Source organism: Geothrix sp. 21YS21S-2 (genome assembly GCF_030846775.1).
Lineage (GTDB): Bacteria > Acidobacteriota > Holophagae > Holophagales > Holophagaceae > Mesoterricola.
Genome location: NZ_CP132910.1, coordinates 220,001 through 443,913, shown reverse-complemented (window position 1 = coordinate 443,913; position 223,913 = coordinate 220,001). Strand labels below are relative to the sequence as shown.

Genomic DNA, 223,913 nt, shown 5'->3' with positions numbered 1-223,913 from the left:
CCCCCAACGCCTTCCTGCGCATCGGCAGCGACGACCGCATCACGGTGCTCCTGTCCCATTCGGAAATGGGCCAGGGCATCTGGACCACCCTGCCCATGCTCATCGCCGAGGAGCTGGACGCGGACTGGTCCAGGGTGCGGGCCGAGCATGCCCCCGCCGCCCCGGCCTACGCCCACGCGGTCTTCGGCATGCAGATGACCGGAGGCTCCAGCAGCACCTGGTCCGAGTTCGACCGGTACCGCCAGGCCGGGGCCCTGGCCCGGGCCCTCCTGATCCAGGCCGCCGCCCAGCGTTTCGGGGTGGATCCCTCCCAGTGCCGCACGGACAACGGCGTGGTCCACGCGGGGGACCGCAAGGCCACCTATGGCGAGCTGGCGGTGGCGGCCTCCAGGCTGCCGGCCCCGGGCCCCATCCCCCTCAAGGATCCCCGGGACTGGAAGATCATCGGTCAGCCGCGGCGCCGGCTGGACGGGCCGGAAAAGGTGAACGGCCGGGCCATCTTCGGGATGGACGTGCAGTTCCCGGGCCTGCTCACGGCCCTGGTGGCCCGGCCTCCGGTGTTCGGGGCCAAGGTCCGGTCCTTCGATGCGGCCCGCGCGAAGGCCGTCCCGGGCGTGCGCGCGGTGCTCCAGGTGCCCAGCGGGGTGGCGGTGGTGGCCGAGGACTTCTGGGCGGCCGAGCGCGGGCGGGACGCCCTGGCGGTGGCCTGGGACCTGGGCCCCAACGCGGGGCTGGACACCGGATCCCTCTTCCAGGAGTTCCGGCGCCTGGCGGCCACCCCGGGAAAGGTGGCGGCCCAGGCCGGCGACGCCCCCTCCGTGCTGGCCAAGGCCTCCAAGGTCCTGGAGGCCGAGTACGCCGTGCCCTACCTCGCCCACGCCCCCATGGAACCGCTCAACTGCACCGTGAAGCTGGGCCCGGACAGCTGCGAGATCTGGAGCGGGACCCAGTTCCAGGGCCCCGATCACCAGGCCGCCGCCCGCATCACGGGCCTCAAGCCCAGCCAGATCACCCTCCACACCGTCTTCCTCGGGGGCGGGTTCGGACGCAGGGCGAACCCCACGTCCGATTTCGTCACCGAGGCCCTGCACGTGGCCAAGGCGGCGGGCAGGCCCGTCAAGGTGGTGTGGACCCGCGAGGACGACATCCGGGGCGGCTACTACCGCTCGGGCTTCCTGCACCGGGCCCGGGTGGCCCTGGGGGCCGACGGCCTGCCCGAAGCCTGGCAGCACACCCTGGTGGGGCAGTCCATCCTGGTGGGCACGCCCTTCGAAGCCATGATGATGAAGAACGGCATCGACCCCACCTCCACGGAGGGCGTGGCGGATTCCCCCTACCTCGCGGGCGTCCCCCACCACCACGTGAGCCTCCACAGCCCCAGCACCGGGGTGCCCGTGCTGTGGTGGCGCTCCGTGGGCCACAGCCACACGGCCTTCGTGATGGAGAGCCTCATCGACGAACTGGCCCATGCCGCGGGCGTGGACCCGCTGGCCTACCGCCGCCGCCTGCTCCAGGCCCACCCCCGCCACCTGGCGGTGCTGGAGCTGGCCGCGGAGAAGGCCGGCTGGGGCCGTCCCGTGGCCGCGGGCCATGCCCTGGGCCTGGCGGTCCACGAGTCCTTCGGCAGCTTCGTGGCGCAGGTGGCCGAGGTGTCCGTGGACCAGGGCCGGCCCCGGGTCCACCGGGTGGTCTGCGCCGTGGACTGCGGGCTGGCGGTGAACCCCGAAGGGGTGCGGGCCCAGATGGAAGGGGCGGTGGTCTTCGGGCTCACGGCGGCCCTGCACGGCGAGATCACCTTCGCCCAGGGCCGGGTCCGGCAGGGGAACTTCCACGACTATCCCCTGCTCCGGATCAACGAGATGCCCCGCGTGGAGGTCCACATCCTGCCCAGCACCGCGAAGATGGGCGGCATCGGCGAGCCCGGGGTGCCCCCGGTGGCGCCGGCGGTGGCCAATGCCCTCTTCCTCCTCACCGGCCAGCGGGTGAGGCACCTGCCCATCCGGCTCTAGGAGTCCGCAATGCCCCCCTCGATCCGGCATTTCCTCCTCGGCCTGGCCCTCGCGGCCGGCCCCCTCCACGCGGCCAAGCCCGCGCCCCCGCCGACCGCGGCGGAGGCCAAGGCCGCCTTCCTGGAGGCCTACAAGGTCTTCATGCACCCCCGGTGCATGAACTGCCACCCCGACGGCAACCGCCCCCTCCAGGGCGAGGACAGCCATCCCCACACCCAGAACGTCGTTCGAGGCCCTTCCGGCGAGGGGGTCTACGCCCTCAAATGCATGAACTGCCACCAGACGGCCAACGTGCCGGGCCCTGGCATGCCCCCCGGCAACCCCGCATGGCGCCTGCCTCCCCCCGAAATGCCGCTGGTCTTCCAGGGCCGCAGCCCCGCGGCCCTGGCCCGGCAGCTCAAGGACCCGGACCAGAACGGGGGCTTGACCCTCGCCCAGCTGCTTCGCCACGTGGCGGAGGATCCGCTGGTGAAGGCCGGCTGGAACCCGGGCGAAGGCAGGCCCCGGCCGCCCATCTCCCAGAAGGCCTTCGCGCGCCTCATGAAGCGCTGGATCGAGGGCGGGGCGCCCGCTCCCGAGTAGGGCGTCCTCCGGCCGGGACCCGGCCTTGCGCGACCGGAGATCCAGACTAAATTTGGCAGGGCCTCATCAGCGCACCTCTGGAAAGGAGGCGGGGCATGACCTACGTGATCACGGAACCCTGCATCGGAACGAAGGATACGGCTTGTGTCGAGGTCTGTCCGGTGGATTGCATCCATCCAGCCAAGGCCGAAGGGGACTTCGACAAGGTCGACCAGCTGTTCATCGACCCCGACACCTGCATCGACTGCGGCGCCTGTGTGAGCGAGTGCCCGGTGAACGCCATCTTCCCGAAGGATGAGGTGCCGGCCGGGTTCGAGTCCTACATCGAGAAGAACGCCGATTACTTCAAACACTAGGGCGCCCGGTTAACGATCGAGCCTGGTTCCGGCCCATCCCCTGGACCTGGAATCGCAGGGCGGGCCCGGTCAACGGGCTGCTTTTCGGAGGGTGTTCGGACCGCAGCCTGCGCGATGCCGGTCGTGAGCGTCCAGACGCAGGCATCCCCCATGGCGCGGCCCGGGGTGGTGCTCGTGATCCCCCAGACCCTACTTGAATTCCAGCTTGTAATAGATATCCACGCCGCTTTCGGTGCCGGTCTGGGCCTCCGCCTGCACGTGCTTCTGCAGATCGAACCGCAGCAGGAACAGGTTGCCGCCCGTGAAGAGGGACCGGCCGTAGCTTACGAACAGGCGCGGGGTCAGGTATTTGCCCAGGGTCATCATGGCCTGGGCCGCGGGCACCGCCTGGGCGTTGGCGGCCGCGGCGGACGTGGAGACCAGGGGCTTGTAGCCCATGAGCCGGGGATCGTCCCCTGGGGCCGTGCGGATATCCAGGGTGCTCAGGCCCAGGCGGGACTTGATGCGGTCCTGGAGGACGGCGGACTGGCCCTTGCTGATGAGGTAGGACGAGGCCCGGCCCATGAGGTCCACGCCGGCGCCGCCCGCGGCGCCGAGGGCATGGCCCATGACGATGTAGGACAGCTTGTCCTCGTCGGGCATGGCGGGGTCGGAGTACAGGGCGGTCACGGGGGCGGTCAGGGGCCCCGTCACGGTGACCCCGGCCTTCACCTCCCCCACCTGCCGCACGGCCAGGACATCCAGGGTGGGATCGGCCAGGGGGCCGCCTGCGTAGTAGAGGCGGCCGCGGGTGATGTCCAGGTCCACTCCGTAGGTGCGGAACCGGCCCTGCACGACCTGGATCTGCCCCTGGCTTTGCACCTGGTCCGGGTTGCTGAAGACCAGCATCAGCTCCCCCCCCAGCCGGGCGTCGATGGGGCCGGTGGACACCAGCACGTGGTCGCCGAAGCGCAGCTTGACGCGGGCGTCCAGGGCCAGGGGGAAGGCCCTGGCCGCGGCCGCCTCGCGGCCCAGGACCCGCACGTCGGCGCTGGGGGCCTGCAGGCCGTGGTCGGGTTCGCCGGTGATCTTCAGGGTCGGCAGAAGGACCTCCCCGCGCACCTGCAGGCGGCCGGGGCCGCCTTCGAAGGTGAGGGCGGGCGAGGCCAGGGCGTCCACCTCCGGGAAGGCCACCACCTGGAAGTCCTTGCCCTCCAGGGCCCCCTTCCAGGACACCAGGCTGGGGCCCGCCAGGTGGAAGTCCGCCGAGCCCTGCAGGGACCCGGGCCCCGACGCGGCATGGAAATCCTGGAGGCGGATCAGGTCCTTCTCCAGCAGGGCCGTGCAGCGGACGTCGCGCAGGGTGATGCCGGCGGCGGGCAGGTAGGCCCCGGCCCCGGACAGCACCACGCGCCCGGCGAGGGCGGGCGCCCGGGGGGAGCCCCGCAGGCGCAGGTCCAGCTCCAGCTCACCGCTCGTCTCCTGGGCAAGGGACGGCAGGTGGGCCCCGAGCAGGCCCTTCTCCTGGATCCGCCCGGCCAGGGACGCCTCCAGGGCGGCGTCGCGGTCCAGGACCAGGGGCCAGCGGGCCGCCAGCGGGAGGCGGAAGCCGCCCTTCACGCCGCCGTGCCCGGCCAGCGCCAGGTCCAGGTCGCCCTTCAGGGCCTCGCCGCTCCAGGTCCAGGCGAGCGTGGTGCTGCCCAGCACCGCTTCCACTTCGCCGCCGGAGGTCCGGCCGTGGACCCGGCCCTGGGTGAGATCAGCCCGGCCGGTCACCATGAAGCTGCGGTCGGCCTGGACCCTGGCCTGGACCTTGCCGGCGAGACGGCCCTCCACGGCGATCCCGGACGGAAGCCAGGGCCGCGCCCAGGCGGGATCCAGGTCGTTCCAGGCGAGGTCCAGGCTGCCCCCGGGAGGCAGGGCCAGCCGCGCCGGGCCGGGGGCCGAAAACCGCGCGTCCAGGCCGCCGCCCCCGGCCAGGCGGAGGCCCAGGGCGCCCTGGAGGCCGCGTTCGTCCCCGGCCGCCTCCAGGCGGGCCCCTTCCAGGACCCAGGTCCGTCCGCCGGAGGCGAGGCTGCCCCGGACCTGGACCTGGCTGGACAGGGTCAGGCGGCCGTCGTCCCGGAGCTCGCCGGAGGCCCTCCCCGTGGTGGCCCCCTGCACCTCCAGGCCGGCGATCCAGGAGCGCAGGCGGCCCAGGTCCAGGCTGTCCCAGGCCGCGGAGGCGCTGCCTCGGACGGGGTTCAGGAGGATCCGGGCGGAAGCGTCCAGCCGTTCCGGGCCGCGGCCCTGGAGGCGGAAGGCGGCGATCCGGACGTGGCCGGGGCCGAACTCCAGCGCCGCCGGAGCCTGGAGAGTCCAGGGGCCGGAGCGGTCCCGGCCGGCCAGGGACAGCAGGGTGCCGGTCCAGGCCCCCTGGGCGTAGCCCCCGGACAAGGCGAGACCCACCTGGGCCTCCCGGCTCCGGAGGGTGGCCTGGAGTTCGTGGCGGGCCACCGTGCCCTGGGCCTTCAGGCCCAGGCTGCCGGCCTGGAAGCGGCCCAGGGCCAGGCCCTCCAGGGCGAGATCCAGGGCCAGGCGGTCCTGAAGCAGCCCCTTGAAGGTCACGCGGTCGAGCTTGCCGCCGAAGCCGGCCAGACCCCTTCCCTGCCCAGCCAGCTCGCCGGTGGACGCGCCCTGGGCGCGCCGGCCCCACCCCTTGGCCTGGAGGCTGCCGCGGGTTCCGGGCAGAAGCAGGGCGAATTCCTGGACCCGCGCTTCCAGCTGGATGCGCTGGCTCAGCCGGCCCGAGGCGGTCACCTCGAAGCCCCGGCCCCGCAGGAACAGGCTCGAAAGGGTCACCTCCCCGCCCTCGCGCAGGAGGCTCAGCCGGCCATCCAGGGCCTGGCCATGCAGGCGGCTCCTCAGGAGGACGGCTTGCACCTCGGTGCGCTCAGCCTGCCCGGCGCCCTTCAGATCGAAGTTCAGGAGCCCCTTCCAGGCGGGGTCCAGCCCCGCGGGATCCAGGCCCCGGCCGGCCAGATCCCCCTGCCATCCGGCCCGCAGGTCCAGTCCCAGGCTGCCGGTGAGGGACCCGTTCAACCAGCGCCCCTGCACGATCTGGAAGGCCAGGCGGGTGGGGGCGAGGCGGAGGGTCCCGTCCACGGCGGCCAGGCACCGCCCCCTGCCCTCCAGGACGCCCTGGACCGGGCCGGCCAGCAGCTCGGATGCGGCGCCCGCTCCCAGCCGCACCCTCAGGGTCGCCTTGTCCACGCCCCCCAGCGGCGCCCCGGGGACCAGGGCCAGATCGGCCTGGAAGGCCGGCTCCCGGAAGGCCACGGCCAGGGTGCCGCCGAGGCGCCCCTGGGGCGTTTCCAGCTCCAGGGCCGGCAGGCTGAGCCGGGAGGCCTCCCAGCGGGCTGAGGTCCGCAGCCGGGTCACCTTCACGGCGGGATCGTCCAGGCGCCGGTACGTCAGATCCGCCACCTCCGCCCGCGCCACCTCGACGCGCAGCCGGGCCACCACATCCGGCACGGCCGGCCAGAGGAAGGGCTTCGGTTCCGGTTCCCGGGGGGCGTGGTCCCGGACCCGGACCCCCTGGAGGACCAGCGCCTGGACGGGGATGCGGCGGAACGGCAGCGCCCCGGGGTTCCAGTCCAGGTCGGCCCGGTCGATCTCCACGTCCAGCGTGCCCATCGCCAGCCGGACCCCTTCCAGGTGCAGGCGGCCCAGGCGGCCCTCCACCTTCCGGGCCGAATAGACGGCCCCGGAACGCCGGGCCAGGGTCGCCAGGAGCCAGCGGACCCCGCTCCCGGTCCCGCCCAGCCAGCCGGCGACGCCGGCGCAGAGGAGCAGCAGCGCCAGGGCGCCCGCGGCCAGCCCGCGCAGGACCCTGCCCCGGCGGCTCACAGGAAGGCCCCCACGCTGAAGTGGATCCGCCAGCCGGGCGCTTCGTCCCGGATCCGCCGGGCCAGGGACAGGTTGAGGCTGCCCACCGGCGAGCGGTAGTGGAGCCCCACCCCGGCCCCCTGGTGCAGGCGCACTCCCTTGAAGGACTCGAAGGCGTTGCCGGCGTCGTGGAAGATCGAGACGCCCCAGTTGCGGGGCAGCGCCCGTTCCAGCTCCAGGCTGGTGGCCAGGAGCTGTTTGCCGCCCACCACCTTTCCGGCCGCGTTCCGCAGGCCCAGGCTTTGATAGGCGTAGCCGCGAACGCTCTGGTCCCCTCCGGCGAAAAAGCGCAGGGTCGGAGGCAGGGCGTCCACCGGCTCGGCGGAGAAGGTGGCGCCCACCCGCAGGCGGCTCTGGACGGACAACCGGGCCGGCAGGGGCTGGAGGTGGCTCACCGCGCCCAGGAGCTGGACCATGCGGGTGTCGGACCCCAGGGCCCGGTCCGTGCCCCGGGCCTCCAGGGCGACGCGCAGGCCCCGGGTGGGGAGCCTGGGGTCGTCGAGCCGGTCCCGGGTGAAACGCACGCCGGGAAGCACCAGCCGGGTGCGGTGGTAGAGCCCCACGGAGGTGTAGGCCTCCTGGAGGAACCGCACGTAGGCCGTGCCCAGGGTGCCGGGCCCCAGCGAACGGTTCCGGGCCACCTCCACCGACGCCAGCCGGGTCACCAAATCCGCCAGTTCCTCCTTCTGCAGGATCACCTGCAGGGTGGCGGTGTCCTGCAATCCGGAGCCCATGGGCAGCGTGTAGGTGGAGGAGAGGCCCTGCAGGCGCTGGGAGGCGTAGAGGCTGGTGGTCAGCTCATGGCCCCGGTTCAGCATGTCCAGGTCCCGGTAGCGCACCGAGAAGCGGGGCCCGGTGTCGGTGCCGTAGCCCACCCCGGTGCGCAGGGACCGGCGGGGGCCCTGCTTGAGGTCGATGCGGAGGGTGACGTCGCGGTCTGCCGGTTCCGAGGTGAGGATCACCTCCTTGAAGCGCTCCGAACCGGCCAGCTGCACCTGGGTCAGGCCGAGCCGGGCGCGGGTGAAGGGGTCGCCCGGCTGGAAGGCCACGTACCGCCGGAGAAACGGGGCCGGGTAGTCGGGGGCGCCCAGGAAGCGGGCGTCCTTGAAGCGGTACAGCTCCCCGGTGGCCAGGACCAGGTCCAGCGTGGCGGTCTGGGTGGCGGGGTCCACGACGATCTCGTGGCGGGTGAAGTCGGCGTCCAGGTAGCCCAGCCCTTCGGCGCGGCTCTTGAGGCCCGAGCGCGCCGCCTCGTACTCAGGGTGGATCAGCGGGTCGCCGGGCTTGAGGGGAAAGGCGGCCACCAGGGCCGCGAGGGTCGGATCGGAGGCGCCGGCGCCGGTGACCTCCACCCGGCGGTGACCGATGCGCACCGGCTCCCCCGCCGCCACCTGGATCTGGAGGTGGCCGCCCGCGGGCCCGGAGCGGGTCACCTGGATCACCGGCCGGTAGTAGCCGAAGGGTTCGAGGGCCAGTTTGACCTTGGCCTCCACCTGGCCGGCGAAGCGGTCCACCCAGCCCCGGTCCACCGCTCCCGGTCCGTCCATGCCCCGGGGGAGGGCCAGGGCCTTGCGCACCTGGTCCCGCAGCGGACCCTCCAGGCCGGTGACGGTCACCTGCACGGCCCCCCCCGGCGGGGCCGGAAGCAGGGGCCCGGACAGGAGCCCGGCGAGGATGGCCACCCGGGCCCGACCCGCCGGATTCATGGAAATCCGCCGGTCCGGACCTGGAGGCCGAGGGGCTTTCCCGCCCCGGGTCCGGCATCAATCCGAGCGGCCAACCCCATCCTTACGCCCCTTTTCAAGTGTGTCCGATCCAGCGTGAAACCCCACGAAGGATGGCATCTCCCGCCCGGCCCTGGAAGCGGGGAAACCAGTCGCGCTCATCCGGCGGATCCCTGGTGGGCCTGGCGGCCGAACCACGAACGCGTGGCCTTCCAGGCGGTCCAGGCTGCCCGGAACCGCGTCCGGTCCGCCTTCCCCTGGGCACGGGCCGCCCGGCGGAGGTCGCCGGCGGTGCGGCCAAGGAGGGTCCTTTGGCGGTTCAGCAGGTCGAAGGTTTCCCGGTGCGCCTGGAAGGCGGCCAGCGCCTCGTCCACCCGGGCCTTGGCAGCCATCAACCGCTCAAGCAGTCCATCGCAGGTGACCGGCCCGGCCGGGGCGAGCAGCGACGTCAGCCGCCGCGCCTCCATGGCGACCCTGGCGCGGCGGATCTCCGTGGCCGGAATCCGCCTCAGCCCCCGGGCGAGCCCCACCCAGGCGAAGGCGGAAATGAGCCATTTCCCGGGGTCCCACTGGTACCATCGCGGCGCGTTCCGGTAGTCCCACGGCCAATGATGGTGGAAATTGTGATAGCCCTCCCCGAAGGTGAAGGGCGCCAGGAACCCGTTGTCCCGGGCGCTGGTGGCGTCCGAAAAGGGCTGGGACCCGAACCTGTGGGCGGCGGAATTGATGAGGAAGGTGCTGTGGTGGGTCAGCACGATGCGCAAAAGCACGCCCATCACCGCCTGCCCCCACACGTCGCCGGTGGCCAGGCCGACGTAGACCGGCGCCAGGGCGACGGCCGCGCCGATCCAGAAGTGGTGCCGGTGCTGCCAGCGCACGAGGGGATCGGCCTGCAGGTCCGCCACCTGCGCCAGGGGCCGGACCTCCCCCTCCATCACCCACAGCCAGTGGGCGTGCCAGAACCCCCTGGAGATCGCATAGGGATCCTCCGCCGGGTCGTCCACGAAGCGGTGATGCCGGCGGTGGTCGCTGCACCACCAAAGCGCGGAGTTCTCGAAGGCCGCGGCGCCCAGCAGCAGAACCGCCAGGCGCAGGGGCCAGGCCGCCTGGAAGGCCCGGTGGCTGAAGAGCCGGTGGTAGCCGACCGTGATGGCCAGCCCGATCAGGACGAACATCAGGACCAGCATCCCGGCCTCGCTCCACCGGAGCCCCTGCAGGACCAGTTTCAGCGGGACCAGGACCACGGCGAGGACCAGCGTCCCCGCGAGGAAGAGGGTGTTGAGGAGGGAACGGCGAGCTCGGGTGGCCATGGGGCACCTCCCAGGGAAGGTCGGCAGCAACTTCCAGGCCACCCGCGCAGGTCCTTGAGATCCCGCGGTGGCGGGGCGGCAGGCGAGGGCCACGCGATCAGAATGATGGCCCCTTGCATCAATCTGGCCTACGGGGGGCGCCGCCGGACCGGGGGTCCGAATCCTGTGCCATCCTGGACGTGGAGTCTTCCCATGCCCATCTTCCATCCCCAGCCGCCGCAGATCCCGGCCCACTTGCATGGCAAGCGGAAGGTCCTGGAAGCCTTCCGCACCCTACCCGCGGAGACCCGGGTCTTCGTGGGGGTCAACCTGCCCGATCCGGAGACGCCCCACGGGCAGTACCTGGCTTTCCTCGTGGCGGATGCCGAACTGGGGTTGGTGATCGTGAACGTTCCGGCCGAGGGCGTGGAACCCCGCAAGGGCCACTGGGTCCGCCGGAACGCGGACGGGACGTACGACCCCCTGGAGAAGAGCCCTGCCGACGTCCTCCAGGCCCAGCAGAACGCGCTCTTCAAATTCCTGAAGGGCCTGGGCCTCGCCTTCATCCCGCGCATGACCCAGGTGCTGGCCCTGCCCTCGCTCCAGCTGGAACCCGGGCGGGCCCTGGGCCCGAACCTGCCCGCGTGCCGGCTCCTCACGGAGGAGAAGCTGAGGAATCCCTACATCTCCCTGCGGATGGCCGTGACGGGGGGGAAGACCTGGACCGAGTGGTGCACGACGCCGCTGGCGGGCCAGTTCGCGATCGGGAGGGAGACCATGGAACGCCTTGCCGGGGCGCTGGGCAAGCCCTGACGCGGACCCGCCGGCCGGGTCGGGTATCCTGGGGGGGCCATCGAAAGGAACCCATTGGCGAAGACGAGGGGCCAGGCCGAGAAGAAAAAGCGGGCGACCGAGAAGCGCAAGCAGATCGAGAAGGCCGTGCTGAGGATCGCGGCCGCCATGCCCGATGACGTCCCGGCCGCAAAGCCGGCCGCGGCGGCAGGCAAGGCCACGGGGATCCCGGGCAAGCCCTGACGCCGGACACGGTCATCACCCTGCCGGATGTGGTCAGCCTGCAGGCGCCCGCAGGATCGGTTTCGCTTCGGGAGGGGGATCCAGGTCCAGGCGGTCCCGGAGCCGTTCCAGGGCCAGGAGGCCGTCCGTGATGGTGATGAAGTGGTGCCCCTTCACCGCCATCGCGATGATCTCCGCGATCATCCGGGGGCGGATGGCCAGGGCCCTCGCCAGGAAGGACACGTAGGCCAGCCCGTAGTGGCTGAAGGTCTGGCGCACAAGGGAATGGATCAGGGCGCGCACTTCCATCCCGCCCACCCTGCGGCAGAGGACCTTCGCCGGCCGCATCCGCCGCAGGAGCTCGAGGCACCTGGCGAAATAGTGGCTGGGCGTGTAGAGGTCGCGGAGGATCCGCTTGTAGCCTTCCCGCAGCCGGGCGGCATCCATGCGGGGCACGAAGTTGAGGTCCAGGTCGTGGGTGTTGTTCCCGCCGCTGGAAGCCCCCAGGAGCCGGCCTTCGGCGGCGAGGCGCGCATGGAGGCGGGTCTTGGGCAGGGCGGTGAGGAGGCCGACCATGGCGGTGGGGATGCCGGCTTCCTGGATGAAGGCCGTCTGCCGGTCGAAGATGTCCTCGCGGTCCTCGTCGAAGCCGACGATGAAACCGCCCGCCACTTCGAGGCCCTTCCCCTGGATGGTCCGCACGCTCTCCAGCAGGTCGGCCCGGACGTTCTGGTGCTTGTGGACGGCCTTCAGTGTGGCCGCATCGGGCGTTTCGATGCCCACGAAGACCATGTTGAAGCCCGCTTCCGCCATGCCCTCCAGGAGGGGCTCGTCGGCCGCCAAATCCAGGCTCGCTTCCGTGAAGAACTCGAAGGGGCGCCCCCGCTTCTCCTGCCAGTCCGACAGGGCCGGCAGCAGGCGCCGGACCTCCGCCCGGTTCCCGATGAAATTGTCATCCACGATGAACAGGGAGCCGCTCCAGCCGTTCTCCACGAGCACGTCGAGTTCCCGGAGGAACTGGGCCGGCGTCTTGGTCCGGGGCCGGTGGCCGAACAGGGAGACGATGTCGCAGAATTCGCAGTCGTGCGGACAGCCCCGGGAATATTGCAGGGCCGCTCCGGCATACCGCCTGCTGTCCACCAGGTCGTAGCGGGGCGCGGGCGTGGCCGCCAGGTCCGGGTGGCCGGAATCGTCGTAGCGGTGCCTCGCCACGCCCTTCCCGAAGTCGGCGAGGAAGGGCGGGAGGTTGACCTCCGCCTCCCCCAGGACGAAGGTGGTGACCCCTTCGATCTGCTCCCAGCAGCTGGTCGGATAGGGACCCCCCGCCACGACGGGGGTCCCGGCCTCCCGGCAGAGGGCGATGAGCCGCTCGAAGGAGGCCTTCTGCACCAGCATGGCGGAGGCGAGGACCAGGTCCGCCCTGGCCAGCGCTCCGGGGGCCAGGGGCTCCACGTTCAGGTCCAGCACCGTGAGCACCCAGTCCCGGGGCAACAGGGCGGCCACCGTCAGCAGCCCGAGGGGCGGCAAGGTCGCCTTCCTGCCGAGGAAGGGCAGCGCGTAGCACATGCTCCAGTAGGTCGGGGGCATTTCCGGGTACACCAACAGAGCCTTGATGCTCAAGGCTGCCCCCCTTCAGGGATGATCGACCTCAAGGTAGGACCGGCCTCCCGGCATCGCCATACTGGATTCATTGAAACGAGGCTTATTCTCCCCATTCTCCGCGAATTCCCCCCATCGCCGCGGGGCGGTGAAAAAAGGGCCCCCATTCCCTTCAAGGGAATGAATATTTGGGGTGCATCGAGGAGCTCGAGCATGGTCCGTCCATCCGCCAGCAAACCGCCTCCCCCAGGCGCAGTGCCCGCCTCCCTCCGCTTCCACTGCTCCGGGGAGCTGAACCGCAGGACCTGTGCCGCCCTCGACCGGATCGAGCGGTCCACGGATCCCGTCCAGCATCGTGAAGCCCTCGCCGAGGTGGTCGTCGCCTTGACCGCATGTGGCCTTGACGCCTATTTCATGGAACCCCTCAAGAAGGCGAAGGCGGGATTCGTCACCCAGCAGTCGGCGTCCCTGGGCATGGCCGGGGCGCGAAAGCTCATGGGGTCCGTCATCCGCAGCATCATCGTCCGCATGGACGGGCCCCAGCTGGTCTCCGTCTGCGGTTCCATCCGGGAGTTCATGCGCTGAGGCGGCGCTTCACGAAATCCCGAAGTATGTTGTAAGATACATCGGCAACCGCCGCAGGAGACCCGATGAAACGCCGCGCCCTTCTCGCCCTCGCCCTCGGCTTGTGCCTCGCCCTGGGCGCCCAGCCCCGGCCCACGGTCATGGTCATCGCCGCGGCCGGGGATCTCCGCGGGGCCCTGGAAGAGGTTCAGGCGGCCTTCGAGGCCAGGCACCCGGAAGCCGGCCTCCAGCTTTCCTTCGGGGCCTCGGGGAACCTCACGGCCCAGATCCGGCAGGGCGCCCCCTTCGATATCTTCCTGGCGGCCGACACGGGGTTTCCGGAGGCCGTTCAGCAGGCCGGGCTCGCCACCGCGGACGGCCTCTTCCCCTATGCCAAGGGCAGCCTCACCCTCTGGGTCCGCAAGGACCTGAACCTCGATCCGGCCCGGGACGGCCTCAAGGTGCTCCTCCAGCCGGGCGTCAAGAAGGTGGCCACCGCCAACGCCCAGATGGCGCCCTACGGGCGGGCCGGCGAAGCCGCCCTGCGGCACGCGGGGCTCTACGATGCCGTGAAACCCAGGCTGGTCTTCGCGGACAACATCGCCCAGGCCGCCCAGTTCCTCCAGGCCGGCGCCGCCGAGGCCGGGCTCATCTCCTATTCCCAGGCCCGCAACCCGGCCCTGCAGCAGACGGGGGTGGCGTGGAAGGTGCCCGACGGGACGTACCCGCCCCTGATCCAGGCCGGGGTCATCCTGAAACGCACCGCCAGCCCGGAGCCGGCCCGGGCCTTCATGGCGTTCCTGGTGGGCCCCGAGGGCCAGGCGATCCTCGCCAGGCACGGCTTCGGCAGGCCTTGAAATCGGCGGCCTCCCGGGCCAGGATGGGTGTTCCGTGCCGACCGTCCCCGAACCTTCCATGATCCTGAAAATCCGGATCCTCCACGAGGACCTCTTCGCCTTCGGCCCCGGCAAGGCCGCCCTCCTGGACGCCATAGCCCGGCACGAATCCATCTCCGGCGCCGGCCGGGAATTGGGGCTCAGCTACAGCAAGACGCGCCGGCTCGTCGACGAGATGAACCTGTCCTTCCGGTCCCCCCTGGTCGAGACGTCGAGGGGCGGAAGCGAACGGGGAGGAGCGGTGGTGACCGAGATCGGCCGGCGGGTTCTCGGCGTGTTCCGGAGCATGGAGGAGAAGGCCCGGGAGGCTGTCCAGGACGGGTTCCGGGACCTGGCGGCGGAGCTGAAGGGCAAGGCCCCCGGGGGGTGACGCGGACTACCGCCCGAGGCTCCCGGCCGCCGCGTCCACGTCCACCCGCGCGAACTGCCTCGCGAGATGCGGCAGAAGCTGCTTCTTGCGGCTCACCACGGAGTCCAGCTGGAACAGGTTGCTTTCGAGGCGGGGGTAGTCGATGGCGTCGATGAGGTGCTCGCGGCCGGCCACCAGGAGGAGGCTGTTGTTCAGGGAGATGTCGGTGACCAGGAGGCAGGCGAAGGCCAGGCGCTTCTCCTGGACCAGGACCTCCAGCTCCTCGGCGAGCACCGGCTTGAGGCGCTCGAAGTGCTGGAAGCCCACTTCCTCGATCTGGGCCACGGCGAGGTTCCAGGGGCCCTCGGTGTACTCCTTGCAGTCCATGCGCAGGGCCGCCCGGGGGGTGGAGAGCTGCAGGGCCGAACCCATGGCGAAGAAGGCCTCGGCGAAGGCCTGCACGTCGAAGCCCCCCGCCTCGCCCAGCCAGGCCAGCATGTCCCGGTCCACGGGGGTGGTGGTGGGGGAGCTGAGGTTGAGGGTGTCGGAGATGATGCCGGCGGCCATGCACTGGGCGATGCCCTTGGGGGGCATCAGGGCCTCCCGGCGGAAGCAGCGCGCCACCATGGTGCAGGTGGAGCCCACGGTGTCGTTCTGGAAGCGGATGGGGACCCGGGAGATGAGCCCGCCGCCCACGCGGTGGTGGTCCAGCACCTCCAGGATCTCCGCGTCCTCGGCGCCGCTGACGGCCTGGGCCAGCTCGTTGTGGTCCACGAGCACCAGGCGCACCGGCTCGGGGCTGGCCAGGTCCTCCTTGGTGAAGACGCCGAGCAGTTCGCCGGCCTCGCCCACCACGGGGAAGAGTTCCTGCTGCAGGGAGTGCACCTCCTTGCGGACGCTGCGGGCCAGCTGCTTCTCCTTGAACTTCCGGAAGGTGCGGTCCACGGCGGAATCGATGACCTTGGCGCCGCGGATCATCATGGCGGTGCTGGCGGTGTCCAGGGGGCTGCCGATGACCGTGACCCCCTGGGCCCGGGCCTCTTCCAGGAGGTCCTGGGCCAGGCCGTGGCTGCCGGTCACTACCAGGCAGCGCGCGCCGAACTGGATGGTGGGGCGCTGGATGGTGGGGCGGTCCCCCACGACGATGAGGGTGTTCTCCGGCTTGCGCTCCCGCAGGCGCGGCATGAAGTTCTCGTAGCTCATGGCGCCCACGCTGAGGAGGAGGGCGTCGGCGCGGTCCGGGTCCACCACGTTCAGGAAGGTGCCCGAGAAGGCCCGGCGGATGTTCTCGACCGTGGAGCGCACCACCCGCGGGCTGTCGCTGTTGGCGGCGTCGGGCATGAGGAGTTCCAGGAGGCGGGAGAGGGTCAGCATGCCCGTGAGCTGGCCGGCCGCGTCCACCACGGGCATGGCGTGCAGCCGGTGGGCCTGCATGCGCCGGTACACCTCGAAGAAGGGCTCGCCCTCCCGGGCCGTCACCACCTCCCGGCTGCACAGCTGCCCCACGGTGGGATGCACGTCCATGAGCAGCTTGGGCTGCTCCAGCCCCGCCTCCTTCAGCACGAAGAGCGTCCTCGGGTTGACCTCCCCGCAGCAGGCGGCCACCGCCTCCGGGATGTGGGTCTGGCGGAGGAAGTGGGCGTAGGAGATGGCCGAGCAGATGGAGTCGGTGTCCGGGTTCTTGTGGCCAATGACGTAGACGGGCATTGCGGCTCCCTGATTCGGCTTTAGAGGTTCATCAAGTGTAGCCAATGAACCTGTTCTCATCATGATTCCATGGGCCCGGGAGTCAGTGGGCCCTGAGGAACTCCGCGAGGCGCAGGTCCTCCCCCAGGATGTGCTCGACCAGCCAGCCCTCCAGGAACCCCATGACATCCGGGTTGAGGGTGGCCGAACCCTGCGTATAGGAGGTCAGGAGCGCGGAGAGCTTCACGACCAGGTCGTGGTGGAACCTCTTGTGGCGGGCGGTGTCGGGGAACCCGGCGTCGTCCATGAGTTTCTCTTCCATCTGGAAATGCTCGGTGGCGTACCCCACCAGGAACAGGAGGGTCCGGCTCGCCGCTTCCCGGCCGCGCCTGCGCGCCAGGGCGTCCTCCAGATCGTTGAAGGCCTGCACGAGGGTCCGGTGCTGCTCGTCGATCCTGGCGTCCCCGGTCTCCAGGGCCGAGCTCCATTCAATCAAACCCATGCCTGTCCTTCGCGAAGTGTCCCGCGTCCAGTATCCCCCAAACCGCGCCGCCCGCCTACCTTCCGGCGTCGCAGGCCTCCGCGACGAGGCCGCGGAGCCAGCGGTGGGCCGGATCGGCGTGCATCCTCGGATGCCAGAGGAGCGACACGGTCAGGTCCGGAGTGGGGAACGGGAGAGCGAACGTGCGCATCCCCGCGCGCAGGTCCCCGGTGTGCCGCTCGGGGACGGTGGCCACCAGGTCCGAGGCCCGGGCCAGGGCCAGGGCGGCCGAGAAGCCGCCGACGATCGTGAAGATCTCCCGCTCCAGCCCGAGCACGGCCAGGGCCTCGTCCATCACGCCCGTTTCCCGGCCCCGTCGCGACACGTAGATATGCCGGCCGGCCGCATACCGGGCGGCGGTGAGCTCGCCCTCGCACAGCGGGTGGCCCGCCCGCACCACGCCCACGAAGCGGTCCCGGAACAGGGTCTGGACCCGCACTTCCGGCCCCACCGCGTTCCCCACGACGCCCGTCTCCAGATCGACCGTCCCGTCCCGGAGCAGGGTGCTGTCGCGGTTGTCCAGCTTCTGCACGAAGCGCAGCCGCACCCCGGGAGCGGCCGCGCCCACCCGGGCGAGGAGGCCGGGGCCGAAGTTCTCCACGAAGCCGTCGCTGGTCCGCAGGGTGAACGTCCGGACGAGGTGCTTGAGGTCGGGCGTCTCCGCGGGACGGAGGACCGCTTCGGTGTCCTGCACCAGCCGGCTGACCTGCTCCCGGAGTTCCAGGGCCCTGGGCGTCGGGACGAGGCCCCGCCCTGCCCGGACCAGCAGCGGGTCGCCCGTCGTCTCGCGCAGCCGCGCCAGCGCCCGGCTCATGGCCGAGGGGCTGAGGTGCAGGCGCTGGGCCGCGCGGGCGACGTTGCCTTCCGCGAGCAGCACATCCAGGGTGACGAGCAGGTTGAGGTCGGGCATGGCCATCCCCCAGGCTAGCATGGCCTGTTTTTACCATGGCGTTAAACACACTAATAAAATGCAAATGGTGCGTCTTCCGCCACATCTGGCCGGGACCGATCCTGAGGTCCAGTTCCCACCGGCGGAGGCGCCCAGGCAGCCCCGCCCTGCCCGCGGCCTGCCTTGGAAAGGATCCCCGATGAAACCGTCCCGCCCCCCCCTCCCACCCGCCGTCCGCTGGGCGCTGGCCACCCTGTCCCTCTCCATGCTGATGCCTTCGCTGGACACCAGCATCGCCAACGCCGGCCTGCCCACCCTGGCCCTGGCGTTCCACGGCTCCTTCCAGGCCGTCCAGTGGATCGTCCTGGCCTACCTCCTGGCCATCACCTCCCTGATCGTCAGCGCCGGCCGGCTCGGGGACCTCTTCGGCCGCCGGCGCCTGCTGCAGGCCGGGATCGCCGTATTCACGGCGGCCTCCCTCCTGTGCGGCCTGGCGCCCACGCTCGGGCTGCTGATCGCGGCCCGGGCGGCGCAGGGCCTGGGCGCGGCCCTCATGATGGCCCTCACCGTCGCCCTGGCGGGCGAGGCCGTCCCGAAGACCCGGGCCGGCAGCGCCATGGGTCTCCTGGGAACCATGTCCGCCATCGGGACCACCCTCGGCCCGTCGCTGGGAGGGCTCCTGATCGCCGGCTTCGGCTGGCGGACCCTCTTCCTCGTCAACGTGCCGCTGGGCATCCTGAACATCCTGCTGGTGGACCGCCACCTGGCCCCCGACGCCCCGGGGCGGCAGGCCGGCGCGGTCCGGTTCGACGGCGCGGGCACCGGGCTGCTCACCCTGGCGCTGGGGGCCTATGCCCTGGCCATGACCCTGGGCCGGGGCCGCCCGGGTTCGCTCAACCTGGCCCTGCTGGCCGCCGCCGTCCTGGGCGCGGGCCTCTTCGCCGTGGCGGAGCGGCGTGCCGCGTCGCCCCTCATCCGCCTGGCCATGTTCCGGGACCCGGCCCTGAGCGGAAGCCTCGCCATGAGCACGCTCGTCTCCACGGTGATGATGGCCACCCTGGTGGTCGGGCCGTTCTACCTCTCCCGGGCGCTGGGGCTTCCCGCGACGCTCACCGGGGCCGCCCTGTCGGTGGGCCCGCTGGTGGCCGCCCTGGCGGGCGTGCCTGCCGGCCGCCTTGTGGACCGCTTTGGCCCCCACCGCATGACCCTCGCCGGGCTCGCCGGCATGGCGGCCGGCGCCGTCCTCCTCTCGCTGCTTCCGGCAACCTGCGGCCTCGCGGGCTACCTGGGCCCCATCGCCGTCATCACCTCCCACTACGCCCTGTTCCAGACGGCCAACAACACCGCCGTCATGACCGGCGCCGGCCCGGGGCAGCGGGGCGTCATCTCCGGCATGCTCAGCCTTTCGCGCAACCTGGGACTCATCACGGGCGCCTCCGTCATGGGCGCCGTCTTCGCCCTCGCCTCCGCGGCAACGGACGTCACCACCGCGGGTCCCGGGGCCCTGGCCGCGGGCATGCGCATCACCTTCGCGGTCGCCGCGGTCCTCATCGCCGGGGCGCTGGCCATCGCCTCCGGCAGCCAGGCACTCGCCCGGCGCTCCACCCCCTCCCTTGGGAGCCAGGAGGAAGCCCATGTCCTGGACTAAGACATCCCCCGGCAGAGCCGGGGGGTTTAAAACGTGAGCCGCTCAAAGCGGCTGGTCGGGGTCGCTAACGCGGCCCCGAATCATAGGATGGGCACCTTGGAGGTGCCTGGTCAGCGAAACAGGGACAGTTGCTCAAATCGCTCGTCCTCCTTTTCCTGTTTTCGGATGTATTCGCGCACGACCGTCTCATCTCGGCCCACTGTCGATACGAAGTAGCCGCGCGCCCAGAAGTTCTGGCCTACAAAGTTGCGCTTCCTCTCCCCATACACGCGGGCGAGGTGAATCGCGCTCTTACCCTTGATGAACCCGATCACCTGCGCCACGGCATACTTTGGCGGAATCTAAATCAGAATATGGACGTGATCGGCCATGAGGTGCCCCTCCTCGATCCGGCATTCCTTCTGCGCGGCCAGTTGCCGGAACACCTCACCCAGATGTGGTCGTAACTTCTCGTAGAGCGTCTTTCTTCGACATTTTGGGATAAACACCACGTGGTACTTACACTCCCACCGGGAGTGGCTTAGACTTTCCGACGAGTCCATCTTGGACCTCCTTTCGTGTGCTTGGCGGCTCACAATCGGAGATTCCAGGATGGACTCCCTGAAATGTCAAACTTCTACTGCCACCCCGGCAGAGCCGGGGGGTCTCCTGGTTTTGCTAGGGCCTGCGCACTCGCCGTGACGGCCGCCGGCGTTCTGAAAGGCGAAGCGGCCCTGACCTTGAGCGCCGAGGCCCGGATGCGCGCGGACGCCTATGCCAACGCCCGGCTGGTGGCCGGCGACGACTACCGGCAGGGCCTGTTCCGCGGGACCGTGGGCGCGGACCTGCGGCTGGACCGCCATGTCCGCATCCATGGGGAGGCCGGCACGGGCCAGGTGCATGACCGCCGTGGAGCCGCCGGGGCGAACTTCCAGAACGAGGCCTCCCTGCAGCAGGTGTTCGTGGAGGTCGGCGGGCAGGCCGGAGGAACGCTCGTGGGCGCCATGGCCGGCCGCCAGGAGTTCGCCGACGGCCCCCGCCAGCTGATCAGCGTCGGCGACGGTCCCAACGTCCACCGCACCTGGAACGGCCTGCGCCTCCAGGCCCAAGGCCGGAGGCTCCGGGCGGGCGCCTTCGACCTGCGTGCCACGCGCCTGGCCCGCGGGGCCTTCGACGAGACGATCGACCACGGCGAACGGCTCCAGGGGGTCAACGCCAGCCTGGCGCTCCCATCGGAAGGGGGGACGGACGCCTACCTGGAACCCTTCTGGTTCCACACCGAGAAGCCGGGTTTCCGCGCGGGCGGCCAGGTCGGCCTCGATGACCGCGACACCTTCGGCCTGCGCTTCCGGGGACGGCGCGGCGGGCTGGCCTACGACTGGACCCTGGCGCACCAGAGCGGCCGGTACCTGAAGCGCGGAATCGACGCCTGGGGCCTGTTCGCCGTCCAGAGCCTGGCCCTTGCCGGCGGGGGGTGGAAACCCGCCCTCACGGCCCATCTGGACCTCGCCACGGGCGGCGCCTACGGCGGCGGCACCCTCAAGGCGTTCAATCCGCTCTATGCGAGTTCCGGCTACCTGGGTGAAGGGCAGTTCCTCGGCCTTTGCAACCTGGTGATGATCGCTCCGGGCCTTGCCGTGACGCCCTCGCCCCGGACGGCCCTCTCCGCTGAGTACGGTTTCGCTCGGCGGTTCGATGCCCGGGACGCGGCCTATGCCGGGGGCCAGCGCGCCTACGCGGGAACCCAGAAGGTTCCGGGCCGCGACCTCGGCGGCCTGCTGCGGGTCATGGGCAGCTGGTCGGCCAGCGCCAGCCTGACCCTGTTCTTCAACTACGAGCACTTCGCCGCCGGCGGCGTGCTCACCCGCGCCCGGCTTCGTTCCGGGAGCTACGCCTACGCCGGGGCGACCTTCCGGTACTGAACCCCTCCCCACCCGCAAAGGAGCCAACCATGGAACCCCGTCTCAACTTCCACCGATCCGGCCCGGATGCCATGAAGGCCATGTCCGCCCTCGAGCAGCAAATCGCCCGCTCGGGCCTGGAACCCGCCCTGGTGGAACTCGTCCGCCTGCGCGCCTCGCAGATCAACGGCTGCGCATTCTGCATCGATGTCCACGCCGCCGACGCGCGGAAGGCGGGCGAGAGCGAGCGCCGCCTGGCGACGCTGGGCGTCTGGCACGAGACCCCGTTCTTCAGCGCCCGCGAGCGCGCCGCCCTGGAATGGACCGAGGCCGTCACCCGGGTGGCCGAGACGCGCGTGCCGGACGAGGTCTGGGAGCGGGTGCATCCGCACTTCACGCCCGCGGAGCTCGTGGACCTGACGCTGCTGGTGGCCACGATCAACGCCTGGAACCGCTTCGCCATCGCGTTCCGGAAACGGCCGGCCTGAGGCCCGGGCCCGGCGGACCGCCCTCAATCGCCAAGCGCGCCCTGCCCCGCCAGCTCCTCCAGCCTGGCCTGCAGCTCCTCGAGGCTGAACGGCTTCGCCAGCAGCGAAAGCCGCGGGTCCGCGTCCACCAGGGCCAGCACCGACTGATCGACGCGGCCGGTCGCCAGGATGATCGGCACGTCCGGGCGCAGGGCGCGGAGGTGCGGCAGGGTGGCCGCCCCGTCCAGGCCGGGCATGTTCATGTCCAGGATGACGAGGCCCGGATCCAGGCCGGCCTCCAGGGCCGCCAGGGCCTGCTCGCCCCCGGAGGCGACGGCGACGGTGCAGCCCAGGGCCTTCAGCAGCGCCCGGACGGCCTCCTGGATGAGCTCGTCGTCGTCGATCAGGAGCACCTCCAGGCGCCTCGCCAGGGGCGGGGCCTGGCGGCCGCCGTCCGCCCCGGGGCCCGGGGCGGGTTCGGCGCAGGCGGGGAAGGCCAGCAGGATGCGCGTGCCCTGGCCCACCCGGCTCTGGATCTCCAGTTCGCCCCGGTGGGCGGTCACGGTGCTGTAGGCCATGGACAGCCCCAGGCCGGTGCCCTTGCCCTGGGGCTTGGTGCTGAAGAAGGGATCCAGGGCCTTGCGCAGGACCTCCTCGGGCATGCCGCTGCCGGTGTCGGCCACCTCGAGGCGGGCCTTGCCGGCCTCCCGCCAGGTGCGCAGGGCCAGGGTGCCGCCGCCGGGCATGGCGTCCACGGCGTTCACGCAGAGATTCATGAGGGCGTGGTTGAGGGCCGCGGGGTCCCCCAGGATGCGGGGGAGGTCCGGGGCCAGGTCCACCGCCAGGTCCACCTTCTGCAACGTGGTGCGCTCCAGGAGCGCGACCTGCTCCCGGACGACGGCGTTCAGGTCCACTTCCCGCTTCTCGGCCAGGTCCTGGCGGGCGAAGCCCAGGAGGCCCTTCACCAGCGTGCCGCCCCGCTGGCAGGCCTTGACGATGGTCTCCATGTGGGCCTGGAGCGGGGAGCCGTCCTCCGCCTGCAGATGGTGGACGCTCGCCAGGGCCAGGATGGCCCCCAGCACGTTGTTCATGTCATGGGCGACGCCCCCGGCCAGGCTGCCCAGGCTTTGCATCTTCTGGGCCAGGCGCAGGGCCTCCTGGGTGCGCAGCTGGTCCGTGAGGTCCCGGACCACGGAGAGGCTCCCCGTGAAGGTCCCCGCGGAGTCGAAGCGGGGCGTGACGGTGTTGTGGAGGGTCCGGACCTGCCCGTCCGGGCGCCGGATCCGGACTTCGTAGGAACCGGTGGCGCCCTTCCGGCGCAGCCGGGTCTGGTCCAGCACCCAGGCAAGGTCCGGTTCGTCCAGGAATTCGCGCAGGTTTCTGCCGACCAGCCCGCCGGGTCCGACCCCGAAGATCCGGTCCATTTCCCGGTTCGCCATGACGAAGATCTCGCCGGGGTCCACGATCGAGATGCCTTCCCCGAGCATTTCGAGGAGCTCCCGGTGGTGGGCCTCGCTCTCCCGGAGCGCGGCCTCGGCCCGGACCCGGTCCGTGAGGTCCCGGATGAACCCGATGATGAGATCCTGGTTGGGCACGTAGGTGACCGACACCTCCACGGGGAAGGTGGTGCCGTCCTTGCGCCGGTGGCGGGACAGGAAGCGGTCCGAGCCGTGCGTCTTCAGGTTCTCCGTGCGCCGCAGGTACGCGGCGTGGGACTCCAGGGCCTCCAGGCTGAGGACGTCCCGCGTGCGCAGCTCATCCACGGAGTAGCCCGTCATGTGCGCATAGGCTTCGTTGGCGTCCAGGATGGCGCCTTGGGGCCCCACGACCACGAAGCCGTCCAGGTTCGTGCGGAGCAGGGCCTGGTAGTTCTCGGCCTGGGTCAGGACCATCATTTCCTGGGATTCGAAATGGAGGGTGTTGCGCAGGATGAGGGCGAACACCGGAGAGAGGGCGTCCAGCAGGCGGGACAGTTCGTCCGGACGCTGGATGTCCAGGTGGCCCAGGCCGAACAGGGTCCCCACCCGGAGGTCGCCGACCCGCAGGGGGGTCATGCTCAGGGAGTCCACCTTCAGCGCGGCCAGGGCGGCCCGGAGCTCGGGTGCCGCGGTTTCCGTGGACGTCAGGGCGGACCCGGCCGCCCCGGGCATGAGCGCCAGGACCTGCTCCAGGCGCGGAACCATGGCCTCGGTGCTGGCGGACCCGGGTTCGATGGCCACGATGCGCGCCCCGCCTTCCTGCTGCAGCATCACGACGGTGCGGACCCCCATGAACTCGCGGAGCTGCCGGGCGAGGTACTGGCCCATCTCCCCGGGGCTGGCCGAGTACTTCAGGATCTCGGCGAGGAAATCCGTGATCATGAACTGGATGACGGCCTCGTCCCGGGCCCGGCCGGATTCAGTCATGGCGCGTCCTGCCTGCGGCCAGCTCCAGGCTGGCCCGGAGGGGTTCCAGGGACACGGGCAGGATCTCCACCGGCAGGCCCATGTAGGCGCCGGCCTCCTCCAGCTCCCGGTGGGGGACCGGCAGGACGCCCGTATCCAGGTAGATCAGGCGCGTGTGCATCTCCTGCATGAAGGCCTTGGCGCAGGGTCCCAGCAGTCCCAGCTGGCCCTCGAAGACCCGCTTCCAGGCGAGGGTCCATTCGGGCATGAGGAAGAAGGCGCCCTCCCTGCGGAGCTTCCGGTAGGTTTCGCGGCCCAGGACGATCTCGCAGCAGTTGAGGCCCTCGGTCCGGGCCGTGCCCGGACCGGCCGCGAAGGCTTCCATGTGGCCGCAGCAGTCCCCGTACACCAGGACCACGTCCCGGTCCCCGCCCTGGACGGCCTCGAGGGCGATCCGCAGCCGGGCCTCCAGCAGGCCGGGATTCATGTGCAGCATCGAACTCAGGTAGTCCACGGGTAGGGAGAAGCGGCCGGCGGCCTGGAGCGCCTGGATCTCCCGCCTGAAGATCGAACAGGAGAGGCAGACCCGGCCGGGGCTCACGCGTCCACCGCGGCTTGGCGGAGGGCCTCGGCGACGGCGGCGATCCCCTCGGGCGGCGTATCCAGCTGGATATCGGCGCCGCAGGTGGAAAGAATGAATTGCCTATCCCCGCCCCGCTGGTCCAGGACCCGGCGGCACCGCTCCCGCACCTCCGCGGGGGCCAGGTGGAGGAGACCGGGGCCGTCCAGGTTGCCCATGACGATGGGCCCGGGGCCCAGCGCCCGTCGGGCGGCGCCGGGGTCCTCCCCGGCGTCGATGAAATAGGCCACCACGTTCGGCAGGTCCTTGAAGCGGGCCAGCTGGTCAACGAGTGGGCATCCGCCGTGGTGGAAGATGAGGGGCGCCTTCAGTTCCGCCAAGGCCGTCCGGAGGGCGGGCAGCGTGAGGGTCTCGGCCACCGCGTCGGTGACGATGAAGCGGTTGGCGAGGTTCCCGGTGAGGACCAGGCCGGTGGCTCCGTCGTCGACCATGGCCCGGCCCAGGTCCAGGAAGAAGGGCGTCAGGCGGTCCAGGAGGGCCCGGGCCACGTCCGGCTGGAACAGCAGGGCGTCCAGCCAGGCTTCCAGGCCGATGACCAGGGGCGGGATGTCCATGGGGGCCACCAGCACGCCGATGACCGGGACCTCCCCCGCGTAGCGGCGGGCGAGGATCCGGATGGTCTCCCGCACGTACTGCAGCCGGGGATGGCCGTGCACGTCGGGCAGGGGGAGCCTGAGCACCTCCTCGGCGCTGCGGGCCGCGAAGCCCGAGAGGTTGGGGGCCTGCCGGGAGCGCACGCGCCAGGAGGACCCGAAGGCTTCCCCGATGGCGGACACGAAGAAGGGGCTGGTCAGCAGATCGGGGGCGAACTGCTCCCGCACGGCCATCTGGCCCTCGGCGTAGGTTTCGGGCCGGGTGTAGTGCTCGTCCAGGGTGGCCCCGGTGAGGCGGGCCCCGTAGAGGCTCGAATTGAGGAAGAGCGCCGGCCGGTCGGATGGCTGGTCCTGGAGGGCAGCGAGCAGGCGTTCGAGGCTGTTCACGGCGCCGCCTCCAGGGACCGCGCCCAGAGGTCCTGGAACAGGGCCGAGGCCTCCACGGCGCTGGCGGCGGTGCCGTCCCCGCCGAACTCGGCCACCAGGCCGGGCCTCAGCTTGAAGACCGCGCCGCCCACGGCGAGCTGCACCTTCCCGGTCAGCCCCCGGCGGCCGATCTCCTCCCGGATGCCGGCCACGTTCCGGGCCGTGGTGTACATCATCGCCGAGGCCCCGATGACCCGGGCCCCCGTCTCCTCGGCCACGTCCAGGAACTGCCCTGGCGGCACATCCACCCCCAGGTCCAGGACCTCCCAGCCATCGGTGCGCAGGAAGGCCGCCACCATCTTGCGGCCCAGGGGATGGAAGTCGTCCTCGACGTTGCCCAGGAGCACCTTGCCCCGGCTGCGCGCGTCCCCCGGGCGGGTCTCCACCAGCAGCCGGGAAAGGACGTCCTCCGCGACCTTGGAGGCCATGTAGCCCGTCGCCAGGGACACCCCGCCCTGCCCCAGGGACCAGATGACCCCGAAGCGCTCCAGGGTCGGGGCCAGCAGCTCCGGCACGACCTGGTGGAAGGGCCTGCCCACCGCCCAGGCGTCGATGACCGCCTTGGCGCCCTCGCGGTCGGCGCGTTCGATGGCGGCGAGGAGTTCGTCTGAGAAATCGCGGTCCATGTCACCTCGTTCGGGAGCCGTTTGGATGGGGATGCCCTTCCATCGGCAGATTCCCTGAAGACCTGTAGAATCAGTGTTATATAATTCTTTCAAGGAGACGGCCCCATGGCAACGACCTTCACGTTCGACTGCTTCAGATCGGTGGCGGAGGGCTGGGTGGCCAGCGGAACGGTCAAGGGGGTGGCGGGCGGCTCCTTCGAGGAACGGCCCGTATGGTTCGGCTGCCAGGCGGACACCTGGGACGGGCTGCAGGCGGGCATGCAGCAGCTCGCCGGGGTCCTGCGGCCCCGCGTGGAGGAGGGCGCGCTGGCCACGCCCATCCAGGCCTTCATCCGGGACTGGCCCGGGGACCGGGCGATGATCGTCCCGCCCGCGGGGGAGCCCGAGGAGCTGTTCCAGAACCTCATCAACGTCGGCACCCGGCGCCGCGGCTGGCTGGAGAACGCGGACGAGGTGCAGATCATCTCGTTCCTGAAGATCGGGGCGCTGGCCATCCTGAGGCCGAAGGGGACCTGGAAGCCGGAACTGGTATCCAGCTTCCTGGGCTTCGCCATCGGGCTGGTGCCGGAGAAACCCACGCCCACGCCGGACCGGGCGGGGCAGACGCCGGCGGATCTGGTGGACGAGATTCTGCTCGGGGGCAGGTCCAACTTGGGAACGTCAGGCATTTGAGAGCCCACAGGGTCAAGATTACGTCATATCTTTACTTAGATCAGTCTTGACGCAACACTTGCCAGCAATACACTGTATGCCTGATGCGGTTCGACTGGGACCCGGCCAAGGCCACCGGGAATGCGCGGAAACACGGAGTCTCCTTTGAGGAGGCACAATCCGTTTTCTACGACGAATTTGCAATTCAGTTCTTTGACGACGATCCTTCGGACATCGAGGAGCGGTTCCTGAAGCATGGCCTTAGACATCATGTATTGGCCTGACACGAATCAGGCGGGCCGTTAGAACGAGATCCCCGGGGGCTCTGCCCCCAGACCCCCGGGATTTATCGCCTGAAGCCCAGAAACTGGGCCGGTTGGAAAGGCGGTTGCCAAGGACGGGGCCGGATGACTCCGGCCCACCCTGTTTCCGGGCCCGGGTCGGCGCTCGGGTCGCATCCCTGCGGTAGCCCTAACCTCCGCCCGGCTGTCTAAAGGGTGGTGCGCAAGGCCCACCGAGGCAAGGCCCCAGGCTCCTCAAAGGGGCCTGTCCGTCCTTAAATGACGCGGGTTAAGCTCAGTGCGCATTACACAACCGGCTCAGAGCCGTAATTGAGGAGGACAGGCCGTGAACGATTCTAGCAAGGTGAGCAAGTACGTCGGGCTGGATGTCCACAAGGAGACGATTGCGGTCTCGGTGGCTGAAGCCCACGAAGGGGAAGTTCGGTACGTGGGTGAGATCGCCAATACACCGGAGGCCGTGGTGAAACTTGTGAGGCAACTCCGGAAGGATGGCGCGACGCTTTCGTTCTGCTACGAAGCGGGCCCCTGCGGTTACATCCTTTATCGGCAACTACTCGCTTTACGGCTGGAGTGCCAGGTTGTGGCGCCGTCCCTCATTCCCAGGAAACCTGGGGACCGGGTCAAAACCGACCGCCGCGATAGTCTGACCTTGGCCAGGCTCCACCGGGCCGGGGAACTAACGGCAATATGGGTGCCCGACGAAGCCCAGGAGGCCCTGCGGGATCTGACCCGGGCTCGGGAGGACCTGAAGCATTTGCAGCACGTCGCCAAGCAGCGACTGTTGGCCTTCCTGCTGCGGCACGGGCGGACCTATTCCGGAAAAACCCGGTGGACCCAGGCCCATCTCCGCTGGCTGGAAACCATGAAGTTCGACCAGCCGGTCCAACAAATCGTCTTTCAGGAATATGTCGATACGGTCCAGGCCATGACCAGACGGGTTGCGGCCTTCGACGAGCAGATCGAAACCGCCGGATCGAGTTCGGCCTTCTCCAGGCTGATCGAAGGCTACATGGCCCTGCGCGGGATCAACCGCCTCACTGCGACCACGATCGTGGCTGAGATCGGCGATTTGAGGCGATTCGCCAATGCACCCCAGTTGATGAAGTATCTGGGGGTGGTTCCCAGCGAGCATTCCAGTGGCGAGACCCGGTCCCGCGGGGGGATCACCAAGACCGGCAATGGCCATGTGCGCAGGGTCCTGGTGGAGGCAGCATGGACCTACCGGCATCCCGCGAGGAAAACCCCGAGCCTGCAAAGACGGGCCGAACGTGCTCCAGAAGCAGTGCAGACCATCGCCTGGGCTGCACAGAAGCGCCTTTGCGCACGCTACCGGCAGTTCGAGGCCAGGGGCAAGAAGAAGGTCCAGACCTGCACGGCCATCGCCCGCGAGCTGACCGGCTTCCTCTGGGCCATTGGCCAGGCCCTGCCACCGCCTACCCCCAAGCCTTAGCTGGCTGAAGTGCAGCCGCAGTGTGTCGGCAGCAGAACGGACAACGGTGGGAGAATCCTCGAACCCTCTAAGAGGCATTCGCTTCTGGAATGACCCTCGCCACTAGATCGAGGCAGCTCCTCGACGAACCCGTTGTCATGCGGTACCCAACCCGCGCATATCAGACTGATCAACCGTCGGCATGCCGTCCGTTCTGCTCCCTACACACTGCCGGAAAAGAGAAATAGTTGGCTGCCAGCCTTGACAGGCCAATACATATCAGAGGGTGTCTGCTAAAAGGAAGGCCCCGCGATGATGGCACCGGCCATGGCAGGCCAAGGCCCGCGAGGAGAGCGATTCGGGTAATCGGTCGACGAGTGGAACGCTGGACTGCCGTGGCCGCTGCCATCACCCGTAGGGCGGCGCCCAGAGGCCCGCTTCTCGTGTGCAAGACCCTTGAAAGTATCACTTATACTTCCTGCGGGCCTTGCGCCCGATAATCGGGCCTCTGGACGCCGTCGCGGGGCCTTCCTTTTAGCAGACACCCTCTTAGCGCACAAGCAAGGCTCCTCCTTGTATGCCACTGTGCAAGAGAATCCGGGAACGTCCTCCACATTATTTCTGCACGCCGAGCCACCAAACGCGAGAGCACCTTCTATGGAGGTGAGGAATCATGAAAACGGAATACGATCTCTCCAAGTTGAAATCACGGAAGAACCCCTACGCCTCCAAGCTGAAGAGGCCTGTGACCATGAGGCTCTCCGAGGATGTCGTCCTGTATTTCAAGAACATGGCAACCGAGGCCGGGGTTCCCTACCAAAGCCTGATCAACTTGTATCTTCGTGATTGTATTGCCCAGCACCGCAAGGTCCATATCGGCTGGCCGGCACAACCGTAGTCAGAGAGTCGCACCAACATGGTCATTATGGCGCGCCGGTCCTAACTCCGCGTTCGCGGTCGGATCCCATGTTGACCTTATCCCTTCGAGGTAGCATCTATCCAAACCTCCTTCTCCTCCGTTCGTGCCGCTAGGGTGGGGCCGACTCAACTTCGGCCCGTTCGCACCGCCAGGTTGGGGCCGACCCAACTTCGGCGTTAGACCCTCTGCCCCCCAAGGAGCGCCACGGTCGCTGAAAGTCATGGGGCGGGCCAGCCAGCCAGACTTACCGCTCCATTCTGCAACTACCCTATTATCAGTACTTCTTCGAACTTTCCTAACAGGCATCTCGAGGCTCCTGGGAAAAGTGGTGTCGGGGCATCCCCGCGTCACCATCAAGATCTCGGCCAGCGGCGTTCTTCACCGAAGTTCGGGGGCTCATGCAGGCACAGGGGGAAACGTTTCGTCTTGGAGCCGCGTCCGAAACCACGCTTCGAACTGCCAGGACTCGCAGCTTAAATGTCGTCGCCCGACCCCGCGTTTCTTTCAGTAAAGCCGCCCTCCTTCAACCTAGGTGCCGCCAGACCGACTCGAGTCAGCGGTAGCGCCCACAGCGCATCCATTATGCACTTGGCCGTTCCAGATTCTCCACCACAATGAGCCCTCGAGCATCCGGGGCACATGCCTCCTTGACAGTATATACTTCAGGTATATACATTCTCTTGGAGGCATTCCATGGCCACTTCAAAACCCGAACCCCTCGAACTCACGATCTTCAAATCCGGCAATTCAGCCGCCCTTCGCCTGCCCAAGGCCCTGGGCTTCGAACCTGGAGAAAGAGTGGTGGCTTTCCGCGATGGCGAAGCCCTGGTACTCCGGCATGCGGACACCCTTGGGTGGCCCCTGGGTTACTTCGATAGCTGGGAACCCTCGAGCATCGAACTTCCCGAAAGGGCGCCTGCCGGCGACAGGATGAAGCGCCTTTTCGGCGAGAAGGGCAGACTCTGATGGCCGGCTTCCTCCTCGATTCAAATTTCTGCATCGCATGTCTGCGTCGCAAGCCGTGGGCGATCAAAGCTCTTAGCAGTGTTCCCTTGAACTCCGTTGCCGTGTCCTCAATGACGTTGGGTGAATTAGTCCTGGGCGCGCACCTGGCCGACAAGCCGGATGTTGAACGGGCAAGGCTCGAGGCCTTTTTAAGACCGATCCCGGTTCTGTCCTTCGGCAGAGACGAAGCGATTCAATGGGCCAAGTTGGATGCCAGCCTCCGCAAGCAGGGAAACCGCATCGAAACGGAAGATGCCATCATCGCTGCCACGGCTATGGCTCAAGCCAAGGTTGTGGTCACCGGCAACACGAAACACTTCGGGCGTATCAGGGGGCTGAAACTTGCAGACTGGGAAAAGCAGCCCCCGACAGCTCTTCCCAAGCCCTGATCCCTGCGCTTCCCGCCGGGCCACCCTGGGGTGGCGCTGCCGCCCAAGCCGTTACCCATCAGGGTTCTTGAAGAGGCCCTCAGCGCCGCCCCAACTCCCCGATCTCGGTGATCTTCCGTCCCAGGTGGGCCTTGGAGAAGGGCTTGAGGATGCTCAGGGCGCGGCCGTCCCGAAGCAGGATCTCCCCCGTCTCCTCGTCCAGGAAGCCCGTGGCCATGAGCACCGGCAGACGCGGACGAAGCTGACGGAGGCCCTTGAGGGTGTCGACGCCGTTCATGCCGGGCATGTTCAGGTCGAGGATCACCAGGTCCAGGTCGTCGGCCGAGGCGATGCGGTCCAGGGCGGCCTGGCCCGAGGCGGCGGTGGCCACGGCGTGGCCCAGGACCTCGATGAGGTCGGGGATCGTCGACAGGATCAGGGCGTCGTCGTCCACCAGGAGGATCCGCAGGGGACCGGAGGGGAGCGGCTCGGGTTCGGGGACCGGCGCGGCCTCGGCCTGGGCGGGCCCCGCGGGCAGGCTGAGGGTCACCTGCGTGCCCTGCCCCGGCGCGCTCCGGATGGACAGGTTGCCGCCGTGGGCCTTGAGGGTGGCATAGGCCATGGACAGCCCCATGCCGGTGCCCTTGCCGATGGGCTTGGTGGTGTAGAACGGCTCCAGCGCGCGGGCCAGCACGGCCTCGTTCATGCCTTCCCCCGAATCCTCCACCTGCACCTCGACCGTGTCCGGCGGCACCACCCGCGTGCGCAGGGTCAGGGTGCCGCCCCCGGGCATGGCGTCCACGGCGTTCACGCACAGGTTCATGAGCGCGCTGGACAGCGTGCCCCCTTCGCCCATCACCCGGGGCAGGTTCTGCTCCAGGTCCATGACCAGATGCACCTTCTGCAGGGTGGTGCGGGCCAGGAGTTCCATCTCCTCGGCCACCATGGCGTTCAGGTCCAGGGATTCGGGCTCGCGCAGGTCCTTGCGGGCGAAGTGGGTCAGGCCCTTCACCAGGTCGCGGCCCCGGTGGCAGGCCCGGACGATGAGGCCCAGCCGCCCGTCCAGGAAGGCGTCGCCTTCGACGCGCCCGGCCACCGTCTCGGTCAGGGCCTGGATGGCCCCCAGGACGTTGTTCATGTCGTGGGCCACGCCGCTGGCCAGGCTGCCCAGGCTGTCCAGCTTCTGCATCTGGTGGAGCTCGGCGTCCAGCTTGCGCTGCAGGTCCTCGGCCGCGTGGCGCTCCCGGATATCCAGGGCCATGACCAGGAGGAGCTGGTCGGAACCCACCCGGAAGGCCTCGGCGAAGAACAGGCAGGGGAAGGTGTGGCCGTCCCGCGTGCCCACGGGCAGTTCCAGGTTCTGCACGCTCCCGCGGGTTCCCAGGGCCTCGATCATCCGGGCCCGCACCTCCGGCGAAAGGATCCCCAGCTCCACGGAGGTCCGCCCCAGGACCTCCTCCCGGGAGAACCCGAGGGCCTGGCAGTAGCGGTCGTTGACCTCCAGGAGGCGGCCGTCCTCCTTGCGGCTCAGGGAGGCCAGGAGGGGGGAGTTGTGGAAGGCCTGGTGGTACTTCTCCTCGCTGACCCGCATCCGGTCCTCGGCCCGCTTGCGGGCCGTGATGTCCCGGCCGATGCCCAGCACGCCCATGGGGCGTCCATCCGCGCCGAAGATGGGGGTCTTGATGGTCTCCAGGGATTCCCGGTGGCCGTCGTCCCGGAAGGTGATCTCCTCTTCGTTGGCCGTGGGGGCGCCGGTGGCCAGGGCCAGGCGGTCCTGCGCCCGGAAGCAGTCCGCCTGGTCCCGGTCCACGAAGTCGTAGTCGGTGCGGCCCAGGATCTCCGCCTTGGGCGCCCCGAAGAACCGCTCGAAGCGGTGGTTGCACTCCAGGTAGACGCCGTCGGGGTCCTTGAGCCAGACCAGGTCGGGGAGGGTGTCCAGGAGGGTCCGCAGGAAGGCGGCGTCCTTCTGGCGCGCGGCCTCGGCCTTCTTGATCTCGGTGAGGTCCCGGGCGTAGACGATGCGGGAGCGCGGCGTGCCGTCGGGATCGCGCACCAGGGTCGCGTCCACGAGGACCGGGAAGGCGCTGCCGTCCCTGCGCAGGTTGGTGGCCTCGAAGACCGCGTGGCCGTGGATCTCCAGCTCCCGGCGGATCTCGTCCTGCCGTGCCGACATGGGCGGGCCGAGGATCCGGCCCAGGTTCATGCCGGCCATCTCCTCGGGCGTGTAGCCCCGGGCCGTTGCGTAGGCCGGGTTCACCTGGAGCAGGTTGCCCGTGGCGTGGTCCACCATGGCCAGGGGCAGCGGGGAGGCCGCCACGGCCTCCCACCAGGGCTGCATCCTGGACGGGTCGGGGGCTGGGGGGGAAAGGGGCATCGCGATCCTTGCTTACGGGACAGGAGAAGGTCGTCGGGGCGGGAACCGCACGCCTTGGCCAATCCCGTCCAGGTTCATTATTCTCCAAGGCGAGGGTCATGGGGCACTCTTCTCCTCGGCGAGCCTCGGCCCCTCGGCTGCCTCGGCGATGCCATTTGTTTCACTCCCCTCCGGCGCGCGATGGCATTGCGCCGCAACTGGAATAAAAAAAGCATCGCCGAGGTGGCCGAGGGGCCGAGGCTCGTCGATAAAAGACTTTAAATTCAGTCATTTCAGGGAGGACACGACCGCAAGGAATCAGCGGCCGAAGGACGGCACCGGGGTGAGGCTCAGGAGCAGCGTCTTGGCCGCGGGTTCGGATGAAGCCGGATTCTGGCCTGTTATGAGTAAGCCATCGGTCATCACGTGGGGCTGCCATTCGGGTTCGCAGCTATACGCCCCGCCCTTCTCCTTGAGCATGTCCTCCACCAGGAAGGGCACGATGCCGTCCAGGCCCACCGCGAGCTCCTCCGCATTGGAGAAGCCGGTGACGGACCGGCCCTGGAGGATGGATTCGCCCTTGGGGGTCCGGGCATGGCGGAACACCCCCGGCGCGTGGCAGACGGCGGCCACGGGCTTTCCGGCGGCCAGCATGGCCTCGATGAGCGCGATGGAGGAGGCGTCCTCGGCCAGGTCCCACAGGGGGCCGTGGCCGCCCGGATAGAACACGGCGTCGAAGCCGGCGGGGTCCACGCCCGACAGGGGGCGGGTGTCCGCCAGCTGGGCCTGGGCGGCCGGGTCGGCCTTGAAGCGCCGGGTGGCGGCGGTCTCGGCGGAGGCGTCATCGCTCTTGGGATCCAGGGGCGGCTGGCCCCCTCGGGGCGAGGCGAGGGTGACGGCGACGCCCGCGTCCAGGAAGGCGTAGTAGGGGCTTGCGAATTCCTCCAGCCAGAAGCCGGTCTTCCTGCCGGTGGCGCCGAGCTGGTCGTGCGAGGTGAGAACCATCAGGATTTTCATGGACACATCCGGGAAGGGTGACGGGTTGGAGCGGTTTTGGGGCCGTGCGGGGCGCGGCCTCATCTGGGTCTATGCATGGGCCGTGCCACGTCCGCCACGGTGTCGGGCCCGTGAGGGCTTTCCGGGCCGGCCCCGATCCTGGCATGGGCCGGCCGGCCCCAGGCGGCGGGGAAGAGGGACGGCGTTCATCATCAAATAGGACCCCAGGACGGCCTGGATGTTCTGGTCGATCTCCTCGCGTTCCGATTCGGGAATTTCGTCCATCGGGATCACTCCTACGGCTGCAGGTCAGGAACCTGGAAACCCTGCTGGAGCAGGTTCCTGGCCAATCGCCTCGAATCCAGTCTGATGGGGTCGGCCTTCACTTTGATCGACCCGGACCTGCGAGGGACGGCCTTGAGTAGTTAATCCTTGATTCCCATCCAGGTAGGCGTTTGGCACAGCCTTCGCACTCAGGGGGGTCAACCCTGCGAAGGCTTTCCCGTCCAATCAGGTGAATACCTCACCGCCGCCCGGAAACGGCCCCTTTTCCGGTCATCCCTCCAGGAGGGTCCCCATGTGGAATTCAAGGCATGCCTTCATCTCATCCCGGTGTGCGTGGTGCGCCCGCATCTGGACCGGCCAGGAGTGGGTGGAGGAAAGGCGTCCCCAGGGGCGCGAGACCTACGCCCAGGGAATCTGCGTCGATTGCACGTCCATCCACTTCGCCGAGACCAGGGACCGGAAGCGCTTGAATGTGGAGCAGCACCGGATGCGTCCCGGGATGGTGGCAGGCCGCACAACCAAGTAGACGCCCATCCGGGGGTTCAGGGGTGCGGAACGGCGGGCATGTGGATTTCGGTGACGGTGTCACCCCCCGCGCCCGCGGTGGCCAGGACGGTGCCGTCCGCCAGCAGGGTGGCCGTGTGGTACATCCGCCCCGAGGCCAGGTCCCCGGTGGGGTTCCAGGTGCCCAGGGCCGGATCGTACACCTCGGTGGAGACCAGGAGGCCCCAGGCCTCCCAACCGCCCGAAACCAGCACCTTCCCCCCGGGGAGCAGCGTCGCCGCATGGTAGAGGCGGGCCGTGCCAAGGCTCCCCGTGGCGCTCCAGGTCCCGGAGGCCGGGTCGTAGACTTCCGCGCCGGCCAGGACCTGCCCGGCGCTGCCCAGGCCGCCGGCCACCAGGACGCGGCCGTCGGCCAGGAGCGTGGCCGTATGGCCGGTGCGGGCCGTGCCGAGGCCATGGGGATCCGCGGTCCAGGCCCCGGTGCCGGGGTCGAACAGCTCGACACTGGCCAGGGCCCCGAGGGCCGCTTCGCCGCCCGCGACGAGGACCCGGCCATCCGGCAGCAGGGTGGCGGTGTGGCCGCTGCGGGCCGTTCCCATGCCAGGGGCCTCGCTCCAGACGCCCGAGGCCGGATCATAGAGCTCGGCTCCGGACAGGGCGGTGTCGAAGGTATCCGTGCCTCCCGCCACCAGCACCTTGCCGCTGGACAGCAGGGTGGCGGTGTGGCCGGTGCGCGCCGCGCCCATGGGGGCCGCCGGGCTCCAGGTCCCCAGGGCGGGATCGAATAGCTCAACGCTGGCCAGGGCCCCGGCATCGCCCCCGCCTCCTGCGACGAGCACCTTGCCGCCGGGAAGGCGCGTGGCCGTGTGGCGGAGCCGGGCGGTGGCGAGCCCGGGCGTGCCACTCCAGAACCCCGTCGCGGGATCATAGATCTGGGCGCTGGCCAGGAGCTGGTAGTCGGTGTCCAGACCCAGGCCTCCCACCGCGAGGACCCTGCCGTCCTCCAGCAGGGTGGCGGTGTGGTAGGCGCGGGCCGTGCCCGTGCCTTGCGGGGCGGGGGTCCAGACACCCGCGCCGAAGCGTTCGGCGCTGGAAAGGGCGCCGGTGGGTCCCTCCCCGCCGGTCACCAGGACGGTCCCGTCGGCGAGCAGGACGGCCGTGTGGCCGCCGCGGGCGGTGCCCAGGGGCGGCAGGGCGGCCCAGGTCCCTGAACGGGGGTCGAAGCGTTCGGTGCTGCCCAGGGTGCCGTGGTCGTCGTTGCCCCCTGCAGCCACCAGGGTACCGTCAGGAAGCAGCGTGGCCGTATGGTCCGTCCGCGGCGTCCCCATGGGCGAAGCGGCCGCCCAGAGGCCCGTAGCGGGGTCGAAGCGTTCCGCCGAGGCCAGGACGCCGGCGGGCCCGTCGCCCCCCGCCACCAGGACGGCGCCGCCGGGGAGGAGGTTGGCCGTGTGGGAGCAGCGGGGCGAGGCCAGGCCCGGGCGGACCTCGGCCCAGCTCCGGACCGCGGGATCGAAGCGCTCCACGCTGGCGAGAGGGTTGCCCCGGGTGTCCATGCCGCCGGCCACCAGCACCGCCCCGGACAGCAGCACGGTCGCCGAGTGGGCCGCCCGTGCGATGGCCATGGCGGGCCCAGCGCCCCAGGCGCCCGCAGCCGGATCGTAGATTTCAAGGGAGGCGAGGGCCCCGCTGGAGCCCTCGCCTCCGGCCACCATCACCTTCCCATCGGGGAGCAGGCAGGCCGTATGGAATTGGCGCGCGGTGGCGAGGCTGGCCGTGGCCCGCCAGGTCGCCGTCGCCGGATCGTAGATTTCAGCGCTGGCCAGAAGCGCATTGGGAGCCGACCCTCCGGTGACCAGGACCGTCCCATCCGCCAGCAGGGTGGCCGTGTGGAAGCACCGGGCCGTCCCCAGGCTCGCGGTGGCGGCCCAGGTGCCGGTTGCGGGATCGAAGAGCTCGGCGCCGGCCAGGGCCTGGCCATAGGCATCATGACCGCCGGCCACGAGCACCCGCCCGCTTAACAGGCGGGTGGCCGAGCCATGGGCGTGGACGTGGACCGGTCCGCCGTTCTTCACCAGCCACGTGCCCGTCTGGATGCTCACGGTCCGGGAGCCGGTGGCGTACTGGCCCGCCGGGCCCTGGACCTGGGCTTCGACCTGGAAGGTGCCGGGGGACGTGCCTGCGGCAAAGCCAACCACCGCGCCGGAAGCCCCGGTGACCAGGACGCCCGAGGCGGTGGCGGGGACGACCGACCAACGATAGGTCATGCCGGCCTGATCGGGAACGCTGGCCTTCATCCAGTGGTCCCCGGGGTGGGTGGAGGCGGGAAGGTAGACATCGGCGACGGGTGGCGCGGGCGGCGGACCGGGGGTCGCCGGCTCCTTCCCTCCGCCGCCTCCCGAGCAGGCGGGAGCGAGGATCAGCAGGCCGAGCATCGCGGCCAGGAGGACCCGCCTCGGGGATCCGATGGCCGGCTTCCCGAAGGTTCGTTCGCGATCCGTGGACTCCGCCATCTGGGGGCCTCGTGGGGGGAGAGGGACAAGGAGGACAGTGCTGCGGACAAAAATAGGGCAACAACCGTTCCAATGCCGCAAAAAGACCACCCGCGCACGGATCCTGTGGGGCCGGGCACCGGATCCTCCCCGGGTTGACCTGGGTTTCACGTCAGATTGGAGTACCCGTCATTCATCCTGATCGATTCGTCCCACCCCCCGCCTGCCACCGGGTTCAGCGCTGGGAGATCCCCTCCATGCCCGACACGTAGCTGAACCGGTTCGAGGAAGAGGCGTGCTTACGCACGAAGGCGAGGAGATCCTCATCGAGCCGGTCCGCCATCGTGTCGGCCAGGCCGTGGGAGCCGCCCCGGTAGATCACCAGCACCGCGTTCCGAACCAGCCGTGCGGCCGCCTGGGACGCGGCCTCCAGGGGCACGATCTGGTCATCGTCCCCGTGGATGATCAGGGCCGGCACATCGATCTTCCGGAGGTCGTCCGTGAAGTCCGTTTCGGAAAAGGCCCGAATGCATTCGAGCTGGTTGAGGAGCCCTCCCCGCATGCCCTGCGCCCAGAAGGCGTCCCGCACGCCCTGGCTCACCTGGGCGCCCGGCCTGTTTGCGCCGAAGAACGTCTCCGTGAGGTTCCGGTAGAACTGGGAGCGGTCGGCGAGGACGCCAGCGCGAATCCCGTCGAAGACCTCCATGGGCAGGCCGCCGGGATGGGCCTCGGTCCGGAGCATCAGGGGCGGCACCGCGCCCACCAGGACCACCCCGGCGAGCCGGTGGGTGCCGTGGCGGCCCACGTACCGGGCCACCTCGCCTCCGCCCGCGGAATGGCCCACCAGCGTGACCTGATCCAGGTCGAGCGCCGAGAGGAGCTGGGACAGGTCGTCCGCATAGGTGTCCATGTCGTTGCCCGTGGCGGGCTGGCTCGAACGGCCGTGGCCTCGCCTGTCGTGGGCGATGCAGCGGCACCCGTGGGACGCCAGGTGGACCATCTGCCGTTCCCAGGCGTCCCCGCTGAGGGGCCAGCCGTGGCTGAAAACGACGGGGCTGCCGGAGCCCCAGTCCTTGTAGTAGATCTCCGTACCGTCCTTGACCTTGAGCATGCCCATGGTACCCACTCCTCGATGCCGCCCGCCCCGGGGATCGGGGCGGCAGGCCCAGGAGGCAGCAATTCCCGTTCCGGCCCGGCCCCGGGGCGGGACGGGAGGCGGGCTCTCCTCCAGCGGGGCGGAACCTTCCGTCCCTGCGCCGAAAGGCCGGTGTGGGGCACGGGTTCATCGATTTGATGGTCGTGTCTTCAAATTGATGAGACTACCGGGAACCCTTTCCGTCAGCCGCACCTCATCCAGACCACTTACGGTATGGCACATCGCATGCATTGACGGCCTATCCTCCAGCGCGGGATGCGGCCGAGTCCGTCCCCACACCTGGGCCCAACCTTCAGCGGGTGAACCCATGCATATCCTGTTGGCCGAAAACCAGGCTCTGAAAGGATCCGCGGTACAGTCCCTGCTCGCCCTGGCGGGCCACCTCGTCACCCGGGCCGACTCCCCCGCCCACGCGCTGACCATCCTGGATTTGGGCGCCTTCCCGATGGTGATCATCCACGGCCGGGAAGCGGACTGGGATGGGCTGGAGTTCTGCCACGAGATCAAGGCCCGGCAGCGGGACCATTACATCTACACCCTCGTCCTGGCCGAGCCCGGCCAGGAGGCCGACGGAATTGGGGTCGACGACCTCCTCGACAGCCCCTTCGACGGGCGGACCTTCCTGGCCAGCCTCGCGCTGGCCGAACGCTGGCTCAACAAGCACGGCGCCCCGCTCTTCCCGGGCCTCCCGTTCTCGGACATCGGCCACGTCTGCGCCTGAGAAGACCCGCTTGGACACGCGCCCGCTCCCGTTTCTCCGGAACCGCTCAAGCCGTTACAGATGAGCCTCTTACCTAACTGGACCGGCAATTGCCCTCTCCACGACGCGAGGAGGCCGTTCCACCCCTCCCAAGGAAAAGGAAACCCCATGCTCTGGACCCTCGCAGTCGTTCTCATCGTGCTCTGGGCCCTGGGCCTGGTCAGTTCCATCGCCCTGGGCGGATTCATCCACCTGCTCCTCGTGGTGGCGGTCATCGTCATCCTCATCCGCGTCATCTCCGGACGTCGCGTCGGCTAGATGCCGCTCCTCCTGTTGGCAGGTTTCGTGGTGACCCGATCGGTCCTCCTGCAGGCGATGTTCCTGCTCATGACCCTGGGCGGCCTGGGTTTCATCTACCTCACCCGGGAGAAGAAATAGAGCCTGGCCCGGCAGTGCCGGCCGGGAGCGGGGGCCTTCCATGGGATGGGGCAGCCCCTCAGGGCGTCTGCTCATGCCAGTCCACGGCCGGCGAGCTCTGGAGGAGGATGTGCAGGCGGCCGCCGGAATCGAAGCCCGTGCGCAGGAGGGAACGGTAGGCTGCGGTGGAAGGCAGGGATCCCCCGGTCCAGCCCTGGGGGGTCCTCACGTACACCAGGGGACCGCGCTCGGAGGTGGCCGCGATGGCGAGGCGGGATCCGTCCGGAGTGATGGCCGCGTCGAACGTTTCGAAACTGTCGAAGGCGTCGACCAGGACGGAGGGCTGCCAGACGCCGGCCACCTTGGCTTTGGCCCGGAGCTGGAGGTAGCCCGGCGCGCCGTACGTCACGCTTTCAAAGATGAACCAGGCGTTGTCCGGATCCAGCCAGAGGCATTTGCCTGAGCTGAGGTTGGAAGTGAAGTTCGCATCCGTGACGGCCAGGGAGGTCCATGTTCCATCATTCGACCGGACCATTTCCAGGAGGCTGTCGTATTGGGGGAGCATGACGTGGGGCCGGCCGGCGGGGTCGAGGCCGAACATGGGGGCGTCCCAGCCGCTGACCCCCGCCAGGCTGGCGCCGATGGACTCGGAGGTCCAGGTCCCACCCTCCCGGGTAAAGTAGCGGAGGCTCGCCCAGTTCATGGAACCGGTCCCCCCCGAGGCCACGACCTTCGGAGTGCCTGCGGGATCGATGCAGATGAGGGGGAAGTAGCCGAACCCGGAACCGTCGTACGCGGTGATCTTTTCCGAGGACCATCCCTGGCCGTCGAACCAGGCGTGGACGAGGGCGGCCGGGAGGGCCGCTGCGGTCTTCGAGGAGCCATGGACCATGTGGGGAATCCCCTGGACGTCCGCGGCCAGGAAGCCGTTGCCCACGAGCGCCGCAGAGGTGATCGTCCAGGGATTCCAGGCTGCCCCGGGCGGCGGGAAGACGGAGAAGAAACCGTACCCGGACTGGCCGGCGATCCAGGTTCCCGAGGGCGTCAGGACGGCCGCATTGGCGAGGTCGGGCACGGTCGTCAGGGGCGTGCTCTGGAGCACCGGCGCGCCCGGCGGGTCCAGGGGGTAGCCGCCCACGGAGCCGCCCAGGGTGATCCGGGAGCCTTGGGAGACCCGGATGCTGTACGTATAGTGCCCCGGGCGCAGGTTCCCGTCGCGGTACGCGGTGGCCGTCGGGGCCAGGGTGGCCAGCACGTCGGTGCCTGCCGCCGCGACGGGGCTGCGCGTGATCTGGATGGCGGTGGCGGTGGTGCTGTGGTTCGTCCAGGTGAGGTTGAGGGCGCCCAGTTCCGGGACGCAGGCAAGCCCCGTGGGAGCGAAGGGCCCCACGGACTGGATCCAGCTCAGCTGGGGCTCACTGGACACAACGCCGCAGGTGTTGGTCCCACGGTAGCGGTAGTTCACGGACTCCTGCACCTGGGTGTCGGTCCAGGTGCCGCTGGCGGCGGGAAGCTCGGCGAGGCGGGTCCAGGCGCCGATGGCTTCGCCATTGGCGTCCACCGTGGCGCGTTCCAGGATGATGCCGGTGGCCATGTAGGAGGACTGGCCCAGGGTGACCGCGATCTCCAGCTTGTCGGGCGAGGCCGTCGCGAAGACGTACGACAGGGGATTCAGGGGTGTCGTGAAGGAGGCCGTGTTCGAGTAGCCGCCGTACGTCGTGCCCGCAAAGGACCGCATCCGGAAGGTGAAGGTGTCGAGTTCCCGGGGAACGGTCGAGGTCGTGAGGAGGGCCGACGTGTAGGCGGCGGGAATGAGGGTGGTGTTGAGCTTCGTGAAGGCCTGGCCCTGGAGGCACCCCTCCAGGTCGTAGCCGTCCACCGTGGCGGCCGGGGGCGTCCAGGACACCGTCACCTGGTAGTTCGAGGGGGAATAGGCCACCGTCACGTTCGAGGGGGCGGGAACACTCGGAAAGACGGGGTTTGGCGCGGAGGAACCGCCACCGCCGCCGCACGACAGCATGAGCGCCACGATCGCGGCGCCCAGGAACGCCGGGGGGCGGAAGGACAGGTCGGTGGTGGCGTCAGGAATCATGGCAGTCCTCGGATGCGGGTCCAATGGACAGCGCCTGGCCGGACCAGGCGGAGCGAAGGCTGGGGCAGAAGGAATCCCAAAGTATGGCACCAAACGGGAGCACCGGGATGGGCGGGGCCGCCTCCAGGCCCTGATGAACCCCCAATACCTACCGGCCTCCTCCCCGGAATTCATTCAATCCGCATTCGGCGAACTTCGGCACCCGACGATCGGAATTCAGGGATCCCTGGGCTGCCCCATGCTCCCGATGGCTTCGGCAATGAGCACCGCGCTGGCGTCCAGGGCCTTCCGTTCATCCATGGAAAGAGAAGGGATCAGCGTCCGTTCGATCCCGGCCGCGCCCACGATCCTTGGCAGCGAATAGCAGCTTCCGCCCTGGGGGGCGGACACGGTGAGCAGGGTGCGCTCGTCGTCCCTCACGGCCCGCAGGATCTGGGTGATGGCGCCACCGATGCCGTAGCTCGTGCAACCCTTGCCGTCGATGATGCGGGCCGCGGCGTGGCGGACCTCGCCGTCGATGCGGGTCCTGGCCTCGGGCGTCAGGGGGCGGCCCACCTGGTCGGCGAACGCCTCCAGGGGAATCCCCCCGACCGCCACCGAGGACCAGGCCAGCACTTCCGAATCCCCGTGCTCGCCCAGGACGTATCCGTGGACCGACCCGGGCGCGACCCCGAGATGCCGGCCGAGGCTGCAGCGGAACCGGGCGGTGTCCAGCACGGTCCCCGTCCCAAGGACCCTGCCCGCGGCCTTCCCGGAGGCCTTCCAGACCAGGTCGGTGAGCGCGTCCACGGGGTTGGAGACCACCAGCAGGAGGGCGCCGGGGGCCCGCTCCATGATCTGGGGCACGACCAGCCCGAAGATGACCGCGTTGCGGGTGAGGAGCTCCGTGCGGGACTCGCCGGGGCGCTGGCGGACCCCGCAGCAGAGGGCGACGGCCCGCGCCCCCTCGAGCTGGGCATACCCCGCCGCCGCGATTCGCACGGGGCTGGCGAAGGGGGTCGCGTCGGCCAGGTCCTCCGCCTGGGCCCGCGCCAGGGCCTCGTCCGGGTCGATGAGCACCAGCTCGCTCGCGACTCCGCTCATGATCATCGCGTAGGCCGCGCAGCTGCCCACCGATCCGGTTCCCACCACACCCACTTTCATGGTCGACTCCTCGCGAAAGATGAAGGGCGCCGCGTCCCGAAGGACCCGGCGCCCCGCATCGGTGTAGTGGAAGGTTAGGACTTGGCTTCCGCCATGCCAGCCCCGGTGACCACCAGCTCCACGCGCCGGTTCTCCTTGCGGCCGGTATCCGTGGTGTTGGGGGCGATGGGGTCCGCCTCGCCGTACCCCTTGGAGGTGATGGCATCGGGCGCCACGCCCTGGCTCACGAGGTACTCGCGGGTGGTCTGGGCGCGGGCTTCGGAGAGCTTCTGGTTGAAGGCCTCGCCGCCCGTGCTGTCCGTGAAGCCGTCCACTTCGATCCGCAGGCCCTTGTGGGTCGAGAGGATGCCCGCGACCTTGGCCAGCTTCTCCCGGGCTTCGGGAACCAGGGTCGACTTGCCGGTGTGGAAGAGCATCCCCGACATGTTGACGATGAGCCCGCGGGCAGTGGAGCGGGTCTTGAGGACAGCGCTCAGCTGATCCATCAGCCGGGTCCGGAGGCCCTCGTTCTCGCTCGCCATGGCCTCGGCCTGGCGGTTGGAGGCGTCCTTGGCCTGGGCCGCGGCGCTGGCCGCATCCAGGGCGGCGGTGGCGGCGTTGGCGTTGGCCACCTGGGTGGCGCGGTTGGCCTCATCCAGCCGGCCCTGGGCCAGGCTCTTGTCCATGGCGATCCGCTCCTCGTCCTGGCGCGTGGCCGCGATGGCCCGGGCGTCCTCGGCGCGCTGCACGGCTTCCCGGGCGTTAAGGACCCTGCCCTTCCTGCCGCCCTCGTCCGTCTCGGCCAGCTTGAGGTAGGACTCGGCCTTGAGGTAGGCCTCCGGGGCGAAGGCGTTGGCACCGGCGCCCTTGGCAATCTTCACGGCGTTGCGGGCCTGGTAGACCTCGAAGGGCGTCTTGCCGTCCATCTGGACGGGTTCGGCGTTCTGCAGGTTCAACGCGTACTGGCCGCGCTTGAGCAGCTCGTACTTGGCGTCGATGACCTCGACCTGGCCCTTGGTCTCCTTGCCCATGACGTTCTCCATGATCACGGCGTCGCTGGGCCGGGTCACGGCGAAGTAGGGCTCGGCGGTCACGATCAGCCCGAAGGACTGCATGGGTTCCGTGGCCTTGACCTTGGCTTTGCCCTTCTTGACGACCAGTTCGCCCAGGTTGGTGGGCCGGCCTTCGGGGGAGATGCCCCAGAGCACGTAGGTGAGGTACTCGCCGCCGAACCCGGAGGCCGTGGGCAGGTTCTTGACCTTGAGGGTGACCTGGAGGCCGCCGTCCTCGTGCTTGACCTTGGCCTCGCCCTCGGCCATGGGGGCCAGGGCGGTGCCCTTGAGTTCCACTTCTGTGGAGCCCTTGAGTTTGCTGTAGTTGATGGCCTTGGCCGAGCCCTGGACGATGGAGATGCGGTAGAGGGGCTGGGCGGTGGAGGGCGTTTCGGCCCCGGGCCGCTGGGCCGGGGTGGAGAGGATCACGGGGGTCTGGGCCTGCATGATCAGGACCGCCGTGGCGAAGGGGACTGTCTTCCAGAGATTCATTGGGTTGCCTTTCTTGGCAGGTGGGCGGGTTCAGCCGCGCAGGTCGGTGGCGGCATCCGAGAAGCCGCGCTTGATGTCGTTGCTGGCGAGGGCGGTGCGTTCCCGGGTCGTGTCCCAGGCGTCGCTGGCGCCCTGGGCGAGGGCGGTGGCCTTGGCCTGGGCCATCTCGGCGAGCGTCTTGAGCTCGGCGAGGCGCTCGGGGCCGGTCTTGCGGGTGGTGAGGGCCACGACGGCGGCGCCGATGGCGGCGCCCCCGAGGAAGGCCAGCAGGATGCCGGCGTAGCCGGTGGCGGTGGATTCGTTGGTCATGATGCGCTCCTTGGGTGGTTGGGTGGAGGGTTGCTGCATCCCCTATTTGGGGTAATTGAAGATGATGTTGACCCTGCGGTTCTCCTGCTGGCCCGCGAAGGTGGAGTTGTAGGCGTAGCGGCGTTCGTCGCTGAAGCCTTCGGCGGTGAGGCGGTCCCGGGCGATGCCGAATTGGGTGGAGAGGCGATCCACGACGTTCAGGGCCCTGAGCTTGGAGAGCTCGGCCATGCGGGCGGAGTCGCCCTTGAGGTTGGCGGTGTGCCCCTCGACGGTGGCGGTCACGCGGGGGTTGGCCTTGAGGAACGTGGCCACCTTGAGCAGCTCGCTGTCGTATTCGGGCCGCACCTCGGCGCGATCCTCGTCGAACTCCATGACCATGGCCATGGTGATGCGGGCCGGAACCACCGTGAGGCCCTCGATGTCCGTGGCGCAGACGATGACGGCGTCGATGCGCCGGTTCTGGCGCTTGCCCTCCTCGGTGTCGTTGCTCGCGAGGGGGTTCGCCTCGCCGAGGCCCACGGCCGTGAGCCGGGCCGGCGCGATGTGCAGGGAGTCCACCAGGTAGGCGACCACCGCGTCCGCCCTGCCCTTGCTCAGCTTCAGGTTGTGCTCGGAGGTGCCCACGTTGTCGGTGTGGCCTTCGATCACGGCCGTGGTGGCCGGATACGTGGTCATGAACCTGCCCACGACCGCCAGCTTCTCCTTGTCCTCGCGCAGGATGTCATCGCTGTCGATGTCGAACTGGAGATCCAGGAGGCTGCAGTACACCTGCGTGCGGACGGGAGGGGGCGGCGGCGGAGCCGGAGCCGGCACCGCCGCGGGGACTTCGGCCCTGGGGGGGACGTAGGCGGGCGCGGGAACGGCCGCATGGCGTCCGAACCGGACCAGCAGGCCCAGGGAGGCCAGGTCCAGGTCGCCCTTGGTGCCGACGGGATCCGAGATTCGATAGCGTTCCAATTCGGCCCGCAGGCTGACGCTCCGGGTGAAATCGTACTGGAGTCCGCCGCCGAACGTATAGTTCGCCCGGTCCTTGCCCAGCCGGGGGCGGGTGATGGCCACGGCGCCGGTGCCGTCGAAGGAATCCTTCACCGAAGCGTAGTTCACGCCGAGGCGGCCGAAGGCGGAGAATTTGTCCGTGAAGGGCAGGCTGACCACGCCGTCGAGGCTGGCGCCCTGGGCCTTGAGGCGCCCGTCCAGGGTGCCCGGGGGCAGGGTGTCCGCGCGGAAATCGAATTTCCCGAGGTTGAAGTAGCCGCCCTCCAGGGCGAAGTAACGGTTGAACGCGTACCCTGCGAAGACCTTGTAGCCCAGGTCGCGCTCGTGCTCACGGAAGCCGGTGGTGGTGAAGCCGGCCCCCAGGAGGCTGGACGTGATCTGCCCGTTGTCGATCCGGGAACGGGCCTGGCCGACATTGGCCCCCAGGTACCAGCCGGGATCCTGGGCGGCCGCGAAGGAACCCCCCGCGAGAGCCAGCGCCAGTAGGCCGAGACATTGCGATTTCATGTATTGCTCCTTGGTTGGGAATTACCGGGTTGGCACGTTAATGGTGTTGGCATCAAGGGCGATGGTTCCTGCCGTGGCGGCGCCCGCGAGGATCCGCCCGTGGACCGTGGCCCCGGTGGCGCCGGTGACATTGCGTCCGGCGAGGATGGTGCCGTAGAAGACGGTGTTCACGCCGACGGTGGCGTCCAGGGCGGGCACCCAGAAGATGTTGGCGGCCCGCGCCCCGTTGGCCAGGATCATGCTCGCGCCCGACGTCATCGAGGAGCCGATCTGGAAGATCCAGACGGCGTTCACATTGCCGCCGCCATCCAGGGTGAGCGGGGTGGAGACGAGCAGGGTGCTGCCGGTGGTGTAGGTGCCCGGGGGGATGCCCAGGGGGTAGGCCGCGCCCAGGTCGGCGCCGGCGGCCACCGTGGTGCCGGGCGGCAGCGCCCTGGCGCTGGTGAAGGCGGCCAGGAGGCCGGCACGGGCCTGGGCGGCCACGGCGTCGTCCACGTGGAGCGTGCCGTTGATGGTGCCCGGCGGGAACCCGGTGATGGAGGTGCCCGGATCCAGGGACACGTCCCCGTTGATGGTGGTCGCGCCCGTGCTGGCGATGGCTGAAGTGGCCATGATCCCGAAGGACCCGGCGGCGCCCAGGGCCACGCCCGCGGGGGCCGTCAGGGCCGTCCCGGTGGTGAAGGACCAGGGGTCGGGCAAGGTGCCCGCGGCCAGCGCGTTGCCGGAGAGGTCCCGGGCGCCGGCGACGGAGGCGGTGTAGGTGGTGCCCGGGAGCAGGTTCACGCTGGGCGTGAAGGCCGCCGTGCGCGTGGGGGCGTCATAATCCAGGGATCCGGGCAGCGGAGCGCCGCCGGCGGGCTGCAGCGTCATCAGCAGGCCGGAGACGTCCATGGCCTCGCTGAACTGTGCGGTCACGGCCGTGCCCAGGGCGACGGAGCCCGCCCGGTCCGCCGGGAATTCCAGGATGAGCGTGGGCGCCACGGCATCGAAGGCCGAGGCGGTGGTGAAGGACCACACGTAGTCGCTCGACGCCGGCAGGGCGGCCGTGTTGCCGGCCAGGTGCAGGCCCGCCAGGTTGGTGGAGGCGGCGCTGACGGTCGCGGTGTAGGTCGTGGCGGGCAGGAGGGGCGCAGACGGGGCGAAGGTCACGGTGCGGGTGGCCACGGAGTAGCTCACCAAACCCGCCGTGGCGGCGCCCGCGGCCGTGACGGTGAAGGCCGCCGCGGGCAGGGTGGCGGGGTCCATGTCCTGGGTGAAGGCCGCGTTCACGGAGACGGTGCCGGCGGGCGCCGAGGACGCGGGGAGGGTGGAGGCGACCCTGGGCAGGGTCACGGACAGGTAGGGTCCCGTGTCGAAGGTTCCCGACCAGGGGGAGGGCATCGCCAGGCCCGTGGCGGCGCTGCGCACGCCGGCGACGGTGGCCGTGTAGGTGGCATTCGGCGCGAAGGACGCCGCGGCGGCCAGGGTGAAGGTCGCCAGGCGCCCCGTGGCGTCCAGCGCCACCGTCCCGGCGGGGTTCAGGCCCGGCGCGGCCACGGTGAAGGTGGCGCCGCCGGTGAAGGGGCCGATGGGCTGGTTGAACTGGAGGGTGATCATCCGGAGGTTGGCGGGGACGCCCGTGGACCCGCTGGCAGGGGCCATGGCCGTGACCATGGGGAGCATCGCGGCCACGCCGGGGCCGCCCAGGATGGCGTCCCGGTTTCCGGAACCGCACCCCAGGGCGACCAGGATCAGCAGCAGGGCCGTGGCCCCGGCGAGGGGGAGGAAGTAGGGATTCGACTTGGACAAGGGTTCACCTGGGCAAGGGTCTGGAACGACCGCGGCACCCGGGCGCCGGATTCGGCACCGGCAGGGCTCCATGGCCTGGAGAAAGGGTTCGGAAGGCTCGTCCACCGAGCGTGGAATGCCTCGACCCCTCCTACGTGCAGTTCCTGTGCCACTATCTAACTAGGTGCATAACCTTGCATTTGGGAATACATGGTCCAACCACCCCGCGGCCCTTCCCAGTCAGGATGATGGAGTGCCTCCTCCAAATCGAGGGAAACGGCGCAGGACCCGCCGGCGGACGAATTCGATGGCGCCCGCTCGCGCATGACTGTAGGTTGAACCGGAAGAAGGGCAGCGCCAGCACAACCCGAGTGGCACCTCCGCCAAGGGTTGCAGCATCCACTGGGGCCTCCGTCCCGCGCCCTTCTTCCGAGCGGCCCGCCGCAGATCGGTTTCCATGCCAGCCATCTCCATCCGGAACCACAAGGTGACCTACCTTCCGCGGAGCGCCCGCGTGATCCTGAGGCCCTTCATCCCGTCCAGCTTCCTGCGCATCACGACCATCATCGGACGGGCCCTCGCCCTGGGCGAGGAGGAGGCCTGCGGCATCCTCGAGGCCATCCTCGTGGACTTCGAGAAGCGGCATTTCGGCATCGAGGCGAACCTGCTCGCCAACTACCGCAAGGTGCTGCCCCACGTCTTCACGGACCTGCCCCTGTCCCGGGAGCGCCAGCTGCTCATCGGGGCCCTCTTCTCGGGCGAGTACGCGCTGGAGTCCGCCGCCCTCTTCAATCCCTCCATGGTCCCCCACCCCGACCAGGGCGGCCTCCCCGAGGGGGCCCTGCGGTTCATCCTGAGCCTTCGGGCCACCGGCGAAGGCCATGTTTCCTCCATCGAGTTCCGGAGCGGGGTCATCGGCCCCGGCGGGGGGATCAAGGCCGATCCCCTCTCCCGCCTGGTGAGCCAGCCCGAGATCGAGCCCAACCCCGGCTACCGGAAGTCCCCGTTCATGATGAAGCTCCATGAGATGGGCTTCGAGAACCGGCACTCCGCCGCCGTCCTGGAGACGCTGGGAGAGGGCTTCGACCGCGAGGAGCTCAACCGGAGCCTCACGCGCATCCGGCGGGAATCGCGGCCCGTGCCGGCCGATCTCGAGAGCACGCTCAAGTGCATCCAGTGGCTGGCGGATTCCAACTACGAGCTGCGGTTCCAGCCCGAGCTGGCCCTGTGCGAGCGCGTCATCTTCCCGGTGTCGGCCAACGAGAGCAACGGCATCGAGGACGCGCGGTTCGTGCGCCTGGTGGAGGACGACGGGTCGGTGATGTACTACGCCACCTACACGGCCTACAACGGCCACGCCATCCTGCCCCAGCTCATCGAGACCCAGGACTTCCTCCACTTCCGGGTGCTCACCCTCAACGGCACCGCCGTGCAGAACAAGGGCATGGCCTTCTTCCCCCGGCGCATCGGCGGCAACTACGCGATGCTGAGCCGGCAGGACGACGAGAACCTCTTCATCATGTTCTCGGACAATCCGCACTACTGGGCCGACGCCAAGCTGCTCCTGCGGCCGGCGGAACTGTGGGAATCCGTGAAGATCGGCAATTGCGGGTCGCCCATCGAGACGGAGGCCGGGTGGCTGGTGATCACCCACGGCGTGGGGCCGATGCGCACGTACTGCATCGGCGCGGTCCTGCTGGACCTCGAGGATCCCACGAAGGTCATCGGCCGATTGCGCGAGCCTCTGCTGACGCCCCAGGGCCTGGGGCGCGAGGGCTACGTTCCCAACGTGGTCTACAGCTGCGGGTCGCTGGTGCACGGGCGGGACCTGATCCTGCCCTACGCCATGAGCGACCGGATCGCCACCATCGCCAGCGTCTCGCTGGACGAGCTGCTGGCGGCGCTGAAGCGATAGGAAACCCGCCGGGTTCGGGGAGACCCTGCTCTGCTTTTCCCGGCGATCCTCGGCTCCTCGGCCACCTCGGCGATAAATTCATTTCCTGCCTCTGCCGCGCATCCAGTCAATGCGCCGCAAGATATAAGAAAAAAGGTATCGCCGAGGTGGCCGAGGAGCCGAGGATCGCCGAGAAAGGATGAATCAGAAAAGCATTGCGGTTCCGCTCTCCACGCAGGCGGCGGCGTAGAGGTACATGGATGCGGACCAGGTCTGCCAGTCCTCCCCCGACGGGGCGCCGTCCTGGGCGCGGAACCACTCGTTGAAGCCGTAGGCGCCCTTGGGCAGGGGATGGACGTTCCGGGCCACCTGCACCAGGGCGGTGAGCGCGGCCAGCCTGCGCACGGCCAATTCCTGCTCCCCGGCGGCCACCAGGGCGGCGATGTAGAAGCCGCACACGAAGGGCCAGACGCCGCCGTTGTGGTAGTGGCCGGGCAGGTTGAAGGCCTCGTAGCGGGGGTGCCAGTCGGGATCCGAGGGCTCCACGAAGGGGAAGAAGCAGGGGGGCAGCTCCAGGGCCAGGTCCCCGGCGGCGCGCAGGGATTCGCAGTGGGCCTCGATCCAGGCCACCATCTCCCGGGCCCGGGCGCGGTCGGCCATGCCCGTGAGGATGGCGAGGCTGTTGCCGAGGAGGTCGCAGCGCTTGTCGCGGAGCACCTTGTAGTACCAGACGGCGTAGGTGGGCTGGCCGGGGGTGGTGAAGCCCCCGCCCCCCTCCTCGTTGGCCGCCCGGCCCAACGCCTCGGCCCGGCCGTCCAGGCCCAGGAGCCTGAGGTAGCCGTGCACCAGGGTGTTCACGAAGAGGCCATGTCCGAGGACCCAGTGCTCGTCGCGCCAGTCGCTGGTGGGCTGCTGGCCGATGAGTTCCCGGTCGTCGGTGGTCTGGTAGTCCATCCAGGTGAGGGCCCGGGCGCCGGCCTCCTCCAGGAAGCCGGGGTCCCCGGTGGCCTTGCGGAACATGGCCAGCACCAGGAGGAAGAGCGGGGTGGTGTCGCTCGCCCCGCGGTTCTCCGCATCGTGCACCAGCGACGGCATCTGGCCCCGCGGACTCTGGTTCCGGGCGAGGGTCTGCAGCACCCGGCGCAGGGCCTGGACCAGTTCGGCGTTGCCGGAGACGAGGCTGCCCAGGCCGGCGATGAGGAGGTCCCGGGTGTAGGGCTCAGGGTAGCCCCAGCCCGCGGTCCGGGGCAGTCCGAGGTAGGGGCCGGAGGCGTTGTGGAGCAGGACGGCCAGCGCGGCGGCGCGGGCGGCTTCGGTGGCAGGGTCCATGGTTCACCTTCCTTGGGAAAGAATCTCCACCAGGCGTCTGGCCACGGCCCGGTAGTCGAACCGTTCCACAACCCGGCGCCGCCCCGCGGCGCCCATGCGCGCGCGGAGGTCCGGGTCGTTGAGCAGGAGCTTGAGGTACGCGGCGATGTCCGGCGAGCTGGCCCGGTAGTCGACGACCCGCGGCTGGTTGAAGACGACCTTGTGGTCGGGCTCGAAGCCCGATTCGGGGCCCATGACCGTCTCGGTGATGCGGATCTCCCGGGCCACCCGGGCCAGGAAGGCCGTCTCGCCGTGCACCAGGGTGTCCAGCATGGCCATGGCCCGGATCCCGATCACCGGCTTGCCGCAGGCGCCCGACTCCACCTGGGGCATGCCGAAGCCCTCCAGGCGGGACGGGGCCGCGTACACGTCGCAGGCGGCCAGGAGGTAGGGCATGAGGTTGCGCGATACCTGGTGGGTGGGAAAGCTGACCCGGTCCAGGATCCCCAGGTCCTTGGCCAGCTGCCGGTCCAGCTTGTTCTGCACCGTGGTGCGGGGCTGGGGCCACACCTTGCACACGTAGCGCCAGGGGGGCACTTCCCCGCCCAGCATGGCCAGGGCCTCCATCACCTCCCGGCCGCCCTTGGAGGCGGCGTCGCCGCCCACCGTGAGCACCAGGAGGTCGCCTTCCGGAACGCCGAGGGACGCCCGCACCGCGGCCACCTTGGGATCCTCCGCCGGCCTGGGGATGAAGGCGTCCGTGTCGCACCCCACCGGCAGGGTCACGGTGTGGTCCCCGCGGATGCCGTCCCGGATGAAGGTCTCCCGCACCCAGTCGGACGTCACGAGCACCAGGGGCAGGCCGTCCAGCACCTCCCGGAAGTTGGCCACGTAGCCGTCGGCCAGCACCCAGGGCACCGCGCGCATGCCGAAGCGCTGGGGATGGAGGACGATCTTCGGAACGTCGCCCCAGAAGCCCACGCCCACCACGAAGTCGGGCTTGAACCAGCGGTAGTACCACTCCTTTTCCAGATCCGAGTCGAGGTTGCACGCATGGGCCTCCACGCCGATCTCCAGGAGGCCCTTGTAGAGGAGGTCCCCCTGGGTCGCAAGGCCCCCCGGGGAGGGGGGATAACTGTAGAGCACCAGGATTCTCATGGCTGGGGGTCGTCCTCGTTCCTGAAGCAGGTGAAGGCTTCGATGCGCGGCGTGGTCCGGGCTTCCCAGCTGTCGGGGGCGAAGCCGTAGACCTGGGTGATCAGGGCGTACTTCCGCGCCCAGGACGCGGCGTCCAGGGGCAGCAGCAGGTTGGCGTCGGGGCGGGGCTCCGGCAGGCAGGTCCCGCCCTGGTCGGAGTAGGCGAAGTTCCAGAGCCGCGGGGCGGCCAGGGCCCCCTCCCCCAGGAGCGCCCGGACGCCCAGGGCCACCTCCAGGTGGCGCAGGTGCCGGGTGTATTCGCCTTCCGGGTGGTGGGTCAGCAGCAGGTCGAAAGGCCCCGGGGGCGCGAGGTCACGGATGGCCGCCTGGACCCGTTCATCGGCCTGGGGAGCCTGGTCGGGCCCGTCGTCCAGATCGCCCATGGCGCCCTGGGCGCCCAGGTCGTCCAGCGCCAGGCGGAAGCGCGGCGCCCGGTCGGGGTCGGCGCCCCGGCAGAGCGCCAGGATGAACACCGACCACAGGGGCCGGCTCGCCAGGAGCCCGCCCGCCCAGAGCGCCTCGTCGTCGGGGTGCGCCACCACCACCAGCACCCGGGCGGATCCCGGGGGTTCCGGGGCGGCGTCCGGACCCAGCGTCACGCCGTCCCCAGGTGGCCGCCCGGGTGCTGGAACCGTTCCCGGACCTTGGCCATGAACTGGGGATCCGTCATGGCTTCCGCCGGTTCGACGCCGAGGACCTTGTCCTGGAGCCGGGCGCGCTGGAGGTGGGCCCGGAGGTCCTCCTTGGCCTGGCCCGGACCGAAGATCAGGATGGATTCCGCATCCCGGAGCACCTGGATCACCTCGGTGTAGAACCGGGTGAATTGGCCCGGCCGGGCGCCCGGCTTGGCCTGGATCTCGAGTTTCTTCTCCCCGCCGTCGAAGACGATCACGACCAGGGCCTTGAGATTGTCGATCCACACGCCTGCGTTCACGATCATCGGAGTCTCCTCAAGGGCGCGGGGGCTGGTCCCCCGGCGCAGGTTCCGAAGCACGATCTGTTCCGATCGATCAACGCATTGTGTTCCCTGCAGTTCAACGACCGGCACCCGGGACTGATCGATCGAAATGAATCACCGGACGCGTCATTTCGAAGCAACGGTCTCCGGGACCCGAAGGTCATGGGCGCGCTGGCGGGCTGAGGGCCCATTCCGTCGGGGAGGAAATCAGACCCTTCCTTCCTCGGCGAACTAGGACTTCCTTCCGGTCACGTGCGCCGGCCCGGTCATGGCGGGGAGGTACACCTTGACCGAGGTGCCCTGGGCGGGTCCGCTCCGGATCCAGATGCCGCCGCCGTCGCCGTCCAGGAGCCCGTGGACCGCCGCCAGGCCCAGACCGCGCCCGGCGGCCTTGGTCGTGAAGAAGGGCTCGAAGGCGTGGGTGAGGTGGTCGGGCGTCATGCCGTGGCCTGAGTCCACCACCTCCAGCATCACGTAGCGGCCGGGTGCCATGGACAGCACCCAGGTGCCGGGCCCGCCCGCACAGGGGCTGGTCTCCTCGGCGCGGGTGCGGAGGGTGATCTCGCCCGGGACCCCTTCCGGGAAGGCCTCGTAGGCGTTGAGGGCGAGGTTCACGAGGATCTGGTAGGCCTGGGCCGCGTCGCCCTGCCAGTGGGGCAGGTCGTCGGCCAGATCCATCCGGAAGGTCAGATGCTCCGGCAGGCAGGTGGCCAGGGTCTGGCCGAGCTCCCGGACCACGCGATCCAGGTCCACGTCCTCCATCGTTCCCTTGGCCTTGCCCGCGTAGGCGAGCAGCTGGCGGGTCGGCTCCTTGGCCCGCATCGCCGCGGCCTCGATGGTCCCGAAGAACCGGGCCACGGGTGCGTTCCCCTTGGCCAGGAGGCTCCCGGCGCGTGCGCTGCCCAGGATGGCCTCGAGCTGGTTGTCCACGTCGTGGGCCGTCCCTGCGGCCAGCACGCCCAGCGTCGCCAGCTTCCGGGCCCGGTGCAATTGGGTGGCGAGGACCGTCGTGTCCAGTTCCACCCGCTTCAGCCCGGTGGAGCACCTGGCCCGGGAGGCGCGCAGCCGCTCCTGATTGAGGCGGAGCCCGCCGTTCTGGAATTCCAGTTCCAGCTGGCGCACCCGCAACTCATGGATCAGGGTCCGCACTTCGGCGGAGGACAGCGTGGCCAGATCCCGCCGGTCGAGGCTGGGCGGCGACTCAGCTCCAGCGCGCGGGGGCTCCGGGGTTCCCTCGGGCTTCTTGACCATGGCGCACCGCCTCCGTTTCGCTGGCGCACATCGGGCATTGTCCCAGCCCCGCTGTGGTCCGGCCCGGGAACCGTTGCAACTCCCAGGCCACCTGCCCGAGCCACTGATAGCAACCCTGTCGGCCTGAGCGCGCCGAAAGCCCGCCGGTAAGCGGCATCAAAGTGAGGCCCGGCGATGGTCAGAATGATGGGAATAACCCGGACCGGCGGGCCGCCCCAGGCTCTTTCCCTTGAAGGCAGGAGCAGAGGGCCCTGGCCCGGATTGTGCATGTTTGTCGTGGCTTCCGAAGAAACGGCAGCCGTGAGGCGGGAGGTACCACCCATGTTGAGAAGCCTGAAGGACCTTGAAGGTTACGCGGTCGCCGCCACCGACGGCGCCCTCGGGACCGTGGCCAATTTCCTTGTGGAGGACGCGGGCTGGACCTGCCGCTACCTGGTGGTGAGCACCGGCACCTTCTTCGACGAACGCGAGGTCCTCATATCTCCCATGTTCTTCCGGCAGGTCGAGTGGGGCAACCGGACCTTCCACCTCGCCCTTACGCGCAAGCAGATCCGGGAGAGCCCCGGCGCCAACGCGGACCTGCCCGTCTCCCGCCAGCACGAGCGCGACTACTACCGCTATTTCGGCTACCCGAACTACTGGGGCAGCACGGGCGTCTGGGGCACGAACGCCGCCCCGCTGCCCATCCTCACCGACCTTCCGGTGGCGGAGATCCCCCTGGACATCGACACCTTCGACGACGATCCCCACCTGCGCAGCGTCAAGTTCATCCGCGGCTACCACCTCCATGCCACGGACGGGGACGTTGGCCACGTGGACGACTTCATCGTGGACGACGAGACCTGGCAGATCCGCTACCTCGTGGTCAGCACCGGCAGCTGGTTCACCGGCAGGCAGGTCCTCGTCTCGCCGCTCTGGGCCACCCAGGTCAGCTGGGAGGAAAACACGATCGATCTGTGCCTGACCCGCCAGGAGATCAAGGACTGCCCCGAGTGGGACCCCGGCGCTCCCGTCAACCGGTCCTATGAGAAACGGCTCTTCGACTACTACGGACGCCCGGTGTACTGGGATTCCCCCAGCATCCCGGCCGATCCGCGGGACGAGATCCTGTGACGGGCCACCGCCCCCGCACCCAGCCGGAGCGCCATCGAAGCGGCCGCTCCGGCTGGCTGCGCGCCGCCATCCTGGGCTCCGACGACGCCATCGTCTCCACCGCGAGCCTCATGATTCGAGTCTCCGCCTCCCGGGGTGCGATCCTGGTGGCGGGCGTCGCGGGCCTGGGGGCCGGGGCGACGTCCATGCCCGTCACCGCCGGCATCGGACGCCTCATCGGCAGCACCGTAACCTAATTATTTTAATCTTTTCTCGGCGATCCTCGGCTCCTCGGCCCCCTCGGCGATGCATTCTTTCCTCGACCCTGGCGGCGCATGGATTTCAAGCGCCGCAGGGGGAAGAAAACAGAACGCATCGCCGAGGGGGCCAAGGAGCCGAGGGTCGCCGAGAAAGGAAAAGGAACCTTAATCCGCGGTCCAGACCCAGTTCTTGATTTCAGGCATATCCTCCCCGATTTCTTCAATATAAGCCCGATGCTCCACCAGCTTCCCCTGGAGCATCCGCTTCACCTGCAGCCCCTTGTCCCCCGTTCCCGGCAGCCGGTCGATGGCGTCCATCACCAGGTGGTACCGGTCCATGTCGTTCAGCACCGTCATGTCGAAGGGCGTCGTGATCGTGCCTTCCTCCTGGTAGCCACGCACGTGGATGTTCCCGTGGTTCGCGCGCCGGTACGTGAGGCGGTGGATCAGCCAGGGATAGGCGTGGTAGGCGAAGATGACGGGCCGGTCCCGGGTAAACAGCGCGTCGAAGGCGTCGTCGTCCAGGCCGTGGGGATGTTCCGTCCGGGGCTGCAGCTTCATGAGATCCACGACGTTGACGACCCGGACCCGCACCTCGGGCAGGTGCTCGCGCAGGATGGACACGGCCGCCAGGGTCTCCAGGGTCGGCACGTCCCCGCAGCAGGCCATGACGACGTCGGGTTCGGTCTCAGGGCCGCAGCCGGCCCAGGACCAGATGCCGATCCCCTCCGCGCAGTGCCGCACCGCCTCCTCCATGGTCAGCCACTGGGGCGCGGGATGCTTGCCCGCCACCACGACGTTGACGTAGTGGCGGCTGCGCAGGCAGTGGTCCATGACCGACAGCAGGCAGTTGGCGTCGGGGGGCAGATAGACCCGCACGATCTCGGCCTTCTTGTTCATCACGTGGTCGATGAACCCCGGGTCCTGGTGCGAGAAGCCGTTGTGGTCCTGGCGCCACACGTGGGAGGCCAGGAGGTAGTTCAGGGAGGCGATGCGGGGCCGCCAGGGCAGCCGCGCGGCGACCTTCAGCCACTTGGCGTGCTGGTTGAACATGGAATCCACGATATGGATGAAGGCCTCGTAGCAGTTGAACAGCCCGTGGCGACCCGTAAGCAGGTAGCCTTCCAGCCACCCCTCGCACTGGTGTTCGCTGAGCTGCTCCATCACCCGCCCTCTGGTGTCCAGGAATTCATCGTTCGGCTCCACGGCCGCGATCCACTGCCGCTGCGTCGCCTGGAAGACCGCCTCCAGCCCGTTGGACAGCGTCTCGTCCGGGCCGAAGATCCGGAAATTCTTCGCCTCGTCGTTCAGCCCCACCACGTCGCGCAGGAAGGCGCCCAGGACGCGGGTATCCCCGGGCCCGGGCGTTCCGGGCCGCTCCACCGCCAGGGCGTAGGCCCGGAAGTCGGGCATGTCCAGGTCCCGGAGCAGGAGCCCGCCGTTGGCGTGGGGATTGGCGCCCATGCGCCGCTCCCCCCTGGGCGCAAGGGCCTGCAGCTCCGGCAGGAGCCGTCCCTGGGTGTCGAAGAGCTCATCGGGACGGTAGCTTCGCAGCCACCGCTCCAGCATGGCGAGGTGGGCGGGATTGGAGCGCGGGTCGGAAAGCGGCACCTGGTGGGAGCGGAAGGTCCCCTCCACCTGCCGGCCGTCGATGCGGTCCGGCCCGGTCCAGCCCTTGGGGGAGGCGAGCACGATCAGGGGCCACCGGGGGCGCACCATGCGACCGGTGCTCCTCGCCTCCCGCTGGATCCGGGCGATCTCCCCCACGGCCTGGTCCAGGGCCGAGGCCATGGCCTCGTGCATGAGCACGGGGTCGTGCCCTTCCACGTAGAGGGGCGTCCAGCCGCAGCCCCGGAGGAACGGGTCCAGCTCCTCCCGGGTGATGCGGGCGAGGAGGGTGGGGTTGGCGATCTTGTACCCGTTGAGGTGGAGGATCGGCAGCACCGCGCCGTCCGTGGCGGGGTTGAGGAACTTGTTGGAGTGCCAGGCGGTGGCCAGCGGGCCGGTCTCCGCCTCCCCGTCGCCCACGACGCAGGCCACGATCAGGCCGGGGTTGTCGAAGGCCGCGCCGAAGGCATGGCTGAGCGAATAGCCGAGCTCCCCGCCCTCGTGGATGGACCCGGGGCATTCGGGGGAGGCGTGACTGGGGATGCCGCCGGGGAAGGAGAACTGCCGGAAGAGCTTCCGCAGCCCCGCCTCGTCCTGGGTGATCTCCGGGTAGACCTCGCTGTAGGTGCCTTCCAGGTAGGTGCTGCCCACCACGGCCGGGCCGCCGTGGCCCGGTCCCGAGATGTAGATCATGTCCAGGTCGCGCTCGGTGATGACCCGGTTGAGGTGGGTGTATATGAAGTTCTGCCCGGGGGTGGTGCCCCAGTGGCCCAGGAGCATCCGCTTCACGTCCTCGCGCACCAGCGGGCGTCGCAGCAGGGGATTGTCGTACAGGTAGATCTGGCCGACCGACAGATAGTTCGCTGCGCGCCAGTAGGCGTCCATCCGGCGCAGGAGCTCGGGGGAGAGGGTCGTCATGGGGTTCTTCCTTTCTAAATCGCCAGCGCTGCCATGCGATGTGTCCTTCCTCGAGGGGGACGGCGGCGCCTTCCCAGGCCGGGGCCGCCGGGAAATGCTATGACAGGCGTATCCCCTCAGCCACCCCCATCCATCCGAAAGTGCGGATCTGCAAACGGCTGTTGGGCTTTTCCTCGGCGATCCTCGGTCCCCTCCGCGCCTCGGCGTTAGGCTTCTTGCCGGGTGCCTCGGCGCGAGTAATCTTTGCGTAGGCATAACCCAGGAAAAATTTAACGCCGAGGCGCCGAGGAAACCGAGGATCGCCGAGGAAAAGCAAAAAATGCATTAACCCAATTATCATCAGCGTTGGATACCCGGCTGAGGGGATGCTGACAGGCTTCCCCCTAGATCCTGCCCATGAGCAGCAGGATGACGAGGATCAGCACGACGAGCCCGAGGCCGCCGCTGGGATAGAAGCCCCAGGACCTGCTGTGGGGCCAGGTCGGCAGGGCGCCGAGGAGCATGAGGATCAGGATGACGATGAGGATGGTGAACATGGTGGCGCTCCTTGAAAGGTGGGTGGAGAAGGTCCGGCGTCAAAAGCGCACGGTGTTGCCGATGGTGAACTGCACCTTGGACTGGTAGGGTTCCCGGTTCAGCGGCGTGGCCACGCTCAGGAGGATCACGCGTCCCAGCGAGCTCTTGAGGTTGCCCAGGCGCAGGCCGACGCCCACGTCGGTGTAGGTCCGGGTCCAGCCCATCCCGTCCATGCGGCGGATGGAGCCGGTGTCCACGAAGGCGCAGTAGCCCAGGCGCACCAAGCCCCACCAGCGCTGCTCGGTGAGGAGGCGGTAGTCCAGGGACACCACCCACCGGGCGTCGCCCGGGTGGAGGAAATTGGGAAAACCCCTCAAGCCCTGGTCGCCGCCCAGGTAGTACCATCGTTCGGGGTCCAGGCGCCGGCCCGCATCGAAGGTGGCGAGGGTCGCAAATATCTGGTTTTCCGTCACCTTGGTGTAGTGCACAAGGGAGAGGCCGAGCGCGCTGTTCTCCAGCCCGGTGGCGGGCACGCGCCCATCCCAGGAGAAGGTGAACAGGGTGAGGTCGTCGCTGGACGAGGACCAGCCGTTGGCGGCCTGGAGGATGAAGAAGGGAGCCGCCATGGACGACCCCAGGGCGCGGCTGTAGGTGCCCAGCGCAAGGGAGCCGTTCCACGCGAGGCTGTAGTCCTCGGGGGTATCCACGCCCAGCAGGTCCACGAAGGTCTCAAAGGCGTCCTTCTGGGTGGAGAGGGTGAGGGCCGCGCCCCGGAGGCGGCGGTTGACGAGCGTGGGCGCGGGAAGGGTGCCCGGGGGGAGGGCGGCGACGACTTGGCCGTAATGGGTGTCCAACCGATCGACCATCAGGCCGGCCCGCCAGACGCGTTCGCCCGCCTCGTGGAAGGCCGCGGCCCCCGCCCACTGGAGCTCGTCCTGGATGAAGGGGGCCTGGAAGACCTCTTTCGTGCGGTCGTAGAGGTGAAGGGAGGACTTCTTCTGGGACAGGGCCAGGCTGGTGGACCAGGGCGTGTCCAGGGCGAAGAAGGGCCGCTCCAGCTTGATGCTCCGGTTGTGGCCGTCGGAGAGGTACCGGCTCTGCAGGGCCAGGGTCCAGCGGCTGGCGAAGAGCTGGGGGTCCATGTAGGTGATGCCCCAGTCGGTGCGCTCGTGGTCCTTGGCGATGTCGAAGGCCACGCTCTTGCCGTGGCCCAGGAAGTTCTTCTCGTCCACGCCGAAGTTCATGGACCGCTGCCCGCCCACGGAGGAGAAGCCCGCGTTCACCTGGGTCGTCCAGGCGTCCCGCACCCGTACCCGGGCCACGAGGGTGCCGTCCGCCTCCTGGACGGGATCGATGTGGGCGTCCTTCACGAACGGCAGGGCGCGCAGCAGGCGCTCCGTCTCGTAGATGCGCCTTGCGCGCACCCGGTCGCCCTCCTTGAAGAGGAGGACCCTGCGGATGACCGGTTCCTTCGTGGAGGAGTGGAGGCGGTCCGCGACCCGGCCGATCCAGATGTTCTCATCGGGCCGGGCGAGGTCGAAGACGTCGCCCACCTCGATCACGATCTTCTGGATCGTGGCCTGGCGCGCCTCATGGGCGCTCCAGGGCCGCGCCGGCCGGGGAGGCTTGGCCTGGAGGCCGGTGGCCAGGACCACCGCGAGCGCACAGGCACCGAAGGCATTCATGGATCGCCGCTCAGGTCCGGGGCGTGCCGGAGGCGTGCCCGAACGGGACCTTGACCTCGTCCCAGGCCGTGTCCAGGCCGGACTTCACCTGCTCCCAGGTGTCGTCGCCCGAAGTCTTCAGCATGGCGGTTCCTTTCAAAAGGGTTCATGGGGATCCGGCCCCCATCGCAACCAGCAGGATCTGTTCCAACAATTTGGATGCTGATTCCAAAGGCTTTGATGCAGACCGGGAGGCGAATTCCCGGCGGGTACGATCAATGTGATTGCCCTGCCCTTCAATTCAAGACCGGACCTTTCAGGGGTCAGAGCCAACGCGCCAGCCGCCTCGCGACCCACTCCCGCACCCGGTCCGCGCGGGATCGCCTGGCCCACCCGGAGGAGGTGATCTCGTCCGAATTGGCCTTGTCCTCGCGGAAGGCCTTTTCCATCTCGCCCCCGAAAGGGGTGCCCAGGACGATGACGTTGACTTCCTTGTTGAAGAGGAAGCTGCGCATGTCCAGGTTGGTGGAACCGACCGTGGACCAGGCGCCGTCGATGACGGCCGTCTTGGCGTGGAGGATGGAGCTCTTCAGCTGGTAGAGGCGCACGCCGGCATCCAGGAACTCCTGGTAGTACGACTGGCTGGCGTGCTGGACGAAACCGCTGTCCGTGAGGGACGTGAGGATGATCTCCACCTCCACGCCCCGGCGGGCGGCCCGCACCAGGGCCTGGACGATCCGGGCGTCGGGCACGAAATAGGCGGCCGTGAGGTGGATGGTTCGGGCCGCCTGGTCAATGGCCAGGACGTAGGCCCGGTAGATCTCGAAATCGCCCCCGGGCTGGCTGCCCACGACGCGGACGAGGGTGTCGCCCGCCTCCCGCGGGGCCGGGAAATAATCCGGGGTGTGCAGGTCCTCCTTCATCTGGACCAGCCAGGTCTGGACGAAGAGTTCCTGGAGGGCCGCCGCGGCGGGTCCCTCGATCCGCAGGTGGGTGTCGCGCCAGCCCAGGTTCGTCCGGCCCCTGCCCTTCCTCCGGAACAGGGAGCCGTGCAGGTAGGTCCCGCTGATGTTGGCGCCCCCGGTGAAGGCCACGGCCCCGTCCACCACAAGGATCTTGCGGTGGTCCCGGTTGTTGACCTTCCACCGGCCCAGGCGCTTGAAGGGGTTGATGGGATGGTAGGGGCACAGGCGGATCCCGGCGTCGCGCATGCGGTCGAAGAAGGCCTCGGGGGTCCCGGCGGTCCCCACGCAGTCGTAGATGATGTTCACCTGCACGCCCTCCCGCTGTTTGGCGATCAGCAGGTCGGAGAAGGTCTGGCCGAGCTCGTCCGGGTCGAAGATGTACGTCTCCAGGTTGATCGACCGCTTGGCCGCGGAGATGCTCGCCAGCATGGCGCCCATGGTCTCGGGTCCGTCGAACAGGAGCTGGACCGCGTTGCCAGCCAGGAGGGGACGGCCCGTGGCCGCCTCCTCCAGGAGGGCCCGTTCCCGGGTCCCGGCCCGGGAGTCGCCCGGGTGGCGGCCGAGGAGCGCCTCCGCCCTGTCCTTCTCCACGGCGCCCCGCGCGTTCTCGATGGTCACCTTCGCGCCCGGGGCGGGGGGTTTGCGCTGGTAGTGGATCTCCGGAAGCCCCGTGCAGGACAGGGCCCCCACGAGGCCGAACCCGATGGCTGCGAGCCTGGCGGCCTGCACGGGGTGCGCGCGTCTCAAAGGGACGCTCCGCAACGGGCGCAGCGGATGGGTTCGGATCCCTCCTGGATGGCAGGGTCCAGTTCGCTCCAGCCCTCCCAGGCCTCCGGGGCCAGGGACCCGGCGCAGGTGTCGCAGACGGCTTGGCAGGGAGCCTCGGGTGTGGAATAGCAGCGCATGGTCGCCTCCTGCGGGAGGGGGACGGAGCGCGTCTCCGGCCCGCCCTGCATCCCGTCGGCTCCCAGGAAGCAATTCCCGTGCTTGATGGACAGGTCCAATGCCCCAACCTAGTTGCGAAACCCCGGGAACGGCCGTTCCCGGGAGGGATCGATCAAAGTGAAAGATCCGTCAGGCCGGAACGACCCCGCCGACTCCGTAGCTCTTCAACTTGCGGTACAGGGTCGCGGTCCCGATCTTGAGCTGCCGGGCGGCATGGGTCTGGTTGCCCTTGTTCAGCTCCAGGACGGAGAGGATGTAGTCCCGCTCCACGTCCTCCAGGGGCTGGACCTGGCCGGGGATGGCCACCGGCTTGCCGGGGGCCTGGCGCACTTCCTCGGGGAGGTCCTCGACCTCGACCCGCGTGCCCGGCGCGAGGGCCACCGCGCGCTCCATGGCATTCTCCAGCTCGCGCACGTTGCCGGGCCAGGCGTACCGCAGGAGCTGGTCGGCCGCGGCCGGCGAGAACCCGGAGATCTTCCGCTTCATCCACAGCGCCGAGCCCGCCAGCAGCACCCGCGCCAGGGGGAGGATGTCCTCCCGGCGGTCCCGGAGCGCGGGCACGTGCAGCTCCACGACCTTCAGCCGGTAGTAGAGATCCTGCCGGAAGGCCCCGTCGGTCACGCACTGGGCGAGGTTGCGGTTGGTGGCGGCGATGATGCGCACATCCACCTTCCGTACCTTGTTCTCGCCCACGCGCCGGATCTCCCGTTCCTGGATGGCACGGAGCAGCTTGACCTGCATGGCGGGCGTGACCTCCCCGATCTCGTCCAGAAGGAGGGTGCCCCGGTTGGCGGCCTCGAAGAGCCCGGGGCGGTCCTGGCTGGCGCCGGTGAAGGCGCCCCGCGCGTGGCCGAACAGCTCGCTCTCCAGCAGCGACTCGGTGATGGCGCCGCAGTTGACGGCGATGAAGGGGCCCGAGGCCCGCGTGGACTCCTCGTGCACCACCCGGGCGATGCGCTCCTTGCCCGAACCGCTTTCGCCCGTGATCAGCACGGTGGAGTCGACCTTGGCCACGCGCCGGGCCAGGTCCACGATCCGGCGCATGGCCTCGCTCTTGACGACGACGCCCAGCACGGGCTCGGCCAGCTCCGGCACCGCCAGGGTCAGGGCCCGGTTGTGCTCCCGCAGCTTTCGCTCGGCCGCCTTCAGCGTCTCCGTGACCCGGTGGAGGGACACGTCCAGGCAGTCCTTGAGGGTCTTGGCCTCGAAGAACCGCAGTTCCGAGGAGCGCTCGTCCCCCCATTCCTCCCGCGTGCGCCCGAACAGGTGGCAGTTCGCATGCCCGTCCCCCACGCAGCGGTCCTCCAGGACGAAGATCTCCTTGCCCGAGGTGCGGGTGAGGTAGCCGCTGATGAGGCCGCAGATGGTCCAGCACGTGGGGGCGTCGGCCCGGCCGAAATGCAGGAGGTGCTGCTCGGCCTCGTAGGAGGCCGTGAGCAGGGCGCCCTCGGTGGACAGCGCGTCCGCGCTGCCCGGCTCCAGCCGGAAGAGGCCGCCCAGGGTGTGGATGCGGGCGCCGGCCTGCCGCCACTGCTCGTCGTTGTCCCACGTGAACTCGGCCAGCATGGCTTCGGCCATGCGCCAGCCGTGGGCGAAGCCGAACTGGGTGAGAACCGTGCGGGCGGCCGTCACGCCGAAGTTCTCCACCAGGTACTTGCGCAGCAGGCCCATGGCCACGGCGTCCAGCAGGATGGCCCGCTGCCCCGCGAAGCGGATGACGCCGCCCTCCGCGTCCATTTCCAGCAGTTCCTTGTGGTCCAGATCATCGGCGCGCATGGGCGGTCCCTAGGTGGCAAGTCGGTTGTACAGGTCCATCAGGTGGTTCCAACGGAGCGGCCCTCCAGGTCAGAGCTGCGAAGCCCGGCCGCCGATGGTCAGGCCGACCTTCAGCTTGAAGGGATTCAGGGCATTGAACCGGTCCAGGGCCTCGGCGAGGTCCAGGGCCTTCTCCGTCGCGTCGATGGTGGTGCAGGCCTGGGCATTCGACAGGCCGCTGGTCACCAGATAGGCGTTGCCCACCGTCCGGTCCCGGTCGAAGGCCCGGTCCGGATCATGCCGGCCGGAGATCTCGTCCAGGACCCCGATCAGGGCCTGGGCCTCCGCCCGTTCCGACAGGGCCGTGAACTCGACGATATCCAGGAACAGCACGGCCACTTCCGCCCAGTTCTCCGAGGCGGCTCCTTCCGGGGCCACCGCGCGCGCCACCGGCAGCAGGTCGAGCAGGAGGCGCCGCGACACGCCCTTTTCCGCCACCACCCGCGCGACGAGTTCCAACGATTTCCGGTTCAGCAGCCGCACCTCGATGAGGTTGCGCACCCGCACCAGCACTTCGGCGAGCTCGAAGGGCTTGCTGATGAAATCGCGCGCGCCGGCCCGAAGGGCCCGCAGCTTGTGATCGGACTGGGCGGTGACGACGAGCACGGGGATGTAGCTCCCGGTCTCGATGGTCTTCAGGTTCTCCATGACGGCGAAGCCGTCCATGCCGGGCATGTTCAGGTCCAGGATGATCAGGTCGAAGGCGTGCTCCAGGTGCAGTTCGCAGACCCGCTCCGGTTCCATCGTCGACCGGATGGAGGTGTAGCCCGCCGCCTTCAGCATCTGCTCAAGGAGGATTACGTTGGCTTCCTGGTCGTCGACGACGAGGATCCGGGCGTTGAGGATTTCGGCGGGCTGGATCATCGGGGGGGCACCTCGTCGGCAGCCCCAGGGTTCCGGTCCGCGTGGTCCAGGGCCAGGTCCAGTGCTTCCATGAATTGTTGAACGTTGATGGGCTTGGTGAGGTAGCGGAAGAAGCCCAGGTCGAGGCCGGCCCTGACGTCGCTGACCATGGCGTTGGCGCTGATGGCCAGCACCGGGATGTGGGCGGTGGCCGGATCCTCCCGCAGGAGGGCCAGGGCCTCGGTGCCGCTGATGCCGGGGAGGTTGATATCCATGAGGATCACTTCGGGAAGGTGTTCCCGCGCCAGGTCGACCCCGAGCTGGCCTTCGTCGGCCGTGAGCAAGTGGAGGTCCGGACGGCGGGCGACCAGTTCCTGGACCAGCTCCAGGTTGGCCGCGTTGTCCTCGACGTAGAGCACCGTGCGCAGGGCCGAGCCCCGTGGCGCCCGGGGCCGGGCCGCCGGGCGCTGGCGGGCCCCTTCCGCGGGCATCCGGGGCGCGGGCGTCCCCTTCAGCTCGAACCAGAAGGTGCTTCCGACCCCCTCCACGCTGTCCACGCCGACCTCGCCGCCCATGAGCTCCACCAGCACCTTGCTCATGACCAGGCCGATGCCCGTGCCCTCCTCCGCGCCGTCCTCGTGGCCGAGCCGGTTGAAGGCCTGGAAGAGCTGCTCCACCATGGCGGGAGGGAGCCCCGCCCCGGTGTCCTGGATGCCGATCCGCACGCGTCCGGAGGGCAGGACGGAGCTGGCCACCGTGACCGTCCCGCCGGGGCGGTTGTACTTGATGGCGTTGGAAAGGAAATTCAGGACGACCTGCTTGAGCCGCACCCGGTCGGCCAGCACGAAGCGCGGCGTGTCCAGTTCCTCGAATTCCAGCCGCAGGTCCCGCTTCCCGGCCTGGGGGGCGATCATGGCCTGGCACTCGGCCAGCACCTCGGAGAGGGACACCGGCTCCACCGAAATGGACAGCTTGCCGGACTCCACCACCGCCAGGTCCAGGATCTCGTTGATCAGGCGCAACAGGTACCAGCCCGCGTTCAGGATCTGCTTGAGGCTCGCCTTCTGCGAATCCGAGGGCGGCGGCTGGGCGGAATCCATCAGCTGGGCGAAGCCGAGGATGGCGTTGAGGGGCGAGCGCAGCTCGTGGCTCATGCCGGACAGGAACTCGGACTTGGCGAGGTTGGCCTTCTCCGCCACGACCTTGGCGTGCTCCAGCTCGGCGTTCTTGGCCTGGAGCACCGCCTCCATGCGCCGGGCCTCGGTGATGTCCCGGGCGGCCACGAACACGCCCTCCAGGCTGCGGTCCCGGTCATGGAAGGTGGTGGCGTTGCAGGAGACCTCCGTCTCGTGGCCGTCGAGGGCCAGGACGGTGAGCGGGCAGTTGGTGACCTTCCCCGCGGCCAGGACCTGGACGAGGGAGGCCTGGGCGCTGTCGGGGTCGGTGAAGAACTTCCGGAAGGGCGCGCCGATCAGCTCGTCCCGGGTGCATCCGGTCAGGGCCTCCATCTGCCGGTTCACATCCATGATGAAGCCGGAGGGGGCGACGGTGACCAGGGCGTCCACGTTGGATTCGAAGAGGGAGCGCGTGTAGAACTGGTTGTTCCGCAGGCGCTGGGCGAGCTTCTCCTGCTCGGCCTCGATCCGCTTGCGGGCCGAGTTGTCGGTGCCGATGAGCAGGTACCCGATGATGGCCTCCCGGGCGTCCCGCAGGGCGGTGACCGACAGCAGCGCCGGGAACCGGGAACCGTCCTTGCGGACGTAGGTCAGCTCGTAGATGTCCTCGATGCCCCGCGAGGCCTTGAACACCAGGGCCTCGAACCCGGGCGCGATGGGCGTCCCCAGTTCCAGGCTCAGGTCCCGGGCCCGCGCGAGCAGCTCCTCCGGATCCGAGATGTCGGCCGGCGTGCAGGTGTCGACCACCTCCCGGGCCTCGTAGCCCAGCATGCGCTCGGCCCCGACGTTGAAGATCTGGATCACGCCCCGCGCGTCCGTCGCGATGCTCGAGAAGTTCGCGCTGTTGAAGATGGCGTCCTGCAGCGCCCCGATCTTCATGCGCGCCCTGTGGCCGCGCGCCCCCGCCCTGGCCGCACCCGGGTCGGGTTTCGGAGGCGCTTGGGACGGGTGCTGCATGGGCCGGCCTTCCAGTGTTCGCGGGTGCGCTTGCGGATCGCGAGGCCGAGGGGCACGAAGCCCTACCTCTTTATAGGCTCAAATGCATAATTCGGTACGGATATCTTCGCCCTTCCGGAAATAAACCGCATCTCACCCGCACCGCCGTCCGGATTTTCAGACAGGGAGGCGCGCGTGCCGGCGCTGGAATCCATTGGTCCCCGCAGGCAGGTTGGTATATGGTTTAGGAACACTGATATCAAGGGGGTTGTTATGCGATTCGGGTTTCCGGGCCTCGCCGTGCTCCTGGCCGTTTCCGCCGGGCCCCTTGGGGCGGGTGACACCTCCTGGGCCTTCCAGCTGGGTGCGATGGCACCCCAGGGGTCGTTGAAATCCGACCCCCAGGCTGGAGCCCAGCAAAGCCTCGGAGGCCCGGTCCTCGGCCTGCTGTTCGAACGGAGCTTCCGGACCCCGGATGCCGTTCGGCTCCGTCTTTCCCTGGCCGGCCTCCGTCCGGGAGGGCGGAATCCGCTGGGGACCGGCGGCGCCTACACGGAATCCGACTGGTCGCTCCCGGAGGTCGGGCTGGACTGGCGGCACCAGTGGACCGGCAGCACGAGCGGCTGGTATTCCACGGTGGGCCTTGGCCTGGCCTCCCCGAGGCTGGACAGGACGGCCCACTGGCCGCTTTCGCCCGGTGGGCCGGTCGTCGGAGGCACGACCCGGTTCACCCAGCACCACAAACCGGCAGCCCGGATCGGAGGCGGGTGGCAGTTCAACCACCGTTTCAGCGCGGAGGGCGCCTACCATTTCGTGAACGTGGATTCGGCCCCGCAGGAGGGGTTCGGGGTGAGCCGGCTGGCGTGGTTCGAGCTGGCGGTGGGCATCCATTGGGGCCGCGGCAGGTAGGCCGCTATCCTCAGGGCGGGGGTATCGCATGAGCGAGGAAAAGGCAGTGGCGCCGGACAGCACCGCTGTGAGGGTCGCCCTGTGGCGGGCGCTGCACCTGGAGGTCGACGCTCCGCCCCACGTGCTTGAGGACGACCTCGGCCTGAAGCTGGCGGCGCCGGAGGCGGACTGGCGGAGCCGGCCGGACATGAGTCCCTTCACGCGGCCCTTCCGCGCCTCCATCGTGGCCCGGGCCCGCTTCATCGAGGACCTCGTCGCGGAGCATGCGGCCCGGGGCGTCGGGCAGTACGTCATCCTCGGGGCGGGTCTGGACACCTTCGCCCAGCGCCGGCGGGAGCTTGCCGGCGGCCTGGTCATTTTCGAGATCGACCGCCCCGGCCCCCAGTCCTGGAAGCGGCAGCGCCTGGTCGACCTCGGCTTCGGCGTGCCTCCGGACCTGCGCCTGGTGCCCGTGGATTTTGAGGCGGGTGACCCGTGGTGGGAGCGGCTGGCCGCGTCCGGGTTCGATCCCGGGCGGCCGGCGGTCGTGGCGTCCACGGGCGTGAGCATGTATCTCACGGAGGAGGCGGTGCTGGCCACGCTGCGCCAGGTCGCGGCGCTGGCTCCCGGCTCGACGCTCGCCATGTCGTTCCTGCTGCCGGTGGAGCTGGCGGACCCCGATGCGCGTCCCGGGATCGAGCGGGCGATCGCCGGGGCGAAGGCGAGCGGCACGCCCTTCATCAGCTTCTTCACCCCGGCGGACATGCTGGCCCTGGCCACCCGAGCCGGTTTCAGGGAGGTCCGGCACGTCCCGGCCTCCACCCTCGCCCAGCGCTACTTCGCAGGCCGGACCGACGGTCTCCGTCCGCCCGGCAACGCGGAGGAGCTGCTGGTGGCCTCCACCTGAAGGAATCGGGCCCGGCCCGCCCGCCGTCAAAGGGATTTCACATCCGATTCCGGGCGCCCCGATTTACAATTGGATCGTGGGAGCAGCGCATGACACAGGATCTCAAGGCGGAGGATCTGATCGCGACGGAGCAGGACGGCACCCGGCGCATCAACCATGATCTGCTGAGCGAGTACGGCCTGTTCAACCTGCCCCGGCCGGTGATGCGAAGCGCCCTGCTGGTGTACTACGAGAACGCCCGGCGCCAGGGCTACGCCAGCGGCCTGAAGGTCCAGACCCTGATCAACCTCACCAACGCCATCGCGCGGTTTCCGCGGGAGGTGGCCATCAATTTCACCCGGGGGCCGGCCTACCACCGGAACATGAAGCTCCTTGCCCGCTATTCCAAGTAGGGGTGCTATCCTCGCGCTGGACTCGGGGGCTTGACCGGGGAAGGGCGAAACCGGGAGATCCCGGGTTCCTTCCGGAAGTTCCGGAGCTGGAGCGCCCATGGCCGCCATCGAATCCGTCCCCCTTCCCGACCTGCGCACCCGGTTGGCGGCCCATCTGGCCAAATCGGACGGTTCCGACATCTCCTGGGCCGCGGAGGCCCTGAAGGAAGGCTACGTGGCCGTGGAGGACGAGCTGGACGCCATGGTGGAGGCCGGGGCGGCCTTCAAGGACGGGTCGTTCGATCCGCCGGTCTACCGCGTCAAGGGCGGGTCCGGGGACTGATCCGGCTACCCCCTGCCCTCCAGCACCCGGTCCAGCTCCCGCGCCAGGTCCCGGATGCGGTAGGGCTTCTGCACGAAACCCGCCAGGCCCTGGGCCAGCAGGTCCTCCGTGGCCTCCTTCTGGTCGTAGCCGCTCGTGAGGAGCACCGGCACTTCGGGGCGGATCCTGCGCATGGCCAGGAAGGCGGAGGTGCCGTCCATGCGGGGCATGCTGAGGTCCATGAGCACCAGGGCGAGTTCCGTGGACCGCTCCATGAACAGTTCCAGGGCCTGCACGCCGTCGCGGGCCTTGATCACGCGAAAGCCCAGGGACTCCAGGGCCGGGGACGTGCTCTCCAGGATCATCTCCTCGTCGTCCACCAGCAGGATCGTGCCGGCCCGGTGGCGCTCACGGCGGGCGGGGGCCTGGTCCTCCGGGGCCTCGTCCGCGCCCAGGGCGGGGAAGAACACCTGGAAGGTGGTGCCCTGGCCCACTTCGGTCTCGATGTGGATGCCGGCCTTGTGGCCCTTGAGGATGCCCAGCATGGCGGAAAGGCCGAGGCCGCGGCCGGTGGTCTTGGTGGTGAAGAAGGGATCGAAGATGCGGGAGAGGACCTGGGGTTCGATGCCGCAGCCGGTGTCGGCCACCGAGAGGACCAGATACCTGCCGGCCTCCATGGGCTGGCCGGGGAAGCCGGAGGTGAGGACCTCCCGGTCCAGGTCCGCGTTGTAGGTCGTGATCGAGATCCCGCCTTCCCGGTTGCCGATGGCCTCGGCGGCGTTGGTGATGAGGTTGAGCACCACCTGCTGGATCTGGGCGCCGTCGGCCTTGAACAGGGGCAGGTCGGGGGCGAGATGGAGGTCCAGGCGGATCAGCTTGGGCAGGGAGGCCGCCAGCAGGCCCGTCATCTCCTGGATGATCGCGTTGAGATCCCTCGGCTTGACGACGAAGTGGCCCTTGCCGGAGTAGGCCAGCATCTGCCGGCTGAGCTCGGCGGCCCGGAGGACCGTGTTCTCCACCTTCTCCAGGTAGGGGCGGGCCTGGGAATGCTCGCCCACCTTGGCCTGGGCGAGGTTCAGGTTGCCCATGATCGCGGTGAGCAGGTTGTTGAAGTCGTGGGCGATGCCCCCGGCCAGGACGCCCAGGCTCTCCAGCTTCTGGGCCTGGCGGATGGAGTCCTCCACCCGCCTGCGCTCGGTGATGTCGCGGTGGTAGTTGAGGATGATGCGCTTCCCGCCCGACTGGATCAGGCCGGCTGAAACCTCGAGGTGGATGAGGTGCCCGTTGCGGTGGCGGTGCTCCACTTCGAAGATGGGCTCCTCGCCGGCGTTGATGCGGCGCATCCGCTCGCCCACCTGCAGGTACGAATCCGGCGAGTCCAGGTCCTCCAGCTTCATCCCCAGGATCTCCTCCCGGGTGTAGCCGTGCATCCGCGCGAAGGCCTCGTTGACATCGACCAGCTCCCCCTCGGGCGTGAGGGCCATGATCCCTTCGGAGGCCATGTCGAACTGGGTCCGGTACCGTTCCTCCGACTCCCGCAGGCGCTCCTCCGCCTCCCGGCGCTTCCCCTCCATCTCCAGGTGGTCCAGGGCGAAGGACACGTCCCCCGCGGCCTCCTCCAGGAGCTTGAGTTCGTCCGGGCCGAAGAAGTTCCGGACCGAGGCGTACACCACCAGGGCCCCCACCACCCGTCCGCCCTTGCGGATGGGGAAGGAGGCCATGGCCGCAAAGCCGGCCGCCCGGGCCCGGTCGAACCAGGGCCTGAGCCGTTCCGAGGCGAAGAAGTCGTTGATCACGCAGGAGCGGCCCTCCCGGATGGTCCCGCCCACGCCGCCCCGTCCGAGCTCGCTGTCGTCGCTGCGCACCCGGAGGCCCTCCAGGGCGCCGGTGCGGTCCCCGTAGATGCTGGCGATGTGCACCTCGTGGGTTTCCGGGTCGTCCATGCCGATCCAGGCCAGGGTGAACCGGCCGTCCTCGACCATGACTTCGCAGATCTTGTCCAGGAGCCTTTCCCGGGTGGGAGACCAGACGATGGCCTGGTTCACCTGGCTCAGGGCTGCGTAGAGCGTGGTCATGCGGTCGAGGTGCCGGGCCTGGGCCAGGGAGGCGGTGACGTCCTGGAAGGACGCCAGCGCCCCGCCGCCGGGCAGGGGGATTTCGGTCCATTCGAGGCGGGGCGTGGCCTCCGGATCCCGGGACCGGAGGGCGGGAAGCCCGAGCGCGAGCAGGGACGCGCGGTCCAGCCCCAGGATGCGGGCCGCGGCGGGATTGGCCTCCAGGATCCGCCCCTCGGCGTCCGCGAGGAGGATGCCGCAGGGCAGAAGGTTCATCAGCCCCGACCAGGCGGCGGCCGGTCCCTCGGGTTGGCTCGGATCCCCCAACGGATTCATGGCAGGTGGCCCCTTCGCGACTGTCGCCTTTGTCCAGCATTCTCGACGCTTGGCGGCAAGAGTCAACGAGGAAACGCCCGGCCGGCCTCCCGGATCAGGGTTTCTCGGCCTGGTCGATGAGTTCCAGGAGGCGGCGAAGGTCCCGCTTGGCGCCCGGAACCGAGCGGTTGGCAAGGTCGTCCTGGAGCACGCCCAGGTAGTCGGTGATCCGCCGGGCCTCGGCGGAATGCCGGCCGCCCGCGCAGTGGTCGAGGAAAGGCTGGCAGGCCTCGGCCACGTTGGGGACCTGGTCCCAGGACCGCGCCTCCACCCGGCACCAGGCCAGCATGGTCGCCAGGTCAGCGGCGAGGCGGGCCCGGGTCCGCGAGGGCCGCATGCGGCCGAGGACCGTACCGGCCAGGCCCAGGGCGGACTCCGCCATGTGCCGCGGTTTCAGGATGGGCATGGTATCCAGGCCCCGGTCGATGGCCTGCGCCTCCGGGTCGGTGAGGACGGGAGGGTGGTTCCGCCTGGCGTTCTCCCAGGCCTTCCGGGACGCGACGACCAGGGCGGGAAGGTCGGCCTCCCGCCCGTTGATGTAGGCCTCCGCCACGTCCTCCAGGGCCTCCACCAGCGGTCCGAAGGACTTGGGCGCCACGACCGCGGGTTGCACGGTTGCAGGGGGGACCAAGGCCATCATCAGCATTAGGGTTTCCTTCGGACTCGGGTGCGGTCTGCCCCGCCACCGGTAGCGCCAGGGAGGATACCTAATATTCCAGTACTCTGGCTTTCCCGCGCAAGTCGTACGTCCGCCAAGGCTCCCTGGCGGCGCCGCCCGCGGCCCGAACGGCCGTTCCCTGGAATTAACAACCGGGCGGTTGCAGGGATTCGGTTTGACGGGAACCCGGGAATCTGGAGGATCTGAAGTAGAGCCTCTAGATCACTTCAGCTTCGCAAGTTCCCCCCGGATGCGCGTGCGCTGGTCCTCCGCCTTCACCATCTCCAGGGCCTTCTGGTAGTTCTGGATGGCGGCGGGCTTGTCGCCCTTGGCGGCCAGGCCCTCGGCGAGGCTGTCGTAGGCGTTCCAGGACTCCGGGTGGTCCTTCACGTTCCTGCGGAGCAGGTCCAGGGCCTCGTCCACCTTGCCCTGCCCCAGCAGGGCGTAGGCCAGGTTGTTCACGTCGGCCTCGGTGGCCACGGCCATGGCCTTGGCCCGGAAGCCCGCGGCGCCGGCGGCGTCGCCGCGCTTTTCCAGGAGGAGGGCCTTGGTGCGCAGGCCGTTGAAGGTCGCCTTCATCTCCAGGGAGCGGTCGATCCAGCCCATGGCCTCCTCCAGGTTGACGTCATGGCGGGCGCACCAGCCGGCCGCACCCGCCCAGCCCTCGGGGAAGAACCGCGGCAGACCCCGGAGCTGCTCCCGCAGGCTCGCGACCACCACCTGGTTCGTGTCCACCTCGATGCGGATGGGCAGGCGCAGCTTCTCCCAGCGGAGGGAAAGGGTCGCGGCGTTGTCGGAGACGTCGTCGAAGGTGTAGGCCAGGCGGTCCAGGTCCTCGGCGGGAACCGGGGTCACGGCAAACCGGGCGGCATCCTCCTTGGGGTCGTAGCTGAAGCTTCCCCAGGCCTGGCTCTGGGTGCTGAGGATGACCGTCCACGCCGAGGCGGCGGGCAGCATGTGGAGCCCGTAGCTTCCTGCGGGAAGCGCCACGCCGCCGGCCTTGACCGGGGTGGAGAAGGTGATGACGGTGTTCTCGTTGGCGCCCGCCCGCCACACCTGGCCGAAGGGCACCAGTTCCCCCCACACCTTGCGGCCATGGACGGAGGGGCGGGCGTAGACGACGCTGATCTCGGTGAGCCCCACGGTCTGGGCGACCTTCGCCCTGGGGCTGGCCTGGGGAAGTACGAGGGCGGGCGCCTGGGCGGCGAGGGCCGTGGCCACGAAGAGAAGGACGAGCGGGAAGGAATGCATGGGAACCTCCGGCACCAGCCTAGGCAGCCGGACGGCAAAAGCCACCGGCCAGGGGCCAACCGTGGGAATCCAGGGGCCGGGATCCGGTAAGCTGGAGGCAGGCCGCGCCCCCAGGTCCGCATCTACCCCAACGCCCGCTGCTCCAAGAGCCGCTCAGCCTGCGTCGTGAGGCACGTCACCTCGCAAGGCGCCTGAAGGACCTTGGATGCGACATCCCTGACCTGGCCAGTCTAAAGCTAGCAAAAGAAACTGGTTAGCTATTTATTTTAATGGGATGGACGGAAATGGAAGGGATGAGGTCGGGCAGGCAGACCCAGCCCCTTCGCAGGCGGTGCCTCGCCCTAGTCGAGGAGGCAGAGCCCTCCCCCGTTCCGCTGGGCCTCGGCCAGGGCCGTGCCGGCGCGTTCGAGCAGGGCCTGGCGGCTGGGCCCCTCCCCCGGCCTGCGCAGCGTCAACCCTGCGCTGGCGGTGATGCGGGCCTCGCCTCCCGCAGCCAGGGGAAAGGGGATGCCCAGCCTCTCGACCAGGGCCTGGGCCCGTTTCATCCCGGCCTCCGTATCCTCCAGGCGGTCCAGGATGACCAGGAAGGTGGCGTCGCCCAGATGCGCCAGCAGGTCCCAGCGGCGGGTGCCGGCGGCCAGACGTTGCGCGGCCTGCCTCAGGATCTCGTCCCGGCCGCCTGGGGCGCGCTCCAGGCCGTCCAGGGCCAGGAGGAGGAGACCGGGGCCCCGGGTGCCGGAGGCGAAGCGCTCCTCCAGGGCGTGCTCGGCCCCGAGGCGGTTCAGGGCCCCGGTGACCGGGTCCTTCACCTCCAGGCCTCCCCCGGCGGCGGGGGCGTCCAGGTAGGACGTGACGTCCGCCAGGAGGCCCTGGCACCACCCGGGACCGATGCGGTCCAGGGTGAGGTGCAGCCACCGGTGGCCCGGGCCCGCCGGGTCCGGCATGCGCAGGGTCGCAAGGGCGGAACCGGAGGCGCGGCACCGGTCCAGGGCCTCGCCCACGCGACCGGCCTGGGTTCCGAACAGGGTGGGCACCGGAGCGCCCGGCAGGGGCTCCTGGCCCAGAAGGCGCTGGACGCCTGGGGTCCAGGCCTCCAGGCCCCCGTCGCCGCGCACCACGATGAGGTTGGCCCCCACGTCCCCGCCCGGGGCCTGGACCAGACGTCCGTCCTGGAGCTGGCGCTGGCCCAGGGCCTGCTCCTTCCACATGGCCTCGACCATGCGCTCCAGCAGGGCGTTCACGTCGCCCACCAGCTGGCCCAGCTCATCCCGGTGGTGCCCCTTCGGGGTCGCCAGGCGCCCTCCGGCGCCGGCCTGCAGGGCGTGGAGTTCGCGGGTCAGGGCGGTGATGGGGGCGATGATCACCTGGTGCACCGTCAGGGCCAGGCCCCCGGCCAGGATGGCCAGGATGCCCAGGGACCACGTGCGGAACAGGCCCGCGGCGTGGGCGCCCTGGCGCCGGGCCTCTCCGGGGTCGGGGAAGAGCACCAGCTCGCCCAGGACGGACTCCGGGGCGAAGGGGCTCTGCAGGGACCGGGTAAGGGAGGCGGCACCGGGCGCGGGCACGGTGCGGCTGGCCTCGGCCAGCACCCGGTCCCCCGCGCGGATGCGTGCGCCCTGCACCGAGGGGGTGCCGATGAGGCCCCGCACCACCTGGTCGGCCAGGACCCCGTCGTCGGCGAAGCACGCGGCGCTGGCCGAGGGCGCCACCACGTCCAGCAGGGCCTCCAGCGCCTCCTGCTGCCGCGCCCGTTCCCAGCGCCGGGCCAGGGTGCCCCCCCCGAAGCCCAGGGACACGAAGCCGAGCACCAGCGCGATCCCCATCACCTGCAGGGTCGTTCTCACGACGAGGCTGTTCCGGAGCTTCACGGTCCCTCCTTCCCGTCCAGCACCAGCACGGGCTTCACGCGGCGGTCCACCTTGCTCTGCTCCACGAACCCCACCGCGCCGCGGTTGGCGGCCACCACCCGCAGGGTCTCCTCGGCGCTCCCGGTCTGCCGGGGGGGCTGGGCCTGGCCGGAGAAGTAGAGCCGGGCCCAATAGGCCCGCACCTGCGGCAGGGGCAGGTCGGCCAGGACCTCGTAGAACCGCTCCCGCGGCCCGCCGGGTTCGGCCTGCTCCACCGGCAGGGCCACAAGCCCCGAGGGCAGGCGCCGGGTGCGGCCCATGAAGATGTTCACGGCCTCGGTGCGGGTCAGGCGGGTTACGCCGCTTTCCGGGTTCACGATCACCACCAGGGGTTCCTGGCCCCGCAGGGCGCAGGCCAGGGCGAGGAGCAGGAGGAGGCGCGTCACCGGCCGCCTCCCAGGATGAAGTCCAGGGTGATGGAGACGACCGTCTCCCGGCCGTTCCAGGCGCTGGGCCTCATGGGGTCGGGGTTGTAGAGGAGGCCCGTGGCGTTGTGGGACCGCACCCGGTCCACCTGGAACTTCAGGTCGGCCTGGGGCGCGAAATCCCAGCGCAGGCCCGCCGTCAGGGTGCCCTGGTCCACCCCGCGGGCGCGGGTGATCGCGGTCAGGGTGTCCGCCAGGCTCCGGGCCGCGGGGCCCAGGGGGCCCGTCAGGGACGGCAGGGCCCCCAGGTAGGGGAGCGGGGCCCGCCTGGAGACGTTTCGGGCGAACATCCCGTAGGGCACCACCTTGCCCACGCGGTAGCCCAGGGAGGCGAACCCGCTCCAGGCGGGCTGGAACAGGAAGTTGTCCGAGGACGCGCGGCTGACGGCGCCCTGGGCCTGCCAGGGGCCGGCTTCCCACGCCAGGCTCAGCTGGGCGGAGCGCAGGCTCCGCCCGCGGGTGCCGAAGGCGTCGGCGGAGGCGGCGAGGCCCGGGTCGCGCAGGAGGTCCGCGAAGGACCGCAGGTAGGCCTGCAGGGCCGGCACGGGCTCCGGGATGTCGTTGGGGAACCGGAAGAAATTGGCGCCGAGGCGGGCCCTGAAGCCGCCCGCTGTGAATTTCACCGCGCCGCCGTAGAGCCTTCCCCCGCGGAAGTCCCATTCGCCGATGTGGTCGACGGTGACCTTGTCCACCGAGGAGCCGTGGAAGGCCTTCACCTCCAGCACCGCGCCGGAGTCCAGGAGGAAGGTCCGCTCCGCGTCGACGCCCCGCATGCGGCTGAGCGGCACCGGGCCGAAGACCTCCACCGGCGGCCGCACCCAGAGGTAGGTGTAGCCCACGTTGGCGAGGTCCCCCATGGGCAGGTTGTCGAAGCTGAGCAGGCCGGCCCGCAGCTGGAACCCGGGCGTGGGCGTCCAGGAGAGGGTGGCCCAGGTGGGGTCGGGCCGGAAGGTGTTGTCGTACCGCTGCCTGCTGACCACCTGGAGGGTCGCGAGGAGGCTCTCGCCCAGCCTGCCGCTGACCTGCACCCCGATGCGGGTGTCCAGGTCCCAGGCGGGCTTGTCGAAGATCCCCTTGTAGCCGGTGACGTCGCGGCGGTAGCCCACGAGCGCGGTGTCGGTCCGGGCCGCGCCCAGGGTGCCGAAGGCGCTGAACCGGAGGTTGCGCGCGGGTTCCTGGGCCCCGGCCGCCAGGGCCAGCGCCAGGCCCAGCGCCGGGAGCCGCGGAATCACCCCGGCCCCTTGCCGGTGAGCACCAGCACCACGCGCACCCGCCGGTCCAGCTTGTCCTTCTCCACGAAGCCCACGGCGCCGCGGTTGGCGGCCACGATGCCCAGGGTCTCCTCGGCGCTCGAGGTCTGGAGCGGAGGCTGCGCCTTGCCGGTGAAGTACAGCCGGGCCCAGTAGGCCCGCACCTGGGCCACGGGCATGCGCACCAGCCGCGCGTAGAACTGCTCCCGCGTCGCCTCCGGGACCACCTGTTCCACGGGCAGGGCCATGAGTTTGGCGTTCAGATACTTCTGGCGCCCCAGGAAGAGGTTGCGCGCCTCCTCGGGCGTGACGCTCACCACCCCGCTGTCGGTGTTGACGACCACGGCCAGGTCCCCAACCTGTCCCCACAGGCTGCAGGCCGCGAACAGGAGGAGGGCGGCGCGGCGGCTCATCGCCCGCCCCCGAACTGGAAGTCCAGGGTGACGCTGTACACCGTCAGGCGCCCGTTCCAGGGTGGCGGTTCCCCCTGGGTGGGGACATAGAGGTTGCCCGTGCCGCGGCCGGGGGCCCGCAGGCTGTCGACCTGGAACTTCAGGTCACCCCACCGGGCGAAGTCCCAGCGCAGGCCCGTGGTGAAGGTCCACTGGTTCGCGGCCCGGGCGCGGGCGATGGTGTCGACGGCATAGGCGAGGTACTCCGCCAGGGTGGCCAGGGGCCCCGTGACCGTGCGCAGCGTCCCCAGGTCCGGCACCCGGGGAGCGCTCACTTCGGCCCTGGCGGCCATGGCGTACGGCACCAGGTTCCCCAGCCGCCAGCCGAAGGAGGCGTAGCCCTGCCAGGTCGGCGGGGACGAGAAGGAATTGGTGATGGAGCGGCCCAGGTAGCCCTGGACCTCGAAGGGCCCCTCGGCCCACACCCCGCAGACGTAGGTGGTGGAGATCGTCCTGCCCCTGCCTTCCAGGGCGTCCGCGGCCTGGGCCGGCCGGGGATCGTTGAGATAGGCGCTGAAGCCCCGCAGGAGGGTCTGGATGGTCGGGACCGGCTCGGGCACGTTGGCGGAGAACTTCGCGGCCGCGGTGCCGGCGATGAGCTTCCAGCCCCCGGTGTAGAGGACCAGCCTGGCTCCGCCGGTGGGTGAGCCCGTCACGTCCCAGGGGCCCACATGGTCGACGGGATGCTTTCCCAGGAGGGTGCCGTACTCCGCCGAGGCCTCCAGGGTCGCGCCCGGCCAGGGCTGGAAGGTCTTGGCGACCCACACCCCCCGCACGGTGGTCATGCCGCCGCCCAGGACCTCCACGGGGGGCCGGGCCCAGAGGAAGGTGTGGCCCACCTCCAGGTTGTCCCCGGCGGGCGTCTCGTTGAAGTTGAAGACCCCCGCCCGCACCTGGAGCCCGGGGGCGGGGCTCCAGGTGAGGGTGGCCCAGGGCATGCCGGGTTTCCACGAGCCGTCGTAGCGCTCCCGGCTCAGCACCTGGACCGTGGCCAGGAGGTCCGGGGTCAGGCGGGAGCTGGCCTGGATCCCGATGCGGCTGTCCAGCTTGCCGGTGACCTTCGTGAAGATCCCGTCATACTGGGCCCCGTCCCTGCGGAACCCCACCAGGTCCGAGTCCGTGCGGGCCAGTCCCAGGGTGCCGAAGGTGCTGAGCTGAAGGTTGCGCACGGGTTCCTGGGCCCCGAGGGCTGCCACTGACCAAGCTGCCAGGCAATAGGCACCTGACCCGCGCATTAATCTCCCATTGAATTGAACCCGCTTGAATACGATATTGAGTCCGCCTGTCAGAATCAAACCCAAATTACCGCTTGGGTCCCGGCCCAGGTAAGTTCATAAATCGAGGTCCCCGCTCCCATGCTGCAGCCCGCCGTCGCTCCCCCCTTCCCCCTCGCCTGGGGTTTCTCCACCCGCCAGGACGATCCCTCCACCCTCCCCCCCGTGCGGCTCCGGCAGGTGCACGGCTGCGGGGTGGTGGCCGCCACCGGAGAGGTGCAGGCCGCCGACGGCATCTGGACCCGGGAGCCCGGGTGCGCCGTGGGCGTGCGGGTGGCGGACTGCGTCCCGGTGCTCCTGGCCGGCCTGACCCCCCAGGGGCCCTGGGCCGCCGCCCTCCATGCCGGCTGGCGCGGCGCCGTGGCGGGCATCCTGCGCAAGGGCGTCGCCGTCTTCCGGGACCAGGGGGGCCGCCCCGGGGACCTGGCCTGGGCCCTGGGCCCCGCCATCCTGAAGTGCCACTTCGAGGTGGGCGAGGAGGTCCTGGACGCCGCGTTCAAGGACCCCGCCTGGAACGACGCCCTGGCCGCCCCCGGCCCCCGGGGCAGGCCCCACCTGGACCTCCACGGCTTCCTGCGCGCCCAGGCCCTGGACCTGGGCCTGGACAGGGCCAAGGACGGATCGGTGGCCCGGTGCACGTACTGCGAGCCGGACCTCCTGTATTCCTATCGCCGCGGCGACCTCGAAGGCCGGCAGTGGGGCTGGGTGCGCATCGGCTAGCCGGACCGATGTGTTAACATCGCCCGATGACGGAAGCGGCGCCCGTGCGAACACGGCTCCTGGACCCCTTGGCGTCCCGGATCTTCATGATGGTCTGGATCGCCAACATGGCTTCCAACGTGGGCACCCAGATCCAAAGCGTGGGCGAGAAGTGGCAGATGGCCCACCTCACCGCCTCCCCCCTGCTCGTGGCCCTCATCGAGACGGGGACGACCCTCCCGGTGCTCCTGCTGGGGCTCACGGCGGGGGCCCTTGCGGACATCGTGGACCGCCGGCGGCTGCTCCTGGCCACGCAGGTCTTCATGCTGGGGTGCGCGGGGCTGCTCTCGGGCCTGACCTTCCTTCACCAGATCACGCCCCCGGTGCTGCTGGTCATGTCCTTCCTCATCGGCATCGGGTCGGCGCTGAGCATGCCGGCCTTCCAGGCCATCGTGCCCGAATTGCTGGACCGCAAGCACCTGGCCGGGGGCGTGGCCCTCAACAGCGCCGGCTTCAACGTGAGCCGGGCCCTGGGCCCGGCGGTGGGCGGGCTCATCGTCGGACTCCTGGGCGCGGGGTGGGCCTTCGCGCTCAACGCGGTCTCCTTCCTGGCGGTGGTGGCGGTGCTGGCCTCGTGGGAGCGGCGGCCTCCCATCTCCAGCCTCCCCGGGGAGCGCTTCCTGGGGGCCCTGAAGGTGGGCTTCCGGTACGCCCGGCACAGCCGGCCCTTCCAGATCATCCTGCTGCGCGCCCTGGGCTACTCCTGGTTCGCGGGGGTCATCTTCTCCCTGCTGCCCTCCCTGGCCATCCTGCACCTCCACCTGGGTTCGGAGGCCTTCGGCGCCCTCATGGGCTGCGTGGGCGCGGGGGCGGTGGCCGGGGTCTTCTTCCTGGGTCCGCTGCGGGACCGGTTCGACACCAGCCGCATCCTGGCCGGCTACACGCTGCTGGCCGCCGTGTGCCAGGGCGTCATGGCCTACGTGCCCCACACCCCCACGGTGGCCCTGTGCCTGTTCTTCTCGGGCATGAGCTGGCTGGGGATCCTCTCCACCATCAACACCGCCATCCAGCTTTCCGTGCCGCCCTGGGTGAAGGCACGGGCCTTCGGCACCTACCATACGGTCTGGGGCGGGGCCATGGCCCTGGGCGCGGCCTTCTGGGGCGTCGTGGCCCAGCACGCCGGGATCCGCGCGGCCATGGGCCTGTCGGCCCTGGGCATGCTCGCGGCCCTGGCGGCCCTGCACCGGCTGCGCATCACCGCCTTCGACGAGGTTCTGGACCTGGGTCCCCACCACGACGCGCCCCACGCCCCCACCTCCATCCCGCCTGAAGCCGGCCCCATCCTGGTGCAGATGGAGTACCACGTGTTCCCCGAACGCAGGACGGCGTTCCTGGGCGCCATGGAGGCCGTGCGGCGCCTGCGGCTGCGGGACGGGGCCATGCGCTGGGCCCTGTTCGAGGAGCCCGACCGGACCGGGCCGCCCCGGTTCCTGGAGACCTACCTGAGCTCCACCATGGGCGAGCACCTGCGCCAGCACCACCGCGCCACCGCCCAGGACCGCGCCGTCCTGGCCGCCGCCTACGAGCACGCCGAGGGCGGCCGGCCCGAGACCCGGCACCTGGTGGTGGTGGAGGACCACGACTCGAGCCTCCTGCAGCGGATCTGGCAAGGCTGGGCCGGGGAGTGACCGCGCTGCGCCTCTTCTTCGCCCTGCCGGCCCCCGAAGGCGTGAGGGACCTGGCCGCCGGGATCCAGCGCCAGCTCCAGGGCCGCCGCGCCGCCCTGCCCTCGCTGGACGGCCTCCACCTCACCCTGGCCTTCCTGGGCGACCAGGACCCGGCCAGGGTCCCCGACCTGCTGGGCGTCGCCCGGAGCGCCGCCGCAGGCCGGGCCCCCTTCCTCCTGGAGACCGCCGGCCTGGGCCTGTTCGCGAGGTCCAGGATCCTCCACCTGGCCTTCCGCCCCCAGCCCGCGCTGGACGCCCTGGCCTCGGACCTGCGGGCCGGCCTGAGGAGCCTGGGAATCGCCTTCGACGACAAGCCCCTGCGGCCCCACATCACCCTGGCGCGCATGAAGGAGCCCGTGGACCCGGCGGACCTGGTCCCGGGGCCGGATCTCGCGTTCGAGGCGGGGGAGGTGCTCCTCTACCGGAGCACCCCCACGGACCGGGGGTCGCGCTACGAGAGCCTGGGTTCTACCTCTTCCGGGCCAGCGTGAGGCCGTCCCCGATGGGGACCATGGACAGGTCCACCCGCTCGTCCCCGAGGAGCCTGGCGTTGAGCCGCTGGATCGCCGCGGTGTCGGCGTCGGCGGCCGGGTGGGCGACGCGGCCGTTCCAGAGGACGTTGTCGATGGCGATGAGGCCGCCCGGGCGCACCAGGGCCAGGCAGCGCTCGAAGTAGGCCTCGTAGGACGTCTTGTCGGCGTCGATGAAGGCGAAGTCGTACGTGCCGCCCTGCCCTGCCGTCAGGCGAGCGTCCAGCGTTTCCAGGGCCGGGGCCAGGACCAGCTCGATGCGCTCGGCCACCCCGGCCCGCTGCCAGTGGGGGAGCGCCACCGACGTGGTGTCCGCGTTCACGTCGCAGGCCAGGAGGTGGCCGTAGGGCGGCAGCGCCAGGGCCACCGACAGGGCGCTGTAGCCCGTGAACACCCCGATCTCCAGGGTCCGCCGGGCCCCCAGGAGCTTGACGAGGAGCTGCATGAACTGGCCCTGCTCCGGGGAGATCTGCATGTGGGCCCCGGGGAGCGCGCGGGTGGCCTTGCGCAGCGCCGTCTGCTCCGGGTGCTCCCGCAGGGAGGCGGCGAGCAGGTAGTGGTAGATGGCGTCGTCGAGGGGCAGGGTGCGATTGCTCATGGGAGCCTCGGGGAGGGAGAGGATACCAACGGCGCCCCGGCTTTTGGTAGTCTGAAGCCATGGAACGAATCATCGACCGCGTGCCGGAGCGGAGCAAGGGTCTGGCCTATCTGGTCGCGGCTTCGCTTCTCTGGAGCTCCAGCGGGATCTTCATCAAGGTCCTCACCCTCTCCGCCTTCCACATCGCCTGCTACCGGTCCCTGGTGTCGGCGCTGGCCATCGTGGCCATCCTGGCGCTGCGCGGACGGGCCTGGTCCCTGCCCCGGGACCCCCTGAGCCTCGCGGGCTCCTGCATCTACGCCCTGGTGCTGGTGCTGTTCGTGGTGGCCACCAAGCTCACCACCGCCGCCAACGCCATCTTCCTGCAGTACGCCGCGCCCATCTACCTGCTGTTCCTGGAACCCTGGATCTTCCGCAGACCCTTCGCGCGCCGGGACTTCTGGGCCGTGGCGGCCTGCCTCGGGGGCATGGCGCTGTTCTTCGCCGGCCACCTGGAGAAGGGCGGCCTCGCCGGCAACGTGCTGGCCCTGGCCTCGGGGTTCCTCCTGGCCCTCTTCTCGCTGCTGCTCAAGTGGAAGCGCGAGACCCGGCCCGGCCACGACCCCATCGGCATGGTGGTCCTGGGCAACCTGGTGGTGGCCCTCATCTGCCTTCCCAAGGTCCTGCCGGCTCCGCAGGTCACCCTGAACCAGGGCCTGATGCTGGCCTACCTGGGCATCTTCCAGCTGGGCATCGCCTACATGTTCTTCACGGCCGGCATGCGCTACCTGTCGGCCACCGCGGCGCTCATCACCTGCATGCTGGAGGCGGTGTTCAATCCGGTGTGGGTGTTCATCGGCGTGGGAGAACGGCCGTCGCCGTACGCGCTGGCGGGGGGCGTGGTCATCCTGTCGGTGATCCTCTGGTACAACCTCCGCAAGGCGCCCGTGCCGGAGCCCCTGGACTGAGGTTCGCCGGGAAAAGCGGTAGCCAGGCAAGGCCCACGCTCGCGGGCCCTGCCTGACCAGGCCTGTTCCTGTTCCTTTACTGCAGCAGCGCGAGCACCTGCTGGGCGTTCTGGTTCGACTTGCTCAGGGCGCTGGTCCCCGACTGCTGGAGGATCTGGAACTTGGTGAGGTTCACCACCTCGTCCGCGATGTTGGCGTCCTGGATCTGGCTCATGGCGGCGGTGAAGTTCTGCACCTGGATGCCCAGGATGTCCGACGTCGCGTTCAGCTGCTGCTCCGAGGCGCCGATGGAGGCGCGCATCGTGCTCACGGAGGCCAGGGCGGTGGTGAGGAGCCCGGCCACGACGGAGGCGCCGGTGATGGACGTGAGGCTGTTGGTGGTGCTGATGCCCAGGGCCGTGGTGGCGTCGGGCGAGAGCACCTGCATGTCGAGGGTGAGCACGCCGTAGTCCCCGGCGGCCACGGTGAGGGACTGGGGCACGCTGGTGAAGATGGCCTGCCCGTTGAAGTTCGTGTTGTGGCCGATGTTGATCATCGTCTTGACGATGTTCTGGAACTCGGCGTCCAGGTTGGCCCGGTTGGAGTCGCTGATGGTTCCGGTCTGGGCCTGCTGGGCGAGCTGGGCGGCCCGGGTGAGCAGCTGGGTCACCGAATCCAGGGTGCCGTCGGCAACCTGCATGTAGGAGACGCCGTCGTTGGTGTTGCGCTGGGCCTGCCCGGCGACCTTGATGTCGGCGCCGAGCTTGTTGGCGATGGCCAGGCCCGCGGCGTCGTCCGAGGCCTTGTTGATGCGCTTGCCGGTGGTGAGCCGCTCGATGACCTGTCCCAGCTGGTTGCCGGAAATCGACAACTGCCGGCTGGCTCCGATGGCGGAGAGGTTGTTCAGGATTGAGCTCATGGGGTTCTCCGTGAGATCGGGTGGATGGGATCGGGCTGTCTACGCAGAGCGGCGCGCCGGCCCTGGGGCGGCGACTCCTCTGACGGCGTGCCCGCGAACCTGATGCGGAGGCGCCGGCCTCCCGGGGGTGACTCCGGGCCCCCCGGGGGCCTCGGACCTGCTCGGGCATTCCTGGACAAAGGCGTGCCCGGGTGAGCCTGGTCGAATGCATACATGGGAGCCTCCAATCCGCAGAGGGCAAAACCTGCTGGGTCGGAGGGAGGGAATCAAGAACGATGCCAGAGCGGAGGGCCGCCTGGCGATCGGCGCCTTCAGGTGGCCGCGGCCACCGCGGCCTGGCCCAGGGAGATGGCGCCGTCATTGGGCGGGAAGGCTTCCGGGCTGAGCGGCCGGAAGCCGTCCCGGGCCAGGGTCTCCCGCACCAGGGAGGTCAGGAGGGCATTCTGGAAGCAGCCCCCGGTGAGAAGGACCTGCTCCTTCCCCGCCGCCCGGGCCATGGCCAGGGCCAGGTCGGCCAAGGCCCGGTGGAACCGCCTGGCGCAGCGCTCCGGGGCCACGCCCCGGGCCCGGTCGCCCAGGAGGGCCGCCACCAGGGGGGCCGGGTCGGCCACCAGGACCGGGCCCGTTCCCAGGCCCCAGGGGTAGGTGCCGGGGTCGTCCGACGCCAGGGCCGCGAACTCCAGCGCCGCCGCGGCCTGCCCCTCGAAGCCCCGCGCGGACCGGACGCCCGCGAGGGCCGCCACCGCGTCGAAGAGCCGCCCGACGCTGGAGGTGCGGGGGCTGTTCACGCCCCGCTCCAGCATGGACCGGACCACGGCCAGGTCGCCGAAGGCCTCCCCTCCGTCCAGGGTCCCCGTGGCCTCCCACAGGAGACCCAGGGCGCTGCGGCCCGGATCCCGCGCGGCCCGGTCGCCCCCGGGCAGGGGGAAGGGCTTGAGGTGGGCGGTGCGGGTGAAGGCGCCGCCATCCGCCAGCAGGCCCTCGCCTCCCCACAGGGCGCCGTCGGAGCCCAGGCCCGTGCCGTCCCAGGCCAGGCCGGACAGGGGCCCTTCCAGACCCAGCTCCGCCGCCAGGGCCGCCACGTGGGCATGGTGGTGCTGCACCCGCACCAGGGGCCGGCCCCAGGCACGGGCCAGGCGCTCCCCGAGCCGGGTGGAGGCGTAGTCGGGGTGGAGGTCGCAGGCCAGGACCGCGGGCTCCACCTTGAAGAAGCGCAGGAAGTCCTCCACGGTGCGCTCCAGGAGTTCGGCCCCGTCGGCGGTGTGGAGGTCCCCCAGGTGCTGGCTGACCACGGCCTGGCCCCGGTCCAGGAGGCAGAGGGTGCTCTTCTGGTGGGCCCCCAGGGCCAGCACCGGTGGCCCCCCCAGCGCCACCGGGTGGGCCAGGGGGGCGTAGCCCCGGGCCCGGCGCAGGAGGGTGGGACCGTGGGCGTCCACGCGCACCACGGAGTCGTCCACGGGGCGGAGGATGGGCCGGTCGTGGCCCAGGAAGAGGTCGGCGATGCCCCCCAGGCGCTCCAGGGCGTCGGCCTCCGTGTGGCACATGGGCTCGTCGGAGAGGTTGCCGCTGGTGCACACCAGGGGCCGCCCCACCCGCGCCAGGAGGAGCCGGTGGAGGGGCGTGTAGGGCAGGAAGGCTCCCAGCCTGGGGTTGCCCGGGGCCACCCCGGGGTCGATGGCCGCGGAGTCCCGCCGGGCCAGGAGGAGGATGGGGGCCTCCGGGGAGGCCAGGAGCGCCCGCTCCAGGGGGGACACGAGGCAGGCCGCCTCCAGGGAGGCCCCGTCCGGGAACATGACCGCGAAGGGCTTCTCCTCGCGCCGCTTGCGTTCCCGGAGGCGGGCCACGGCCGGTCCCGAGGTGGCGTCGGCCAGCAGCTGGTAGCCCCCCAGGCCCTTGAGGGCCAGGATCCGCCCGTCCAGGAGGGCCCGGGCGGCCCCCTCCAGCGGATCCCTCGCCCAGCCCGGAAGGTCGAGGCGGGGCCCGCAGGCGGGGCAGGCCACGGGCTGCGCATGGAAGCGCCTGTTCCCGGGGTCCCCGTACTCCGCCGCGCAGGCCGGGCACAGCGGAAAACCCTTCATGGCCGTGCGGGGCCGGTCGTAGGGGAGGCCTTCGATGATGGTGAAGCGGGGGCCGCAGTAGGTGCAGTTGGTGAAGGGGTAGCCGTGGCGGCGGTCGGCGGGGTCCTCCACCTCCCGGGCGCAGTCGGGGCAGAGGGCCAGGTCCGCGGGGACCGAGGGCCGCGTGTCGCCGCCCCCGTCGCTGGGGCGGATCGTGAAGGTCCCCTCCCCTTCCTCGGGCCGTTCCTCCACGGCGACGCTCCGGATCCGCGCGGGGGCCGGCGCCTCCTTCTCCAGCGCCGCCAGGAAGCCCTCCAGGGCCCCTCCGGGTCCCTCCACCTCCACCACCACCCCGTCGGGGCGGTTCAGCACCCAGCCCCCGAGCCCGCGGTCCCGGGCGATACGATAGATGAAGGGGCGGAAACCCACCCCCTGCACCACCCCCGCGACCCGCACCCGGATCCGGGGCATCCGTCAGGCCCGGGCCAGGGCGTGGCTTTCCACGATCCAGCGGGTCCAGTCCTCCAGGCCCTCCCCCGAGGTGGCCGAGACCCGGATCACCTTGAGCTTCGGGTTCACCTTCAGGGCGTTGGCGACGCACAGCTCCACGTCGAAGGCCAGGTAGGGCAGAAGGTCGATCTTGTTCACCACCAGGACGCCGGAATTGGCGAACATGTCCGGGTACTTGAGGGGCTTGTCCTCGCCTTCCGTGACCGAGAGGATGACCACCTTGTGGGCCTCGCCCAGGTCGAACTCCGCCGGGCACACCAGGTTGCCGACGTTCTCGATGAGCAGGAGGGCCCCCTCGGGCGCGCCCAGCTCGGCCGCGGCGTGGCCCACCATGTGCGCGTCCAGGTGGCAGCCCTTGCCGGTGTTGATCTGGATGGCCGGGGCCCCCGCGGCGCGGATGCGGTCGGCGTCGTTGCTCGTCTGCTGGTCCCCCTCGATGACGGCGATGGGCAGGGTGCCGTTGAGCCTCCGGATGGTCTCCACCAGGAGGGTCGTCTTGCCGGAACCCGGGCTGGACACGAGGTTCAGGGCGAAGATCCCCCGCTCCTCGAACCAGGCGCGGTTGTCGGCGGCCAGGGCGTTGTTCTTGGCCAGGAGGTCGCGCTCGACGACCACGCGCCGGCGCACCCCGGGGGCGGGATGGGCGTGGTCATGGGCGTGGGGCTTGCCGCCGATGGTGGTCCCGTCTCCGCCGCAGCCGCAGGTGGTGCACATGGTCCCTCCCTTACCTGGTTGGAAACTACCGCACCCGGGCCCGGATTGGAAGCCTACTTGCGGAGCGAAACCGTGAACGTGCTCCCGTGGTCGGGTTCGCTCTGGACCTCCACCTTGCCCCCGTAGAGGCTGGCGAGCCGCTTCAGGATGGACAGCCCCAGGCCCGAGCCCAGGATGTTCCGGGTCTTCTCGTTCTTGATCCGGCTGAATTCCCCGAACAGCCTGCCCAGATCCTCCTTGCCGATGCCGATGCCGGTGTCGTGCACCGCCACGCGCACCTCCTCGGGGCCGTCCTCGATCTCCACGGTGACCGAGCCGCCCTCGTGGTTGTATTTGATGGCGTTGGACACCAGGTTGTTGAACATCATCTCCAGCTCGCCGGGGTCGGCCTGGAGCAGCACCTTGCCGGGGGGGCAGAACAGGAGGTTCACGTGCCTCTCGGCGGCCAGGGACTGGAAGGTCTCCAGGCTCTGGGTGGCCGCTGCGCAGATGTCGGTCTCCGCGAGCGTCCGCAGTTTCTGGCCGGACTCGATGCGGGTGAGGTCCAGGAGGTCCATGATGAGCTTGCGCATGCCGTCCAGGCGAAGGATCGACCGGTCGAGGAGATGGTCGTAGCCGCCGATTTCGTCTCCCGCGGCGTGGTCCCGGAGGATCCGCAGGTTGCCCTCCACCGCGGCCAGGGGCGACTTCAGCTCGTGGGCCAGCACCGACAGGAACTCGAAGCGGATCTGCTTGCGCTCCCCGGCGAGCTTGCGGGCCTGGGCCTGGATCATGTAGTGCTTGGCGGTCTTGTGGATGGCGGCCTTCACCTCGATGGGGGTGAAGGGCTTGGCCAGGAAGTCGAAGGCCCCGATCTTGGTGGCCTGCACCGCGGTCTCCAGGCTGGCGTAGGCCGTGATCATCACGATCAGGGCCTCGGTCTTGGCCTCCATGAGCGCCTGGAGCACGTCCAGCCCGGACATGCCGGGCAGCTTGTAGTCCAGGAGGATGATCTGGGGCGGGTCCTTGGCCGCGGCCTCCAGGGCGGCCTCGCCGGAATCGGCCGTGGAGATGCGGAAGTCCACGTCCACCTCGATGTCCTCGAAGCTCGTGGCGTAGGCCTTCAGGGCGCGCTCGATGGAGAGCCGCATGCCCAGCTCGTCGTCCACCACCAGGAGGTGCAGGGTCTCGTGCATAGGTCCCTCAGTGGGCCAGCGCCCTGGCGGCGCGGGGAAGCTTGACGCGGAAGGTGGTGCCCAGGGGCCCGGCCTCGGGGTCGGGGTTGGACTCCACCGAGATGTCGCCCCGGTGGAGCTTGACGATGCCGTAGACCACCGGCAGCCCCAGCCCGGTGCCCTTGCCCATGAGCTTGGTGGTGAAGAAGGGCTCGAACATCTTGTTGAGGTTGTCCTTGGGGATGCCGATGCCGGTGTCCTTGACCTCGATGATCAGCCACTGGTCGTCGGCGCGGGTGGCGATCTGGAGCCGCCCCCCCTCGGGCATGGCGTCGAAGGCGTTGCCCACCAGGTTCACGAACACCTGGATCATCTGGTCCCGGTCCAGCTCCACCATGGGGCTGCCGTCGGTGTGGAGGGTCTCCACCGTCACGCCCGGAGGCACCGGCAGGTTGGCCAGGGAGGTCTGGATCACCTCCCGGATGTCGTTGAGGTTGTGGGCCACCTTGTTCTGCCGGGCGAAGTCCAGGAGGCCCGCGACGATGCGCTTGCAGCGGTTGGCCTGCTCCGCGATCATCTGCAGGTCGTCCCGCAGGGGGGAGGTCTTCTCGCACTCGTCCAGAAGGAGGTGGGTGTACATGAGCACCACGCCCAGCGGGTTGTTGATCTCGTGGGCCACGCCCGCGGCCAGCTGGCCCATGCTGGCCAGGCGCTCCGAGTGCATCAGGGTCTCCTGGGTGGAGGCCAGCTTCTCGTTGGCGTGGCTGAGCTTGCGGATGGTGTTGAGGTTGTCGTCGATGACGAACGGAAGGCACATCTCGCTCTCGGCGAAGCCCCTGCCGATGGCCAGGGCGTGCTCGCGGCAGGTGTGGTAGCCGCAGGCCCCGCAGTTCAGCTCGTGGGCCTCCGAGTACTTGCCCATGCGCTGCATGATGGCGTGGAGCTCGGTGGGGTTCATGGGCTCCAGGCGCTGGTCGTTGGCGGTGAACTTCCGGGTCAGGTCCAGGCTCTGGAAGCGGTCCACGTTGCGCTGCCAGAGTTCGGTGTCGAGCATGGTGGCCCGGAAGCGGCTGTAGTGGCTCACCCGGGCGCGGCGCTTGAAGAGCGTCTCCTGGGTGCTCAGGCCCGGTCCCGCGATGCAGCCGTTGCAGCTCAGCAGCTCCACGAGCCGGGCCTCCATGGTCCCGGTGGCGAACTCCTCCAGGACCGAGGTGAAGCCCTCGATGCCGTCGGTGGCCACCACCTCGTTGGCCACCAGGTCCTCGGGGATGCTGGCGGCCTGCAGGAAACCGCGGGTGACGGGGAACAGGCTGCCCAGGTTGGGGTGGGGCGGATCGAAGTCCCCGGGCACGCAGTCCTCGATCCTGAGGTCGTTGCGCTGGGCCAGCTTGCGCAGCTCCCGGAAGGTGATGGCGACGTCGGGGGCGCCCTCGATGTCCGGGTCGCAGGCCTCGGCCTTCTTGGCCACGCAGGGGCCGACGAAGACCACCTTGATGCCCGGATGCAGGACGCGAAGCACCCGGCTCATGGCCACCATGGGGCTGACGATGGGCGAGAGGTTGGGGATGAGCTCGGGGTGGTAGCGCTCCACGAACCCCACCACCGCGGGGCACGTGGTGGCGATGTACTGGGCCCTGGGGTTCAGGATCATCAGCTGGCGGTACTGCTCGGCCACCAGGTCCGCCCCGAAGGCCACCTCGGCCACCAGGGAGAACCCGAGCTTGCGGACCATCCCGACCAGCACCCTGAAGTCCATTTCCGCCTGGAACTCCACCGGGAAGGAGGGCGCCAGGATGGCGGCCACGGGCTGGCCCGACCCGAGCAGCTCCTCCACCTCCTTCACGGTCGAGACGATGCGCTTGGCCTTCTGGGTGCAGACCCGGATGCAGTTGCCGCACCCGATGCAGCGCTCGGCCACCACCTCGGCCTGGCTCTTGGTGATGCGGATGGCCTTGGCGGGGCAGGTGCGCACGCAGGTGTAGCAGATGCGGCAGCGGTTCTTGAGGGTCCTGACGAAACCGCGCACGGCGGAACCTTCGACCGGCTCTCCTGGGCGTCCAGGGTCCATCTCGGGTTCCGCCATGGCCGGTGCCTCCGCGTCAGAGTTTCATCAGTCTCCGGGCCTCGGCCCGGAGCTGCTCGGGCCTGACCGGCTTGTCCATCACCAGGTCCGCCTTGACCCAGGAGGCGGCCTCGTCGGACTGGGGGTGGAAGTCGAGGCCGGTGGCGGCCTTGACGGCGGTGAGCAGGATCACGGGAGTCTCGGGATAAAGGCGTTTCACATGGTGGCACAGCACGAACCCCGAATCCATGTTCTCCATCATCAGGTCCAGGACCGCCAGGTCGGGGATGGTGGCAAGGAGCGCCTCCTCCCCCTCCTTCTGGCCCTGGGCCTTGATGACGTGGTAGCCCTCCGATGCGAGCACGAAGGCCACCTGCTCGAGCAGGTCGATGTCGTCGTCGACTACAAGGACGTTCTTCTTCTCGGTCATGGACATCGCTCCCTATTGCAGGACTTCGCGTTTCTGGTACTTGGTGTGGAGCAGCTGGTGGCTCAGGTGGCCCAGGGGCTTGCCCAGGAACTCCGTGTAGAGCCGCTGCACCTGGCTGTTGCGGTGGCTGACCCGCAGGGTGTCGGTCTTGTCGATGGTGTAGAGCGCGGCCATGCGGGCCTTCACGGACTCCAGGTCGGCCTTGAGGGGCTGGCCGCCGCCGTTGATGCACCCGCCCGGGCAGGTCATGACCTCCACGAAGTGCAGGTCGCTGCGTCCGGCCTTGATCTCGTCCATGAGCCTTCTCGCCTGGCCCAGGCTGGAGACCACGGCGGCGCCCACTTCCAGGTCGCCCACCTTCACCCGCAGCTCCTTGCTGCCCTTCATGCCCCGCAGGTCCTGGATCCGGTACTCCTTCATCTCGTCGCCCGTGAGGAGGAAGAAGGCGCTGCGCACCGCCGCCTCCATGACGCCGCCCGAGGCCCCGAAGAGCTTGCCGGCGCTGGAGCGCTCCCCGAAGGGGGTGTCGGCGCCCTCGGGCTCCAGGGTGCCGGGATCGACGCCCTTGATGCGGAAGAGCTCGGCCAGTTCCCGGGTGGTGAGCACGTAGTCGACGTCGGGCACGTAGTCCCGGCCCATCTCGGGCCGGGCGCACTCGAACTTCTTGGCGGTGCACGGCATGATCGAGACGCTGACGATGTCCTTGGGATCCAGGTTCTCGCGCTTCGCGAAGAAGGTCTTGATCACCGCGCCCATCATCTGCTGCGGGCTCTTGCAGGTGGAGACGTTGGGCAGGAGCTCGGGGTAGAACTGCTCCACGAACTTGATCCAGCCCGGGGAGCAGCTGGTGAACATGGGCAGCGGGCCGCCCTCGGTGATGCGCTGGATGAGTTCGCTGCCCTCCTCCATGATGGTGAGGTCGGCGGTGAACGACGTGTCGAAAACGCGCTTGAAGCCCACCCGGCGCAGGGCGGCCACCATCTGGCCGTCGATGTCGGTGCCCGGCTTGAAGCCGAACTCCTCGGCGATGGACACCGAGACGGCCGGGGCGTGCTGCACCACCACGGTCTTGCCGGGGTCGGCCAGCACCCGCATGACCTCGTCCACGTAGCTGCGCTCGGTGAGCGCGGCGGTGGGGCACACCAGGATGCACTGGCCGCAGTTGATGCAGCAGCTCACGTTCATGCCTTCGTCGAAGGCGGTGCCCACGAAGGCCTTGGAGCCGCGGTTGATGAAGTCGATGGCCGAGACGCCCTGCACCTCCTCGCAGACCCGCACGCACTTGCCGCAGAGGATGCACTTCTCGGGGTCCCTCACGATGGAGGGGCTGGAGATGTCCTTCTCCTTGCGCTTGCGCAGGCCCCGGAACACCCGGTTGCGGATGCCGTGCTCCCGGGCCAGGTCGGACAGGTCGCACTTGCCGTTCCGGGCGCAGTAGAGGCAGTCGTCGGGGTGGTTCGAGAGCAGCAGCTCCACGATGGCCTTGCGGGTCTTCAGGACCGTGGGGGTGCTGGTGTGGATCCTCATCCCCTCGGCCGCGGGGAAGGAGCACGCCGGCACGAGGCCGGGGGCGCCCTCCACCTCCACGACGCACATGCGGCAGGTGCCCGAGGGCAGCAGGCCCTCCATGTGGCAGATGGTGGGGACGTGGATCCCGCCGCGCTTGAGCGCCTGCAGGATGGTGTCCCCCTTCTTGGCTTCCAGTTTCTGTCCGTTCGCTTCAATGGCTAGCATCGGTGACTCCGTCTAGACCGGTTGGGTGAATTCGATGTCGCAGCGCAGGCAGCGACGGGCTTCGCAAAGGGCGCGCTCCTCGGTGAGGCACAGGTCCACCTCCCGGAAGTTCCCGCAGCGCTCGGCCACGGGCAGGTGCTCCGGGTGGGCCCGTCCGGGTCCCTCGCCCTCCTCCTCGTCGGTGGAGAAGGGCGGCACGTAGACCGTCGGCAGCGCCACCCTGGGCAGGGCCCTGAGCTGGCGCCCCGTGAGCTGCCGGTCGATCATCACCGCGGCGTTCTTGCCCGCGGCCACGGCCTCGATGACGGTGCTGGGCCCGGTCACCACGTCGCCGCCCCCGAAGACCCGCTTCTGGGAGGTGATGTAGGACTCGGGGTTGATCACCAGCCCGCCCCAGGACTTCACCTTGAAGCCCTCCAGGGCGCCGGTCTCGGGCTCCTCGGAGATGGCCACCACCAGGGTGTCCAGCTCGGCCGTGAACTCGCTGCCCGGGATGGGCACGGGCCGGGCGCGCCCGCTCTCGTCCTTGTCGCCCAGTTCGTTGCGCAGGAACTCGATGCCCTTGAGGACGCCGTCCTCCGCCTTCACGGCCAGCGGCGTGACCAGGGTCTCCAGGCGGATGCCCTCCTCCAGCGCGGCCTCGATCTCCTCCTGGTAGGCGGGCATCTCGTTGCGGGTGCGGCGGTAGTAGACCGTCACGTCCGTCACGTCCTTCTGGCGGATGGCGACCCGGGCCGCGTCCAGGGCGCTGTTGCCGCCCCCGATGATGCCCACGCGGCCCCTGCCCAGGGACTCGCCGTGGAGGTTGAAGGCCTTGAGGAACCGGATGCCGGGGAGGATCCCCTTGGCGTCGTCGCCCGGAAGTCCCAGGCGCTTGCTCTGGTGGGCGCCCAGGGCCAGGTAGACGGCCTGGTACCCTTCCTCCTTCAGGCTCTGCACCGTGAAGTCCCTGCCCATGGCCTTGTTCAGCTCGAGGGTGACGTTCTCGTTGATGAGGCTGTCGATCTCGGCGTTGAGGACGTTGCGGGGCAGGCGGTAGCTGGGGATGCCCGCCACCAGCATGCCTCCGGGGCGGTGCTCGCGCTCGAAGACGGTGACCTTGTAGCCCTTCATGCCCAGGGCGTGGGCGGCCGTGAGGCCCGCGGGCCCCGCGCCCACCACCGCCACCCGGGGCGCGCCCGGCTTGGCGGGCCTGGCGGACATCTTGAAGACCTTGGGATCCACGCGGTCCACCACGAACCGCTTGAGGTCGCGGATGGCGATGGGATCGCCGCCGGTGGTGCCGCAGCGGCAGCCGGCCTCGCAGGGGTGGTTGCAGACGCGCGCGCACACCGAGGGGAAGGGATTGGCGCCGCGGATGGCCTGGTAGGCGTCGTCGTATTCCCCGAGGGCCACGTGGGCCACGTACTTCCACACTTCCGTGCCCACGGGGCACCCGGCCTGGCAGGGCGCGCCCACCAGCTCCCGGCAGGCCCCGGCGGGGCAGCGGCGCTCGTAGATGTGGGCCTCGTACTCGTCCCGGAACCACTTCAGGGTCGACAGCACCGGGTTGGGCGCCGTCTGGCCCAGCCCGCAGAGGCTGCTCTTCTGGATGGCCTCGCCCAGCTCCTTGAGCACCATGACCCCGCGCACCCGCAGGAGGGCGTCGAGGCCCTCCTCGGCCCGGCGGTTCTGGGTGATGGCCTGGAGGATGTCCAGCATCTGCTTGGTACCCTCCCGGCAGGGGATGCACTTGCCGCAGCTCTCGCTCTGGATGAACTCCATGAAGAACTTGGCCAGGTCCACCATGCAGGTGTTCTCGTCCATGACCACCAGGCCGCCGGAGCCCATGATGGCGCCGAAGGACTTCAGTTCCTCGTAGTCGCAGGCCACGTCCATCTGGGGCTCGGGGATGCAGCCCCCGGAGGGCCCGCCGATCTGCACGGCCTTGGCCTTCTTGCCGTTGGGGATGCCGCCGCCCACGGCGAAGACCACGTCGCGGATCTTCGTGCCCATGGGCACTTCCACCAGGCCCGTGCGCCGGACCATGCCCGACAGGGCGAAGACCTTGGTGCCCTTGCTGCCCGCCGTGCCCAGGGCCGCGAAGGCCTCGGGCCCGTTCTGCATGATGGTCGGCACGTTGGCGAAGGTCTCCACGTTGTTGATGACCGTGGGCTTGCCGAAGACGCCGGACTGGATGGGATAGGGGGGCCGGGGCCGCGGCATGCCGCGCTTGCCCTCGATGGAGTGGATGAGGGCGGTCTCCTCGCCGCACACGAAGGCGCCGGCGCCCATCTTGATGATGATGTCCAGGCTGAAGCCGCTGCCCAGGATGTTCTCGCCCAAAAGCCCGTAGGCCTTGGCCTGGGCCATGGCGATCTTCAGGTTCTCGATGGCCAGGGGGTACTCGGCCCGGATGTAGATGTAGGCCCTGGAGGCGCCGATGGCGTAGCAGCCCGTGACCATGCCCTCCAGGAGGCGGTGGGGATCGCTCTCGCACACCGCGCGGTCCATGAAGGCGCCGGGGTCGCCCTCGTCGGCGTTGCAGATCATGTACTTCTGGTCGCCCGGCGAGGCCAGGGCCATCTGCCACTTGCGGCCGGTGGGGAAGCCCGCCCCGCCCCTGCCCCGCAGCCCCGAGGCCAGCACGTCGTCCACCACCTCCTGGCGGGTCCGGGTCGTGAGGGTCTTGTGCAGGGCGGAGTAGCCGCCCCGGGCGATGTACTCGTCGATGGACCGGAAGTCGAGGAGGCCGGAGTTGGCCAGCACCCAGCGCTTCTGGAGGGCCAGGAAGGGATGCTCGGCCAGGGGCCTGACCTTGGGCCAGGACTCGAGCCCTTCGGCGGGGAAGTCGCCCAGGACCCAGTCCAAGGGCATGCGGCCCGCGAAGAACCCGTCCAGGAGCGCGTCCACCTTGTCGGCGGTGATGGAGGAGAAGCTCACCCGCGCCTTGCCCGGCACCTGGATGTCCACCAGGGGCTCCTCGGAGCACAGGCCGATGCAGCCCACTTCCTTGATGTCGGCGTCCATCCCCTTGGCCGCGCACCAGTCGCGGACCTTGGCGAGGGTCTTGCCGGCCCCGGCGCCCAGGCCGCAGGTGCCCGCGCCCACGAAGATCACGGGCCTTTCGACCCGCTCCCGGCGCAGGCCGGCGATGAGGTTCTCGACGCCTTCGCCCTTGAAGGGGCCGTCCTTGAGGGCCGCGAGAAGCGCGGGGGCGGGACGGGCCGGGACGTCCCAGCAGGAGACCTTGGATCCGCTAGACATGGCTGAACTCCTCCGAGCGGCATTCTTCCAGGATGCGCTGCAGCTTCATGGGGGTGACCTTGGCGTGGAACTGGCCGTTGATGTTCACCACCGGCGCCAGGCCGCAGGCTCCCATGCAGGCCACGACCTCCAGGCTGAACAGGCCGTCCCGGCTGGTCTCGCCGGGGGCGATCTTGAGGACCTTCTCCACCATGTCCAGGACGCGCTTGCTGCCCTTGACGTGGCAGGCGGTGCCCCGGCAGACCATCACGTGGAACTTCCCGCGCGGCTGGAACCGGAACATGTTGTAGAAGGTGGCGACCCCGAAGATCTTGCTGGCGGGAAGATCCAGCGCGATGCCCACGCGGGTGATGGCGGCCTTGGACAGGTAGCCTTCCGCTGCCTGGACCTCCTGCAGGATGGGGATGAGATGGTCGCGCCCGGCGTCCGGGTGACCCTCGAGGATGGTCTCAACGCTCTTCATGTCGGCCATTCCGGCGCTCCTTTGAGGGATGAGTGGTGAAGTAGGCGAGCTTTTCCAGGTAGGTGGTGATGACGAGTTCTTCCAGCGCGACGTTCACCGGGACCCGCAGGGCCACCGGCGCGAAATTCAGGATCCCCTTCACGCCCGCGTGCACCAGCTGGTCCGCGGCCCCCTGGGCGCTTGCGGCGGGCACGCAGAGGATGGCCAGCGTGATGCCCTCCCGGGCGATGACGGCCTCCAGGGACTCCATGGGGTGGCACTTCACGCCCGCGTGGACCCGGTTGCACTTGGCGGGGTCGGTGTCGAAGGCCGCCTTGATGCACAGGGTGGAGCGGCTGGCCTCCAGGAAGGAGATGAGGGCCCGGCCCAGGTGCCCGGCGCCCACCACCGCCACCGCGTGGGTGCGGTCCAGGCACAGCGCCAGGTCCAGCTTCTCCATGAGGGCCTCGACCTCGTAGCCGTGGCGGGGGACGCCCTGGGTGCCGATGGCCATGAGGTCCCGGCGCACCTGGGAGTCCGCCGTGCGCATGGCCGCGGCGATCTCGTGCGAGAAGAGGTGGGTGCGGTGCCCCGGCGCCTGTTCCGTCAGGAACGTGCGGTAGCGCGCCAGGCGCTCGACGATCTTCCCCGAAATGAGCTTCATGAAGCCATCCGTGAAAAGTGCTACAACGTGACAGAGTGTTACGATATATTTTAGACTCATCTCAAAAGACCTGGAGATCTTCTGTGTGATCCCGGTCACAAAGAAGACCCAAAGGTCATCAAATAGGTCCCAATTCATTGACGCTTTTCCCGTGCGGGCCTATCTCTGGAGTGTCGGGCAGCGGGATCCGTTCCGTTGCCGGTCACACCCTCCACCCCACCCCCGACCGCAAGGCCAACCCCGAGCGGAAGGACACGCGGGACTCCGCACGTCCATCCCGTCGAGACGCCTGGGCCGGGCCCGCCAGAAAGGGCCGGCATGAGCATGACGAAGCGCCTCGGGGTCGTGGGAATCGTCGTCGAGGACCTCGCCTCGGCGCCGGAGGTCAACGCCATCCTCCATGATTCGGCCTCCCTCATCGTGGGGCGCATGGGGATCCCCTACCGGGAGCGCGGCGTGTCCATCGTCTCCCTCATCGTCGACGGCACGACCGACGAGCTCAGCGCCCTCACCGGGCGCCTGGGGCGCGTTCCCGGCATCGCCGTCAAGACCGCCCTGGCCCGGGAGGTCCCCGCTTCAAGCAAGGAGTCCTGATGTCCTACGATCCCCGTTCCTCCGATCCCAACGACTTCATCGACCATGGGGAGATCGAGTCCACCCTGGAAGGCGCCGTCCTGCAGGCCCGGGACCCCAAGGCCGTCCGCGCCATCCTGGACCGCGCCGCCACCTTCGGCGGCCTCACCCACCGGGAGGCCGCCGTCCTCCTGAACGTGGAGGACCCCGCCATCCTGGGCGAGGTCTTCACCCTGGCCCGGCACATCAAGGAGCACATCTACGGCCGGCGCATCGTGATGTTCGCGCCCCTCTACCTCTCCGACTTCTGCGTGAACCAGTGCAGCTACTGCGGCTACAACCACGACAACCCCATGCCGCGGCGCAGGCTGGGCCAGGCGGAGCTGGCCGAGGAGATCCGGGTGCTGGAGGGCCTCGGCCACAAGCGCCTGGCCCTGGAGGTGGGCGAGGACCCGGTGAACTGCCCCCTGGACTACGTGCTGGAGTGCATCGCGACCATCTATTCCCTCAAGTTCAAGAACGGCGCCATCCGCCGGGTGAACGTGAACATCGCGGCCACCACGGAGGACGACTACCGCCGGCTCAAGGACGCGGGCATCGGCACCTACATCCTCTTCCAGGAGACCTACCACAAGCCCACCTACCTGGCCGTGCACAAGGGCCCCAAGCGGAACTACGAGTGGCACACCGGCGCCCACGACCGCGCCATGAGGGCCGGTATCGACGACGTGGGCCTCGGCGTCCTCTACGGGCTCTTCGACTGGAAGTACGAGACGGTGGGCATGCTCATGCACGCCGAGCACCTGGAGGCGGCCCTGGGCGTGGGTCCCCACACCCTCTCCGTGCCCCGCATCCGCGCGGCGTCCGGCGTGTCCGCCTGCGACTTCCCCCACCTGGTCTCGGACGAGGACTTCAAGAAGGTCGTGGCCGTGCTCCGCCTGGCCACCCCCTACGCCGGCATGATCCTCTCCACCCGCGAGCCCATGGGCTACCGGGAGGAAGTGATCGCCCTGGGCATCTCCCAGGTGAGCGCCGGGTCCTGCACCGGGGTGGGCGGCTACGCCCAGACCCCCAAGCTGGGCTTCGAGGACGCCGTCCCCCAGTTCGAGCCCGCCGACCATCGCAGCCCCACCGAGGTGCTGAAGGACCTCCTGCGCGACGGCTACGTCCCCAGCTACTGCACCGCCTGCTACCGGGAAGGCAGGACCGGGGACCGCTTCATGAAGCTGGCCAAGACCGGCCAGATCGCCAACGTCTGCCAGCCCAACGCCCTGCTGACGCTCATGGAATACATCGAGGACTACGGCGACCCGGAACTAAGGGAGCTCGGAGAGCACAGGATCAAGGAGGAGCTGGCCACGATCCCCAACCCGAAGGCCCGGGAGGCCGCCAGCAACTACCTGGAAAGGATCCGGGCCGGAGAAAGGGACCTGCGGTTCTGATATAGGTCGTTTTTTCTCAGCGGTCCTCCGCGAGCCCTCAGCGCCTCCGCGTTTGATTGTTTTCTTAAAGATTCTCAATGCTGGTGTAAATCCAAGCAAATAGAATACTTAAAGAAACAATCAAACGCGGAGGCGCTGCGGGCTCGCGGAGGATCGCGGAAAGGGGAAATGGGAATAAACTCGACTAATTTCATCTGATATTCGGTTTTTTTGTCCGGGATCCAGTTATTTCTCCCCTCATGGCTGAACCCGACCTAGACTTGGGTGCATCCGATCCCCATACAACTCAATCCGATTCCCACCGGAGAACAGCCATGGCCAAGATCCTCATCGTCGACGACGATCCAGACATCGTGGAAGCGAGCACGCTCTTCCTGGAAAGGGCCGGGCACACCCTTTCCAGCGCCTACAACCGCAGGGACGGCATGAAGGCGGTGGAGGTTTTCGGACCCGATCTCCTCATTCTCGACGTGATGATGGAGCAGCCCGACGACGGCTTCGCCATGGCGCAGGAGCTGCGGCGCCAGGGGTGGAAGCGGCCCATCCTCATGCTCACGTCCGTGGCTTCCGCCTCCGGGCTCGCCTTCGGGCGGGACGACGAGATGGTGCCGGTGGACGACTTCCAGGCCAAGCCCGTGGAACCCGCGGAGCTGGTCCGGAAGGTCGCCGCCCTTCTGGAAAGGTAGGAGGCAACCCATGCTGATGACCGAACGCGACCGTCTCGCTGAGGAGATCCGGTCCCTGGCCGCCAGGCTGGGGCAGGACCGCACCTCCCTCATTCCCATCCTCCTTGAAGTGAAGCGCAAGTACCACACCATCGACAGCTATGCGATGCAGGTCATCGCCGACCTCCTGGGCATCCACCCCGTGGAGGTCAACAGCGTGGTGTCCTTCTACGCCTTCCTGGGCGACCACCGCCAGGGCAAGTTCGTCATCCGCCTGTGCCGGACGATCTCCTGCGACATGCAGGGCAAGAGCCGGGTGAAGCGCCAGCTGGAGAACGACCTGGGCATCGGCTTCGGGGAGACCACCCCCGACGGCAAGTTCACCCTGGAATACGCCAACTGCATGGGCATGTGCGACCAGGGCCCGGCCATGCTCGTCAACGACCGGATCTACACCCGCGTCACGCCCGAAAAGGTCCACGAGATCCTGGAGGAGTGCCGCCGGGTCTTCGGCGTCCACGCCGCCGAAACGAAGGAGGTGGTGTTCAAATGAGCTCCCTGCCCACCTACACCGAACAGATCCCCGAGGCCGGCCTGAAGGCCGCCCTCGCCAAGGACCGCCCCCAGATCATCAGCGACATCAGCGCCTCCGGCCTCAAGGGCCGCGGGGGCGCGGGCTTCCCCACCGGCGTGAAGTGGAACTTCGCCGCGGCCGCCCAGTCCGACAAGAAGTTCGTCATCTGCAACGCCGACGAGGGAGAGCCCGGAACCTTCAAGGACCGCGTGATCCTGCAGGAGCACGCGGACCTGGTCTTCGAGGGCATGACCATCGCCGGCAAGGCCATCGGCGCCCACGAGGGCATCCTGTTCCTCAGGGGCGAGTACACCTACCTGAGGGGCCACCTGGAGGCGGTCCTGGCGGGCCGCCGGGACCGCAACCTCCTGGGCAAGGGCATCCTCGGGTCGAACCTCGACTTCGACATCCGCATCTTCATGGGTGCCGGAGCCTACATCTGCGGCGAGGAGACCGCCCTCATCGAGGCCCTGGAGGGCTTCCGGGGCGAGCCCCGCAACCGGCCCCCCTTCCCCGTCAACACCGGATTCCTGGGCCGGCCCTCCATCGTGAACAACGTGGAGACCCTGGCCTGGGCCGCGTGCATCCTGGGCCAGGGCCCCGAGTGGTTCCGCCGGCACGGCACGGAGAAGTCCACCGGGCGCAAGATCTTCAGCGTCTCGGGCGACTGCGAGCGGCCCGGTGTCTACGAGTTCCCCATGGGCCTCACCGTGGCCGAACTGCTGCGCGAGGTGGGCGGGGAGGACGCCAAGGCCGCCCAGATCGGCGGGGCCGCCGGGCAGTGCGTGCCCGCCAAGGACTTCGGGCGCTCCATCGCCTTCGAGGACATCCCCACCGGCGGCTCGATCATCGTCCTGGGTCCGCAGCGGGACATGCTGGACGTCCTCCACAACTTCCTGGAGTTCTTCGTGGACGAGTCGTGCGGCCAGTGCGCGCCGTGCCGCCTGGGCAACACCAAGCTCCTCGAGGGCCTGGAGATGCTCCGCAAAGGCACCTGCAGCATGGCCTATCTCAAGGAGCTGTGCTCCCTGGGGGAGACCATGCAGGTCGCCTCCAAGTGCGGCCTCGGCCAGAGCAGTCCCAACGCCTTCCTCTCCGTCGTGGCGAACTTCCGCGAGGAGCTGATGGGCCGAATCCCAACCCACGCCTGACCTGTTACGAGGTTGCCCATGTCCACCGAACTCCCAGAGACCCCCAAGCGGGCGCCCTCGAGCCAGCTGGGGCAGAACCTCGCCGTGGCCGAGAACACCTCGGCCATCGGCGGCACCGTCAGCATCTCCATCGACGGCCAGGCCCTGAAGGTGCCCCTGGGCACCACCATCCTCGACGCCGCCAAGCGCATCGGCATCAAGATCCCCACCCTCTGCAACCACCCGGACCTCTGCGTGGCGGGCGTCTGCCGCATCTGCTCCGTCGAGGTCGAAGGCCAGCGGACCCTCCAGGCCGCCTGCGCCTACCCCGTCACCTCGCCCATCAAGGTGTTCACCCACACCCGCAAGGTGCGCATGGCCCGGCGGCACATCGTCGACCTGATGCTCAGCGAGCACTACGGCCACTGCTACGCCTGCGGCCGGAACAACAACTGCGAGCTCCAGACGCTGGCCAAGGAGTACGGCGTCGACTACTTCCGCTTCGGCCACCCCGAGAAGCCGGTCCACGCCATCGACCATTCCAGCTACTCCGTGGTGCGCGACAACAACAAGTGCGTGCTGTGCCGGCGCTGCGTGCGCACCTGCATCGACGTGCAGGACGTGGGCACCATCGAGGTGCTGGGCCGGGGCCGCACCAGCCACGTCTCCACCTTCCTGGAAAAGCCCCTGGGCAGCGTGGTGTGCATCAACTGCGGCCAGTGCATCAACCGCTGCCCCACGGGCGCCCTGCGCGCCAACGATCCCACCGACGAGGTGTGGGAGGCCATCCACGACCCGAAAAAGCACGTGGTCATCCAGACGGCCCCCAGCCCCCGCGCCGCCATCGGCGAGTGCTTCGGCCAGCCCGCGGGCAAGGCGCTGACCTTCGAGCTGAACACCGCCCTGCGCATGTGCGGCTTCGACCAGGTGTTCGACACCAACTTCAGCGCCGACCTCACCATCATGGAGGAGGGCACCGAGCTCCTGCTCCGCCTCAAGAAGGCCCTGGTGGACGGCGAGCCCGCGGCCTTCCCCCAGTTCACCAGCTGCTCCCCGGGCTGGGTGAAGTACCTCGAGCACTTCTATCCGGAGTACATCCCCAACCTCAGCACCGCCAAGAGCCCCCAGCAGATGTTCGGCGCGGTCATCAAGACCTACTACGCCGAAAAGCAGGGCATCGACCCCAAGGACATCGTCACCGTGGCCCTCATGCCGTGCTCGGCCAAGAAGTTCGAATGCAACCGGCCCGAGATGGACGACTCCGGCTTCAAGGACGTGGACTACGGCCTGACCACCCGCGAGCTGGCCAAGATGATCAGCGAGACCGGCCTGGACCTGCCCCGCCTGCCCAAGTCGGACTTCGACGCGCCCTTCGGCACGGCCACGGGATCGGGGGTCATCTTCGGCGCCACGGGAGGCGTCATGGAGGCCGCGCTGCGCACCGTCATCGAGCTGGTGGTGGGCGTCAAGGTGGAGGACCTCTTCGAGCACGCGGACATCAAGCCCGTGCGCGGCTTCGAGGGCGTCAAGTACGTCGAGCTCGCCATCCCCAAGGTGGGTCCGGTGCCGGCCATGCTGGCCCCCCTCTTCCCAAGCTGGGACTTCCTCAAGGGCGCCACCCTCAAGGTGGCCGTGGCCCACGGCACCGCCAACGCCAAGGCGGTCATGGAGGACATCAAGCAAGGCGGCCAGTTCAGCCAATGCCACTTCATCGAGTTCATGGGGTGCCCCGGCGGGTGCCTCGGCGGGGGCGGCCAGCCCATCCCCACCTCCCCGGAGATCCGGAAGGCCCGGGCCCAGGCCATCTACGCCGAGGATGCCGCCTACGCGGTGCGAAAGTCCCACGAGAATCCCGATGTGCTGAAGATCTACGCCGAGTACCTCACCGAAGGCCCCTGCGGGCACAGGAGCCACAAGCTCCTCCATACCCACTACACTGAGCGTGGACGCTACATCGAGTAGTCCCAGGGGCAAAATGGCCGAGGTCCATCCCATCCTGCACTTCCTCGCCCCCACCGGGGCGGGGGCGGTGCGCGCCTTCGACGCGCAGGAGCAGGAGGTCCTGGACCACGTGAACCGCGAGATCGCCGGGGAGTCCTCCCTCGACGACATCCTGGACTTCCTCTTCCAGGGCATCCGGGAGCTGTACCCCTGCGACCGCATCGGCCTCGCCTTCATCGAGGACGAGGGCCGCCGCATCGTGGCCCACCGCAGCAGGGCGAACTACGAGCCCATCCTCCTCAAGGAGGGCTATGCCGAGGACCTGGCGGGGAGCTCCCTGCGCCGGGTGCTGGACTCCAACTGCGCCCGGGTCATCTACGACCTCCCGCGCTACCTGGCCGACCACCCCCGCAGCGGCTCCACCCGGATCCTCGTGAAGGAGGGGGTGCGCAGTTCCCTCACCTGCCCCCTCACGGTGAAGGACCGGGCCATCGGCGTAATCTTCCTGAGTTCCCGGGAGACGCGCGCCTATACGCCCTACCACGTCCAGCTGTGGATGGCCCTGGCCGAACGGCTCTCCCAGGCCGTGGAGAAGACCTGGCGCATCGAGCAGCTCACCGCCGCCAACCAGGCCTACACCGAGGTGCTCGCCTTCGTCAGCCACGAGCTGAAGAACCCCATCGCCAGCATGATCACCGACGCGCGGGTCCTGGCCGACGGCTACCTGGGGCCCCTCGAGGCGCGCCAGACCCAGAAGCTGGAGCGCCTCATCTCGAAGGGCAGCTACCTCCTCGACCTCATCGGCGAATACCTGGACCTGGCGCGCATGGAGGGCGGCAACCTGGCCCTCCACCCCATCGCCGCGGCCTTCGAGGCCGAGGTGGTGGAGCCCTCCATGGAGCTCGCCCTGGGCCAGGCCAAGGCCAAGGGCATGACCCTGGAGCGGCGCCTCCCCCCGGACCTGCCGCCCGTGCAGTGCGATCCCGGGCTCCTGCGCATCGTCCTGGCGAACCTGCTGGGCAATGCCGTGAAGTACGGCCGGGAGGGCGGCGCCGTCCGCCTCACGGTGGAGTCCGGACCGGCGGGCCTCAAGGTCGCCGTGTGGAACGAAGGCCCGGGGTTCAGGGCCGAGGACCGGCCCAAGCTCTTCCGGAAGTTCAGCCGCCTCCAGTCCCCGGAACTGAGGGCCCAGAAGGGCACCGGCGTCGGGCTCTACACGGCCTGGCGCATCGTACACCTGCATGGGGGCCGCATGGATGCGGTGAGCCAGGCCGGAGCCTGGGCGGAGTTCAGCTTCGAGGTGCCCCAGCCGCTGCCGGAGGTTGGCGATAAGGGGATGGGGAACCCCTGAGGCCTGGTGCAGCATCCGGCAAAGTCATTGGAATAGGATTCCGAGAAGGCCAGGGCGTTCGAAGTTCGGCAGCAGAAGCCGATGATCTGCTGTGAGAGCGGGTCCTGGATAGGCATGGCGTGCCTCCAAAACCCCCAGGAGTCGACACTCCGCCACCGGGTTCGAACGGGGAATTGGATGTTCGGGAAAAGGCAGGATGAAGACTGGCCACCTCCTTGTGGAACCTGGATACCGCTTTCGAACCCTGACCTGCCGGACCCTGCACCAGGACCCCGAGGTCTTCCCCAGCCTGCCGAAATGACTATAATCCAATACCGACAGGAGGAAAAAACATGCGCACAACCCTGCTCCGCACCCTTGGATGGGCGGCCTTCGCAGCCACCGCGGTCCTGGCCGCGGATCCCTCGGCCGAACTCAAGGTCGGCCTCGGAATCGACAAGATGGAGATCGCGGAAGCCTCGGACACGTTCAAGGTGGCCCCGGACACCAAGCTCTACGCCTGGACGAAGGTCACCGGCCTGGAGGGCGCGACCGTGACCCTCAGCTTCCAGAAGGACGGCAAGGCCGTGTTCCAGAAGGATCTGGAGGTGCCCCGCAGCCCCTACCGCACCCACGCCTTCCGCACCTTCCGCGCCGGCGACGGCGGGAGCTGGACCGTCAAGGCCCTGGACAAGGACGGCAAGGAGCTGGGGACCGCCGCCTTCACCGTCGAGGTCAAGTGACCGGCCGCAGCTCCAGGAGGACCCCCGGGGCCGGGGACTCGGGCTTGTAGTAGGCGAGGCGGCCCGGAACGCAGCACAGGATCGCGCCGTGCTCGCTCATGCACACCAGGTTCAGCGCGTCGCGCAACGGCATCGCCTTGCCGTCGGCCTTCAGTCCGTAGGCGATGACGTGGCAACCGTCCCCGGCGCCCAGGCCCCGCAGGAGCTTCTCCAGTTCGAGGGGAAAGTCCTGGGGCCCAGGCACCTCCCGGGCGAGTTCCGGGATCACGGGCAGGCCGTGGCCCAGCCGGTCCAGGACTTCCTGGCGCCGCCTGGGGTTGGCCAGGAACTGGATGAACCGGGCCCTCTTGGCAGGGAGGATGAAGGCCCGGGCGAAGGCTTCCTCGGGACCCACGGGGGGACGTTTGTGGCTTTCCATGACCCTGCCCTTCCGGAGTTCGCGGGGACCGCTTCAGACGAGCCTAGCACTTGGGGGCCGATCCCCGGTTTGGGATTCCCGGGCCGTGGTGGAACAATCCAGGTGAGATGCCCCCCCGCGCGCTCCCCCTCACCCTCCTGGCCATGGCCGCCTTCGCCGCGAATTCCCTGCTCTGCAGGGCCGCCCTGACGCACACCGCCACCGACCCGGCCACGTTCACCGCCCTGCGCCTTCTTTCCGGGGCCGCCGCCACCTGGGCCATCGCGCGCAGGGGCAAGGGAAAGGGCGGCAGCTGGCCTTCGGCCATCGCGCTCTTCGTCTACGCCGCCGGGTTCTCCTTCGCCTACGTGGCCCTGCAGGCGGGCCTGGGCGCCTTCCTCCTCTTCACCGCGGTCCAGGCCACGATGGTCCTGGCCGGCCTCCTGCGCGGGGAGCGGCTCGGCCCGCCCCAGTGGGCCGGGCTGGCCCTGGCCCTGGGCGGCCTCTTCGGCCTCCTCGCGCCCGGCAGGACCGCCCCGCCCCTTCCCGCGGCCCTGCTCATGCTGGCCGCGGGCGTGGCCTGGGGAGTCTACTCCCTTCGCGGCCGGGAGGCCGGCGATCCGGGCCGGGCCACCGCCGGCAACTTCCTGCGCGCCGTGCCGCTGGCCCTGGCGCTGAGCCTCATCCTGCTCCCCTGGTCAAGGGTCGACGCCGCCGGCGCAGGCTATGCCGTGGCCTCCGGCGCTCTCGGCTCCGGCCTGGGCTACGCCGTGTGGTACGCCGCCATGCGGGGCCTCCGCACCACCACCGCCTCGGCGGTGCAGCTCAGCGTGCCCGTCCTGGCGGCCCTGGCCGGGGTGGCGATCCTGGGCGAGCCGGTGACGGCGAGGCTCCTGGGCGGCAGCGCCGCCATCCTGGGCGGCCTCGCCTTGATCCTCCTGAAGGCCGGGAACCGCCGCCGTTGATCAGGCCTCCGGCGCGGCCCGGTAGTGCTTGAGCTTCTCCAGCTCCCCGATGATCGTCGTGTGGTCGTGGCACTCCTGGAGGCCCTGGCGGAAGTGGACGCCGCCGGGGAGGCCCTTGGTGAACCAGGACCCGATCTTCTTCATCTTGTGCAGGGCCTCCCGCGGCTCCAGGAGGTCCAGGAGCAGGCCGAAGAAGGAGATGCAGAGGTCGATGCGCTCGGCCTCGGTGACCTCCAGGCCGGGCTCCATCACCTGGCGGAAGATCCAGGGATTCGTGAGGGCCGCGCGGCCGATCATGACGCCGTGGCAGCCGGTCTCGGCGGCCATGCGCAGGGCGTCGGCGGGGGTGTTCACGTCGCCGTTGCCGATGATGGGGAAGCCGACGCCGGCCTCCACGGCCCGGGCGATGAGGGACCAGTCGGCGTGCCCTTCGTACTGCTGGGCCCGGGTGCGGGGATGGATGGCCAGGGCCTTCACGCCCACCGCGTCGAACATGCGGAGGAAGTCCAGGTACTCGGCCTTCTCCTTCTGGCTGTGGTCCCAGCCGGCGCGCATCTTCACGGTGACGGGCAGGTCCACGGCCTTGACCATGGCGGTCACGCAGGCCTCCGCGAGGCGGATGTCCCTGAGGAGCGCCGACCCGGCGCCGCCCTTGGTGACATTGCTGGCGGGGCAGCCCATGTTCAGGTCGATGATGTCCGCGCCGGCGTCCCGGGCCATGCGCGCCGCGTCGGCCAGATGCTCGGGGACGCTCCCGGCCAGCTGCATGGCGAAGGGATGCTCGCCCTCGGCGGCCATCATGCGCTCGGCCTTGCGGGCATGGCGGATCAGCGCCTCGCTGCTGATCATCTCGGAGACGGTGAGGCCCACGCCGCCCACGCCCCGGATCATGCGCCGGAAGGGCTGGTCCGTGATCTCGTGGAGGGGCGCCATCACCAGCGGGGGCTGGACCCGGATGGGGCCGATGCTGAAGGAGGAATCGGGGAACGTCACGGTGCCTTTACGCTCGAGGCCTTGAAGTAGCCGTCCCTGCGCATGTCCCGCACCTCGACGGTGAGATCGGCCTGCTGCGTCTCCAGGGTCCGGGCGAAGTGGACCTTGAGGAGATCGAGGGCGCCGTTGCCCACCTTGGCGAGGACGGCCGGGTCCCGGCCCTCCAGCACGAGGATGGTGAGGTGGACGAAGGCCAGGTCCCGGCCGCCGCCGGCCATGCGGAACTCCTCGCAACGGTAGGCGCGGCTCTTGATGTCCTTGAGGTTGAAGGGGCACTCCTCGGAGAGGAACTGGTGGAGCTGCTCCCAGAAGGCCTGGAAATCAGGCTGTTCGGCGATGGTTGAGGTGTATTCGAGGGTCGTGTGGGGCATGGCTCACTTTCCGGAAGCCTGGGCTTCCAGGTCCATGATGACAGCCTCGACGGCCGAGTCGTTCCTCCAGAACAGGGCCGTGAGCCTGAGGAACCACCCGATGAGCCAGGCGTTGGCCAGGACGGCCAGGGCCTGGAGGCCCAGGAGGGACACCACCCGCAGGGGCGTGCCCCCCCCCAGGCGCCAGCCCAGGAGGAGCACCAGGAACGGCAGGCCGGCCCGGACCACCACCCCGCCGGCCACCAGGGCCGTCCACTGGACGGGATGGCTCCAGAGCCGCAGGAAGCTCGCGCGGAGGTGGCGTCCCAGGGCCCGGGAGCCGCCCAGGTTCCAGCCGGGGGCGCCGGCCCGGCCCAGGCGGCAGAGCCAGGCCTGGAGGAATAACACCGAGACGAGCGAGAGCCGGAGCAGGACCCCGCCCACCCAGTTCAGCCAGCCGAGGCCCTGGATGCCCGTGCCCGCCAGGGACGAGAGGATCCAGAGAAGGGCGGTGCCCAGGACCGCCAGCGGCAGGGCCGCGAGCAGGAGGGCGTCGGCGAAGCCCCAGAGCCAGGCGCCGAGCCTCGCGGGAACGCCCGCGGCCCGGGCCTGGACCTTCCAGCCCGCCCAGAGGAACCACACCATGGCCCCCAGGGCCGCCAGCGGGGCCCAGGGCCCGGTCCAGTGGTCCTTGAGGCCGCCGTTGGCCCCCAGGTCCCAGAGATCCCGCACGGTGACCAGCTCGCCCCAGTAGGAAGGCAGGGCGCTCCACCCGGCGAGGGCCTTGAGGTGGACGGCCCAGAGGGTGCTGGTGAGCCCATGGAAGCAGAGCCAGCCCCCCAGGAGCTGGAGTCCCCAGCGGCCGCCGCCCCCGGCCAGGGCGGCGCGGAGGAAGGACCACGGACCCCGGGGGGCTGGAGTTTCCTGTTCGGGCGCTGTCAGGTGGGAGGCTTCGTCAAGCATGGGCATCCAAAGACGCTATCACTCAGAAGCGCATATTCAACTTGAAATCTCCGGCGAGGTCCACGGGCTGGGCGGCACCCGCGCGCCCGTGCACGTTCACGGCGTGGCGGCCCTTGACCATCTGGATGGGCGTGTTGCCGTCGCTCTCCACCTGGGTGGCGATCCCGTCCACCACCACCGTCCCGGAATTGGGGAAGGTGTTGACGGTGAGGCTGCAGAGGCCCGGCAGCGGCACCGCCGCCGCCTGGCCCGGGGCCACGGTCACCGTCAGGGTCTCCCGCAGGAAGACCCTGGGATTGGCCACCTCGAGCCGGTGGCTGCCGGGGGGGGCGCTCAGCGTGCCGCCCTCCCGCACTTCGCCGGCGTCCCTGCCGTCCAGCTTCACGCGGACGGAATAGGGCGCGGTGAACTTCAGGGTGCCGGGGGCGTGGACGTCCACGGCCCTGGGTTCGGCGCCCGCCCGGGTCTGGGAGGCGGTGACGAGGGTGAACACCTGGGTCCCGGGGGTCTCCCCCTCGTTGAACCGGGTGGCCACCAGCAGGTCTCCCCGGGTGCAGGTCAGGTCGTGCTTCACGGACTGGTCCCAGTCCTTGACCTCCAGGGGGGTGACGCCGTCGAGCTTGACGGAATCCAGCACCACCGTGGCCCCGTCGGGGAAGGTGCGGATGGTCTCCAGGGACTTCACGGCCTCCAGCGTCAGCCTGGGGGGCGCGGACCCGCCCTGGAAGCGGAAGTCCAGGGGCTTGAAGCCCTTCTTCTCGAACCGGAGCACCTCCCCGGCCTTCAGGGCCAGGGGCAGCGGGGTGGTGCCCACCTCCTGGCCGCCCTTGAGGGCCCGGGCCCCGGGGGGCACGGTGTCCAGCAGCACCGGGGCGGACCCGCCGCGGAAGAGGAGGACCCCGCCGGCGCCGGCGGCGATCACCAGCGCCGCCACGGTGCCGTACAGCGCGCCCCGGCCTCCCCCGCCCCGCGCGGGGCCGGACATGGACCGGATCTCCGGGGCGGGTTCCTCCACGTGGTGGCCGTGATGGGTGCCCCCCACGTGCTCGGACCTCAGGTTGCCCAGGAGCTGCATGCGATCCGTGCGGCCCAGGTCCTTGGCGCCGTCCAGGAGGTCCTTCACGAAGGCCGAGCACGTGGGGTGGCGGTCCGCGGGGTCCTTGGCGAGGGCCTTGGCGAAGATCCGCTGCCAGGCGTCGGGCAGGAGCCCCTCCACGGGGGGCTTGATCTCGACGGGGGGCTCGTTGACGATCCGGTACAGGATGGTGTTGATGGAAGTACCTGGGAAGGGGAGGCTTCCACTGAGAAGTTCAAAGGTGAGCACGGCAAGGCTGAACAGGTCGGAGGCGGCCAGGGCGATGCCCTCGCGGATCTGCTCCGGGCTGGCGTAGCTGGGCGTGCCCAGGAAGGTGCCGGTCTGGGTGAGGGAGGCGTCCTCGCGCTTGGCGATGCCGAAATCCATCAGCTTGGGCCTGCGGTCCTGCGTGATCATGACGTTGCCGGGCTTGACGTCCCGGTGGACGATCCCCTTGTCGTGGGCGTGGTCCAGCGCGGTGGCGATGCCGGCGGCTATGACCAGCTTCTCCTTGAGGGTGAGGTTGCCGCCCTCCTTGATCAGGTCGTCCAGGGGCCTGCCCGGGACGAACTCCATGGCCAGGTAGGGACCGATCTCGCTGTCGCCCACGTCGTAGATGGTGACGATGCCCGGGTCGTTCAGGACGCCGGAGACCTCGGCCTCGCGCTGGAACCGCGCCAGGAACTCCTTGCGCTCCTGCTCGCTGTTGATGGCGTTGAGCCGGACCACCTTCACCGCCAGCTTGCGCTTGATGCGGGGATCCTCGGCGAGATAGACGGACCCCATGGCTCCGGCCCCGAGGAGCCCCTTTATCTCGTATCGACCGATGTTCTTGGGGAAATTCCCGGCTTCTTCCATGCGGATATGCCCAGCCTTCTCGTTTAATGTTGCATGGTTGTGACGAAAAAAGGGTGAAAAACATGTGGAAAAACGAAGGATTCCTGACAAGCTTGGAGGATATAGTAACGCTCGCCTGAAGGGCAAGCACGCTTGGAGAGCAGAACGATGGACGTCCTCAAGACGGTGGTGCTCGTCACCTACTTCACGATCCTCAGCATCCTGAGCATCTATGGTGCTCATCGGCTCTGGATGCTCCTTCTGTACTTCCGGCACAAGAGCAATCCCCCGCAGCCCAAGGGCGGCCGGGACTTCGAGCCCATGGTCACCGTGCAGCTGGCCATTTTCAATGAAATCAATGTGGTAGAGCGCCTCATGGACCATGTCGTGAGAATGGACTGGCCCAAGGAGAAGCTCGAGATCCAGATGCTGGACGACTCCACGGACGACACCGTCAAGGTGGCCCAGGCCGTGTGCGAGAAGTACCGCAACCTCGGCTGGGACATCTCCTACATCCACCGCACCGACCGCACCGGGTACAAGGCCGGCGCCCTGGACAACGGCCTCAAGACCGCCAAGGGCGAGTTCGTGGCCATGTTCGACGCCGACTTCCTGCCCACCGTGGACTTCCTCCGCCAGGGCGTGCCCCACTTCGCCGACGACAACATCGCCTTCGTGCAGGGCTGCTGGGACCACCTGAACCGCGACTTCTCGCTGCTCACCCAGGTCCAGGCCATCCTGCTCGACGGGCATTTCGTCTTCGAGCACACCGCCCGCCACCGTTCCAAGGCCTTCTTCAACTTCTCCGGCACCGCCGGCATGTGGCGCGTGAGCGCCATCGCCGATGCCGGGGGCTGGGAGCACGACACCATCACCGAGGACGCCGACCTGTCCTACCGGGCCCAGCTCAAGGGCTGGCGCGGCGTCTACCTCAAGGACATGGTCGTCCCCGCCGAGCTGCCCGTGGAAGTGAACGCCTTCAAGAGCCAGCAGCACCGCTGGGCCAAGGGCAACGCCCAGGTCATCCGCAAGCTCATGAAGACCATCCTGTTCAGCAAGGAGAGCCTGCACACCAAGGCCGAGTGCTGGTTCCACCTCACCGCCAACTGCAACTACATGCTCATGGTCATCCTGGCCGTGATCATGGTGCCCAGCATGTATTTCCGCGCCGGCACGCCCCCCCTGACCCTGCTGCTCACCGACGGCCCCTTCTTCCTCCTCAACGCCGTGAGCGTGGGCCTCTACTTCGGCCTGTCCCAGCGGGAGGTCTACAACAACAGGAACTGGACCAGCCGCCTCAAATACGTCCCCGGCCTCATGAGCCTGGGCATCGGGCTCTGCCTCAACCAGTCCAAGGCCGTCCTGGAAGGCTTCTTCACCGACGACATCGAATTCAAGCGCACGCCCAAGCTCGGCGTGGACGAGAAGGGCAACGGCGCCACCGCCTCCACCGCCAGGGCCTACAAGGTGCCCAAGAGCCTCGTCACGTTCCTGGAGCTGGCCTTCGCCTTCTACTACTTCGGCGCTGTCGTCGTGGCCGTCTACATCCGGAAGTGGGCCTCGGTGCCCTTCCTCTGGCTCTTCTTCAGCGGGTTCGCCTACATCAGCTTCATGTCCCTGGCCGACGTCAAGATCTTCCGCCGGCTGGCCATGGAGGAACTCGAGGACGACGAGACGGAATCCAGCCTCATCCAGTAGGCCGCAAGATTCCACCCGGACCGGAACCTGGGCCTCCCAGGTTCCGGTCCTGTTTAGGGCCGGGATGTTAGGCTGGAACATGGCACGAACCCCGCCCCGCTCCAGCGCCGTCGCCCTGCGCTACGCCCCCGAGGCCCCCTTCAAGGACCTGGCCCCGCGCCTGGTGGCCAAGGGCGAGGGTCTCCTGGCCGACCGCATCGTGGCCCTGGCCCGGCAGCACGGCATCCCCGTGGAGCGGGACCCGGACCTGCTGGCCGCCCTCGAGCCCCTGCAGATGGACCAGGTCGTCCCCCCGGAGCTCTTCCAGGCGGTGGCCATCATGCTGGCCGCCATCTACCGCGCCAACGCAGGAGCCGCTCCGTGATCGACCTCCACAGCCATTCCATCTTCTCGGACGGCACGGACACCCCCGAGGTCCTGGCGGCCCTCGCGGACTGCGCGGGCCTGAAGGCCCTGGCGCTCACCGACCACGACACCCTGGAGGGCCTGGGGCGGTTCCTGGCCTGCCAGGACCGCACCGACGCCGAGCTGGTGCCGGGCATCGAGCTGAGCTGCCGGTACCTGGGGCGCGTGCTGCACGTGCTGGGCCTGTTCGTCGACCCCGGCAATGACCGGTTCCGGGCGCGCATCGAGGACATGCGGGAGCGGCGGGTGGACCGCAACCGGCGCATGGTGGCGCGGCTCCAGGACATGGGCGTGGCCATCACCTGGGAGGAGGTGGCGGCCCTGGCCCCCACCGACGCGATCTCCCGCACCCACTTCGCCCGGGCCCTGGTCAAGCATGGCGCCGCGGGCAGCCCCCAGGACGCCTTCCGCCGCTTCATCGGCGATGACGGCCCGGCCTTCGTGCCCCTGCGGGAGCTCACCCCGGAGGACGCCGCCACCTGGATCCGCCAGGCCGGAGGGGTGTCCGTGGTGGCCCACCCCGGCCGGTTCAGCCACCGGAGCTTCCGCTGGGAGGCGGCCATGGCGGAGCTGAAGGCCCAGGGCATCCAGGGCCTCGAGGCCCACTATCCCGACTACGGCCCCGCGGAGCACCAGTACTTCCTCGAGCTGGCGCGGCTCCTGGAAATGGTGCCCAGCGGCGGCAGCGACTACCACGGCGGCCACAAGCCGGGGCAGTACCTGGGCGTGGGCACCGGCTCCCTGAACGTGCCCGACGGCGTCCTGGATCTCCTCAAGGGACTCCGCCCCGCGGAAACGGTATAAACTGGCCCCTGAGGTTCCAATGAGCAAGAAGATCCTGATCGTCGAGGACGACCCCATCAACGTGAAGTTCATGAAGGTCGTGCTGGTCCGCAAGGGCGGCTTCGACGTGGTGGTCTCCGAGGACGTGGACGAGATCCTGGCCATCGTCGCCGCCGGGGACGTGTCGGCCGTCATCATGGACATCAGCCTCTCCCGCTCCATCCACCTGGGCCAGAAGGTCGACGGCATCTACATCACCCGCCTGCTGAAGGCCGACCCGGCCACCAAGGGGGTCCCCGTCATCCTGGCCACCGCCCACGCCATGACCGGCGACCGGGAGCGGTTCCTGGCGGAGACGGGCGCCGAGCACTACCTCTCCAAGCCCCTCCACGACCCCGACCACTTTCTGCGGGAAGTGAACAAGGTCTTCCCGGCATGAGGCCGCCCAAGGGCCTGGCGCCGAGGACGGGCGGCTACCGGCTGCTGGTGGAATACGACGGCTCCCGCTTCCAGGGCTGGCAGAAGCAGGGCCCCAAGCAGACCGCGCAGGGCGTGCGCACCGTGGCCGGAACCCTGGAGCGCGTGCTGCAGGAGGCCGGGCTCACCGTATCCAGCCTGGGCGGCTCGGGCCGCACCGACGCGGGCGTGCACGCCCTGGGGCAGGTGGCGCACCTGCACCTTTCGGGGACGAACCCCAAGTTCTGGGAACTCCAGCGCATCCTGGACGAGGGCCTGCCCGGGGACGTGGCCGTGCGCGCCGTGAACCCCTGCCCCGCCGGATTCCATGCCCGCCACGAAGCCACCGCCCGCACCTACCTGTACCAACTCAGCCTGCGCCGCACCGCCTTCGCCAAGCCCTACGTCTGGTGGGTGAAGGCCCCCCTGGACCCCCAGAGGCTCCAGGAGGCCTGGCTGGCCTTCCAGGGCAACCAGGACATGAGCGCCTTCGCCGACCTGGTGAAGGGCGAGGATCCCCGCTGCCAGATCCACGCGATGGACTTCGCCCAGGACGGCGCCCTGGTGCTGCTGCGGGTGACCGCGGGCCATTTCCTGCACAAGCAGGTGCGGCGCATGGTGGGGGCCTCGGTCCTCTGCGCCCTGGGCAAGGAGCGGGTGGAGCGCATCGTCCGCGACCTGGCGGCCCCGACCCCCGAGGCGAACCTGTTCTGGGGCGCCGCCGCGGCGCCTTCCGCCGGGCTCTTCCTGGAACACGTGCACTATCCCGGCGGCGCGGAACTGCCGCCGCTGCGGGCCGAGACGCGGGTGCTCTAGAGGCAGTTTGATTTTCAAGGGGATCCTCCTGGCGTCCGGGCCCCTTCCGGTCCCGTCACGACAGGATCTGTGGTTCGGAAGCGAAGGAGGTTCCCCCTCCCTGACCGGACGCCTCCGCCTCGACCCGGGCCGGGCGAGGCAGGGGGTGGCACGTGTCCGCGTTCGTCCGCCCCTTCCCTATTCGGGCGGCAGCGCGATCCCTTCCGCCACGTCCTCCGGGTCGGAGTTCGGGTAGGCGGCGGCCAGGATCGCCGCATAGCGGGGCGAGGCCAGGAAACCGGGGCGCCAGGTCTCCAGGAAGGCCGGCACCTCGGCCCTGCCGGTCGCGGGCGCGGCCAGGTAGCGGACCACGAATTCGCCCAGGGCCTGATGCATCCAGTGGTAGATCAACAGCTGAAACTCACCGGTGAGCTTGTCGCGCTTCATGGCGGCGGCGAGGGCCTCGTCCTTCCGGCCCTTGTCCATCCGGACCATGGCCGTGGCGAGCTTCTCCGTGACGATCTTCTGGCGCAGGTAGGCCGTTCCCAGGAAGACGAAGGCCCGGTTGCGCATGAGGGCCACCTGGGCGCTTTCGACGGCGTCCTTCCAGGCGATGAATTCCCGGAAGTCCCCTCCCGGTTTCGGGGGGGTCACCACCTTCACGCCGCCGGGCGTGCAGAGGCTCGCCACCCAGCCCTCCACCACCTTGTCGAAGTAGGGCCGCGCAAGGGCCGGACACTGGTCGTAGTTGACGCCGGGGTCGTATCCGGTGAAGGCCCGGAGATTGTAGACGAAGAGGGTATTGAAGAAGTAGTCCGCAAGCATTTCCGTGGGCATGAGGTTGCCCTTCAGGTGGAGGGCCCCGAAGGCCTCATGGCTGCTCGTGTGGTAGACCAGGTCCTTGCGGATCCGGGGAACCCGGTAGAAGTGGAAGGGGTTGGACACCCCGGCCTGCACGTCCTTTTCCGCGAGGGGCGCGAGGTCCCCGGCGGTCCCGGACGGGGCCTTCTCCTCCTTGGCCTCTTCCGCCAGGGGGCCCCCATCCAGGATGGAGATGGCATGCGGGGCCATGATCACCAGGTCGGCCCGGGGGGACCGGCTGAAGTCCTCCCGGAAGCCCCCGCTGAACCGGGCGAGCCGGGGAAGGCGGGCCACCTCCAGGTTAAAGATGACGCGCTCCCTGGATTTGGCGCCGTGCTCGAGGCTGAACGTCCCGCTCACGTCCCCGTGGCCGATCCGGGCGGAATCCACGTAGAGCCGCATCACCGAATGGGGCAGGAGCCGGATCTCCCCCCTGCCTTCGGCGACCGCGCCCTCGGCATGGTCCTGCGTGACGGCGGCCCCGAAGGGCGCCCCGGGCCCTGTGGGGGTGAACCGGACGATCCATTCGGACCCGGACCGGTTGGCGATCTCCTGGCCCAGGGGCTCCCAGGCCGCGTGGGCATACGATCCGGCCGCCAGGGCGAGGCCGGCCACCAGCCCAAGGTGTTGAAGTTTCATGGGGAAATGCATGGCGGGTCTCCTTGGGCCGCGTTCCGGGCGATTCGCGGCCTGGAAAGCGGACCATTAAATATTTATTACCGATGCGCCCGTGTCAAGGACCGTGGGTCCGGGCTGGCCCGGAGGGTCGCAACCCATTGCGATGCAGTCGCAGCGCCCATTCCCGGCGACGTACGGTACATTCGTAGGTTCACGCCTGGAGACCGGAACCTTGGGCATCTTCGACATCATCGGCCCCGTCATGGTGGGTCCCAGCAGTTCCCACACGGCAGGCGCCGTGCGCATCGGGGCCTTCGCCCGCAAGCTCCTGGGGGAGGAGCCGGCCTCGGCCGTCCTCGGGCTCCACGGCTCCTTCGCCGCCACCGGGGAGGGCCACGGCACGCCCCTGGCGCTGCTCGCGGGCCTCCTGGGCATGGATCCCGACGACGAGGGGATTCCCGCCGCCCGGGAGATCGCCCTGGAGCGGGGCCTGGACTTCAGGTTCGAGGACGTGGACCTGGGCGACGTGCACCCCAACTCGGTGCGCCTCCAGCTGGCCTCGGGCGGCACGGAACTGACCGTGTCGGCCAGCTCCGTGGGGGGCGGGCGCATCCGCGTGTTCGACATCGACGGGTTCCAGGTCGACCTGGACGGGGTGTACCCCACCGTCCTCCTGGCCTACCCGGACCGGGCCGGCGCCGTGGCGATGGTCACCACGATCCTCTCCAATGCCGGCATGAACATCGCGACCCTCAAGGCCCACCGGACCTCCCGCGGGGGCCAGGCGCTCATGGCGGTGGAACTGGACCACACCCCCACCGCCGGCGTCCTCAACGCGCTGCGGCACCTTCCCCACATGGACCAGGTGCGGTTCGTCCCCCGCCTTGGGTTCGGAGGCTGAATGACCCACGCCCAAGGCACCCTGGCATCCTACCGGGCCGAGGCCGAGGAACGGGGCGTCGCGCTGTCCCGGGTCTTCCTGGACGGGGAGGCCCGCCAGAGCGGGAAGCGCCCCGAGGTCCTGGAGGCCCTCATGCTGGACCGCATGAACGTCATGCGCCAGGCCGTGGCCCGGGGCCTGGCGAAGCCCCAGCATTCCCGGAGCGGACTCATCCGCGGCGATGCGGCCCGCATGGACCGGTGGATCGAGGGCGGGGGGTCCCTTCTGGGCCCGGCCTTCTCCCGCCTCGTGGCGGCCGCCCTCTCCGTGGCCGAGGTGAACGCCTGCATGGGCCGGATCGTGGCCTCCCCCACGGCGGGGGCCTGCGGCGTGCTCCCGGCGGCGCTGTTCCGGGTGGCGGAGGAGAAGGGCTGCGGGGACGAGGCGCTGGTCAGGGCCTTCTTCACGGCCGGCGGGATCGGCCTGGTCATCGAGAAGCTGGCCTCCCTGAGCGGGGCCGAGGGGGGCTGCCAGGCCGAGGTGGGCTCGGCCTCGGCCATGGCCGCCGGCGCCCTGGTGGAGCTGATGGGGGGCACCCCGGTCCAGGTGGACCACGCGGTGGCCTTCGCCCTGGCCAACGTCATGGGCCTCATCTGCGACCCCGTGAAGGGCCTGGTGGAGGTGCCCTGCGTCAAGCGCAACGCCATGGGGGCGGTGAACGCCGCCGCCTGCGCGGAGATGGCCCTGGCCGGCATGGAGAGCGTGTTCGCCGCCGACGCCGTCATCGAGACCATGGGCAAGGTGGGACGCCGGATTCCCGAGGAATACCGGGAAACCGCCCGGGGGGGTCTGGCGGTGCTGCCGCTTTCCGGATGCGAATCTTGTGGACAAGGGAACTTCTGCTCTTAATATGACATATTCAATTCATACATCATGGGAGAAGCCGGATATGGGCAACGAACAGCTAAGCATCGGCTGGGGGGCCTGACCGTGGGCCCCGAGTCCTTTCCCCAGAACGTCGCCCTGCGGGACGGCGCGGTCGTAGAAGTCCAACCCTTGAAACCAGGTGATATGGACGATCTCCACATCTTCTACCGGGGCCTCCCGGCCGAGGACCGCCTGGTGCTCAAGGATGACGTCACCACCCTGGAGTGGTCCCGGCGCTTCCGCCACCGCCTGGAGACCGGGGAGGTGATCTCCCTCGTCGCCCGGAGCGGCGCGGCCATCGTCGGCGAGGGGACCCTCTACCGCACCTTCCACGGCTGGACCCGCCACGTGGGGGAGATCCGCATCGCCTGCCACGCCGACTACCGGCGCAAGGGGCTGGGCACCACCCTGGTCTCCACCCTGGTCAAGCTCGCCACCGACCTGGGCATCGAGAAGATCATCGTGCAGGTGGTCGCGGACCAGCTGGGCGCCCGCAGGACCTTCGAGAAGCTGGGCTTCCACAAGGACGCGGTCCTGCCCCACCACGTCATGGACCTCGGCGGCGCCAAGCACGACCTGATCCTGATGGCCAACGACATCCCGCTCATCTGGGCTGCAATGGAGAGCATGAACCTGGAGATGCCGGTCTAGGACCGGACCCAGGGACCTCGCCATTGACGACCACCCCTGAACCTGGCCTGGAGCCCGCCCAGGCCCACGTCGATCTCGGCCAGGGCCCCGTCCTCGCCCTGCTGGTGCGGTACGCCGTCCCGGCCATCGTCGCCACCGCGGCGGCCTCGCTGTACAACATCATCGACCGCGTCTTCATCGGCCACGGCGTGGGCCCCATGGCCATCTCCGGCCTGGCCCTCACGTTCCCCCTCATGAACCTGGCGGCGGCCTTCGGCGCCATGGTGGGCGTGGGCGCGGCGGCGCTGGTGTCCATCCGCCTGGGCGAAGGACGCCGCCTCGAAGCGGACGCCGTCCTGGGCAACGCCATCTTCCTGAACCTGCTGCTTGGACTCTGCTTCACCGTGCTCGGCCTGGTCTTCCTGGACCGCGTCCTGGCCACCATGGGCGCCAGCCCGGAGACCCTGCCCTTCGCCCGGCAATTCATGCGGATCATCCTCCTGGGCAACGTGTTCCAGCACCTCTACCTGGGGCTGAACGGCATCATGCGGGCCTCCGGGCACCCCCGCCGGGCCATGGCCACCACGCTGCTGACCGTGGGCGTGAACCTGGTCCTGGCGCCCCTGTTCATCTTCGGATTCGGCTGGGGGATCCGGGGCGCCGCCCTGGCCACGGTGGCCGCGCAGATCGCCGGCACAGGGGTCTCCTTCAGCCACTTCACCTCCGGCCCGAGCCCCCTGCGCTTCGCCCTGGCCCGCCTCCGGCCCCGGCCGGCGGTCATCCGCGACATCTTCGCCATCGGCATGTCCAGTTTCGTGATGCTCTTCTGCTCGAGCATCGTCATCCTCCTGGTCAACATCCGGCTGGAGCGCTACGGCGGCGACTACGCCATCGGGGCCTTCGGCATCATCAACGCCATGACGAGCCTCTTCGTCATGATCGTCATCGGCGTGAACATGGGCATGCAGCCCATCGCGGGATTCAATTTCGGAGCCCGCCGCTTCGGTCGGGTGCGCGAGGTTTTCCGTTGGGCCGTGGTCCTGGCCACCGGGGTCACGACCCTGGGCTTCCTGCTGTGCGAGCTCGCGCCCCAGGCCGTGGCCGGCACCTTCACCCGGGATCCCCGCCTGACCGCGATGGCCGTCCGTGGCCTGCGCCTGACCTTCATCGTCTTCCCCTTCGTGGGCTTCCAGATGGTGACCTCCAGCTTCTTCCAGTCCATCGGCCGGGCCCGCATCTCCCTGTTCCTCGCCTTCTCCCGGCAGGTGATCTTCCTGATCCCGTTCCTCATGATCCTCCCGGCGCATTTCGGCCTGGACGGGGTCTGGATCGCCGAGCCGGTGGCGGACCTCATCGCCTTCCTCATCGCCGTGGCGCTCATGCGCACCCAGGGCGTTCGCCTGGAAGCCTGAGAGGCCCAGGAAACCGAAGGATTGTTTACTCTCGCCAAGGATTCAAGGTTGTTCAGGGACCTGGCTCGGGCTTTCCGGAGCAGGCGCATGGAGGGGACAGGGCCGGTCGGGCTCCGTGCCCGGGAGGTAGACCTCGTCCACCTTCTTCGGGCAGGCCTCCGTCGCCAGGTACCCGGTGGCGGGGTCGACGGTGGCGGTGACGATGTCGTCGGGCCTCGGGAAGTCCACGACGGGCCTGGGCTCCAGGGCCCTGGCCATGAACTTCGCCCAGATGGGGGCCGCGACGGCCCCGCCCGTGAACCCGCGGCCCAGGGTCCGCGGCCGGTCGTAGCCCACCCAGACGCCGGTGATCACGCCGGGGGTGTAGCCCACGAACCACGCGTCCTGGTAGTTGTCGGTGGTGCCGGTCTTGCCCGCGGACGGGTGCTCCCGGCTGAAGGCCGCGAGCGACTTGGCGGTGCCGTAGGTCAGCACGTCGCGCAGCATGCTGGTGGTGACGAAGGCGGCCTCGGGGGAGAGCACCGGGGTCAGCGCCGGGGGGAACTCGGTCCAGGCGTCGCGCCTGCGGTCATGGATGCGGGTGATCACGCGGGCCTCGGCCCGGACCCCGGCCGCCGCCAGGGGCGTGTAGGCCTGCACCAGGTCCTTGAGGGTCACCTCGTCCGTGCCCAGGGCCAGGCTCAGCCCGTTCTGGGCCCTGAGGGGCAGCCCCATGCGCCCGGCGAAGTCCACGAAATCGGGGACCCCAACCTGCTCGAGCACCTTCACCGTGACGACGTTGCTGGAGTGGGCCAGGGCCTCGCGCAGGGAGATGTCCCCCAGGCGCTCCCGGCCGTAGTTCAGGGGCTTCCACGTGGCGCCCCCGCCCCGGTCGTAGGCCACGGGCTCGTCGCTCCAGATGCTGGACGCCGTGAGACCCTCCTCCAGGGCCGCGGCGTAGATCAGGGGCTTGATGGCCGACCCGGGCTGGCGCATGGAATTGAAGGCGCGGTTGAGGGAGTTCTGGCCGCCGTCCAGGCCCCCCACGGCCGCGAGCACGTCGCCCGTGGCCGGATCCTGGCACACCAGGGCCCCCTGCAGGTCCGGCGACACGCGCCGGACCCCTGCCTTCAGCGCGTCCTCCGCGGCCTTCTGGAGGTCCAGGTCCAGTGGCGCCGTGATGTCCAGCCCGCCCAGCTCCACCGCGTCCGCCCCGTACAGCCGCACCAGCGCGGCGCGGATCTGGGCCAGGTAGTGGGGGGCCTTGCCGGGCCCCTGCACCGCGCCCCACTGGGAGCGCAGGGCCGCCCTCTGCTGGGCCGAGATCACCTTCAGCTCCTCCATGCGCTTGAGGACCACCTCCCGCCGCATCGCGATGTCCTCGACCTTGCCGAGGGGGTTGTACTTGCCGGGGTTCTTGGGCACGCCGGCGAGGGTGACGCACTCGCCCTCGCTGAGCTCCTCGGGGCTCTTGCCGAAGTAGAGGCGGGAGGCCTGGGCGAGGCCCTGGGCGCCGTTGCCGTAGTAGATCTCGTTGAAGTACATCTCCAGGATCTGGTTCTTGGTGTACTTCGTCTCGAAGTCCATGGCCATGCGGGCCTCCTTGACCTTGCGGTCCAGGGTCGGCTCGGCGGTGAGGAACTTGTTCTTGATGAGCTGCTGGGTGATGGTGGAACCCCCTTCGGCGGCCCTCCCCTTGGCCACGTCCTTCACGAAGGCCCGCGCGATGCTGCGCACGTCGATGCCGCCGTGCTCGTAGAACCGCGCGTCCTCCACCGCCAGCAGCGCCTTCTGCAGGAACCAGGGGATCCGGTCGAGGGTGACCCAGTAGCGCTTCTGGGGCAGGATCCGGCCCACGTAGCGGCCCTGGCTGTCCACGACGCTGATGGGGCCGACGCCCCGGGGGAGCGGGGGGAAGGCGGCGAAGGGCTCCTGGGCGGCCGCCGTGGTCAGGCACGCCGAAAGGGCAAGGAGATGGAAGCATTTCAATTCGGCCATTCCCAAGGGTAGCAGTCCGCCGCGCGGAGGGTGCCGGCGCCGTCGCGCCACGTTTGAAAGCGCGGGGCCCCGCTGCCATGATGGACCTGGGGGTCACCATGAAAATTGCGATCATCGGCGCAGGGAACGTCGGCGCCACCATCGCCTACACCCTGGCCACCCAGGGCATCGCCTCCGATGTGAGCCTCATTGACCTGAACACCGACAAGGCGTACGGCGAGGTTCTCGACATCGCCCACGGGGGCGCCGTCTCCGAGCAGGTGAACCTGCGGGCCGAGGGCTACGAGGGCCTCGCGGACGCGGACCTCATCGTCCACGCGGCGGGCCGGGGCCGCAAGCCCGGGGAATCCCGGCTGGACCTGGCCAAGGGCAACATCCGGATCACCGAGGCCATCATCGGCGGGGTGATGAAGCACTACAACGGCCGGTCCCTGCTGCTGGTCGTGACGAACCCGATGGATATCCTCACGTACGTCTGCTACAAGCGCATGGGCATCGACCGGGCGCGGATCTTCGGGTCGGGGACCGTGCTGGATTCCTCGCGGTTCAAGTTCCTGCTGAGCAGCCACTTCAAGGTCAGTCCCCGGAACCTGCACGCCATGGTCATCGGGGAGCACGGGGACTCGGCCGTGCCGTTCTGGAGCGCGGCCAGCATCGGGCCCCTTCCCCTCTCCGCCTATCCCTCCCCCGAGCACCCGCGGCTTTCGGCGGAGGACCGCGCGCGCATCAGCGCGGACGTGGTGCAGGCCGGGCAGGAGGTCATCAAGCGCAAGGGCGCCACCTTCTACGCCATCTCCATGAGCGTCGCCCGGATCATCCGGGCCGTGGCCGACGACGAGAACCGCCTGCTGTGCGTGTCCTCCTTCATCGAGAACATGCACGGCGTGGAGGACGTCTGCCTCAGCCTGCCGGCCATCGTCGGCCGGGACGGCATCCGGGAGATCCTGCCACTGCCCCTCGACCCGGAGGAGAAGGCCGGGCTTCAGGCGTCCGCGGCGGCGCTCAAGGCCATGCTGCGGGACGTGGGGTACCAGTGATCAGTCCACCCAGTCCACCCCCGCGCGGGGCCGCACGGGCATCCTCGCCAGCGCGGCGGCGTTGTGGGGATCGATGTCCCTGCGGGCCTTGAACCGCACGAGGGTGCCCCGGTTGTTGATGAGATACAGGTAGCGGAAGCTGCCGTCGGGACGCCGGTACCGGGATGCCGTGGCCACGTCCACCCGGGAGGGTCCCTCGCTGCCGCCCAGCCCGGTGGGATGGGTGTGGATGAAGGTGTAGACCCGCACGCTGCCGTTTTCCGCATAGGGCCGCCCGACCCGGTGGCGCATGCTGCCGGCCTCGGTCTTCTCGTACATGGCCTGCCACCACTGGGAGTGGAAAAAGAGCCGCCGGCCGCCCCCCGGAGGCTGGAAGGTGTAGACGTACGAGAAGAACTCGTCCCGGGAAGGATCGATCCGCCGCTGGCGCACGGCGGCGTGGAACTCGGCCACCGCGTGCCCTACGGCCCGGGACACCTTCGGGAAGCCCCGTTTCCCCAGGAGGTAGGGGTCCCGGCCCGCGGCCTCCCAGATGGGGCCCGGATCCGCGGGTTCCGGCTCGAATCCCAGGAGGAGGGCCAGGGCCAGGATGGGCATGGTCATGAAGACTCCGGGCCGGACCTGCCGTCCGGTTCCGGATAATATTAATTAATTATTAATCAAGTCAAGGGCCTTGTCCGCGAGGCGTCCCAGATCCGTGCTTCCCTGGCCGTTCGCCAAGGATTTGGCCAGGGCCGTCAGCATGGCCCACCGCACCCGGCCGGGCAGATGGCCGGCAAGGTCCGCCGCGGCGGCCACGGCCAGCACCTGGTGGCTGTGGTTGAACGCGGGGTCGTTGGTGGAGGCCGCCTCGGCCAGGATGCCCAGCACGGCGCCCTCGTTACCCTGGGCCAGCAGCTCGGCCGCGTGGTACATGGCCTGCTGGGGCTCGGCGTCCAGGATGGCCTCCAGGAGGCCCGAGGCGGGGTCCGGGGCCGGGACGCGGGGCGGGACGGCCCGGGGGCGGTCCTCCTCCTCGTCGGTGGGGAACAGGTTGACGAGGGCCGCGCCCTGCACCCAGGTCTCGGGGGCCAGGGGACCGGCGCCGAGGCTGCGCTTGGCCAGATGGGCGAGGTACACGAAGTTCCAGGAGGTCTTGCCCTCCAGGTCCCGCCGTGCGTCCAGCTGCTTTTCCGAGGCGGCCAGCACCAGGGGGGCCAGGAGGTCCCCGCTGCCGGCCCCGGCCCGCACCCGCAGGGAGAAGGAATCCAGCAGATCCACCAGGCCCGAATCGCAGATCTCCCGGGCGGCGGCGGTGTGGGCGGCCGGTTCGGCCTCCGGCGCCCGGTGGGGCACGGGCGGAACCCCTTCCAGGCGCCGGGCGGCGCGCTGGTTCCAGAAGGTGTCGAACGGCTCGGACGCGCAAAGGAAGGCCGCCAGGGCCAGCAGCACGCGTCCCCCGGCCCGGGGCGACTCCAGGGCCAGGAAGAGCTCCCCCAGGTCCCGGGCCATGACCGCCTTGTGGCCCACGTTGGCCATGTCCCGCTCCACCCGGCTCTCCAGGCGCTGGAAGTCCGCGGGGCCCACCTCCTCGATGCCCATGGCCTCGCCCCAGGCGATGGAGGGCCGGTGGGTGGAAATGGCCATGTCCAGGTTCGCCCAGGAACCCGAGCCCAGGGCCTCCAGGCCCCTGCCCCGGGCCTCCACCGCGAAGGCGTGGAGCTGGGTGGAGAGGATCCGCAGGAAGCTCGCCTCGGCCAGCAGCGGCTTCAGGCGGAAGGCCGCCCCCAGCCCCAGCAGGCCGTGGGGGATGTGGGGGAGGTAGGCCGCCCAGTCCACGAGCGGAGTGAGGTTCTGGACGGCGTCCCGGGTGGCGTTGCGGGGGCCCTGGGCGCCCGCGGCGCGCTGGGCGAAGGCCTCGAAGAAGGCCGTGGTGGGTTTCTCAAGTTCCCGAAGCCAGTCGGCGCTCACTCCATCCCCCAGGCGTCGCATACCGCGCGGCCCCAATGATGATCCCAGGCGCGCTTCCACACCAGGGTCCCCTCCTGCAGTTTCGACTCGGCCAGGCGGGCCATGAGCGCTTCCTTGAGCGGTTCCGCCCGGCCCCCCAGGGCCGCCTCGGCCAGGGCCAGCAGCTCCTTGTGGAGCCTGCGGGCCTGGTCGTAGTGGTCCAGGAACCCGGGGGAATCCGGGGGCGGGGCCGCGGCCTGGAACCGCTTCCAGGCCTCGAAGGCGGCCCGGGCCCGGGGATCCGACCGCAGGGGCTCCTTGACGGCCTCCCAGCCGGTCAGGTCCTCGGCCTCCACCTTGCCCAGGGCGGCCCGCAGCTTGACGGCCCGGGCCACGTCCTTGGCCAGGTGGGACAGGGCCACCCAGGTGCGGGGCTTGGCCCGCCGGGCCCGGCGCTCGAAGTACGCCTCCATGGCCCCCACCACGGCGTCGGCGGCGATGCCCTCCCCATCCCACGCCTGCAGCTGAAGGAAATCCTCCCGGCTCATGAACGCCTGCCGCCCGTGGAGATGAAAGGCCCATTCGGCTTCCATCCAGTCCAGCTCCTCGCGGGTGTACGGCATCAGGGCTTCTTGGGTTCCAGGACGCCGCCGTCCGTGAGGTGCACGGCCCGGCCGTCCCAGCCGGCGAAGTCCTCCTGGTGGAAGGCCGGCCGCGCGGCGCCGCGCCGGATGACGAAGAGGCCCTGGGCCAGCACGGCACCCGTCTGCGGGTCGTGGATCTTCACCTGCCAGCCCTCGTGGTCCGGCACGCCGATGGCCACGAAGGCCCCGCCCTTGTCGTCCCCGGCCCAGAAGGCCTCCGCCGGGACGCCCGCGGGCTTCTTGGGGATGTTCGGTCCGCAGGCCGTGAGGACCAGTGCGCAAACAATGATTGGTATTCTCATATCCAGCTCCCTGTTCCATGGATTCTAGCGCCTTCGGATAGACTGTGGACTGGAGGCGAAGGTGCCCATCCGCGAGCAGATTCGATACAAAAGCAAAAAAGAGATGGAAAAGCTAAGGGAGGCCGGGCGATTGGCGGCCAATGCCCTGCGCGTGGCCGCCCGGGCCGCCAAGCCCGGCGTGTCCCTCCTGGAACTGGACAAGCTGGCCGAGACCTACATCCGCAAGAACGGCGGGGTCCCCAACTTCAAGGGCTACCACGGCTTCCCCGCCACCCTGTGCACGTCCGTGAACGACCGGGTGGTCCACGGGATCCCCACCAGCTACGTCCTGAGGGACGGGGACATCATCGCCATCGACTGCGGCGCCAAGCTGGACGGGTTCCACGGCGACACCTGCCTGTCGGTGGGGGTGGGCGGGATCAGCGAGCAGGCCCGGCTTCTGCTCCAGTCCAACCAGCTGGCCATGTTCAAGGGCATCGAGTTCTGCCGCGCCGGGTACCGCCTGGGCGACATGGCCACCGCCGTACAGACCTTCGGCGAAGGCCTGGGCTACAGCATCGTGCGCGAGTACATCGGCCACGGCATCGGCCGGGACCTGCACGAGGACCCCCAGGTGGTGTACGCCGACGTGCGCCCCGGGACCGGCTTCCGCATGGAGCCCGGCATGACCATCACCATCGAGCCCATCTTCAACATCGGCAGCCACCGGTGCCTCGTCGAGCCCGACGGCTGGACGGTGCGCACCGCCGACGGCAGCCTCTCCGCGCAGTTCGAGCACGCCGTGGCCATCACCAAGGACGGGCCCTGGATCCTCAGCATGCCCGACCCCGAATTCGAACTGGAGGACGGCTTCTGATCATCCCGGCCCCCGCCAAGCTCAACCGCTTCCTGGCCGTCCTGGGGCGGTTCCCGGACGGCTTCCACGAGCTGGAGCTGGTCACCACCGTCCTGGAGGGGGTGGAGGGCCTCACCGACACGCTGGAGGGGGAACCCGCCGGCGCCTTCTCCCTGGAGCTCGAGGGGCCCACGGCCGCGGGCCTCAGGGCCGACGAAGGCAACCTCGTGGTGCGGGCATGGAGGCTGCTTGAGCGGGAGGCGCGCCGGGAGCTCCCCGCGCGGCTCAGGCTCTTCAAGCGCATCCCCGCCGGAGCGGGCCTGGGGGGCGGCTCCAGCGACGCCGCCGCCGCGCTGCGCCTGGGCGACGCCCTTTTCGGCCTGCGCCTTCCCGGCGCCCTCCTGCTGCGCCTGGGCGCGGAACTGGGCAGCGACGTGCCCCTCTTCCTCCTGGGCGGCACCGTGCTGGGCCTGGGGCGCGGGGAGCGGGTCTTTCCCGTGCGGCCCGTGCCCCTGGAGCCCATCCTCATCGCGCACCCCGGCCTCCACGTGGCCACGCCCAGCGTCTACAAGTCCCTGCCCCAGGTGGGCTACCCCTTCCCGCAGGCCTGTCCGAGCCTGGGCGGGGGCGAGGCGCCGCCCTGGCGCAACGACCTCACGGGCGCGGCCATCTATGCCTGCCCCGCACTCAGCGACGTGCGCTCGGCCCTGCTGGACACCGGCGGCGAGCCGCTCCTGTGCGGCTCCGGAAGCTGCTGGGCGGCGCGGTATCCATGCATCCCGGAACGGGACGCCGCCTTGCGCAAACTGGCGGACCAGCCCGGCTGGACCGTGTGGGCCGTGTGAGGAGGCAGGCATGAGCGACATGGCGCTGCGCGTGCGCGGCATCCGGAAGCAGTATCCCAAGGTCCTGGCCGTGGACGGCCTCGACCTGGAGGTGGCCCGGGGCGAGGTCTTCGGCCTCCTGGGGCCCAACGGCGCCGGCAAGACCACCACCCTTGAGATGATCGAGGGCCTCACCCCGGCCGACTCCGGCGACATCGAGATCCTCGGCCTGGACTGGAGGGGCGACGGCCGCGCCATCCGCAGCCGCATCGGCGTGCAGCTCCAGAGCACCAGCCTCTTCAACAAGATCACCCCCAGGGAGGCCCTCGACCTCTACGGCAGCTACTACCCCCGCAGCCGGAGCGCCGCCGATCTCCTGGAGCTGGTGCAGCTCACCGACAAGGCCGACGCCTACCACGTGACCCTCTCGGGCGGCCAGATGCAGCGCCTGGCCCTGGCGCTGGCCCTGGTGAACGACCCGGAGCTGGTCTTCCTGGACGAGCCCACCACCGGCCTCGACCCCCAGGCCCGGCGCTCCCTGTGGGACGTGGTGCGGCGCATCAAGGCCGAGGGCCGCACCGTCATCCTCACCACCCACTACATGGACGAGGCCGAGGCGCTCTGCGACCGGCTGGCCATCATGGACCACGGCCGCGTGCTCACCGCGGGCACCCCCATGGGCCTCATCCAGCAGCTTGAGATCCCCAGCGTGGTCGAGCTCACCTTCCAGGGCGGGGCCCCCGACCCTTCCGCCTTCGCCGCGGCGCTGGGCCAGCCCGTCACCGGCCGCGCCGACCTCTGGGAGATCCCCACCCAGGATCCCAAGGCCCTGCTGCCGTCCCTGCTCGAGGCCGCCGAGGGCGTCCCCTACCAGCAGATCCACGTGCGCAGGGCGACCCTCGAAGACGTCTTCCTGCATCTCACCGGCCGCAGCCTGAGGGACTGACCATGCTGCTCATCCGACAATTCCTCATGGAATGGAAGCTCTACGGCCGCGACCGCGTGGCCCTGTTCTGGACCTTCGCCTTCCCGATCCTCATGCTGGTGGGCTTCGGCACCATCTTCCGCTCCGGTTCGGGGCCCAGCCTGACCCTCGTGGTGGCCGGTCCCGCCTCCCCGGACCTGATGCAGGCCCTGGCGAGGACGCCCGTCAAGCCCCTGCAGCTCACCGCGGCCGAGGCCCAGGCCCGCTGGAAGAAGGGCGACACCGCCGCCCAGCTGGAGGAGGGCCGGCTGCGGGTGAACACCTACCTCGCCGCCCAGGGCCAGATGACGGCCCAGATCGTCCAGCAGGCCAACCTCTCCGTGCAGATCGGCCAGGCCGGCCTCGCCCCCCGGTTCCTCCCGGTCGCCATGGAGAGCCCCGGCAGCGGCCACGCCTCCAACTACGCGGCCTTCCTGCTGCCCGGGCTCCTGGGCATGAACCTTCTGAGCATGGGCCTGTTCAGCGTGGGCATGGTGAACGTGTCGTACCGGGAGAAGGGCAAGTTCCGCAGGCTCGCCGTGACGCCCCTTCCCAAGTGGGTCTTCCTGGCCGGCCAGATCCTGCACCGCCTGACGGTCACGTTCCTGCAGGCCGGGGCCATGCTCCTGGTGGGCCATTTCGGTTTCGGCATCACGAACCAGGGCAGCTACCTCCTGCTGGCCCTGATCATGGCCCTGGGCGCCGCGTGCTTCATGGCCATGGGCTTCGCCCTCTCCGGCTTCGCGAAGACCTCGGAGGGCTACGCCGCCATCTCCAACGTCTTCTTCTTCCCCATGATGTTCCTGTCCGGCGTCTACTTCACTCTCGACAGCGCGCCGCGCTGGATGCAGCAGTCCGTCGTCGCCCTGCCCCTCTCACCCTACCTCAAGGCCCTGCGCGCCGTTTTCAACGACGGCGCCGGCCTCGACGGCCACGGCGCGGGCCTGGCCATCGTGGCGGCCTGGACCGCGGGGTGCTTCCTCGTCGCCGTGAAGAAGTTCAACTGGGCCTGATCCGCCTCGCGAAGGGACTGGGCCTGGCCACAGCGCCCACCCGCAGGTGCCCGGGAACGCGGCATGCCGGCCGACGACTCCTGGAGGAATCGGTTTGCAATTTCGCTGAAATCGCTACAATTGTGACCGACCAATCATCCGTTTTTCTTCTGAGGAGCACCCATGCTGAAGTCCTTCCGGCTTCCCATCCTTGCCATGTGCGTTTTCGCGGCTCCCCTGGCGGCCCAGGACGCGGAGGCCGCCCTCGCAGCCAAGCTCGTCGGCTCCTGGGAAGGCCGCTGGACCTACGCCGATGCCGGCGGCAAGGCGACCCTGAAGATCACAGCGGCCACCGGGGCCGCCCTCAAGGGCGTGACCAAGTGGTTCGACACCGCAGTGGGCGACTTCGAGGACACCATCAAGAAGACGAAGTTCAAGGGCGCCAAGCTGCAGGTGACCGAGTCGACCATGGACTTCGAGGTCCAGGTCGCGGAGGACGGGAAGACCCTCACCGGCACCTGGGCCTCGCCGGTGGCCTCGGGCCCCTTGACCCTGAAGAAGGTGGACTGAAGGTCCCCCGGGGCAGTCTAGAATCGTTCCATCCCCGGGGAGCGCATGAGTCGCGTCTACGCCATTCTGCTGGCCGGCCTGCTCCTGGCCGGCTGTGCCGCGCCGCGCCCCGTGCCGCCGCGCCCCGCGCCGCCACGACCCGCGCCCGTCAAGCCGGCCCGCCTTGCCCGGGTCGGCTTCACCATCCAGGCCGGAGCCTTCGCGCAGGTGGAGAACGCCTCGCGGCTGGCGGAATCCCTCCAGGCCAAGGGACTGGACGCGGTGTACTACGCGGCGGAGAAGGGACTCTACCGGGTGCGCTTCGGCGACTTCCCCACCCGGGAGGCCGCGCGGCTGCGGGCCGAGGCCCTCAAGGCCGCCGGCGTGATCCAGGCCTTCTACCTCGTGGCGCCGGAGGAGCCCTCCCTGCCGCGGCCCGCGCCCCGGGGAGAGCCGGGCCTGCGCACGAACCTCGTGGACACGGCGGAAACCTACCTGGGCGTGCCCTACCTTTGGGGCGGCACCACGGGCAGAGGCTTCGACTGCAGCGGTCTGGCCATGGCCGTGTACCGCCTCAACGGCCTTCAGCTGCCCCGGAACTCCAGGGACCAGTTCGAGGCCGGGGCCAAGGTGGACAAGCCGTCCCGCGGCGACCTGGTGTTCTTCGCCACGGGCGGCGGGAGCGAGGTGTCCCACGTGGGGATCTACGTGGGCGACGGCGTCTTCATCCACGCCCCTGGCCGCGGGCGGCGCATCGCCCGGGAGCGGCTGGGGGATCCGTACTTCAGGGACAGGTACCTTGGAGCCCGGACTTACCTGGACTGAAGGCTGCCGGCAAACCCCGGGCTTCCTGGACCCAGGATGAAGGGGGCGTTCAAGGCAAGAAGATCCCCATCCATCCCATAAATCCGATTCATCCCGGTTCAGCAGGGCGAGTGCAGGAATGGGTCGGCGAAAGCAGGTACCTTGCGCGCCATCTCATGACTGGCTAGCCCTGCTGAAACCGGGATGAACAGGATTGAGAGGAAAGGGCAGGATAAGGCTTGGCCGGTCCTTTCCTTGGGTTTGCCGCCAGGGCCCGGAATGTGTCAGCAGAAGGGCAGGCCCTCTCAGCGGTACGCCCGGAAAAAGAACGCCGCCGTGATGCCCGCCGTCACCAGGAGCGTGACGGCCCGGATGATGCGCGCCGGCGTCCGGCGGCCCAGCTGCGCGCCCCCGTAGCCTCCCGCGGCCGCGCCGGCGAGCACCACCAGGGCCTCGGGCCAGCGCACCGCATGGGCGAAGGCGAAGATCGCCACGGCCATGAGGTTGGCCGTGCTCACCAGCAGGGTGCGGGGGGCGTTCAGGCTCTTGAAGTCCCGGCCGTCCAGAAGGCCCCAGACGGCCATCATCATGATCCCCACGGCCCCACCGAAATACCCGCCGTAGATCCCCAGCGCGAACTGGACGGGCAGCACCAGGGCGGGCCGGATCCGCCAACGCCGGCGCAGCCGCTCACCCAGGGAGCGCCCGAAGGCCAGGGCCAGGAAGGCCACCAGGAGAAGCCACGGCAGGACCCGGTCGAAGGTCACGGCAGGCGTCACGAGGAGCAGGCCCGCGCCGGCCATGCCCCCCAGGAGCGTCACCACCATCAGGGGGCGCAGGGAAACCGGTCCCACCGGGCCCAGTCCCTCCCGGTAGGCCCAGGCGCTCGTCAGCCCCCCCGGGAACAGGGCCACGGTGCTGGTGACGTTCGCCTGGACGGAAGGCACGCCCGCCGCGATCAGGGCGGGCAGGCTCACGAAGGAGCCGCCCCCCGCCAGGGCGTTCATCGCCCCGGCCGCCAGTCCCGCACCTGCCAGCCCGAGGAATCCGTCCATGCCGCCATGTTACCAAGCGGAGGCGCTCCCTGGGCCGGAAGTCCGTCCCAGGGATCCTCGTTCGCCCGCCTCCGGCCGGCTACTTCTTTTTCGAAGCCTTCTTCTTCACGGGGGCCGGGGCGCCTTCCAGCACCGCGCCCGTGATGACCACGGGGGTCTGGGGACGGTCGCCGGGGAGGGTCTTCACCTCCCGGATCCTGTCCACGGTCTCCATCCCCTCCACCACCTTGCCGAACACGCAGTAGCCCCAGCCGTCCTGGCCGGGGTAGTCCAGGAAGGCGTTGTCCACCGTGTTCACGAAGAACTGCGAGGTGGCGCTGTGGGGGGCGCCGGTGCGGGCCATGGCCACGGTGCCGCGCACGTTGCGCCAGCCCTTCTCCTGGGCCAGCTTGGCCTCGTTCTGGATGGGGGCCTTGGTGGGCTTCTCGGCGCCTTCGGCGGTCATGCCGCCGCCCTGGATCATGAACTTGGCGATGACGCGATGGAAGGTGGTGCCCTTGTAGTGGCCGCTCTTCACGTAGCCCAGGAAGTTGTCCACGGTCTTCGGGGCGGCCTCGGGATCCAGCTCCAGGGTGAAGCTGCCGAGGGTCGTGGTGAACTTGACCTTGGGGTTTGCGGCCAGGGCCGCGACGGCGGCGAGGGCGAAGGCTAGGGTGCGGATGCGCATGGGGGATCTCCGATGGGGCTCATTATGCACCAGGGAATACCGTCCCCGGAATACCGCGCAGTTCCTCCCGCAGCGTGCCCAGGGGCAGATGCCCGGCCTTGCGCGCGGTCTCCAGGGCCATGGCGTCCTCGAAGTCCAGGCCGCCCCGGTAGCCTTCCAGGGCCGCGCGCGGCACGGCGGGATCCTCCATCACCAGGTCCTTGTTGTCCAGGATCATCTCCAGGGCCTCGACCATCCGGGGCCGGGGACGGCCGTGGACGCCCTCCAGGGCGCGCACCGTCTCGGCCAGCACCAGGTGGGAGACCCACACCGGCCCCTCCTCCCGGATGAAGGCCTGGGCGGCCCCGCTCCCGGCGAGGCTGCCCACCAGCAGCGAAGCGTCAGCGGACCGCATGGCGCCTCCTCATGCGTTCCTTGACGCCCTCGAGGAGCTCGGGCCCGGTCTTGTGCAGCACGCCCTCCTGGAGGTCCAGGGCCGTGGCCACGTCGCCCAGCGTGTACTTGCCCACCCGGCGCACCTGGAGGTTCCCGTCCTTGAGCTCCCAGTCGATGTAGTCGCCCGGACCGATGCCGAACTTCTTCATGACGGCCGCAGGGACGGACACCTGGCCCTGGGCCGTGATCCTGGATCGTGCGAGACTCATGCGAACCTCCGAGCGGGTCCAGTGTATCCATTACCGGATTAATGGCCGCCTTTTTGTTCGCATCGGAGACCGTTGGGGTACCATTCAGAAAAACACGGCGCGTCACCTTTCCTGGAGGCACACATGCGAATCGGCGTCCTTACCGGCGGAGGCGACGTTCCTGGCCTCAACCCCTGCATCAAGATGCTGGTGGCCCGGGCCATCGAGGAGGGCTTCGAGGTGGTGGGCATCCGCCGGGGCTGGGCGGGCCTGCTGGAGTACAACCTCGACGACCCCGAGACCCATTCCAGGTGCATCCTGCCGCTGGACAAGTTCAACACGCGCACCGTGGACCGCACCGGCGGCACCTTCCTCCACACCAGCCGCACCAACCCCGGCAAGGTGAGCCTGGGCCGCGTCCCGGACTTCCTCAGGCCCACGCTGACCCCCGACCAGGAGGGCCCCTTCGACTTCACCCCCCACGTGCTCAAGGTCATCGAGAAGCTGGGAATCGACATCCTCATCCCCATCGGCGGGGACGACACGCTGAGCTACGGCGAGCGCATGCACCAGGAGGGCGTGCCCTGCGTGGCCATCCCCAAGACCATGGACAACGACATCTACGGGACCGACTACTGCATCGGCTTCTCCACCGCCGTCACGCGGAGCGTGGAGTTCATCCACCAGCTGCGCACCTCCGCGGGGTCCCACGAGCGCATCGCCATCGTCGAGCTCTTCGGGCGGAATTCGGGCGAGACCTCGCTCCTGGCCTCCTACCTGGCCGGCGTGGACCGCGCCCTCATCAGCGAAGTGCCCTTCGACCCCGTCCGGGTGGCCGAGAAGATCATGTCCGACAAGCGGAGCAACCCAAGCAACTACGCCATGATCACCGTGAGCGAGGGGGCCCACATGATCGGCGGCATCCCGGTGGAGTTCGGCGAGGCCGACGCCTACGGGCACAAGAAGCTCGGCGGCATCGGCAACATCCTGGGCGACGCCCTCAAGAAGCTCACCGGCGAGGACGTGCTGAACCAGCAGGTCTCCTACCTCATGCGCAGCGGCGCCCCGGACAGCCTCGACCTCATGGTGGCCGTGAACTTCGCCAACGTCGCCATCAACATCATCAGGAGCGGGGAGCGCAACCGCCTGGTGGCCCTGCGCAACGGCACCTACACCAGCGTGCCCATGTCCACCCTGACCCAGGGCCTCAAGCGCGTGGACGTGGCGGAACTGTACGACAAGGACAACTACCGTCCCAAGGTGCGCCACGTGGAAGGCAAGCCGATGTTCCTTTATTGAAGGCGCCGCCGGGTTTGTCATCGCAAGGTTAATTTCCGCCCCGCGGCCTTGCCAGCGGCCCCGGGCGGGCTATCGTTCGTCGTGTCTCAAACCCCAGGGAACCGGGGCCGGCATTCCCAAGGTGGACGCGCACCTGTTCCCTCCATTCCTGGAGGTCGCCATGACGAACCTTCCCAGCGAGACCCCCGACCGATCCAAGGCAGGCAACCCTTCCCCGACGCCGGATTCCAGGCAGCCCCATGCCTGGAGCCTCACGACCGCCGTGTTCTGCGGCTTCCTCGGAGGCATCGGCGTGGGCATCCTGGGGATGCTGCCGGTGAGGCAGGCCATCCCCCATGACGATCGCCCGGACGCCGTGGCTCCCACCGGGACGCCTGCGGCCATGGAACCCGTTCCCACCTTCAGGGCGGTGCCCCCCGGGCCGCGGGCCGGCGCCGGCCCCATGCGGATCGAAGGGGTCGCCACCCCGCCGCCCGAACCCGCGGCCAAGGCGGTCCCGAAGGCCACGCCCCTCCAGGCCCTGCTGCTGCCCAAGCCCGACTACCCGGCCCTCGCCAGGAAGGCCGGACTGCAGGGCCCCGTGGACGTGACGCTGACGGTGGGCCCGGAAGGCGTCCCCACCGTGCTTACCACGTCCGGGGCCAACCGGATCCTGGAGAAGGCCGCCCTCGAGGCCGCCACGGAATGCCGCTTCGCCCCCGCCACCCGCGCGGGCAGGCCCGTGCCTGCCACGTTCCTCGTCCATTACGAATTCAGGCTCCATCCGGAACCGGAATCCCGGACCCTATGACCGGACGGTTCCCGCCTTGCACAGGCCCATGCGGTTGAACTGAAGGGTGCGCCGGAGGCCCGTATCCCAGAGGGAGACCTCCCGCACCATCAGCAGCTCCTTCACCAGGTGCGCGGCCTGCGCCCGGGGCACCTCGGCATAGTCGCGCCCGCCGAAGACCAGGTACAGCTTCTCGTCCGTGAAGAACCCGTCCACCTGGCGCTGCACCGCGGCCTCCTCGAATTCGAGGGAAAGGCCCACGAAGGACCACTCCTGGCCGTCCCTGCGGATCCAGTCGACCGATTTCGCAAGTTTCCGCGTGGCGTTCTGGATCGACAGGGTGCCCATGGGTGGCCTCGGGTTGGAGAAGGAGTCTACCGCAGCGCCTCCGCCAGGGAGGACAGGATTCGGCGCAGCGCCGCCGCAAGCTGGGGGTCCGCGGCGATGCCCTCGGCGTCCAGGTTCCGGCCCGTCAGGGGAACCGCGGCCTGGATCACGTTGGCGCCCATGATCCGCAGGGTCTCCGCCAGGGCGGCGTGGGCCAGGGTGGCCTCGGGGCGGGCGTTCACCGCGGCCACGGGCTTGCCGGTCAGTTCGATCCCGCCCACGAGCCAGTCCAGGGCGTTCTTCATCATCCCCGAGACGCCGTGGGCATATTCGGGGCTGCAGATGACGACCGCGTCGCATGCGCCGACACGGTCGCGCCAGGCCTGGACGGCGGGGGGGAGGCCGGCCTCCTCCACGTCCGGGTTGAAGTAGGGGAGCCCGTCCAGGGGCGGGCCGAAGGCCAGCGATACGCCCGGCGGCGCCAGGAGGGCCAGGGCCCGCAGCAGGCGCGTGTTGCTCGATTGGTCCCGGAGACTTCCGGAAACGGCCAGCAGGTTCATGGAAGGATTCTGCCCGATCTTTCCCTGGTCGGGGTGGTTCTCCCGGCACTGAAATAAGACGTTGCACGTCTTAGACGTTTTGCGTCTGGTTTCATGGAAACAAAGTATTTGAGGACCTATTGGTCAGGATATAACTTCAACATGCAGTCCGTGAGAACCGATTCACTTCTCCGCTTCTCACCGCCCCACCCTTCAGGGCCTACGGCGACCGGGATTCCCGGCGGTGAAGGGCCCGCCGGGGGCCTGTCCCGAAACCCGACCCGAGGAACCCATCCCATGACCAAGGTCATCCAGGCAGATCAAGTGGCGGCGCTCATCCGCGATGGCGCGACCCTGGGCGCCAGCGCGATCACCCTGTCGGGGTGGCCCGAAGCGGTGGCCCTGGGCATCGAGGCGAGCTTCCTGGCCTCCGGCCACCCCGCGGACCTCACCCTGGTCCACTCGACGGGCATCGGGAACTGGAAGGACAAGGGCACGAACCACTTCGCCCACAAGGGCCTCATCGGGCGCTGGATCGGGGGCCACACGGGCCTCTCCCCGGACATGGCCCGCATGATCATCGACGGCGAGATGGAGGGCCACTGCCTGCCCCAGGGCGTGCTCTGCCAGCTGTGGCGGGAGGTCGCCGCCCACCACCCGGGGGTCGTGTCGAAGATCGGCCTGGGCACGTTCGTGGATCCCCGCCTGGAGGGCGGGAAGATGAACAAGGCCACCACCCGGGACCGAGTGAAGGTCATCCGGTTCGAGGGGGAGGAGTGGCTGCTCTACCCCTCCATCCCCGTGGACGTGGCGATCATCCGCGCGTCCACCGCCGACGAGGACGGCAACCTCACCATGGAGGACGAGGGCGTCCTCATGGAGGCCCTGCCCCTGGCCCAGGCCGCCCGCAACAGCGGCGGCATCGTGATCGCCCAGGTGGAGCGCGTGGTGCCCCGTGGCACCCTGCACCCCAAGAGCGTGCGCGTGCCGGGGGTGCTGGTGGACCACCTCGTGGTGGCCCAACCCGAGCACCACTGGCAGTCCGCGGGCACCTACAGGAACCCCGCCTTCTCCGGCGACCTGCGGATCCCCCTGGACGCCATCCCCGAGCTGCCCCCGGACGAGCGTCTCGTCATCGCCCGCCGCGCGGCCATGGAGCTGACTCCCGGCTCCGTCGTCAACCTGGGCATCGGCGTTCCCGACGGCGTGGCCATCGTCGCCGCCCAGGAGGGCGCCTCCGACCTGCTCACCCTCACCACGGAACTCGGCGCCATCGGCGGGGTTCCCGCCGGCGGCCGGAACTTCGCCATGTCCTTCAACGCCGACGTCTTCATCGAGCACCAGGCGATGTTCGACTGGTACGACGGCGGCGGCCTGGACCAGGCCTTCCTGGGCGCAGGCGAAGTGGACCGCCACGGCAACGTGAACGTCAGCAAGTTCAGCGGGCGCTGCGTGGGCTGCGGCGGGTTCATCAACATCTCCCAGGCGACCCGGAAGGTGGTCTTCTGCAGCAGCTTCACCGCCGGGGGCCTGGAGGTGGGCGTCGACGCGGGCCGCCTCGTGATCCACCGGGAGGGCCGCAGCCGGAAGTTCGTGAGGGACGTGGAGCAGGTGACCTTCAGCGGCGCCTACGCGGCCTCGACGGGCCAGTCCGTGCTCTACGTCTCCGAGCGCGCCGTCTTCGAACTGGTGGGCGGCGTGCTCACCCTCACGGAGATCGCCCCGGGCGCGGACCTGGAGCGGGACATCCTCGGCCAGATGGACTTTACTCCCGACGTATCACCCAATCTCAAGCTGATGCCAGCCGAGCTCTTCCACGCAACGTGGGGCGGACTGCGCGCGCACCTCGAAACCCGGCCGGAACCGGCCTTCGCATAAAGGAAAGGTGGATCCAGAATGAGCATCCTCACCCCTGAGAAACGCCAGATCCTCGAGGAGACGAAAGCCTTCGTCGCCAGGGAGATCATCCCCAACGCCGCCAGGTACGACAAGACCGGCGAGTTCCACCCGTACCTCCTGGAGTCGGCCCGCGACAGCAAGATCTTCGCCATGGCCGTGCCGAAGGCGTTCGGCGGCCTGGACTACGACGCCCATACCCAGGCCCTGATCCTGGAAGCCTGGGGCTACGGCTGCGCTGGCATGGGCACCACGCTCGCCGCCAGCGTCCTGGCCATGGACTCGGTCCTGGTGGCCGGCAACGAGGAGCAGAAGAAGCGGTTCTTCGACCCCATGGTGCGCGGCGAGATCGGCTCCTTCGGCCTCACCGAGCCCAATGCCGGCTCCGACGCCGGCAACGGCAAGACCACCGCCATCAAGGACGGCGACAGCTACGTCCTCAACGGCAGCAAGTGCTGGATCACCAACGGCGGCTACGCCACCGTGTTCGTGATCTACGCCCTCACCGACCCCGCCAAGGGCATGAAGGGCCTCTCCGCCTTCATCGTGGAGAAGGGCCTGCCGGGCTTCACCATCGGCACCGTGGACCACAAGCTGGGCATCCGCTCCTCCAACACGGTCGAGCTCCTCTTCAAGGACGTGCGCATCCCCGCCGCCAACCTCCTGGGCGCGGAAGGCGAAGGCATGAAGGTGGCCATGAAGACCCTGGACCTGGCCCGTCCCGCCATCGCCGCCCTGGCCCTGGGCATCGCCCAGCGCACCCTGGACGAGTGCGTCAAGCACCTGCAGGCGAAGTTCCCCGACCCCAAGGTCCAGCCCGGCCAGACCCTGCAGTTCAAGCTGGCCGACATGCGCATCGAGATCGAGGAAGCCCGCGAGCTGCTTCACCACACCATGAACCTGCGCGACGCCGGCCTTCCCTTCTCCGTGGAGTCCGCCATGACCAAGACCTCCTGCGCGGACAAGGCCATGCGCATCTCGGCCCAGGCAGTGCAGCTCATGGGCGCCTACGGCTACACCTCCGGGATCGCCAAGCTCATGCGCGACGCCAAGATCATGCAGATCTACGAAGGGACGAACCAGATCCAGCGCCTCGTGATCTCCCGCGCCGTCCTGACGCCCCCCAAACCCGCCGCGGCCCAGAAAGGTGGCAACTGATGAGCATCCAACTGACCGAAGAACAGCAGCTGATCGGGCAGAGCGCCCGCGAGTTCGCCAAGGAGTACCTCGAGCCCATCGTCGTCGACATGGACCACACCGGCGCCTTCCCCGCGGACGCGGTGAAGCAGCTGGCCGCCCATGACTTCCTGGGCCTCTTCCTCCCGGGGGAGCACGGCGGCGCCGAAGCCGGCTTCGTGAGCTTCGTGGAGGTGGTGGAGACCCTGTCGCGCACCAGCGCGGCCACGGCCTCCATCCTCGTGAACCACGCGGTGGCCGCCTACGCCATCAACCGCTGGGGCGACGCCGCGCAGAAGCGCGCCTACCTCCCCGCCCTGGCCTCGGGCGAGACCCTGGGCGCCTTCGCCGTCTACGAGCACGGCCCCACCCCCGGCGTGGGCCCCGACGCCCTCATGGCCACGCGCCAGCCCGAGGGATGGGTGCTCAAGGGCACCAAGGCCTTCGTGCGCAACGCGGGCGTGGCCAAGGTCCACGTGGTCGTGGCCTGCGTCGATCCCGCCGCGGGAGCCAAGGGCCTGGCCGCCTTCATCGTCCCCGCCGGCGTCTCCGGCCTGGCCGTGGGCGTCCCGGCCGAGACCATGGGCCTGAAGGGCTGCCCCGTGGCCGACCTGATCTTCGACAACGTCATCCTCCAGGACGCCGACCTGCTGGGCAAGCTCAGCGACGGCAAGGCCCTGGTCGAAGAGACGCTGGCCGTGGCCTCCGTGGCCGAGGCCGCCCAGACCGTGGGCATCGGCCAGGCCGCCGTCGAGCACGCCGCCGCCTACGCCAAGACCCGCGTCCAGTTCGGCCGGCCCATCGCGGCCCTCCAGGCCATCCAGACCCTCCTGGCCGAGACCGCCACCGATTGCCACCTGGCCCGCCTGGGCCTGCGGGTCGCCGCCGGGCTCATCGAGTCCGGCGAGCCCTTCCTGGTCGAGGCCGCCATGGTCAAGGCCTTCCTGGCGCGCTTCGGCAACAGGTTCCTGATCGACACCGTCCAGGTGGAAGGCGGCTTCGGGTACTCCGAGTTCATGCCCCTGCCCCGCCTCTTCCGCGACATCGCCGGCACCACCCTGCTGGAAGCCCCCGCCCAGTTCCCCGACGGGACCATCGCCGCAGCCCTGCTGGCCTGAGGACAACGCCATGCCGAACATTCTCGTCTGCTACAAGTGGGTCCTCGACGAGCAGGACATCAAGGTCCGGCCCGACGACCTCAGCCTCGACACCTCCCGCGCCAAGGGCAAGATCAGCGATTTCGACCGCAACGCCATCGAGGCCGCCAGCCTCCTGGTGGAGGCCCAGGGGGGCAACGTGGACGCCCTGTCCTACGGCACCCAGGCCCTCAAGCTGTCCGTGAAGGACGTCCTCTCCCGCGGGCCCAACAAGCTCAACTGGATCGGGGACGCCTCGGCGGAGGGCGCCGACGCCTTCGTGGTCGCCAACGTCCTGGCCGCCGCCATCCGCAGGACCGGGCCCTACGACCTGATCCTCTGCGGCGAGGGCAGCTCCGACATGTTCTTCCAGCAGACTCCGGCCCGCCTCGCGGCCCTGCTCGGCCTGCCCTGCGTCACCTTCGTCCAGAAGATGACCTGGGCGGACGGGGTGCTCACGGCCACCCGCAAGCTCCCCGACTGCACCGAGGAGGTCCGGGTCGCCGGCCCCGCGGTGGTGAGCGTGCTCGGCGAGATGAACAAGCCGCGCATCCCCTCCCTCAAGCAGGTGCTGGGAGCCTCGAAGAAGCCCAGCGAGGAGCTGCCCATGTCCAGCCTCGGCCTCGCCCCCGAGGACCTGGCGCCCCGGGCCGTTCGCAGGACCCCCAAGGGCTTCCTGATGAACCGCCGGAACATCGTCTACAAAGAGAGCGACGCGGCGGCCAACGTCGCCCAGCTCGTCGCCAGCCTCAAAGCCGAAGGCCTGTAAGGAGCCCCCCATGGCAGGAATTTTCGTTTTCTCGGAAGATCCCGCGCTGGCGCGGCAGCTGCTGACGCCCGGCCTGGAGCTGAAGGCGGCCCTGGGGCAGCCCCTCGTGGCCCTCACCCAGTCTCCGGCCGAGGCGCAGGCGCTCGCCGGGCTCGGCGCCGACCGCGTCATCGTCCTCAAGGGCGCCGGCACCCCCGAGGCCCTGGCTCCGGCCGTGGCCTCCCTGGTGGCCCAGGCAGGCGTCGTCCTGGTGGGCGGCACCCTGCGCGGCAAGCACCTCGCCGCGCACGTGGCCGCGGCCCTCAAGGCCGGGCTCACCACCGACGCCAAGACGCTGCGCGCCGAAGGCGGCCGGCTGGAGACCACCCGCATCCTCTACGGGGGCCTGGCGGTGTGCGAGGAATCCCTGGCGCTTCCCGCCGTCGCCACCGTCCCCCAGCGCACCTTCCTGCCCCCGGCGCCAGCCGGGGCCGCGGCCGCGGTGGAGACGATCGACGTCGCCGCCGATGCCCGGGTCGAAGTGCTCTCCTCGACCCCCGTGGCCGGCGAGGGCGTGGACATCGGCGCCGCCACGCGCCTGGTCTCGGTGGGCCGGGGCTTCGGCGCCCGGGCCGACCTGGACCTGGCCGTGGACCTGGCCGGGGCGCTCAAGGCCGAGCTGGCCTGCACCCGCGGCATCGCCGAGGACGAGCACTGGCTCCCCGTGGAGCGCTACATCGGCATCAGCGGCCAGACCGTGAAGCCCGAGCTCTACGTGGCCGCCGGCCTCTCGGGGCAGGTGCAGCACATGGTCGGCTGCCGGGAATCCAAGATCATCGTCGCCATCAACAAGGATGAGCGGGCGCCCATCTTCGAGGCCGCGGACTACGGCATCGTGGGCGACCTCTACACCGTGCTGCCGCTGCTGACAGCGGCCCTCAAGGCCTGAGCCATGTCCGACGACTCCTTTGACGTGATCGTGGCGGGCGCCGGCCCCGCGGGTTCGGCCTGCGCCTACGCCCTGGCCCGGGAGGGGAAGAACGTCCTCCTCCTCGAGCGGGGCGACTCCGCAGGCGCCAAGAACGTGAGCGGAGGGCGGCTCTACACCTACGCCCTGGAGCTCCTGGAGCCCGGCATGTACCTGCGGGCGCCCCTGCAGCGCCGGATCGTGCGCGAGCAGGTGATGCTGGTGGAGGGCCGGCGCGCCACCACCCTCGACGCCGCCGACCCCGCCTGGGGCGAGGGCGTTCCCCAGTCCCATTCCGTGGTGCGCGCGTCCCTGGACGAATGGTTCGCCTCCGAGGCCGAAGGCGCCGGCGCCGTGTTCGCCAGCGGCATGCGCGTGGACGGCCTCATCGAGGAGAACGGCCGCATCGTGGGCATCCGCGTCGGCGAGGACGAGATGCGCGCGGGCGTGGTGGTCGCCGCCGACGGCGTCAATTCCCTCCTGGCCCAGCAGGCCGGGCTCTTCCCGGACGTGGAGGCCCGCGCCGTGGGCGTGGGCGTCAAGGAGACCATCGAGCTCCCCGACTCCGTCATCAACGCCCGGTTCGGCGTCTCGAACGAGGAGGGCGTGGCCCGGGTGGCCATCGGCTGCACCGAGGGCATTTCCGGAGGCGGGTTCCTCTACACCAACAAGGGCAGCCTGTCGCTGGGCATCGTCTTCAACCCGGAGCAGGCCGCCGCCAACGGCCGCCAGATCCAGGAGATCTTCCAGGACTTCAAGGAACAGCCCGGAATCGCCGCTCTCATCGACGGCGGCACCAGCGTCGAGTACGGCGCGCACCTGGTGCCGGAGATCGGCTACCACGGCATCCCCAAGCGGCTCCACCGCGAGGGGATGCTGGTCATCGGCGACGCGGCCCAGTTCGGCATCAACACGGGCCTCGTGATCCGGGGCATGGACCTGGCCATCGTCAGCGGCCTCGCCGCGGCCCGGGCCATCCTCAAGGAAGGGACCCCCACGGGCCCGGCCTACATGGCGGAACTGGAGGAGCTCGCGCTCCTGCCCACCATGCGGGCCTACGCGGAATTCCACGGCATCTTCGGCATCTCCCGGATCTTCAGGGAGTATCCCGCCCTGGCCAACCAGGCCCTGGGCTTCCTGTTCAACGTGGACGGCAAGGTGCCGCCGCCGATGCTGAAGAAGCTCCTTTCCGTGGTGAAGGAGAACGTCACGTTCAGGCAGCTGGCGGCCGACGCCTGGAAGGGGTATCGCAGCGTATGAGCATCAAGCGACTCAGTCCCGAAGAGCTTCTCGGCCTCGACCGCTTCAACGTGGACGAGGGCAATCCCCACATCATCGTGGAGAAGGCCCGGTGCGCAGTGTGCGCACCGCGGCCCTGCGTCACCGTCTGTCCCGCGCGCTGCTACCGGCTCAAGGACGGGCAGGTGGCCTTCGACTACGCGGGCTGCCTGGAATGCGGCACCTGTCGCGTAGTATGCAAGGACAAGGGCGTCACCAGCTGGACCTACCCGCGGGCATCGTTCGGAATCACCTTCCGCTGCAGTTGAACCCCCCGCACTTCCCAAGGAGAGACATCATGGAAACCACCACCGCCGCCCCCGTGTTTGAAGTGGGCCAGGCCTGCACCTACTCCCAGGTCATCGACGACAGGCTCGTGCGCGCCTTCGCCGACCTCAGCGGCGACCACAACGCCATCCACGTGGACGACGCCGTCGCCGCCACCAGCCGCTTCGGCCAGCGCATCGCCCACGGCGCGATCCTCTTCGGGATCGTCTCCAAGGTCCTGGGCATGGACATGCCCGGCGTGGGCACGGTGTACCTCAACCAGACCTGCAACTTCAAGCTGCCCGTCTTCATCGGCGACACCGTCACCCTGAACGCCTCCATCATCGAGATCCTGCCCAAGAGCATCGCCCGCATCTCGACCGTCATCACCAAGCAGACCGGTGAGGTGGTCATGGACGGCGTGGCCGAAGTGAAGCTCCCCGGCTGGCTCTTCAAGGCGCCCCGGATCTCATAATTGGATGTCCGGCACGCTGGTTGAGGTAGAATTGCCCGGTTACCTTCCGAAAACGCACCACCCGGAACAGACCATGGAATTCCGCCTTCTCCGCTACTTCGTCGCCGTCGCAGAGGAGCTGAACGTGACCCGGGCCGCCGAGCGGTTGCACACGTCGCAGCCCTCGCTCAGCCAGCAGATCCGTCAGCTCGAAGGGATCGTCGGAGCCCCGCTTTTCCTGCGCGAGAAGCACCGGCTCACCCTGACGGCTACGGGACGCACCTTCCTTCCGGCGGCCCGGGACATCCTGGCCGCCGTGGAGGAGGCCCTGGCCGAGGCCCGCGCCTCCGCCCGGGACGAGGTGGGCACCCTGGCCCTGGGCATGATCATGGGGCCCGAGGGGCTCGTGCTCTCGAACCTCCTGCCCCGGCTCATGCGCAAGGCCCCGGAAGTCCACCTCAAGCTGCGCACCATGACCGCCCCGGAGCAGGTCCTGGCGCTCCAGAGGCGCGAGATCATGGCGGGCTTCACCCGCGGGCCCATCGAGGGCGACGACATCGTCGCCGAAATCTACATCCAGGAGCGGGTGGTCGTGGTGATCCCCGAGACCTGTGAGCTGGCCAGGCTGGAGCGGGTGCCCCTGGAGGCGCTGACCCGCATGCCCCTGGTGTCCATCTCGGACAAGATCGCCCCCGCGGTGGCCGCGCTCACGGGGCGGCTGGAGCGGCTGGGCGGCGTCACCTTCGCCAAGGGCCTGGTCACCGAGAGCCTGATGACCTCCATGAACGCCGTGGCCTCGGGGATGGGGTTCTGCTTCTTCTCGGAGTACGTGGGCGAAGTGGCGCCAAAGGGCGTGGTCACGCGGCCCATCGACCTGGACCCCTCGCCAACGCTGGACCTGCTCTTCGCCTACCGCAGGGACGCCCAGTCCGAAGCCCTCAGGAGCCTGGTGGCGGTGGTGCAGGAGAGCTCCCCCTACCGCGTTCAAGGGCGTGGGCCAGATGCCGGCCCGCCGGCGGCGGCGGGTCTCCCTCCGCGTCCAGGGTCAGCGCCGCCGACACCACCACCTCCGCGTAGGGGTTGATCACCGCCGTGATGCGGGTGGCGAGGTCGCCGCCGCGGCAGAACTCCGGATCGCTGGCCACGAGGACGGCCCGGCAGATGGCGGGCCGGTCCGGGTAGACGCCGCAGGCGCCGTCCGGCCCCAGGAAGACGCAGGAGGCCTCCTCCCGAGGCCTTCCGATGAAGTCCGACGGGGAGGTCCAGTGCCGCTGGGCTTCCAGCCGGAAGGGATCGGGCCCGGCGCCGGAGGCGGCCAGAAGCTCCGCCTCGTCCCGGGTGACGCCCACCCACAGCCGGCAGCAGTGGGCGCAGCCCCGGCCGCAGCGCACCTGGGCGACGACCTCCGGCTTCAGGGCCGCGAAGCGGGCCTGGGCCGCGTCCACGCGCCGGTGGACCTCCCGGGCCCGCCCGGCGCCCGGGGGCAGGCTCCGCAGGTCCTCGACCTCCCTGGCCAGGGCGCGCAGGGCTTCGGCCCGCGCCTCCTGCCCGAGGCCGGACAGGAAATGGTCGAAGGCTTTGGTCGTGCGGTAGTCCATGGTCCCCTGATGCTCCCAGGCCTTTGCGGAATCGTCCATTGGATGAAAGTAATATAGAATTCGCTCATGACCAAAGTGCTGCTGATCGACGACAGCTCCTTCTTCCGGAAGGTGGTGCGCGGCTTCCTCGAGGAGGACGGCTTCGAGGTCGAGGACTTCCTGCCCCTCTCGGCGCTGGAGGTCCTGGAGAAGGCCAGGGCCTTCCTCCCCGACCTGGTGGTCACGGACTACAACATGCCCCATGTGGACGGCATGGAGGTGCTCCGCATGATCCGCCGCCACGCGGCCTCCCTTCCCGTGGTCGTGCTCACCGCGAGCCGGGATCCGGAGCGGGAGGCCCGCCTCAAGGCGCTCGACCCGGTCTGGGTGCTGCACAAGCCCATGAAGGGCGAGGATATCGTCATGGCCGTGAAGGCGATCGCGGCGAGGCCGGCTCCCGGTCCAGGACCAGCCTGAGCGTGGCCCAGGCCAGGGGCAGCGCGCCCGCCAGCAGGAAGGTCATGTCCGCGACGATGCGTACCCATTCCAGGGTGTGGAAGGTGCCGGACATGAGGTAGGTGAGCCTGCGCGCGTGCCAGTAGCCGTTGGCCAGGGAGTCCCACAGCTGCAGCACGCCTGCGGGGAACAGGTCCAGGAGGATCATGAGGGCCAGGCCCACGTTCAGCCCCCAGAAGCCCACCCGGATCAGCCCCTCGACGCGGGCCCAGGCGCGGTCCGAGCGCAGGGAGCGCAGGCAGAAGAACACCACCGCCAGGGCCAGCATGCCGAAGACCCCGAACATGGCCGCGTGGCCGTGGTTGGGCGTGAGGGTGGTGCCCACCTCGAAGTAGGAGACGATGGGAAGGTTGATGAGGAACCCGAAGACTCCGGCCCCCACGAAGTTCCAAACGCCCACGGCGATGAGGAAGCGGATGGGCCACACGTGCTTCGAGCCCAGGGGCAGGTCGCAGTCGTCGCAGACCGTGTCCTGGAGCCGGATGAAGTCCCAGGCGTCCAGGGTGAGCAGGGTGAGGGGCACCACCTCCAGGGCGGAAAAGCATGCCGCGAGGCCCATGTTCAGGGTGCCCTGGCCGGTGAAGTACCAGTGGTGCCCGGTGCCCACGATGCCCCCGACCAGGTACAGGATGCCGTCGAGGTACACCAGCCGCGTGGCGGCCAGCTCCTTGATGAGGCCCATCTGGACGAACATCACCGCGACCATGACGGTGGCGAACAGTTCGAAGAAGCCCTCCACCCAGAGATGGATGATCCAGAAGCGCCAGTTGTCGATCACGGCGAAGTTGGTGTGGGGCCCGTAGAAGAGCGCCGGCACGTAGAAGAGGGGGATGGCCACCGCCGCCACCAGGAAGAGGCTGGGCAGCTCCCCCTTCCCCCGGCCCATGGCGGGCCGCAGGGCCCGGAACATGAGCCACAGCCAGAAGATGAGTCCCGCCGCCAGCAGCACCTGCCAGAAGCGCCCCAGGTCCAGGTACTCGCTGCCCTGGTGGCCGAACCAGAACCAGAGGCTTCCCAGCCGGTCGTTGATGCCCAGGTACTCCCCGCCCAGGCTGCCGAAGACCACCAGGGCCAGGGCCGCCAGCAGGACCAGGACGCCCGTCTTCTGCCCGCGGGGCTCCGCGCCGCCCACCAGGGGCGCCAGGAAGAGGCCTCCGGCCACCCACGAGGTGGCGATCCAGAAGATGGCCAGCTGCAGGTGCCAGGTGCGCGCCAGGGTGTAGGGCAGGTACTTGGCCAGGTCGAAGCCGTAGAAGGCGCCGGGCTCCACCCGGTAGTGGGCGATGGCGCCGCCCAGGGCGGCCTGCCCCAGGAAGAGCAGCATCACCACCAGGAAGTAGAGCCCCAGGGCCCTCTGGCTGGACGTGGGGACCCAGCCCTGGAGCGCCCCGGCCGACCCGCGGTGGCTGCCCGCGCCGCCGCCCCAGCCCAGGTAGTCGAACTTCCCGAAGACGAAGAGGATGAGCCCGAGCCCGCCCAGGAGCGTCACGAGGCTCATGGCGCTCCACAGGTAGGCCGAGCTGGTGGGGAGGTTGCCCACCAGGGGTTCGTAGGGCCAGTTGTTGGTGTAGGAGTAGTCCGTGCCGGGCCGGGTGGCCACGGTGGCCCAGGCGGCCCAGGCGAAGAAGTCGTTGAGCCGGCGCAGCTCCGCGTCGTTCCGGATGTAGCCCGCTGGCAGGCCCGGGGCGGGGTCCAGGCCCGAGAAGTAGTCGCGCCATTCCCCGGCCTGGACCTCGTGGGCCCGCGCCTCCGGAGCCGTGAAGACGAGGGTTCCCCCGTCGTAGCGGTTCTGGCGCAGCATGAGCTTCAGGCGCTCCCCCAGGCCGGGGGCGGCGTCCGGCGGCACCTCGGCGAAGTTCTTCCCGAAACGCTCCTGGGCCAGGGTGTCCCGGCCGATCTCGGCAAGGCGGTGGAGGTACTCCGCCGAGTAGTCCGGCCCCAGGTAGGCCCCGTGGCCCCACAGCGTCCCGTGCTCCATGAGGCCGTACTTGAAGAACACCCCCTGCCCCGCCCGGATGTCGTCGCCCGTGAAGAGCACGCGTCCCGTGGCGTCCACCACCCGGTCCGGAATGGGCGGAGCCCCCGCGTAGGTCTTGACGGTGACGAGGCTCAGCAGGCTGAAGCCCGCGATCATCACCAGCAGGACGGCGATCCTCCACCACGGGGAGAGGGTCTTGGCTTCCTGGGACACAGGCACCTCCGGAGGCTGGGCAGATTCCCTTGGGATCCCAGGCGATCGACGATACCCCTTCTGCGATTGAGACACAACCGCCAATATTCAATGAATTACGAATTACGTGCAAGGCGGAGGTGCCGTCACGTCCACCGGCCGGGAGGGGCCGTTCCGGAGCGCTACCTTATGAAGTAGCCGGACACCCTCCAGGCGCCGTCCTTCTCCTTCATGGGGGTGATGGTCTCCACGGCGGCCGCCTTGTTCTCGAAGCTGGTCTCGAACTGGATCACCACGTAGTCGCCGTCGGGGGCGCCGGGCAGGGTCTTCGTGGCGGTGGCGGATTTCAGCTTGCGCGAGAGGGTCCGGCCCAGGGGGGCCCGCACCGGGCGGAGGGCGGCTTCCCAGGAGGCCCTGGGGATGGCGAGGCGCAAGGAGGCCGCGCCCTCGTCCCAGCTCTCGGCGTACCGGCCGCCGTCGGTGAGGGCGAGCCAGGCCCTGGCCGCGTCCTGCGCCGGGACCGTGGCCGTGTCCTGGGGGCCGCATGCCGCGGGGAGTGCGAGAGCCAGAGCCAGGATGCCGAATTTCATGGGGTCCTCCTTCAATCGATGTTCAGTCCAGTATCCACCAGTCCGGCCTGCCTCAGCTCGCCTCTGCCCTGGAGGGCGACGCCGCCGCTGTTCCGGCCGCAGCCCCACAGCGACCCGTCCGCCTTGAGCACGTAGGTCTCCCCGCTGGTGACGGCCACGTCCACGGCGCCCTCGGCGAGCTTGCGGGGGCGGGTCACGGCCCCCTCAGCCTTCGGGAAGCCGGTCTGGGAGGACAGGTTCCAGCCCCAGGTCCAGACGCTTCCGTCCTTGCGCAGGAGCGCGGCGTGGTGGCCGTCCATGGCCAGGCGCTCCACGTCCGGGGCGATGCGCTGGGGCCGGGCGGCCTGGCCCTTGGTGCCGTGGCCGCACTGGCCCATGTTGTTGGCGCCCCAGGTCCAGAGGCTGCCGTCGGCCTTGACGACGGCCACCGGACCAATGTCGGCGGTGAAGACGGCGCGCACCCCGTCCATGATGAAGTAGGGGACCTTGCGCCGGCGCAGCACCCCGCCGTCGAGGAAGCCGTCCTCGCAGGCCTCGCCCCATCCCCACAGGCTCCCGTCGGTCTTCACGGCGTAGGCCGCGTCCCGGGCCAGGGCCACGGACACCACGTTCTCCATCACCTTCACCGGGGACCGCGCGAACGTGTCCGGGTGGCCGGGAACCTGGCCCGACAGGTTGGAGCCCCACACGTACAGCTCGTTCCGGTCCGTGATGGCCGCGGTGTTGGCGCGCTCGGCGACCACGTGCCGGACGTTGCGCAGGATGGGCGCCGGGTCGAACCAGCGGAAGGTGGCGTCGCCGATCCCCTGGCCCAGGCGGCCGCCGCTGTCGGCGCCGAAGCTGGAGAGGATGCCGGCCGCGTCGATGACGAAGAAGGCCCCCAGGGGCGCGCCCGGGGCCGCAACCGCGAAGCGCGCGCCGTCCCGGAGGTGCACGGGCCCCTTGGGGGGCGTGTCGTTGTCGCAGTATCGCTTGCCGTTGGCGTCAAGGGCGGGCCGGGGGTGGACCAGGGCCAGGCCGAGGCCCTGGAGGGTGCCGTCCCGGCGCCTCATGACCAGCGCGCCCGGGTAGTGGTCGCCCGGGAAGAGCGCGCCGGAAAGGCGCCAGCGGGAGGTGTCCGGGGGCCGCGCGTCGATGGGCGCCGAGGTCCCGCGCGCCGCGGCCTCCCGCTCGTGGAAGGCCGTGAAGGTTTTGCCCTCCGGCTCCACGACGACGTTGACGGTCCGGGAGTCCCCGATGACCGAGACGATGCACTGGTAGCCGCCCAGCTGCCCCGAGCAGAGGGGGACGCCCGAGGCCCCCAGGTCCACCAGGACCTTCCCCTTCTCGCGGAAGAAGCCCCGGTAGAGGTCCAGGACGGCGGGCGTGGCCAGCGACGTGGTGAACTGGAGGAGGATGGACTGGCTCCCGGCCCGGGCCCGGGAATGGTCCTGGGCCAGGACCACGCGCGCGTCGGCGGGGAGCGGGATCTCCCGGGGGAAGAGGTCCGGCACGGAAGCCGGGGCCAGGAGGAGGCAGCCAGCGATGAGGGGGAGCATCCCTGCAGGATACTCCCGGCGATGCCGGGGTGGGTGGCGACAATCCCCGACATGGTGGAGACTGGGGTCATTCCCCAGCTGGTCGTCCCGGAGTTCACCCCCATGCTGTTTCTGCCGCCTGTCCTGGAACAACCTGCCCCTTTGGCCTCCACCGGGCCTTGGGTGGAACGAAGCCAGGCGACCGAGGCCTCCCTTCGTGATCGCAAGCCCCTCCTGGCCTTCTTCGCCAAGGACGCCGCCCAACGGGAAGCGGTGGTTGCCTTCCTGGACACCGGCGAAGGGGCCAAGGTCCGCGCGTCCATGACGATCTGGCTTCCCATGCCGGAGGACCCTGCGGCTGCCGAAATGCTTGACCGCCTGCAGATCAGGTCCCGGCCAGGGCTGGTGGTGCTGGATGAGCGGGGAGCCAGGCCCCTGTGGGTGAGGCGTGGGGAGGAATGCGAACCCCTTGCTTCCGCATTCCAGGCTGCCCAGCCCCCGTTTGCGCGCCTCCTCCCGGGGGAGGCGGTGCAGGCCTGGATCGGACCTGGGCAGAAGCCGGACCCCTTCCTGGCCTTCGCCAAGGCCAGGTCCGGGAACCTGGGCGCCGGAGCCCTGGAACCTCACCGGACCTTCCTCGCGGGCCTCCTCTCCAATGGCCCCGAGCCGCTCAAGGGCTGGGCGGCAACGAGGCTGGTGGAGGCCGACGCGCCCATGAAGGCCTTCGAACCCGCGCCCTTCCCTCTTTTCCTCGAACTGGCCGCCGAGGACTACACCCTTCAGATGATTCCGCTCTACCGGAAGAATCAACGACCGGCCCCTCCCCCCTCCCCCTCCCTGGGAGAGACGGGGAACCTGCCGGCCCTTGCGCCCGTCCTGCCCGTCATCCGGCAACAGCTCCGCTCCGCCGACAAACCCGTGCTGGGCCGGGGAATGTTCGCAATCATGGCCAAGAACCTGCGCCAGGAGGACCGGGACTGGATCCTCCGCCAGTGGACCCTGTTCGTGCCCCAGATGCGTGAACGCCCGGCTTCGGAATCCGTCGTCTATCAGATGGCCGCGAATTGGCTCCTGTCCTACGGCATGGCGCCGGACTGGGACGCCTTCCTGGCGCCCGCCCATTCCGCATGGCAGGCGACGCTCAAGGAGTTGAGGAAAGCGGTACAGGCGGTTCCCGAAACGGGAAAGGCTCCCCTGGGCGTTCTCGAGGATCCCCCCGCCTTCCAGGCCGCGTTCGGGATCCCGAGGCAGGATGTGGTGGAGCTCGAGCCCGACTGGTCAGGCTCCCCCGCCCACCTGGCCCAGAAGGCCGCGGACGTGCCGTACCCGCGGGAGGCAGCCGCACGACTGATCACGGGATACGTCGCCGTGGAGTTCCTCGTCGGCACGCGGGGCGAGGTGCTGTGGGTGCGCCCCCTGCCCGGCTATCCTCTGGCCTTCCTGGGACCCACGGCCCTGGCCCACGGTGCCGGCCTGAAATTCAAGCCGGTCACCGTCGCGGGGAAGCCGGCGCCTTTCCATTTCGTGGCCCACCTCTGGTTCCGCATTCGCCGCTAGAGCAGGCAAACCCAGGCGGTTGGGATGTAAATGGTCAGGCCTCCGCCTCCCGCAAGGCCCTTTCCGCGGCGTCGATGATCTTCTGGTAGCCGGTGCACCGGCACAGGTGGCCGGAGAGTTCGCGGCGCACCTCGTCGTGGGTGAAGCGCCTGCCGCTCTCCACCATGGCGGTGGTGGAAAGGACCAGGCCGGGAGTGCAGAACCCGCACTGGATGGCGCCCTCCTCCACGAAGGCCTCCTGCACCGGGGACAGGTGGCCGTCCAGGGCGATGCCCTCGATGGTGGTGATGGCCTTGCCGTGGGCCCAGGCGGCGAGGTAGATGCAGGAGTTGACGGGGGTGCCGTCGATGAGCACGGTGCAGGCGCCGCACTCCCCCACGGAGCAGCCCTGCTTGACGCCGGTGAACTGGAGGCGGTCCCGCAGGACGTCCAGGAGGGACTCCCGGATGTCGATCTCGATCTGATGGGGCCGGCCGTTGACGGTCAGGGAGATCCTCTTCTGCACGGCCACTCCCGCGGAATTCTTAGTCAGCACAGCAACCTCCCCCACGCTTCACGGCTTCGGCGACGGCCCGCTGGGCCAGCACTTCGATGAGATGCTCCCGGTAGTCCTTGGAGGCCCGCCAGGAGGTTCGCGCCTTGGCGGGCTTCACCGCGAGGCGGGCGATCTCCTGCACGACCTCCAGGGTGATCTCCTTCCCCTTGGCGTAGGCCTCGGCCTCGAAGCACCGGATGGGCACCGGCGCGGCCACGCCCAGGCCGATGCGCAGGTCCACGAAGCGGTTCTCCCGCACCTTGCAGACCGCCGCCACGCCCAGGGTGGCGATGTCCATGGCCTTGCGCATGGCGTACTTGATGTAGTGTCCGCCCATGCCCTCGTAGCCTTCACGGGGGATCAGGACGGCGGTGAGCAGTTCTCCGGGGCGCAGGTTCACCTTGCCGGGACCGGCGTAGAAGTCGCCCATGGGGATGATGCGCTCGCCCGTGGCGGTCTCCAGCTTGAGCAGGGCGTCCAGGGCGAACAGCGTCGAGGCGCTGTCGGCGGACACCGCGCCGTTGCAGATGTTGCCTCCGATGGTGGCCACGTTGCGCACCTGGGGGCCGCCCATGGACACCGAGGCCTCGCCCAGCACGGGGACGTGCTTGCGGATCAGCTCGGACTGGAAGATCTTCGTGAAGGGCGCCATGGCCCCCACCGAGATCGTCCCGTCGCCCAGCATGACGATCTCCTCCAGGGCGTGGAGGTTCTTGAGGCTGAGCAGCCCGGCGCCCGCGAGGCTGCCGTGCTGGAGGCGGATGAGGACGTCGGTGCCGCCGGCGATGACCTTGAGGCCGGGGTTCTCCGCGAAGACGGCCTTGGCCTCCTCCAGGGTCACGGGTTCGTGAAGTTCGCAGATGTCAAACATGTTCGGCGCTCCTCTGGGCCAGCAGTCCCGCTTCCCGGAATTTCTCGAAAACCACCTGGGGATAGAGGGGGATCTTGTGGAAGGCCACGCCCGTGGCGTCGAGCACCGCGTTGCGCACGGCCGGGGCGGGGGAGATGACGGGGCACTCACCCAGGGACTTGGAGCCGAAGGAGCCCGCGGCGTCGAAGGTCTCCACGAAGGCGGCGTTGATCCTGGGCGTGTCCAGGATGGTGGGCAGCTTGTAGTCCAGGAGGTTGTTGTTGAGGGCCTTGCCGGTCTGGGGATCGAAGAGCATCTGCTCCAGGAGCGCTGCGCCCAGGGCCATGCTCACACCGCCGTGCACCTGGCCCTCGGCGAGCCTGGGGTTGATGATCGTGCCGGAGTCGTGGATGTTCCAGATCTCGGCGACCTCCACCTTGCCGGTCTCCATGTCCACCTCCACCTCAACGAAGGTGGCGCCGTAGGACATGGCGTTGATGCGGACGTTGGCGGAGGTGTCGCTGGTGATGGGGGCGGCCAGGAGGCGGTCGTAGTAGGCGTCCATGGCCACCTCCTCCAGGGAGCAGACCACGCGGCCCAGGGCCGTCTCCACGATCCGGCAGTCCCGGATGTCCATCTCGGCGGGGGCCAGGCCCGTGCGGCGCGCGGCCACCTCCAGCACCTTGTCCCGCACTTCCAGGGCGGCCTTGCGCACGGCGATGCCGGTGACGAAGGTCTGCCGGGAGGCGTAGGCTCCGGAATCGAAGGGCGTGATGTCCGTGTCCTGGGTGGTCACCACGTGGACCATGTCCATGGGCAGCCCCAGCACCTCGGCGGTGATCTGCGCGAAGACTGTGTCGCTGCCCTGGCCGATCTCGGTGGCCCCCACCTGCAGGGCGACGGAACCGTCCTGGTTCATGACGATGCGGGCGCCGGCCAGCTCCAGGGCCACGGGGTGCGTGCCCGAGGCGTAGGCGAACAGCGCCATGCCCATGCCGCGGCGCTTCGGGCCCTTCTGGTCCAGGTGGGCCTTCTTCTTCTCGTCCCACCGGATGAGCTCCATCCCCTTCTCGATGCACTGGGGGATGCCGAAGGAGCGCACCACGTTCTTCGTGAGGGGATCCTGGTGGCCCAGCTTGATGAGGTTCTTCCGGCGCAGCTCGATGGGGTCCATGCCCAGTTGGCGGGCGATGTCGTCCATGTGGCTTTCCAGGGCGAAGAAGATCTGGGGCGTGCCGTAGCCGCGCATGGCGCCGGCCACGGGGAGGTTGGTGTAGACCGTCTTCGGCTCGAATTTCACGGCGGGGAAATCATAGAGGGGCCTGAACTTCCCGCCCGCCGACATGGCGATGGAGTGGCCGTGGCTGGCGTAGGCGCCGGTGTTGCTCAGGAGCTGCACGTGGATGCCCTTGAGGGTGCCGTCCGAGTTGACGGCGGTCTTCATATGCAGCTTCATGGCGTGGCGGGTGCGGGTGTCGATGAAGACCTCCTCGCGCGTCATGCAGTAGCGCACGGGACGCCCGCCCGCGGCCAGGCTCATGGCCGCCGTCAGGGGCTCCACCACGACGTCCTGCTTGTTGCCGAAGCCGCCTCCGATGAAGGGCTTGATGACCTGGACCCGTCCCCACTTCAGGCCCAGGGCCTGGGCCACGATGCGCCGGACGATGTGGGGGATCTGGGTGGAGGAGTTGACCACCACCCGGCCGTCGGTGTCCACGAAGGCGAAGGCGCTCATGGACTCGATGTGGCAGTGCTGGACGATGCTGGTCTCGTAGTCGCCCTCGATGACGTGGTCGGCCTCCCGGAACCCGGCCTCCACGTCCCCGAACTGGACGCCGAAGGAGCTGACGATGTTGCCGGGGCGGTTGTCGTGGAGGAGGGGCGCGCCCTCCTTCATGGCGTCCTCGGCGGTGAGGACGTGGGGCAGGACCTCGTATTCGATGTCGATGAGATGGAGGGCCTTCTCGGCGGTGAGCAGGTCCTCGGCCACCACCGCGGCCACGGCGTCGCCCACGAAGCGGGCCTTGTCCGTGAGGATCAGGCGGTCCTCCACGTCCCGGTGGCCGGGGTCCAGGGACCAGGGGTGCCCGGCGGTGGCGAACTTGATCTTCGGCAGGTCCCGGGCGGTGAACACGGCCACCACGCCCGGCAGGGCCCGGGCCCTGGCCAGGTCCACGGACTTGACCACGGCGTGGGCGTGGGGGCTGCGCAGCACCTTGCCCACCAGCATGTCGCGCTCGAAGAAGTCGTCGGTGTACTTGGCCTTCCCTGTCACCTTGGCCACGGCGTCCAGCCTCTTGACGCTCTTGCCCACGATGTTGTGGTCCATTCGACACCTCGGAAGGGAGCGGAAACCCCCGTGTTGCTGGCAATTCCAAGTATGGAAGGAGCCGCGTCCTGATTCAATTTTTATTCAGGGCGGTCAATTTTTTTCAGCGAGAATGAGACCGTCTCCCGCCGGCAGGGCCGAGGGCACTTCCACGCAGAAGGCGCAGCCGCCCCCGGGCTGGTTCTCCACCCAGATCCGTCCGTGGTTGGCGTCCACCAGGTGCTTGACGATGCTGAGGCCCAGGCCGGACGAACTCTCCCCGCCGGTGGGGCGCGCCGAGAGCTTGGAGAACCGCCGGAAGAGATTGCCGCGCTCCGATTCCAGGACGCCGGGGCCCTGGTCGATGACGTCCAGCCGGGTCGTGGCGGGGCCCGGGACCACCCGGATCCGCAGCACCGCCCCGTGCGGCGAGAACTTGGAGGCGTTGGACAGGAGGTTGTCCAGGATCTGCCGCAGGTGGTTGGGGTCGGCCAGGATCCGGCCCGGGCCTCCGGCCCCCTCCATCACCAGCGTCTGGCCCTTGGCCTCCAGGCGCAGCCTGTAGAGGCTGGCCATGGGATCGAGGATCTCCTCGACGCCCAGGATGCGCACGCTGGGTTTCGACCTTCCGCTCTCGATGGCGTTGACGTCCAGGAACTCGTCGATGAGGGCGGTCATGTGGTGGGCCGAGGTGGCGATCTTGCGGACCCAGGGCTGGATTTCCGGCGGGCAGTCCTCCAGGTCCCCGGTGACGAGCCCGTCCGACACCAGGATGATCGTGTTGAGGGGGTTGCGCAGGTCGTGGGCGGCGATGCCCATGAACTGGGTCTTCTCCAGGTTCAGCAGGACCAGTTCCCGGTTCAGCTTCTCCTGTTCCTCCCGGCGCAGCTCGATCTCCCGGGTGGCTTCCCCGATGCGCTCCACGAGCTCCCGGTTGCGGTCGGCCAGGACCCGGGTGCGAAGGCGCAGGAGGGCCAGGACACCGCCTCCCAGAAGGACCGCGTAGGCGGCCCAGGCCAGGGGGCTGAACCAGGGCGGCGGCAGGATGCGGAAGGCGAAGCCCAGCGGCCCCGTCTGGTTCCCGGCGTAGTCCCGGGCCCACACCAGCATGGTGTAGCGGCCCGCGGGCAGGCTGGGGTACTGGGTGTAGGAGAGGGCGGACCAGTCCCCGGGGGCGTCCTGGAGGCCCTGGAGCTGGGTGCGGTAGACCGTGTCCTGCTCCCGGTGCCCGGTCAGGAGGCGGTACTCGAACCGGATGCCCTGGTCCTTGTGGGAAAGCTGCGCGTCCTGCGCCACGGAACGCCCCCGCACCACCGCCGAATCCCACACCAGGGGCTTGGGGACGAGATCCTGGGCGGCGGTCCCGGGCTCGAGCCAGGCCGGACCGTCCTCGGTCCCCACCCAGATGCGCCCGGAGCTGTCCCGGAAGAGCGACCCCTTGATGCACTCCATCCCCGGCAGGCCGTCCTCGGTGCTGAAGTTGTCCCAGGACCAGCCCCGGGCGGGGTCCACGCGGGCCACGCCCCGGGGACTGGACACGTAGACCCGGCCGGCGGCGTCCTGCACGAGGTCGTACACGAGATCCTGCCGCAGGGCCGGGGTGTTGCGGGTGGTGAAGGAACGGTGTCCGGCGGAGCCGCGGGGGTTCTCGAACTGGAGCACGCCCGATCCGAAGGTGCCCACCATCATTCCCGACGGCAGGCGGAGCATGGCGTGGACCCCCACCGGTGGGAAGGAGGCCTGGGCGCCGGGCGTCAGCCACGCATCCCCCTCCAGGCAGGCCAGGCCCTTGTCGGTGCCCACCCAGAGCCGCGGGCCGTCCACCTCCAGGCTGCGCACCGAGGGCCTGGGGTCTCCGGGCGGCGGCGGCACGTCCAGGAAGGTCCGGCCGTCCCACCGCACCAGCCCGCGGCTGGTGCCGATCCAGAGGATCCGCGTCCCCTTGGCGTCCCGCGTCCCGGCCAGCACCCGCACCGTGCCCTGGGGGAATCCGTCCTTTTCCGTCCAGAACCGGAACCGGCCCCCGGAGAACCGCCCGAGGCTGCCGCCGAAGCCGAACCATAGGTCCTGGTCTCCCGGGAACGCGAAGAGGCTGCGCATGGTCTCGCCCGCCGCATCCAGGTTGGGGCGGAAGATGGTGTAGACGCCCTTCTCCAGTCTGGCCAGATAGGTGTTGCCCATCCAGAGCACAGGCTGGCCCGTGGCGGGATTCCGGGTCTCGGCGAAACCCTGGACCCGCGGGTCCGCGTGGGGCCAGGGCACCGTCACGCGCCGCCACCCGCCCGAGTGGATGCGGAAGATGCCCTTGCCGTCCGACCCCGCCCAGAGGACGGAGCCGTCGGGGCCCCCCGGCGTGAACGCCAGGCAGCGGATGAAGTCGGACTGGAGGCCGCTGTGCGTGCCGCGCACGAGCCACTGGTCGCCGTGGATCTGGGCCATGCCGCCGCCGGAGGTGCCCACCCACATGGACCCGTCGGCTCCTGCCAGCAGGGCCCGGACGCTGGTGTTGCCCATATGCTCCTTCATGGGGAGCGCCTCGAGCCGGCCGCGGCGCCACCGGTACAGGCCGCCCTTCTCGGTGCCGATCCAGAGGCAGCGGGAGCCGTCGGGCTCCGTGGTCTCGGCAAGGGTGCGCACCAGCGGGTCCGCGAGGGACCCGTTGGCCTCGAAGGGGCGCCAGCGGCCCTGCTCCATGATCCAGACCCCGCGGGCCGAGCCGACCCAGAGGGCGCCCTCCCGCTCCAGGAGGCAGAAGGTCCTCTCTTCCGCCAGTTCTCCCCCGACGCGCTGCCAGGCGCCGTCCTGGTAGGCGACGATGCCCTTGCCGTGGGTGGCGCCGTAGAGGATCCGGCGGCCGGAGTGGTCCTGGCGGGAACTCTCGAGGATGCCGTTGACGTTGTTGATGGGCAGCCCGGACCGGTCGTCATGCGCCTTCCACGCGCCGTGGCGGTATTCCAGGTAGCCCTGGAACCGGGTCCCGATCCACATGCTGCCGTCGGAGGCGCACATCATGGAATTGGCGTTCACCAGGAGGGCGTAGCGGCTGGGGGGGCCCTCCACGCTCTTCCAGGTCTGGCCGTCGAACCGGGCCACGCCGGCCAGGGTGCCCGCCCAAAGGCGGCCCTCCCGGTCCGGTGCAAGGGCGTAGATGGCCATCTGGGGCACCCCGTCGGCCGCGTTGAACACGCGCACCGGACCGGCCCCCGGGGGCGCCCCCGCGATGGCTCCGGTGGCCAGGAGCAGCGCCAGGGCCATGCGCAAGGCGGCTGCAACGTTGGAACGGAATCCGGCCATGGGCACCCAGGGAAGATGTAGGGGAAAGCACCTGATTATCACGGCACTTTCCCCGGGTGCCTAGTCAGGATCCATCCCCCAGGTGGGCGAAGAAGCTGCTGCGCCTCACCCGCTCCTCCACCTGGATCCCCTGGTGCAGGGGCGGGAAGGCCCGCTGCTCGCAGTCGGCGCGGTCGCAGAGGCGGCAGGTGACCCCGATCGGCACGGGCGGCTGCTCGAGCATCAGCCCGTCCGAATACACCAGCTCGCGGGCGTGGGCGATCTCGCAGCCCAGGCCCAGGGCCTGCATGGCGTGCTGGCCGCGGTAGGTGCCGGTGTCCTTCTGGAGGGTGCGGGCGATGCAGAAGTACTTCACGCCGTCGGGCATCTCGCTGATCTGGGTGCGGATGAGGCCCGGGGTGAGGAACGACGCGTGGATGTTCCACCGGGGGCAGCACCCGGAGTACCGGGCGAAGCGGATGCCGGAGGCCGAGAAGCTCTTGGAAATGTTGCCGGCGATGTCGATGCGCAGGAAGTGGAAGGGAACGCCCTCCTCCCCGGGCCTGCGAAGGGTGGTGAGGCGGTGGCACACCTGCTCGAAGCTGGCCTCGAAGCGCCGGGAGAGCAGCTCGATGTCGTACCGCCCCGCGCGCACCGCCCGGAAGAAGGTCCCGTACGGCATGAGCACGGCCCCCGCGAAGTAGTTGGCCAGCGCCACCCGGGCCATGGCCCGCGTGGTCTCGTCCGTGACCAGGGGATCGTGGATGAGCTCGTCCAGGACCTCCCGGAGGGCCAGCAGGGCCCACTGGTGGGCCATCTGGAAGGCCCGGCTGCGCGGCGGCAGGAGCTCCGAGAGGCTGAGCACCCGGGTCTCCGGGTCGTAGCGGCGGAGGATGCCCGGGGCGTCCCCGGCGCGGTGGACCCGCACCTTCACGCCGTAGCCCTTGAAGACCTCGATCAGCCCGGTGTAGAGCAGGTCCTGGTCCAGGGAAGCCCGGCTCCAGAGGTCCTCCGCCGCCGCCTCAAGGGCCGGGAAGTAGTTCATGGACCGCTGGATGAAGTCGCCCGCCGCCTCCGAGGGCGGCAGGGTGGCGGGGGGCGCGTAGCCCTGGCCGTCGCTCAGCTGGTCCGAGAGGGTGTCCATCTGCCGGCGCCCCTCCCGGTAGGACTGGTAGAGGTAGAAGACGGCCCGGGCCAGGCCGGGGCAGCCCTGGGCCAGTTCGCGCACCTCCGAGGCCGGCAGGTCCAGGGTGTCGAACATGGGGTCCCCGAAGGCCTCCATGAGGTCCTCGGCCAGGCGCTGGTCCTCCTGGGGGGCGAAGCTCTTCAGGTCCACCTTGAAGGCGTGGGCCAGGTGGATGAGCAGGTTGGCCGTGAGGGGGCGCTTGTTGGCCTCGATGAGGTTCAGGTAGCTGGGGCTGATGGAGAGGCGCTCGGCCATCTGGACCTGGCTGAGGCCCTCCTGGCGGCGGAGGGCGCGCACCTTGGCCCCGAGCTTGGGGGCGGGCCTCTGGGCGGAGGTTTCGGGCATCGGGGTGGCCTTTACAAGATTTACAAATTCACGGACGGTCGCTTTGCCTTTTGTGACAAATCAACGGGTTGAATTTCAAAGAGATCTTGCGGTTCACCCAGATTAAGTCAATTTGTGACTGAGATCAATTCTCTGAGGTTCAAATGTCGACGAAGCTCCTTCCCGGAATGGCCTGGTCCACCTTCCCCTACCACGCGGACCCCACGATCCTCACCGACGGCGCCCTTGCCTTCCTCGAGGACCTCACCCGCTCCTTCCGCCCCGGCCTGGAGGTCCTGCTCCGGAACCGCGAGGTCCGCCAGGCCCGCTTCGACGCCGGCGAGCAGCCCGGGTTCCTCCCGGAGACCCGGGAGATCCGGCAGTCCGATTGGTTGGTTGCTCCCCTGCCCCCCCTCCTCCTGGACCGCCGCGTGGAGATCACCGGTCCCCCCGACCGGAAGATGCTCATCAACGCCCTCAACAGCGGAGCGCGGGTCTACATGGCCGACTTCGAGGACAGCCTCGCGCCCACCCTGGAGAACCTGGTCGAGGGCCAGCGCAACCTCGGCGAGGCGGTGCGCGGCACGCTCCGCTACCTGGATCCGCCCACCGGCAGGGTCTACGCCCTGGAGGAGCACGTGGCCACCCTCATGGTGCGCCCCCGCGGCCTCCACCTCCCCGAGCGCCACCTGGAGGTGGACGGGGAACCCATTCCGGCGAGCCTCTTCGACGCCGGCCTCTTCCTCTACCACAACGCCGGCGAGATCCTCGCCCGGGGCGGCACCCCCTGCCTCTACCTTCCCAAGCTCGAGCACCACCTGGAAGCCCGCTGGTGGAACCAGGTACTAGGCGCCGTCGAGGCGGAGCTGGGCCTGCCCCGGGGTTCCGTGCGCACCACCCTGCTCATCGAGACCCTCCCGGCGGCCTTCCAGATGGAGGAGATCCTCTTCGAGCACCGGGGGCGCGCGGCGGGCCTGAACCTGGGCCGGTGGGACTACATCTTCTCCTTCATCAAGACCCGGCGCATGAGCCCGGCCGCCATCCTCCCGGACCGGGGCCTCGTGCACATGGAGCAGCCGTTCCTGCGCGCCTACGCCCGGCTCCTGGTGCGCACCTGCCACCGCCGGGGCTGCCTGGCCCTGGGCGGCATGAGCGCCTTCGTGCCCTGCCGGGGCGACGAGGAAGGCACGGCCCTGGCCTTCGCCCAGGTGCGCGCCGACAAGCTGCGGGAGGTCCGGGACGGCTGCGACGGCACCTGGGTGGCCCACCCCGCCCTGGTGCCTGTCGCCCAGGCCCCCTTCGACGAGCACCTGGCCGGCCCCAACCAGCTGGACCGCATCCCCGGTCCCGTGGAGGCGGCCGAACTCCTGGCCGTGCCCGAGGGCGCGCGCACCGAGAAGGCCCTGCGCCACAACCTGAAGGTCGGCATCCGCTACCTGGAGTCCTGGCTCCGGGGCCAGGGCTGCGTGGCCCTCTACGGCCTCATGGAGGACGCCGCGACGGCCGAGATCTGCCGCATGCAGGTGTGGCAGTGGATCCGCCACGGCGCCGAAGTCGAGCACCTGGGGCAGCTGGATCGCCCCCTCTTCCACGCCTTCGTGGAGGACGCCCTGTTCCAGATCCGGGCGGAGGTCGGCGAAGCGGACTTCGCCGAGGGCCGGTTCATGGAGGCCTCGGACCTCTTCGAGACCCTCATCCTCGCCCGCGTCCCGCCCCCCTTCCTCACCCTTCCCGCCTACGACCTGCTCCTGGAGCCGGTCCCCTCCGAGGTGTCCCGATGATCACGCCCTTCGAATCCCGCTGGACCGGAATCCTCCGCCCCTACGAACCCAGCCAGGTGGAGCGCCTCCGGGGCACCGTCAAGGTGGCCCACACCCTCGCCCACCGCGGCGCCACGCGGTTCTGGGAGCTCATGAAGCTCGAGCCGTTCGTCCCGGCCCTGGGCGCCCTCAGCGGCGGCCAGGCCGTGCAGATGGCCAAGGCCGGCCTCAAGGCCATCTACTGTTCCGGCTGGCAGGTGGCGGCGGACGCCAACCTCTCGGGCCAGACCTACCCCGACCAGAGCCTCTACCCCGCCAACTCCGTGCCCGCGCTGGTCAAGCGCATCAACGGCGCCCTGCAGCGGGCCGACCAGATCGAGCACGCCGAGGGCGGCACCACCCGGGACTGGATGCTGCCCATCGTGGCGGACGCGGAAGCCGGGTTCGGCGGCCCCCTCAACGCCTTCGAGCTCATGAAGTCCATGATCGAGGCCGGCGCCGCAGCGGTGCACTTCGAGGACCAGCTGAGCAGCGAGAAGAAGTGCGGCCACCTCGGGGGCAAGGTCCTCCTGCCCACGGGCCAGTTCATCCGCACCCTGGTCGCGGCCCGGCTCGCCGCGGACGTCCTGGACGTGCCCACGGTCCTCGTGGCGCGCACCGACGCGGACTCCGCGATGCTCATCACCACCGACATCGACGAGCGGGACCGCCCCTTCCTCACCGGCGAACGCACCCCCGAGGGCTTCTTCCGCCTCAAGGGCGGCCTGGAGTGCGCCATCGCCCGGGGCCTGGCCTACGCCCCCTACGCCGACATGCTCTGGATGGAGACCTCCAGGCCCGACCTCGCCCAGGCCGAGGCCTTCGCCAAGGCCATCCACGCCGCCCATCCCGGCAAGGTCCTGGCCTACAACTGCTCCCCGTCCTTCAACTGGAAGAAGAACCTCACGGACGCCCAGATATCGGACTTCCAGCAGGAGCTGGGCAGGTTGGGCTACCGCTTCCAGTTCATCACCCTGGCGGGCTTCCACGCCCTCAACCACACGATGTTCGAGCTGGCCGACGCCTACCGGGACGAGGGCATGACCGCCTACGCCCGGCTCCAGACCGCGGAATTCGCGTCCGAACCCCGGGGCTACACCGCCACCCGCCACCAGCGGGAGGTGGGCACGGGATACTTCGATGCGGTCTCCGAGACCCTCAGCTCCGGCCTGGCCTCGACCCTCGCCCTCACCGGCAGCACGGAAGCGCACCAGTTCTGACCGTCCCCGGCCCGCCACGGACCCGGCGCACCGCGCCGGGTCCGCCGCGTACCTACCTCCTCAGCACCGAGGCCAGCCAGAGCGCCATGGCCACGAAGGCCCCCGACAGGACCAGGATCCCGCCCCAGGTCAGCCTCCGCTCCGGACTGCGGGAAGGCTGGTGCGCCACGGCTCCGAACAGGAACCCCGACAGGAAATCCACGCCCACGGAGGCGGGGGGCCGGGCATCGTGGTCCTGGAGCTGGATCAGGACGAGCTCCTCGTGCGGGTCGCCGGGCTGCCTCAGGCGGTAGGGGCTCGCGGACTTCTTCATGGCTCATCCTACTCCCGAACGGCTCCAGGATGCTGACGGCCGGGGCTGCGGAGATCCGGGAATTCCGGCGGGGTCCCGATAAGATGGTGCTGGTGGAGGGATCGTGAAACCAGGGCTGTCCAGGGATCGGAACGGGACGGGGTCCCTGGAACGAACGGCCGATCGCGCCTGGGGCAGGGATCCGGGCCCCGGCTCCAGGGCCGCCTGCGCCCGGATCCGGTCCGGAAAATGACGGACGGCCCCATGAACCTCGCCGGCCTCCGCCAGCTTCCGGAGGAGGAGCAGGCGGTCCTCATGGGCCTGGCGGGCCTGGGCCTGCCTTCCACCAACAGCCACCTGGCCCAGGCCCTGGCCCGCGCGGGCGTGCATCCCCAGGCGCCGGCGTGGGCGGCCAATCCCCGGAAGGTGCAGGACCTCCTGGAGCGCCTGAAGGCCAAGGGCCTGGTCGTGGACCGCCGGAACTTCTGGCACTGCGCGGAGCGCTGCCTGGAATCGGCGGCGCGCCTCGCCCAGGCCCGGGGCCTGCTGCGGCGCATCCTCCAGGCCGGGCTTCCCGCCGGGGGCGGCGGGGGCATGGTGCCCGACGGGGCCATGCGGAGCCGGGCGGAGCTGCGCCTGGAGTTCATGGAGGGCCGCACGGACCGCTGGCTGCCGCTGCGGGACCGCTTCGCCGAGCAGTTCGTCACCGCCACCGGCCACCGCGACCCCCTGGCCCTGGTGTGCGGAGGCCCCTTCGAAGCGGAGTGGTTCGACGCCCTGGACCCCGCGGCCCAGGCCCACGGCTGCAACGCCCTCCTCCAGGACCACCTCCTCCACAACCTCCCCGACCCGGGCTTCCTGGCGTGGATGGAGGCCCGCACCCGCAAGCCCGCGCCCAGCTCCGCGGCCTTCCCCCTGATCCTCTACCTCATCCTCATGGGCCGCGCCGGGGACGCCCGGGCCTGGATGGACGCCCAGCCCGCCAAGGCTCGGGAGCACTTCTCCTGGACCAACCTGGAAGGCCTGGCCGCGCTGGCCGCGGGCAACCCCGCCCTGGCCGCCAGGCACTACGGGGCCTCCCTGGAGACCCTGCGCAAGGCAACCCGGAAGAAGGCCGCGGCCCTTCCCGGCCTCCACGAGCCCTTCCACATCCTGGCCCTGCTGGGCACCCGCGAGCCCGCGGCCCTGCGCAGGGTGGAGGAGCGCCTGGCCCTCCTGAACCGGGGCGAACTGGGCAGCCCCCTGCGGGACCTCCCGGTCATCCTCGCCCACCTGTACCGCCTCCTTTCCGGCGCCCGCCCCCAGCACGGCCTGGCCCAGCGCCTGCCCCGGGACCTCACCCCCCTGGGCCTGGTGCTCTCGGCCGTGGCGGCCCACCTGGGCGGCGAGACCCCGCCTCCCGACCTGCCCGAGCGGGCCCTGCGGGCCTGCGCCCCCCTGCCCTTCGGATGGTTCACGCGCGAGCTGCTCGAGCTGCAGCGGCGCCTGCGCGGCGAGGACGCCCGGCCCAGCCCCCTCCTGGACCTGGTGCCCCGGGAGGCCGCCTGGGAGCGGGCCCTGGACAGCCTGGAGCGCATGGGGGCCCCGGCCCCCGGGGCGCCCAGGACCGCGCGCCTGGCCTGGTTCGTGGCTCCCCACGAATTCGAGGAGGGCACCTTCGAAGTGCAGGCCCGGGAGCAGAAGCTGGACGCCAAGGGCGAGTGGAACCGGGGCCGCCCCGTGAGCCTGCGCAAGCTGCGGGAGAACCCCCGGGCCTACGACTACCTCACCGCCCAGGACCACCGGGCCATCTCATCCATCAAGGCCGACCGACACTTCGGCGCGGACTTCACCTACCACGTGGAAGGCAGCGAGGCCGTGGCCGCGCTGGTCGGCCACCCCAGCGTCTACTGGGACGGCCGGCCCATGGACCTGGTGGAGGGCAAGCCCGAGCTGCGGGTGCGCCGGAAGGGCGAGACCCTGGAGCTGCGCCTGGAGCCCGAGCCCGGCCCCGGCGGGGTCCTGGCCCGGGAGGAGGGACCGCGGCGCACCCGCATCTTCGTGTTCCAGGACCAGCACAAACGGCTGCGGGAGCTCCTGGGCGAGCGGCTCGTGGTGCCCGCCTCGGCCCGGGAGCGGCTCCTGAAGTCCCTGGCGGCGGTGGCGCCGCTGGTGGACATCCACTCCGACGTGGGCATGGGCGAGGAGGCCTCGGCCCGGGCCGGCCTCACGCGCCTCGAGGGCGGCACCCTCCCCACCCTGGTCCTGGTGCCCGCGGGCGACGGCCTTCGCGCCCAGGTGCGCGTCCATCCCGTGCCCGGAGGCCCCGGCCTTCCTCCGGGCGAAGGTGGCGCCAGCCTCGTGGTGGAACAGGGGGGACGCCGGCTCCTGGTGCACCGGGACCTGGAGGCCGAGGGGCGCGAGGCCGCGGGGCTGGTGGCGGCCCTGCCCACCCTGGGCGGCTCCGAGGACTGGAACTGGAGCCTTTCGGACCCGGAGGCCTGCCTGGAACTCCTCCTGGAGGCCGAGGCGGCCAAGGCCCGCTACCCGGTGGTGTGGCCCGAAGGCCGGCACCTCAAGCCCCCGCGCACCGTGGGCCTCGAGTCCATGCGCCTCAAGGCGGAGGCCGGGGGCGGCTGGCTCGACGTGCGGGGCGAGCTGCGCCTCGACGGCGCGAAGGTCCTGGACCTCAAGGCCGTCCTGGACCACCTGGAGACGAGCTCCAGCCGCTTCCTGCCCATGGCCGACGGCACGTTCCTGGCCCTTTCCCGCACCTTTCGCAGGCGGCTCCTCGACCTCAACGCCCTGGGCGAGCTCCACGGCCAGGTGCTCCGCCTCCACGCCGGGGCCGCGGCCCTGCTGGGGGACCTGGGGGAGGGCCTGGATTCGTTCGAGGGCGACCGCGCCTGGAAGGTCCGCATGGCCCGGGTGCGCGGAGCCATGGCCCTGGAACCGACCCTGCCCGCCACCCTCGAGGCCGGCCTGCGCGGCTACCAGGAGGAGGGCTACCGCTGGCTGATGCGCCTGGCCCACGCGGGCCTGGGGGCCTGCCTCGCCGATGACATGGGGCTGGGCAAGACCCTCCAGGCCCTCGCCCTGCTCCTGGCCCGGGGAGGAGGCGGCCCCGCCCTGGTGGTGGCGCCCACCAGCGTCTGCGCCAACTGGGAGCACGAGGCCGCCCGGTTCGCCCCGGCCCTGCGGGTCCGCAACCTCGCCGACGGGGACCGGGAGGCCCTCCTGGCCCAGGCCGGGCCCATGGACCTGATCGTGGCCAGCTACGGGCTCCTGCACCTGGAATCCGAGCGCCTGGCCAAGGTCGCCTGGTCCACCGTGGTCCTGGACGAGGCCCAGGCCATCAAGAACGCCTTCACCAAGCGCAGCCAGGCCGCCATGGCGCTGCAGGCCGGGTTCCGCCTCGTCCTCAGCGGCACGCCCGTGGAGAACCACCTGGGCGAGCTGTGGAACATCCTGCGCTTCCTCAACCCCGGCCTCCTGGGCTCCTTCGAGGTCTTCCAGCGCCGCTTCCAGCTCCCCATCGAACGCCAGGGCGACCCCGAGGCCCTCCAGCGCCTCAAGCGGCTCGTGGGCCCCTTCCTCCTGCGGCGCACCAAGGCCCAGGTGCTGGAGGAACTCCCCCCGCGCACCGAGATCACCCTCGAGGTCGAGCCCAGCGCCGGGGAGGAGGCCCTCCTGGAGGCCATCCGCCAGCGGAGCCTGGAGGAGCTCAGCGAGGGCGGCCAGCCCATCCAGGTGCTGGCGGCCATCATGCGCCTGCGCCGGGCCTGCTGCCATCCCGACCTGGTCCAGCCCGGCCTGGGCCTGGCCTCCTCCAAGCTGGAGGCCTTCCTGGAGCTCGTGGCCCACCTGCGGGAGAACCGGCACCGGGCCCTGGTCTTCAGCCAGTTCACCGATCACCTGGACCTCCTGGCCAGGGCCCTGGACGCGCAGGGCGTCCCCCACCTCCACCTGGACGGGAGCACCCCGCCCCGCGCCCGCGCCAAGGCCGTGGCCGCCTTCCAGCGGGGCGAAGGCGACGTGTTCCTCATCAGCCTCAAGGCCGGCGGCACCGGCCTGAACCTCACGGGCGCCGACTACGTCATCCACATGGACCCCTGGTGGAACCCCGCCGTGGAGGACCAGGCCTCGGACCGCGCCCACCGCATCGGCCAGACCCGGCCCGTGACCATCTACCGCCTCGTCCTGCGCGGCAGCATCGAGCAGCGCATCGTGGACCTCCACGCCCGCAAGCGCCAGCTGGCCGACGACCTTCTGGAAGGCGCGTCCACCCCGGCGAGGCTGGACGCGGCGGCCCTGATGGAGCTCCTGAGGGGCTAGACTGGAACCCAAAGGACCTCCCGTGACCGAAGCCCCCGGCCTCCTATCCATCCTCGTGCGCCCCGGGCACCCGGATTTCCTGGACCTGCCCTGGGAGGTGGAACTGGCGGCCTGGCCCGGCGCCACGGAACGCTCCATCGAGCTGCAGCGGGGACTCTCCCGCCACGAAGTGCAGTTCGTGAGCTACGGCGGCACGCGGGTCTACGCCATCAAGGAGCTGCCCGAGAGGCTCGCGGAGAGGGAATACGGCGCCCTCCTGGAGATGCAGGCGCGGAGCCTGCCGTCGGTGGAGCCCGTGGGGCACGCGCTGTCGGTCCGGCCCGACGGGGTGCGGGTGAGCCTGCTGCTCACGCGGTACCTCGACGCCAGCCACCCCTACCGCGTTCTCTTCCTGAACCCGGGCCTGGAGCGGTACCGCGAGCGGCTGCTGGATGCCATGGCGGGGCTCCTGGTGCGCCTCCACCTCGCCGGGGCCTACTGGGGGGACTGCTCCCTCTCCAACGTCCTCTTCCGGCGGGACGCGGGCGAGCTGGGCGCCTACCTGGTGGACGCCGAGACCTCGGAGCTCCACGAGACCCTCTCGGACGGCCAGCGCCGCCAGGACCTCATGATCATGGAGGACAACGTCGGCGGCGACCTCCTGGACATCTCCATGGTCACCAGCCTCCCCGACGCCCTGCGCCCCGAGGACTTCGGCGCCAACATCAGGCGGCGCTACGACAGCCTCTGGACCGAGGTCAACCGCGAGGTGATCGTGGGCGTGGGCGAGCGCTGGCGCATCCAGGAGCGGGTGCGGGCGCTGAACGCCCTGGGCTTCTCCATCCAGGAGATCAAGCTCATCGCCACCGGGGACCGGGACAAGCTCGTCATGCGCACCGTCGTCACCGACCGGGACTACCACCGCCACCGCCTGCACGACCTCACGGGACTGGTGGCCCAGGAGGCCCAGGCCGAGCTCATGCTCAACGAGATCGAGGAACTCAAGGCCCGGCTTTCGCTGGCAGGCAGGAAGGACCTCCCCACCTCCGTGGCCGCGTTCCGGTGGCTCACGGACTCCTGGGAACCCGCCCTGCGGCGCCTGGGCCCCCTGGTCAGGACGGAGGCCGACGCCTCCGAGCTCTACTGCCAGGTACTCGAGCACAAGTGGTTCCTGTCCGAGGCGGCCAGGGCCGACGTGGGCCTCGACGCGGCCCTGGACGACTACCTGGCCCGGTTCCATCCCCCGAAGAGCAGGAAGGCTAAAACCAAGGCAAGCTAATCCCCGCTCCCCTCCGAAGGCGGCAGGGTCGAGGTGCCGCCCGGGCTGGTCGGATCGTGGGGCAGGCTGCCCCGGGGGGAGCGCAGGTACACGAACGGCGTCGCGTACAGGAAATTGGAGACCCGGCTCGTGTACACGTCGGCGTACCGCTCCACCTGCCGCGCCAGGTGGCTCTTGTCGTTGCCGGCGCGGGTGAGGAGGCCCCAGCGGCTGTTGGTGAGCTCCGTGGCGGCCCGCGCCAGGGGGGCGATCTCCAGGTCCAGGGGCATGAGGCGGGTGCGGAGCTCCTGCAGGCGGGCCTCCAGCTCGGCCTGGGTGGCGGCGTTCCGGGGGCCGTAGCCGGCCTTGAGGCGCTGGAGCTCCAGGCGGGCCTGGGAGAACTGGCCCTCCAGGCGCTCCTTCTCCTCCATCTTGGCGGCGATGGTGCGCTCGGCTCCGGCGAAGGACTCCAGGGCCTCCACCTCGGCCTCCAGCTCGCGCAGGATCAGGGCGGTGCGCCAGCGGAACTCGCTCTTGCTCATGTGCACGTCCCCGAACATGTGGTCGCCCACGTAGAGGATCTCGTCGCCGCTCATGCCCAGGTCCCTCTCCACCTGGGCGGCCGATCCCCCCATGTACGCCACGCCGGGCTGAAGGGGCCCCATCATGGGCCGCAGCATGCCGTCCTCGGTGACCACCTGGAAGAAGGGGGCCCGGGAGGTGAAGAACTCCGGCTTGCGGGCCCCCACGATCACCAGGTCGAAGAGGTCGCGCCAGGTCATGTCCCCGGGCAGGAACCGGTCGAAGGAGAAGGACATCATGGCCGAGGAGAAGTTCCAGTCCGAGTTGGTGATGAGCAGGAGCTTCTTGCCGGCGTTGCGCTGGTCCAGGAGGGTCAGGGCGGTCTCCGGATCCAGGACCACGCAGGCCTCGGGCGCCGCGATGATCTCGGCCTTGAGGCGGCCCTCCATGTGCTGGGCGTCCACGACGTCGCGCACCCGCACGTAGAGCTCCCGGTAGCCCATCACCTCGGGCAGCTTGCGCTCGTCGAGGAGGTCCACCATCTGGGCGTAGAGGCACCCTTCGGACAGCGAGAAGAGGGTGTTGAGAAATACCCAGCGCGGCTCGGACAGGTCCACCTGGGTGCCCGCGTAGGCCTCGCGCTGCTCGCCGAAGGTCAGGGGCCGGGTGCCGTGCTGGGCCCGGCGCACCAGGCCGAAGCGGTTGGCCTTGACGATGTTGCCCAGCTGGGTGTCGATGACCAGCCCCCGGGCCACCATGCCCTGGTCGAAGACCAGTGACCGCACCGGCCAGCCCTGCTCCAGGAACCGCTCGCGGGCGAACTCGAACACCTGGCGCTCGAAGATGTCCACCCGGTAGTTCACCAGGGTGTAGTCCATGTCGTAGCCGATGGCGTGCAGGGAACGGAAGTTCAATGTACGGTTGCAGAAGACGCCCCGGCTGCGGGGGGGAGTCACGTGGGGATCGGCATCGCTCATGCCCCAGGATAGCGTCCCCGGGGCCTTTGCGCCGTGTCACAGGGAATTCACTCGCCTTGGGATGTTCAATTCCCCCATCATCGGTCCATACCCTTTGCTTCAAGCAGCGGATTGAGCCGGAGATTGCATGCGCTTTGCCCCCATCCTCGTCCCCTTCCTGGCGGCGGCCCTTTACGGCGCCCCCCGCCCGGGACTGGTGGTCGTCATTTCCGTCGACCAGTTCTCCGCCGAACTCATGGCCCGCTGGGGCAGGGACCTCCCCGGCGGCCTGGGCAGGCTCCACCGCGAGGGCGCCGCCTTCCTGGAGGCCTACCAGGACCACGGCTACACCGAGACCGGCCCGGGCCATTCCGTCATCCTCACCGGGCGCCACCCCATGCACACCGGGATCACGGAGAACTATTGGCGCGACCCGGCCCTGGGCCGCCTCACCTACTGCGTCGAGGACCTCGCGAGCCCCCTGGTGGACGCCGCGGGCACCCCGGTGGGGCCCGCCAAGCTCATGGGCGGGACCCTCGGCGAGTGGCTCACCGCCCAGGTGCCGGGAAGCCGCTCCTTCGCGGTCACCGGCAAGGACCGGTCCGCCATCCTCATGGCCGGCCACCGCGCCCAGGGCGTGTACTGGTTCAACGGGGCCGGGGGCTTCACCACCTCGAAAGCCTACGCCGCCACCCTCCCGGGCTGGCTGAAGGCCTACAACACCCGGTTCCTGACCCACCTGGCCGACGACAGCCTCTTCTGGGCGCCCCTGGACGGGCGGGGCCTGCCGGCTGCGGCCGCCTACACCGTCCGGGGCCAGACCGTCACCATGGGCCTGCCGCGCGCCGTGCATGCCGTGGGCATGCCCCTGGACGCGGACTTCTGGGGCCGGTTCCGGGCCACGCCCTTCTTCGACGAGGCCATCCTCGGCGCCGCCGAGGCCCTGGATGAGGCCGAGCACCTGGGCCGGGGCCCCGGCACCGACCTGCTGGCCCTGGGGCTTTCGGCCACCGACTACGTCGGCCACCAGTTCGGCAACGGCGGCCCCGAGATGCTGGACAACCTGCGGCGCCTGGACAGGAACCTGGGGGCCTACCTGGACCGCCTGGCGGCGAAGAATCCGGGCCTTTGGGTCGTCCTCACCGCCGACCACGGGGCGGCGGACTTCCCGGAGCGGCTCCAGGCCCAGGGCATCCCCGCCCGGAGGGTGCAGCCCGGTCCCTGGACCCGGGCGCTCAACGCCGAACTCCGGAAGCGCCTGGCGGTCTCCCGCGACTGCTTCCTGCCCGCAGACGGTCCCATGCTCTACCTGGATCCGGCCATCGTGGACCCTGCCGAGCGCAAACGCATCCTGGAGACCGCGGTCGCGCTGGCCAAGGCCACTCCCGAGGTGGCCGACGCCTTCGCCGCCGAGGAGCTGGCCGCCGTGGTCCCGGACCCCCTGGAACCGCCGGCGCTCCGCAGCTACAGGACGAAATTGCGCCTCAGTTTCGTCCAGGGCCGTTCCGGCGATCTCCTGCTGGCGTACAAGCCCTTCTATTACAAAGAGGATCCCAAGGACCTGGCCACCCATGGCCATGCCCAGGACACGGATCGCCGGGTTCCCCTCGTCTTCTGGGGCCCCTGGAAGAGCGGACCGCGCACCGACCCGGCCCGCATCGTCGACCTGGCCCCAACCCTGGCCCGGGAGCTGGGAATCCGGCCGGCCGATCCCGTCGACGGGCAAGCCCTGGTCCTGCAGGTCCGGCAGGAGTAGAACCCTCCCGGGCCGGACGTATTAATTTTCATACCCGGGCCCATGCAGGGGAACCATCCGCCCGGATATTTGAATAAATCCATTTCGACGAGGACAGTTCCCCCCGAATGACCGGAGTCACTTGTGCGGGATATAACACAAAAGTTCCATCACATTTGGCAACCCACCAGATACGATGATCTTTAATCAACTTCAATCATGGAGCCACGCATGAATTCCGCAGGTCTTCGCTTTTCCCGCCTGATCCCCCTTATCATCTGTGGCGCCCCCCTCCTGGCCCAGGGCGTCTCCACCCAGCTTGCCGGCCGCATCACCGCCAAGGGCGCTGGTCCCCTGGCCAAGGCCAACGTCGTCGTCCGAAACGTTGAAACCGGTCACACCCGCACCGTCATGACCGACGAGAACGGACGTTACTTCATCACCGCCCTTCCGGTGGGCCCCTACACGGTCTCGGTCACCAAGCAGGGCTTCCAGACAGCCACCAACCTCAAGGTCACTCTGAACCTGGGTGACGCCGCCCCCCTGAATGTTGCCATGATCCCCGCGGCCTCCGCCGTGGTCGAAGTGGTCGCGTCGGTGGCCGCTGTGGACAGCGACCGTACGACCAACGCCGCCTTCGTCAGCACCGAGCTGCTGACGACCATGCCCAACTTCAACCGTTCCTTCACCAACCTGGCGACTCTCACGCCCATGGTGACCATCGACACATCCCGCGGCGGTCTGGCCATCGCCGGTCAGCGCGGCGTCAGCTCCTCCATGAACGTTGACGGCGGCGACAATAATGAGCCGTTCTTCGGCGGTTCCATGAACTCCAACAACGCCTTCCAGATTTCCATGGAAGCCATCCGCGAGTACCAGGTGATCACGGCCGGCGCCAGCGCCGAGTTCGGCCGCATGGGCGGTGGCTACCTCAACGCCATCACCAAGAACGGAACCAACGACTTGACTGGAAGTCTCTTCTATTACAAGCGCCCCCAGAGCATGGTCGCCAAGCAGCCCAACCTGAGTGGCGTGGCGGGCAGCAACAACGTCGGCGACTTCAAGCAGAATCAGTTCGGCTTCTCCGTCGGTGGCCCTATCGTCAAGGACAAGCTGTTCTATTTCGTGGCCTACGATGGCCAGCGCATGAACTCCCCTGTGAACTTCGTTTGGGGCGGCAACTCCCCGGTGGCCCTCAACTCCGCCCTCACCAATGACGCGGTCCTGATCAGCAAGATCCGCAACTACGACGTCCCCAACGACGCTGACACCGTCTTCGTCCGCTTCGACTGGAACCTGACCACGGACCACACCCTGCAGCTGCACATCAACCAGTCCAAGAACAAGACGATGGCCTACACGGGCACCACCAGCGCCTACGAGAACACCGTCAACGACCAGTACAAGACCCTCAGCCTGGTCGGTCAGTGGAACTGGACCATCAACGCCAACCTGCTGAATGAAGTCCGCGTCAACTACGGCAAGGACGAGATGCCCCGCACGACCAACTCGTCCATCCCCGAGGTGTCCATCAGCAACGTGGGCTACTACGGCGCCAATCCCTACCCCCGCGAGTACCAGACCACCCGCAAGCAGGTCACCGAGGCCTTGTCCTTCGTGACCCCGGTCCTGCAGATCAAGGCAGGCATCGACTATAACAAGATCGGCGTCGCCGAGACCTTCTCCTCGGGCTACCAGGGCATCTACTACTTCAACAATTCCGGTTCCGGCGCCACTGCCAAGACCGCTTTCCAGAACTTCCAGGCGGGCAACTGGGCCAGCTATGCCCAGCGCTTCAGCCTCATCCCCGGCCTGAACGGCTGGGATGCCGGCCGCTTCGACGTGAGCGAGGAGCAGATCGCCGCCTACGTCCAGGTTGACGTTCGTGCCACCGACACCCTGAAGCTCGGCCTGGGTATCCGCATGGACCGCCAAACGCACCCCGACTTCCCCATCGCCGACTTCTCGAACCGGCTCGCAACGACAATGCCTTTGACGGGCAAGATGCCCACCGATACGCAGGTCTCGCCCCGCCTTAGCGCCACCTGGACGCCCACCTTCGACAAGGGCAACAGCGTTGTCCGCGCCAGCATCGGCCGCTACGTCAGCACCACCCCCTCGGTTTATGAGTACCAGCTCTACACCGTCAACGGTGTGCGCATGGCCAACATCACTTTCTACAACCCCACCCCCGGCCTGGGTTACGGCGCCTCGTTCAACGCGGCCAACCCCGCAAGCCTCTCCAGCATCCCCACCGGCGCGGCCATTCCCAAGACCGACATCTACAGCTTCGATCCCAACTTCAAGAATCCCCACACCGACCAGGCCACGGTGGGCCTGGACCGCGGCTTCGGCCACGGCCTCACCATCGGCCTTAGCGGCATCTACTCCCGCGGTCACAACCTTGAACGGCTCGTCGACCTGAATCTCGGCACGCCTGTCGCCAACGCCCAGGGCCGCCTGATCTTCCCGACCACCACCGTCGGCGGTAGCACCCCTCTGCGCCCCAACGCCAACTACGGCAAGATGATGATGTACACCTCGGACGTGGACAGCATCTACCACGCCTACTCCCTGTCCATGAAGTACCAGGAGGAGGGAAGCCCCTTCTTCGCGCAGGTCAACTACACCTACGCCATCGACAAGGACCAGGACTCCAACGAGCGCAACTTCAGCGGCTTCTCCACCGCCAACCCCCAGCGCCTGAGTGACGAGTGGGGCTTTAGCGACAAGGACCGCCGGCACACCCTCACGGCCCAGCTGAGCTATCTGGAGACCCGGTTCACCGGCATCCAGACCGGCTTCGTCGTCCGATACCTGTCGGGCCTGCCTTACTCCCTGGTCTACAGCAGCGACCTCAACAAGGACGGCAACACCGGTTACGACCGCGTCTACGCTGACGGCAAGGACACTGGTCGCAACAGCCAGCGTCAGGGTTCCACGACCACCATTGACATGAAACTCAGCCGTGACTTCAACCTCGTCAAGAAGGTCAAGTTCCAGGTTTCCGCTGAGATCTTCAACCTCCTGAACCGGCACGACACCTACTCGTGGGTTAAGGCCGCCGGCACCGACGCCGCCACCACCTACACCAGGACCCCCACTTGGCTCGGCTCCGCCCGCCAGGTCCAGCTCGGCGCCCGCCTGACCTTCTAGGCCAGTCTTGTCCCCGACCGAAGAAGGCGGCTCTTTGAGCCGCCTTCTTCGTTCCGTTACTAAACCAGGATTGGTTCCCAAGAACCTATGGAATTTGGCAATCTAAAATGCAGGTTCCTCAGTGCATGCGGAGCCTGTTTCCTTCCGTCGGCTCCTTGGGGTCAGATTCGGAACGGAACCCAGCGATTCGTTCATATTCCAGTAAGGTTGCGACCTCCAGGGACTGGCCGGGCCTTCACGGTGGCGTATCGGGGCCAAAGGACCTCTCCTCCCCGGGAGACAGGGTGCCTAGGCTCAAGGGCGTCCAGATCGGTCCCGGCACGACGGCATTCACCTGGATTCCCTGCGCCTCCCTGGAGGAACTCAGACCAATACCGGCACCGCCATGCCCGAGGACGCCACCTTCACGCCGTTTCGCACCGCGAAGTCCATGCGCCCCAGGTTCACGCCGGCAAAGCCCACCTGGAAGATCTCCGTCTCGCCCACCTTCACCGGGGCGTCCAGGAACGTGTGGCTGTGGCCGCCGATGATGACGTCGATGCCGGGGACCAGCCTGGCCAGGTGCAGGTCATCCATGGCGTAGCCGTGGAGGTCGTAGCCCAGGTGGCTGAGCACCACCACCAGGTCCACCTTCTCCACTTCGCGCAGGTGCCTGACCACGGGCTTGAGGGACTCCACGGGGTCCCGCCAGTCGACGCCCAGGTGGTTCTTGGGCGAGACGAGGCCCTTGAAGTCGACGCACAGGCCGGTGAGGCCGACCTTGACCCCCGGGAACTCGCGCACCTGGTGGGGACGCAGGCGCGCCGCCAGGGCGGGGGCGCCCTTGGCGTCGAGGTTGCAGTTCAGGAAGGGAAACTTCGCTTCCGACATGGCCGCCACCAGGGCGTCCACGCCGTTGTCGAAGTCGTGGTTGCCCAGGGTGCCCGCGTCGTAGCCGCACATGCTCATGAGGCGGTAGTCAAGGAAACCCTTGTACTCGTTGAAGTAGGGGGTGCCCTGGAAGACGTCTCCGGCGTCGAGCACCAGGACGTTGGGGGTGGTTGCGCGGATCTGTTTGATCAGGGTGGCGCGGCGGGCGATGCCCCCGCGGCCGGTGAGGTTGCCGCTGCCGGGTCCGAAGGGCTCGATGCGGGAGTGGGTGTCGTTGGTGTGCAGAAGGGTGATCCGGCCCGCGCCCGGGGCGTCCTGGCCCAGCAGGGGCAGGCGGGAGGCGGCGGTCGCGGCCCCGAGGGCCTGGAGGAAGGTGCGGCGTTCCATGGCGGATCCTAGAACTTGAAGGTCGAGGCCTTGAGGGCCGCGGCGATTTCGGGGGAGTAGATGTAGCGGGCGCCTTCCTCGGGCTGGATGGGCTTGTGCTCCTTGCCCAGGCGCTCGCACACGTCGATGACCAGCTGGCGCACCGGCTGGCCCGTGAGCTGGACGTTCCGCCCGATCTTCAGGGTGGGCGTGCCGTCCCCGTTGGCCAGGAGGTAGTCCGTGGTGGCGACCATGACGGTGGCGGCAGGATCGATGGCGGTGCCGTCGCTCCAGGTGATGGAGACGACCGGATGCCCGGGAGTGCCGGTCACCGAGGCCCGGGCGCCCGAGAAGGGCTCGCCGCCGCGGCGCTGGATGCCTTCCTTGATGATCTGGATGACCTCGGCGCCGGTGTACTCGGCGATCACCAGCTCGTTGTCGAAGGGCAGCACCTCGTAGATGTCCTGGACCTTCACGTCGCCGGGGTTGATGTTGCGCCGGAGCCCGCCGGTGTTGGTGAAGGCGAACCGGACTTCGGCCTTGGCCACCTTGGTGGCGCCTTCGCGCATGACATCGGCCAGGAAGAAGCCCAGGGGGTTGTCCCCGACGGTCCTGGCCTTGCCGATGCCGTTGGGGGAGGTCCCCAGCACGCGGCCGAAGCTGGCGTGGATCTTGTCGGCGAGGGGGGCGAGGACCTTGGCCACCTCCGGGTCGTCGGCCACCGCCGGCCCCACCGCGGTCGCCGAAGCCAGGTCCATGCGGGGCGCGGGGGTCTGCGCCACCAGGGCGAGGCCCAGGGCCCAGGTTCCTAGAATCATGGGGAGCTTTCTCACGGCGGTCCTCTCGGTTCGAAATGGGTCGTTGGCCTACCCGACAGTATGCCAGGGAGGGGCATCAAACCAATAGGTATGAACGGTTAGCGGATCCGCTCCCGGTGCAGGGTGTAGCGGTCCAGCCGGGCCGGGTCCAGGGTCACGCCCGTGCCGGGGCCCGGGGGGATGGCGATGAATCCACCGGGTCCCAGGACCACCGGCGGATCCGCGATGTCCTCCCGGAAGTAGCGCCGGGTCTCCGAGGTGTCCCCGGGAATGGAGAAGTTGTCCACCGTCTGCAGATGGATATTCACGGCCCGGCCCAGGCCGGTCTCGTCCATGCCGCCGGACCACACGGGGACGCCCCGCTCCTCGCAGTGCCTGGCGATGCGGATGGACTCCAGGAGCCCGCCCACCCTGCCCTGCTTGATGTTGATGACCCGGCAGGCCCCCAGGCCCAGGGCGGCGGCGGCGTCGTCCAGGCTGTGGATGGACTCGTCCAGGCAGAGCGCCGTCTTCAACCGGGGCTGCAGGAGGGAGTGCTGGTAGATGTCGTGGTAGCCCAGGGGCTGCTCGATCATGGTGAGGTTGAAATCGTCCAGGCGCTTGAGGTGCGCGGCGTCGTCCAGGGTGTAGTCGCCGTTGGCGTCGGCCATGAGGGCCACGTCCGGGAACCGCTCCCGCACCGCCGCCACCCACTCCACGTCCTTGCCTCGCATGATCTTCATCTTCACCCGGTGGTAGCCCTGGGCCACGGCCTCCTCCACCTTGGCCAGCAGGGCCCCGGTGCTCTCCTGGATTCCGATGCTGATGCCCGAGGGGATGGGCCTGGCCCCGTACCCGAGCAGCTCGTGGAGGGGGATGCCCTTCCGCCGGGCGAAGAGGTCCAGGAGGGCGTTCTCCACCGTGGCCTTGGCCATGGGGTTGCCCCGCACCTTCCGGAAGCGGGCCAGGACCTCGCCCAGGGTGCGTCCGGGTTCCAGTTCCTTCAGCATGAAATCCCGGATGAGGTGCCGGGCGGTGGTGGTGGTCTCCCCGTCGTAGTAGGGGTCGGGGTCCGCCACGCACTCCCCCCAGCCCACGCAGCCGCCCTGCTCGAGGCGCAGGAGGAGGGCCTCCTTCACGGCCCAGGAGGCCACGCTGGTGCCGAAGGGCTCCACGAAGGGGACGCTCACCACCAGGAAGTCGATGCGATCGAGGGTTCCCAGGACCTCGCTCTCGGGCGAATGAAAATTTTTGCTCATGATGCCTCGCTAGGTTTCACATCTGGCCGGTTGTGGGATGATTGATTCTATACCGCAACATCATGAGGAACCTACGAATGCAAGCCAAGCCCCTGGACACCCTGCTCCTCTTCAGCCTCCCCGCCTCCGGCAAGTCCGAAATGCGCCGCTACCTGGCCAGCCTCACCCCCGACCAGTGCCGGGACGACTTCGGCATGGGCCCCACGTCTCAGCTCGACGACTATCCGTACGTCCACCTCATGCACCGCATCGACGACGAGCTCCAGGCCCGGGGCTGCGGCTACAGGTTCTACTTCGGCCCCACCCGCCCCTTCCAGGAGGAGTGGACCTGGGCCGCCCTCATCGAGCTGCTCAACGAGGACTACGCCAACCTGCGCAAGGGAGCCCACACCGAGGCCCACAGCGCCGCCCAGCTCCTCTTCGACCGCATGGACGAGGCCCGGGTCCGCGCCGGCATGCTGCCGGCCCTGGACGAGCTGCCGCACCGCGTCCGCAAGTCCGTGGCCGAGGCCCTGGAGGCCGAGTGCCGCGCCGAGCTGGACGTCCTGAACCGCCAGAACGCCCTCGGCATCGAAGGCCGCACCATCGTCATCGAGGCCGCCCGCGGCGGCGCCAACGGCTCGGCCTTCCCCCTCACCCCGCCCCACGGCTACGCGGCGGCCTTCCAGCACCTGTCCACGGACATCCTGGACCGCGCCAGCCTCATGTACATCTGGGTGGAGCCCGCCCAGAGCCGCCACAAGAACATCGAGCGCGGCAAGCCCGACGGCCAGGGCAGCATCCTGAACCACAGCGTCCCCATGGAAGTGATGCTGGGCCAGTACGGCTGCGACGACATGGCGTACCTGCTCGAGCAGAGCGACCGCCCCGGCACCATCCGGGTGGACCGCCTCGTGGCCGAGGGGAACCGCTACAGCACCCGCACCTGGCACATCCCCGCCTCCCGCTTCGACAACCGGCAGGACCTGACCACCTTCGTGCGCGAGCCCCGGGAGACCTGGAAGCCCGCGGACGTTGCGGCCATCCATTCCGGCCTCAAGGAGACGTTCCGGAACTTCGGCCGCTAGCATGTTCAAATCAGCGGAAGGCAGTACCGAACGGCTCCTGCAGCTGTGCACGGGCTATTTCCTCCTGTACGTCGTCACCGGCCTGGTGGTGAAGGCATTCACCGGGGCGCCGCAGACGCCCATGGGCACCCCGCCCATGAACGACATCGCGTTCCTCGCCTACAACACCCTGGGCGCCAACCTCACGTGCCTGATCCCCGCGGTCCTGCTGGGGTGGTGGCGCATGAAGTCCATCCGGCCCGCCCGGATCTGCGGCGTGGAGGTCCCCTCGGAGATCTTCTACATCATCCCCAGCGGCATCTGCACGGCCATCGTCATCCCCACGACGACGCTCATGTACACCCTGCCCATCTCCGTTATGGTCGCCATGGTGATCATGCGGGCCTCGGTCATCGTCATCGGGCGGGTGGTGGACGGCCTCCAGATCGCCCAGGGGATCCTCCAGAAGCGCATCTACTGGGAGGAGAACGCCGCGGTGGTCTTCGCGGTGCTGGCGGCGTGCATCGAGCTGTTCGGGCCCCACACCGGGGGCTTCGCCTTCCTGCGCAACCAGGCCGCGGTGGTGATCTTCACCAGCTACATAACCTCGTACGCCATCCGCATCTACATCATGAACTACTACAAGAACACCCGCCCCAAGGGCGCTCCCCTGGACAACAAGGCCTTCTTCGCGGTGGAGCAGATCGCGGCCTCGGTGGCCATGGTCTGCATCGCCCTGGCGGTGTTCTTCTCGCCGCGGCTCGTTCCCGCCTGGGGCGGCGTGCGGCAGATCGCGGCCTTCGTGGGCGCCATCCGGACCCCCAGCCCGGGCTGGTTCTGGGCCTCCTTCTCCGGCCTGGCCTTCGGCCTCGTGGCGTTCTTCTCGGTGTTCATCTTCATGTTCAAGGGGCGCACCGCCACGTTCACGGGCCTGATCAACCGGCTCACCTCGCTGGTGGCGGGCACCACGGCCACCCTCCTGGGGCACTGGCTCTTCGCGAGCCGCCTGCCCAGCCTCCAGAACTGGGTGTCGCTGGGCTTCGTGCTGGTGGCCGTGTTCTTCCTCTCCCGCGCCGAACGGCGAAGGGCGCTGGAACTCAAGCTGGCCCGGGAGATCTGACCACCGGGATGGTGTAGCAGTGGTTGATGTGCTGGACGCCCCCGTAGTCGAACTTGTACCGCTCGTTGCCCCGGGACAGGTCGAAGACGGGGGTGTCGGTGGTCTCGATGAGGTGCTTGAGCGTGCCGTTGATCAGCAGCCCGCCCGGGCTGTACTTCCCGAACGCCCCCTCCATGGCCAGGAAGGGCAGCGTGATCGATCCGTCCCCCGCCCGGAAGCCGGCGCAGAACCCGGCGACGGACCGGTCGATGTAGAGGATCGCGTAGAAGGTGTTCGGCAGCCGGCTCAGGGCCAGGATGGTCGGGTTGAACCACCTCCGCATGAAGTAGGGGAAGTACTTCCGCGCCTTGAAGTTGACTCCCTTTTCCGTCATGCGTCGCCAGTAGATGTCGAACAGACGCAATTGCGTGGAGAAAGGCATGGGCTGGTCGAGGAAGGTCCTCACCTCCCAGGTGCGGCCGTCGGCCTCCAGATGCCGGACCGAGGCCCGAAGCTTCTGCCGGTACCCTTTGCTGAGACGGCCCAGGTAGGCCTCGTAACCTCCGCCCAGGGGGATGTGGGCGCAGGGCAGCGCCTTCCGGTCATATTCCTCCGGCGTCCAGGCCGCCTCGATCAGGCGGTCCATGCGGCTTCCGGCCCGGACCCGGCTGAAAATGAACTCCGTGGGGCGGCCGTCCGCGATGGCCTCGAGGGCGAAGCGCAGGTCTCCGGGCTTGACGCCGTCGCTGGTGAGCCCCTCCAGGTAGCCCGCCTGGGAGAACTCGCCCCAGAGGAAGGCCTTGCCCGCCATGGCGGCCCGGCCTATGTGGAGGGGCAGAAGCAGCACGGTGCGGTCCGCGTCGTCCCGCACCTCGTAGATGACATTGCGGTAGAGATGCCGGGTGGAGAGATGGAAGAACTTCCCCACGACGCGGCAGTAGTCGAAGGCCTGGAACGGCGTGTAGTCCCGGCCATCGCCGTACATGGACGTCCACAGGCCTTCGACGTCACGCAGGTCCTTGTGCAGTATGAGCCGTGGCATGCGACACTTTCGGGGACGTACGGGGGTGGGGACGGACGCGAGGGTGCTGGGCCCACGATACCATCCGGCCAGCTAGCGGCCAATCACCCTCAATGGCCCGCCCCCGCGGGCCTGGCCTTCCAGATGGTCGTCATGATGGCCGCCCCCACCAGGCTGAAGGGGATGAGGCAGAGGGCCCATACCCAGGCGTGGGCGGGCACGTGGCCCGCGGTCCCCACCCCGTCCCAGCCGTAGGCCTTCAGGACCCAGCCCAGGCCGAAGCCGGTGAGGCCCGAGCCGATGTACTGGATGCCGTCCAGCGCCCCGGCCACGGTGGCCGCGGCCTTGCGGCCGCCGAAGTCCATGGAGGCCGTGCCGCTAAGCATCCCGTGCACGCCGAAGATGAACATGGCGGTGAGGCCCAGCAGGGTGATGGCCCACACCTGGCCGCCGTGGGTGCCCCGTCCCAGGGCCGCGCCCAGCAGGCAGATCATGACCACCTGCGCCAGGTAGAAGATGAAGGCGACGGGCGGCCGCCGGCTCTGGAAGAGCCGGTCGCTCATCCAACCGCAAAGCAGGCCGCCGAAGATCCCGCCCAGCATGAAGGCCACACCGGTGGCGCCGAACAGGGCCGCCCGCTTGGAGAGGTGGTAGACCTCCTCCAGATACTCCGTGAAGTAGAGCATGATCCCCTGGCGCACGAACCCCGTGCAGAACTCCGCGAAGATCAGGGCGATGATCACCGGGTTGCCGATGACCTTGGCCAGCAGCTCCTTGAGAGGCAGCGGCTTGTCTTCGGCCAGATGCGCGTTGCTGCCGTCGCCGGTGTCGAAGTCCTTGAGCCCGGCGTGGCTGGGCCGGTTGCGAACGAGCAGGTAGTCCACGAGCACCATGACGGCCATGGCCACCACCGGCGCGAACCAGATGATGGTCCAGCTCTTGAAGCTGGCCAGGAGCCAGGCGCCGACCGAGGTGGCCAGGAAGTACCCCGAGCTGATCATGACGCCGAAGATCCCCCCGAAGATCCCCCGCTCCCGCACATGGAACCAGGTGCTGTTCACCTTGACCACGCTCAGGGCCCCGAAGCTTTGGAAATACATGTTGAGGCTCCAGAGGAGGCTCATGGACACCAGCAGCTTCGTGGTGAAACCGTTAAGGAACAGGAGTCCCACCAGGAGGTTGGTCGAGGCGGCCCCCAGGGCCCCCACGAGGATCGCCCGGCGGCCGCCGATACGGTCCGCCAGGGGCCCGTTGATGGCCACCGCCAGGCCGTAGGTCCAGAAGCCCGCCGTGGCGATGATCCCCATCTCCCACTTGTCCAGGTGGTACCAGGCTCCGATATCGCTCTTGACGATATTGAAGTTGTAGCGGCCCATGTACATGGTCGCGTAGGTGAGGCCAAGGGGGAACCAGTTCAGGAAACGCCTGAACCGGAAGGGTTTCGTATGTTGCATGCCATGCTCCGACCCCTCCAGCTTAGACGATGCAGGTATCGGGAATGTAGCTGGAATGTGACGGGGGCGTAAACGCGCCTCCCTTGCCATCCCGGGATGGTGGCATAGTCTGATGGCAGAGGTTGGATCATGTTCAGCACCACCTTGCGCCTTCCCGACGAACTTGCCGCATTTCTCCAGGAGGCCGCCCGGAGCCAGGGCCTCAGCGTCAACGCCTACCTCGCCCGCCTGGTGGAGGAGCGGCGCGAGGGGGACCGGCGCAGCCGGCTCGCCCGCGACTGGGCCCTCTACGCCGGGGAAACCGCGGCCCAGGACGTGGAATACGCTTTCGACCCGCAGGTGAGCCTTGCCGCCGAGACGCCCCTCCCCTACAGGGCGAAGCACGAGGTCAAGAAGCCGAGGAAGCGGACGTGAACCCGCGGCGCGGGGAAATCTGGATGCTGGATTTCAGTCCGGACCACGCCGGGTCCGAGCAGCGGGGTTTCCGCCCGGGGATCATCATCCAGTGCGACGAGGGCAACCTGGCGCCGGGTGCGCGGACGACGATCCTCGTGCCCCTGACCACCCGGGGCCGCCCTTTCGTTTTCTACATTCCCATTCCCGCCGGCCCGGCCACGGGACTCCAGGCCGCCTCCTGGGCCAACTGCACGCAGGTGTTCACCGTGGACAAGTCTCGCCTGAAGGCCCGTTTGGGCTCCGCCCCCGCCCCGGCCCTGGAGGCGGTGGGCCGGGCTCTGGCCGCCACCCTGGACCTGGGAGGGCATGGCGAAAGGACCTGATGCCGCCGCCCTCTGGATCGCGGCCCGTCAGGCCGTGTGGGTCGACCTGTCCACATCGGGTGCGCGAACGGGCTCACCTCCGGAAAATGAGCCCGTTCAGCCTTCGCAGCTTCCCTTCGAACCGCCACAGGGAAGCCCGCCCGGCCACCTGGATGAAACCCGTCGCCTCCGGTGGGAACGGGCAGGCGTCCTGGAGTTCCCGCTGGAAGGCCAGCCTCTTGCGCCCGAAGGGATCCCACCAGGAGCCCTTCCAGCGGACCACCAGGAGAAGCACGGGACGTTCGGCGTGGAAGAGGAGCTTCTTGCGCACCAGGTGGGCTTCGGCGACCCGGGCGTCGGACAGGCACACCCGCTGGATCTCCTGCAGCGCCGAGGGGCTGCAGTGGTGGGATTCCAGGGCATCCAGCAGCGAGACGCCCATGCGCTCGCCCTGAACCTTCTCCACCAGGGCCGCGGCGCGAAGGGCCCGGTCCCACTCCTTGTCGGCGTTCTTCCGGTCGCCCCGGGCCCGCAGGTGGTAGGCCAGCAGTTCGTGGCAGGCCGGGGCCAGGGCCGGGTCGCGGTGGATCAGCTCCCGGGCCTCGAAAACCGCGGCGCTGTCCCGGCCGCGGTCCAGGGCGCGGCGGATGGACAGGAAGGAGGTTTCCACGCAGTTCCGGTTGGCCGCCCGGTACATCTCCAGGGCCGCGTCGAACCGGGGCCAAGGGGCGTGTTCGTACGCGAGCTTCAGGTATTCCAGGGCGTCGGGATGGTCCGGGAAGGTGCCCTCCAGGGCCCCGGCGAGGTCCCGGTAGCGCGTGGCGTCCTCCGCCCAGCTGCGGGCCGCCTCCTCGGCGCAGGCCAGCATCCGGGCCTTCCAGGCCCCTTCCACCTCCTCGGCCACCTTCGTGCCTTCCAGGAGCCGGCGGTAGGCGTGGCCGGCGGGGGGCATGGGGACCTGGGCCTTGGCCTGCAGGTAGTCCAGGCGCAAGCGCAGCAGGGGCGGCGCCTCCTTCTGGAGGCCATCCAGCGCCAGTTCCAGCATGCCTTCGGCGCCTTCGGGGCAGGCGGCGAGCACCTCGCCCAGGTGGCGGTGGAGATCCGCGGGCAGGGGGACGCCGGTATCCAGGCAGGCGTCCCAGTCGGCGAAGACCCTGCGGGCCACCAGGGGTTGCAGGATGGCCAGGCGGCACAGGGCCCGCACCAGGGTGGGCGTGCCGTGCTTCTCGGCGATGGCCCGGTCCGTGCGGATGAACTCTCGGGCCAGGAAGGGCTGGTAGCTCGCCACCACCCACCGGGTGTAGGGGCGCAGGAAGGCGGTGCACCACCTGGGCCAACCCAGGGCGCCGTTGCGCATCGAGGTCTCGATGTGGAGGTGGACCCGGTACCAGTAGGAGGCCAGCCGCTTCACCTGCAGGTTCAGCCAGCCCTGGTAGTCCGACCAGAAGACCGCCTCCCACTCGGCCACGGCGTCCAGCTCACGGAGGCTCAGGGCCAGCAGGGGATAGATGCCGACATGCCAGTGGTACCGGCTCCACCCGAACATGCCGGCCATGGGTACGCCGGTGAGTTCCACGCTCCAGGCGTCGGGAGCCAGGATCACCTGGGGCGACCGGGGCCCCTGCCAGGCCTCCCGGGCCGCCTCCAGGCGCTCGTCCAGGGCTGGGGCCTCCCCGGGCTTCAGGACGCGGCCCGGGGGCCGGGGGAAGCTCTTGAGCGCAAGGCGCAGGCCGTAGAGGGCGTTGGCCAGGAGGAAGGCGGCGGCAGGCCAGGCCAGGAGCCCCAGGCCCGGGGCCGGGAGGACCAGGAGAAGAACCCCCGCAAGGCCCAGGAGAAGCAGGCCCAGGAACGGCAGGGTGGCGCCCAGGGTGAAGCGTGCGGCGGAGCGGATGCGATCCTCGAGCCAGCTCATTGTATTAACCTCTTATATAAATATCTGCTTCAAAGAACGGGTCGCAAGGGAACAATTAATTCAATTTCAGCATTTCAACATTAAAGTAACCCGAGTTCCGTCCCCTTCCGTTCTCAAAGCCGCCAAGACGGGCGTCCCCAATGGATTCCAGGGGAATAGATGACTTGATTCATCCCGAAATTCCCCCGCATGGGCGCGCCGGGGATTTCCACCCACCTTCCACATGCCGCATGCTATTTTCATTCCCAAGGCGGGCTGGGGACGGGTCGTTTGTTGGTTCTGTAACAACTGTGTTAGCTTTATTAAAATTTGAGGTGAATGATGACCCACAAGCCCCGTGGTTCTGGCTCGGCCCTAGAAATACCGGCCCCGGTCAAGCTGCCGAGCGTTCTGGACAAGTGCGCCGCCTTTACCATCCCCGATGACTTGAAAGCCATGGGCATCTATCCGTACCACCGGGTCATCGAAACGGGCCAGGCCACCGAGGTGATGGTCGACGGGCAGAAGCAGCTGATGCTGGGGTCCAATTCCTACCTGGAGCTCACCACCCATCCCCGGGTCAAGGAGCGCGCCCTGGAGGCCATCGAGGTGTACGGCACCGGCTGCGCCGGCTCCCGCTTCCTCAACGGGACCCTGCCCATCCACGTCGAACTGGAGCACAGGCTTGCGGCCCTCGTGGGGAAGGAGGCGGCCCTGGTCTTTCCCACCGGCTTCCAGACCAACACCGGGGTCATCTCCAGCCTGGTGCACAAGGGCGAGTACATCGTCGGCGACAAGTACATCCATGCCTGCATCATGGACGGCTGCATGCTCAGCCATGGGACCCTGGTGCGCTACGACCACAACAACATGGCCGACCTGGAGGAGAAGCTCAGCCGGATCCCGGCCCAGGCCCCCAAGCTCATCGTCACCGACGGCGTCTTCTCCATGGAGGGCGACATCTGCGACCTCCCCGGCATCGTGAATCTGGCCCAGCGCTACGGCGCCCAGGTGATGGTGGACGACGCCCACGGCATCGGCGTGCTCGGCCCCGGCGGCCGGGGCACCGCGGCCCACTTCGGCCTCACGGACCAGGTGGACCTGATCATGGGCACCTTTTCCAAGTCCCTGGCGGCCATCGGCGGCTTCATCGCCGGCAGCGCGAAGGCGATCAACTACCTCCAGCACGTGGCCCGGCCCTACATGTTCTCGGCCTCGGCCTCCCCGGCCAGCGTGGCCGCGGTGCTGGGCGCCCTGGAAGTCATGGAATCCGAACCCGAGCGGATCGCCCGGCTCTGGGAGAACGCGCGGTTCCTCAAGAAGGGCTTCGACGAGATCGGCTTCGACACGGGCAAGAGCGAAACCCCCGTCATCCCCATCATGGTGGGCGAGTTCGACACCTGCATGAAGATGTGGCTCTACCTGAAGGAGGCGGGGATCTTCGTGAACCCCGTGGTGCCCCCCGGGGTGCCTCCGGGCCGCAGCCTCATCCGCATCTCGGTCACCGCGGGCCACACCCGGGAGCAGCTGGAGTGGGCCCTCGACATCTTCCAGAAGGCCGGACGCCATTTCGGCCTCCTGGAGCAGGGGGCATGACCCCGGGGATCCAGGTCCGGCCCGCGACGGGTCCCGGGGACACGGAGGCCTTCATCCGCTTCCCGTACCGCCTGCACCGGTCCGAGCCCCACTGGGTCCCCCCCCTGATCCTGGAACGCCAGGAGTTCCTGGACCCCCTCAAGAACCCGCTCTTCGAATACGCCAAGGTCCAGACCTTCCTGGCCATTCGGGACGGGGAGGTGGTGGGCACCATCGCCGCGGTGCGCAACGACCGCTACGGCCAGTTCCACCCGGACGAGGCGCACGTGGGCTTTTTCGGCCTCTACGAGTGCGTCCCGGACCAGGCGGTGGCCGGCGCCCTCTTCGACGCCGCCTGCGCGTGGCTGCGGGCCGAGGGCAGGACCGTGGCCCGGGGCCCCGTCAACCTCACCACCAACGACATCGTGGGCCTCCTGGTGGACGGCTTCGATTCGGACAACGCCGTCATGATGCCCTACAATCCCGCCTACTACGGCTCCCAGTTCGAGGCCGCGGGTTTCGTCAGGACCAAGGACCTCTACGCCTACTACATGGCCAAGGCCGACTGCGCCGACCGGCTCACGGCGGTGGCCAACCGCCTGGACCGGGGCGGCCTCGTGAAGATCCGGCCCCTCGACAAGAAGCGGTGGCCCGAGGAACTGGCGTTCGTGAGGGACACCTACAACCAGGCCTGGTCGAAGAACTGGGGCTTCGTGCCCTGGACCGACCGCGAGGTGGCGTTCATCGCCAAGGAGCTCAAGCCCCTGGTGGACACGCGCTTCGCCTTCGTGGGAGAGGTGGGCGGGGTGCCCGCGGGCTTCATCGTCTCCATCCCCGACGCCAACGAGGCGCTGAAGCTGGCCCAGGGCCGGCTGCTCCCCTTGGGGCTCCTCAAGATCCTGTGGAAGCTCAAGGTCACCGGCTGCTCCAGCCTGCGCACGATGATCATGGGCGTGCTCCCCCAGTACCGGCGCCGCGGGCTGGACCTCCTGATGATCCACCGCACCATCCAGAACTCCCTGACCACCGGATACCGCGGCGCCGAGGTGAGCTGGATCCTCGAGGACAACCAGGCCCTCCTGAGCCCCCTCCACCAGATGGGGGCCCGGCGCACCAAGACCTACCGCGTGTATGACCGCCCCTGCTAGCGTCCTGGTCACCGGGGGCCACGGCTTCATCGGGTCCCACCTCTGCGGGCGGCTCGCGCAACGCGGGTGCCGGGTGCGGATCCTGGCCCGGCCCGGCGCCGACCTCGCGAACCTCGAAGGCCTGGACGTGGAGGTGGTCCGGGGCGACCTCACCGACCCCGGCAGCCTTCAGGCGGCCCTGGCCGGGGTCGGCCGCGTCTTCCACCTGGCCGGGGCCCTGAAGGGCTTCACCGAAGCCGGCCTCATGGCCGTGAACCGGGACGGCACCCGGAACCTCGTGCAGGCCTGCCCCCCCGGCCTCGAGCGGTTCGTGCTGGTCTCCAGCCTCGCCGCCGCCGGCCCCAGCCCCGGCGGTCCCGAACCCAGGCCCGGCGGCGCCCCCGACGCCCCCCTCACCTGGTACGGGCGCAGCAAGCTCGAGGCCGAGCGCGTGGTCCTGGCCTCGGGCCTTCCCAGCGTCATCCTCCGCCCCCCGGTGGTCTTCGGTCCCCGGGACCGGGACGTGCTGAGCTACTTCCGCATCGCCGCCCGGGGCTTCCTGCCGGTCCCGGGCGCCCGGGAGCGCTGGTACTCCCTGGTGTTCGCCCCGGACCTGGCCGAGGGCATCGCGAAGGCCGGTGACGCCCCCCTGCCCCCGGGCCAGATCATCCCCCTGGTGAACCCCGATCCCGTCACCTGGCTGGACCTGGGCCGGCGCATCGCCAGGGCCCTGGGCCGCAGGTGCCGGGAGCTCCACCTCCCGGAGACGGCCATCCGGGCCGCAGGCCAGATGGCCGGCCTTGCCGCCCGCCTCCGGGGCCGCCCGGAAATCTTCTCCCCCCAGAAGGTGGTGGAAATGCTGGCCCCCGCCTGGGTCGCCAGCCCCGAGAAGGCCCGGGCCCTGCTCGATTGGACGCCGAGAACCTCCCTGGACCAGGCCCTGTGGCAGACCGTCCGCTGGTACCGCGATCATGGCTGGCTCTAGGCGCCCCTTCGGCCTGGCCGCCCCGCTGGGGTCCTGGCGTCCCCTGGACCGCTGGGTGGTGGGTTACGCCCTGGCCACCCTGCCCTTCCTGGGCTACGGCTGGCTGCGGGGCCACCCCGGCTGCGCCGCCCAGGCGGGCGTCAATGCCCTGGTGATCGCCGGATGCCTGCTGATCGCCCGGTGGAGCCGGGACACCGCCGCCGTCGTCCCCACGGTCCTCCGCCTCTTCTACGCCCCCATCATCTACTGGTGCTTCTACCATCAGGTGCAGACCCTGTGGCCCCTGTTCCACACCCTGCCCCTGGACGGCCACCTGGCCCGGGCCGACCAGGCCCTCTTCGGCTGCCAGCCCTCCCTGGCCTGGCGCGCCGCCCTGCCCCAGCGCTGGCTCTCCGAGATCTTCTGCTTCGCCTACCTGGTCTACTACTTCTTCACGCCCATAGTGGGGTTCACCGCCCTCCTGAGGTCCGGCTACGCCGCCGCCGAGCGGGTGATCCTCGCGGCCACGGCCTGTTTCTTCGTGTGCTATGCGCTGTTCTGGATGTTCCCCACCGTCGGGCCGCACTTCTGGTTCCCGCCGGCCCAGGGCCCGCGGCTCTACGACGGGTACGTCTTCAACCATGCGCTCTTCTTCTTCACCCGGGGCGGCGAGATCCGCGGCGGGGCCTTCCCCAGCTCCCACATCGCGGTCGCCACGCTGTTCACGCTTTGGGCCCGGCGGGAGGTGAAGGCGCTGTTCGCGCCGCTGGCGGTGGTGACGGCGGTGATGCTGCCGGCGGTGGTGTACCTCCGGGCGCACTACCTGGTGGATGTGCCGGCGGGGCTCCTCGTGGGGGCCGTCGCCTACTGGGCCAGCGCCCGGACCCTCGCCGCTTCCCGCTAGCATGGTCGCCATGGGGCACCTTCGCGTCATCGAGTTCTTCGCGGGCATGGGCGGCTGGCGCCGCGCCTTCGGCGCACGTGCCACGATCGCGGCGGCCTACGACATCAGCCCGCCGGCCCTGGCCACCTACGCCCGCATCTGGGGCGAACGTCCCACCGCCCGGGAGCTGGCCACCGTGCCCGCCGCGGAAATCCTGCGGCACGGGGCCGACACCTGGGCGATGAGCCCGCCCTGCCAGCCCTTCTGCCGCATGGGGAACCGCCAGGATCTGGAGGACCCGCGCTCCCGGGCCTTCCTCCGCCTGATGGAGCTCCTGGCGGCGCACCCGCCGGAGCACCTGGTGCTGGAGTCCGTGGAGGGCTTCCTGGGCTCCGGGGCCCACGCCCTGCTCACGGACCGGCTCCGGGAGGGCGGCTTCCATGCGCTGGAATACACCCTCGACCCCCAGCGCTTCGGCCTGCCCAACCAGCGGCCCCGGGCCTTCGTGGTGGCCTCCCGGAGGACCCTGGAGGGACGGGAGCTCCCCGGCCTCCCGACGGCGCCCCTGCGGGGGTTCCTGGACCCTGTCGAGGACCCCGGCCTCTACCTGGGCGAAGCCCTCCGGCACCGGCCCGGCCTGGATCTGGTGACGGAGGACGCCACGCGCACCGCATGCTTCATCGGCGGCTACGGTCGGCGCTACGTCGGCAGCGGGTCCTTCCTGGAGACGGAGCGCGGCGTGCGCCGGTTCTCGGTGGCCGAGACCGCGCGGCTGCTGGGGTGGGAGCCTCCCCCGGCGTTCCCGGAGGAGGTGTCCGCTGAGGGGCGCTACAAGCTGCTGGGAAATGGATTGAGCATCCCGGTGGCGGCCTGGGTGGCGGGGCATCTAGCCTAGGAGCCTCCGGATCACTTCCTGCGCCACCCGCAGCCCGAACAGCGCCGGCATGTACGACACCGTCCCGATGGGCTGGCGCTTGCGGCCGGTGCCGTGGTGCTCGCCCACGTCCGCGGGTTCGTAGGGCGTCGTGTTGAGGGCGGGCTCCACGGAGTACACGCAGGGGATGCCCGAGGCCACGCCCCGCCTGCGCAGGCGCAGCCTCACGACCCGCGCCAGGGGGCAGATGAGGGTCTCGGAGATGTCCCCGACCCGCACCTGGGACGCGTCCATCCTGCCGCCGGCGCCCATGCTGGAGACCACGGGGATGCCCAGCCGGTGCACGGCCTCCAGGAGGGTGACCTTGGAGTTGAGGGAGTCGATGGCGTCCACCACCATGTCGGGGCGCGGGTCCAGGAAGCCGTCCACGGTGTCCGGGTCCAGGAATCCGGGCCGCGCGTCCACGTCGCAGTCCGGGTTGATGTCCAGGATGCGCTCCGCGGCCAGGTCCGCCTTCTTCCGGCCGAGGGTGGAGTGCAGGGCGAAGAGCTGGCGGTTGATGTTCGTGGCGTCCACCGCGCCGTAGTCGACCAGGCGGAAGTGCCCGACCCCGGCGCGGGCCAGGGCCTCCACGGCGTACGACCCCACGCCCCCCAGGCCGAAGACGGCCACCCGCGCGTCCTGGAGCCGGGCCAGGGGCTCGGCGCCCAGGAGCTGTTCGGTGCGGGCGTACCATCTCATCTCAACCATCTCCTGAAGAGGCGCGAAGCGTTTTCATGGGCGGGCACCGGGCGGGGGGAAGCGGCGGCGATCCGCGCCAGGTTGGCGGGTTCGTTGGGGCCGGTCACTCCCTCCGGGGGCAGGTCGGGGGAATCCGTCTCGAAGAGGATCCGGTCCTCACGCAGCGCCGCCAGGGAGGCGTGGGCCCGCCTCGCGCCGGGAACGGTGAGGGCGCGCCCGAAGGACAGGTGCAGGCCGAGGGCCTGGAACTCCAGGGCCACCTCGGGGGCGCCGGAGAAGGCGTGCACGAGGCCGCCCGAGGCGGGGAGGCCGGTCTCCCGGAGGATCTCCAGCAGGCGCCCCGCAGCCTTCACGCAGTGCAGGGAGACCGGGAGGTCGCGCCGGATGGCCAGGGCGAGCTGGGCGCGCAGGGCTTCCTCCTGGAGCTCCCGGGAGGGCCTGCCGTCGGAGAAGTCGAGGCCGCATTCGCCCGCGCCGGCGCCGGCGTCGAAGGCCGCCTCCAGCCGCGCCGCCCAGCCCGGGGACGCGCCGTCCACGTACCAGGGATGCAGGCCCGCCATGGGAAGGATCTCCGGCCGGCGGCCCAGCTCCAGCACCCGGTCCCAGTCGCCTTCCCGGGTGCCGCAGCAGACCATGTGCGTCACCCCGGCCTGGGCGGCCCGGCGCAGCACCGCCTCCAGCCCGGCGCCGAAGCGCTCGTCCTGGAGGTGGCAGTGCGCGTCGAAGAGCACTAGTACCGGTAGTGCTCGGGCTTGAAGGGCCCTTCCACGGGAACGTTGATGTACTTCGCCTGGGTCTCGGAGAGCTCCGTGAGCTGGGCGTTGAGCTTCTTCAGCTGGAGCCTCGCCACGTGCTCGTCGAGCTTCTTGGGCAGGGTGTAGACGCCGACCGCGTACTCGCCCTTCTTCGTCCACAGCTCGATCTGGGCCAGGGTCTGGTTGGCGAAGCTGGAGCTCATGACGTAGGAGGGGTGGCCGGTGCCGCAGCCCAGGTTCACCAGGCGGCCCTTGGCCAGCAGGATGATGCGCTTGCCGTCGGGGAAGATGACGTGGTCCACCTGGGGCTTGATCTCCTCCCAACGGTAGCCTTCCAGCGAGGCGATGTTGATCTCGCTGTCGAAGTGGCCGATGTTGCAGACGATGGCCTGGTCCTTCATCTTCGCCATGTGGGCGTGGTCGATGACGTGGTGGTTGCCGGTGGCGGTGACGAAGATGTCGGCCTTGTCGGCGGCGTAGTCCATGGTCACGACCCGGTAGCCCTCCATGGCGGCCTGCAGGGCGCAGATGGGGTCGATCTCGGTCACCCACACCTGGGCGCTCAGCGCGCGCATGGCCTGGGCGCAGCCCTTGCCGACGTCGCCGTAGCCGCAGATGAGGGCGACCTTGCCGGCGATCATGACGTCGGTGGCGCGCTTGATGCCGTCCACCAGGGACTCGCGGCAGCCGTAGAGATTGTCGAACTTGGACTTGGTCACGGAGTCGTTGACGTTGATGGCGGGGAACTTCAGCTCGCCCTTCTCGGCCATCTGGTAGAGGCGGTGGACGCCCGTGGTGGTCTCCTCGGTGACGCCCCTGATGCCGGCCAGCTGCCGGGAGTAGAAGCCGGGATCGGTGGCCAGGGTGCGGCGGATGGCGCCGTACAGCGCCCGCTCCTCCTCGTTGCCGGGGTTGTCCAGCAGGGAGGCGTCCTTCTCGGCCCGGGCGCCCAGGTGCACCAGGAGGGTGGCGTCCCCGCCGTCGTCCAGGATCATGTTGGCCGCGCCCTCCTTGAAGGCGAAGATGCGGTGCGTGAAGTCCCAGTAGTCGTCCAGGCTCTCGCCCTTGAGGGCGAAGACCGGGGTGCCGCCCTGGGCGATGGCGGCGGCGGCGTGGTCCTGGGTGGAGAAGATGTTGCAGGAGGCCCAGCGCACCTCGGCGCCCAGGGCGATCAGGGTCTCGATGAGCACCGCGGTCTGGATGGTCATGTGCAGCGAGCCCGCGATGCGCGCGCCCTTGAGGGGCTGGGCTCCCGCGTACTCCTCGCGGATGGCCATGAGGCCGGGCATCTCAGTCTCGGCGATGGCGATCTCGCGGCGGCCCCAGGGGGCCAGGGACAGGTCGGCGACCTGGAAGTCGGTGGTGGTGGCGGTCATGGGAACTCCTGGGCGGCTGCCGGGTGGGGACACCGGGCGGCGATCCCGCGCCTACCCGCGAACCCGGCTGAGGTTTCAAGGTAAGCGCCGTTGGGAGCACAGGCTTCCGAGCCTGGGACATGGAGATGCCTTGCAGCGCCTCTCGGAAGTACCCAATGATACGCAATCTCAGGTATCCTGGCAATGACATGGACGCCCCCCAGCCCGTCTTCGACACCCTGATCCGGAACGCCCTGGTGGTGGACGGGACGGGAGGCCCCCGCTTCAAGGCCGACGTGGGGCTCCTGGACGGCCGCATCCATGCCGTGGGGGACCTGGGCCCGGCCCGCGCCGCGGCGGTGCTGGACGCGCAGGGCCAGGTGCTCGCCCCGGGGTTCATCGACACCCACACGCACGACGACCGCGCCGTGTTCCGCGCGGATTCCATCCTCCCCAAGTCGAGCCAGGGGGTCACCACCGTGGTGGTGGGAAACTGCGGCATCAGCCTGGCGCCCCTTTCCCCCCTCCAGGCCCCCCCCGCCCCCCTCGACCTCCTGGGCGGTGCGGAGGACTTCACGTTCCCCACCTTCGCCGCCTACGCCCGGGCCCTCCAGGACGCCCCGCTCGCCACCAACGTGGCCGCCCTGGTGGGCCACGGAACCCTGCGCGTGCGCACCATGGAGGACTGGTCGGGGCCCGCGGACCCCGGGCAGCTGCGGGCCATGGTGCGGGACGTGGAGGAGGCCATGGAGGCCGGCGCCCGCGGCCTCAGCACCGGCCTGGCCTACCCCACGAACAGCGGCGCCGACACCGCCGAGGTGGTGGCCCTGGCCCGGGCCGCGGCGAGGCACGGCGGCCGCCTCGCCATGCACGTGCGCGACGAGTTCGACGGCGTGGCCGGCGCCACCCGCGAAGCCTTCCGCTGCGCCCGGGAATCCGGGGCCTTCCTGGTGCTCAGCCACCAGAAGGTCGCAGGCCGGGCCAACCGCGGCCGCAGCAGCGAGCTCCTGCGCCTCTACGCGGAGGAGGGCGCCGGGGTCCCCTTCGCCATCGACGCCTACCCCTACACCGCGGGCTCCACGGTGCTGGACCCGGCCTTCGCCTCCCAGTCCAGCAAGGTGCTGGTCTCCTGGTCCCTGCCCCATCCCAAGGCCGCGGGCCACACCCTGGCCCAGGTGGCCAAGGGCTGGGGCTGCACCGAGGCCCAGGCCCTGGAGCGCCTCAAGCCCGGGGGAGCCATCTACTTCCACATGGACGAGGCCGACGTGGAGCGCTTCCTGGCCTTCGACCGCTGCATGGTCGGCTCCGACGGCCTGCCCCACGACGTCCATCCCCATCCCCGCCTCTGGGGCACCTTCGCGCGCTTCCTCCGCGTGTACGTGGCCGAGCGCAACCTCTTCACCCTGGAGCAGGCCGTGCACAGGATGACGGGCCTGCCCGCGGAGGTCTTCGGCCTTGCGGGCCGGGGCCTGGTCAAGCCCGGGTGCCACGCGGACCTGGTCCTGTTCGATCCGGCCAAGGTGCGCGACATGGCCACCTACGAGCACCCCGGCCTGGCTGCGGAGGGGATCCTGGAGGTGTTCGTGAACGGCGTGCCGCGGGAAGCGGGGAAGGCGGGACAGTTCCTCTGATCCGGAATCCGGGAAGTCCTGGAAATTGGGCCCCTCGGTTCGCGGCCTTGATCTCGAAGATCGGCACCACCCCTGGAAAAGCCTATCGCCGGAAGACCCAGCGGTCGCCGGTGCTGTCCTTGGGGTCGAAAGCGTAGCCCTCCGAGTCGAAAGACTTGAGCCCTTCGGGTTCCCTGATCCGGTTCAGGATGGCGAAGCGGCACATGAGGCCCCGGGCCCGCTTGGCGTGGAAGCTCACCACCTTGCCGCCGTCCAGGAACACCGGCGTCAAGGTGCGGGCCGGGAGCGCCACGGCCCGGGAGAACTCCCCGGACGCGAGGTTCACCAGGGGGCCTCCGTCCAGGGCCGCCTTCAGGGCCCGGGTGAGCGTCCCTTCCCAGAAGGCGTAGAGGTCGGGGCCCTTGGGGTTGGGCAGGCGCGCGCCCATCTCGAGGCGGTAGGGCTGGATGAGGTCCAGGGGGCGAAGCAGGCCGTAGAGGCCCGAAAGGATGCGCAGGCGGTCCTGGGCGAAGGCGAGGTCCGCGGCGTCCATGCCGGTGGCGCCCAGCCCGTTGAAGGCCTCCCCGCTGTAGGCGAGGGCGGCCGGCCGGGCGTTGGCCGGGCTGAACGGGGGTTTCCAGGCCCGGTAGCGGCCTGCCGTCAGAGCGGCCAAGTCCTCGGACATGGCCATGAGCTTGCCCAGGGCTCCCAGATCCAGCTTTTTCAGGAGGCCCGCCAGCGTCCGGGCCTGCGGGAGGTGGACCGGGAGGGAAATGGGGACCTCCGGGACGGGCCGGTCGAAATCCAATTTCTTCGCTGAGGAAATCAAGAGAATCACGAAGACTCCGATAAGGGAGGGGTGACGATCTGCAGGACGAACGTTTCCTCCAGCCTATAAGGAGTTCCCATGAACGTGGGCCGGATCTGCATCATCGCCTTCGCCGCCATCTGCCTCCGGGCCCAGGACCTCGTCCTGGCGGTGGGCATCACGCCCGCCCAGAACATCTTCAACCGCATCCAGGGGACCTTCGAGAAGGCCACGGGCATCCACCTGGTCCTCAAGGACGCCCGCAGCCCCGAAGCCTGGCGCCTCCTGGACGCCGGGCAGGTGGAAGCCGCCTCGGGCGGCCTCACCTGGGAGGACTGGGTGGCCTCCATCAAGGCCAAGAACCTCCGGGTGCCCTCCGAGGAGGAGATCACCCGGTTCCAGATCGGCATCGACCAGATCCAGGTGGTCACCAGCCCCGACGTGCTCCTGTTGGAGCTCGGCCGGGAGGAGCTGCAGGGCATCTTCAGCGGGAAGACCACCAACTGGAAGCAGGTGGGCGGGGACGACGCCCCCATCGTCCTGCTCCTGGATCCCACCCAGATCGCCACCAACGACACCTTCCGCGGCCAGATACTCGGCGGCGCGCCCTTCGGGCCCGCCAAGTGGACCTTCCCGGCGGGCGTCACCCTGGTGCAGGCCGTCGCGGCCACGTCCCATTCCATCGGCTTCGCCCCCAAGGCCTCCCAGGAGAGCCTCAAGGTCAACAGCCCCGTCACCCCGGCCATCACCCGGCCGGTCCTCCTGGTCATCAAGGGGAAGAAGCCCAGCGCCAGCCTCCGCCGGCTCCTGGACTACCTGGAAAGCCCCGAGGGAAAGCAGCTCACGGTCCGGTGACCGGCAGCCGCGGCCCCAGGAAGGCGCCCAGCGGGGCGCCTCCCGCCAGCGCGGCCACCAGGGCGGAGCCGACCACGGGCACCGCGCCCAGGGCCCGCACGCGCTCCAGGCTCCCGGGGTCGTCCAGGCCGAAGCCCACGGCCAGCGGGCGGTCCGTGGCGCCGCGCAGGGCCTCCAGGCGCTCGGCCACCGGGCCCAGGTCGGTGCCCTGCCCCGTGCCGGTCACCCCCAGGCGCGCCACCACGTAGGCGAAGCGCTGGGCGAAGGGATGCCCGGGGCCCGGGTCGGGCCGGGAGGCCAGGAGCTGCCGGGCCCTGGCCAGGGGCGTGGTGGGGGTCAGCAGGGGCACGATGGGGTAGCCCGCGGCCCGCAGGCGCTCCTCCCACGCGGGCTCCTCGCCGAAGGGGAGGTCCACCACCAGCAGGCTCCTCACGGGGGTGGGCGCCAGGAGCCGCTCCAGGTCGTCCCCCAGCTGCAGCAGCGGATTGAAATAGGTGAACAGGACGACGTCCGGCCCCGGAAGCCCGGCCAGCGTCTCCAGAACCCGCCGCGGCGAGGTGCCGGCCTCCAGGGCGCGGTGGGCCGCGGCCTGCAGCACGGGGCCGTCGGCCACGGGGTCGGAATGGGGCAGCCCCACCTCCACGGTGCCCACCCCCAGGGCCCGGAATTCCGCGAGCAGCGCCGGAAGGCCTGAAAGCGTGGGATCGCCCGCCATGATGAAGGGAAGGATCGGTTCCATGTCAGGCTCCCAGCGCGGCTTGGTAGGTGGAGAGGTCCTTGTCGCCGCGGCCGGAGAGCCCCGCCAGGACGGTGCGCGCCCCGAGCCGCCCCAGGACGGCCAGGGCGTGGCTGGATTCCAGGGCCGGCAGGATGCCCTCGGCGCGGCAGAGGCGCCGGGCCGCTTCCAGGGCCTGGGCGTCCGAGGCCCGCAGGGCCTCGACGCGGCCCTCCAGGCACAGCGCCGCCAGCTCCGGGCCCATGGAGGGATAGTCCAGGCCCGCGCTGATGCTGGCGGTCTCGGCTGTCCAGCCGTGCTCGTCCTGGAGCAGGAGGCTTTTGCAGCCGTGCAGGACGCCCACGCGCCCGCCGCCCACGCGCGCGGCGTGCTCGCCGATGCCCGCGCCGTGGCCCCCGGCCTCCACCGCCACCAGGCGCACCGGATCGTCCCGGAACGGCACCATGAGTCCCAGCCCGTTGCTGCCGCCCCCCGCGCAGGCCACCACCACCTCGGGCAGTTCGCCGCAGGCCTCGAGCACCTGGGCCCGGGCCTCCTCGCCGATGACGCTCTGGAAGCTGCGGACGATGAGCGGGAAGGGATGCGGGCCCAGGGCCGATCCCAGGATGTAGTGGGCCCTGTCGCAGCGCCCCGCCCAGGTGCGCAGGGCCTCGTTCACGGCCTCCTTGAGGGTGCGCAGGCCCGCGGTCACCGGCACCACCTGCGCCCCGAAGAGCCGCATGCGGGCCACGTTCGGGGCCTGGCGGGCCATGTCCACCTCGCCCATGTAGACGGTGCAGGATAGGCCCAGGCGCGCGCAGGCCGCGGCGCAGGCCACGCCGTGCTGGCCGGCGCCGGTCTCCGCGATGACCTCGCGCTTGCCCATGCGCCGGGCCAGGAGGGCCTGGCCGAGGGCGTTGTTGATCTTGTGGGCGCCGGTGTGGGCCAGGTCCTCGCGCTTGAGGTAGAGGGCGTGGAGGCCCAGCTCCCTGGCCAGCCGCGGCGCGGAGGTGAGGGCCGTGGGCCGGCCCACGAAGGTGCGCAGCTCCTCCTTCAGCTCGCGCTGGAAGCCGGGGTCGGCCAGGGCCGAGACGAAGGCCGCCTCCAGCTCCAGCAGGGGCTGCATGAGGGTCTCCGGCGCGTAGCAGCCCCCGAGTCCCAGGTCGCCGTAGCGTCCGGACAAGGTGAATTCCGTCGTCATCGCTTCTCCAATCGGTGTGCTTCGGCCACGAACGCCGCCACCAGGGCGGGATCCTTCAGGCCAGGGGCGCGTTCCAGGCGGCTCGCCGCGTCGAAGCCCCTGCAGTCCATGTGCGCGGGCAGCGCCTCGAGGCGCTCCGCCAGCAGGTCCCCCCGGAGCCCGCCGGCCAGGAGGAAGGGCCCGGGCGGAGGATGGGCCCCCGCGTGGGCCAGGCCGGACCCGCCCAGGAGACCGGTGGCCTTGGGCCCGGTCTCCCAGAGGTACAGGTCGGCGGGCGCCGGCTCCTGGCCGGGCTCGTCGGGCCACGGCAGCAGGATGCTCAGCCCGCGGGCCCGCAGGAGTTCAAGCCCGCTCCGGTCCGGCAGGTACGGCTGCACCCACCGGGCGCCGCAGAGCTCCGCCCACCGGGCGATCTCCGCCGCGTCCCCGGCCACCGCCACCAGCACGGCCCGGTCCCCGGCCAGCCGGGGCAGGAGGGGATCCGGGCAGTGGCGGGGACTCGCGGGATGGGCGAGGAAGCCCAGCCAGTCCGCCCCGGAGGCCAGCGCCAGGGCCACGTCCCCGGGGGTGGTCAGGCCGCAGACCTTGGCCTTCACGGACGCACCGCCCGGAGGAAGGCTTCCGGATCCGCGGCGCGCATGAGGGACTCCCCGATGAGCAGGGCGTCGAAGCCCTGGGCCAGGGCCTCCCGGGCCAGCTCCGGGCTGCGCAGGCCCGATTCCCGGATGAGCAGCGCCCCCGGGAAGGCCCGCCGCAGGGGTTCCGCGTCGGCGGGGCCCTCCGAGAAGTCCGCGAGGTTGCGCACGTTCCACCCCACCAGGCGCGCCCGGCTTTCCTGGGCGGCGGCGATCTCGTGGATGGCGTGCAGCTCCACCAGGGGCTCCAGGCCCAGGGCCCGCGCCGCCGAGGCGTAGGCCGGGAGCTCGCCGCCCAGCACCCGGGCGATGAGCAGCACCGCCTGGGCCCCCAGGGCCACGGCCTCCTCCAGATGCTTCCGGGTGCAGACGAAGCCCTTGTAGAGCACCGGCAGGCCGAAGCCCAGGGCCAGGGGGATGTCACCCGGGCGCCCGCCGAACCAGTGGGGCTCGGCCAGCACGGAAAGGCACGCCGCCCCGCCCCGGGCGTAGGCGCCCAGCCGGGAGGCGAGGTCCGCGTCGAGGGCGAAGGGCCCCAGCGAGGGCGAGGAGCGCTTGAATTCCGCGATGACCGGCAGGCGCGCCCGGCGCAGGGCCAGCTCGAAGGGGCCCTCGCCCCGCAGGGGATGGGCGCGGAAGGGGGTCCGGAAGGCCTGCTCCGCGATGCGCAGGCGCTCCCGCTCCACGATGGCCGAAAGGATCTCCGCCATGGCTATGCCGCCAGGGACAGGAGGGACGGCAGGGGCAGCCCATCCTCCAGGGAGGCCCGCACCTCGGCCACCAGGGCTCCCAGGCCGGACAGCTCCCGGTCCCGCACCAGGGCGAGGCCCAGGGCGGCCTGGAGGGCCACCTCCTCGGCCACGCGCCTGGAATAGTCCGGGTGGCCCGCGCCCCCGGCGAGGCCGCGGGCCAGGTCCACGCACGCCTCCAGGGAGCCGGCGGCGGCCGGCGCGAGGCCGCCGCGCACCCCGGCGTCCCCGGGCGAGAAGCGCACGGCGGGAAGGAGGCGCCCGGCTCGCACCGGCTGCAGCAGGGTGGGGCCCTCCAGGGACGCCTCGTCCATGCCCGCGCCCGAGGCGGTGGTGCCGTGCACCACCAGGGCCCGCTCCAGGCCCAGGGCCGCCAGGGCCTCGGCCACGGGAAGCACCCACTCCTCCCGGGCCACGCCCAGCACCTGGTAGGCGGGGCGGGCCGGGTTCAGGAGGGGGCCGAGCATGTTGAACACCGTGGGCACCGCCAGGGCGCGGCGGATGGGCACCATGCGCGCCAGCACCGGGTGGAAGCGCGGCGCGAAGAGGAACACGAAGTGGCTGCGGGCCAGGTCCGCCTCCAGGAGCGGCAGGGGCCGGGCCAGGTCGAGGCCGAGGGCCTCCAGCAGGTCCGCGGACCCGCAGAGGCTCGACGCCGAGCGGCTCCCGTGCTTGACCACGTCCACGCCCATGTGGGCCAGGGCCAGCGCCGACAGGGTGGAGAGGTTGGCCGTGTGCACCCCCTGGCGGGCGTCGCCGCCGGTGCCGCAGGTGTCCAGGGAGGGCCCGGGGGCCGGGAAGGCCACGGCGTGGCCGCGCAGCACCTGCGCGAAGGCCGTGAGTTCGGTGCCCCGGAAGGGGCGGCCGTTCAGGTCCAGGAGGGCCTGGCCCACGGCCTTGGGGTCGGAATCCGGGTCGAGGCAGGCCTCCATGAAGGCCCGCGCCCCGTCCAGGGAGAGGTTCTCGGAAAGGTGCAGGGGGTTGGTCATCGCATGCTCCTCAATTGGCCGATCCCCAGCCCACGGCGCGCCGGATGTACGGGACGCCGGACTGGCTTTGGGGAAGATCCAGGCGCCGGCCCACGGCCCGGGCCACGGGGCCCAACTCCTCCGCGAGGCGGCGGAACTCGGGGAAATGCAGGGACTGGGCGCCGTCGCTGAGCGCCCTGGCGGGATCGGGGTGGACCTCCACGATGATCCCGTCGGCCCCCGCGGCCACGGCGGCCCGGGCCATGGGAATCACGGCGTCCCGGCGCCCGGTGCCGTGGGAGGGGTCCACCACCACCGGCAGGTGGGTCATGGCCTTGAGCACGGGGACGGCGTTCAGGTCGAGGGTGTTGCGGGTGGCCGTCTCGAAGGTGCGGATGCCGCGCTCGCAGAGGATCACCCGGGCGTTGCCCTCCAGCAGGACGTACTCCGCGGCCAGCACGAACTCCTCCAGGGTGGCCGAGGGGCCGCGCTTGAGGAGCACGGGCTTGCCGGCCCGCCCCACGGCGCGCAGCAGCGGGGCGCTGGACATGTTCCGGGCGCCGATCTGGAAGCAGTCCACGAAGGGCAGCATCTCCTCCACGTCCGCGGGGTCCATCACCTCGGTGATCACGGGCAGCCCCGAGGCGTCCCCCGCCTCGCGCAGCAGCAGGACCCCCTCCTGCCCCAGCCCCTGGAAGGCGTAGGGGGAGGTGCGGGGCTTGTAGGCCCCGCCCCGGAGGCCGGTGGCGCCGTAGGCGGCGATGTAGTTCGCGGTGGCGACGATCTGCTCCCGGTCCTCCACCGAGCAGGGACCGCCCATGAGGGCGATGGCCTCGCCGCCCACGTCGGCGCGGCCCAGGGCCACCCGGGTGCCCCGGGGCGCCGCGGACCGGGCCGCCAGGATGGGCTTGGCGCCCGAGGCCTTGGCCCACTCGACGCCCTCCAGGGCCTGGACCTCCTTCAGGGAGGGCCCGCCGGGGCCCAGCAGGGCCAGGAAGAGGCCGAAGGGGAAGTCCAGCCGCCGGGCGCCTTCCAGGGCCTCCAGGGCGGGGACGGGGTGCTTGAGCTTGATGATCATGGGGGCCTCAGTTCAGGACGGGGTTCTGGCACAGTCCCACGAAGTTGGCCAGCAGCCCCGCGCCGTCGGGCGTGAGGATGGACTCCGGGTGGAACTGCACGCCGTGGCAGTTGAAGGTGCGGTGGCGGACGGCCATGATCTCCCCGTCGGCCGTCGTGCCCTGGACCGCGAGGCAGTCCGGGAGGCTCGCGGCCTCGGCGGCGAGCGAGTGGTAGCGGCCCACCTGGAGCGGGTCGGGCAAACCCGCCAGCAGGCCCGAGCCGTCGTGGGGCATGAGGGAGATCTTCCCGTGCATGGGCCGGCCCGCCCTCGCCACCCGGCCCCCGAAGGCCTCCACCATCACCTGGTGCCCCAGGCACACGCCCAGGATGGGGACCCTGGGCGCCAGGGCCCGCACCAGCTCGATGCAGACGCCGGCGTCCCGGGGGTGCCCGGGCCCCGGGGAGATGACCAGGCCGTCCAGGTCCATGGCCAGGGCCTTCTCCACCGTGAGGGCGTCGTTGCGCACCACCTCCAGGCGGGGCTCCAGGGCCCCGATCATGGAGACGAGGTTGTAGGTGAAGGAATCGTAGTTGTCGACGAACAGGATCATCGGTGCACCTCCACGCCGAGGGCGGAGAGGAGCACGCCGGCCTTGGCGTGGATCTCCGCCCACTCCGAAGCCTCCACCGAATCCGCCACGATGCCGGCCCCGGCGCGGAACCGCGCCACGCCGTCCTGGATCTCCAGGCTGCGGATGGTGATGGCGATCTCGAGATTGCCGGTGCGGTCCAGGATCCCCACCCCGCCGCCGTAGGCGCCGCGGTCCTCGCCCTCCAGGGCGGCCAGTATCTGGGTGGCGCGGATCTTGGGGGCGCCGCTGAGCGTGCCGGCCGGGAAGGTGCTCCACAGGGCGTCCAGGGGCCGGAGCTCCGGGCGCAGGCTGCCGCGCACCTCGGAGATGAGGTGCATGACGTGGCTGAACATCTCCACCTGCTCGCGCACGGGCACCGTCACCGAGCCGTGGGCGCAGACCCGGCCCAGGTCGTTGCGGGACAGGTCCACCAGCATGGCGTGCTCCGCCAGTTCCTTGGGATCGGCCTTGAGCTCGGCGGCGAGGCGCCCGTCCTCCAACGGGTCCCCCGAGCGCCTCCGGGTGCCGGCGATGGGCACGGTGGCCACCTGCGAGCCCTCGACCCGCACCAGCATCTCCGGCGAGGCGCCCACCAGGGTGCGGCCCCCCAGGGACACGAAGAAGTGGTACGGGGAGGGGTTCAGGCGCCGCAGCCGCCGGTAGACCTCGAAGGGGTCGCCCTCGATGCGCCCCTCGAAGGGCTCGCTCAGCACGATCTGGTAGGCGTCCCCGGCGAGGATGGCCTCCTGGGCGGCCTTGAAGTTGCGCGCGAACCGCGCCCGGTCCGGGGTGCGGGTGGTCGCGAAGACCGGCGGGGCGGGCCGCTCGGGCAGGGCCCCTTCCAGGCGGGAGGCCAGTTCCGCCAGGCGCGCCTCCCCGTCCCCGGCCGTGGGGAAGTGGTAGAGGTAGCCCTGCTGCTTGAGGTGGTCCAGCACCAGGCCCGAGGCGAAGCGACCGAAGCGCAGCCTGGGCTTGCGGGCCCCGGGGAAGGAGGCTTCCAGCACCGGCTCGGCCAGGGCGAAGGCGCTGAAGTCCGCCCAGCCCACCGCCCCGCCCAGGAAGGGCACCGGGACCTCGGGAGTCTCCACCTTCAGGGCCGCGGCCCAGGCCTCCAGGGCCGCCAGAGGGTGGCCCGGCAGGGCCTCCCGGACGCCGCCGCGCACCAGCGCCGCCTCCGTCCCCGCCTCGAAGACCTCCGACGCGTCCAGACCGATGAAGGAGAAGCGGGCCTGGGACTCGCCGCCCGTGACGGACTCCAGCAGGTAGGCGTCCTGGCCCGGCTCCGTGAGGGCCAGGAAGGCCCGCACGGGGGTCGTGAGGTCCGCCGGGAAGGAGATCACCAGGGGGGCCGCGGCCGCCGGGGTGGATGTGGGGGATGCAGGTGTCATGTTTTCCTCTAGATACGAAAAAGCCCACCGTGAAGGTGGGCCGGGATGCTTGCTTTGGGTTCTCTATGCCTTATGTCCGAAGGCTGCCCACGCGAACGCCCGACCCCTGGTGCCAGTAGCGCCAGTTCCAGGCCAGGTTGGTCATGCGATGGGTCACGAGGGACTCCGGTTAAGGGGGAAGTCTACGGGCTTCCGGGATGGAATGCAAGCAGTCGGAACAAGGGCTTGTGCCGATGCCCCCGGGGCACGTGCGACGGATCCACCACCGATCAATTGATATATTTTTTGGCCGTTCGGGGTAAAATTTTTTCATTCCGAGGTGGGCCATGGGCATGAAAATCGTGGGCACGAGCGTCCAGCGCCTGGACGCCGTCGCCAAGGTCACCGGCAGGGCCCGCTACTCGGAGGACTTCTTCGAGCGGGACATGCTGGTGGGCAAGGTGCTGCGCAGTCCCCACGCCCACGCCAGGGTGCTGCGCGTGGACGCCTCCCGGGCCCGGGCGCTGCCGGGCGTCGAGGCCGTCCTCGTGCCCGGGGACCCCTCCTGGCGCCCCTTCGGCACCGCCGGGCACCCCTGGTCCCTGGATCCCCACCACCGGGACGCCCAGGACCGGCAGATCCTGACGGACAAGGCGCGGTTCGTGGGCGACGCCGTGGCGGCGGTGGTGGCCGTGGACCTCCTCACCGCCCAGAAGGCGCTCTCGCTCATCGAGGTGGAGTACGAGGTCCTCCCCTTCGTCCTGACCCCCGAGGACGCCATGGCCGAGGGCGCGCCCCTCATCCACGAGGACAGGCCCCGGAACGTCCTCAGCGACTTCGGGGTGGGCTTCGGGGACCTGGACGCCGAGATGGCGAAGGCCGACCACGTCTTCGAGGGGCACTTCGAGACCAGCGTCGTGCAGCACTGCCACATCGAGAACCACAACGCCTTCGCCTTCGTGGACACCGACGGGCGCATCGTCATCAACTCCTCCACCCAGATCCCGCACATCGTGCGCCGGGTGGTGGCCCAGGCCCTGGGCCTGCCCTGGGGGCGGGTGAAGGTGATCAAGCCCTTCATCGGCGGCGGCTTCGGCGCCAAGCAGGACGTGGTGGTGGAACCCCTGGTGGCCGCCATGGCCCTGGCCGTGGGCGGGCGCCCCGTGCGCTACGCCCTCACGCGGGAGGAGGTCTTCATCGACTCCCGCACCCGCCACGCCTTCAGGATGGACCTGAAGACCGCCGTGTCGAAGGACGGCGAGCTCAAGGCCATCGGCATCAGGCTCCTGAGCAACTCCGGCGCCTACGCCTCCCACGGCCACTCCATCGCCATGGCGGGGGGCGGCAACTTCCGGTCCCTGTACAAGCTCGACGCCGTGAAGTTCGAGCCGAAGACCGTCACCACCAACCTCCCGGTGGCCGGGGCCATGCGCGGCTACGGCTCGCCCCAGGTGTTCTTCGCCCTGGAGAGCCACCTGGAGGACATCGCCCGGGCGCTCAGGCTCGACCCCATGGCGTTCCGCCTGCGCAACCTCATCGGGGTGGGCTACACCGACCCCCTCACCGGCATCACGGTGCGCTCCATGGGCGTGCCCGAGTGCATCGAGAAGGGCAGGACCCTCATCCGCTGGGACGAGAAGAAGAAGGCCAACGCGAACCAGACCGGGGACCTCCGCCGGGGCGTGGGCATGGCCTGCTTCAGCTACGCCTCGGGCACCTTCCCCTTCAGCCTCGAACTGAGCGGGGCCCGCATCGTGATGAACCAGGACGGCTCCATCACCCTGCAGGTGGGCGCCACGGAGATCGGCCAGGGCAGCGACACCGCCTTCGCCCAGATGGCCGCGGAGATCCTGGGCATCACCGTGGACATGGTCCACGTGGTCACGTCGCAGGACACGGACGTCACGCCCTTCGACCCGGGTTCGTACGCCTCCCGCCAGACCAGCATCTGCGGCGTGGCGGTGCGCAAGGCCGCGCTGGAGGCCCGGGCCAAGGTCCTGGCCATCGCCGCGCGCAAGTGCGGCCTGCCGGCCTTCGAGCTGGACATCCGGGACTGCCGCATCGTGGAGAAGGCCCTGGGCCGGGAGATCTGCACCCTCGAGGAGGTGGCCATGGACTCCTACTACGACCGCATCCACGCCGACCCCATCCGCGCCGACGTCTCCGCCAACGTGCGGAACTCCGCCATCGCCTACGGCACGACCTTCGTGGAGGTGGAGGTGGACCTCCGCACCGGCAAGGTCGAGGTCCTGGAGCTGTACAACATCCACGACTCCGGCCGCATCATCAATCCGAAGCTGGCCGAGGGCCAGGTCCACGGCGGCGTGAGCATGGCCCTGGGCGCCGCCCTCCTGGAGCAGCTGCTGGTGGATCCCGCCACCGGGAAGACCCTCAACAACAACCTGCTGGACTACAAGCTCCCCACCATCCTCGACACCCCGAAGATCAACGCCGCCTTCGTGGAGACCTGCGACGCGGGCGGCTCCTTCGGCTCCAAGGCCCTGGGCGAGTGCCCCGTCATCTCCCCCGCCCCCGCCATCCGCAACGCCGTGCTGGACGCGACGGGCGTCGCCTTCGACCGGATCCCCCTCTACCCGCAGGCCGTGTTCGAGAAGTTCCGAGAGGCGGGCGTCATCCGTCCGCAAGCACCCGCGACAGCCGCCCTTCCCTGATCATCAGGTCCGCCAGCACCGCGGCCGTGACCGCCTCCAGCACCACCGGCACCCGCAGCGCGATGCAGGCGTCGTGGCGGCCGCCGACCTTCAGCTCGGCGGGGGCCTGGGTGCGCAGGTCCAGGGTGGTCTGGGGTGCCTTGATGCTGGAGGTGGGCTTCACGGCCACCCGGAAGACCAGCTCGTTGCCGTTGGTGATGCCGCCGTTGAGGCCGCCGGCGTTGTTGGTGGCGGTGCGGCCCTCCATGTCCAGGATCGGATCGTTCACCTGGCTCCCGCGCAGGCGGCAGGCCCCGAAACCGATTCCGAACTCGATGCCCTTGATGGCGGGGATGGAGAAGGCCCCGTGGGCCAGCAGGGACTCCACGCTCTCGAAGAAGGGCTCGCCCAGGCCCGCCGGCAGGCCCTGGACGCGGCACTCCACGAGGCCGCCCACGGAGTCCCCGGCGGCCATGGCCTCCTGGATGGCGCGCTCGATGTCGGCCTTGCCGCCGGCCTCCAGGAGCCGGGCCTCGACCCGCACCGGGGCGAGCAGCTTCTTGGCGACGACCCCCGCGGCCACCAGGCCCGCCGTGAGCCGGCCCGAGAAGTGTCCGCTGCCGCGCATGTCCGCGAAGCCGCCGTACTTCTTCAGGGCCACCCAGTCCGCGTGGCCGGGACGGGGCGTGTCCTTGATGGCCTCGTAGGCGCCGGAGTCCGTGTTCCTGTTGCCGAACAGGATGAGGATGGGGGCGCCGGTGGTGCGGCCCCCGAGGATCCCGGTCTGGATGAGGGCGGCGTCGTCCTCGCGCCGGGGGGTGGTGCCGGGGGCGGAGCCGCCCCTGCGGCGCTCCATGTCCGCGGAGAAGTCCCCGGGCTCAAGGAACAGGCCCGCGGGGCACCCGTCCAGGAGGATCCCCACGCAGGACCCGTGGGACTCGCCCAGGATCGACATCCGGAAGGTCCGGCCGAATGAGTTCACGCGTCACCTCGCAGGGAAGCCAGATCGCTGAAGAATTCGGGATAGGACTTCTCCACGCAGGCCTCGCCCTCCATGGTCGCACCCCGGGCGCTCCGGAGGCCAGCCACGGCGCAGGCCATGGCCATGCGGTGGTCGTTGTGGGGGTCGATGGCGCCGCCCTCCAGGGGCCCGCCTTCGATCTCCATCCAGTCGCCCTCGACCTTCAGGGTGGCGCCCATGGCCGAGAGCTCGGCCACCAGGGCCGTGGCGCGGTCGCTCTCCTTGGCCTTCAGGCGGCTGGCGCCCTTGAGGCGGGTGAGGCCCCGGGCGTGGCAGGCCAGGGCCGCCAGCGGAGGGAAGAGGTCGGGGCAGTCGGTGGCGTCGAAGGTGAAGCCGCGCAGGTCGGCGCGGTCCTGGAGGAGCGCGCCGCCCTCCCAGCGAAGCGCGGCGCCCGCGTCCTCCAGGGCGTGCAGGATGGCCCGGTCCGCCTGGGCCGAGTCGGGGTTCAGGCCCTCCACGGCCACCGCTCCGGCCACGGCCCCGGCCACCAGGAGGAAGGCCGCGCCCGACCAGTCCCCTTCCACGGACAGATCCACGGGCCGGAAGGCCTGGCCGCCTGGGACGACGAAGAGATCCAGCGCCGGGGACGCCTCCACCCGGGCCCCGAAGGCCGCCAGGACGTCCAGGGTCATTCGGATGTAGGGCCCGCTGCGCAGCCCCTCCACCTCCACGCGGCTGTCGCCTTCCGCCCCGGGCAGGGCCAGGAGCAGGCCGCTGAGGAACTGGCTGCTGGCGCGGCCATCCACGCGCACGCGGCCCCCCTTCAGGGGCCCGCGCAGGGTTATGGGGGGGAAGCCTTCCCGGGTGGAGCAGACCACGCCCAGCTGGCGCAGGGGGTCCAGCACCATCTCCATGGGGCGGGTGAGGAGGGAGCCGTGGCCCGAAAGGGTCATGGGCAGGTCCTGGAGGGCGGCCACCGCCGCCGCGGCCCGCAGGCAGAAACCCGATTCGCCGCAGTCCAGGTTCCCGGTCCGGGGCCGCCCCCCGCCGCGGATCTCCAGGACGTCCCCGGCCTCGCGCACCCGGGCGCCCAGGTCCCGGATCACGCCCAGGCAGGCCGCCCCGTCCGCGGAGCTTCCGGGCTGGCGGATGACGCTTGCGCCCGGGGTCCGGGAGGCCGCCAGGAGAAGGCGCTGGAGGTGGCTCTTGGACGCCGGGGCCCGGAGGCGCCCGGCCACGGTTCCGGGGGGGATATGGATCATCGGCTCATTCCGGATCCCCCAGGGCCAGGCGCTCCCGTTCCCGGGGGTCCAGGGTCTCGAGGAACTCCTGGTAGCGCTGCTCATTTTCGCGAAGGCGGGCGCCCATGAAGCGGCTGGCCCGGAGTTCAGCGGGGGTGAGGGTCCGTTCTTTGCGTTTCTGGCTCGCCATGGGTGCATGGTATCGGCGCTTGGAGCGAAATTCCACAGGACGCGCCGAATTTACGCCCTCGCTCAAATAGAAATGATTTTCACTTGAATCAAACAGAAACGAGTTCTATTCTCTTTGAAGGCACCTGCCTTGAATTTTCTCTGCTTGAGGACTGAATGAATCGTTTGTTTTTGCTGCTCGTGGCCGCCTCCCTCCCTGCCCTCCTTTCCGCCGCCTCCTCGGGCAGCGGCCTGATCTCGGGCGTCGTGAAGGACGAGGGCGGCAAACCCGTCGCCGGCGCCGTGGTCACCCTCGAGAACCGCGTCGCGGGGCGCATCCAGACCGCCCGCACCGATGCCCAGGGCCGGTTCTCCCTCTTCAACGTGCCGTTCAACGACTACCACCTGGAAGCCGCGGCCCCGGGCCTCGCCACGGCCCACCGCGACGTGGCCGTGCGGAGCACCCTGCCGCTGCAGCTGGCCCTGAGCCTGCCCCAGGCCGGGGCCGTCGTGGTGGTGGAGGAGCGCTCCGGCCTCCTCGAGGCCCACCCCTCCAGCCACCTCGACATCGACCGCGCCACCATCGAGCAGATCCCCGCGGTGGTCCAGAGCCGGGGCATGGAGAGCATCCTCCTGGCCACGCCGGGGTTCATCCAGGACGAGAACGGGCGCTTCCACTTCCGGGGCAGCCACGGCCAGGCGATGTACGTCATCGACGGCGTGCCCGTCACCGACCAGATGCAGGCCACCTTCTCCAACTCCCTGGACCCGGGCCAGGTGGAGAGCATGGAGGTCATCACCGGCGGCATCTCAGCGGAGTACGGCGGCAAGCCCGGGGCGGTGGTGAACCTCACCTCCAAGTCCGGCCTGGGGACTCCGGGCGGCTTCCAGGGGGACTACAGCGTCGGGGCCGCGCGCTTCCGCACGTTCGAGTCAGGCCTCAGCCTCCGGGGCTGCACGGACCGCTCCGGCTGGTTCGTCACCGCCGCGGGCTCCGGCAGCGACCGGTTCCTGGACCCGGTCAACTTCGAGAACCTGCACAACCACGGCACCACGGGCAGGATCTTCACGCGCTTCGACTGGCTCCTCTCCGGCACCGACACCCTGCGGCTCTCCGCGGGCGGGGGCGCCACGGCCCGGGACGTCGTGAACCTGGCCAGCCAGGAAGCCCGGGGCCAGGACCAGCGCGCCCGCAACGTGGACGCGAACCTCAGCCTGGGCTGGACCCGCCTCCTGGGCCCCGACGCCAGCATCGAGGCCACGCTCTTCCACCGCCAGTCCACCGCCCGGCTGGACCCCACCGCCGACCTGGCGCCGGGTTTCGGGGGGGGCGGTCCCGACTACCCCTACTGGGCACGCCAGGACCGGTCCCTGGACAACCAGGGAGCCACCGCGGCCTACCAGAGGAAGAACGGCGACGACACCTTCAAGGCGGGCCTCCAGTTCGTGCGCTACCCCATCCGCGAGCGCTTCGCCTTCGCCATCACCGACGGCTCCAGGGCCGCCGATGCCGGGGACCCGCTCCACGCCTACACCCCGGAGGGGGGCGGGAACATCTTCCGGTTCGACGAGAGCATCGCGCCGTCCCTGGCCTCGGCCTATGTCCAGCAGGACCTGAAGGCCGGGGACTGGAACCTGGGCCTGGGCCTGCGCCTGGACAGCTACCGCGGGCGCGGCTACGTGCACAACCAGCTGCAGCCCCGGGTGGGCGTGTCCCGCTCCTTCCCGGCCGCGGGCACCCTCCTGCGCTTCAGCTACGACCGGCTCCTCATCACGCCGGAGAACGAGAACCTGGCATTTTCCACCTCCCAGGCCGCCTGGGACCTCACCTCGGCCGCAGGCACGAAGGTGCCGCAGCTGCGCCCGGAGCTCCAGGACAGCTTCCTGGTGGGCGTGGAGCAGCAGGTGGGCGGAGTCTTCAAGGCCAGCCTGGACTACTGGTGGAAGGACAGCGTCAACAGCGCCGACAACGACCAGTTCCTCAACACGGGCGTTCTCTTTCCCACCGCCGCGGCACGGGGCTTCTTCCACGGCATGGACCTCCGCCTGGACCTGCTGGAAGTGGCCGGCTGGTCCGCCTACCTCAGCGCGGGCACCGTGCGCACCATCTTCCGCAGTCCCACCGTGGGGGGCCTCTCCTCGGCCGAGGCTTCCCGGCCCGCCGGAACCCCCTACCTCATCGACCACGACGAGAAGCTCACCCTCCAGCTGGGCGTCCACTACCAGTCCAAGGCCTTCTTCGCGCAGGTGATCGGCCGGTACGACTCGGGCCTCGTGGCCGGCGACCCCGGGAATGCCGCGGGCAACCCGGACTACGCCTTCGGCATCCCCTACGTGCGGGTGACCGACGATTCCCTGGTGGGGCCGACCTGGCGCATCCGGCCCCGCACCGTGTGGAACCTGAGCGCCGGGCGGGAGTTCGCCACCGGCCGCGGCACCTCCATCGTGGCCGGTGCCAACCTCCTCAACGTCTTCGACGAGAAGGGCCTCTACAACTTCCTCAGCGCCTTCGGCGGCACCCACGTGATCCCGCCCCGCACCCTCGCGGTGAACCTGAAGTTCAAGTTCTAGCCTTCAAGGCGTGGCGAACGGCGGTCTCGAACTGGGACCGGTTGTAGGGCTTGGGCAGGAAGCCCGCCAGGTCCCCGCCGGAGAAATCGCCCACCGCGAAGGTCTCGTTGTACCCGCTGGTGAGCAGGACGGGGATGGTGGCGTCCTCGGCCGCCATGATCCGGAAGGCCTCCCGCCCGTCCATGCGGGGCATGGTGAGGTCCATGATCACCAGGGAGAGGTCGCCCCGCCGCTCCTGGAAGGTGGCCACGGCCTGCGCGCCGTCCGCGGCCTCGAGGACCTGGAGCCCCATGGTCTGGGCGAGGGCGCAGGCCACGGCCCGGGCCGGGGCCTCGTCGTCCACGATCAGGACCGTGCCCCTGGCCTGGAAGGCCTCCGGCGCGTGCTCCTCGGGGGTTTCGGCGCCCGCGGCCTCCACCGCGGGGAGGAAGAGCTTCATGGAGGTCCCCTGCCCCGGCTCGCTGTAGACCTTGATGCTGCCGCCGTGGCTTTTCAGGATCCCCATGAGGGCGGAGAGCCCCAGCCCGCGGCCCGTGAACTTCGTGGTGAAGAAGGGGTCGAAGATCAGGTCGATGACCTCGCGGGTCATGCCGCAGCCGGTGTCGGACACCTCCATGACCACGTAGCGCCCCGGCGGGATGGGAATGGCCGGGATCAGCGTGGTGAGGTAGACGGAGTCGAGCCACTGCACCCCGGTGCGCAGGGTGATGGCCCCCCCCTCCTCGCCCAGGGCCTCCGAAGCGTTGGTCACCAGGTTCATGACCAGCTGCTGCATCTGGGCCGGGTCGCCCACGATCTCCGGCAGGGCCGCCGCCAGTTCGAGGCGGATGGCGGCCTTCTTGGAGATGGAGACCGACAGGAGCTCGGTCATCTCCTGCACCAGGTAGTTCAGGTTGATGGGCGAGATCATGACCTTGCCCTTGCCCGCGTAGGCCAGCATCTGCCGGGTGAGGTCCGCGGCCCGCAGGGAGGCCTTCTCGATCTGGTCCAGGTAGGGCCCTGCGGGGCTGCCGGGGTCGAGCACCATGGAGGCCAGGTTGCAGTTGCCCAGGATCGTGGTGAGCAGGTTGTTGAAGTCGTGGGCGATCCCCCCGGCCAGGACGCCCAGGCTCTCGAGCTTCTGGGACTGGCGGATGGCCTCCTCCCCCTCCTTGCGCTGGGTGATGTCCGCGCGGATGGCCACGAACTGGAAGGGCACCCCCTCATCGTCCAGATAGGGGACGATGGTGGTGTCCACCCAGTAGTAGGTCCCGTCCTTGGCCCGGTTCCGGATCTCGCCCTTCCACACCTTGCCCTTCTTGATGGTGCGCCAGAGGTCAGTGAAGAAGGCCTTGGGGTGGTGGCCGCTGTTGATGATCCGGTGGTCCTTCCCAAGCAGCTCCTCCCGCGGGTACTTGGAGATGGCGCAGAACTTGTCGTTGACGTAGGTGATCCGGCCGTTGGCGTCCGTGATGGCCACGATGGCGTGCTCGTCCAGGGCGTTCTTGAACACCTCCAGCTCGTGCACGGCCGCCCCGAGCTTGGCCTCGGCGCCGTTGCGCTCCACGTAGGGCCGCGCCAGGCCGTAGTAGAGCCGGGACCCCTCGCTCACCGCCAGCCGCCACACCAGGGTCACCGGGGTCCCGTCGCTGCGCAGGAAGCGGGACCGCTGGGGCGCCAGGGACCCGTTCATGCGGCTGGTCTCCATCACGTGCCGCACGAGGGGCACGTCCAGGGGGTCCACCAGGTCCAGGAAGCGCCGCCCCAGGAGCTCCCGCGGCGGATGCCCCCAGAGGCCCAGACACCCCGTGCCCACCGCCTGGAAGGCGCCATCGGGCCCCAGGGAGAAGAAGACGTCCTGGTTCTGGGCCATCACCCAATCGAACAGGGAACCGGCACCGTCCTGCGGGACGGCCGGTTCCCTCGGGCATGATTCGTTCTGCGACATGGTGGACTTTCCAACTTCTCCACCATGATAATGAGTCTCGCCCGCTTATGCGGAATTATTCTAACGGACCCGGTTGGACAGGGAGAAGGTCTCGGTGGCCCCCCACCCGACGGCTCCACCGGCCGTGTTGGTCTTGTTCCAGAGGCACTCCCGCACGGTGAACACCTTCTTCGCGGTGTCGATGCTGACCACCTGGAAGGACAGCTTCTTGGGGTCCTTGGCGGAATCCTTGCCCTTCATGGGCGAATCCACCCGGAACACGGGGATGGCCAGCTGGGTCATGGTGTTGTCGACCGAGACGCTGTTCTCGCCATTCCAGGTACGGAATTGATTGAAGTTATCGTGACCGTGGAACCAGGCGACGATGTTCTTGTGGGCCTTCAGGAAGGTGGCGAGGTCCTTGACCTCCTTGGTGGGGGCGGTGGCCGTCGTGACGGCGGTGGCCGGGGCGACCACGTTGCTGATGTTCATGGCGTCCCGGAAGTAGTTGGAGAAACCGCCCGTCCACGGGAAATCCAGGCCGTTGGACGCGGGGTCCCGGAAATTGGCCCCGGTCTGTTCCGGGGGCATGTGCGCGAAGATGAACACCGGCGTGCTGGAGGTGAGGGTGGCCAGGTACGGCTCCAGCTTCTCCCGCATCTCGGCGTCCAGCCACATGTTCAGGAACACGAAGTGCATCCCGCCGAACACCTTGACGCTGAAGACCTTGTGCATGTTGTAGTTGAATTCCGTGGTCAGCAGGGGCGCCGCGGGCTTCATGGTCCAGTTGTAGACGTTGACGAAGGCGGTGGGGTCGCTGGCGGGATTCATGACATCCGGGCCGCCCAGCGCGTTGGAGACATCGTGGTTCCCGGGCGTGAGGAAGATCGGCAGGGCCGCGCCCGTGCGGTCCTTCAGGGTGAGCCCGTCGGCGTAGATGGCCTTCCACTGGTTGAAGCTGGTGGTGGATGAGTTGCCGTTGGACAGGGGCGGGATGACGCTCTTGCTGCCGATGTCGCCCGTGTTCGCCATGAAGTCGAAGTTGCCGAAGGCCGCACCGGCATTGACGCCGTAGTCGCCGGGCGCCGTCAGGCCGGGCAGCAGGTTCATGACGTCCCGCGCCCGGGTATTCACCTCGACGGCGTCCACGGAGGCCGTGGCCCCCTGGAACGCGGCGGCGGCGGTGGTCACGTCCCCGAAATGGCAGTCCGACGTGAAGATGAACTGCACCGTGTCCACCGGCTTCACCACCACGGTGAACGTCCGGGTGTTCAGCGCGGTCCCCAGCGCCACCTGCGCCGTGAGCGTCACCGTGCCGTCCGCCCCCACCGGCGGCCTGACGACCTTCCCCGCGGGGCTGAGGGTCGCCGGATTGCTCGACGTCCAGGTGATGGCGGACCCGGCCGCGGCGCCCTTGGTGGGCAGGGTGACGTCCTTGGTCACGGCGGAGGCGGTGTCCCCCGAGGCGTAGGCGATCTCGATGACGCTCGCGTCGGCCGCGGTGCGGTCGCTGTCCGCGACGGAGGTGCTGCTGCTGCAGGAAACCCCCAGGATCAGGGCGGCCACCGCTGCGCCGAACTGCCCGGCCGGGGACGTGAAGGGACGTTGTTTCATGGTTTCTCCTGGGAAGGTGGACACACCCTGCCCTCCCACCGCATTGGAAGGAGGGAACATGACGAAAAGACCTACGGTCGAATTGCCAAAGATTAAATTGGCAATTCAAGTGCCAGGATCGTCATGACGAGAAGAGTGGCCCAGGAGTATACGAAAGACTCCAAGCCCGCCCCCGGAGGGCGTCGCCCATGCGGGATCCCGCATGCAAAATGCGGCAATCCGCACACCCGGACGGATGCGTCCTCAGCGAGCCCCGGCGCCGGCCTCCACCCGCACCGTGAGTCCTTCCAGGAGGTCCCACGTCTGGTGGCATTCGTCGCAGCTGCTCCGCGGTTCGCCGCAGGGGAAGCCCTCGGCCCCCATGCCCTGGCACCGGGGGTTCTGGACGAAGAACAGCAGCTCGCCGAGGACCTCGTGCACACGCTCCCGCTGGGCATGCTCGGGCAGGCCGCGCAGGGCCTGGATCAGCTTCCATTCCGCAGGACTCAGATCCGCTTGGATGGGGGTCTCGGACATGGGGGCCTCCTTGGCTATGGCCAGTATAGGCAGGGACCCCGCCCAAAGGGGACCCTTCCGGTAACTTGTGACCGGTGCCGGATTGCCGGTAGGGTTGTGGCTGGAGGGTCGATGCGGGCGGTGATCCAGCGGGTGAAGCGAGCGGAAGTTCGATCCGGGGACCAGGTGGCGGCCATCGGCCCCGGCCTCCTGGTGCTGGCCGGCCTGACCAAGGACGACACGGAAGAGCAGTGCCGCTGGGTCGCAGCCAAGATAACCGCCCTGAGGATCTTCGAGGATGCCGAAGGCCGGATGAATCTTTCACTCCAGGAAACGGGCGGGGAAATCCTGGTGATCTCCCAGTTCACGCTGGCAGGGAGCCTGGAGCGGGGCCGGCGGCCCTCCTTCGACGGGGCCATGGCCCCCGGCCCGGCCCGGGACCTGTTCGGCATCTTCGCGGGCCTCCTGGAGGCCGGATGGCCGCGGGTGAAGCGCGGGTTCTTCCAGGAGCACATGGAGGTGGAGCTGGTGAACGACGGCCCGGCGACCTTCATCCTCGAGCGCTGATCACTTCTTCCTGCCGGTCCCCACCATCACGGTCTTGAAGCGGGTGAGGGCCTCCTGCCGGGTGGTCCCTGGAGGCAGGCGCAGCACGGCCAGCACCAGGCCGTTGCCGCCCACGGCCCAGGCCTGGGTCGTGGCGGAGTCCCGGGCCACGGCGGGCGCCGTGGACATGAACCACCAGGCGTTCTCCTTGAAGGTCTCGTCCATGAAGCTGAGCAGGAGCCTGCGGTACAGCCGCACCGCCTCCTCCTGGGCGGGATCCGCGAGCCAGCGCAGCAGGGCCTCGGGGCTCGTGCGCAGCAGGTCCCCCTCGCCGAACCAGACCGGATCGAGGTCCGGCACGCCTTCGGCGTCCGGGAGGCGCCGCGCCAGGAAGGGCTGGAAGACGTCCAGCATGCGGGCCCGCGCGGGGCCGTCGCCGTAGTCCTCCACCCACCGCTGGGCCGACATGCGCGCCCAGCCCAGGAAGGCGAGGCGGCAGTCCTCCCGGAGGGCCTTGGCCAGGTCCACGCGGCCGTGCCCCTTGGGGTTCGTGCACCGGTAGGGTCCCATGGCGCCGGAACACTTGAACGAGGGGCCTCCGCTCTCCCAGGCCGCGCCCTCCAGCTTCGCCCAGAGCAGCTGGGAAAACGCGCCCAGGGGCCCTTCGACCGCGGCGTCGCCGTAGCGGTACACCTCCAGGTCCGGTCCGGCCAGCGCCAGCGACTCCCCGGGCAGGAGGAGCGGCCGCGGAGGCGGGGCCTTCGGAGGGGCCGCGGCCAGCATGGCGGTGGCCAAAAGTCCGGAGAGCGTTCGTGCGCCGATCCACATCTGGGTGCCCCTCGAAGGGAAGTATAACGGCGGCCCGCGCCCCCACGGCATAATGGTTCCCATGGCCACGAGCACCGTCATCACCAACCTGAAGGGGGCCGTTACCCCCGATCCCGCGCGCCCCTGGGCGGTGGATTTCATCGAGGACGCGGCCATCGCCGCGAGCGGCGGAAAGGTCCGGTGGATCGGCCCGCGCGCGGACCTGCCCCTGGACTTCCGCGGCGCCCGGGCCGTCGACGGCCGCGGGTGCTGGGCCTCCCCGGGCTTCGTGGACCCGCACACCCACCTGCTCTTCGGCGGGGACCGCAGCCACGAGTTCAACCGCCGCCTTCACGGCGTCACCTACGCCCAGCTCGCCGCCGAGGGCGGAGGCATCCGCGAGACCGTGCGCGCGACGCGCGCCGCCACGGTCCCCGAGCTGGTGGCCCTGGGCGAGGAACGCCTGCGCTCCTACCGCCGCAAGGGCGTGCTGCACCTCGAGGCCAAGACCGGGTACGGCCTGGAGCTGGAGACGGAGAGCCGGCTCCTGGAGGCCTACGCGGAGCTGCGGGCCCGGGGGTGGAGCCTCGACGTCACGCTCATGCCCGCCCACGACCTGCCCCAGGAATTCGCCGGCGATCCGGACCGCTACATCGCGGAAGTGGCCGGAACGTGGCAGCCCGAGCTGGTCCGGCGCCACCCCGGCGTGGCCTCGCACTGCGACGTGTTCGTGGAAAAGGGCGTGTTCGACGCGGAGCAGGGCCGCGCCATCCTGGAGTCCGGACGGCGCCTGGGCCTGAGGCCCCGCATCCACGCCGACGAGTTCTGCTCCACCGGCGGGGCCGAGCTGAGCGCCGCCGTGGGAGCCGCCAGCGCGGACCACCTGATGTTCGCGTCGGACACGGGCATCCGCGCCATGGCCCAGGCCGGCGTCGTGCCGACCCTCCTGCCCGCCACCACCCTGTTCCTGGGCATGAGGGACTATGCCCCCGCCCGGAAGATGATCGCCGAAGGCTGCCGCGTCGCCCTCGCCTCGGACTTCAACCCCGGCTCCTGCGCCTGCATCGATCCCCTCCTGGTGCTGCGCCTGGGCTGCCTGCAGCTGCGCCTGACCTTCGAGGAGGCCTTCACCGCCATGACCCTCCACGCGGCCCGCAGCCTGGACCGCGGCGACCTGGGCCACCTCCACCCCGGCGCCAGCGCCCGGGTGCTCCTGTGGGACGTCAAGCACCCCCTGGACCTGGTCTACTGGATGGGCGAAGGCTTCCTTCCGGGGATCGTGGAGCCGGCCTGACAGCGGAAGGGCTCGATGAATCAATTGTAAAACGATGAAAGCCCCGGGTTTCCGGGGCTTTCGTCTACAGGGCAGAAACCGGGGTCTTCACTGCCCCCGGCCCTTGAACTCCTCCACGATGTGGTAGATCCGCTCCTTGGCCCGGAGCTTGGCCTTTTTCAGCTCCACTTCCTCGATGGTCTCCTTGGCGGAGAGCCGGATCTTGTTGCGGAGGTACGTCAGCCTTTCGTCGGCCGCCTTGTGTTCCTCCATCAACTTCTTGAACTCGAAATTCTCCCTCGTCAGGCTATCCTGAATGTCTGGGCGGAGAAAGTCCATGAATCCTCCATAAAAAGAATGTTGTCAGCCACTTCACGCATCGGTGGACTTATTCTTGCCCTAGAGTACTCCCGACCCATTCCCCGTCAAGGGATTAGAATCCGATCTTCCGCTCCTTTTTCCCACTTCCATCCGGAGACCCCGCTTGCATTGGTTCGAGAGGGATTTTGACCATCCGCACTACTTCGAAATCTACCGGGACAAGACCCTGGAGGCCGCCCAGGAGGGTCCAGGACTGGCCCGGCTCCTGGACCTGGCTCCCGGAGCGCGGGTGCTGGACCTGCCCTGCGGCTGGGGCCGCCTGAGGCCTGCGCTGGAGGCCTGCGGCTACCAGGTGGTGGGCGGGGATCTCAGCGCCATGAACCTCCGCCGCCACGCCACCGAGTTCCCGGGCCACCTGGTGCGCCTGGACTTCCGCGACCTGCCCTTCCGTGACGGGTGCGCCGACGGCGTGCTCTGCGCCTACACCAGCTGGGGCTACTTCGCGAGCGACGAGGAGAACCAGCGCCAGCTGGACGAATTCGCCCGGGTCCTGAAGCCGGGTGGAACCCTGCTCCTGGACCTGGCCGGCAGGGACTTCTTCATCCGGGCCCTGGCGACCCTCGACCAGGAATGGTACGAGGTGGAAGGCCTCTACCAGGAGCGGGTGCGGCTCAGCTCCGACGGCCGGCGCTTCCTCACGGACCGGATCATGCGTGGAACCCGCTTCCAGCACGACATCTGGATCCCCACGGACCCCGAAGTGCGGGCCGCCCTGGCGGCGGCCGGCCTGGAAATCGACCAGACTTTCGGAAATGTCCAGGGCGCCCCCTGGCTCCCCTATGCCGAGCGCTGGATCTACCGGGCCCTTAAGCCGATCCAATAATCATGTACATGGCAGGACCCCCTCGCGGGGGTCCAGGTGAACCGGTAAGCCGGATTCTGTCGTGGGACGTCATTCCTCTAGGACGATCATCACTGATCGCCTCAAGCGACCTACCCGCTGGCTCGATCGGGCCGATCCTCACTTCCGAAGAAGCTCGCCAGCCTATTTGGTCTTGCTCCGTGGGGGGTTTACCTAGCCCGCCCTGTTGCCAGGAACGTCGGTGGGCTCTTACCCCACCCTTTCACCCTTACCTGATCCCCGTTTCCGGGGCCATCGGCGGTCTGCTCTCTGTTGCACTGTCCATCGGGTCGCCCCGCCCAGGTATTACCTGGCCCACTGCCCTATGGAGTCCGGACTTTCCTCTGCGGGTTAGCGCAGCGACGCCCTGGTCCACACTTATAGGGTACACGAAAAAGCCCCCCATCGAATGGGGGGCTTTGGATTTTAACGTCGCGGCGACCTACTTTTCCACCTGTGTGCCAGGAAGTATCATCGGCCCTCTGGAGCTTAACTGCCGTGTTCGGGATGGGAACGGGTGTGACCTCCAGGGTAAAGCCACGACGAAGGGGTCAGACTTCGAAGTGTTGAAGCGAAGGGTGAGGCGAGACGAGCCTAAACATAAGCATTGTCTCATTGATTGGATGCAATTGATTGATGAAAAGTCAAGCCAGTGGACCAATTAGTATCGCTCAGCTCAACGCGTTACCGCGCTTACACATGCGACCTATCAACGTCGTGGTCTACGACGGGTCTCGTGGGGAGATCTCATCTTGAGGGGTGTTTCGCGCTTAGATGCTTTCAGCGCTTCTCACTTCCCGACATAGCTACCCAGCATTGCATTTGGAAACACAACTGGAACACCAGAGGTCAGTCCATCCCGGTCCTCTCGTACTAAGGACAGGTCCTCTCAAATCTCCTACGCCCACACTAGATAGGGACCGAACTGTCTCGCGACGTTCTGAACCCAACTCACGTACCGCTATTGATCGGCGAACAGCCGAACCCTTGGGACCTGCTTCAGCCCCAGGATGCGATGAGTCGACATCGAGGTGCCAAACCTTGCCGTCGATATGAACTCTTGGGCAAGATCAGCCTGTTATCCCCGGCGTACCTTTTATCCGTTGAGCGATGGCCCTTCCATGCGGAACCACCGGATCACTATGACCTGCTTTCGCATCTGCTCGACGTGTGTGTCTCGCAGTTAAGCTCCCTTATACCATTGCGCTCTGCGGCTGATTTCCAAACAGCCTGAGGGAACCTTTGCACGCCTCCGTTACTCTTTAGGAGGCGACCGCCCCAGTCAAACTACCCGCCTGACACTGTCTTCCACCCGGATGACGGGCGTGAGTTAGAGATCAGCATTGCGCAGGGAAGTATCTCAACGACGACTCCACCGACCCTAACGAGCCAGTTTCAAAGTCTCCTTCCTATCCTGCACAGCACAATGCCAACCTCAATGTCAAGATGTAGTAAAGGTGCACGGGGTCTTTCCGTCTAAGTGCGGGTAACCGGCATCTTCACCGGTGCTACAAGTTCGCTGAGTCTCTGCTGGAGACAGTTTCCAGATCGTTACGCCATTCGTGCAGGTCGGAACTTACCCGACAAGGAATTTCGCTACCTTAGGACCGTTATAGTTACGGCCGCCGTTCACCGGGGCTTAAATTCGCAGCTTCGCTTGCGCTAACCGCTCCTCTTGACCTTCCGGCACCGGGCAGGCGTCAGCCCCTATACCTCCTCTTTGGAGTTTGCAGAGACCTGTGTTTTTGTTAAACAGTCGCCTGGAACATTTATGTGCCACCACCTCGGGCTATGAACCCTACCGTGGTACCCCTTCTCCCGAAGTTACGGGGTTAATTTGCCGAGTTCCTTCAGCAGAGTTCTCTCAAACGCCTGAGGATTCTCTCCTCGACTACCTGTGTCGGTTTGCGGTACGGTCACACGTGGCTCTCCTTAGCAGCTTTTCTCGGCAGTGTAGGATCAGGACTTTTCGTCAGAGCGCTTGGGCTCATGCCCACCGGACTTCCCTGGCGGACACCC

General features: G+C 69.5%; 197 protein-coding genes, 2 rRNA genes, 1 other RNA gene, 2 pseudogenes and 1 riboswitch (2 of these 203 running past the window's edge). Of the genes and pseudogenes, 91 read left to right on the top strand and 111 right to left on the bottom strand.

Going from position 1 to position 223,913, the window contains the following annotated elements:
• From RAH40_RS02015 to RAH40_RS02005, 3 genes are all read left to right on the top strand, one after another.
• Nucleotides 1-2,009: the 3' portion of a xanthine dehydrogenase family protein molybdopterin-binding subunit gene (locus RAH40_RS02015; protein ID WP_306600390.1), read on the top strand. 130 nt of this gene lie to the left of the window's left edge; 2,009 of the gene's 2,139 nt are visible here — the last part of the coding sequence; its start codon lies beyond the left edge, outside the window; its stop codon occupies nt 2,007-2,009.
• A 9-nt stretch (nt 2,010-2,018) separates the two neighbouring features.
• Nucleotides 2,019-2,591: a hypothetical protein gene (locus RAH40_RS02010; RefSeq protein ID WP_306600388.1), complete on the top strand. Its 573-nt coding sequence runs from the start codon at nt 2,019-2,021 to the stop codon at nt 2,589-2,591.
• 95 nt (nt 2,592-2,686) lie between these two features.
• Nucleotides 2,687-2,947, top strand: a complete 261-nt coding sequence (locus RAH40_RS02005) for a ferredoxin family protein (protein WP_306600387.1) — start codon at nt 2,687-2,689, stop codon at nt 2,945-2,947.
• Nucleotides 2,948-3,136: 189 nt separating this feature from the next.
• Here the strand turns inward: RAH40_RS02005 and RAH40_RS02000 are convergent, their stop codons facing one another.
• From RAH40_RS02000 to RAH40_RS01990, 3 genes are all read right to left on the bottom strand, one after another.
• Nucleotides 3,137-6,814 (bottom strand): translocation/assembly module TamB domain-containing protein, encoded by a 3,678-nt coding sequence (locus tag RAH40_RS02000; protein WP_306600385.1) that lies wholly within the window; start codon nt 6,812-6,814, stop codon nt 3,137-3,139.
• Nucleotides 6,811-8,559, bottom strand: a complete 1,749-nt coding sequence (locus RAH40_RS01995; RefSeq protein ID WP_306600384.1) for an autotransporter assembly complex family protein — start codon at nt 8,557-8,559, stop codon at nt 6,811-6,813. Before RAH40_RS01995 ends, RAH40_RS02000 begins: the two co-directional genes overlap by 4 nt.
• Before the next feature lie 176 nt (nt 8,560-8,735).
• Nucleotides 8,736-9,887, bottom strand: a complete 1,152-nt coding sequence (locus RAH40_RS01990) for an acyl-CoA desaturase (RefSeq protein ID WP_306600383.1) — start codon at nt 9,885-9,887, stop codon at nt 8,736-8,738.
• A 192-nt stretch (nt 9,888-10,079) separates the two neighbouring features.
• Here RAH40_RS01990 and RAH40_RS01985 point away from each other — a divergent pair, with 192 nt between their 5' ends.
• Nucleotides 10,080-10,679, top strand: coding sequence for a hypothetical protein (locus tag RAH40_RS01985; protein ID WP_306600381.1), 600 nt, complete (start codon nt 10,080-10,082; stop codon nt 10,677-10,679).
• Between the two features lie 54 nt (nt 10,680-10,733).
• Nucleotides 10,734-10,901 (top strand): hypothetical protein, encoded by a 168-nt coding sequence (locus RAH40_RS01980; RefSeq protein WP_306600380.1) that lies wholly within the window; start codon nt 10,734-10,736, stop codon nt 10,899-10,901.
• A gap of 33 nt (nt 10,902-10,934) precedes the next feature.
• On the opposite strand, the gene RAH40_RS01975 is transcribed toward RAH40_RS01980, so the two are convergent.
• Nucleotides 10,935-12,500 (bottom strand): B12-binding domain-containing radical SAM protein, encoded by a 1,566-nt coding sequence (locus tag RAH40_RS01975; protein ID WP_306600379.1) that lies wholly within the window; start codon nt 12,498-12,500, stop codon nt 10,935-10,937.
• A 192-nt stretch (nt 12,501-12,692) separates the two neighbouring features.
• On the opposite strand from RAH40_RS01975, the gene RAH40_RS01970 reads away from it, so the two are divergent.
• The 3 genes from RAH40_RS01970 (at nt 12,693) to RAH40_RS01960 (ending at nt 14,309) form a co-directional block, all read left to right on the top strand.
• Entirely contained in the window at nt 12,693-13,064 is a 372-nt protein-coding gene (locus RAH40_RS01970; RefSeq protein ID WP_306600378.1) for a hypothetical protein, read from the top strand.
• 65 nt (nt 13,065-13,129) lie between these two features.
• Nucleotides 13,130-13,900, top strand: coding sequence for a molybdate ABC transporter substrate-binding protein (modA, locus tag RAH40_RS01965; protein ID WP_306600377.1), 771 nt, complete (start codon nt 13,130-13,132; stop codon nt 13,898-13,900).
• Nucleotides 13,901-13,958: 58 nt separating this feature from the next.
• Nucleotides 13,959-14,309, top strand: a complete 351-nt coding sequence (locus RAH40_RS01960) for a winged helix-turn-helix domain-containing protein (protein WP_306600375.1) — start codon at nt 13,959-13,961, stop codon at nt 14,307-14,309.
• Nucleotides 14,310-14,315: 6 nt separating this feature from the next.
• Here RAH40_RS01960 and RAH40_RS01955 read toward each other — a convergent pair whose 3' ends face one another.
• Genes RAH40_RS01955 through RAH40_RS01945 form a run of 3 tightly spaced genes read right to left on the bottom strand, consistent with a single transcriptional unit; the run spans nt 14,316 to nt 17,431 of the window.
• Nucleotides 14,316-16,055 carry a putative manganese-dependent inorganic diphosphatase gene (locus RAH40_RS01955; RefSeq protein ID WP_306600374.1) on the bottom strand — a complete coding sequence of 580 codons (1,740 nt, stop codon included), beginning with the start codon at nt 16,053-16,055 and terminating at the stop codon, nt 14,316-14,318.
• 22 nt (nt 16,056-16,077) lie between these two features.
• Nucleotides 16,078-16,476, bottom strand: coding sequence for a bacteriohemerythrin (locus tag RAH40_RS01950; protein ID WP_306600372.1), 399 nt, complete (start codon nt 16,474-16,476; stop codon nt 16,078-16,080).
• Between the two features lie 55 nt (nt 16,477-16,531).
• Complete coding sequence (locus RAH40_RS01945; RefSeq protein ID WP_373432541.1) at nt 16,532-17,431, bottom strand: LysR family transcriptional regulator; 900 nt, start codon at nt 17,429-17,431, stop codon at nt 16,532-16,534.
• A 172-nt stretch (nt 17,432-17,603) separates the two neighbouring features.
• Between RAH40_RS01945 and RAH40_RS01940 the strand changes: the two genes are divergently transcribed.
• Complete coding sequence (locus tag RAH40_RS01940) at nt 17,604-19,052, top strand: MFS transporter (protein ID WP_306600368.1); 1,449 nt, start codon at nt 17,604-17,606, stop codon at nt 19,050-19,052.
• Between the two features lie 110 nt (nt 19,053-19,162).
• Here RAH40_RS01940 and tnpA read toward each other — a convergent pair.
• Nucleotides 19,163-19,594, bottom strand: a pseudogene (tnpA, locus tag RAH40_RS01935) (IS200/IS605 family transposase).
• Between the two features lie 63 nt (nt 19,595-19,657).
• On the opposite strand from tnpA, the gene RAH40_RS01930 reads away from it, so the two are divergent.
• A complete protein-coding gene (locus RAH40_RS01930) occupies nt 19,658-20,953 on the top strand; it encodes an alginate export family protein (RefSeq protein ID WP_306600367.1) in 1,296 nt (431 codons plus the stop codon).
• 29 nt (nt 20,954-20,982) lie between these two features.
• Complete coding sequence (locus RAH40_RS01925) at nt 20,983-21,420, top strand: carboxymuconolactone decarboxylase family protein (RefSeq protein ID WP_306600366.1); 438 nt, start codon at nt 20,983-20,985, stop codon at nt 21,418-21,420.
• 23 nt (nt 21,421-21,443) lie between these two features.
• On the opposite strand, the gene RAH40_RS01920 is transcribed toward RAH40_RS01925, so the two are convergent.
• Genes RAH40_RS01920 through RAH40_RS01905 form a run of 4 tightly spaced genes read right to left on the bottom strand, consistent with a single transcriptional unit; the run spans nt 21,444 to nt 26,068 of the window.
• Nucleotides 21,444-23,804 carry a PAS domain-containing sensor histidine kinase gene (locus RAH40_RS01920; RefSeq protein WP_306600364.1) on the bottom strand — a complete coding sequence of 787 codons (2,361 nt, stop codon included), beginning with the start codon at nt 23,802-23,804 and terminating at the stop codon, nt 21,444-21,446.
• On the bottom strand, nt 23,797-24,384 hold the full coding sequence (locus RAH40_RS01915) for a DUF1638 domain-containing protein (protein WP_306600363.1): 588 nt from the start codon (nt 24,382-24,384) through the stop codon (nt 23,797-23,799). Before RAH40_RS01915 ends, RAH40_RS01920 begins: the two co-directional genes overlap by 8 nt.
• Nucleotides 24,381-25,403, bottom strand: a complete 1,023-nt coding sequence (locus tag RAH40_RS01910) for a uroporphyrinogen decarboxylase family protein (protein WP_306600362.1) — start codon at nt 25,401-25,403, stop codon at nt 24,381-24,383. Before RAH40_RS01910 ends, RAH40_RS01915 begins: the two co-directional genes overlap by 4 nt.
• Nucleotides 25,400-26,068 (bottom strand): B12-binding domain-containing protein, encoded by a 669-nt coding sequence (locus tag RAH40_RS01905; protein ID WP_306600361.1) that lies wholly within the window; start codon nt 26,066-26,068, stop codon nt 25,400-25,402. Before RAH40_RS01905 ends, RAH40_RS01910 begins: the two co-directional genes overlap by 4 nt.
• Before the next feature lie 105 nt (nt 26,069-26,173).
• Between RAH40_RS01905 and RAH40_RS01900 the strand changes: the two genes are divergently transcribed.
• From RAH40_RS01900 to RAH40_RS01880, 6 genes are all read left to right on the top strand, one after another.
• Nucleotides 26,174-26,740, top strand: a complete 567-nt coding sequence (locus tag RAH40_RS01900; protein ID WP_306600360.1) for a hypothetical protein — start codon at nt 26,174-26,176, stop codon at nt 26,738-26,740.
• A gap of 83 nt (nt 26,741-26,823) precedes the next feature.
• A complete protein-coding gene (locus tag RAH40_RS22990; RefSeq protein ID WP_373432540.1) occupies nt 26,824-27,003 on the top strand; it encodes a BrnT family toxin in 180 nt (59 codons plus the stop codon).
• Between the two features lie 361 nt (nt 27,004-27,364).
• The gene (locus RAH40_RS01895) at nt 27,365-28,471 is read left to right on the top strand and encodes an IS110 family transposase (protein WP_373432559.1); all 1,107 of its coding nucleotides are present in this window, start codon (nt 27,365-27,367) and stop codon (nt 28,469-28,471) included.
• Nucleotides 28,472-29,123: 652 nt separating this feature from the next.
• Nucleotides 29,124-29,348 carry a CopG family antitoxin gene (locus RAH40_RS01890; RefSeq protein WP_306600359.1) on the top strand — a complete coding sequence of 75 codons (225 nt, stop codon included), beginning with the start codon at nt 29,124-29,126 and terminating at the stop codon, nt 29,346-29,348.
• A gap of 714 nt (nt 29,349-30,062) precedes the next feature.
• Nucleotides 30,063-30,335, top strand: coding sequence for an antitoxin (locus RAH40_RS01885; protein ID WP_306600358.1), 273 nt, complete (start codon nt 30,063-30,065; stop codon nt 30,333-30,335).
• Entirely contained in the window at nt 30,335-30,763 is a 429-nt protein-coding gene (locus tag RAH40_RS01880; protein WP_306600357.1) for a type II toxin-antitoxin system VapC family toxin, read from the top strand. Before RAH40_RS01885 ends, RAH40_RS01880 begins: the two co-directional genes overlap by 1 nt.
• A 79-nt stretch (nt 30,764-30,842) precedes the next feature.
• On the opposite strand, the gene RAH40_RS01875 is transcribed toward RAH40_RS01880, so the two are convergent.
• Nucleotides 30,843-33,116 carry a PAS domain-containing sensor histidine kinase gene (locus tag RAH40_RS01875; protein WP_306600356.1) on the bottom strand — a complete coding sequence of 758 codons (2,274 nt, stop codon included), beginning with the start codon at nt 33,114-33,116 and terminating at the stop codon, nt 30,843-30,845.
• A gap of 297 nt (nt 33,117-33,413) precedes the next feature.
• On the bottom strand, nt 33,414-34,112 hold the full coding sequence (locus tag RAH40_RS01870) for a type 1 glutamine amidotransferase domain-containing protein (protein WP_306600355.1): 699 nt from the start codon (nt 34,110-34,112) through the stop codon (nt 33,414-33,416).
• A gap of 556 nt (nt 34,113-34,668) precedes the next feature.
• On the opposite strand from RAH40_RS01870, the gene RAH40_RS01865 reads away from it, so the two are divergent.
• Complete coding sequence (locus RAH40_RS01865) at nt 34,669-34,902, top strand: hypothetical protein (RefSeq protein ID WP_306600354.1); 234 nt, start codon at nt 34,669-34,671, stop codon at nt 34,900-34,902.
• 16 nt (nt 34,903-34,918) lie between these two features.
• On the opposite strand, the gene RAH40_RS01860 is transcribed toward RAH40_RS01865, so the two are convergent.
• Together RAH40_RS01860 and RAH40_RS01855 are read right to left on the bottom strand one after the other, a co-directional pair.
• Entirely contained in the window at nt 34,919-37,390 is a 2,472-nt protein-coding gene (locus RAH40_RS01860; protein WP_306600353.1) for a kelch repeat-containing protein, read from the bottom strand.
• Nucleotides 37,391-37,604: 214 nt separating this feature from the next.
• On the bottom strand, nt 37,605-38,486 hold the full coding sequence (locus RAH40_RS01855) for an alpha/beta fold hydrolase (RefSeq protein ID WP_306600352.1): 882 nt from the start codon (nt 38,484-38,486) through the stop codon (nt 37,605-37,607).
• A 346-nt stretch (nt 38,487-38,832) separates the two neighbouring features.
• Between RAH40_RS01855 and RAH40_RS01850 the strand changes: the two genes are divergently transcribed.
• The gene (locus tag RAH40_RS01850) at nt 38,833-39,246 is read left to right on the top strand and encodes a hypothetical protein (RefSeq protein WP_306600351.1); all 414 of its coding nucleotides are present in this window, start codon (nt 38,833-38,835) and stop codon (nt 39,244-39,246) included.
• Nucleotides 39,247-39,393: 147 nt separating this feature from the next.
• Nucleotides 39,394-39,543 carry a lmo0937 family membrane protein gene (locus tag RAH40_RS01845; RefSeq protein ID WP_306600350.1) on the top strand — a complete coding sequence of 50 codons (150 nt, stop codon included), beginning with the start codon at nt 39,394-39,396 and terminating at the stop codon, nt 39,541-39,543.
• A gap of 178 nt (nt 39,544-39,721) precedes the next feature.
• Here the strand turns inward: RAH40_RS01845 and RAH40_RS01840 are convergent, their stop codons facing one another.
• The 6 genes from RAH40_RS01840 to RAH40_RS01815 form a co-directional block, all read right to left on the bottom strand.
• On the bottom strand, nt 39,722-41,734 hold the full coding sequence (locus tag RAH40_RS01840; protein ID WP_306600349.1) for a hypothetical protein: 2,013 nt from the start codon (nt 41,732-41,734) through the stop codon (nt 39,722-39,724).
• Between the two features lie 216 nt (nt 41,735-41,950).
• On the bottom strand, nt 41,951-42,877 hold the full coding sequence (locus tag RAH40_RS01835) for a hypothetical protein (protein WP_306600348.1): 927 nt from the start codon (nt 42,875-42,877) through the stop codon (nt 41,951-41,953).
• A 74-nt stretch (nt 42,878-42,951) separates the two neighbouring features.
• Entirely contained in the window at nt 42,952-44,400 is a 1,449-nt protein-coding gene (locus RAH40_RS01830) for an OmpA family protein (protein ID WP_306600347.1), read from the bottom strand.
• A gap of 30 nt (nt 44,401-44,430) precedes the next feature.
• Nucleotides 44,431-44,709: a hypothetical protein gene (locus RAH40_RS01825; protein ID WP_306600346.1), complete on the bottom strand. Its 279-nt coding sequence runs from the start codon at nt 44,707-44,709 to the stop codon at nt 44,431-44,433.
• Between the two features lie 42 nt (nt 44,710-44,751).
• On the bottom strand, nt 44,752-46,212 hold the full coding sequence (locus RAH40_RS01820) for an OmpA family protein (RefSeq protein ID WP_306600345.1): 1,461 nt from the start codon (nt 46,210-46,212) through the stop codon (nt 44,752-44,754).
• Between the two features lie 21 nt (nt 46,213-46,233).
• Nucleotides 46,234-48,000 carry an Ig-like domain-containing protein gene (locus RAH40_RS01815; protein WP_306600344.1) on the bottom strand — a complete coding sequence of 589 codons (1,767 nt, stop codon included), beginning with the start codon at nt 47,998-48,000 and terminating at the stop codon, nt 46,234-46,236.
• A 436-nt stretch (nt 48,001-48,436) separates the two neighbouring features.
• Here RAH40_RS01815 and RAH40_RS01810 point away from each other — a divergent pair, with 436 nt between their 5' ends.
• Nucleotides 48,437-49,894, top strand: a complete 1,458-nt coding sequence (locus RAH40_RS01810; protein WP_306600343.1) for a glycoside hydrolase family 130 protein — start codon at nt 48,437-48,439, stop codon at nt 49,892-49,894.
• A gap of 183 nt (nt 49,895-50,077) precedes the next feature.
• Here RAH40_RS01810 and RAH40_RS01805 read toward each other — a convergent pair whose 3' ends face one another.
• From RAH40_RS01805 to RAH40_RS01785, 5 genes are all read right to left on the bottom strand, one after another.
• Nucleotides 50,078-51,202 carry a glycoside hydrolase 100 family protein gene (locus tag RAH40_RS01805; RefSeq protein WP_306600342.1) on the bottom strand — a complete coding sequence of 375 codons (1,125 nt, stop codon included), beginning with the start codon at nt 51,200-51,202 and terminating at the stop codon, nt 50,078-50,080.
• 3 nt (nt 51,203-51,205) lie between these two features.
• Nucleotides 51,206-52,339 (bottom strand): glycosyltransferase family 4 protein, encoded by a 1,134-nt coding sequence (locus tag RAH40_RS01800; protein WP_306600341.1) that lies wholly within the window; start codon nt 52,337-52,339, stop codon nt 51,206-51,208.
• Entirely contained in the window at nt 52,336-52,977 is a 642-nt protein-coding gene (locus RAH40_RS01795; RefSeq protein WP_306600340.1) for a PIG-L deacetylase family protein, read from the bottom strand. Before RAH40_RS01795 ends, RAH40_RS01800 begins: the two co-directional genes overlap by 4 nt.
• Nucleotides 52,974-53,318 (bottom strand): hypothetical protein, encoded by a 345-nt coding sequence (locus RAH40_RS01790; protein WP_306600339.1) that lies wholly within the window; start codon nt 53,316-53,318, stop codon nt 52,974-52,976. The genes RAH40_RS01795 and RAH40_RS01790 overlap by 4 nt, the downstream gene beginning before the upstream one ends.
• Before the next feature lie 249 nt (nt 53,319-53,567).
• Nucleotides 53,568-54,587, bottom strand: coding sequence for a sensor histidine kinase (locus RAH40_RS01785; protein ID WP_306600338.1), 1,020 nt, complete (start codon nt 54,585-54,587; stop codon nt 53,568-53,570).
• A 321-nt stretch (nt 54,588-54,908) separates the two neighbouring features.
• Here RAH40_RS01785 and RAH40_RS01780 point away from each other — a divergent pair, with 321 nt between their 5' ends.
• Both RAH40_RS01780 and RAH40_RS01775 read left to right on the top strand, forming a co-directional pair.
• Nucleotides 54,909-55,700 (top strand): PRC-barrel domain-containing protein, encoded by a 792-nt coding sequence (locus RAH40_RS01780; RefSeq protein WP_306600337.1) that lies wholly within the window; start codon nt 54,909-54,911, stop codon nt 55,698-55,700.
• A complete protein-coding gene (locus tag RAH40_RS01775; protein ID WP_306600336.1) occupies nt 55,697-55,936 on the top strand; it encodes a VIT1/CCC1 transporter family protein in 240 nt (79 codons plus the stop codon). Before RAH40_RS01780 ends, RAH40_RS01775 begins: the two co-directional genes overlap by 4 nt.
• A 168-nt stretch (nt 55,937-56,104) precedes the next feature.
• Here the strand turns inward: RAH40_RS01775 and RAH40_RS01770 are convergent, their stop codons facing one another.
• The 8 genes from RAH40_RS01770 to RAH40_RS01735 all read right to left on the bottom strand — a co-directional run bounded on the left by RAH40_RS01770 (nt 56,105) and on the right by RAH40_RS01735 (nt 67,345).
• Complete coding sequence (locus tag RAH40_RS01770) at nt 56,105-58,465, bottom strand: phosphoketolase (protein WP_306600335.1); 2,361 nt, start codon at nt 58,463-58,465, stop codon at nt 56,105-56,107.
• Between the two features lie 383 nt (nt 58,466-58,848).
• Nucleotides 58,849-59,001, bottom strand: a complete 153-nt coding sequence (locus RAH40_RS01765; protein WP_306600334.1) for a DUF3309 family protein — start codon at nt 58,999-59,001, stop codon at nt 58,849-58,851.
• A gap of 39 nt (nt 59,002-59,040) precedes the next feature.
• Nucleotides 59,041-60,666, bottom strand: a complete 1,626-nt coding sequence (locus RAH40_RS01760) for a hypothetical protein (RefSeq protein ID WP_306600333.1) — start codon at nt 60,664-60,666, stop codon at nt 59,041-59,043.
• Nucleotides 60,667-60,968: 302 nt separating this feature from the next.
• Nucleotides 60,969-62,357, bottom strand: coding sequence for a cardiolipin synthase (gene cls / locus RAH40_RS01755; RefSeq protein WP_306600332.1), 1,389 nt, complete (start codon nt 62,355-62,357; stop codon nt 60,969-60,971).
• Nucleotides 62,354-62,515, bottom strand: a complete 162-nt coding sequence (locus tag RAH40_RS01750; RefSeq protein WP_306600331.1) for a hypothetical protein — start codon at nt 62,513-62,515, stop codon at nt 62,354-62,356. The genes cls and RAH40_RS01750 overlap by 4 nt, the downstream gene beginning before the upstream one ends.
• Before the next feature lie 169 nt (nt 62,516-62,684).
• Nucleotides 62,685-64,331 (bottom strand): sigma-54-dependent Fis family transcriptional regulator, encoded by a 1,647-nt coding sequence (locus tag RAH40_RS01745; protein WP_306600330.1) that lies wholly within the window; start codon nt 64,329-64,331, stop codon nt 62,685-62,687.
• Between the two features lie 69 nt (nt 64,332-64,400).
• Nucleotides 64,401-65,234 carry a response regulator gene (locus RAH40_RS01740; RefSeq protein ID WP_306600329.1) on the bottom strand — a complete coding sequence of 278 codons (834 nt, stop codon included), beginning with the start codon at nt 65,232-65,234 and terminating at the stop codon, nt 64,401-64,403.
• A complete protein-coding gene (locus tag RAH40_RS01735) occupies nt 65,231-67,345 on the bottom strand; it encodes a PAS domain-containing sensor histidine kinase (RefSeq protein WP_306600328.1) in 2,115 nt (704 codons plus the stop codon). The genes RAH40_RS01740 and RAH40_RS01735 overlap by 4 nt, the downstream gene beginning before the upstream one ends.
• A 252-nt stretch (nt 67,346-67,597) precedes the next feature.
• On the opposite strand from RAH40_RS01735, the gene RAH40_RS01730 reads away from it, so the two are divergent.
• The 4 genes from RAH40_RS01730 (at nt 67,598) to RAH40_RS01715 (ending at nt 69,833) form a co-directional block, all read left to right on the top strand.
• The gene (locus RAH40_RS01730; protein ID WP_306600327.1) at nt 67,598-68,233 is read left to right on the top strand and encodes a hypothetical protein; all 636 of its coding nucleotides are present in this window, start codon (nt 67,598-67,600) and stop codon (nt 68,231-68,233) included.
• Nucleotides 68,234-68,261: 28 nt separating this feature from the next.
• Nucleotides 68,262-69,119: a class I SAM-dependent methyltransferase gene (locus RAH40_RS01725; protein ID WP_306600326.1), complete on the top strand. Its 858-nt coding sequence runs from the start codon at nt 68,262-68,264 to the stop codon at nt 69,117-69,119.
• Between the two features lie 89 nt (nt 69,120-69,208).
• Entirely contained in the window at nt 69,209-69,511 is a 303-nt protein-coding gene (locus RAH40_RS01720) for a hypothetical protein (protein WP_306600325.1), read from the top strand.
• A gap of 97 nt (nt 69,512-69,608) precedes the next feature.
• Complete coding sequence (locus RAH40_RS01715; RefSeq protein ID WP_306600324.1) at nt 69,609-69,833, top strand: hypothetical protein; 225 nt, start codon at nt 69,609-69,611, stop codon at nt 69,831-69,833.
• Nucleotides 69,834-69,838: 5 nt separating this feature from the next.
• Here RAH40_RS01715 and RAH40_RS01710 read toward each other — a convergent pair whose 3' ends face one another.
• From RAH40_RS01710 to RAH40_RS01675, 8 genes are all read right to left on the bottom strand, one after another.
• Nucleotides 69,839-72,142, bottom strand: coding sequence for a PAS domain S-box protein (locus tag RAH40_RS01710; RefSeq protein WP_306600323.1), 2,304 nt, complete (start codon nt 72,140-72,142; stop codon nt 69,839-69,841).
• Nucleotides 72,143-72,296: 154 nt separating this feature from the next.
• Nucleotides 72,297-72,887 (bottom strand): hypothetical protein, encoded by a 591-nt coding sequence (locus tag RAH40_RS01705; RefSeq protein ID WP_306600322.1) that lies wholly within the window; start codon nt 72,885-72,887, stop codon nt 72,297-72,299.
• Nucleotides 72,888-73,121: 234 nt separating this feature from the next.
• Nucleotides 73,122-74,150, bottom strand: a complete 1,029-nt coding sequence (locus RAH40_RS01700; RefSeq protein WP_306600321.1) for a DUF2911 domain-containing protein — start codon at nt 74,148-74,150, stop codon at nt 73,122-73,124.
• Nucleotides 74,151-74,491: 341 nt separating this feature from the next.
• Entirely contained in the window at nt 74,492-76,018 is a 1,527-nt protein-coding gene (locus tag RAH40_RS01695; protein WP_306600320.1) for a diguanylate cyclase domain-containing protein, read from the bottom strand.
• A complete protein-coding gene (locus tag RAH40_RS01690) occupies nt 76,015-76,443 on the bottom strand; it encodes a hypothetical protein (RefSeq protein WP_306600319.1) in 429 nt (142 codons plus the stop codon). The genes RAH40_RS01695 and RAH40_RS01690 overlap by 4 nt, the downstream gene beginning before the upstream one ends.
• Nucleotides 76,440-77,714, bottom strand: a complete 1,275-nt coding sequence (locus tag RAH40_RS01685; RefSeq protein WP_306600318.1) for a hypothetical protein — start codon at nt 77,712-77,714, stop codon at nt 76,440-76,442. Before RAH40_RS01685 ends, RAH40_RS01690 begins: the two co-directional genes overlap by 4 nt.
• The gene (locus tag RAH40_RS01680) at nt 77,711-78,145 is read right to left on the bottom strand and encodes a hypothetical protein (protein ID WP_306600317.1); all 435 of its coding nucleotides are present in this window, start codon (nt 78,143-78,145) and stop codon (nt 77,711-77,713) included. The genes RAH40_RS01685 and RAH40_RS01680 overlap by 4 nt, the downstream gene beginning before the upstream one ends.
• Nucleotides 78,142-79,353, bottom strand: coding sequence for a hypothetical protein (locus tag RAH40_RS01675; RefSeq protein ID WP_306600316.1), 1,212 nt, complete (start codon nt 79,351-79,353; stop codon nt 78,142-78,144). Before RAH40_RS01675 ends, RAH40_RS01680 begins: the two co-directional genes overlap by 4 nt.
• 186 nt (nt 79,354-79,539) lie before the next feature.
• Here RAH40_RS01675 and RAH40_RS01670 point away from each other — a divergent pair, with 186 nt between their 5' ends.
• The 3 genes from RAH40_RS01670 to thpR are packed head-to-tail and all read left to right on the top strand — an operon-like array spanning nt 79,540 to nt 82,375.
• Nucleotides 79,540-80,178 carry a polyphenol oxidase family protein gene (locus RAH40_RS01670; protein WP_306600315.1) on the top strand — a complete coding sequence of 213 codons (639 nt, stop codon included), beginning with the start codon at nt 79,540-79,542 and terminating at the stop codon, nt 80,176-80,178.
• Between the two features lie 44 nt (nt 80,179-80,222).
• Nucleotides 80,223-81,845, top strand: coding sequence for an MFS transporter (locus tag RAH40_RS01665; RefSeq protein WP_306600314.1), 1,623 nt, complete (start codon nt 80,223-80,225; stop codon nt 81,843-81,845).
• Nucleotides 81,842-82,375, top strand: coding sequence for an RNA 2',3'-cyclic phosphodiesterase (thpR, locus tag RAH40_RS01660; RefSeq protein ID WP_306600313.1), 534 nt, complete (start codon nt 81,842-81,844; stop codon nt 82,373-82,375). The genes RAH40_RS01665 and thpR overlap by 4 nt, the downstream gene beginning before the upstream one ends.
• Here the strand turns inward: thpR and RAH40_RS01655 are convergent.
• Entirely contained in the window at nt 82,353-83,012 is a 660-nt protein-coding gene (locus RAH40_RS01655; RefSeq protein WP_306600312.1) for a class I SAM-dependent methyltransferase, read from the bottom strand. The genes thpR and RAH40_RS01655 overlap by 23 nt on opposite strands.
• Nucleotides 83,013-83,071: 59 nt before the next feature.
• Here RAH40_RS01655 and RAH40_RS01650 point away from each other — a divergent pair, with 59 nt between their 5' ends.
• Entirely contained in the window at nt 83,072-83,959 is an 888-nt protein-coding gene (locus RAH40_RS01650) for a DMT family transporter (protein ID WP_306600311.1), read from the top strand.
• A 76-nt stretch (nt 83,960-84,035) separates the two neighbouring features.
• Here the strand turns inward: RAH40_RS01650 and RAH40_RS01645 are convergent, their stop codons facing one another.
• The 10 genes from RAH40_RS01645 to RAH40_RS01600 form a co-directional block, all read right to left on the bottom strand.
• The gene (locus tag RAH40_RS01645) at nt 84,036-84,857 is read right to left on the bottom strand and encodes a flagellin (RefSeq protein WP_306600310.1); all 822 of its coding nucleotides are present in this window, start codon (nt 84,855-84,857) and stop codon (nt 84,036-84,038) included.
• A 311-nt stretch (nt 84,858-85,168) separates the two neighbouring features.
• Complete coding sequence (gene hypF, locus RAH40_RS01640) at nt 85,169-87,385, bottom strand: carbamoyltransferase HypF (RefSeq protein ID WP_306600309.1); 2,217 nt, start codon at nt 87,383-87,385, stop codon at nt 85,169-85,171.
• Nucleotides 87,386-87,388: 3 nt separating this feature from the next.
• Nucleotides 87,389-88,138, bottom strand: a complete 750-nt coding sequence (gene hypB / locus RAH40_RS01635; protein WP_306600308.1) for a hydrogenase nickel incorporation protein HypB — start codon at nt 88,136-88,138, stop codon at nt 87,389-87,391.
• 53 nt (nt 88,139-88,191) lie between these two features.
• Nucleotides 88,192-89,313 (bottom strand): cell wall metabolism sensor histidine kinase WalK, encoded by a 1,122-nt coding sequence (locus RAH40_RS01630; protein ID WP_306600307.1) that lies wholly within the window; start codon nt 89,311-89,313, stop codon nt 88,192-88,194.
• A gap of 7 nt (nt 89,314-89,320) precedes the next feature.
• Nucleotides 89,321-91,318 carry a [Fe-Fe] hydrogenase large subunit C-terminal domain-containing protein gene (locus tag RAH40_RS01625; RefSeq protein ID WP_306600306.1) on the bottom strand — a complete coding sequence of 666 codons (1,998 nt, stop codon included), beginning with the start codon at nt 91,316-91,318 and terminating at the stop codon, nt 89,321-89,323.
• Between the two features lie 73 nt (nt 91,319-91,391).
• Complete coding sequence (locus RAH40_RS01620; protein WP_306600305.1) at nt 91,392-91,784, bottom strand: response regulator; 393 nt, start codon at nt 91,782-91,784, stop codon at nt 91,392-91,394.
• Between the two features lie 12 nt (nt 91,785-91,796).
• Nucleotides 91,797-93,518: an NADH-dependent [FeFe] hydrogenase, group A6 gene (locus RAH40_RS01615; RefSeq protein ID WP_306600304.1), complete on the bottom strand. Its 1,722-nt coding sequence runs from the start codon at nt 93,516-93,518 to the stop codon at nt 91,797-91,799.
• A 12-nt stretch (nt 93,519-93,530) separates the two neighbouring features.
• Nucleotides 93,531-96,764 carry an NADH-ubiquinone oxidoreductase-F iron-sulfur binding region domain-containing protein gene (locus tag RAH40_RS01610; protein ID WP_306600303.1) on the bottom strand — a complete coding sequence of 1,078 codons (3,234 nt, stop codon included), beginning with the start codon at nt 96,762-96,764 and terminating at the stop codon, nt 93,531-93,533.
• Nucleotides 96,757-97,236 carry an NADH-quinone oxidoreductase subunit NuoE gene (gene nuoE / locus RAH40_RS01605; RefSeq protein ID WP_306600302.1) on the bottom strand — a complete coding sequence of 160 codons (480 nt, stop codon included), beginning with the start codon at nt 97,234-97,236 and terminating at the stop codon, nt 96,757-96,759. The genes RAH40_RS01610 and nuoE overlap by 8 nt, the downstream gene beginning before the upstream one ends.
• A complete protein-coding gene (locus RAH40_RS01600; RefSeq protein WP_306600300.1) occupies nt 97,214-97,870 on the bottom strand; it encodes a redox-sensing transcriptional repressor Rex in 657 nt (218 codons plus the stop codon). Before RAH40_RS01600 ends, nuoE begins: the two co-directional genes overlap by 23 nt.
• A gap of 324 nt (nt 97,871-98,194) precedes the next feature.
• Between RAH40_RS01600 and RAH40_RS01595 the strand changes: the two genes are divergently transcribed.
• The 8 genes from RAH40_RS01595 (at nt 98,195) to RAH40_RS01560 (ending at nt 106,268) form a co-directional block, all read left to right on the top strand.
• Complete coding sequence (locus RAH40_RS01595) at nt 98,195-98,464, top strand: TM1266 family iron-only hydrogenase system putative regulator (protein ID WP_373432558.1); 270 nt, start codon at nt 98,195-98,197, stop codon at nt 98,462-98,464.
• Nucleotides 98,464-99,885 carry a [FeFe] hydrogenase H-cluster radical SAM maturase HydG gene (hydG, locus tag RAH40_RS01590; RefSeq protein ID WP_306600298.1) on the top strand — a complete coding sequence of 474 codons (1,422 nt, stop codon included), beginning with the start codon at nt 98,464-98,466 and terminating at the stop codon, nt 99,883-99,885. Before RAH40_RS01595 ends, hydG begins: the two co-directional genes overlap by 1 nt.
• Nucleotides 99,886-100,199: 314 nt before the next feature.
• A complete protein-coding gene (locus tag RAH40_RS01585; RefSeq protein WP_306600297.1) occupies nt 100,200-100,571 on the top strand; it encodes a response regulator transcription factor in 372 nt (123 codons plus the stop codon).
• A gap of 10 nt (nt 100,572-100,581) precedes the next feature.
• A complete protein-coding gene (locus RAH40_RS01580) occupies nt 100,582-101,103 on the top strand; it encodes an NAD(P)H-dependent oxidoreductase subunit E (protein WP_306600296.1) in 522 nt (173 codons plus the stop codon).
• Nucleotides 101,100-102,275 carry an NADH-quinone oxidoreductase subunit F gene (locus RAH40_RS01575; RefSeq protein WP_306600295.1) on the top strand — a complete coding sequence of 392 codons (1,176 nt, stop codon included), beginning with the start codon at nt 101,100-101,102 and terminating at the stop codon, nt 102,273-102,275. Before RAH40_RS01580 ends, RAH40_RS01575 begins: the two co-directional genes overlap by 4 nt.
• A gap of 18 nt (nt 102,276-102,293) precedes the next feature.
• Nucleotides 102,294-104,216, top strand: a complete 1,923-nt coding sequence (locus tag RAH40_RS01570) for an NADH-dependent [FeFe] hydrogenase, group A6 (protein ID WP_306600294.1) — start codon at nt 102,294-102,296, stop codon at nt 104,214-104,216.
• 13 nt (nt 104,217-104,229) lie between these two features.
• On the top strand, nt 104,230-105,546 hold the full coding sequence (locus RAH40_RS01565) for a GAF domain-containing sensor histidine kinase (protein WP_306600293.1): 1,317 nt from the start codon (nt 104,230-104,232) through the stop codon (nt 105,544-105,546).
• A gap of 332 nt (nt 105,547-105,878) precedes the next feature.
• Nucleotides 105,879-106,268 (top strand): DUF2914 domain-containing protein, encoded by a 390-nt coding sequence (locus tag RAH40_RS01560; RefSeq protein ID WP_306600292.1) that lies wholly within the window; start codon nt 105,879-105,881, stop codon nt 106,266-106,268.
• On the opposite strand, the gene RAH40_RS01555 is transcribed toward RAH40_RS01560, so the two are convergent.
• Nucleotides 106,261-106,686 (bottom strand): hypothetical protein, encoded by a 426-nt coding sequence (locus RAH40_RS01555; protein ID WP_306600291.1) that lies wholly within the window; start codon nt 106,684-106,686, stop codon nt 106,261-106,263. The genes RAH40_RS01560 and RAH40_RS01555 overlap by 8 nt on opposite strands.
• A 107-nt stretch (nt 106,687-106,793) precedes the next feature.
• On the opposite strand from RAH40_RS01555, the gene RAH40_RS01550 reads away from it, so the two are divergent.
• Complete coding sequence (locus RAH40_RS01550) at nt 106,794-107,630, top strand: DMT family transporter (protein ID WP_306600290.1); 837 nt, start codon at nt 106,794-106,796, stop codon at nt 107,628-107,630.
• On the opposite strand, the gene dusB is transcribed toward RAH40_RS01550, so the two are convergent.
• From dusB to RAH40_RS01530, 4 genes are read right to left on the bottom strand one after another with little or no spacing between them, the layout of a single operon-like run.
• The gene (dusB, locus tag RAH40_RS01545; protein WP_306600289.1) at nt 107,631-108,623 is read right to left on the bottom strand and encodes a tRNA dihydrouridine synthase DusB; all 993 of its coding nucleotides are present in this window, start codon (nt 108,621-108,623) and stop codon (nt 107,631-107,633) included.
• Nucleotides 108,620-108,994 (bottom strand): 5-carboxymethyl-2-hydroxymuconate Delta-isomerase, encoded by a 375-nt coding sequence (locus RAH40_RS01540; protein ID WP_306600288.1) that lies wholly within the window; start codon nt 108,992-108,994, stop codon nt 108,620-108,622. Before RAH40_RS01540 ends, dusB begins: the two co-directional genes overlap by 4 nt.
• A 3-nt stretch (nt 108,995-108,997) precedes the next feature.
• Nucleotides 108,998-109,936, bottom strand: coding sequence for a hypothetical protein (locus tag RAH40_RS01535; protein ID WP_306600287.1), 939 nt, complete (start codon nt 109,934-109,936; stop codon nt 108,998-109,000).
• A gap of 22 nt (nt 109,937-109,958) precedes the next feature.
• Entirely contained in the window at nt 109,959-111,869 is a 1,911-nt protein-coding gene (locus RAH40_RS01530) for a serine/threonine-protein kinase (protein ID WP_306600286.1), read from the bottom strand.
• Between the two features lie 147 nt (nt 111,870-112,016).
• Between RAH40_RS01530 and RAH40_RS01525 the strand changes: the two genes are divergently transcribed.
• The 5 genes from RAH40_RS01525 to RAH40_RS01505 all read left to right on the top strand — a co-directional run bounded on the left by RAH40_RS01525 (nt 112,017) and on the right by RAH40_RS01505 (nt 116,006).
• Nucleotides 112,017-113,546 (top strand): glycosyltransferase family 2 protein, encoded by a 1,530-nt coding sequence (locus RAH40_RS01525; protein WP_306600285.1) that lies wholly within the window; start codon nt 112,017-112,019, stop codon nt 113,544-113,546.
• A 79-nt stretch (nt 113,547-113,625) separates the two neighbouring features.
• A complete protein-coding gene (locus RAH40_RS01520; protein WP_306600284.1) occupies nt 113,626-113,910 on the top strand; it encodes an EscU/YscU/HrcU family type III secretion system export apparatus switch protein in 285 nt (94 codons plus the stop codon).
• The gene (locus tag RAH40_RS01515; RefSeq protein WP_306600283.1) at nt 113,907-114,755 is read left to right on the top strand and encodes a PHP domain-containing protein; all 849 of its coding nucleotides are present in this window, start codon (nt 113,907-113,909) and stop codon (nt 114,753-114,755) included. Before RAH40_RS01520 ends, RAH40_RS01515 begins: the two co-directional genes overlap by 4 nt.
• A gap of 19 nt (nt 114,756-114,774) precedes the next feature.
• Nucleotides 114,775-115,173, top strand: coding sequence for a response regulator (locus tag RAH40_RS01510; RefSeq protein ID WP_306600282.1), 399 nt, complete (start codon nt 114,775-114,777; stop codon nt 115,171-115,173).
• Complete coding sequence (locus RAH40_RS01505) at nt 115,170-116,006, top strand: tRNA pseudouridine(38-40) synthase TruA (RefSeq protein WP_306600281.1); 837 nt, start codon at nt 115,170-115,172, stop codon at nt 116,004-116,006. Before RAH40_RS01510 ends, RAH40_RS01505 begins: the two co-directional genes overlap by 4 nt.
• A gap of 177 nt (nt 116,007-116,183) precedes the next feature.
• On the opposite strand, the gene RAH40_RS01500 is transcribed toward RAH40_RS01505, so the two are convergent.
• Nucleotides 116,184-117,497, bottom strand: a complete 1,314-nt coding sequence (locus RAH40_RS01500) for a hypothetical protein (RefSeq protein ID WP_306600280.1) — start codon at nt 117,495-117,497, stop codon at nt 116,184-116,186.
• Nucleotides 117,498-117,696: 199 nt separating this feature from the next.
• Here RAH40_RS01500 and sdaAB point away from each other — a divergent pair, with 199 nt between their 5' ends.
• Genes sdaAB through RAH40_RS01480 form a run of 4 tightly spaced genes read left to right on the top strand, consistent with a single transcriptional unit; the run spans nt 117,697 to nt 121,313 of the window.
• Nucleotides 117,697-118,365, top strand: a complete 669-nt coding sequence (gene sdaAB / locus RAH40_RS01495) for an L-serine ammonia-lyase, iron-sulfur-dependent subunit beta (protein ID WP_306600279.1) — start codon at nt 117,697-117,699, stop codon at nt 118,363-118,365.
• Nucleotides 118,366-119,253, top strand: coding sequence for an L-serine ammonia-lyase, iron-sulfur-dependent, subunit alpha (sdaAA, locus tag RAH40_RS01490; protein WP_306600278.1), 888 nt, complete (start codon nt 118,366-118,368; stop codon nt 119,251-119,253).
• Nucleotides 119,254-119,277: 24 nt separating this feature from the next.
• Nucleotides 119,278-119,922 (top strand): GNAT family N-acetyltransferase, encoded by a 645-nt coding sequence (locus tag RAH40_RS01485; protein WP_306600277.1) that lies wholly within the window; start codon nt 119,278-119,280, stop codon nt 119,920-119,922.
• A gap of 23 nt (nt 119,923-119,945) precedes the next feature.
• On the top strand, nt 119,946-121,313 hold the full coding sequence (locus RAH40_RS01480; RefSeq protein ID WP_306600276.1) for an MATE family efflux transporter: 1,368 nt from the start codon (nt 119,946-119,948) through the stop codon (nt 121,311-121,313).
• A 42-nt stretch (nt 121,314-121,355) separates the two neighbouring features.
• Here RAH40_RS01480 and RAH40_RS01475 read toward each other — a convergent pair whose 3' ends face one another.
• Nucleotides 121,356-123,281 (bottom strand): transglycosylase domain-containing protein, encoded by a 1,926-nt coding sequence (locus RAH40_RS01475; RefSeq protein WP_306600275.1) that lies wholly within the window; start codon nt 123,279-123,281, stop codon nt 121,356-121,358.
• A gap of 107 nt (nt 123,282-123,388) precedes the next feature.
• Between RAH40_RS01475 and RAH40_RS01470 the strand changes: the two genes are divergently transcribed.
• Nucleotides 123,389-124,327 (top strand): L-lactate dehydrogenase, encoded by a 939-nt coding sequence (locus tag RAH40_RS01470; RefSeq protein ID WP_306600274.1) that lies wholly within the window; start codon nt 123,389-123,391, stop codon nt 124,325-124,327.
• Here RAH40_RS01470 and RAH40_RS01465 read toward each other — a convergent pair whose 3' ends face one another.
• From RAH40_RS01465 to RAH40_RS01450, 4 genes are read right to left on the bottom strand one after another with little or no spacing between them, the layout of a single operon-like run.
• Nucleotides 124,328-124,930, bottom strand: coding sequence for a hypothetical protein (locus RAH40_RS01465; RefSeq protein ID WP_306600273.1), 603 nt, complete (start codon nt 124,928-124,930; stop codon nt 124,328-124,330).
• Nucleotides 124,931-124,975: 45 nt separating this feature from the next.
• Nucleotides 124,976-126,277: a hypothetical protein gene (locus RAH40_RS01460; RefSeq protein ID WP_306600272.1), complete on the bottom strand. Its 1,302-nt coding sequence runs from the start codon at nt 126,275-126,277 to the stop codon at nt 124,976-124,978.
• Nucleotides 126,274-126,879 carry a hypothetical protein gene (locus tag RAH40_RS01455; protein ID WP_306600271.1) on the bottom strand — a complete coding sequence of 202 codons (606 nt, stop codon included), beginning with the start codon at nt 126,877-126,879 and terminating at the stop codon, nt 126,274-126,276. The genes RAH40_RS01460 and RAH40_RS01455 overlap by 4 nt, the downstream gene beginning before the upstream one ends.
• On the bottom strand, nt 126,879-127,202 hold the full coding sequence (locus RAH40_RS01450; RefSeq protein ID WP_306600270.1) for a hypothetical protein: 324 nt from the start codon (nt 127,200-127,202) through the stop codon (nt 126,879-126,881). Before RAH40_RS01450 ends, RAH40_RS01455 begins: the two co-directional genes overlap by 1 nt.
• A gap of 61 nt (nt 127,203-127,263) precedes the next feature.
• On the opposite strand from RAH40_RS01450, the gene map reads away from it, so the two are divergent.
• The 6 genes from map (at nt 127,264) to RAH40_RS01420 (ending at nt 132,191) form a co-directional block, all read left to right on the top strand.
• On the top strand, nt 127,264-128,058 hold the full coding sequence (map, locus tag RAH40_RS01445; RefSeq protein ID WP_306600269.1) for a type I methionyl aminopeptidase: 795 nt from the start codon (nt 127,264-127,266) through the stop codon (nt 128,056-128,058).
• A gap of 101 nt (nt 128,059-128,159) precedes the next feature.
• The gene (locus tag RAH40_RS01440; protein WP_306600268.1) at nt 128,160-128,882 is read left to right on the top strand and encodes a 4-(cytidine 5'-diphospho)-2-C-methyl-D-erythritol kinase; all 723 of its coding nucleotides are present in this window, start codon (nt 128,160-128,162) and stop codon (nt 128,880-128,882) included.
• Between the two features lie 10 nt (nt 128,883-128,892).
• Complete coding sequence (locus RAH40_RS01435) at nt 128,893-129,807, top strand: ABC transporter ATP-binding protein (RefSeq protein WP_306600267.1); 915 nt, start codon at nt 128,893-128,895, stop codon at nt 129,805-129,807.
• A 2-nt stretch (nt 129,808-129,809) separates the two neighbouring features.
• A complete protein-coding gene (locus RAH40_RS01430) occupies nt 129,810-130,838 on the top strand; it encodes an ABC transporter permease (RefSeq protein WP_306600266.1) in 1,029 nt (342 codons plus the stop codon).
• A gap of 162 nt (nt 130,839-131,000) precedes the next feature.
• Entirely contained in the window at nt 131,001-131,387 is a 387-nt protein-coding gene (locus RAH40_RS01425; protein ID WP_306600265.1) for a hypothetical protein, read from the top strand.
• A gap of 45 nt (nt 131,388-131,432) precedes the next feature.
• Entirely contained in the window at nt 131,433-132,191 is a 759-nt protein-coding gene (locus RAH40_RS01420) for a C40 family peptidase (RefSeq protein WP_306600264.1), read from the top strand.
• A 284-nt stretch (nt 132,192-132,475) separates the two neighbouring features.
• Here RAH40_RS01420 and RAH40_RS01415 read toward each other — a convergent pair whose 3' ends face one another.
• The 4 genes from RAH40_RS01415 to RAH40_RS01400 form a co-directional block, all read right to left on the bottom strand.
• The gene (locus tag RAH40_RS01415) at nt 132,476-133,225 is read right to left on the bottom strand and encodes a sulfite exporter TauE/SafE family protein (RefSeq protein WP_306600263.1); all 750 of its coding nucleotides are present in this window, start codon (nt 133,223-133,225) and stop codon (nt 132,476-132,478) included.
• A 79-nt stretch (nt 133,226-133,304) separates the two neighbouring features.
• Nucleotides 133,305-133,892, bottom strand: coding sequence for a peptidylprolyl isomerase (locus tag RAH40_RS01410; protein ID WP_306600262.1), 588 nt, complete (start codon nt 133,890-133,892; stop codon nt 133,305-133,307).
• Between the two features lie 22 nt (nt 133,893-133,914).
• Nucleotides 133,915-134,286, bottom strand: coding sequence for a PIN domain-containing protein (locus RAH40_RS01405; protein WP_306600261.1), 372 nt, complete (start codon nt 134,284-134,286; stop codon nt 133,915-133,917).
• Nucleotides 134,273-134,536: an AbrB/MazE/SpoVT family DNA-binding domain-containing protein gene (locus RAH40_RS01400; protein ID WP_306600260.1), complete on the bottom strand. Its 264-nt coding sequence runs from the start codon at nt 134,534-134,536 to the stop codon at nt 134,273-134,275. The genes RAH40_RS01405 and RAH40_RS01400 overlap by 14 nt, the downstream gene beginning before the upstream one ends.
• Before the next feature lie 123 nt (nt 134,537-134,659).
• On the opposite strand from RAH40_RS01400, the gene RAH40_RS01395 reads away from it, so the two are divergent.
• Nucleotides 134,660-135,814, top strand: coding sequence for a 6-phosphofructokinase (locus RAH40_RS01395; protein ID WP_306600258.1), 1,155 nt, complete (start codon nt 134,660-134,662; stop codon nt 135,812-135,814).
• 160 nt (nt 135,815-135,974) lie between these two features.
• Nucleotides 135,975-136,604 carry an energy transducer TonB gene (locus RAH40_RS01390; protein ID WP_306600257.1) on the top strand — a complete coding sequence of 210 codons (630 nt, stop codon included), beginning with the start codon at nt 135,975-135,977 and terminating at the stop codon, nt 136,602-136,604.
• On the opposite strand, the gene RAH40_RS01385 is transcribed toward RAH40_RS01390, so the two are convergent.
• Together RAH40_RS01385 and RAH40_RS01380 are read right to left on the bottom strand one after the other, a co-directional pair.
• A complete protein-coding gene (locus RAH40_RS01385; RefSeq protein WP_306600256.1) occupies nt 136,599-136,931 on the bottom strand; it encodes a hypothetical protein in 333 nt (110 codons plus the stop codon). The two genes, RAH40_RS01390 and RAH40_RS01385, sit on opposite strands and share 6 nt — an antisense overlap.
• A gap of 26 nt (nt 136,932-136,957) precedes the next feature.
• Nucleotides 136,958-137,470 (bottom strand): NADPH-dependent FMN reductase, encoded by a 513-nt coding sequence (locus RAH40_RS01380; RefSeq protein ID WP_306600255.1) that lies wholly within the window; start codon nt 137,468-137,470, stop codon nt 136,958-136,960.
• 276 nt (nt 137,471-137,746) lie between these two features.
• Between RAH40_RS01380 and RAH40_RS01375 the strand changes: the two genes are divergently transcribed.
• The 9 genes and pseudogenes from RAH40_RS01375 to RAH40_RS01335 form a co-directional block, all read left to right on the top strand.
• A complete protein-coding gene (locus RAH40_RS01375) occupies nt 137,747-139,327 on the top strand; it encodes an acyl CoA:acetate/3-ketoacid CoA transferase (RefSeq protein WP_306600254.1) in 1,581 nt (526 codons plus the stop codon).
• A gap of 18 nt (nt 139,328-139,345) precedes the next feature.
• The gene (locus RAH40_RS01370) at nt 139,346-140,503 is read left to right on the top strand and encodes an acyl-CoA dehydrogenase family protein (RefSeq protein ID WP_306600253.1); all 1,158 of its coding nucleotides are present in this window, start codon (nt 139,346-139,348) and stop codon (nt 140,501-140,503) included.
• Nucleotides 140,503-141,639, top strand: coding sequence for an acyl-CoA dehydrogenase family protein (locus RAH40_RS01365; protein WP_306600252.1), 1,137 nt, complete (start codon nt 140,503-140,505; stop codon nt 141,637-141,639). The genes RAH40_RS01370 and RAH40_RS01365 overlap by 1 nt, the downstream gene beginning before the upstream one ends.
• Nucleotides 141,640-141,649: 10 nt before the next feature.
• The gene (locus tag RAH40_RS01360; RefSeq protein WP_306600251.1) at nt 141,650-142,426 is read left to right on the top strand and encodes a hypothetical protein; all 777 of its coding nucleotides are present in this window, start codon (nt 141,650-141,652) and stop codon (nt 142,424-142,426) included.
• A 10-nt stretch (nt 142,427-142,436) separates the two neighbouring features.
• Nucleotides 142,437-143,354 carry an electron transfer flavoprotein subunit alpha/FixB family protein gene (locus RAH40_RS01355; protein WP_306600250.1) on the top strand — a complete coding sequence of 306 codons (918 nt, stop codon included), beginning with the start codon at nt 142,437-142,439 and terminating at the stop codon, nt 143,352-143,354.
• A 3-nt stretch (nt 143,355-143,357) separates the two neighbouring features.
• A complete protein-coding gene (locus RAH40_RS01350) occupies nt 143,358-144,632 on the top strand; it encodes an FAD-dependent oxidoreductase (protein WP_306600249.1) in 1,275 nt (424 codons plus the stop codon).
• The gene (locus RAH40_RS01345) at nt 144,629-144,919 is read left to right on the top strand and encodes a ferredoxin family protein (protein ID WP_306600248.1); all 291 of its coding nucleotides are present in this window, start codon (nt 144,629-144,631) and stop codon (nt 144,917-144,919) included. The genes RAH40_RS01350 and RAH40_RS01345 overlap by 4 nt, the downstream gene beginning before the upstream one ends.
• Nucleotides 144,920-144,948: 29 nt before the next feature.
• Nucleotides 144,949-145,392, top strand: coding sequence for a MaoC family dehydratase (locus RAH40_RS01340; protein ID WP_306600247.1), 444 nt, complete (start codon nt 144,949-144,951; stop codon nt 145,390-145,392).
• Between the two features lie 4 nt (nt 145,393-145,396).
• Nucleotides 145,397-146,281 (top strand): annotated as a pseudogene (locus RAH40_RS01335) (LysR substrate-binding domain-containing protein); the annotation flags it as partial.
• Between the two features lie 28 nt (nt 146,282-146,309).
• On the opposite strand, the gene RAH40_RS01330 reads toward RAH40_RS01335, so the two are convergent.
• On the bottom strand, nt 146,310-146,969 hold the full coding sequence (locus RAH40_RS01330; RefSeq protein WP_306600246.1) for a YkgJ family cysteine cluster protein: 660 nt from the start codon (nt 146,967-146,969) through the stop codon (nt 146,310-146,312).
• 66 nt (nt 146,970-147,035) lie between these two features.
• Here RAH40_RS01330 and RAH40_RS01325 point away from each other — a divergent pair, with 66 nt between their 5' ends.
• Entirely contained in the window at nt 147,036-147,425 is a 390-nt protein-coding gene (locus tag RAH40_RS01325; protein ID WP_306600245.1) for a response regulator, read from the top strand.
• Here the strand turns inward: RAH40_RS01325 and RAH40_RS01320 are convergent.
• The 3 genes from RAH40_RS01320 to RAH40_RS01310 form a co-directional block, all read right to left on the bottom strand.
• Nucleotides 147,370-149,655, bottom strand: coding sequence for a nitric-oxide reductase large subunit (locus tag RAH40_RS01320; RefSeq protein ID WP_306600244.1), 2,286 nt, complete (start codon nt 149,653-149,655; stop codon nt 147,370-147,372). The genes RAH40_RS01325 and RAH40_RS01320 overlap by 56 nt on opposite strands.
• 161 nt (nt 149,656-149,816) lie before the next feature.
• Nucleotides 149,817-150,224: a DUF4019 domain-containing protein gene (locus RAH40_RS01315; protein WP_306600243.1), complete on the bottom strand. Its 408-nt coding sequence runs from the start codon at nt 150,222-150,224 to the stop codon at nt 149,817-149,819.
• An 11-nt stretch (nt 150,225-150,235) separates the two neighbouring features.
• A complete protein-coding gene (locus tag RAH40_RS01310) occupies nt 150,236-151,762 on the bottom strand; it encodes a hypothetical protein (RefSeq protein WP_306600242.1) in 1,527 nt (508 codons plus the stop codon).
• 162 nt (nt 151,763-151,924) lie between these two features.
• On the opposite strand from RAH40_RS01310, the gene RAH40_RS01305 reads away from it, so the two are divergent.
• A complete protein-coding gene (locus tag RAH40_RS01305; RefSeq protein WP_306600241.1) occupies nt 151,925-153,298 on the top strand; it encodes a hypothetical protein in 1,374 nt (457 codons plus the stop codon).
• 34 nt (nt 153,299-153,332) lie between these two features.
• Here the strand turns inward: RAH40_RS01305 and xdhC are convergent, their stop codons facing one another.
• The 5 genes from xdhC to RAH40_RS01280 form a co-directional block, all read right to left on the bottom strand.
• Nucleotides 153,333-153,809: a xanthine dehydrogenase subunit XdhC gene (gene xdhC / locus RAH40_RS01300; RefSeq protein ID WP_373432557.1), complete on the bottom strand. Its 477-nt coding sequence runs from the start codon at nt 153,807-153,809 to the stop codon at nt 153,333-153,335.
• 13 nt (nt 153,810-153,822) lie between these two features.
• Nucleotides 153,823-154,704, bottom strand: a complete 882-nt coding sequence (gene xdhB, locus RAH40_RS01295; RefSeq protein WP_306600239.1) for a xanthine dehydrogenase FAD-binding subunit XdhB — start codon at nt 154,702-154,704, stop codon at nt 153,823-153,825.
• Complete coding sequence (gene xdhA, locus RAH40_RS01290) at nt 154,697-157,012, bottom strand: xanthine dehydrogenase molybdenum-binding subunit XdhA (RefSeq protein WP_306600238.1); 2,316 nt, start codon at nt 157,010-157,012, stop codon at nt 154,697-154,699. The genes xdhB and xdhA (RAH40_RS01290) overlap by 8 nt, the downstream gene beginning before the upstream one ends.
• A 93-nt stretch (nt 157,013-157,105) precedes the next feature.
• Nucleotides 157,106-160,285: a two-component regulator propeller domain-containing protein gene (locus RAH40_RS01285; RefSeq protein WP_306600237.1), complete on the bottom strand. Its 3,180-nt coding sequence runs from the start codon at nt 160,283-160,285 to the stop codon at nt 157,106-157,108.
• Between the two features lie 64 nt (nt 160,286-160,349).
• The gene (locus tag RAH40_RS01280) at nt 160,350-161,795 is read right to left on the bottom strand and encodes a short-chain fatty acyl-CoA regulator family protein (RefSeq protein ID WP_306600236.1); all 1,446 of its coding nucleotides are present in this window, start codon (nt 161,793-161,795) and stop codon (nt 160,350-160,352) included.
• Between the two features lie 143 nt (nt 161,796-161,938).
• On the opposite strand from RAH40_RS01280, the gene aceB reads away from it, so the two are divergent.
• Nucleotides 161,939-163,555, top strand: coding sequence for a malate synthase A (aceB, locus tag RAH40_RS01275; protein ID WP_306600235.1), 1,617 nt, complete (start codon nt 161,939-161,941; stop codon nt 163,553-163,555).
• Complete coding sequence (gene aceA, locus RAH40_RS01270) at nt 163,552-164,793, top strand: isocitrate lyase (RefSeq protein WP_306600234.1); 1,242 nt, start codon at nt 163,552-163,554, stop codon at nt 164,791-164,793. Before aceB ends, aceA begins: the two co-directional genes overlap by 4 nt.
• A gap of 52 nt (nt 164,794-164,845) precedes the next feature.
• Here the strand turns inward: aceA and RAH40_RS01265 are convergent, their stop codons facing one another.
• The gene (locus RAH40_RS01265; protein WP_306600233.1) at nt 164,846-165,106 is read right to left on the bottom strand and encodes a hypothetical protein; all 261 of its coding nucleotides are present in this window, start codon (nt 165,104-165,106) and stop codon (nt 164,846-164,848) included.
• A 243-nt stretch (nt 165,107-165,349) separates the two neighbouring features.
• Here RAH40_RS01265 and RAH40_RS01260 point away from each other — a divergent pair, with 243 nt between their 5' ends.
• Together RAH40_RS01260 and RAH40_RS01255 are read left to right on the top strand one after the other, a co-directional pair.
• Nucleotides 165,350-169,399, top strand: coding sequence for a DEAD/DEAH box helicase (locus RAH40_RS01260; protein WP_306600232.1), 4,050 nt, complete (start codon nt 165,350-165,352; stop codon nt 169,397-169,399).
• A 22-nt stretch (nt 169,400-169,421) separates the two neighbouring features.
• The gene (locus tag RAH40_RS01255; RefSeq protein ID WP_306600231.1) at nt 169,422-170,657 is read left to right on the top strand and encodes a DUF4032 domain-containing protein; all 1,236 of its coding nucleotides are present in this window, start codon (nt 169,422-169,424) and stop codon (nt 170,655-170,657) included.
• Here the strand turns inward: RAH40_RS01255 and RAH40_RS01250 are convergent.
• A complete protein-coding gene (locus RAH40_RS01250; RefSeq protein ID WP_306600230.1) occupies nt 170,654-172,135 on the bottom strand; it encodes an HAD-IG family 5'-nucleotidase in 1,482 nt (493 codons plus the stop codon). The two genes, RAH40_RS01255 and RAH40_RS01250, sit on opposite strands and share 4 nt — an antisense overlap.
• Before the next feature lie 127 nt (nt 172,136-172,262).
• Here RAH40_RS01250 and RAH40_RS01245 point away from each other — a divergent pair, with 127 nt between their 5' ends.
• Together RAH40_RS01245 and RAH40_RS01240 are read left to right on the top strand one after the other, a co-directional pair.
• A complete protein-coding gene (locus RAH40_RS01245) occupies nt 172,263-173,870 on the top strand; it encodes an alkaline phosphatase family protein (RefSeq protein ID WP_306600229.1) in 1,608 nt (535 codons plus the stop codon).
• A gap of 210 nt (nt 173,871-174,080) precedes the next feature.
• Nucleotides 174,081-177,005: a TonB-dependent receptor gene (locus tag RAH40_RS01240; RefSeq protein ID WP_306600228.1), complete on the top strand. Its 2,925-nt coding sequence runs from the start codon at nt 174,081-174,083 to the stop codon at nt 177,003-177,005.
• Between the two features lie 363 nt (nt 177,006-177,368).
• On the opposite strand, the gene RAH40_RS01235 is transcribed toward RAH40_RS01240, so the two are convergent.
• From RAH40_RS01235 to menC, 3 genes are all read right to left on the bottom strand, one after another.
• Entirely contained in the window at nt 177,369-178,262 is an 894-nt protein-coding gene (locus RAH40_RS01235; RefSeq protein WP_306600227.1) for a bifunctional UDP-sugar hydrolase/5'-nucleotidase, read from the bottom strand.
• An 8-nt stretch (nt 178,263-178,270) separates the two neighbouring features.
• On the bottom strand, nt 178,271-179,059 hold the full coding sequence (locus RAH40_RS01230) for a 5'-nucleotidase C-terminal domain-containing protein (RefSeq protein ID WP_306600225.1): 789 nt from the start codon (nt 179,057-179,059) through the stop codon (nt 178,271-178,273).
• A gap of 98 nt (nt 179,060-179,157) precedes the next feature.
• On the bottom strand, nt 179,158-180,297 hold the full coding sequence (gene menC / locus RAH40_RS01225) for an o-succinylbenzoate synthase (RefSeq protein WP_306600224.1): 1,140 nt from the start codon (nt 180,295-180,297) through the stop codon (nt 179,158-179,160).
• Between the two features lie 77 nt (nt 180,298-180,374).
• Here menC and RAH40_RS01220 point away from each other — a divergent pair, with 77 nt between their 5' ends.
• Nucleotides 180,375-181,364, top strand: a complete 990-nt coding sequence (locus tag RAH40_RS01220) for a hypothetical protein (RefSeq protein WP_306600223.1) — start codon at nt 180,375-180,377, stop codon at nt 181,362-181,364.
• Between the two features lies 1 nt (nt 181,365).
• Nucleotides 181,366-182,463: a hypothetical protein gene (locus tag RAH40_RS01215; RefSeq protein ID WP_306600222.1), complete on the top strand. Its 1,098-nt coding sequence runs from the start codon at nt 181,366-181,368 to the stop codon at nt 182,461-182,463.
• Here RAH40_RS01215 and RAH40_RS01210 read toward each other — a convergent pair.
• The gene (locus RAH40_RS01210) at nt 182,441-183,484 is read right to left on the bottom strand and encodes a GNAT family N-acetyltransferase (protein ID WP_306600221.1); all 1,044 of its coding nucleotides are present in this window, start codon (nt 183,482-183,484) and stop codon (nt 182,441-182,443) included. The genes RAH40_RS01215 and RAH40_RS01210 overlap by 23 nt on opposite strands.
• A gap of 89 nt (nt 183,485-183,573) precedes the next feature.
• On the bottom strand, nt 183,574-184,917 hold the full coding sequence (locus RAH40_RS01205; RefSeq protein WP_306600220.1) for an MFS transporter: 1,344 nt from the start codon (nt 184,915-184,917) through the stop codon (nt 183,574-183,576).
• Nucleotides 184,918-185,046: 129 nt separating this feature from the next.
• Between RAH40_RS01205 and RAH40_RS01200 the strand changes: the two genes are divergently transcribed.
• Together RAH40_RS01200 and RAH40_RS01195 are read left to right on the top strand one after the other, a co-directional pair.
• Nucleotides 185,047-185,331, top strand: coding sequence for a hypothetical protein (locus tag RAH40_RS01200; protein WP_306600219.1), 285 nt, complete (start codon nt 185,047-185,049; stop codon nt 185,329-185,331).
• Nucleotides 185,328-185,696 (top strand): type II toxin-antitoxin system PemK/MazF family toxin, encoded by a 369-nt coding sequence (locus tag RAH40_RS01195; protein WP_306600218.1) that lies wholly within the window; start codon nt 185,328-185,330, stop codon nt 185,694-185,696. Before RAH40_RS01200 ends, RAH40_RS01195 begins: the two co-directional genes overlap by 4 nt.
• Before the next feature lie 73 nt (nt 185,697-185,769).
• On the opposite strand, the gene RAH40_RS01190 is transcribed toward RAH40_RS01195, so the two are convergent.
• Nucleotides 185,770-187,587 (bottom strand): lipopolysaccharide assembly protein LapB, encoded by a 1,818-nt coding sequence (locus tag RAH40_RS01190; RefSeq protein ID WP_306600217.1) that lies wholly within the window; start codon nt 187,585-187,587, stop codon nt 185,770-185,772.
• Between the two features lie 435 nt (nt 187,588-188,022).
• Here RAH40_RS01190 and RAH40_RS01185 point away from each other — a divergent pair, with 435 nt between their 5' ends.
• Genes RAH40_RS01185 through RAH40_RS01165 form a run of 5 tightly spaced genes read left to right on the top strand, consistent with a single transcriptional unit; the run spans nt 188,023 to nt 193,010 of the window.
• The gene (locus RAH40_RS01185) at nt 188,023-189,162 is read left to right on the top strand and encodes a pyridoxal phosphate-dependent aminotransferase family protein (protein ID WP_306600216.1); all 1,140 of its coding nucleotides are present in this window, start codon (nt 188,023-188,025) and stop codon (nt 189,160-189,162) included.
• Nucleotides 189,159-190,289, top strand: a complete 1,131-nt coding sequence (locus RAH40_RS01180; protein WP_306600215.1) for a GNAT family N-acetyltransferase — start codon at nt 189,159-189,161, stop codon at nt 190,287-190,289. The genes RAH40_RS01185 and RAH40_RS01180 overlap by 4 nt, the downstream gene beginning before the upstream one ends.
• On the top strand, nt 190,273-191,253 hold the full coding sequence (locus RAH40_RS01175) for an NAD(P)-dependent oxidoreductase (RefSeq protein ID WP_306600214.1): 981 nt from the start codon (nt 190,273-190,275) through the stop codon (nt 191,251-191,253). The genes RAH40_RS01180 and RAH40_RS01175 overlap by 17 nt, the downstream gene beginning before the upstream one ends.
• The gene (locus RAH40_RS01170; RefSeq protein ID WP_306600213.1) at nt 191,240-192,136 is read left to right on the top strand and encodes a phosphatase PAP2 family protein; all 897 of its coding nucleotides are present in this window, start codon (nt 191,240-191,242) and stop codon (nt 192,134-192,136) included. Before RAH40_RS01175 ends, RAH40_RS01170 begins: the two co-directional genes overlap by 14 nt.
• Before the next feature lie 10 nt (nt 192,137-192,146).
• Nucleotides 192,147-193,010, top strand: coding sequence for a DNA cytosine methyltransferase (locus RAH40_RS01165; protein WP_306600212.1), 864 nt, complete (start codon nt 192,147-192,149; stop codon nt 193,008-193,010).
• Here RAH40_RS01165 and RAH40_RS01160 read toward each other — a convergent pair.
• Genes RAH40_RS01160 through ahcY form a run of 3 tightly spaced genes read right to left on the bottom strand, consistent with a single transcriptional unit; the run spans nt 193,002 to nt 195,861 of the window.
• Nucleotides 193,002-193,730, bottom strand: coding sequence for a tRNA threonylcarbamoyladenosine dehydratase (locus RAH40_RS01160; RefSeq protein ID WP_306600211.1), 729 nt, complete (start codon nt 193,728-193,730; stop codon nt 193,002-193,004). The two genes, RAH40_RS01165 and RAH40_RS01160, sit on opposite strands and share 9 nt — an antisense overlap.
• Nucleotides 193,727-194,461, bottom strand: coding sequence for a TatD family hydrolase (locus tag RAH40_RS01155; RefSeq protein WP_306600210.1), 735 nt, complete (start codon nt 194,459-194,461; stop codon nt 193,727-193,729). Before RAH40_RS01155 ends, RAH40_RS01160 begins: the two co-directional genes overlap by 4 nt.
• Nucleotides 194,461-195,861 carry an adenosylhomocysteinase gene (gene ahcY / locus RAH40_RS01150; protein ID WP_306600209.1) on the bottom strand — a complete coding sequence of 467 codons (1,401 nt, stop codon included), beginning with the start codon at nt 195,859-195,861 and terminating at the stop codon, nt 194,461-194,463. The genes RAH40_RS01155 and ahcY overlap by 1 nt, the downstream gene beginning before the upstream one ends.
• A 75-nt stretch (nt 195,862-195,936) precedes the next feature.
• Nucleotides 195,937-196,011, bottom strand: a riboswitch (S-adenosyl-L-homocysteine riboswitch).
• Nucleotides 196,012-196,049: 38 nt separating this feature from the next.
• Between ahcY and RAH40_RS01145 the strand changes: the two genes are divergently transcribed.
• Nucleotides 196,050-197,471, top strand: coding sequence for an amidohydrolase family protein (locus tag RAH40_RS01145; RefSeq protein WP_306600208.1), 1,422 nt, complete (start codon nt 196,050-196,052; stop codon nt 197,469-197,471).
• Between the two features lie 82 nt (nt 197,472-197,553).
• On the opposite strand, the gene RAH40_RS01140 is transcribed toward RAH40_RS01145, so the two are convergent.
• Entirely contained in the window at nt 197,554-198,288 is a 735-nt protein-coding gene (locus tag RAH40_RS01140; protein WP_306600207.1) for a YaaA family protein, read from the bottom strand.
• 69 nt (nt 198,289-198,357) lie between these two features.
• Between RAH40_RS01140 and RAH40_RS01135 the strand changes: the two genes are divergently transcribed.
• Complete coding sequence (locus tag RAH40_RS01135; RefSeq protein WP_306600206.1) at nt 198,358-199,113, top strand: substrate-binding domain-containing protein; 756 nt, start codon at nt 198,358-198,360, stop codon at nt 199,111-199,113.
• Here RAH40_RS01135 and trpA read toward each other — a convergent pair.
• From trpA to RAH40_RS01095, 8 genes are read right to left on the bottom strand one after another with little or no spacing between them, the layout of a single operon-like run.
• Entirely contained in the window at nt 199,100-199,852 is a 753-nt protein-coding gene (trpA, locus tag RAH40_RS01130) for a tryptophan synthase subunit alpha (protein WP_306600205.1), read from the bottom strand. The genes RAH40_RS01135 and trpA overlap by 14 nt on opposite strands.
• A 1-nt stretch (nt 199,853) precedes the next feature.
• Nucleotides 199,854-201,029 (bottom strand): tryptophan synthase subunit beta, encoded by a 1,176-nt coding sequence (gene trpB / locus RAH40_RS01125; protein WP_306600203.1) that lies wholly within the window; start codon nt 201,027-201,029, stop codon nt 199,854-199,856.
• Nucleotides 201,026-201,625 carry a hypothetical protein gene (locus RAH40_RS01120; protein WP_306600202.1) on the bottom strand — a complete coding sequence of 200 codons (600 nt, stop codon included), beginning with the start codon at nt 201,623-201,625 and terminating at the stop codon, nt 201,026-201,028. Before RAH40_RS01120 ends, trpB begins: the two co-directional genes overlap by 4 nt.
• On the bottom strand, nt 201,622-202,374 hold the full coding sequence (locus tag RAH40_RS01115) for an indole-3-glycerol phosphate synthase TrpC (RefSeq protein ID WP_306600201.1): 753 nt from the start codon (nt 202,372-202,374) through the stop codon (nt 201,622-201,624). Before RAH40_RS01115 ends, RAH40_RS01120 begins: the two co-directional genes overlap by 4 nt.
• Before the next feature lie 2 nt (nt 202,375-202,376).
• Entirely contained in the window at nt 202,377-203,402 is a 1,026-nt protein-coding gene (gene trpD / locus RAH40_RS01110) for an anthranilate phosphoribosyltransferase (protein ID WP_306600200.1), read from the bottom strand.
• A 10-nt stretch (nt 203,403-203,412) separates the two neighbouring features.
• A complete protein-coding gene (gene aroF / locus RAH40_RS01105) occupies nt 203,413-204,459 on the bottom strand; it encodes a 3-deoxy-7-phosphoheptulonate synthase (protein WP_306600198.1) in 1,047 nt (348 codons plus the stop codon).
• A 7-nt stretch (nt 204,460-204,466) separates the two neighbouring features.
• On the bottom strand, nt 204,467-205,051 hold the full coding sequence (locus tag RAH40_RS01100; RefSeq protein ID WP_306600197.1) for an aminodeoxychorismate/anthranilate synthase component II: 585 nt from the start codon (nt 205,049-205,051) through the stop codon (nt 204,467-204,469).
• A complete protein-coding gene (locus tag RAH40_RS01095; RefSeq protein ID WP_306600196.1) occupies nt 205,048-206,460 on the bottom strand; it encodes an anthranilate synthase component I family protein in 1,413 nt (470 codons plus the stop codon). Before RAH40_RS01095 ends, RAH40_RS01100 begins: the two co-directional genes overlap by 4 nt.
• A gap of 326 nt (nt 206,461-206,786) precedes the next feature.
• On the opposite strand from RAH40_RS01095, the gene xdhA (RAH40_RS01090) reads away from it, so the two are divergent.
• The gene (gene xdhA, locus RAH40_RS01090) at nt 206,787-209,111 is read left to right on the top strand and encodes a xanthine dehydrogenase molybdenum-binding subunit XdhA (RefSeq protein ID WP_306600195.1); all 2,325 of its coding nucleotides are present in this window, start codon (nt 206,787-206,789) and stop codon (nt 209,109-209,111) included.
• On the opposite strand, the gene RAH40_RS01085 is transcribed toward xdhA (RAH40_RS01090), so the two are convergent.
• The 3 genes from RAH40_RS01085 to RAH40_RS01075 are packed head-to-tail and all read right to left on the bottom strand — an operon-like array spanning nt 209,071 to nt 211,482.
• Nucleotides 209,071-210,072, bottom strand: a complete 1,002-nt coding sequence (locus tag RAH40_RS01085) for a chorismate synthase (RefSeq protein WP_306600194.1) — start codon at nt 210,070-210,072, stop codon at nt 209,071-209,073. The two genes, xdhA (RAH40_RS01090) and RAH40_RS01085, sit on opposite strands and share 41 nt — an antisense overlap.
• Complete coding sequence (gene aroA, locus RAH40_RS01080; protein WP_306600193.1) at nt 210,069-211,313, bottom strand: 3-phosphoshikimate 1-carboxyvinyltransferase; 1,245 nt, start codon at nt 211,311-211,313, stop codon at nt 210,069-210,071. Before aroA ends, RAH40_RS01085 begins: the two co-directional genes overlap by 4 nt.
• 4 nt (nt 211,314-211,317) lie before the next feature.
• On the bottom strand, nt 211,318-211,482 hold the full coding sequence (locus RAH40_RS01075; RefSeq protein ID WP_306600192.1) for a hypothetical protein: 165 nt from the start codon (nt 211,480-211,482) through the stop codon (nt 211,318-211,320).
• 155 nt (nt 211,483-211,637) lie between these two features.
• Between RAH40_RS01075 and RAH40_RS01070 the strand changes: the two genes are divergently transcribed.
• Nucleotides 211,638-214,031 (top strand): TonB-dependent receptor, encoded by a 2,394-nt coding sequence (locus RAH40_RS01070; protein WP_306600191.1) that lies wholly within the window; start codon nt 211,638-211,640, stop codon nt 214,029-214,031.
• Here RAH40_RS01070 and RAH40_RS01065 read toward each other — a convergent pair.
• From RAH40_RS01065 to RAH40_RS01055, 3 genes are all read right to left on the bottom strand, one after another.
• The gene (locus RAH40_RS01065; protein WP_306600190.1) at nt 214,021-215,883 is read right to left on the bottom strand and encodes a PAS domain-containing sensor histidine kinase; all 1,863 of its coding nucleotides are present in this window, start codon (nt 215,881-215,883) and stop codon (nt 214,021-214,023) included. The two genes, RAH40_RS01070 and RAH40_RS01065, sit on opposite strands and share 11 nt — an antisense overlap.
• Nucleotides 215,884-216,018: 135 nt before the next feature.
• Entirely contained in the window at nt 216,019-217,551 is a 1,533-nt protein-coding gene (locus RAH40_RS01060) for an immunoglobulin-like domain-containing protein (protein WP_306600189.1), read from the bottom strand.
• A gap of 243 nt (nt 217,552-217,794) precedes the next feature.
• Nucleotides 217,795-218,067, bottom strand: a complete 273-nt coding sequence (locus RAH40_RS01055) for a hypothetical protein (protein ID WP_306600188.1) — start codon at nt 218,065-218,067, stop codon at nt 217,795-217,797.
• Nucleotides 218,068-218,178: 111 nt separating this feature from the next.
• Here RAH40_RS01055 and dtd point away from each other — a divergent pair, with 111 nt between their 5' ends.
• Nucleotides 218,179-218,613, top strand: a complete 435-nt coding sequence (gene dtd, locus RAH40_RS01050) for a D-aminoacyl-tRNA deacylase (protein ID WP_306600187.1) — start codon at nt 218,179-218,181, stop codon at nt 218,611-218,613.
• Here the strand turns inward: dtd and RAH40_RS01045 are convergent, their stop codons facing one another.
• Nucleotides 218,614-219,420, bottom strand: a complete 807-nt coding sequence (locus RAH40_RS01045; RefSeq protein WP_306600186.1) for a hypothetical protein — start codon at nt 219,418-219,420, stop codon at nt 218,614-218,616.
• A 61-nt stretch (nt 219,421-219,481) separates the two neighbouring features.
• On the opposite strand from RAH40_RS01045, the gene hutI reads away from it, so the two are divergent.
• The gene (gene hutI, locus RAH40_RS01040; RefSeq protein WP_306600185.1) at nt 219,482-220,693 is read left to right on the top strand and encodes an imidazolonepropionase; all 1,212 of its coding nucleotides are present in this window, start codon (nt 219,482-219,484) and stop codon (nt 220,691-220,693) included.
• Between the two features lie 87 nt (nt 220,694-220,780).
• On the opposite strand, the gene RAH40_RS01035 is transcribed toward hutI, so the two are convergent.
• Entirely contained in the window at nt 220,781-221,011 is a 231-nt protein-coding gene (locus RAH40_RS01035; RefSeq protein ID WP_306600184.1) for a hypothetical protein, read from the bottom strand.
• Nucleotides 221,012-221,156: 145 nt separating this feature from the next.
• Between RAH40_RS01035 and RAH40_RS01030 the strand changes: the two genes are divergently transcribed.
• A complete protein-coding gene (locus tag RAH40_RS01030) occupies nt 221,157-221,876 on the top strand; it encodes a class I SAM-dependent methyltransferase (RefSeq protein WP_306600183.1) in 720 nt (239 codons plus the stop codon).
• A 30-nt stretch (nt 221,877-221,906) separates the two neighbouring features.
• Here RAH40_RS01030 and rnpB read toward each other — a convergent pair.
• The 3 genes from rnpB to RAH40_RS01015 all read right to left on the bottom strand — a co-directional run.
• Nucleotides 221,907-222,273: RNase P RNA component class A (gene rnpB / locus RAH40_RS01025), an RNA gene on the bottom strand.
• A 50-nt stretch (nt 222,274-222,323) separates the two neighbouring features.
• Nucleotides 222,324-222,439 (bottom strand): 5S ribosomal RNA (rrf, locus tag RAH40_RS01020).
• 95 nt (nt 222,440-222,534) lie between these two features.
• Nucleotides 222,535-223,913, bottom strand: a 23S ribosomal RNA gene (locus tag RAH40_RS01015) (it continues 1,559 nt past the right edge of the window).

What these genes read in the sequence shown, in the direction of transcription:
- RAH40_RS02010 (WP_306600388.1), top strand. Translation starts at nt 2,019, where the DNA reads ATGCCCCCCTCGATCCGGCATTTCCTCCTCGGCCTGGCCCTCGCGGCC.
- RAH40_RS02005 (WP_306600387.1), top strand. Translation starts at nt 2,687, where the DNA reads ATGACCTACGTGATCACGGAACCCTGCATCGGAACGAAGGATACGGCT.
- RAH40_RS01995 (WP_306600384.1), bottom strand. Translation starts at nt 8,559, where the DNA reads ATGAATCCGGCGGGTCGGGCCCGGGTGGCCATCCTCGCCGGGCTCCTG.
- RAH40_RS01990 (WP_306600383.1), bottom strand. Translation starts at nt 9,887, where the DNA reads ATGGCCACCCGAGCTCGCCGTTCCCTCCTCAACACCCTCTTCCTCGCG.
- RAH40_RS01985 (WP_306600381.1), top strand. Translation starts at nt 10,080, where the DNA reads ATGCCCATCTTCCATCCCCAGCCGCCGCAGATCCCGGCCCACTTGCAT.
- RAH40_RS01970 (WP_306600378.1), top strand. Translation starts at nt 12,693, where the DNA reads ATGGTCCGTCCATCCGCCAGCAAACCGCCTCCCCCAGGCGCAGTGCCC.
- modA (WP_306600377.1), top strand. Translation starts at nt 13,130, where the DNA reads ATGAAACGCCGCGCCCTTCTCGCCCTCGCCCTCGGCTTGTGCCTCGCC.
- RAH40_RS01960 (WP_306600375.1), top strand. Translation starts at nt 13,959, where the DNA reads ATGATCCTGAAAATCCGGATCCTCCACGAGGACCTCTTCGCCTTCGGC.
- RAH40_RS01955 (WP_306600374.1), bottom strand. Translation starts at nt 16,055, where the DNA reads ATGAGAACAGGTTCATTGGCTACACTTGATGAACCTCTAAAGCCGAAT.
- RAH40_RS01950 (WP_306600372.1), bottom strand. Translation starts at nt 16,476, where the DNA reads ATGGGTTTGATTGAATGGAGCTCGGCCCTGGAGACCGGGGACGCCAGG.
- RAH40_RS01945 (WP_373432541.1), bottom strand. Translation starts at nt 17,431, where the DNA reads ATGGCCATGCCCGACCTCAACCTGCTCGTCACCCTGGATGTGCTGCTC.
- RAH40_RS01940 (WP_306600368.1), top strand. Translation starts at nt 17,604, where the DNA reads ATGAAACCGTCCCGCCCCCCCCTCCCACCCGCCGTCCGCTGGGCGCTG.
- RAH40_RS01930 (WP_306600367.1), top strand. Translation starts at nt 19,658, where the DNA reads ATGTCAAACTTCTACTGCCACCCCGGCAGAGCCGGGGGGTCTCCTGGT.
- RAH40_RS01925 (WP_306600366.1), top strand. Translation starts at nt 20,983, where the DNA reads ATGGAACCCCGTCTCAACTTCCACCGATCCGGCCCGGATGCCATGAAG.
- RAH40_RS01920 (WP_306600364.1), bottom strand. Translation starts at nt 23,804, where the DNA reads ATGACTGAATCCGGCCGGGCCCGGGACGAGGCCGTCATCCAGTTCATG.
- RAH40_RS01905 (WP_306600361.1), bottom strand. Translation starts at nt 26,068, where the DNA reads ATGGACCGCGATTTCTCAGACGAACTCCTCGCCGCCATCGAACGCGCC.
- RAH40_RS01900 (WP_306600360.1), top strand. Translation starts at nt 26,174, where the DNA reads ATGGCAACGACCTTCACGTTCGACTGCTTCAGATCGGTGGCGGAGGGC.
- RAH40_RS22990 (WP_373432540.1), top strand. Translation starts at nt 26,824, where the DNA reads ATGCGGTTCGACTGGGACCCGGCCAAGGCCACCGGGAATGCGCGGAAA.
- RAH40_RS01890 (WP_306600359.1), top strand. Translation starts at nt 29,124, where the DNA reads ATGAAAACGGAATACGATCTCTCCAAGTTGAAATCACGGAAGAACCCC.
- RAH40_RS01885 (WP_306600358.1), top strand. Translation starts at nt 30,063, where the DNA reads ATGGCCACTTCAAAACCCGAACCCCTCGAACTCACGATCTTCAAATCC.
- RAH40_RS01880 (WP_306600357.1), top strand. Translation starts at nt 30,335, where the DNA reads ATGGCCGGCTTCCTCCTCGATTCAAATTTCTGCATCGCATGTCTGCGT.
- RAH40_RS01875 (WP_306600356.1), bottom strand. Translation starts at nt 33,116, where the DNA reads ATGCCCCTTTCCCCCCCAGCCCCCGACCCGTCCAGGATGCAGCCCTGG.
- RAH40_RS01870 (WP_306600355.1), bottom strand. Translation starts at nt 34,112, where the DNA reads ATGAAAATCCTGATGGTTCTCACCTCGCACGACCAGCTCGGCGCCACC.
- RAH40_RS01865 (WP_306600354.1), top strand. Translation starts at nt 34,669, where the DNA reads ATGTGGAATTCAAGGCATGCCTTCATCTCATCCCGGTGTGCGTGGTGC.
- RAH40_RS01860 (WP_306600353.1), bottom strand. Translation starts at nt 37,390, where the DNA reads ATGGCGGAGTCCACGGATCGCGAACGAACCTTCGGGAAGCCGGCCATC.
- RAH40_RS01855 (WP_306600352.1), bottom strand. Translation starts at nt 38,486, where the DNA reads ATGGGCATGCTCAAGGTCAAGGACGGTACGGAGATCTACTACAAGGAC.
- RAH40_RS01850 (WP_306600351.1), top strand. Translation starts at nt 38,833, where the DNA reads ATGCATATCCTGTTGGCCGAAAACCAGGCTCTGAAAGGATCCGCGGTA.
- RAH40_RS01845 (WP_306600350.1), top strand. Translation starts at nt 39,394, where the DNA reads ATGCTCTGGACCCTCGCAGTCGTTCTCATCGTGCTCTGGGCCCTGGGC.
- RAH40_RS01840 (WP_306600349.1), bottom strand. Translation starts at nt 41,734, where the DNA reads ATGATTCCTGACGCCACCACCGACCTGTCCTTCCGCCCCCCGGCGTTC.
- RAH40_RS01835 (WP_306600348.1), bottom strand. Translation starts at nt 42,877, where the DNA reads ATGAAAGTGGGTGTGGTGGGAACCGGATCGGTGGGCAGCTGCGCGGCC.
- RAH40_RS01830 (WP_306600347.1), bottom strand. Translation starts at nt 44,400, where the DNA reads ATGAATCTCTGGAAGACAGTCCCCTTCGCCACGGCGGTCCTGATCATG.
- RAH40_RS01825 (WP_306600346.1), bottom strand. Translation starts at nt 44,709, where the DNA reads ATGACCAACGAATCCACCGCCACCGGCTACGCCGGCATCCTGCTGGCC.
- RAH40_RS01820 (WP_306600345.1), bottom strand. Translation starts at nt 46,212, where the DNA reads ATGAAATCGCAATGTCTCGGCCTACTGGCGCTGGCTCTCGCGGGGGGT.
- RAH40_RS01810 (WP_306600343.1), top strand. Translation starts at nt 48,437, where the DNA reads ATGCCAGCCATCTCCATCCGGAACCACAAGGTGACCTACCTTCCGCGG.
- RAH40_RS01805 (WP_306600342.1), bottom strand. Translation starts at nt 51,202, where the DNA reads ATGGACCCTGCCACCGAAGCCGCCCGCGCCGCCGCGCTGGCCGTCCTG.
- RAH40_RS01800 (WP_306600341.1), bottom strand. Translation starts at nt 52,339, where the DNA reads ATGAGAATCCTGGTGCTCTACAGTTATCCCCCCTCCCCGGGGGGCCTT.
- RAH40_RS01790 (WP_306600339.1), bottom strand. Translation starts at nt 53,318, where the DNA reads ATGATCGTGAACGCAGGCGTGTGGATCGACAATCTCAAGGCCCTGGTC.
- RAH40_RS01785 (WP_306600338.1), bottom strand. Translation starts at nt 54,587, where the DNA reads ATGGTCAAGAAGCCCGAGGGAACCCCGGAGCCCCCGCGCGCTGGAGCT.
- RAH40_RS01780 (WP_306600337.1), top strand. Translation starts at nt 54,909, where the DNA reads ATGTTGAGAAGCCTGAAGGACCTTGAAGGTTACGCGGTCGCCGCCACC.
- RAH40_RS01770 (WP_306600335.1), bottom strand. Translation starts at nt 58,465, where the DNA reads ATGACGACCCTCTCCCCCGAGCTCCTGCGCCGGATGGACGCCTACTGG.
- RAH40_RS01765 (WP_306600334.1), bottom strand. Translation starts at nt 59,001, where the DNA reads ATGTTCACCATCCTCATCGTCATCCTGATCCTCATGCTCCTCGGCGCC.
- RAH40_RS01760 (WP_306600333.1), bottom strand. Translation starts at nt 60,666, where the DNA reads ATGAATGCCTTCGGTGCCTGTGCGCTCGCGGTGGTCCTGGCCACCGGC.
- RAH40_RS01750 (WP_306600331.1), bottom strand. Translation starts at nt 62,515, where the DNA reads ATGCGCTGCTATTCCACACCCGAGGCTCCCTGCCAAGCCGTCTGCGAC.
- RAH40_RS01745 (WP_306600330.1), bottom strand. Translation starts at nt 64,331, where the DNA reads ATGCGCGCCGATGATCTGGACCACAAGGAACTGCTGGAAATGGACGCG.
- RAH40_RS01740 (WP_306600329.1), bottom strand. Translation starts at nt 65,234, where the DNA reads ATGATCCAGCCCGCCGAAATCCTCAACGCCCGGATCCTCGTCGTCGAC.
- RAH40_RS01735 (WP_306600328.1), bottom strand. Translation starts at nt 67,345, where the DNA reads ATGCAGCACCCGTCCCAAGCGCCTCCGAAACCCGACCCGGGTGCGGCC.
- RAH40_RS01730 (WP_306600327.1), top strand. Translation starts at nt 67,598, where the DNA reads ATGCGATTCGGGTTTCCGGGCCTCGCCGTGCTCCTGGCCGTTTCCGCC.
- RAH40_RS01725 (WP_306600326.1), top strand. Translation starts at nt 68,262, where the DNA reads ATGAGCGAGGAAAAGGCAGTGGCGCCGGACAGCACCGCTGTGAGGGTC.
- RAH40_RS01720 (WP_306600325.1), top strand. Translation starts at nt 69,209, where the DNA reads ATGACACAGGATCTCAAGGCGGAGGATCTGATCGCGACGGAGCAGGAC.
- RAH40_RS01715 (WP_306600324.1), top strand. Translation starts at nt 69,609, where the DNA reads ATGGCCGCCATCGAATCCGTCCCCCTTCCCGACCTGCGCACCCGGTTG.
- RAH40_RS01710 (WP_306600323.1), bottom strand. Translation starts at nt 72,142, where the DNA reads ATGAACCTTCTGCCCTGCGGCATCCTCCTCGCGGACGCCGAGGGGCGG.
- RAH40_RS01705 (WP_306600322.1), bottom strand. Translation starts at nt 72,887, where the DNA reads ATGCTGATGATGGCCTTGGTCCCCCCTGCAACCGTGCAACCCGCGGTC.
- RAH40_RS01700 (WP_306600321.1), bottom strand. Translation starts at nt 74,150, where the DNA reads ATGCATTCCTTCCCGCTCGTCCTTCTCTTCGTGGCCACGGCCCTCGCC.
- RAH40_RS01680 (WP_306600317.1), bottom strand. Translation starts at nt 78,145, where the DNA reads ATGAGCCGCCGCGCCGCCCTCCTCCTGTTCGCGGCCTGCAGCCTGTGG.
- RAH40_RS01670 (WP_306600315.1), top strand. Translation starts at nt 79,540, where the DNA reads ATGCTGCAGCCCGCCGTCGCTCCCCCCTTCCCCCTCGCCTGGGGTTTC.
- RAH40_RS01655 (WP_306600312.1), bottom strand. Translation starts at nt 83,012, where the DNA reads ATGAGCAATCGCACCCTGCCCCTCGACGACGCCATCTACCACTACCTG.
- RAH40_RS01650 (WP_306600311.1), top strand. Translation starts at nt 83,072, where the DNA reads ATGGAACGAATCATCGACCGCGTGCCGGAGCGGAGCAAGGGTCTGGCC.
- RAH40_RS01645 (WP_306600310.1), bottom strand. Translation starts at nt 84,857, where the DNA reads ATGAGCTCAATCCTGAACAACCTCTCCGCCATCGGAGCCAGCCGGCAG.
- hypF (WP_306600309.1), bottom strand. Translation starts at nt 87,385, where the DNA reads ATGCCCCGGATCCGGGTGCGGGTCGCGGGGGTGGTGCAGGGGGTGGGT.
- hypB (WP_306600308.1), bottom strand. Translation starts at nt 88,138, where the DNA reads ATGTGCACCACCTGCGGCTGCGGCGGAGACGGGACCACCATCGGCGGC.
- RAH40_RS01630 (WP_306600307.1), bottom strand. Translation starts at nt 89,313, where the DNA reads ATGCACGAGACCCTGCACCTCCTGGTGGTGGACGACGAGCTGGGCATG.
- RAH40_RS01620 (WP_306600305.1), bottom strand. Translation starts at nt 91,784, where the DNA reads ATGACCGAGAAGAAGAACGTCCTTGTAGTCGACGACGACATCGACCTG.
- RAH40_RS01615 (WP_306600304.1), bottom strand. Translation starts at nt 93,518, where the DNA reads ATGCTAGCCATTGAAGCGAACGGACAGAAACTGGAAGCCAAGAAGGGG.
- RAH40_RS01610 (WP_306600303.1), bottom strand. Translation starts at nt 96,764, where the DNA reads ATGTCTAGCGGATCCAAGGTCTCCTGCTGGGACGTCCCGGCCCGTCCC.
- nuoE (WP_306600302.1), bottom strand. Translation starts at nt 97,236, where the DNA reads ATGGCCGACATGAAGAGCGTTGAGACCATCCTCGAGGGTCACCCGGAC.
- RAH40_RS01600 (WP_306600300.1), bottom strand. Translation starts at nt 97,870, where the DNA reads ATGAAGCTCATTTCGGGGAAGATCGTCGAGCGCCTGGCGCGCTACCGC.
- RAH40_RS01595 (WP_373432558.1), top strand. Translation starts at nt 98,195, where the DNA reads ATGACGAAGCGCCTCGGGGTCGTGGGAATCGTCGTCGAGGACCTCGCC.
- hydG (WP_306600298.1), top strand. Translation starts at nt 98,464, where the DNA reads ATGTCCTACGATCCCCGTTCCTCCGATCCCAACGACTTCATCGACCAT.
- RAH40_RS01585 (WP_306600297.1), top strand. Translation starts at nt 100,200, where the DNA reads ATGGCCAAGATCCTCATCGTCGACGACGATCCAGACATCGTGGAAGCG.
- RAH40_RS01580 (WP_306600296.1), top strand. Translation starts at nt 100,582, where the DNA reads ATGCTGATGACCGAACGCGACCGTCTCGCTGAGGAGATCCGGTCCCTG.
- RAH40_RS01575 (WP_306600295.1), top strand. Translation starts at nt 101,100, where the DNA reads ATGAGCTCCCTGCCCACCTACACCGAACAGATCCCCGAGGCCGGCCTG.
- RAH40_RS01570 (WP_306600294.1), top strand. Translation starts at nt 102,294, where the DNA reads ATGTCCACCGAACTCCCAGAGACCCCCAAGCGGGCGCCCTCGAGCCAG.
- RAH40_RS01565 (WP_306600293.1), top strand. Translation starts at nt 104,230, where the DNA reads ATGGCCGAGGTCCATCCCATCCTGCACTTCCTCGCCCCCACCGGGGCG.
- RAH40_RS01560 (WP_306600292.1), top strand. Translation starts at nt 105,879, where the DNA reads ATGCGCACAACCCTGCTCCGCACCCTTGGATGGGCGGCCTTCGCAGCC.
- RAH40_RS01555 (WP_306600291.1), bottom strand. Translation starts at nt 106,686, where the DNA reads ATGGAAAGCCACAAACGTCCCCCCGTGGGTCCCGAGGAAGCCTTCGCC.
- RAH40_RS01550 (WP_306600290.1), top strand. Translation starts at nt 106,794, where the DNA reads ATGCCCCCCCGCGCGCTCCCCCTCACCCTCCTGGCCATGGCCGCCTTC.
- RAH40_RS01540 (WP_306600288.1), bottom strand. Translation starts at nt 108,994, where the DNA reads ATGCCCCACACGACCCTCGAATACACCTCAACCATCGCCGAACAGCCT.
- RAH40_RS01535 (WP_306600287.1), bottom strand. Translation starts at nt 109,936, where the DNA reads ATGCTTGACGAAGCCTCCCACCTGACAGCGCCCGAACAGGAAACTCCA.
- RAH40_RS01530 (WP_306600286.1), bottom strand. Translation starts at nt 111,869, where the DNA reads ATGGAAGAAGCCGGGAATTTCCCCAAGAACATCGGTCGATACGAGATA.
- RAH40_RS01525 (WP_306600285.1), top strand. Translation starts at nt 112,017, where the DNA reads ATGGACGTCCTCAAGACGGTGGTGCTCGTCACCTACTTCACGATCCTC.
- RAH40_RS01520 (WP_306600284.1), top strand. Translation starts at nt 113,626, where the DNA reads ATGGCACGAACCCCGCCCCGCTCCAGCGCCGTCGCCCTGCGCTACGCC.
- RAH40_RS01510 (WP_306600282.1), top strand. Translation starts at nt 114,775, where the DNA reads ATGAGCAAGAAGATCCTGATCGTCGAGGACGACCCCATCAACGTGAAG.
- RAH40_RS01505 (WP_306600281.1), top strand. Translation starts at nt 115,170, where the DNA reads ATGAGGCCGCCCAAGGGCCTGGCGCCGAGGACGGGCGGCTACCGGCTG.
- RAH40_RS01500 (WP_306600280.1), bottom strand. Translation starts at nt 117,497, where the DNA reads ATGCATTTCCCCATGAAACTTCAACACCTTGGGCTGGTGGCCGGCCTC.
- sdaAA (WP_306600278.1), top strand. Translation starts at nt 118,366, where the DNA reads ATGACCCACGCCCAAGGCACCCTGGCATCCTACCGGGCCGAGGCCGAG.
- RAH40_RS01485 (WP_306600277.1), top strand. Translation starts at nt 119,278, where the DNA reads ATGGGAGAAGCCGGATATGGGCAACGAACAGCTAAGCATCGGCTGGGG.
- RAH40_RS01470 (WP_306600274.1), top strand. Translation starts at nt 123,389, where the DNA reads ATGAAAATTGCGATCATCGGCGCAGGGAACGTCGGCGCCACCATCGCC.
- RAH40_RS01465 (WP_306600273.1), bottom strand. Translation starts at nt 124,930, where the DNA reads ATGACCATGCCCATCCTGGCCCTGGCCCTCCTCCTGGGATTCGAGCCG.
- RAH40_RS01455 (WP_306600271.1), bottom strand. Translation starts at nt 126,879, where the DNA reads ATGCCGTACACCCGCGAGGAGCTGGACTGGATGGAAGCCGAATGGGCC.
- RAH40_RS01450 (WP_306600270.1), bottom strand. Translation starts at nt 127,202, where the DNA reads ATGAGAATACCAATCATTGTTTGCGCACTGGTCCTCACGGCCTGCGGA.
- RAH40_RS01435 (WP_306600267.1), top strand. Translation starts at nt 128,893, where the DNA reads ATGAGCGACATGGCGCTGCGCGTGCGCGGCATCCGGAAGCAGTATCCC.
- RAH40_RS01430 (WP_306600266.1), top strand. Translation starts at nt 129,810, where the DNA reads ATGCTGCTCATCCGACAATTCCTCATGGAATGGAAGCTCTACGGCCGC.
- RAH40_RS01425 (WP_306600265.1), top strand. Translation starts at nt 131,001, where the DNA reads ATGCTGAAGTCCTTCCGGCTTCCCATCCTTGCCATGTGCGTTTTCGCG.
- RAH40_RS01420 (WP_306600264.1), top strand. Translation starts at nt 131,433, where the DNA reads ATGAGTCGCGTCTACGCCATTCTGCTGGCCGGCCTGCTCCTGGCCGGC.
- RAH40_RS01415 (WP_306600263.1), bottom strand. Translation starts at nt 133,225, where the DNA reads ATGGACGGATTCCTCGGGCTGGCAGGTGCGGGACTGGCGGCCGGGGCG.
- RAH40_RS01410 (WP_306600262.1), bottom strand. Translation starts at nt 133,892, where the DNA reads ATGCGCATCCGCACCCTAGCCTTCGCCCTCGCCGCCGTCGCGGCCCTG.
- RAH40_RS01405 (WP_306600261.1), bottom strand. Translation starts at nt 134,286, where the DNA reads ATGCGGTCCGCTGACGCTTCGCTGCTGGTGGGCAGCCTCGCCGGGAGC.
- RAH40_RS01400 (WP_306600260.1), bottom strand. Translation starts at nt 134,536, where the DNA reads ATGAGTCTCGCACGATCCAGGATCACGGCCCAGGGCCAGGTGTCCGTC.
- RAH40_RS01395 (WP_306600258.1), top strand. Translation starts at nt 134,660, where the DNA reads ATGCGAATCGGCGTCCTTACCGGCGGAGGCGACGTTCCTGGCCTCAAC.
- RAH40_RS01390 (WP_306600257.1), top strand. Translation starts at nt 135,975, where the DNA reads ATGACGAACCTTCCCAGCGAGACCCCCGACCGATCCAAGGCAGGCAAC.
- RAH40_RS01385 (WP_306600256.1), bottom strand. Translation starts at nt 136,931, where the DNA reads ATGGGCACCCTGTCGATCCAGAACGCCACGCGGAAACTTGCGAAATCG.
- RAH40_RS01380 (WP_306600255.1), bottom strand. Translation starts at nt 137,470, where the DNA reads ATGAACCTGCTGGCCGTTTCCGGAAGTCTCCGGGACCAATCGAGCAAC.
- RAH40_RS01375 (WP_306600254.1), top strand. Translation starts at nt 137,747, where the DNA reads ATGACCAAGGTCATCCAGGCAGATCAAGTGGCGGCGCTCATCCGCGAT.
- RAH40_RS01370 (WP_306600253.1), top strand. Translation starts at nt 139,346, where the DNA reads ATGAGCATCCTCACCCCTGAGAAACGCCAGATCCTCGAGGAGACGAAA.
- RAH40_RS01365 (WP_306600252.1), top strand. Translation starts at nt 140,503, where the DNA reads ATGAGCATCCAACTGACCGAAGAACAGCAGCTGATCGGGCAGAGCGCC.
- RAH40_RS01360 (WP_306600251.1), top strand. Translation starts at nt 141,650, where the DNA reads ATGCCGAACATTCTCGTCTGCTACAAGTGGGTCCTCGACGAGCAGGAC.
- RAH40_RS01355 (WP_306600250.1), top strand. Translation starts at nt 142,437, where the DNA reads ATGGCAGGAATTTTCGTTTTCTCGGAAGATCCCGCGCTGGCGCGGCAG.
- RAH40_RS01350 (WP_306600249.1), top strand. Translation starts at nt 143,358, where the DNA reads ATGTCCGACGACTCCTTTGACGTGATCGTGGCGGGCGCCGGCCCCGCG.
- RAH40_RS01345 (WP_306600248.1), top strand. Translation starts at nt 144,629, where the DNA reads ATGAGCATCAAGCGACTCAGTCCCGAAGAGCTTCTCGGCCTCGACCGC.
- RAH40_RS01340 (WP_306600247.1), top strand. Translation starts at nt 144,949, where the DNA reads ATGGAAACCACCACCGCCGCCCCCGTGTTTGAAGTGGGCCAGGCCTGC.
- RAH40_RS01330 (WP_306600246.1), bottom strand. Translation starts at nt 146,969, where the DNA reads ATGGACTACCGCACGACCAAAGCCTTCGACCATTTCCTGTCCGGCCTC.
- RAH40_RS01325 (WP_306600245.1), top strand. Translation starts at nt 147,036, where the DNA reads ATGACCAAAGTGCTGCTGATCGACGACAGCTCCTTCTTCCGGAAGGTG.
- RAH40_RS01315 (WP_306600243.1), bottom strand. Translation starts at nt 150,224, where the DNA reads ATGAAATTCGGCATCCTGGCTCTGGCTCTCGCACTCCCCGCGGCATGC.
- RAH40_RS01310 (WP_306600242.1), bottom strand. Translation starts at nt 151,762, where the DNA reads ATGCTCCCCCTCATCGCTGGCTGCCTCCTCCTGGCCCCGGCTTCCGTG.
- xdhB (WP_306600239.1), bottom strand. Translation starts at nt 154,704, where the DNA reads ATGTTTGACATCTGCGAACTTCACGAACCCGTGACCCTGGAGGAGGCC.
- xdhA (WP_306600238.1), bottom strand. Translation starts at nt 157,012, where the DNA reads ATGGACCACAACATCGTGGGCAAGAGCGTCAAGAGGCTGGACGCCGTG.
- RAH40_RS01285 (WP_306600237.1), bottom strand. Translation starts at nt 160,285, where the DNA reads ATGGCCGGATTCCGTTCCAACGTTGCAGCCGCCTTGCGCATGGCCCTG.
- RAH40_RS01280 (WP_306600236.1), bottom strand. Translation starts at nt 161,795, where the DNA reads ATGCCCGAAACCTCCGCCCAGAGGCCCGCCCCCAAGCTCGGGGCCAAG.
- aceB (WP_306600235.1), top strand. Translation starts at nt 161,939, where the DNA reads ATGTCGACGAAGCTCCTTCCCGGAATGGCCTGGTCCACCTTCCCCTAC.
- aceA (WP_306600234.1), top strand. Translation starts at nt 163,552, where the DNA reads ATGATCACGCCCTTCGAATCCCGCTGGACCGGAATCCTCCGCCCCTAC.
- RAH40_RS01265 (WP_306600233.1), bottom strand. Translation starts at nt 165,106, where the DNA reads ATGAAGAAGTCCGCGAGCCCCTACCGCCTGAGGCAGCCCGGCGACCCG.
- RAH40_RS01260 (WP_306600232.1), top strand. Translation starts at nt 165,350, where the DNA reads ATGAACCTCGCCGGCCTCCGCCAGCTTCCGGAGGAGGAGCAGGCGGTC.
- RAH40_RS01250 (WP_306600230.1), bottom strand. Translation starts at nt 172,135, where the DNA reads ATGAGCGATGCCGATCCCCACGTGACTCCCCCCCGCAGCCGGGGCGTC.
- RAH40_RS01245 (WP_306600229.1), top strand. Translation starts at nt 172,263, where the DNA reads ATGCGCTTTGCCCCCATCCTCGTCCCCTTCCTGGCGGCGGCCCTTTAC.
- RAH40_RS01240 (WP_306600228.1), top strand. Translation starts at nt 174,081, where the DNA reads ATGAATTCCGCAGGTCTTCGCTTTTCCCGCCTGATCCCCCTTATCATC.
- RAH40_RS01235 (WP_306600227.1), bottom strand. Translation starts at nt 178,262, where the DNA reads ATGGAACGCCGCACCTTCCTCCAGGCCCTCGGGGCCGCGACCGCCGCC.
- RAH40_RS01230 (WP_306600225.1), bottom strand. Translation starts at nt 179,059, where the DNA reads ATGATTCTAGGAACCTGGGCCCTGGGCCTCGCCCTGGTGGCGCAGACC.
- menC (WP_306600224.1), bottom strand. Translation starts at nt 180,297, where the DNA reads ATGAGCAAAAATTTTCATTCGCCCGAGAGCGAGGTCCTGGGAACCCTC.
- RAH40_RS01220 (WP_306600223.1), top strand. Translation starts at nt 180,375, where the DNA reads ATGCAAGCCAAGCCCCTGGACACCCTGCTCCTCTTCAGCCTCCCCGCC.
- RAH40_RS01215 (WP_306600222.1), top strand. Translation starts at nt 181,366, where the DNA reads ATGTTCAAATCAGCGGAAGGCAGTACCGAACGGCTCCTGCAGCTGTGC.
- RAH40_RS01210 (WP_306600221.1), bottom strand. Translation starts at nt 183,484, where the DNA reads ATGCCACGGCTCATACTGCACAAGGACCTGCGTGACGTCGAAGGCCTG.
- RAH40_RS01205 (WP_306600220.1), bottom strand. Translation starts at nt 184,917, where the DNA reads ATGCAACATACGAAACCCTTCCGGTTCAGGCGTTTCCTGAACTGGTTC.
- RAH40_RS01200 (WP_306600219.1), top strand. Translation starts at nt 185,047, where the DNA reads ATGTTCAGCACCACCTTGCGCCTTCCCGACGAACTTGCCGCATTTCTC.
- RAH40_RS01190 (WP_306600217.1), bottom strand. Translation starts at nt 187,587, where the DNA reads ATGAGCTGGCTCGAGGATCGCATCCGCTCCGCCGCACGCTTCACCCTG.
- RAH40_RS01185 (WP_306600216.1), top strand. Translation starts at nt 188,023, where the DNA reads ATGGGCATCTATCCGTACCACCGGGTCATCGAAACGGGCCAGGCCACC.
- RAH40_RS01180 (WP_306600215.1), top strand. Translation starts at nt 189,159, where the DNA reads ATGACCCCGGGGATCCAGGTCCGGCCCGCGACGGGTCCCGGGGACACG.
- RAH40_RS01175 (WP_306600214.1), top strand. Translation starts at nt 190,273, where the DNA reads ATGACCGCCCCTGCTAGCGTCCTGGTCACCGGGGGCCACGGCTTCATC.
- RAH40_RS01170 (WP_306600213.1), top strand. Translation starts at nt 191,240, where the DNA reads ATGGCTGGCTCTAGGCGCCCCTTCGGCCTGGCCGCCCCGCTGGGGTCC.
- RAH40_RS01165 (WP_306600212.1), top strand. Translation starts at nt 192,147, where the DNA reads ATGGGGCACCTTCGCGTCATCGAGTTCTTCGCGGGCATGGGCGGCTGG.
- RAH40_RS01160 (WP_306600211.1), bottom strand. Translation starts at nt 193,730, where the DNA reads ATGAGATGGTACGCCCGCACCGAACAGCTCCTGGGCGCCGAGCCCCTG.
- ahcY (WP_306600209.1), bottom strand. Translation starts at nt 195,861, where the DNA reads ATGACCGCCACCACCACCGACTTCCAGGTCGCCGACCTGTCCCTGGCC.
- RAH40_RS01145 (WP_306600208.1), top strand. Translation starts at nt 196,050, where the DNA reads ATGGACGCCCCCCAGCCCGTCTTCGACACCCTGATCCGGAACGCCCTG.
- RAH40_RS01135 (WP_306600206.1), top strand. Translation starts at nt 198,358, where the DNA reads ATGAACGTGGGCCGGATCTGCATCATCGCCTTCGCCGCCATCTGCCTC.
- trpA (WP_306600205.1), bottom strand. Translation starts at nt 199,852, where the DNA reads ATGGAACCGATCCTTCCCTTCATCATGGCGGGCGATCCCACGCTTTCA.
- trpB (WP_306600203.1), bottom strand. Translation starts at nt 201,029, where the DNA reads ATGACGACGGAATTCACCTTGTCCGGACGCTACGGCGACCTGGGACTC.
- RAH40_RS01115 (WP_306600201.1), bottom strand. Translation starts at nt 202,374, where the DNA reads ATGGCGGAGATCCTTTCGGCCATCGTGGAGCGGGAGCGCCTGCGCATC.
- trpD (WP_306600200.1), bottom strand. Translation starts at nt 203,402, where the DNA reads ATGACCAACCCCCTGCACCTTTCCGAGAACCTCTCCCTGGACGGGGCG.
- aroF (WP_306600198.1), bottom strand. Translation starts at nt 204,459, where the DNA reads ATGATCATCAAGCTCAAGCACCCCGTCCCCGCCCTGGAGGCCCTGGAA.
- RAH40_RS01100 (WP_306600197.1), bottom strand. Translation starts at nt 205,051, where the DNA reads ATGATCCTGTTCGTCGACAACTACGATTCCTTCACCTACAACCTCGTC.
- RAH40_RS01095 (WP_306600196.1), bottom strand. Translation starts at nt 206,460, where the DNA reads ATGACACCTGCATCCCCCACATCCACCCCGGCGGCCGCGGCCCCCCTG.
- xdhA (WP_306600195.1), top strand. Translation starts at nt 206,787, where the DNA reads ATGGGCATGAAAATCGTGGGCACGAGCGTCCAGCGCCTGGACGCCGTC.
- aroA (WP_306600193.1), bottom strand. Translation starts at nt 211,313, where the DNA reads ATGATCCATATCCCCCCCGGAACCGTGGCCGGGCGCCTCCGGGCCCCG.
- RAH40_RS01075 (WP_306600192.1), bottom strand. Translation starts at nt 211,482, where the DNA reads ATGGCGAGCCAGAAACGCAAAGAACGGACCCTCACCCCCGCTGAACTC.
- RAH40_RS01070 (WP_306600191.1), top strand. Translation starts at nt 211,638, where the DNA reads ATGAATCGTTTGTTTTTGCTGCTCGTGGCCGCCTCCCTCCCTGCCCTC.
- RAH40_RS01065 (WP_306600190.1), bottom strand. Translation starts at nt 215,883, where the DNA reads ATGGCCCAGAACCAGGACGTCTTCTTCTCCCTGGGGCCCGATGGCGCC.
- RAH40_RS01060 (WP_306600189.1), bottom strand. Translation starts at nt 217,551, where the DNA reads ATGAAACAACGTCCCTTCACGTCCCCGGCCGGGCAGTTCGGCGCAGCG.
- RAH40_RS01055 (WP_306600188.1), bottom strand. Translation starts at nt 218,067, where the DNA reads ATGTCCGAGACCCCCATCCAAGCGGATCTGAGTCCTGCGGAATGGAAG.
- dtd (WP_306600187.1), top strand. Translation starts at nt 218,179, where the DNA reads ATGCGGGCGGTGATCCAGCGGGTGAAGCGAGCGGAAGTTCGATCCGGG.
- RAH40_RS01045 (WP_306600186.1), bottom strand. Translation starts at nt 219,420, where the DNA reads ATGTGGATCGGCGCACGAACGCTCTCCGGACTTTTGGCCACCGCCATG.
- hutI (WP_306600185.1), top strand. Translation starts at nt 219,482, where the DNA reads ATGGCCACGAGCACCGTCATCACCAACCTGAAGGGGGCCGTTACCCCC.
- RAH40_RS01035 (WP_306600184.1), bottom strand. Translation starts at nt 221,011, where the DNA reads ATGGACTTTCTCCGCCCAGACATTCAGGATAGCCTGACGAGGGAGAAT.